We start from the raw sequence: 230,686 nt of genomic DNA on the forward strand, positions 1-230,686 counted from the left end.
AGCACACCAGGAATCTCGGATAGCGAGACTGCTGTTGCCTTGAAATCATCGTCATAGCGGTTGTAGTGCTTTCTTCGTGCCATTCGACACCTCCAATTCCGTTAGATGGAGGTGTGTGCGAAAGCGGGTTAGGTTCCGAGCAAACTGCTTGCGCTTGTTATCTACGTGCCCCATACGCCAGTATAGTTGCTTGCATTTATAAATAGAATAATAGCAACTGGTAATGTGAAAAGCGCCATTAACATTTTTATGAACAGAAATTGCTTTAACGAAAGTTGCTCCACTTGTTGTTTGAAACGTTGGCTTTGCAGCCTGTAGACACTCGATACTACAACAACGAGCAATACGAACCACCAAAACGTTTGCTTAAGAAAGGGTTGATTGAATGCAACAACGTACACGCCAGCGCATGAAAAACAAGCAAGGAGCCATTCAAAAAACCAGCTGGCGTAACCGTAGCGTTCTTTTTTAAACCAATAAATTCGAAGGGCGATTGTTGCTAAAACCCAAAAAAGAAGCAGCCAAAAAACAACCTTATAAATATTCATTTCTTAAAAGTAGATAACGCCGCCGGCAGGGGCAGTTTACCTTGTGCGCGTTTTGCGCGAAAATAGGAGCGCAGCGACCCGCGCAAAACGTGCACAAGGTAAGCTGTCCCGCGGAGGGCCGCAGGCCCGGAGCGAATTGCCCGGCCTTGTTAATTGGGAACACGAGGCCTCGTACAGACGCACACATTTTCCTTGGCAGAGCAAACTTGTGTTAATGGTGGCTGACACTGAACGGGAACATTTCGATCCACTGCGATAGACTCACCCTCCTCTTCGCCAGTTGACTCAAGTACAGCCTTGACGATTCTCTTATCAGCCTCAAATCCCGCTTTCATAGCAGAATGATCATAGGTTTTTGTGTCTAGCACTGACTTATCACGATTCTCAAAGTCGTTAAACTTCTTATCGACGGCCATGCCGAGAATTGTGCAACCAGATAGAAACAACGATACACATAGAAGAAAACATGTTGAAAATTTCATCTGCACCTGATTTTACAATTAACGCCGCGAGCAGCGGCAGCTTGCTTTGGGCGCTTTATGCGCAAAAATAGGAGCGAAGCGATTTGCGCATAAAGTGCACAAAGTAAGCTGTCCGGTGGAGGCCCGCAGGGCCGGAACGAAATGCCTCGCATTGTTAAGCATTGAACCTTGCTACGATAGACTTGCATTCTGACAAAGAGAACTCCTTTGCCCACTTAATAGATTCCTGAATTTCTGGTTCATGCCGTTCGAGGGCCTCTTTTGACCAAGATTGTCTCGGCTTACCAATTGGTAAATGATCGATTTCCGAAGCAACCCCAGTAAAAGCAAGAAAATCTTTATCGTCTTCAGGCAAGTCGACCTCAAATCTAAGTGAAGACAACTCTATTGCTCCCTCAAGATAATGAATAGAATCATCGAGCATTCCGCTTGCAACTTCTGCGGCCCTCTTGCGTTGCTTCTCGACGTATTCTTCGTGGCTCATTTTCATTGGATGCTTAACGCCCACGGCAGGGGCGGCTTACCTTATGCGCGATTTGCGCGAAAATGAGAGCGAAGCGAACCGCGTAAAACGTGCATAAGGTAAGCCGTCCCGCGGAGGCCCGGAGGGCCGCAGCATCACTGCCCGTGATTGTTAAGTGGGGGGCTAGCACCCGCCATCTCCCCCACCTCCGCAGTCACCGCCACCGCCACCGCCATGACCACCGGCATCTCCCCCAATATATGATCCGCCATTGGTTCGCTGATTCACACCAAATTTAACAATGAACCAAAGAATACTAGATATGAGAAAGCCGCCAAAAACGATAGGTGCAAGGACTGAATTGAGGGAATCTTCAGAAGAAAGCTCAATAAATTGCCAAGAGCCAAGAAGGCCGGCCAGATTAAATATAAATGACTTCATCGGTACTCCTTTACTCACTTAACGCCGCAATCAGGCGCGGCTTACTTTGTGTGCGCTTTGCACAAAAATGGGAGCGCAGCGACCGTGCAAAAAGCGCACAAAGTAAGACGTCGGCTGCATTGCTTTGTTAAATTTACTCACCACCGAAGCCAGAGTCTCCAATGCCACCGCCTTCTGAATGTGACCTGGGCATTGGTATTTTTGCCACTAGCCATAACACATTGCAGCTGGTACAGAATTGATAAATAGGACTTCCTGGCTCCTTACTGTGCGACTCCAGCTTGCCAATATGCTTCTTGCAATCTTGACATTTAAACAACCTGTATCTGACTCTATTTACTCCAAAGAGTATAAAAAATAACGAAAAAATCAGAATTACCACACCAACAATAAAAATCAGCGAAGTCTTTGACTCTACACGGAGTAAAAGCTGCTCAAGCATTAAGTAATGCATGAATCCGATCACCATGGCCGACAAAATCATGTATCCGTTGCTGGTGTTGGCTGTTTTTATTCTTGGCTCGTTCATGCTCGAAATTTAACGCCGCGCTCAGCCGCGGACAATTTTGGGCGCTTTATGCGCGATAATGGGAGCGCAGCGACCGCGCACAAAGTGCACAAAGTTGGCCGTCGGCCTGCAGCGCATTGTTATGCTCATAGCTCCGATTTGTCTACGAGACCTGCCATTTCCCCAGGCAAATATACATACCCACCCTCATATAGTTTTCCCACGAACCACTTGAGATATTCTTGAAAATCTGAATGCTTAACATCACGTGACGGGCGTTCATGCCACCACTCTACGATTTCGCCGCTACTACCGGACTCTACATATAGAATATCGCCGCCTGGTGATAGTAATAGAGGTATACGAGCAATCTTTGAATCAGAAAATTCTTGGAGCTTATGAAATTCTACTTTCATTTCATCAAGTGGAAGCCACCGCCACAGTCCAAATAGACCATCAGAATCCGCTCTTTCACCGTTATGGATGAGATAGGCATCTCTGACTTTTTGAGGGATTACTATTTCCAATTCTGACTCTACGCATGAAAGATCAGCTTCAGTTGCAGATCCATTGAGATTTTCCTTAATAGAATCAGCGTTATTCTCAAGCCAGCCCCTTATAGCTTGGAAGTAACCTTCGACAGAATCCTCAATCGCGGGCTCTTTTTTGAAGAATTTTTTAAAGAAATTTCTCATGTTTACTCGATGACTCTGAAGAGAGCATAACGCCGCGCTTAGGGGCGGCCGGAGCGTAGCGTAGGCCGTCCCGCGGAGGCCCCGCAGGGGCCGGAGCATACTACAGCGCCTTGTTATGGTATGCCGCACTCCGGGCCTGCTTTCCGGCACTTTGCCAGCCACGGATTGGCTGGCCACTGCCCATTAAAACGAGGAAAGAATACCGCACTTTCCCCAACCAATTTTTATCTTATTGGCACTCCACGATACTGCAGCGGAATTGCCCTATTCTACCGAACCACAGCGAACGCTCTAGGAACGAAACTGCTTGAATGTGACTGGCATAAAAGCCGAGTACTGGATTCCCAAAACAATGCGCAGAAATACCAGCCACACAAACACTAATTTTTACCGACCGGCACCATAACAGTTTATTCAATAGCCCCGACCATATATGTCAGTGCTATATATCCAAACGCCTAACATTAACAAAATCGAGAAAACTTAGAAATTACAAGCCCTTACAACTTCCAACTTCCCCCCTCCACAGAAATATATGGCAGATACGCCATATATCCCTTGATATGCCCGCACGAAGTTTTAAAAAAACTACTTTATATTCATACAGTTACGAATTGTCTACCTTTACTGCTACTGATCTGAGATCAGTCACGCGCCAATCGATAGCCCAATTACTGAATTCAGGGCTTTTAGCCCAACGTTCAGACACAAAAAAGCCGGCTCCAAATTGGAGCCGGCTTTTCGCTTTAAGGTGAAGAAAGTAGGTGGAATTACACCGCACCCTCTTCGATCTTGTGCTTCCAGATCACCGGACCGGTGTTGTGTACGGATTCACCGTTGCTATCCACCGCTACGGTTACCGGCATATCCTGCACGTCGAACTCGTAGATGGCTTCCATACCGAGTTCCGGGAAGGCGATGACTTTCGCATCTTTGATGGCCTGGGCCACCAGGTAGGCTGCACCGCCTACTGCCATCAGGTATACCGCTTTGTTGTCACGGATCGCTTCGATGGCAGTGGGGCCGCGTTCGGCTTTACCGATCATGCCCAGCAGGCCAGTTTCTTCCAGCATGGTGCGAGTGAACTTGTCCATACGGGTCGCAGTGGTGGGGCCCGCCGGGCCAACCACTTCTTCACGAACAGGATCAACCGGGCCCACGTAGTAGATAAAGCGGCCGGTCAGGTCTACCGGTAGTTTTTCACCAGACGCCAGGATGTCGACCATTTTCTTGTGCGCGGCGTCGCGGCCGGTCAGCATCTTGCCGTTCAGCAGCAGGGTTTCGCCCGGCTGCCAGCTCAGTACGTTTTCTGCGGTCACTTCATCCAGATTCACGCGGCGGGTGTTGGCACCGGCTTCGCGGGTGATTTCCGGCCAGTCTTCCAGCTTCGGCGGGGTCTGGCGCGCAGCGCCAGAACCGTCGAGGGTGAAGTGGGTGTGACGGGTGGCGGCACAGTTCGGAATGATCGCCACGGCCTTGTTGGCGGCGTGGGTTGGGTAGTCTTTGACCTTCACATCCAGCACGGTGGTGAGGCCACCCAGGCCCTGGGCGCCAATGCCCAGTTTGTTGACCTTGTCGTACAGCTCCAGGCGCAGCTCTTCGGCACGGTTGGATGCACCGCGCTCCTGCAGTTCCTGGATGTCGATCGGGTCGAGCAGAGATTCTTTGGCCAGCAGCATGGCCTTCTCGGCAGTACCGCCAACACCGATACCCAGCATGCCGGGCGGACACCAGCCAGCGCCCATTTTCGGCACCATTTCCAGTACCCAGTCGACCACGGAGTCGGACGGGTTCAGCATGGCGAACTTGCTCTTGGCTTCACTGCCGCCGCCCTTGGCTGCAACGTAGACGTCTACGGTGTCGCCGGGAACGATTTCGTAGTGGATAACCGCCGGGGTGTTGTCGCCGGTGTTTTTACGGGCACCGTCCGGATCCGCAAGGATGGAGGCACGCAGTACGTTGTCCGGGTTGTTGTAGGCGCGGCGTACGCCTTCATTGACCATGTCGGAGACGCTCATGTCGGCGTCCCACTGCACGTTCATGCCCACTTTCAGTTTCACGGTCACGATACCGGTGTCCTGACAGATGGGGCGGTGGCCCTGGGCACACATGCGGGAGTTGATCAGGATCTGGGCCATGGCGTCTTTCGCCGCCGGGTTGGCCTCTTTCTCATAGGCGGTGTTGAGTGCCTTGATAAAGTCCTGGGGATGGTAATAAGAGATGAACTGCAGCGCGTCGGCCACGCTGTCGATCAGGTCGTCCTGGCGGATAATGGTCATTGCCGGCTCCGGTTGTCGTCTCGAAGGCGGCGATTTTACACGATTTGGGAGAAGGTGTTGGATTCTGCGCAGACAGAACTTTTCGACGCAAACCAAATAAAAATGAGAAGTGATCGCAACTTGTGCCGCGAACGTTCATTTACGGGCAGCTTACCTTCTTTTGTCGCGCCAGTAGCAGGTTAAGTGGCGGTGCCGCTGCCGGGTACAGCCTTGTGAGACACGCCGTATACCCATCCCTGGGGGCTCTTCCGCGAGGTCCCTCTCGCGGAAGGTCTCACAAGGCTGTACCCGGCATCGACACCTTAGCGGCAAACATGGTTAACCGCTGCAGGGTCGAAATTACCAAGTTACTTCAGCCCGAGTACTTCACGGCCCTGGATAAAAGTCACGTCCACAGGAATATCGGCGTCCTTGAGACGGTCGAGATCTGCCTGCAGCGCAGCGCCAACCACACCTTTGCCATCCAGCAGTTCAACGGCCTGTTTGTAGTCGCCATTGCCCTGAATGGTGAGGATCAGGTTGGACAGCTTGGTCATGGCTTCCTGCATTTTCTCGAAGTCCACGCTGTACTCGCCAGTCGCTTCGTCGCGGGTGAAGGCGCCGTTCTCCTGGAAGAAGTTAAAGCGCATCATGTTCGCCTTGCCGTGGGCACTGGCCGCACCGAAACGCACACTGCGGAAGATACCGGCGAGGAAGGTGACGTAGTTGTCCATCAGCACGCCCTCTTCAATCTCACCCTTCTCGTGCAGCTTGGTGATCATGTACAGGCCGAGGATATCTGCCTTGCCTTCTTCCAGCGCGGAGGAGGTTTCCTTCAGCGCCTGGCGTACGTTACTGCCATCGGTCACGGTTTTCTTGATGCCGAGGCCATGGGCCACTTCGTGGAACATGGTGTTGGCAAAGAAGGCATCGAAGGTGATGTGCTTACGCTGGTCTTCGGCAATCAGCACGCCGCTGATCGGCACCAGGATCTGGTCGAACTTGGCACGCATGGCATTCTTCAGCTGCAGGCGACGGGTGCCCTTGGCCAGCTGAACTTCTTCGTCGTTCGGCAGGTTGATGGCGATGGTCTTGGAGCCCGCATTGCTGTGGCCCGCGTAGTACAGCACATCGTAAGCATTCAGGTCGGAATCGGTTCCGGGAGTTTCCGCCTTGTAGGCGTCATCCACCGGCAGGCCGCGCTGCAGTTCCGGCAGGAAGGCGGCAAACTTGGCCAGCTTCTCGCTCCACGCCATGTCTTTCAGCAGCACGTAGGACTCGTACGCAGTGCGATAGGCGAACAGCTGGTCTTCGTAGTTTTCGATCGGGCCGATTACTACGTCGATGCGGTTGTTCTTCATATCCATCCACGCCATGTCACTGGTGCGGAAGTCGTCGGTCAGCAGTGCGTCGGCGCGCAGCTGCAGGTAGCTGGCAAATTCCTGGTCTTCCGCCAGTGCGGAAGCCTGGCGCAGCAGGTCCGCCGCTTTGGTCAGCTCGGTTTTGTACGCTTCGTGGTAAGGCACGAGTTTCAGCTTGCCATTACTGTCGCGGCGCACCAGGGAATAGAGTCTGGCCTTGCCGGGCTGCTGCCAGGCTTCGAACTCTTTCTTGGACATGTCTTCGGGGTAAAACTCGGCACCCAGGGGCTTGTCGCTGTAGCCTTCGATAAACGGCTTGTTGTCGTTCAGGCGATCCCAGGGGCCGTAATTAATATTGGCGAAGGTACGCGCTCCGCTGTCTTCGATACCGCTCAGCAATTCCTGCGCCGGGCCGTATGACTGCAGCCAGAACAGTTGATCCATGATCTTACTGGCGTCGATCAGCAGGCCGATCAGCTGGCGCTGGTTATCGCTCAGGGTGGAGAGGTCCGCATTCAGCTCAACCGGTGCATAAATATTGAACCGTGAAGGATCCACGCCCTTGGCAATACTGCCGGCTTTGGCTTCGGCAGAGGGTTGTACCGCCTCGGTCTTGGCGGCTTTGGTTTCGCTCGCTGGATCAATCTTAGGGGTGTTTTTCTCGTCAGCGGCACATCCGCCGAGCACGGCAAGCGCCAGTGCGGAAGCAGCAAAAATTGCAGATTTCATTCAGATTCTCGCCTGATGATTTATTGAAGTGCGCTGCGGAATAGGCCGCAGCATGCGAGTCACATTAAATGTGCCCTCGGGAGATGTCCAGCAATCCTGGTTCGCCCGATAATCCTCTGAATTTGGCTGCCCGCGGAGCAAAATACGTCACCCAACGGCCGCCGAAAGGCAGTTTTTACGCCTCCGTGGTATCAGGGCGAAAGCGATATCGCGTCGATACTGCGCTCACGCTGTTGCATGCGCCACAGGGAGGCGTAGTGGCCATCAGCACTGATCAGGTCACTGTGGCTGCCCTCTTCCACCACCTGGCCCTGGTCCAGTACCAATATCAGGTCCGCATCCACGATGGTCGATAACCGGTGCGCTATCACCAGGGTGGTCTGCTCTCGGGATATCTCTGCCAGTGCTTTCAGGATGCCCTGTTCCGAGTGACTGTCGAGGGACGATGTGGCCTCATCAAAGACCATGATTGGCGGTCGTTTGAGCAGTGCGCGGGCAATGGCCACACGCTGCTTTTCCCCGCCGGAGAGCTTCAGGCCGCGCTCGCCCACCATGGTGTCGACGCCCTCGGGCAGCTGCGCGATAAAATCATCCAGCTGAGCGTGGCGAATGGCTTCCATCACCTCTTCGTCACTGGCACCCACGCGCCCGTAGCGTACGTTCTCGAGGATCGACTGGTTGAACAGCACCGTATCCTGCGGCACCACGCCAATAGCACGGCGCAGGGAATCCTGGCTCACTGCGCGGATATCCTGGCCGTCGATGAGAATGCGCCCGCCGGTCACGTCGTAAAAGCGGAACAGCAGCTTGAACAGCGTGGACTTGCCCGCGCCACTGGCACCGACAATCGCGACCTTCTGTTTCGGCGCCACGGTAAAACTCACGCCCTTGAGGATTTCCCGGTCCGGGCGGTAGCCGAAACGCACATTTTCAAACGCAATGTGACCGTCACGAATCGTCAGCTCCGCCGGGTCCACGTGATCTTCAATCGCCGGTTTTACATCGAGGATCGAAAACATTTTTTCGATGTTGGCCAGTGAGCCTTTCATTTCCCGGTACACGAAACCGAGAAAGTTGAGCGGGATAAAAATCTGCATCATGAAGGCGTTGATCAGTACAAAATCACCGATGGTCATATCGCCACGGGTAACGTGCACTGCGGCCAGGATCATGGCGCCACACATGGCGGCGGCAATGATAAGTGCTTGACCCGCATTGAGGCCGAACAGCGACAGGCGGTTCTTGCGCCGTGCAGTTTCCCACTCGGCCAGTTCGGCATCGTAGTGGCGCGCCTCGTGGCGCTCGTTGCCGAAGTATTTGACGGTTTCGTAATTGAGCAGACTGTCCACCGCACGGCTGCTGCTCTGGGATTCGGCCTGGTTCAGCTCGCGCACAAAACGGGTGCGCCACTCGGTGGCCACCACGGAAAATACGATGTAGGTCACCACCGCGCCCATCACCAGCAGCGCAAAACCCACGCTGTAGTTCCACCACAGCAGGCCCACCACCATGGCGATTTCCACCAGGGTCGGCACGATGTTGAACACCATAAAGCGCATCAGGAAACCGATGCCGCTGTTGCCGCGTTCGATATCCCGCGACAGCCCACCGGTGCGGCGGTTGAGGTGATAATCCAGGTCGAGCCGGTGCAGGTGCTGGAATACCGCGAGGCCAATGCGGCGCTGCGCGCGTTCGGTCACACGACCAAAAATGGTATCCCGCAGCTCGCCGAACAGCACCGATGAAAACCGCACAAAGCCATAGGCCAGTAGCAGCCCCAGTGGCAACGCAATGGCAGCGGCAGTGCCTCCTGCGGCATCCAGGTCGTCGACGATGTGTTTCAGCAGGAACGGCAAACCGACACTGGCCACCTTGGCACCGACAAGACACAACAGGGCCAGGAACACCTGGCGCCGGAACTCCAGCAGGTAGGGAATCAGGGATTTGAGGGCGCTCCAGTGCACGTCCTCCAGAGCCACGGCAGATTTGGGTCTCGGCATGAAAACTTCGTCAGGAAGGAAAATGTGGCGGCGATTATAACCGCCCGACGTACCTCAATTCAGCGCGCGCAGGGGAACATCGTCTCTCCGGCCAATGGGCGCATCCAGGACACGCACCAGGAATTCGGTGAGTACACCGGCGGTAAAGCCCCAGATCTCGTAGCCCTCGTACACGTACGCGGGCAGGTAAATGCGGCGCTGGTCGATGGTGATACGGTCAGTGCGGATACGCGGATCACCGAAAAAGTACGACAGCGGCACGCGGAAAATCGCGTCCAGCTCGCCGGGGTTTGGGGTCAGTTTGGCATCTGCCGATACCACCCCCAGCCAGGGAGTGACCTCCACCTGCCAGCGGGTGCTGCGGGTCCACAGGGGACCGAGGATACGCACGTCTTCCGCTGGCAGGCCGATTTCTTCGTGGGTTTCACGCAGTGCGGTGTATTTGAGCGAGGGATCGGTCTCGTCCCAGCGCCCACCGGGGAGGGAAACCTCGCCAGAATGGCTGGAGAGCTGCTGGGAGCGCAGGGTCAGGATGACCTGCGGGTCCGGCTCATCGGTCAGGGCGAGCAATACGGCCGCATGACCGTGCAGGTCGGGGCCGCGGGGCACCTTCGACTCCAGCTCGCGTTTGACTTGGGAAAATTTACGTTCGATGAGTTCCAGCATTGTCTGTAACGTTTACCACTACGGAATCTAAGTTAACTATACCCGCGTGAGCGGGATTGGCCACTGTTGTGACCACACGCTTTATGGCGGGTTCTGCGCCGCCTCGGTACTGGTATCGGCCGGTGTACCCCGTCCCTTGACCTTTTCCCGCACCGATTGCACCAGTGCGTAATAAATCGGTACCAGGAAAGTCGAAAACAGACTTGCAGCAAGCATGCCACCGAAGACAGCGAGCCCAAGAGACACGCGGCTGGCGGCGCCAGCGCCGGTAGCGATCACCAACGGAAAAATCCCCAGCACAAACGCGAGTGAGGTCATCAGTACGGCGCGCAAGCGCAGCCGTGTGGCCTGCAATGCGGCTTCTTCAATGGATACCCCCTGCTCCCGCTGCACCATGGCAAACTCGACCATCAGGATGGCGGTCTTGGCGGCGATGCCAATCAGCAGTACCAGCCCGATCTGGGTGTAGAGATTGCTTTCGGCCCCTACGATCCAGCAGGCCAGTAGACCGCCGGCAATGGCGATCGGTATCGCCAGCAATACCGCGATCGGTATCGTCCAGCTCTCGTACTGTGCGACAAGGAACAGGTAGGCAAACAGCACCGCCAGGGCAAACAGGATCGGCGCCATATTGCCAGCACTGATTTCCTCAAGACTGGCCCCGGTCCACTCGTAGCTGTACCCCTCCGGCAGCTGGGCACCGAGCTCCTCCATTGCGCGCATGGCCTCACCACTGGAGTAACCCGGCGCGGCGGCGCCATTCACATTGATACTGTTGTACAGGTTGTAGCGCTGGACCGTTTGCGGCCCGACGATGGGCTCCACTTCGGCAACCGAGTTGACCGGCACCAGTCCGCCACTGTTGGCGCGCACAAAAAAGCCTGCAAGATCTTCTTCGCTGTCCCGGTACTCGGAATCGGCCTGGGCCAGCACCTGGAAAACCTTGCCATAGCGGTTGAAGTCGTTGATGTAATAGCCGCCGAGATAGGTCTGTAATGTCAGGTACACATCAGACAGATTGAGCCCCAGGATGTGGGCCTTGTCCTTATCCAGATTCAGGCGCAATTGGGGCGTCGCGGCCTGGTAGGTGGTGAAGGCCTGGGCAATTTCCGGACGCTGGTTCGCCTCGCCCAGCAGGGCATAGAGCACCCCGGCCAGCTCCTGGACACTCCGTCCCTGCAGGTCTTCCAGTACATATTCAAAACCACCGATCGAACCGAGCCCCGGCAGCGCCGGCACCGGAAATGCCTGCACCCGGGCCTCCTTTACCGTCGCCCCGATCTGCTGGGCCTTTTGCAAAATGGCAAACTGATTCAATTCCCGTGTAGGCCGCTCTTCCCACGGATGCAGGATGACGATCATGAACGCCGCGTTCGGCACCAGCCCGCCAGAAAGCAGGCTGAATCCGGGCACTGCCATCACATGGGCGACACCGTCAATCTGCCGCAGCTGTTCCCCCAGGCGGTTAACTACCGGTGCAGTGCGCTCCAGCGTCGCACCGTCGGGCAACTGCACATTCATCATGAAAAAACCCTGGTCCTCGTTCGGAATAAACCCGGTAGGCACGGCGGAAAACAGCCAGATACACAGTGCCATGATCCCGGCAATACTCGCCAGTCCGATCAGCGGCAACCGCACGCAGACACGCACAATGCCGGTATACAGATTCGTCGCGCCCTGCAGGAATTTATTGAAGAAACCAAACACGCCGGAAAGCAGCCCGCCCCGTTTGCCCTGTTCTCCCTCCCTCTGCGGACGCAGCAGGCTGGCACTCAGGGACGGGCTCAGGGTCAGGGCGTTAACACTGGAAATCGCCACGGAAATGGAGATGGTCATCGCAAACTGCTGGTACATCTTGCCGGTCAGGCCCGGCATCAGCATCACCGGCACGAACACCGCAAACAGCACCGCGGTAGTGGCGATCACCGGCCCGGTGACTTCGCGCATGGATTCTATCGCCGCCTCTTTCGGTTCCATTCCCTCGGTCAGCAGGCGCTGGGTATTTTCCACCACGATGATGGCGTCATCCACCACGATACCAATCGCGAGAATCAGCGCGAACAGGGTGACAGTATTGATGCTCATTCCCAACACATACATCACCGCGAAAGTGCCGATCAGTGAGACCGGAATGGCAATTGCCGGTATCAGCGTCGCGCGCCAGTCCTGCAGAAACACGAAGACCACCAGAATAACCAGCGCCAGCGCCACCAACAGGGTGGTCACCACTTCATCGATCGAAGCCTGCACAAAATCGGTGGTGTCGTAGAGCGGCTCTGCTTTCAGCCCCTCGGGAAACCGCTGCGCAAGCTCCGCCACTTTCTCTCGCACTTTAGTCGCCACTTCCAACGCATTGGCATCGGGCAACTGATACACCGCAATCACTGCCGCGGGCTTACCATCCAGCTGGCCATAGGCGCTGTAACTCTGACTCCCAAGCTCCACCCGCGCGATATCGCGCATCCGTACAATGCCGCCATCCGGTTTCGAGCGGATGCTGATATTGGAAAATTCCTCCGCACTTTCGAGGCGCCCCCTGGCGATCAGGCTGTACTGGAATTGCTGCTCTTTCTTGGTCGGCGGTGCACCGATCTTGCCCGCCGCCACCTGCAGGTTCTGCGCCTGCACCGCAGCAATGACGTCGCCGGCGGTGACGTCCAGCGCGGCCATCTTGTCGGGATTCAGCCACAACCGCATGGCGTAGTTTTGCGCGCCGAGAATTTCCACATCACTGACGCCATCCACCCGCGCCAGTTCGTCGGCAATAAAGATTTCGCCGTAATTGGCAAGGAACAGGGTGTCGAATTTGTCTTCCGGTGAAAACAGGTTCACCGTCATCAGGATGGTGTTGCTGCGCTTTTCAACCGTGACACCACTGCGGGTAACTTCCGACGGCAAACTGGGCGTGGCCTGCTGCACCCGGTTCTGGACATTGACCTGGGCAATGTCCCCGTCGTAACCGCTTTCGAAGGTGACGGTAAGGGTGTAAGTGCCGTCGTTACTGCTGGTGGAAGACATGTACTGCATGCCCTCGACCCCATTGACCTGGGATTCGATGGGCACGGCAACGCTGTCGCGCATTACCTCGGCGCTGGCGCCGGGATAACTGGCAGAAACCATTACCGTAGGCGGCGATATATCCGGGAACTGGGCGATCGGGAGCATCGGCAGCGACAGCAGGCCCGCGAGCGTGATCAGGATGGAAATCACCAGCGCAAAGCGCGGCCGCCGGATAAACGTTTCACTGATCATATCGCGCCTCTCCCGGCGACAGGATCAGCGCATAACCCGGTGCAATTGCGCATAGGTTTATTTGCCATCGAAATACTCATCGGGCTCGCGCTCACCTTCCCGGTATTCCGAATCCTGCCGCGGCCTGGCTTCTCCGGCCCGCTCACGCGCCCTGTCGCTTCCCGGTTCCTCCAGCCCGGATACATCTCCTTCCCGTATCTGCTGCAACGGACTCTGGTCCGCCGGCGGCTTGGATACTTTCAGCCCTTTGTAGGGATCGAGGGCGGTATTCTGCGGCGCCACCGGCTTGCCTTCGGCCACCCGCTGTAATCCGTTCACCACAATCCGCTCCCCGGCCTTCAGGCCTTCGTCCACCGCCCAGAGCTCGCCGTCCCGCTGCCCCAGCTTCAGGTAGCGCTTTTTCGCGATATTGTTGTCGTCAACGACATACACAAACCGCCCCTGCATGTCTTCCAGTACCGCAGACTGGGGCACCAGTGGTTTGACGCCTTCCCGTCCTGAAAACACGCGGATGAGAATGCGCGCAAACTGGCCCTGCACCAGTAACTGCTCCGGGTTGGGAAAACGGGCGCGTACCTTTGCCGAACCGGTGGTCGGGTCGATCTGGTTGTCCACAAAGACGATCAACCCGGGATAGGGATAGAGTTTGCCGTCTGGCTGTTTGATACGGACTTCACGGGTCTCTGGAGTCTGCCCGGCCTGCTGGCGCCGCGTCGCCTCTGACTGCACCGCAAACAGGCGGTTTTCCGGCACTTCGAATGACACGTAGATGGGGTCCATGCGCACGATGGACGTCAGCGGGTCAGTGGCGGGCCCGACCAGCGAGCCTTCGGTAAATTCGCTGCGCCCGATCAGACCGGTAAGCGGCGCGCGGATCTCGGTGTAATTGAGGTTCAGCGTGGCGGCTTCCACATTGGCTTCCATGGCCTCGACATTGGAGCGCGCTTCTTCGTAGTTTCCCCTCAGTTCATCCATCTGCACCTGGCTGATCGCTCCGGTTTCCACCAGTTGTCGACCGCGGCGATAATTGCGCTCGGCCACGGAAAATGACGAACGCGCCTGGGAAAGGTTGGCACGCTGGTTCTCCAGCGCGGCCATATAAGGTTTGGGATCAATAACGTAGAGCAGCTCGCCCTTTTGCACCATTTGCCCTTCGACAAAATTGCGGCTCTCGATATACCCCTCCACCCGGGGACGCACCTTGAATTCGTCGGTAGCTTCCACACGACCGACGTATTCGAAGCGGGGAATAACCTGATGGGTACGCACGGCGAGCACTTCAACGGGCGGGGCTTTTGGCGCGGGCGGCTCCGTTTTTTTTGCACAGCCAAAAATGGCGAGCGATAACATCAGTAATATCGGAAAACGCGCCATGGGCTATCAACCACCGCCTACTACATGGAATGACCTCTTTCCACTATAGGCAAGGCGCTGTCATCGGGCTGGCACAGTCCGGTTCCGCGGGTATACTTGCGCCATGAAATTTTGCAGCCACTGTGGCAACTCCGTTGTTTTCGAAATCCCGGCCGGCGACGACCGTCCCCGCCACCTGTGCCGCGATTGCGGCGCCATCCACTACGTAAACCCCCGCGTGATTGTCGGCGTACTGCCCTATCTGGGCGATCAGGTGCTGCTGTGCAAACGCGCCATCGAGCCACGCCACGGCCTGTGGACCCTGCCGGCGGGCTTTATGGAAAACGGGGAAAGCAGTGAGCAGGGCGCACTGCGGGAGTCCTGGGAAGAAGCGCGCGCGCGCATTCGCGTAGACGACCTGTTTTCCGTCTACGACATCCCCCACATCAACCAGGTATACCTGCTCTACCGTGGCGAATTAACCGACACGGATTTCGGCCCGGGGCCTGAATCACTGGAAGTTGAGTTGTTCGACGAGAAGGATATTCCGTGGGACGAGATGGCCTTCCCGGTGATGACACAGACCCTGAAGCACTACTTCAGCGACCGCGAAAAAGGTGTGTTTGGATTACATCGCGGGGTTATTGAGCGGAAGCTCTAACCATAGCTTCCAGCCCCTGCCTTCATTTCGAGTCTAGTGGCGGCAAAGTCCCTGGGGCTGGTTTTCAGAACCGCTGTGAATACATCCCTGTACGCTCTGTCGCAAACGTCCCTGTTTGCGACAGTTCTGAAAATCAGCCCCAGGCACTTTGCCTTCGATTCAAACCCTGCACCCTGAATCTAAGTCCGGTTCGCCAGCTCAAAACTTTACGCGAAGGCAAAGCACTGGGTATCCGTTTTCGAAAGCGTCGGCGCCATGGACGGCGCCGACGCAGCGTACAGGGATGTATTCACAGCGGTTTCGAAAACGGAAACCCAGTGCTTTGCCGCCACCAAAGTAAAATAGAACCCCGTACCGGCCAGGGCTCGAGCGAAAATCAATCAGCCGCAGCGCTCATCCAGTTTCCAGAGATCAAACGCCGGTTCTTCATACGGGTGCGCAGCGCGCATGGCGGCAAGCACATCATCAACCACGTGATCTTCACAGACCGTTTCCACCCGGTATTCGACCACCTGCTCAACCTGCCCGGTCTGACCGATAAACGGCTGGCTGCCGTCCAGCGGGCGGAACTGGCCGGTGCCCTTCACCTGCCAGCAGCAACTGTCGTAATCGCCGATGCGGCCGGCGCCGGCCGCAAACAGCGCCTGCTTCACCGGCTCCACATGAGACTCGGGAATATAAACGCAGAGTTTGTACATATTCAGAACATCAGTGTCATCAGCTTGCGCTGGTATTGCGCCGCGAGCGGATCGCCCTTGCCCAGCGCTTTCACGATATCGAGAAACGCCTGTTTGGCCGCTCCATCGGCAAAGCCCATATCGCGGCGCAGTATATTCAACAGCAATTCCAGCGCCTCCTCATGCCGCTCGGTCTGGCTGTACTGAACCGCCAGATTGTAAGCGGACTCGAAATCATCGGGGTTCGCCGCCAGCGCCTGCTGCAGCGCCTGAATCTCCGGAGAGTCCGCCGCCTGCTGCTTCAGCTCCAACTGGGCCATCAGCTGCTGATAATCTGTGTCCTGATCCGCCATCAGAATTTTACCCAGCACCTCTTCCGCATCTTTCACGCGGTTTTTCTCCAGCAGTACTGCGGCATACTGCTTGGCGATATCCGCGCGCTCGCCGGAATCCGCGTAAGCCGCGCGCAACAGTGGTTGCGCACCATCCACATCGCCTTCGGCAATCAGTTTCTGCGCTTCCTGCAACTGAACGTCCCACGACTTGGGCAAATACTTGTCCAGCATCTCGCGAATCTGCTGCTCTGGCTGCACCCCGGCAAACCCGTCAACCGGCTGGCCATCTTTCAGCAGCATCACCGTGGGCAGGCTGCGTACGCCCAGCTGACCCGCCAGCGCCTGCTCGGTATCCGCGTTCAGCTTTGCGAGCAGGAACTGCCCGGCGTATTCATTGGCGAGTTTCTCCAGCACTGGCATCAACTGCTTGCAAGGCTCGCACCAGTCAGCCCACACGTCCACCACCACCGGGCGTTTCATGGACTCTTCGATCAATACCTGCTGGGCGTTCTGGACGGTAACGTCGACAATAAACTCTTCCACATTCACTCCTGATTCTGTATTTCGGCAGGCTAATTTTCAAACAGCATCCGCACTGCGCCGCTGCTGATACCTCCCACACAATGGGGCGCATGATACCTGATTCAAAGCCGCTCGCCTCCCGCCCCGAGTTGCTCGATTGCACTGCTAGCGATAAATTTCTTCCGCTGAATATGCCAGTTCCAGCGCATCCCGCTCCACCTTCTTCAACCCTTTCACCACCAGGCCATAGGAACGGTCCACCATTCGCTCGATTTCATGATCGGGCACACTGCCGTCCAGCAGCACCGTATTCCAGTGCTTTTTGTTCATGTGGTACCCGGGCAGGACGCCGCTGAAAATATCCCGCAGGGCCTGGGCTTCGTCCGGGTCACATTTGAGGTTGGTCCGCGCGATGCCGGCATCCTGTGCGAGGGTGGCAAACATTTTCCCCTTGATTTTGAACACCGCCACATCCGGGCCGAAGGGAAAGACCTCTTCGGCCTCGGGCCGGTCCAGCAGATAGTGGCGTGCGGTAGCGTAATCCACCGAGGTCACCAATCCAGAGACGACGGCAAACGCGGCGAAGACAGTAGTTTGGCAAAGCGCTGCCAGCGCTCGTCTTCAGAGCTGCCTCCCTCCTCCACAAACTCTTTTACCAACTGCTTGCCCCAGTTGTAGTTGATGACATAGGCGCCGTAGGTATCCACAAAGCTTACCCGCTGTTTCGCCTTTTCCGGGCTCCGTAGACCGTACTGCTGGAACAGTTCGACGGCCTTGTCCGCGTCGATGTCGCCATTGATGTACTGGCGGGCAACGATGTTCTCGGCAAAGCTGAGCTTGCTTTGCAGCGCCAGAACCCGTGCATATTTTTCGGCTTGCTGCGGATCGAGCCCGGCCAGCGGATACAGCACGTCTTTTTCAAACGCCAGTCGCTGCTCGCCAGGGAATGCGAGGTCGATACCGTAATTGGCACTGCCCTCGGCTATCAGAGACTGGGGGCTGAAAAGCGGATACACACTGTATTCAACCCAACCACGATCTTTACCCAGGTTCTGTTCCAGCAGCGCGTTGTACGTGTGGTGCCCGGGATAGCCCTCGTGGCAACCGAGATCCACCGCGCGCTCAATGTGAATGGGCAGCTCGGTATTGATCTGAATCAGGCTCTGGGCGTTGCCCTGGTACCAGTTGTACCCGCTCCAGGGCTTACCCTGAACATATTCGAGCACGAAGTTTTCGTTCGCGGGCAGTTTTACATGCTGTTTGGTACGGTCACGGCAGCCTTTGATTGCGGCGTCAAATACCGCAGCCATCCTGTCCGCCGGAATTTCGAATTGATCCTGAAACGCTTTGACTCGCAGGTAGAGTGGTTCGCTGCCCGGCAGCTCTTTTTCCAGTTCCGCCAATACCGGTTCAAAATCGCTGAACTGCTGCACCGGTGGTGCCGTGTTGTAGAGCGCCAGTGCTTCGCGGTCAAAGTCCCGGAAGTTGGCATCGGCAAGGTGGTGCGCGTGGTATACGACGGCGCGCAGCTGGGTTTTCAGATAGTGGGCGCGCAGTGTGTCCAGGTCGGAAGACGGCGCAATAGTGTCCGGCAACTGCGCCAGAAGCTGTTCTGCCCGGCTGGCGAGCTCGGCTGCCGAAGCCGCGTCTTCTCCCGCCGCAGCTTTCCACTCCGCCGGACCGTAATAGGCATCAACGTAACTTTTGTCGTGATTGCCAAGTGTCAGCACCAACCGCACATAGGATTCCGCAATATTATCGAGGCCGTCCAATTCCTCACTTTTTTCCGCTGAACCCGCCGGTGATTGTTCTGACGTGCCCTCGACATCGCCCTGCGAGACCGGCGCTTGCGGTTTGCCACACCCCGCAAGGGTAGTGATCAGGGCCAGTGACAATACAACCAAAGAATGCGGAAACTTTCGCAACCCGTTCATGAAATCTCCCGGTTATTATTCAGGTTTTGGGATCAGCCCGTTTGCGGGCAGCCGGTACTATAGCAGAGCACCGGAAAAGGTCGTTCCGACCATATTCAACGCAGACTTTCGATAGCTTGCCGTAAACCTTTCGCGGAACGACTGGTACTTACGCGCCTGATGTACCGTGTCATGAATTCAGACCAATTTCTGGCGGCTGTTTCGCCAACTCGCGTTTGATCCAGTTAAGGAACAGCTGCACTTTTCGCGTGCGGTGCATGTCCCGGTGCGTCACCAGCCAGAGGTCCGTTTGCCAGGATTCCGGCGGGGGCAACAATCGGGTGAGCTGCGGGGCGTTATCTCCACACCAGCAGTGGAGTGCGGCAATACCAACACCAGCAGCGGCGGCATCCTCGAAGGCCCGGAAATCATTACACCGGAACACCACCTGCTCCTCGGGCACATTCCGCGCAATCCAGTCGATAAATGGAATGAAGGGCATTTCTTCAATGGCGGAAATAAAGCGGTGGCCCTCAATCAGATCCAGAGCCTGCAAAGGACCACATTCGCGAATATAGCCTGCAGAGGCGTAAAGTGAATTTTGCAGTGTCAGGCCAGCCTGCACTACATAGTCCGGTGCCGTGGGCCGGGCCCCGGGGCGGATACCGATATGTGCTTCACCATGTTCCAGCCGCAAGTGGCGCCGGTCTGCGACCATTTGCAATTTCACCTGCGGGTAACGCTGCTGGAACCGGTACATCACGGGCATCAACTGCGGAATCAGGTTGGCGACCGTGGTGATGATAAGCGTGCCGTGTAGCTCTTCATCTACGCCCTGCACTCGCCCCACCAGCAGGTCGAGTTGGTCCTGCATATTCTCCGCGGCACTCATCAGTATTCGGCCGGCTTCCGTGGGTACATATCCGCGGGCGTGGCGGTGGAACAGACGCGTGTTCAGCGACTTCTCCAGTGCATCGATCCGGCGCAGCACGGTGGAATGGGAAACCTCCAGTTCCAGCGCCGCTCCGGAAAGCGTACCCGCCTTGGCCACCGCCAACGCATAGTGAAGATTGTTCCAATCCTTGACCACGTTTCCGCCCTTTCGTATCTGCTGTAACCGCTACTTTAGAAAGCCATTCACTTCTGTGCAAATTTGCACAGAAAGATTGCACCTACTTGGTTTATGTTCCCATGCGGATACAGGAGAATGCTCGCCATAGACCAATACCCCGAATACGACCCCGAACACGCCGGGAGCCAAAGTCGGCTCCCGCGAAGTAACCAAACAGAAGTACCTGAAAGGACCTCAACCATGAGTGAACAACGTAAGCCCCGCCTGCTGGCACTGGCCGGCAGCCTGCGCAAGGACTCCCACAACCGCTACCTGGCTGCTAACGCGGCGCGACTGGCTCGTGAGGCTGGCGCTGAAGTCGTTGAAGTTAATCTGCGAGACTATCCGCTGCCCCTGTTTGACGAAGACGTGGAGGCTGCGGGCCTGCCCGATAACGTGCGAGCGCTCAAGGACCTATTCGCCACCGCAGACGGTTTTCTGATGGCGAGCCCCGAGTACAACGGCTCGGTGACAGCCGCTCTGAAAAACCTGATCGACTGGATTTCCCGCCCGGACGCACAATTCGGCCGCGCGGAACTGTTCGAAGGCCGACGCGCAGCACTATTCGCGACATCCCCCGGCGGACTGGGTGGCATGCGTGGCCTGAACCACTTGCGGGATATCCTGCAGCCACTGGGAACCTGGATCACCCCGATGATGCTGGCAGTACCGGGCTCTTTCCAGGTGTTTGATGAGCAGGGCAAAATGGTTGATGAAACCATGGAAAGCCAGCTGCGAGCGGTGGTCGAGCAGACAGTCGCCGCCATCCAGCTCTAAGCCAGCCAGTTGAATACCTCGGCCGGGCAGAATTGAATGCATTGCCGGCCCTCAGGGGCCGGTATTCAGCTGCTCTCTTCGTACCGTCGCCAATAGCGCTGCATCTTCAGGAACAGGAAAGACGCCGTCCAGGTAATGAGTACCAGGCCGGTCAGCGCTTCGAGACCTGCGGTGAAGCGCAGTGCCCCGTGGGGCTCTACGTCCCCGAAGCCGAGTGAGGTGTAGGTGGTAAAGGAAAAATAGGCACAGTCGATCAGGGTGCCACTGAAGTTTCCGGTCAGAGTGCCGAAGTACGGCGAGTTGTACATGAAGTAGTAGCCGAACGCGAACATCCAGATTTCTACCACGTGCCCAACCAGGGCGCCAAAAACCCCGATCAAAACCCCCAGGTTTCTGCGAACCTTGAGCTTGTGCCCCAGAAAGAACAGGCTGTTCAGTACCTCGTGGTGAATCAACACCGCGAAAGCCACGAGAAAGCCGTTGATGAGCACAGATAACAGCATGTCAGCGCCGCTTCTGAAAAAACGCTTTCACCAGATCACCCGCCTGTTCCGCCAGCACACCGCCCTCCACCTGAATTTTGTGATTGAAAAACGGCTGTGACGGCAATTGCAGCTGGCTCGCCACGACGCCCGCACGAGGCTCGGCCGCACCGTACACCAGGCGCGCTACCCGCGCATGAATCAAGGTGCCAAAGCACATGGTACAGGGTTCGATGGTGACATACAGGGTGCTCTGCGGCAGGCGATAATTTTCCTGATGCGCCGCAGCAGCCCGCAGCGCGACCACTTCTGCGTGGGCACTGGGGTCAGACGACGTAATTGGCTGGTTAAAACCCTCGCCGATAATCTCGCCATCGAGCACTACCACGGCGCCCACCGGAACTTCCCCGAGCTCCGCCCCTTTGGCCGCGAGCTCCAGTGCCCGCTGCATAAACATAAAATCTCGCGGTGTCGCCACGATGTTATTTCCCAGTCAATTTGCGCAACAGGAAGTCCGCTTCCAGTTGCAATTCTTCCCGCTGCTCCAGCTCCGCGCGCGCTTCACCGTCCCCTTTCCAGGCAAAAGGCGTCATCGCAAGGAAATCTGAGATCACTTCGCGCCCCTTGATTTGGAGCGTAAAAGCGCAGCGCATTTCCGCCACTGTTTCGAATCCTTCCAGTGGCGCCGGCGGCTGGTGCTGTCGCGGTTCACGATACAGCGCGCGCTTCAGGCTCCAAAGGTGTTCCGGGCCCGGCGATACATCCAGGAGCACACCACCAGGCTCGAGTATCCGTTGCAACTCCGATGCCGGACCGGGTGCGAAGACTCTCAATATGCTGTGCACAGTGTTGTCTGCCAGGGGTATTTCAAAGCTGCTCGCCACGGCAAACTGCGCACGCGCTTGCCGCTTCGCCGCCAGGCGCACACCCGCTTTCGCGATATCCACTCCGGCAATTTGCTCTTCCGGCCAACCGGCCGCAGCCAGTGCCCGACTGTAATAGCCTTCACCACAACCGATATCCAGCAAACGCCGTTCTTGCCGCACACTGTCACCGGCGGCAAGCATTGCACAAATGGCATCCGCCAGCGGTCGATAGTGGCCACCGTCCAGAAAGCGCCGCCGCGCCTGCAGCATTTCTCCGGAGTCACCCGGCTCACGGCTGCGTTTTTTCTGCACCGGCAACAGATTTACGTAGCCTTCGCGGGCGCGGTCAAACGTGTGCCCACTGGCACAACGCCAGGTATTCTGCTGCGGTTCCAGTGTCTGTTTACAATTGGGGCAATGCCAGATCATGCGTCTTCAGGTACTTCGCGGCGCTGTTCTACCGGGGATTTATTCAGGATCATTTCCGCGGCTTTTTCCGCGATGGCAATAACCGGTGCATTGGTATTGCCGCTAATGAGGGTGGGCATTATGGAGGCATCTACTACCCGGAGTCCATCGACGCCGTGCACGCGCAACTGGCTATCCACCACTGCCTGTTCGTCACTTCCCATCTTGCAGGTGCCCACCGGGTGATAGATGGTCTCTGCATGCTGACGAATAAACTCCTCAATATCCGCACGCTTGGTCAACGCACCACCGGGGCTCCACCAGCGCTTTTGATAACGCTGCAAATCCGTCTGTACAAGGATTTCCCTGGCCATCTCGAATCCCTCAATCATTACCTGCAGGTCTTCCGGCGCGCTGAGGTAATTTGGCTGGATCAATGGCAGTGCGCGCGGGTCGCGGGAAGCCAATTCGATCGATCCCCGGCTCTTTGGCCGCAACGCGCAGGCGTGCAGTGAATACCCATAGCCTTCCGGCTTCTGCAGACCGTGATTAAATAGCGGTGCAGATGTCAGGTGAAATTGTATGTCCGGGTTTCCCGCCGCCAGGCTGGAGCTGGCAAAGCCGCCGGCCTCGGTGCCGTTACTGGTCAGCATGCCTTTGTTCAGCAACCAGTAATCGAAAATCTTCAGCGCCGAGGTGAATATCGACCATGGAGCGTTATTAAATCCAACCGCCTGATTCGCCTCTACAACCTGAGTAATATCCAGATGGTCCTGAAGATTTTGCCCGACCCCGGGCAGGTGCGCCTGGGGAACGATACCCAACCTCTTCAAAGACGCTTCCGGCCCGATGCCAGACAACATCAAAAGCTGGGGCGATTGGATTGCACCAGCACACAGGATCACTTCCTTGTTGGCGATGATCTTGCGCCCATTCGTCAGCTCGACCGCACACACCCGACTGCCCTTGAATTTGAGCGCGGCCACCTGGGCACGAGTATAAATGGAAAGATTTGGCCGGTTTTTCACTGGGTAAACGTAGGCGGTGGCCGCCGAACAGCGGCGGCCGTGCTTCTGGGTCACCTGATAAAAACCGACCCCATTCTGCTGATGACCATTAAAATCGTTATTCAGGCGATGCCCCGCCGCCTGAGCCGCACGCACGAATGCACGGCCCGCCTCGGATATCCACTTCAGGTCCGACACTGCCAGCGGCCCGTAGCCACTGTGGTAGGCGTCGCTGCCGCGCTGGTTACCTTCGGCGAGCAAAAAATATGGCAGCAATCCCTCCCATCCCCAGCCGGCGTTGCCCGCACGCCCCCACAGGTCGTAATCCGCGGGGTTCCCGCGGGTGTAGATCATTGCATTGATGGCGCTACTGCCGCCGAGCACCCGGCCGCGGGGCCAGAACAGCTTGCGCTCGTTGAGGTGTTTTTGGGGTTCGGTGTAGTGATGGAGATTGAAACGTTTGCCCGGCACCAGATAGCTGATGCCCGCAGGCAATTGCAGCAGCAAATTGTGATCGGATGGCCCCGATTCAAGCAGGCAAACACGATTCTGCTCATCTGCACTCAGGCGGTTGGCCAGTACACACCCGGCGGAACCCGCGCCCACGATGACATAGTCGTAAACCAATTTTCGCGCCATGCTCTGCACTCGAATCTTATTTTGAGCAACTTCCGGTTTGCAGCACCAATGACCACAACCGGGATACCGATGCCGCAATTGTAGACCGGCGGTAAGCGCCAAAGGCCCGCGGTTTGGGCGCCCGGGGATTCAAGAAGAATAGCTGGCAGCTAAATCAACAGAACAACCGTTTATACACGAAGAATTGCCTCTATTCGTACTAGAGAAAACAGGGCAGGAAAAACAAGAAAAGCAAAAGTGGGACAACAGGCACGGAGGAAAGGCAGCCGGCATCAACGAGTGTGATACCGGCGCCAGGGAGAGAATGCAATCAGCGGGCGCTGATATTCTCGGCAGGTTTCAGTGAAACTTCGCGGCCAGCGCGTTCACCGTCGGCACTGCGCGCGCGCAATGCAATGGCAGTTGCCGGGACCTTGCCCTCTTCCACCGCAACCCAGTGCTCGCCATCAAAGTACTCCAGCGGAAGACCGGGGTACGGCATTGCCGTCTGTAGCGCTTCACCGCTGACCGCAGCACCCGGAACCGGAACGCGATAGCCAACACCGGAGCGATCCAGCTTCAACAGCTCCTTCTGGCCAAGGGCGGCGGAGAATGTCTGCCAGTCAGATGCCAACGCCTCCTTATCGACAAAGCTGGTTTCTCCGGAGAAGGTCTGCCCTTCCTGAATCGGCAGCTCCCAGCTGGCCTGGTGCCAGGCGCGCTCCGCCAGTGCCAACAGACGCGGGAACATCTGGTACTCGACCACTGCATCGGTGCGTACCACTTCACTCCAGAGCTGCCCCTGAATGCCACGCACGCTGTCAGCGAAGGATGCTTTCGGAGAGGTTGCGGAGTACCAGTTGCCATCGCGGTCAGGATAAACCTCGGCCAGCTGCGCCGTGTTCAGCGGCGCGAAACTGAAGGTCTTGCGCACATCGGTATACCGCGAGGCCCAGTAGTAACCCGGCTCTTTCGGATCCACCTCCTGCGGCATATCGAAGTAGAGGTAGTCGGAATTGGACTGCACCACGTCGAAGCCGGTTTCGGCAAAGTGGACACTCTCGTTACCGCCACCCCACATCAGTGGAGCCCAGGAGTTCACGAAATTATTTTCGGTCGCCAGCTCCCCACCGGCATCAGCAATACGCTTCACACCGTCGTTCCAGGCCGCCATGGTGGGAATACCGGCATCCGCTACCAGTTTGCTCACCCGCTTGGCGTACAGTTCACCCAGCTCATCCAGGGACTTCACCTCACCACTGGCGATCAGGCTCTTGCACTGGGGCGAGTTGCTCCAGGGTTTCTGGCGCTGCTCGGCTGGAGCATCACCCTTCTCGGGATCAGAACCCGGGCCAACTTCAAAGGAATCGGCGGCAAGGATATTCACCGCCTCGTCACCGCCAAAGTGCCAGCTCTGCAGCGGCTGCCCGGCATCCTTGTGCATCGCCTGAACCTCGCTGATCAACTTGCCAACGAAGTTGTAGGTGGAGTCGATACAGGGGTTAATGTAACTGTCGTTGTAGAACTGTACTGACAGGTATTGGGTGCCATCTTCCGGGTCGACCAGGCGGTATTGAGCGGCCTGATCGGGAGATTCATCCTTGAGGTTGCTGTACCGGGCTTCCATCGCCACTACCGCAGAGCGGGCGTGGGCAGGCATATCAAACTCCGGGATCACCTCGATCTGGCGCTCTGCTGCGTAACGCACGATTTCGACATAATCGTCGCGGCTGAAGAAGCCGCTGCCGTTGTTATCGGTATTCGGACCGGATCCCAGCTGTGGCATCAGACAGCGTTTTTCTTCCAGGTCGAAGCAGCGCTTGCCGCCAATATCAGTCAGCTCCGGCAGGCCCGGGATTTCCAGACGCCAGCCTTCGTCGTCAGACAGGTGGAAGTGGAAGCGGTTGAGTTTATATGCCGCCATCTGGTCCAGCAGTTTCAGCACAACTTCCTTACTGTGGAAGTTGCGGCCGGTATCCAGGAACAGGCCACGATGCGGAAAGCGCGGTGCATCTTCCACCGCTGCCTGTGGCAGGCTGCGGCTGTTCAGGTCCACCAGCGCCAACAGCGACTGCACACCGTAAAAGGCACCATTTTCTTCAGCTGCACGCACTTCAGCCCCGTCTGCCGTGACTGCAAGCGTGTATGCGCCTGCGGGCTTGCCGGCAAATGCCTCAGCGTCCTGAACCACCGCAACCGCAAAGTCGCTTTCACCAGAGGGCGCAAGACCAAGCTGGTCAAGGCGGTGATTGAGGGCGTTGAGGCTGCCTTTCGCTATATCGCCACTGACTGCGATACCGCCTTGCAGAATCACTGCATCGGCGTCGGGCAGCTGTACGGATACCGGCTGCGGAATAATGCGCGCGTGCCAGTCTGCTTCGCTTACAACCGCAGCATTATCAGCGCTGTAACGCTCGAAACGGCTAGCTGCCGTTGCCAGGGTGTTGAGGTCAGAGGCAGTGCGCTTCCAGTTGTTCTGATCATTCTTATTGATCGGTAAAACCAGCCCTTCCAGCTCGTCGGTATCCGTGGAGGCGATAACGTGCGCCTCACCGTCAGCATCGACGACGAACATACGCGGCATAAAGTCTGATTCGAACTGGAACCAGTTCTCCGCGAGGAAGTCGAGCTCGAGGGTCTCGCCCGCGGCAATACCCTGAAACTTTTCGGTTGGTATCAGTCGATGCAGATCGCCGTTAACCCGCTCGAGAGTAAACGCTTCACTGTTCAGCAACGTGAACGTTCGGCGAATATTGTGGAAATAGAGCGTCCAGTCCTGCTCATCGGCCGCGATAGCCGGGCCCTGGTTGATCAGGTTGATGCGGTATGTGGAGCAGATGGCGCCGCTTCCCCCTGCTTTTTTGCACTGGGCGCGCAGATCAGCATCTACGCCCTGGAAATTCGTCAGAACTTCCTGAGTGACGGCAAAGTGCTGGGCGATGCGCTCAGGCGCCGATTGAACAGAGGTTTCAGGTTGTTCGGTTTCGCTGGTCGGTTTGCCGCATGACGCTATCACCGCAGAAAGCGCCAGGCTGGCGAACAGGGGGAGCCTATTCATGGTGTTTCTCTGGTTATGGAATCGTTATCTGAGTTGAACTGGCTAGATGGCGTCGCACCGACCACCACCCTACCGTTCCACCATATCTGAAAAGACAGCGCTGTCAACATTTGTCACATTTCCCAGCCTATCCACAGAGGGCCAACCAGTAATCCCGCCCGAGCGGCTGGTTATGGTGAGCAGTCGCAGTTTTGTAGACAATTTTGTCATAAGCACCAGGCAGTCACGCGCCCCCAGCAATAACAAAACATTGGCGCCAGCCTCACTGCAGCGCACCAAAGTTGGGCCAGACTGAATAAGCCCAGTGGTGACGCGGGCTGAAGAAAACATGACCAATACCTGATGAGTATTCACAGTTGATATTGGATTATTTGCCGAATTTGTGAGATACATCAGTTCATAAAGGGTGAGCCATAATAAATTCAGCAGTTGTTCAGAAACTGCCAAAACCACAGTCAACACCCGGGGTGGATCATGGAAACGCGCAGTCAACGGTTTCTTTCCTTCAGGCAGCTTCCCAAACTGCTTTGCCTTTTCTTATTGCCGATTTCCGCGCCGCTCCTCGCCGACGACAATCTGTTCATTCCCGACTCAAACAGTGCCCTGAACCTACAGGCCGATAACGCCTTTTTTATCGACAGCGCGTTTGGCATGGATAACCACGCGCTGTTTGAATCCGCGGAAAACCTGCGCAACAACTCCATGGGGATGGTGCACCGGCGCCTTAATCATCAGTGGCTCGAATTTTATACACACCCGGAAGAAGCCCAGACCGCTACTGGTGGCCGCGCAGTGAATGAAATTCTGCGTATGGGCTTCAAAACCTATATGGCGCAACACAAGCGGAGCAAGCAGAACTCTCTGCTGCGCTATACGCAGGGCCACGGCAAGTTGAACAGTGCCCTGGATTACGATGTGCGGCTGTCGGACGATAAATTCAAAATCTCGTTTGAGTATGAATTTTAACCAACCCCTATTTACCTGAAACCGATTCGTTCCACATCCCGCTCTTTGCTAGAATCTCCGCCACTTTGTCCGGCGGAGATTCCCGTGCCCAAGCCAGCAAACACCCCCAAAGAATTCAACCACCTGCCCGTCGCCGGGCCTGCCCGCCGCCTGATGGCGCTTATGTACGATGCGCTGATCGTAGGCGGTCTGTGGATGGTCTATGGCTTCCTGGCAATCATGGTCGCCTCCACGGTCGGAGGCCTCAACTGCAACCCGGAAGCAATGGACTACACCCCCTGCGTGGGAGGGCCCCTCTACCGACTCGGGTTACTGGCGGTTACTGGCGGTTATTTATTCTGGTCCTGGCGAGCCGCCGGACAGACCATCGGCATGCGTGCCTGGCGTCTGATGGTGGCGAACAATAACGGGGTGCAATTGAGTTGGCGCCAGTGCATCGTCCGCGCCGTGGTGGCGACCGCATCATTGGCTTGCCTTGGATTGGGCTTTTTCTGGGGCTATTTCCGCAAGGATGGCGCCACCTGGCAGGACCTGGCCTCCGACAGTGAAATGCGTATTCTGCCGAAAAAGAAAAAGCCCTGAGAGATATCAGGAAAGGATTTGCCCGGAATGCATACGCGGGCGCTTAACGCGCCCGCTTTAACATCAGCCACCCCAGCAGGAAGCTGGCAAGAATCGGTACGATGACCGCGATAAGGGGTGGAAAGCCAAACACCACCGATGACGGGCCGAGCATATCCTGCACGGTCTGGAACACAATCCCCACGATCACCCCCATAAACACCCGCAAGCCGGTGGTGACCTCCCGCAGAGGGCCAAAGATGAAGGAAATCGCCATCATCACCAGACCGGCAATGGTCAGGGGTTGCAGAACCTTCTTCCAGAACGCCAGCCAGTAGCGCCCGGACTCCTCCCCCTTGCGATCCAGAAACTGGGCATAAGACCACAGGTTGCGCGGCGAGAGGTCTGACGGCAGCGGCACCACCATAGCGAACAGGTCCGGAGAGATATCAGAATCCCACACACTGCGCGCCTCTATGCTGCTGTCGGCACGCTCCGGCGTCAGGGTGGTCTGGCGGCTGTTCTGCAGCTCCCAGTGGCCGCTGGCAAAGTGCCCGCGCTCAGAGAAAACCACCTTCTGCAGCTGGTGGTTTTCGTCAAAGCGGTAGCGGGTAATACCAAACAGCGTGCCACCTGGCAGCGCCGCATTGAAGTGCACAAATTCGCCATCGTCCTGCAGCCAGAGCCCCTGCTCCAGTCCGACGGCCTCCAGTTCGCCCTTGGCGATGGCCTTGCGACTGTTGGCTTCCTGGTTTGTCATCGGGATGACCAGCTCCGCCAGTACCAGTCCCAGTACAATCAGAACCAGCACAGGCTTCATCACGGCCCAGGCAATGCGGCCGATCGAAATACCGGATGCCCGCATTACCGTCAGCTCACTGGTACTCGCCAGCGTCCCGAGGCCCACCATACAGCCCACCAGCGCAGAAAACCCGAGCTGGCTGTAGATGCGCTCAGGCAAGGTCCACAGTACATATTCCAGCATATTGCCAAACTGGTAACCGCCTTCCAGCTCGCCAAGCTGATCGACGATTGCAGAGATCACGTCCAGCCCCAGAATCACCATCAGTACGGCAAGAATGGAAAGCATAACGGTCCGGGCGATATATCCATCAAGCCGCGACATCACTACCTCCCGCGCTGCTATCACCTCCATTCCCCGGCAGGCGCTTGCGCGGTTTGCGCAAGTTACGGCCACCGAGCAGCAGCAAGCCCAGAATCAGGAATGGCGGATGTACGAGCCATATGGTCCAGGCCTGTTCGATCTTGCCATCTTCAATCGCCCCGCGAACCCCCTGCAACGCAACCAGATAAATAATGTACAGCAATACCGCCGGGATCATTTTCGCGTAACGTCCCTGGCGGGGGTTGGTACGGCTCAGGGGTACCGCAAGGATGGCCACCACCAGCACCAGTACCGGCAAACTGAAACGCCAATGCAGGTTCACCCGTTCGCGCGGGTTCTCACTTTTCCACAGCTCTGCGGTAGACATGGACTGGATGCGCTCGCTCGCCTTGTAACGAACCTTGGGTGTCTCAAGCAACACCTCATAGCTGGAGAAGGCCATCTGCCGGTAGTCTCGCTGGCCGGGCACGCCTTCGTAGCGGTAGCCATTACGCAGTACCAGGTAGCGCAGCCCGGTTTCCGGGTCTATTTCCTGCACCCCTTCGCTGGCAACGGTAACAATCTGGTGATCCGTCTCGGTCTCGCCGCGGGAAGATCCCAGCTCGGCGAGAAACACATTGTGCATAGTGGAGCGGTCATCGCTCAGGGAGTCGGCGTAATACACTGCGCGATCGCCTTCGGTACCGACGAATTTCTTCGGCACCAGGTGATCAAATTCGTTGCGGGTTTTATCGGCAGTCAGCAGGTGGGAAGTTCGCTCAATGCCGGTGGGGGTAAGGTAAAGACTCATGGAGCCCACGAAAGCAGCCACCAGCAGCGCAGGCACCATGGTGTAGCACAGCAGCTGGCGCTCACTGAAACCACAGGCATGCAGTACCGTCATTTCGCTTTCGATATACAGACGACCATAGGCCAGCAGGATACCGACAAAAAAGCCGAGCGGAATCACGAGCTCAAGAAAGCCCGGTAACCGGAAGCCCATGATGGAAAACAGAATACCCGCAGAGAGGTTCCCTGCCGCAGCATCGGCCAGGTACTTCACAAAGCGGCCACTCATGACCATCAACAACAGCACCGCGCTCACGGCCAGTGTCGCCCCAAGTAATTCGCGACAGAGGTAGCGGAAAATAATCACGTAACGACCAGCTTCCCTGAAAGCTTTGAAATCAACAGCGAGTGGAGTTGGCGACCCCGAAACAGAAGTCCGAATGGACATTAGGACACCGCGACCAAGCAAACCGATCCGTATCGGGTTAAACTTGTGCGGCGCATTATCACCAAAAAGGTTCGCTGTGTCTCGGTTTGACCGGTTTCAATCTGAAGACACGTTCTAATTGACAGCGCGCAGAACCCTTGCCGGATGTCCATCCCGGAAGTAGCGATACCCGCAATACAATGAACAAATCACAGGGGAGTTTGGCCGCTATCCGCCGGCCTTGCCAGTGAAGCCGCGCATCCTCACAGGCAATAGCAACTTCCCCATACGCCACGAGAACCAAGGAAACGTAAAACATGCAGTTCACCGCCAAGGTCACCGATATCAGCAAGCAGCGCACTGCTTGCGCCATCCTTGCCGTAGACGCCAAAAACAAACTCACCGACAGCGGCAACGCGATCGACAAAGTGACCAGTGGCGTGATCGGCAAGCTTTTGAAGCGTGGCGACCTCGGTAGTACCACTGCCAGCACCCTGCTGATCCCAATGCTGGAAGGCAGCGCCGACCGTGTGCTTCTGGTGCGAGCATCCAAAAGCAATGTAACCCAGACGGAGTTCCGCAAACTGGCCAGTGCCAGCGCGAAAGCGGTCGCAGGTTTCAAAGATGCCACCAGCTACCTCACCGAACTGAGTGTGATTGAAGCGGATGCCGAATGGCAGGCACAGCAAGTCACTCTCGCCGCCGGCCTCTCTAGCTACAAGTTCACCCGCTGCCTCAGCGACGCCAAGCCCTTCCCGCTGGCAAAGTTCACTGTCCACGCGGCCGATAAAAAACTGCTGAAGGCGGTGCAGAAAGGTGTCGAGCTGGGCAACGCCCAGGCACTGGGCAGCAACACCGCCCGCGAACTCGGCAACCTGCCGGGCAATATCTGCACACCGAGTTACCTGGCATCCGAAGCCAAGGCCCTGGCTAAAAAACACGCAAAACTGACCACCACCGTGCTCGACAACAAAAAGATGGAAAGCATGGGCATGGGCGCATTCATGAGCGTGGCCAAGGGCAGCGACGAACCCGCCGCGATGATCGCCATGAACTACAAAGGCGGCAAAACTGGCGCCAAGCCGATCGTGCTGGTGGGTAAAGGCATCACTTTCGATACCGGCGGCATCAGCCTCAAGCCCGGCATGGCGATGGACGAAATGAAGTTCGACATGTGCGGCGCTGCCAGCGTGTTCGGCGTAATGCACGCGCTGGTTGAAATGCAGGCACCGGTCAACGTGGTCTGCATCATCGCCGCTGCCGAAAATATGCCCAGCGGCCGTGCCAGCAAGCCCGGCGACATCGTCACATCCATGGCGGGCAAGACCATCGAAATCCTGAACACTGACGCCGAAGGACGCCTGGTTCTGTGTGACGCCCTCACCTACGCGGGCAAGTTCAAGCCCAGCGTTGTGATTGACGTGGCCACCCTCACCGGTGCCTGCGTTATCGCTCTGGGCAACCATGCCACTGGCCTCTACGCCAATCAGGACAAGCTTGCGCAGGAACTGCTCGCCGCTGGTGAAACCACTGGTGACCGCGCCTGGCAGATGCCGCTGTGGGACGAGTACCATACCGCGCTGAAATCCAACTTCGCAGACCTGCAAAACATCGGCGGCCGCGAAGCTGGCTCCGTTACCGCTGCCTGCTTCCTGTCCCAGTTCGCCACCGAGTACAACTGGGCACACCTGGATATTGCCGGCAGCGCGTGGAACTCCGGTGCAGCCAAGGGCGCAACCGGCCGCCCGGTGCCGCTGCTGCTGCAATACATCTTGAACAAAAAGTAAACTCAGCTAAAAACGAAGCCCAGAATTACGGGCTAAGGTCCTGATGCCGGTAACGGTTCGCAGGACCTTCCGCGAGAGGGACCTCGCGGAAGAGCCCCCATGGATGGGTTCACGGCGTGTCCTGCGAACCGTTACCGGTAGCAGGGCCGCCACCACGAGTGATTTAGCACACTGATCCTCGAAATGTGGCGGTGCCGCTACCGGGTACAGCTTTGCGAGACACGCCGTGAACCCATCCATGGGGGCTCTTCTAAAACATCCCTGTTTTAGAAGGTCTCGCAAAGCTGTACCCGGTAGCGGCACCTTCGCATCAAATTTCAGCGCTCCATTGCATTTAATATGACCCGAATAGATTTCTACGTCCTCCCCTCCGAAAACCCGGGAGAAATCGACCTCTTCGCCTGTCGCCTCGCAGAAAAGGCGTTCCGCAGTGGATTGCGGGTGCTGATTGCCGTGGACGACAGTGAACGGGCGCAAAAGCTGGACGAGCTGCTGTGGACATTTCGGGAAGACAGCTTCCTGCCCCACGCACCGCAGAATGCCGACCAGCAGGCGGCCATCGAGATCAACAGCGGCGAAGATCCCGGCATGCATCACGGCCTGCTGATCAATCTTTGTGCTGACATTCCCACCTGGTTCAGCCGCTTTGACCGCCTCGCAGAGATCGTCTGCCAGCATCCGGATTCCCTCAGCCGCTCAAGAACTCGTTATAGCCACTTCCGTGACAGGGGATATCCGTTACAATCCCATAAAATCCCCAACTGACACCGAATCTGAATCAGCTTCCATGTCCGGTCGAAAAAAGAACAGAAAGCACCAGCGAGGCCAGCCCCCGAGTGAACTGCTCAACGAGCTCAGTTCCCTGAGGGAGCTGCTCGGCAGTGATCAGGAAGCCGATATCCCCCTTCTTGACCAGGTCGCCGAACCCGGCTCCGCGCCCGTCAATCCGACGCCAGCACGCCCGGCAGCGATCCAGCGCCCACTTGAAGAAGCAGACCTGCCGATATTGTTCAGCCCAATCGACGAGGAACCGGTCGAAGATTACTCGTTCGAATTGAGCGATGCCGACCGCGAACTACTGCGCCCCCTGCAAGCCCTGCCCCGCGGAGACGAACACGCAGCTGCAGGCGCACCCCAACCAGAATCAATCGCGGCCGAAGCCCCCCGGGCGGAAGCCGCAAAACCTGCGGAAAAATACGTGCAGCCAGAAACAGCGAAGCCAGCCGCTCGGGAAGAGTTTCAACCGGGACTGTTTGACGGCCCGAAGAAACCAGCCGCCGAGAGCAAACGAGTGGAACCCAAGGCAATCGAAGCCGAACCAGCAAAACCCGCGCCCGCCGTCATAGCCACCGGTGAAAACCCCTTCCTGCCTCCACATATTCGCGCAAGATTGACCGGCGGCCGGATACCCAGGACAGAAGAGAAAGAAGGCACTACAACACAAGAAGTACAGCCGGAAACCCCGGAGCATCAGTCCCAGGCAGCTCCCGAATCCACTGAAGCGCCAAAACTCAGTAATCGAGAGCTGTTGATTGAGCAACTGGTAGCAGAGCAGCTGCACGAACTCGAGCGCCAACTGCGAGCCAACATTACTGCCATGGTGGACGAGATATACTTCAAAAAGTCCTGAGGTCCCTGGCACCCCGCCTTCCGCCAGCCAACTATCACGGCCTTTTGCCAGCACCTTCCCGACGGTATAATTCCGCCCCTTTTACGTATTCATCGCCCCCCGGTGCCGCAGCGAGCGGGTTCCGGGCGGCCAAGCCAGACAAAGCAAGGCACTCCCCCGCGCATGGACAAGACATACCAGCCCAACGCCATCGAACAGCAGTGGTACAAAACCTGGGAAGAAAACGGCTACTTCAAGCCCTCAGGTGACACCCAAGCCGACCCCTACTGCATCATGATCCCGCCGCCCAACGTGACCGGCAGCCTGCATATGGGCCACGGTTTCCAGGAATCCATCATGGACGCCCTGATCCGCTACCACCGCATGAAGGGTGACAACACCCTGTGGCAAGTGGGTACCGACCACGCCGGTATCGCCACCCAGATGGTGGTGGAGCGTCTTTTGGGCGCCGAAGGCAAGTCCCGTCATGAGCTGGGTCGCGACAAGTTCATCGAGAAAGTGTGGGAGTGGAAGGAAGAGTCCGGCGGCAACATCACCCGCCAGCTGCGCCGCCTCGGCGCCAGCCCGGACTGGTCCCGCGAACGCTTCACCATGGACGACGGTTTCTACAAGGCGGTACAGGAAGTCTTTATCCGCCTGTACGAAGACGACCTGATCTACCGCGGCAAGCGCCTGGTGAACTGGGACCCGAAACTGCACACCGCAATTTCCGACCTGGAAGTACTGAACGAGGAAGAACAGGGCCACCTGTGGCACTTCCGCTATCCGCTGTCCGACGGTTCCGGTCACCTCGTCGTTGCCACCACCCGCCCGGAAACCATGCTCGGCGATACTGCGGTGGCGGTGCACCCGGAAGATGAGCGCTACAAGCACCTGATCGGCAAGACCATCAAGCTGCCGCTGGCAGACCGCGAAATCCCGATCATCGGCGACGACTACGTCGACCGCGAATTCGGTACCGGCTGCGTGAAGATCACCCCGGCGCACGACTTCAACGACTACGAGATGGGCCAGCGCCACAGCCTCGAGATGATCAACATCCTCGACGCCGACGCCAACCTGAACGACAACGTGCCGGAAAAATACCGCGGCATGGAGCGCTTCGCCGCGCGCCAGCAAATCGTCGATGACCTGGACGCCATCGGCTGTCTGGAAAAAATCGAGCCACACACCTTGAAGGTACCCCGCGGTGACCGCTCCGGTGTTGTCATCGAACCGTGGCTCACCGACCAGTGGTACGTTAAAACCCAGCCGCTGGCAGACGAAGCCATCAAGGTGGTGGAAGACGGCCGCGTGGAATTCGTACCGAAAAACTACGAGAACATGTATTTCTCCTGGATGCGCGATATCCAGGACTGGTGTATCTCCCGCCAGCTGTGGTGGGGCCACCGTATTCCGGCCTGGTACGACAACGACGGCAACGTCTACGTCGGTCGCAGCGAAGAAGAAGTACGCAAGAAGCACAATCTGGGCGATATCGAACTGCGTCAGGACGACGACGTCCTCGACACTTGGTTCTCCTCCGGCCTGTGGACCTTCGGTACCCTGGGCTGGCCGGAAGAAACCCCCGAGCTGGCGGCGTTCCACCCGACTTCCGTACTGGTCACCGGTTTCGACATCATCTTCTTCTGGGTTGCGCGCATGATGATGCTGACCCTGTACTTCAAGAAGGAAGTGCCCTTCAAGACCGTGTACGTGCACGGCCTGGTGCGTGACAGCCACGGCCAGAAGATGTCCAAATCCAAGGGTAACGTACTCGACCCCATCGACCTGATCGACGGTATCGACCTGGAAAGCCTGGTGCAGAAACGTACCGCCGGCATGATGGTGCCGCGCCTGCGCGAGAAGATCGAAAAGCAGACCCGCAAGGAATTCCCGGAAGGCCTCGCGTCTTACGGTACCGACGCCCTGCGTTACACCTATTACTCGCTGGCCTCCACCGGCCGCGACATCAAGTTCGATGTAGGCCGTATCGAAGGCTTCCGCAACTTCTGTAACAAGATCTGGAACGCGTCCCGCTACGTGCTGCAGAACTGCGAAGGTCACGACTGCGGCCAGGACGGCAGCGAGAATTTCGAGCTGTCCATTGCCGATCGCTGGATCATCTCCCTGCTGCAGCGCACGGAAATTGCCATAAAAGAAGCCATCGATAACTACCGTTTCGATCTCGCTTCACAAGCGCTGTACGACTTCGTCTGGGGCGAGTACTGCAGCTGGTACCTGGAACTGTCCAAGCCGGTACTGTGGGACGACAACGCCTCTGACGCGGTGAAGAAAGGCACCCGCCGTACCCTGATCCGCGTGCTGGAAACCATCCTGCGCCTGGCGCACCCGCTGATGCCGTATATCACCGAGGAAATCTGGCAGCGTGTGAAAGAACTCGCGGGCCAGTCCGGCGATACCATCATGCTGCAGAAGTACCCGGAAGCGAACGAGCACCGTATCGACGAAAATGCCGAAGCGGCGATTGCCTGGCTGAAAGGCGTGATCGAAGGTGCGCGCAATATTCGCGGTGAAATGAATATTTCCCCGGCGAAGAAGATCCCGCTGATCCTGCGCAACGGTTCCGAGCGCGACGCGGACCTGCTGAAGCAGACCCGCAGCCTGCTGATAAAACTCGCCAGCCTCGAGTCCATCGAGTGGCTGGAAGAAGGCGCCACCGCACCGGCCTCTTCCACCGCGCTGGTCGGTGACCTGGAACTGTTGGTGCCCATGGCTGGCCTGATTGATGTGGAAGCGGAATCCGCGCGCGTGCTGAAAGAGCTGGACAAGCTCGATAAGGAACTCGCCCGCATCGCCGGCAAACTGCAGAACCCGAACTTTGTCGACAAGGCGCCGGAAGCAGTAGTTGCCAAGGAAAAAGCCAGACAGGCTGAGATGGAGAGTGCTCGGGCTCGTTTTGCAGAGCAGCTGGAGTCTTTGAAAAACCTTTGATGTTTTTTGGCTGTCCCTAAGGAGCCCTGTTTTCTTCCCGAGGCGGCAAAGCCCCAAGATCCAGACAATTACTTCGCAAGTCATTAAAGGCGCCCCACAAGGGGCGCCTTTTTTGTTCACGTTCGAAATAAAAAATCAAATTCGATGTCCGGTGCAGGATCCCGCCAGGCTTACTTATGGGTGCACCCTCAAAGCGGTACGCCAACCTACGAACTACACTACGGACAACACAGATAAAGCCAAATAAATCAAATGTCCCCAACAACCATCTGGCCACTACTGGTTTACGCTCTCGCAATCTTCGCATTGATCGCGCTGATGCTCGGCCTGTCCCATACCCTGGGGCAGAAACGTCGCGATCCCGCCACTCACGAACCTTACGAATCCGGAATAGTCCCGGTGGGCGACGCACATCTGCGTATTTCCGTCGGCTATTACCTCGTTGCGATTCTGTTCGTCATATTCGACCTTGAAGCCGTGTATTTATTTGCCTGGGCCGTGGCCGTACGCGAAGCCGGTTTGCCGGGTTTCATCGAGGCGACTATTTTCATAGGGATTCTGCTTGTAGGGCTGGTCTATGTATGGCGCCTTGGGGCACTGGACTGGGGCCCGGAGATATCCAAAGCCCGCTCGGATAACAGCAATAACTGCTAGAAAAAATTCCCGCTTGAGCACCCGGGTTTTCTGCAAGGACGCACTATGCGCTGGCAACTGACGCGCGCCGGGCAGCCCCCCGCGCACGACAACCTTATCGCGACAGACAGCACGCCAAACGACAGCGAAGCCTTTTCCGAGGAGGTGCGTAAAAGTGTGCTGCTGACCAAACTGGAAGATCTCGCCGCCTGGAGCCGGGCCAATTCCCTGTGGCCTTTCAATTTCGGGCTTTCGTGCTGTTATGTGGAAATGGCTACGGCGTTTACCAGCCGCCATGACCTGGCCCGTTTCGGTTCGGAGGTAATTCGAGCCACACCGCGACAAGCCGACCTGATCGTAATTTCCGGTACTGTATTTATAAAAATGGCACCGGTCATCCAGCGCCTGTACGAGCAGATGGTGGAACCACGCTGGGTTATTTCCATGGGATCCTGTGCCAACTCCGGCGGCATGTATGACATTTACAGTGTGGTGCAGGGGGTCGATCGCTTTCTCCCCGTAGACGTCTATGTACCGGGCTGTCCGCCACGACCGGAAGCCCTGATGCAGGGACTGACGCTGCTGCAAAAATCTGTCGCCAGTGAACGCCGCTCACTGAGCTGGCTAATCGATGACAAGGGCGCGCAGGAAGTACCGCGTAAATCCGTGGTCAACCGGCTCGGAAAGCCGAGCCAGCGGGATGCACATCGCGACGAACGTATGGCAGTGAAAAAGCTGCGTTCCCCTGACAGCGTGTAGCCCAACATGGAGAGCGTCCTTGCCCGCAGTGAATTTCCGCCCAGCGTTTACGCATCCGCCGCGGCGGACTTTATCCACGACTTGGGCAGCGAAAGCAGCGGGCACACGGAATTTCACTACTGGCTGCAGCCCGATGTTGCCGCCCTGCCTACCCCCTTCCCCACCCTGTGGACAGGGAGCGCCCAGCTGTTACCGCTGCTGCGCTGGCTGAAAAGCGGAATCTCCCGCCCCTTTGCCATGCTCTACGACCTCAGTGCCATCGATGAGCGCCAGCGCCAGCATCGCGGAGAAGGCCCCACCGAACAGCCCGCCAGTGACTTCACCCTGGTATATCAGCTGCTCTCGCTGGAACGCGATCTGTTTATTGTTATCAAAGTGGCGCTGGATGCGGAGCGACTGTCTGCGCCGTCCATCACTACGGTGTGGCCAGCAGCAAACTGGTACGAGCGCGAGGTGTGGGATCTGTTCGGGATCGACTTTGCCGGCCACCCGCACCTGACCCGTATCCTGATGCCACACACGTGGCAGGGGCACCCGCTGCGCAAGGAACATCACGCCCGCGCCACCGAAGTGGACCCGTTTACCCTGTCGCGGCACAAGCAAAGTGTCGAACAGGAAGCTCTGCGTTTTCACCCGGAAGACTGGGGCATGTCCCGCGCGAGTGATACGTCGGAATACATGTTCCTGAACCTCGGTCCCAACCACCCCAGCGTACACGGGGTTTTCCGCGTGGCGCTGCAACTCGACGGCGAGCGCATCGTCGATGCGGTGCCGGATATCGGCTATCACCATCGCGGTGCAGAAAAGATGGCCGAGCGTCAGGCCTGGCACAGTTATCTCCCATACACCGACCGCGTGGATTATCTGGGCGGGGTGATGAACAACCTGCCGTACGTACTGGCGCTGGAACAGCTGGCGGGTGTCCCGGTACCTGAACGCGCTCAGGTGATCCGGGTGATGCTATGTGAGCTGTTCCGTATTGCCAGCCACCTGGTGTTTTACGGGACCTTTGCCCAGGATGTTGGCCAGATGTCGCCGGTGTTTTATATGTTCGAGGACCGGGAAAAGCTGTTCGGCATCGTCGAGGCCATCACCGGTGGGCGTATGCACCCGGCCTGGTTCCGCATCGGTGGTGTCGCCCAGGACCTGCCACAGGGCTGGGACAAACTCATAACGCAATTTCTCGACTATCTACCGGCTCGCCTGCGGGAATACGACGGTATGGTGCTGAAGAACCGCATTCTGCAAAAACGCACCCGAGGTATCGGCGCCTACGACACCAAAACAGCACTTGAGTGGGGTGTCACCGGACCGGGACTGCGCGCCACCGGTCTGGGTTGGGACCTGCGCAAGAAACGCCCCTACAGCAGCTACGATCAGTTCGATTTTGAAATACCGGTATTCGACGGTGGCGACAGTTATGACCGCTGCCGGCTGCGGGTCGAAGAGATCCATCAGAGCCTGCGGATCATCCGCCAGTGTGTGGACAACATGCCCAGCGGCCACTACAACTCCGACCACCCCCTCACTACACCACCGCGTAAAGCGCGCACCATGGAAGATATTGAAACCCTGATCCAGCATTTCCTGAATAACAGCTGGGGGCCGGTGATGCCACCAGGTGAAACCTGCGCGCCCATTGAAGCCACCAAAGGGCTGAACAGCTACCAGATCATCAGCGACGGCAACACCAACTCTTACCGGACCCGTATTCGCACCCCATCATTCCCGCACCTGCAGATGATTCCCAAACTGTGCCGGGGGCTGTTTGTGTCCGACCTGATCGCCATTATCGCCAGCATCGACTTCGTGATGGCCGATGTAGACCGCTAGGTAAGCAGATGCCAGAACCACCCCCGATACAACAGTTAAGCGCGGACGAAATTGCAGAAATTGAGCACGAGGCAGCGGCCTACCCCACACGCCAGCCACTCGGGCTCGAAGCACTACGCATTGTGCAGCAGTATCGCGGCTGGGTTTCCGATGGCGCACTACAGGCGCTGGCACACTATCTCAAAGTACCCGTTGCCGAACTCGATAGCCTGGCAACCTATTACCAGCTGATTTTCCGCCAGCCGGTGGGGCGCGAAGTCATGCTCCTTTGCAACAGCGCCTCGTGCTGGGTGATGGGGTGTAGCCGCGTACAAAAACATATCCGACAACAACTCAATATTGGCCCAGGGGAAACTACCGCCGACGGTATTTTCACCCTGCTGGAGACTCCCTGCCTCGGCGACTGCGACAAGGCACCGGTGATGATGGTAGGGACGGAAATGCATCGGCAACTGGATTCGGAAAAAATTGATGCGCTGATACGAGCTCTGCGGGAGCGACACCACAGTGAGGATTGATACCAGCCTGCGCACACCGTTGACGAAAAATATCCGTGCGGGTACCTCCGGTGCCGTTCCTCTCGACGACTACAGGAAAAACGGCGGTTATCGCGGACTGCAGAAAGCCCTGACTATGCCTCCTCGCGATATATCCAAACTGGTACAGGACGCCGGTCTGCGCGGCCGCGGCGGGGCCGGCTTCAATACCGGGCTCAAATGGAGCTTTGTTCCGTCGCAGGAGGATTACAGCGGGCAACGCTACCTGGTGTGTAACGCCGACGAGATGGAGCCGGGCGCATTCAAGGACCGTTATCTGCTGGAACGGGATCCACACCTGTTGCTGGAAGGCATGGCAATTGCCGCCCGGGCGATTGGCGCGACCCGAGCCTATATATTCCTGCGCGGCGAATACCCCCTCGCAGCCGAGCGCCTGCGTTCGGCGATCGCCGAAGCAGAATCCGCTTCGCTGCTTGGTCCCGGGGTTTTTGGCGGTAAATTCAGTCTGCAGGTACACCTGCATCGCAGCGCCGGCAACTATATTTGCGGCGAGGAAACCGCGCTGCTGAATGCATTGGAAGGCAAGCGCGCCATTCCGCGAGCCAAGCCGCCATTTCCGCAGGTCAGTGGTCTCTGGGGTTGCCCCACTGTGGTCAATAACGTGGAAACCCTCTGCAATCTTCCGCATCTGTTGATGCTGGGGGCGGAATGGTACCGCTCGCTCGGGCGTGGCAAGAACGCGGGCAGCAAACTTTTTGGTGTCAGCGGGCGGGTAAAAACCCCGGGACTCTGGGAGCTGCCCATGGGTACCCCGATCCGGGAAATCGTCGAGCAATGCGGCGGTGGCATGCAGCCGGGCTACCAGTTACGTGGATTACTGCCGGGCGGTGGTTCGACAGATTTTCTTGGCCCACAGCATCTCGATCTCGCCATGGACTACGATGTGATAGGCAAGGCCGGCAGTCGTATGGGCACAGGCACCATTCTCGTCCTCGACGATAAAACCTGCCCGGTGGGCCTGGTGCTGAATTTGCAGCGTTTTTTCGCCCGGGAATCCTGTGGCTGGTGCACGCCCTGCCGCGATGGCCTGCCCTGGGTTGTGGATATTCTCGAACGTATTGAACAGGGACACGGCAAAAAGCAGGACCTGGATCTGCTGCAGGAACTGGCACACAGAATGGGGCCGGGAAAAACATTCTGCGCCCTCGCCCCCGGCGCAGCGGAGCCACTGGAAAGCAGCCTGAACTTGTTTTTAGCGGATTACGTCGCGCATATCGAACAGGGTTCCTGCCCCTATGCGCAAAACACTGCGCCGCTGATGGAAACAATCTGAGCCGGCTCGCTGCGCTCGCGCTCACAATGTAAAAGAACTTCGATAACAGAGCAGAACCAAAGGACACCGGCAGGGGATGCCGGTTTTCATGTCATGGCGACAATAACAATAGATCACCGACCCTACGAGGTGGATGACGGGCAGAACCTGCTCAGCGCGTGCCTGAGCCTGAAGATAAACCTGCCCTATTTCTGCTGGCACCCGGCCATGGGCTCCGTTGGCGCCTGCCGCCAATGCGCCGTGGTGCACTTCAAAAGTGCGGAGGATACCCGTGGCAGGCTGGTCATGGCCTGTATGACACCGGTAAATCACGGCGATCTGTATTCCATTAACGCGCCCGAGGCGCAGGTGTTTCGCGCCGGTATTATCGAAAACCTGATGACCAACCACCCCCACGACTGCCCGGTTTGTGAGGAAGGGGGTGAGTGCCATCTGCAGGATATGACCCTGATGACGGCGCATACCCAGCGCCGGTTTGAAGGTCTGAAACGTACGCATAAGAACCAGTACCTCGGCCCGTTTATCAATCACGAGATGAACCGCTGCATCACCTGTTATCGCTGCGTGCGCTTTTATCAGGATTACGCCGGTGGCACCGATCTGCACGCCTTCGGGCGCAATCACCAGATTTATTTTGGCCGGCAGGAGAATGGACAATTGAAGAATGGATTCAGCGGCAACCTGACCGAGGTCTGCCCCACCGGCGTGTTTACGGATAAAACCTTCAGCCGGCGCTTTGTACGCAAGTGGGATTTACAAACCGCACCCTCGGTGTGCGAACACTGCGGTGTCGGCTGCAACACCGCGCCAGGTGCACGGGACGACGGAAAAGGAGATCCTCGCAAACTGCGCCGGGTAGTCAATCTCTACCACCGCGATATCAACGGCTATTTCCTGTGCGACCGAGGACGCTTCGGCTACGAGTACACCAACAGCCCACAGCGCCTGTACCAGCCATTATCGGCAACGTCGGAACCTCTGATCTGCACCACCGCGAATGGCGAAGAAAAAATCCAGCAGCCTCTGGCGCCGGGCGATGCCATCGCGTGCTTTGCGGATCTGGTGGACGAAGCCCTGCATAACAAGCGCCGCTTGATCGGTGTTGGCTCACCGCGCACTTCGCTGGAAAACAACTTTGCCCTGCAGACGCTGGTCGGCCGGGAAAACTTCTATGCCGGCGTCTCTGCGCGGGAAATGGCCCTGCTGAAACTCAGCGACCAGATTCTGCAGGACCCGCAACTCTACAGTCCGACCACGCCAGAGATCGAACAGGCAGATGCCGTGGTCATCCTTGGTGAAGACATCAGTAACAGCGCCCCGCGTATTGCCCTCGCGGTGCGTCAGGCCGCGCGCCAGGTACAACGACAGCGAGCGGATGCCCTGCATATTCCCCAGTGGCAAGACGCCTCCGTGCGGGAACTGGAATCAGGATCCACCCCCATTTTTATTGCCTCTGTAGAACAGACGGATCTGGACGATATCGCCACCGACGTCCTGCACACCGCACCACAGGCAATTGTTGAATTTACCAAACAGCTAACCGCCCAGTTACACGTTGCTTCGACACCCGAAGACAAGCCCGGTACACTGGAAAAAGTAGCGGCAGCGCTGCGCGCTGCCAAAAACCCATTGATTGTCTGCGGAACCGGTCTACTGTCGCAGCCTCTGCTTGCTGCAGCCGCACAACTGGCGCAAACCGTCGCCTGTCAACATTCAAGTAAACGTTGTGCACTTTACCTGGCCTTCCCGGACACAAACAGCGTAGGGCTTGTCCAGGTCAGCTCCGCGACCCGCAATCTGGATAGCCTGTCGCAACTACTGGACAACAGCGATATACCCACCACGTTGATTGCGCTGGAAACCGATTTCTACCGGCAAATGCACACGTCCGCCGCAGACAAATTGTTAGCGGATGTGCAACTGATACATCTGGATTTGCTCCACAATGCCACGGCGCGGCGCGCTGACCTGGTATTTCCGGCTGCGGCGACGCCGGAGTCTGAAGGCACACTGATCAATAGCGCCGGGCTGGCCCAACGTCACTACTGCGTTTACGAAGGCAGTGGCTATATACAGGAAAGTTGGCGCTGGCTGGCCAATGTGGCCGCCGCCTGCGCGGCCCGCGCTGGCGGTGTTGAAAAGATACCGCAGCTCGGCGAAATTGCCCGCTGGGAACATGTAACACAACTCAGCGATGCACTGGCACACGCCTACCCACCACTGGCGCCCCTGGCGGAACTGGGCCCGGAGTGGAATGCACTGCTGGACGGTGAGCGCGTGGCCCGCCAACCACACCGCTACAGTGGGCGGACCGCACTCTACGCAGAAACCGCCGTCGCCGAGCAGCCGCCGCCCCGGGATAGCGACGCGCCGATGAATTTCTCCATGGAGGGAATTCCCTTTGCCGGCCGCGATCCTTTACAGACCCACAACTGGGCTCCAGGTTGGAATTCAAACCAGGCCGTGCATAAATTTCTCACACAGGTAACCGGGGAGATACAGGGAGGCAGCAGTGGCCTGTATTTACAACGCGAACCCGAAACGTTCGAAACCTTCGAAACCTTCGAAACCTTCGATCACACAGCCAGCCCTGGCGAAGCACAAGCGGAATCCGATACCTTTGTCCCGGTCCCACTTCAACGCCTGTTCGGTTCCGGTGAACTCAGCAATGCCGCAGAAGCCATTGCCTCAGTGCTCAGAGAACCGGTCGCACAATTTCATATCGATGACGCACAGCGCCTGCAACTGAATTCGGGTGACTACGTAAGATTCCGTGGTTTTGCCGGCAAGTTCCAGGTCACGGTCGGCGATGCGGCAGCGCCCGGGTGTATCGGATTTATTACGGGATATACCAGTCCACTGCCCACAGGCACACTGCCGGCCGGCGACATTGAACGCGTCACCAGTAACACTCCCGGGGGCTCTGGATGACGGCGGCACCCAGTGCGGAAACCTTCCCGGTGTGGCTGAATATTTTCGGCATTCTTATCTCGGTGGTTGTCATCGCGGCCGGACTTACCTGGGTTGAGCGTCGGTTGCTCGGGTTCTGGCAAGACAGACCCGGCCCCAATCGCGTCGGCCCTTTCGGTCTGCTACAGGTAGTGGCGGACATGCTGAAATTATTCTTCAAGGAAGATTTCATTCCCCGTTTCGCGGATATCCCTGTTTTCGTACTGGCGCCAGTCATTGTTATGGCAACCATGCTGCTGGGATTTTCGATTATTCCGTTTGCTCCTGCCATTGGCATCATTGACCTGAATATCGGGTTGCTGTTCTTCTTCGCCATGAGTTCCATGGCCGTGTACAGCGTGGTGCTGGGCAGTTATGCGTCCAACAATAAATATGCCCTGCTCGGCGGCCTCCGCGCCGCAGCACAAACAGTCAGCTATGAAGTGTTCATGGGCATCAGTCTGATGGGCGTGGTCATGCTGGCAGGCAGTTTTGACCTTCGCAGCATCGTGCTCGCCCAACAGGGTGGCTGGTTTGTTTTACCGCAATGTGTCGGCTTTGCCATTTTCCTGGTTGCGGGCATTGCGGAAAGTCACCGCCTGCCATTCGATCTGCCGGAAGCAGAGCACGAGCTTACTGCGGGCTATCACACTGAATATTCCGGGATGAAATTCGGCATGTTTTTTGTCGGTGAATATCTGTCGATCCTGTTGATTTCTTCCCTGATCACGACGCTTTTCCTCGGGGGCTGGCTCGGTCCCTGGCTGCCGCCAATCCTGTGGTTTGCGCTCAAGACCGGGCTACTGGTCGGCCTCTTCATCCTGTTGCGCGCCGCTTTGCCGCGCCCGCGATACGACCAGCTGATGACGTTCGGCTGGAAACTCATGCTGCCACTGGCGTTGCTGAATCTGGTGGCAACCGGAGGACTGCTGTTATGGCGCGCCGGATAGTGCATTACCGCGGAGCCGGCTCATGATTGGCAGTGCCCTGCGCAGTCTGTGGCTGGTATTCCGTCACCTGTTTCGCCGCAACGTCACGGTGCAGTATCCGGATGAGCAGCCCTACCTGGCGCCCCGCTACCGCGGTCGTATCGTGCTCACCCGCGACCCGGATGGGGAAGAGCGCTGTGTTGCCTGTAACCTGTGCGCGGTGGCCTGTCCACCAGACTGTATTTCGCTGCAGAAAACCGAAGACCCCGACGGCCGCTGGCGCCCGGAATTTTTCCGTATCAATTTCAGCCGCTGCATCATGTGCGGACTGTGCGAAGACGCCTGCCCCACCTACGCCATTCAACTGACACCGGATTTTGAAATGTGCGAATACGACCGCCAGAACCTGGTGTACGAAAAAGAGGACCTTCTGATTGACGGGCCCGGCAAGTACCACGAGTACAACTTCTACCGCATCGCCGGCAAGGCGATCGCGGGCAAAGACAAAGGGGACGCGGCAGGTGAAGTGGAGCCTGTAAACGTGCGCAGCCTCAACCTCTGACGGAGCGGAGATACTGGCCATCACTATGCAACTCAGCGCCTTTTACTTCACGGCCGCAATAGCTGTGGCCGCTACCGCCATGGTGATTGTTTCCCGTAACGCCGTGCATGGTCTGCTGCATCTGGTTGTGTCCTTCCTGGCCTGCGCCGTCATTTTCTTTCAACTGGGGGCACCTTTCGCCGCGGCACTGGAAGTTATCGTCTACGCAGGTGCCATTCTGGTACTGATGGTTTTTGTCATCATGCTCCTGAATCAGGGCAAGGCCACTGTGCAACAGGAAAATGCCTGGCTGCGTGGGGAAAACTGGCTGGGCCCCGCCATTCTCTCCGCGCTGCTGTTGGCACAATTGCTGTTTTTACTCTGGGGGGACACCACCAGCGCAACACCGTCATCTGACACTCTCGCGACCCGGCCCAAAGCCGTAGGACTGGCCCTGTTCGGAAAATACCTGCTCGCGGTTGAACTCGCCTCTCTGTTACTGCTTGCCGCCCTCGTAGGTGCCAGTCACCTGGCTCGCCGCCCGGCACACGCCAGTGGCCGGCGGGAGATCCCTGATGGCCACTGAACTCATCGTCCCAATTTCCGTCAATCACGGACTCGGGCTCGCTGCCATTTTGTTCTGCCTCGGTCTCACGGGGCTGCTGTTGCGGCGCAATATGCTGTTCATGTTGATGAGCCTGGAAATCTGTACCAATGCAGCCGCGCTCGCATTCATCGTGGCCGGTGCACACACGGCAAGTCCCGACGGGCAGGTAATGTTTGTGTTCATCATCACTCTGGCAGCGGCGGAAGCCGCCCTGGCACTGGCGTTGATCCTGCAGTTCTACCGCCACAAGCACACGGTCGACATCGACCAGATGAATGCCATGCGGGGCTGACATGGCTCTACTCCTGTGGTGGATCCCGCTGATGCCGCTCTTGGGCTTTATAACCCTCAGCTGTACGCCACTGTGGTTGCAGCGTGAGCCTTCAGAAAAATTCACCACGGTCCTTGGCGTCGGTAGTGTCGGCCTCGCGGCGCTGCTAACCGCAGCGCTGGGAGCCGGCTTCCAGACACACGATGCAACAATAATCCAAACTCCTCTGTGGCAGTGGGTACAGGTCTCCGACGGCAAGTTCCCGCTACAGCTGAATTTCGGCTTTCATGTGGATGCATTGACTCTGGTGATGCTGAGCGTAATTACCGGAGTCGGCTTTTTGATTCACGTTTACTCCGCAGCCTACATGCGCGGGGACGACAGCTACCGGCGATATTTCGCGTATCTGAACCTGTTTGTTTTTTCGATGCTGGTGCTGGTGCTGGCGGACAACCTGGCACTGCTGTATCTCGGTTGGGAAGGTGTCGGACTGTGCAGTTACCTGCTGATCGGTTTCTGGTATCGCAACCCGGACAACGGGCGCGCCGCGCGCAAAGCCTTTATCGTGACCCGCGTTGGGGATACGGCCATGCTAATCGGGCTCCTCCTGCTACTGAAGGAGTTTCATACCCTCTCGCTGCAACCGCTGATGAATGCCGTGCGCTCGCCCGGCGCTGATCCCGAAGTCCTCACTCTTGCGGCCCTGCTGCTACTTGGTGGTACCACAGGAAAGTCTGCGCAGCTTCCCCTGCAGACATGGCTGCCCGATGCCATGGCGGGCCCCACCCCGGTCAGCGCGCTGATTCATGCAGCGACCATGGTCACCGCCGGCGTCTATCTGGTGGCTCGCTGCCACGATCTGTTCCTGCGTTCAGAAATCGCCATGCTCGCGACCGCAACCATTGGCACCCTGACCCTGCTACTGGCGGGTATCAGTGCGCTGGCGCAAACTGATCTGAAACGGGTACTGGCCTACTCCACTATCAGTCAGCTGGGCTATATGTTTCTGGCCCTCGGTGCCGGTGCATTTTCCGCCGCCGTCTTCCACCTCGTGACCCATGCATTCTTCAAGGCACTACTGTTTCTCAGCGCCGGTGTGGTGATCCTGAGCCTGCACCATGAGCAGGACATTCGCAGCATGGGCGGTCTCAGGAAAAAATTGCCTCTGGTTTGCACCGCCTTCGCCATCGGCTGCGCCGCGTTGGCCGCCCTGCCACTCACCTCCGGTTTTTTCAGCAAGGAACAGATTCTGGCGCAGACGTGGAATACCTTCGGTGGACTGAATCCCTTCTGGATTGGTGGGATTGTCGGCGCGCTGGTTACCGGAATGTACAGTGCACGTTTACTGACACAGGTATTCTTCGGTCGCGAGGGCAGTGCCAGCCAACACTGCCGCAGCGCCCAGATGCCCGCCATGAGTGTGCCATTAACCGTCCTCGCCCTTCTTGCCCTGCTGGGAGGTGCCATTCCACTCCACCTGGACAGCGTATTCGGCAGCATAGGCAATCACCATGTACCCTCCCTCGTGCAGTGGATTGCTGCAGCAGCACCGATCTGCGGCATCCTGATATGGCTCCTGATCCGATATCTTGCCGAACAAAACCGCGCGAAGACACAGAGCCATTTTTTCTTTCCCATACTGCAAAACTGGGCGAGAAATGGTTGGGGGTTTGACCGCCTGTACCAAGCACTGCTTACTGCGCCATTGCGCTGGGTCGCCTCTGCCAACCGCGATGATATTGTGGATAAGTGCTACGCCAGTGTCGGTAGCACGTGCCTCCGTTTACATTTTTGGCTCAGCCGAACTCAGTCCGGACTGTTGCGTAGCTACCTCACCGCGATCGTCGCCGGCGTGATCGGAGTTTTATTCCTGTTCCTGCTGATTACAGCGGTGCGCCTATGACGCTGCTGCTGATTTTACTCCTGTTACTCGCGGCCGCCGTGCTGTGTTGCCCCCTGGAAAAAGTGCATCCGGGTAGCAGCCGTGCACTGGCCATTTTCAGTCTGCTCATGACCACCGTACTGTTATTTGGCTACCTGTGGGCACCGCGAGTATTTACGGTCCCAGCTACACTTGCCGATCTCTGGTGGGATCAATTGAACTGGGCCTGGATACCCCGTTTTGGAATCCGCTTTCACCTGGGTATTGATGGCCTCGGTTTTCTCATGCTTGCGCTGACCCTGGGTATGGGGTTGTTCGGCCTCTGGATAACACCAGGTCAGATCCGCCAACGCGTGGGTCTGTTTCACTGCTGCTATCTGTTGACCATCGCCGGCGTGGTCGGGGTTTTCACTGCGCTCGATCTTTTTCTGTTTTTCTTTTTCTGGGAAGTCATGCTTATTCCCATGTTCCTGCTTATTGCGATCTGGGGCTACGAAGACAGAACCCGCGCAGCCATCAAGTTTTTCATTTTTACCCAGGCCAGCAGTCTGTTGATGCTGGCCGCCATTGTGGCACTCGCCTATCTCAGTTATTTGCAGAACGGCGAAATTACTTTCTCACTGCAACATCTCGCGCAGGCCAGATTACCCCTGCATACCCAGTACTGGTTAATGTTCGGTTTTTTTATTGCTTTCGCAGTAAAACTGCCCGCTGTGCCTCTGCACCCCTGGCTGCCCGACGCCCACACCCAGGCTCCTACAGCGGCGAGTATCCTGCTCGCCGCCGTGCTGCTCAAAACCGGAGCCTATGGTCTGCTACGTTTCACCCTACCGTTGTTTCCGGAGGCCTGTAGTGCCTTTGCTCCGTTAGCGTTGATGATCGGCGTAGCAAGTATTGTCTATGGCGCCATGGCCGCCTACGCCCAACAGGACATCAAACGACTGGTGGCCTATTCGAGTGTGAGTCATATGGGGTTTGTCTTGATCGGGGTATTTTCCGGCAATTCCACAGCGACACTGGGGGCGATCACACTGATGATCGCGCACGGTCTGAGCAGTGCCGCGCTGTTCGGTATGGTCGGTAAACTACAGCAACGCTTTCACAGCAGGAATATCGCAGAAATGAGTGGACTGTGGGCGACATTACCAAGACTTTCCGCTGTCGCACTGGTGTTTGTGATGGCCGCCATTGGGCTGCCGGGACTGGGAAACTTCGTGGCGGAGTTTCTGGTTCTGGTCGGCAGCTTTCCGTCCTATCCCTGGCTGACTACGGCGGCTGTTTCGGGTGTCATCCTGGCCGCGATGTATGGCCTTCGGCTGCTACAGCGGGTGTTTTTTGGTCTACCCCACTCCAACCAAGTTACACCGGACATGCAAGACCTTTCGCGCAGGGAGCTCGCCGTATTTTCCTGCGCAGGTCTCCTGTTGCTGTGGATAGGGCTCTATCCACAGCCACTCCTGTCACAGGCAAAGGAGTGGGTCGAAGTTATCCACAACCGCACGATTGAGAACCCAGCAAATTACACTCCGCGCAGAGATGGCGACTCCAGGCTCAAAGGCAGTGAGGCAGGTTACTGATGATTGTGCAGAATCTATCGGCCATTACCCCACTGCTGATCCTGGGTGGCGGTGTCGTTATTTTAATGCTGCAGGTCGCTTTTTTTCGTGGGCATCGCGGCGCACTTGCTACGACGTTATTGACACTGATCGCGACTACAACAAGCTGCCTTTTTCTTTTGCGAACTTTGCCCACTCAGGGACATACTGTAACCGGGTTATTGCTGGTAGACCGGCTTAGTCTGTTCTATTGCCTGCTCAATATTTTTACCGCCGCTATCGTTTCGGCAATCGGATTCCATTATTTGTGTGCACGACTGGCCGGCCAGTCTGAAAAACCACATCACAGTGAAAGTTATCCCGAAGCGTTTTATATTCTTTTGCTGCTCATCTCGCTTGGCGCCTGCACACTGGTCAGTGCTAACCATTTCGCCAGCTTTTTTCTAGCGCTCGAGTTAATAAGTATTTCGTTCTACCCATTGCTTGCCTTCTCAGTACATGGAGACCGATCCCCCCTGCGGGACCAGATGTTGTCTCTTGAGTCCGGATTCAAATACCTGATGACTTCCGCTTTCGCAACCGCCGTCGGACTGTTCGGTATCGCCATGGTTTTTACCGCGAGCGGCTCGCTGGCATTTTCCACACAGCCATTGACCAGCGACCTTTACCAGGCGGGACTGGTTCTGTTTCTCGTTGCTGTTGCACTCAAGTTGTCACTGGTGCCCTTTCACTTCTGGACCCCGGATGTATACCAGGGCGCCCCAACGCCAGTAACGGCTCTGATAGCAACGCTGGGCAAGAGTGCGTTAGTTGCGGCTTTGTTGAAACTTGTTCACACTCTTCAGCTATTTGAGCTTCCGATAATTAACCTGCTGATAGCAACATTGGCCGCCGCCAGCATGATCATTGGTAACCTGCTCGCTCTGCGTCAACAGAATATAAAGCGGCTGCTCGCCTACAGCTCCATCGCTCACCTTGGATACGTGTTTGTTGCTCTGCTGCTGATTGACGAGCGCTTCGCTCGAGAGGCTGTTTCCGCTTATCTGGTCGCCTACGTGCTTACAACCCTCAGTGCATTTTCGATTGTCAGCCTGGTGGCCGATTCGGAACTTCCACACACTCCCGGCGGCGCTCATCCGCTTCAGGACCATGCCCGGGACCCGTTTCAACGCGCTTTTTACCGCGGCCTGCTTTGGCGAGCGCCGGTATTATCCATATATTTTATCGTCGCCCTGCTATCCCTCGCCGGCATTCCACTTACTCTCGGGTTTTTCGGAAAGTTCTATCTATTCTCAGCAGGAATCCAGGGCCAGCAGTGGTGGCTACTGATCGCTTTAATAGCGGGTAGTGCACTCGGACTTTACTACTATCTTGGGCTGATACTGGATCTGCTAAAGCGGCAGGATTCCGCCGTGGCTGGCGATAACAGGGAAACTCCGGAGAAAAAACCGGATTCGATCAACATGCTTAAGCCTGCGGGGTGTCAAAAAACCAGTGTGACCGATCGCCCGGAATCCATTGCACTTTCCGGCTGGCTGGTTTTGCTATTACTGACCATTCTGCTACTCGGGTTCGGCGTTTATCCCTCGCCCTTGATCAACTGGATAATTGCACTATAACCATAGGGAGAAGTTACTTTCTTCGCCGGACGGATTTGTCGATAACTATAATGAATTTGTGTAACAGGCAGGCACAGCAATGAAGACATTCAAACAGGCCCACGAAGTTCTCAAAGACGCGCAGAATTTTCATCTGGATATGGCTGGCATTTACCGTCATATGCAGGAGAACACAGAGGACAAGCGCACCAAGTTACTCCTTGAGCATCTGCATGAACACGAACTGCGGATGGCAAACAACCTGAAAAACTACGGTGCGGTTGCCGAGCATAAAGTGATGCAGACGTGGCTCCAGTACACCCCTGAGGAAAGCGCCAGCCACCTGGTAAAAAACCTTTATATGAGTGATAAACCAAGCCTGGAGGAAGTAAACAAGCTTGGACAGGAAGTTGACCGCTACTTTTCCGATCTCTATCACTCGGTATATGAGTCCATTGAATCGGAGGAAGTCAAAGACGTTTTTGACAACCTGAAACAGATACAGGACAAAGAACGTATTACCCTGTCCAAGGCAACCAACTCGCTGTGGGACATGTAAATACTTTCCCGGTAAGCAGCGCCTTTTGCGTGAAAATAGACCCCAGAACGTCTGCAATCAGCAGGTTTTCACGTAATAGCCAAGCCCAAAAAAAAGATTTTTGCGCCATTCACGCGGAAACAGTTCTTGTTTTCCACGCCTCCTGTGCCCGTAGATCCCCGTGAATTGCCACGCAGTTTTAATAAATATCAAAAAAATTGGCGCAGTATTTCTCAAATATTGCAGTTTCGTGAAGTTTCTCGGTTGTTTTGATCATTGGCCGTTGCTACTTTTGACAGCGATGTCATTTCATTGGCACCGATGTTCTAGTGTCGTGATTCCAATAAAAATAAACTCCCGCAAGGTGAACAACTTATGCTCAACAACAAGCTAAAGCTTGGCTTTATTGCTGCCGCCATGCTCTCCGCTGGCCACAGCTACGCCGCTGTAGACTGCGACGGCCTTCCCGTATGGAATGCCTCCGACTCTTACTCCGGTGGCACCCAGGTTCAGTACAACGACAATGCCTATAAAGCCAACTGGTGGACTCAAAATCACAACCCTGAAACACACTCTGGCCAGTACCAGGAATGGAGCCTGGTAGACAGCTGTAGCGGCGAAGTCATTGTTGACCCGCTTCCCCCCACTGGATCCATCACTGCGCCAACTGCGGGTTCTTCCGCAACCGAAAATGACAACGTTGTCATCCAGGTCTCCGCCAGCGATACGGATGGCCAGGTCGAATCCGTAGCCTTCTACGTCGACGGTGCCCTGATCGCCACCGATACCGCCGCGCCGTGGGAAGCCAACTGGACTGCTGCGGCCGGCACACCGGAATTTACCGCGGTAATCACTGACAATGACAGCCTGTCCACAACCACGGCTGCGGTTTCCATTACTGTTGAAGCCGAAGTCATCGAAGGCCCGCAGGCACCCTCGGTCTCCCTGACCGCCCCGGCAGACGGTTCCAGCCACACCACCGGCGACGCCGTGACCATTTCCGCGACCGCCAGTGACAGCGACGGCACCGTGACCCAGGTTGAGTTCTTTGTGGACGGCAGCCTGATCGCCACCGATACCAGCGCGCCCTACTCTGCCAGCTGGACCGCGGCGCTCGGCGACCACGTGATTTCCGCTGTGGCCACTGACAGCGATGACCTGACCGCCAGTGCGGAGAGCAATGTTTCCGTAAGCGACGCTACCGATCCGGTTGTCACCGAATTCCCGTGCCGCCCGGACGGTCTCTACACCTCCCCCGGCACTGCGCCGAACTACTGTGACATCTACGATGCCGACGGCCGCGAAGATATGGGTGCGGACCACCCGCGCCGTATCATCGGCTACTTCACCAGCTGGCGTAATGGCGCCAACGGCCAGCCCAGCTACCTGGTGAAAGACATTCCGTGGGGCAAGATCACCCACATCAACTACGCGTTTGCCCACGTTGGCAGCGACTACAGCGTTTCCGTCGGCAATACCGACAACCCGGATAACCCCGCCACGGGCATGGAATGGCCAGGTGTTGCGGGTGCAGAAACTGATCCGGATTACGCGTACAAGGGCCACTTCAACCAGCTGTCCAAGTTCAAGGAACAGTACCCGGAGGTGAAAACCCTGGTGTCGGTTGGCGGCTGGGCGGAAACTGGCGGCCACTTTAACGACAACGGCGACCGTGTGGCCGACGGTGGTTTCTACACCATGACCACCAACGCCGACGGCAGCGTCAATCACGCCGGTATCGAAGCGTTCGCCAACTCTTCTGTGGAATTTATCCGCAAATACGGCTTCGACGGTGTGGATATCGACTACGAATACCCCACCTCGATGAACGACGCCGGCAACCCCATGGACTTCGGTATCGCCAACCCGCTGCGCGGCTCTTTGATGGAGTCCTACGTTGAGCTGATGCGCGTACTGCGCGAGAAGCTGGACGCCGCCGGTGAAGCGGATGGCACCCACTACATGCTAACCATCGCTTCCCCCTCTTCCGGCTACCTGCTGCGCGGTATGGAAACCATGCAGATCACCAAGTACCTGGACTACGTCAACATCATGACCTACGACCTGCACGGTGCGTGGAACGAGTATGTTGGCCACAACTCCGCGCTGTTCGACAACGGCAACGACCCGGAACTGGCCGCGGCCGGCGTCTACAGCACCTCCCAGTTCGGCGGCATCGGCTACCTGAATATTGACTGGGCGGTGAAGTACTTCCGCGGCTCCATGTCTGCAGGCCGTATCAACGTGGGTATTCCTTACTACACCCGCGGCTGGCAGGGCGTGACCGGTGGCAACAATGGCCTGGGCGGCTCCGCTTCCCTTCCGGCCCAGTCTGAGTGCCCCGAAGGTACCGGCGCTGCGTCCGATTGCGGTAATGGCGCCATCGGCATCGACAACATGTGGCACGACCTCGACAGCAACGGCAATGAGATGGGTGCTGGTTCCAACCCGATGTGGCATGCCAAGAACCTGGAAAATGGCATCCTGGGTAGCTACGTGACCGAGTACGGCCTCGACCCGGTGAACGACCCGGATGACGCGTTGGTAGGTACTTACGTACGCAACTACGACAGTGTTTCCGAAGCCCCCTGGCTGTGGAACGCCGACAAGAGCGTGTACATCTCCACCGAAGATGAAGAGTCCATGGACGCCAAGGTTCAGTACGTGATCGACCAGGGCGTGGGCGGCATCATGTTCTGGGAGCTGGCCGGCGACTACGATTGGGACGCGGCATCTGGCGAGTACTATATGGGTGACACCCTGACCACGATCGCCTACGACAAGTTCGCCAACGCGGCCAAGTACCGCGAACTGCGCACCGACCGTGTTGTACCGGAAGAAGCCCTGAACATCGATATCGAGATCACCGGCTTCAAACTGGGCGACCAGAACTACCCGCTGAATCCGACGCTGTCCGTCACCAACAATACCGGAGGCCCTCTGCCCGGCGGTACCGTATTCGAATTCGATATGCCGACCTCCACCTCTAGTGTCATCACCGACCAGAGCGGTGCCAACCTAGAAGTGATTGAAGATGGCGCGAATGCCGGCGGCGGCAATGTGGGCGGTCTGGAAAATGAATTCCACCGCGTACGCTTCAGCCTCCCGGCATGGGAAAGCCTGGGTAATGGTGAAATCTGGGATATGACCCTGAACTACTACCTCCCGGTTTCCGGCCCGCAATCCTACACCGCGACCGTCAACGGCACCACTTACGCGCTTGCGTTTGAGTACCCGGAGCTGCCTGTAGTCGAGCTGAGCGGTGAGGGCGGTGGCGGCGCTCAGAGCTGTACCGATGCTGGCGTCAGCACCGACGGACTGGTGACTTACCCAGAGTGGCCGCGCAGTAACCACGCGGCAAGTGGCGACCAGATTATCCACAACGGCTCTGTATTCAAGGCCAACTGGTGGACCCAATCTGAACCCAGTGCTACCGACGGTAGCTGGACTCTGGTGTGCTCAATCTGAACAGGATGAAGACTGAATCCATCGGCCGGTTCAGCAGTACCGGCCAACTCTCACAGGATGGATATTAAAGTTTCTCTCTGCGTTGTGACTGATAGGAAATGCTCCTATGTTCGCCCCGGTTTTTACCGGGGCTTTTTTCGTTTTATCCCGGTGCTTTTCAGTACACCCGACAAGTAAGGAAATCCCCATGAAGTATCTTCCCAAACCGCTAAGACTGCCGGTCACCGCGGCACTGTGCGCAACCGTCCTCTGTGCCTGCGCAAAAGAAAAGATATCCACAGACGCAGCTCAGGATGAAACCACATCGGCAGCGACAGAGGTGGCCACACCGACATCAACGGACAAGATATTTTTTGATGATTTTTCCTACCGTTCTTTTGAAGAAATGGGAAAAAACCAGTGGAAAGCCCGCACCGAAACCGGCCACCCCGGTATTCCTGGCGCACGCTGGTCAGAGAAAGGCATTGCTTTCCTGGCCGACCAGGAACATCCCGACAACACCCTGCTGCGCATGACGTCGTCGACCGATGGCTCCGGTGAAAACACCGATCACACCCAGTTCTGTCACCAGCGCAAATACCTCTCCGGTACGTACGCGGCCCGGGTATTCTTCCGCGATGAGCCAACCTCCGGCCCCGACGGCGATCAGATCATCGAAACCTTCTATACCATCAGCCCGCTGAACGCACCGATGGATCCGAATTACAGTGAAATGGATTTCGAATACCTGGCCAATGGTGGCTGGGACGAACCGGACAACGCCCTCTTTGCCACCAGCTGGGAAACCTTCAAGCTGGATCCGTTCATCAAGGAGAACGAATTCACCACCAGGCCCGGTAGCTTTGCCGGCTGGCACACACTGGTGTTGCAGGTAGCCGATGACCAGATCCGCTATTTTGTCGACGGCGAGCAGTTTGCTGAACACAGCGAAAAGGTATACCCAGAAGAACCCATGTCCATCAACTTCAATCTCTGGTTTACCGAAGAGGGACTGATCGACTCCAGTGAACCCCGGACTTATCAACAGGACGTGGACTGGGTTTACCACAACGCAGGACAAGTACTGAGCCCGGCGGAGGTCGATCGTGCAATCGACGCCCTGCGTGCGGATAAGGTAGCATTCACCGACACCGTGCCGGATTGGGAACCAAAACTGGAATCTCCCTGCGGTCTTTGACAATCCGCATGATTCTCCAAGGGGGCGATTGGGCAAAAAGTGCCCAGCCGCTATCCAGTGACTGAATATTGAAGTAGTTGTTATGGTCAATAAAAAACAGCGCCTCGCATCGGTGGATGCCCTGCGCGGATTCGACATGTTCTGGATTATCGGTGGTGAAGCGCTTTTCCTGCCGCTGTTCGCCCTCACCGGCTGGTCCATCTTCCACTTTGGCCATGGCCAGATGCAGCACACCCAGTGGAATGGATTCAGCTTCTACGACCTGATTTTCCCCCTGTTTATATTTCTTTCTGGCGTGACCCTCGGCCTGGCAAACAAGTCCTTGCGCGGCCTGCCGATAAGCGATCGCGCCCCGGTGTACCGCAAAGCGGTCAAGCGTCTGTTCCTGCTGATCGCACTTGGTGTGCTCTATAACCATGGCTGGGGTACGGGTATTCCCGCCGACCTCGGTGATATCCGTTACGCCAGTGTACTCGCCCGTATCGGTATTGCCTGGTTTGTTGCCGCCATGATCGTGTGGCACTGCGGCATCCGCACCCAATATGGCATTGCCGCGGGGATACTGTTTGGCTACTGGATTCTCCAGGTCAGTGTTGGCTCACTCACGCCGGCCGGGTCGGTGAATGCCTGGGTAGACCAGCACTTCCTGCCGGGGATTACTTACCAACATCGCCCTTACGACCCAGAGGGTGTTCTGTCCACCATCCCGGCCATCCTGAATGCGCTGGGCGGTGTCTTTGCTGGCCGCTGGCTGGCTCGCCACAGTGGCGATCACAAGGCCATTCTCAAGGGCCTGTTTATCGCTGCGGCTGTGTGCCTTCTCGCCGGCTTTCTCTGGCATTGGGTATACCCGGTCAACAAAGAACTCTGGACCAGCTCGTTCGTACTGGTCAGCGTTGGCAGCTGCCTGGTACTGCTGGGAATCTTCTACCTGGTTGTGGATATGTGGCACTGGAAAGCGTTCACTTACTTCTTCTCGGTAATCGGCTGCAATGCCATTCTGGTATATCTGGGAACCAGCCTGGTCAACTGGCAGTACAGTAGCAAAAGCGTATTTGGTGGTATTGCGAATGCACTACCCGAAGCAGCGGGCACCTTACTGATCGCCTGTGGCGTGATTCTGCTGCAATGGCTGGTCTTGCGTTTCCTGTACAAGCGCGGGATTTTTATCAGTCCGTGATGGACCGGTGATTGAACCCATTGCGAAATAAAAAACCCGCTGCAAGCAGCGGGTTTTTTTATGGGCACTTCCGTTCGATCAGAACTCGTAGCGGGTTCTCAGGTAGTAGAAACCACCTTCAAACCCAAACGGGGAGAACTGGCTGTAGCGATTACCGGCGCCGTCAGCACCACCCGGGTTTTCTTCCGGATATTGATCAAACAGGTTCTGGGCACCGAACATAACCGTACCCTTTTCGTTAAAGGCATAAGCCACTTCGGCATCCACCAGGATTTCGCCGCTGTATACGTTGCCGTCTTCCGAATCAAACCAGTCATCGTAGGAACTGACTCGACCGACAAACTTCCAGTTGCCCATGTCGGTGGTACTCGACAAACTCAGGCGACTTTCGGGCAGGCCCTCTTCCAGCTCACGAATGCGGGTTGCATCGATCGTCTCCGGGGAGTATTTGTCGACTTCAGTCTGGGTATTGTTGTAGGCCAGGCTGATCACAGTGCTATCGCCAATCGCTTCGGTCAGGTAACTGGCAACGATATCGACACCCTTCGTGGTGGTATCGAAATCGTTAGTAAAGAAGCGGAAGTTTTGCAGGTTGGCCGCGCTGGTCACGCCGGAGGCCACCAGGCTATCCACCTCGTCCTGAGTCAGCGAGTACAGCTGCGAGGGCGCGATCCGGTCTTCCATTTCGATATTAAAATAGTCAACGGTGATATCCACCGCCCCCAGGGTAAATACGGCACCCAGCGTCCAGCTGGTGGATTTCTCCGGGTTCAGGGCTTCACCACCGCGTAGCTCCGCAACCGGATTGGTTGATGGAATAGTACCGTTGTTGACCAGGTCACCCAGCGCCAGGTCAAACTCGGTGGACACATTGAACGCGTTGGACTGGCCCGGTGTCGGAGCGCGGAAGCCGGTACTCCAGGATCCCCGCAGCGAGATGGCTTCGGTAACATCAATATTGGTTGCCAGCTTGCCATTGGTGGTGGTTCCGAAGTCTTCGAAGTCCTCGAAACGCAGTGCCATCCCCATTAACCAGCCGTCGGTGATATCGGCTTCCATGTCTACATAGGTGGCGATGTTAGAGCGGCTCCACTGCCCTCCCGCCAAAGGACCAAAGCCCGGAAAGCCGTTGGAGGCAGCGCTGAAGCCCTGGTCCGCCAGCGGACCAATCTCGTAAGAGGCCTCGTCGCCGGTGGTGATCTCAAATGTCTCGTCGCGCCATTCGAAACCGGTAGCCACACTCAGCTCAGAGGCGAGCCCAACCTCAAACCCCTTAACGAAATCAATGTTGAAGTTTTTCTCCAGCTGGGTGTAAGCGCCGGGATTGAAATCAGTCGGCGTCAGGGGACCGAGAGAGGCGTTTACAGTGTTGTAGATAAAAAAGTTCACATCGTTATAACCAAGGCTTGCGCTCACATCGTACTGCCAGCCACTTTCGGTTTCACCGCGCAGCCCCGCAACGCCCGCCAGGTCGGTCACGTCACCGCCAAAGCGCGGGGTAAAACCACCGGGAAACATTTCGGTAAACGAGAAACACTCATCACTGGACTGGGCATCCGCGTGACTGAACCCGGCACAATCCATCACACCGTTGCTCGGATCCAGATCCCCGACCAGCGGTGCGCCAGTAGCCGCGTTCATGAACACCGCACTGCGGGTTTCCGGGTTACGGAAATAAAAGCCGCCGTCTACATGCTTGGTGCCGTAGTTACCAAATGCATAGAATTCCTTGCCGCCGCCAAGCTCCAGTCCTAGGTTCACCACGGTTTTCAGATCGTCATCGATCTGCGGACGGCCCCAAACCTGCGCTGGATCCGCCACATCGGTATTACCAGCCTCGATCAGTGCAATAGCATCGTTGCGCTGGATACTGCGGTCGGTGTCTTCCGACATACCGTACTCAAAACTCGCATTCACAAAACCCTGTGAAGTGAACGGCATACCGAAATTACCGGATACAGTGAACTGGGCTCCATCCCCTTCGTAGAACTGACCGGTTTTTACTTCCATCACGCCGCCGCTATCCGACTCCTTAAGCTTAAAATTCATTACTCCGGCAATGGCATCGGAACCGTACTGCGCCGCAGCACCGTCGCGAAGCACTTCCACCTGTTGCAGCGCAATGGCGGGAATCTGGGAAATATCCGGCCCCTGGGCACCATCGGACACGCCGTTACCCAGCCAGGCAATAACCGCTGCGCGGTGGCGGCGCTTGCCGTTCACCAGCACCAGAGTGTGGTCAGGGGCCAGTCCACGCAGGTTGGCCGGGCGCACGATACTCGCCGCATCACTGATGGGCTGGGTGTTTACGTTGTAAGACGGGACCACATTGCGCAACAGCGTACTCAGGTCTGTATCACCCTGATTCATGAAATCGTCGCCGGTAATCACGTCGATAGGCACCGCGGAATCAGTCGCCGTGCGCCCCTCTACACGGGTTCCGATGGTAACCACTTCCTCGATCAGCTCCTCTGCACCAACAGGTACAGCAGCCGCAGTAATTGCCAGTGCGAGTAGAGTTTTGGTTCTCAGTGAGTTCTTGCTCGTCATAGAAGCCTTCCATTAGCTCATTGATTTATCGTTTTTTATCGATGCATGAAATGCACCGTGAGAGACTCAGTGGAAGTTTTGCAAGAACCATGACAGCTTTTCCGCACGCTACGGAAAACCACTTTTCTGTACAGCGAGGACCTGCCCAAGCTGCCAATTTAGTAGAAACTGAACACTTTTCTTCAGCAGACGCTGAAAACTTTAAAAGGTACGTACTTTTATCCAGTGGAGGGCGGGGAATTCAACTTATATGCACGAGAAGCCTGGTCAGCTTAATGACCCAGGGATTTCTGCCGCACACTTGTGCACCAAATCGCAAAAAATTCAGTTAAAAAATGGTGCAAAAAAGAACGATTAGATGCCAATCAGGGTGTCGGAATCAACTTGGAGACAGGACGCAATCAAGTTGCGCTTACAGAAGTCATAGCGGCTGGCAAAGCTCAGGAAGTTTTCCGGTCCCAGTAACTGTCGAGTGATGTCTTTCACAGCCAGGCCACTTTCCCGCAGGTCGCGCGCGCGCCCGGCGAGGTCGAGCAAGTAATCATATTTTTGCCGCAACTTTTCCCGGCCGTCTTTCACAACACCGCGGTGGGGGCAAAGGAGCACTTCAAAATCCAGCGCCAGTACCCGGTGGATGCTCTTCAACAGCGTTGGTACATCCTCTTCCCGGCGCAAAAACTTGAGATAACTGGCTATATACAGGTCGGCGCTGAACAACCAGCCCCGCTGTGGCAGCAAGTAGCAATGCATATCACTGACGTGACCCGGCGTCGCAATGGGTAATACTGGCTCACCGTCGATGCTGATGTTCTGCGGAAGAGTTTCCGGATCTGCCCTGCCCGCACTTCCCCAGACAATTTTCTGTATCAGGGGAATAGAAAAGCCCTTGCGGAGAATGTCCCCGGTTTCCTGCGGCGCCCGGGGGCGAATGCCGGTCAATTTATGAATGGCGCCGGCGTTGCCACTGTGGTCTTCATGATGATGGGTGAGCAGCAGTTGCTGGATGGGACGCTGCTGAATGAAGTCGCGGACGTACTTCCATTGATTCGTCGGGCCGCAGTCGATCAGCGTATCTCCGAGCCGGTAGACAATAAATGAGGTATTGATCCCATGATTAAAACGGCCGACCCGGATACCCTCCAGGTCGCGGTAACGGATGTGATCGAGAACGGACACGGTGGATCCCCATCTGCATTGGCGAGCCTTCTTTGTAAAAGATCCCATGGGGAAATAACATCACGATATCCTTGTTCCGGCGTGACATTTCCGACCCGGCCCGCCCCCGAACATCGGGCACCGGCTACGGTACCCGGGAAAGCGGCTCAGATCTGGCGGGATTGCACGGCTGCTACGATCGGCTCATTGGCATCGGGAAATTCATACTGCGACAGATCATCCACCGCCACCCAGGCCAACGACTGACCTTCCACCCCGCGGGCTTCACCGCTGAATTCGGTGACCTCCCAGGTGTCCAGCAGCACGGTTTTCTCCGGGTACTCGTATCTCACTTCAATCAGCGCCGACAACGCCTGAATATCAATCGCCAACTCCTCACGAAGCTCGCGCGCCAGCGCCTGCTGTACCGTTTCACCATCTTCGACCTTGCCACCGGGAAACTCCCAGCGTCCGCCCATATGCAAATGGTCCGGCCTTTTCGCCAGCAGGATTCGGCCATCAGCGCGCCGAACGACACCCACGGCAACATGCACAACCTTACCCATCAGGTGCGATACTCCGCATTGATGGTCACATACTCGTGGGAAAAGTCGCAGGTCCAGATATGTTCACAAGCATCGCCACGCTGCAGGTCCACCACAATAGTGAAGTCAGCCTGCGCGAACACCTTCTGCCCGGCTTCTTCGGTATACCCGTCTGCACGGCCACCGTTTTCCACAATCTGGATATCATCAAGGAAAATACTGATTTTACTGGTATCCAGGTTTTCGATACCGGCATTGCCTACCGCCATCACAAGACGCCCCCAGTTTGGATCCGATGCATACAGCGCGGTTTTGACCAACGGGGATTCACCAATTTCAAAGGCGACCGCCAGGGCTTCCTGACTGGTCGCCGCGTTATTGACCTGCACCGTGACAAACTTTGTGGCACCTTCACCGTCGCGCACAATCGCCTGGGCCAATTCAATATGAACCTCTTCAATAGCCGCCTTTAGACGCAGGAAGTCTTCACTGGCTCCGTCATCAATGAGCGTGCCGGTCGCGCCGCTGGCGATCAATACACAGGCGTCGTTCGTCGAGGTATCCCCATCCACACTGATCCGGTTAAAGGAAGCCCCGACAGCGTCTTTCACGAGCTGATCCAGCAATGGTTGCGCTACCGCCGCATCCGTTGCTACATACGCCAGCATGGTCGCCATATTCGGCTGGATCATTCCGGCACCCTTGGCAATGCCCGTGATGACAATATCTTCGCCGGCAATGTGTACCTTGCGTGACGCAGTTTTGGGACGGGTATCGGTGGTCATAATGGCTTTCGAGGCGGAGTCCCAACCATCGGCAACCAGGCCAGCTACCGCTGACGGAATGGCATCCAGAATTTTGTGCACAGGCAAATGCTCACCGATCACTCCGGTACTGAAAGGCAATACCTGCCGCGGTGCGATACCCAGTGCGGATGCTACGCCGGCACAACACTGCCTGGCATTATCCAGTCCCTTTTCCCCGGTCGCCGCGTTCGCATTACCAGCGTTGATCAGCAGCGCGCGCACCCCACCTTCAGCAATATGCTCTTTCGCCACGATCACCGGCGCCGCACAAAAAGCATTTTGGGTAAAGGTTGCAGCGACACTCGCCCCTTCCGCGATTTCAATCAACAGCAGGTCATCTCGCTGCCATTGCTTGATTTGAGCGGGAACAGAAGCCAAACGAATTCCGGGTACCTGCGGCAGAGACTGCGCCATGAATATAGCCTTCTCAAAATATGGATAGAAAGCGGATTATATAAACCACTCAGCGCAAACAAAAAGGCCCACTGGGTTCAGTGGGCCTTTTTTGTATTTGCCTGACCTGATGTCAGGCCATCCACCACTTCACGGCGTGGTCGATGAAGTCAGCTTGCCATGACATTGCTTGTACTTTTTACCAGAGCCACACGGGCAGGGATCATTGCGCCCTACCTTTGGTCCGCGACGCATGGCCGCTTGCGGATCACTCGCTTCGGCGGCTTCCGCTTCCGGCATGGCAGATGCCTGCGCGTGTTGCAGGTCTAGCTGCTGACGGCGCTGGGCTTCCAGACGGCGCTGCTCCATCTCTTCCATCTGCTCACGGGTCATCGGCTCGACATGGGCGAGTACCCGTACAACTTCATGCTTGAGGCTATCGAGCAGACTCTGGAACAAATGGAAAGACTCGCGCTTGAACTCCTGCTTGGGGTTCTTGTTGGCGTAAGCACGCAAGCCAATACCCGCACGCAGGTGATCCATACTGGACAGGTGCTCTTTCCACAACTGATCCAGCACCTGCAACATGACCTGACGCTCAATGGTCGGCATCAGGTTGGCGTCACCGGTAGACTCGGCAATGCGCTCAAGCTTCTGGCTATAGGCATCCTGAGCAGCAGTAACGATCTTCGCACGCAGGCTCTCTTCATGCAGAGTGCGGTCTTCATCCAGCCATTGCTGAATCGGCAGCTGCAGTCCCAGCTCGCCGGCCAATTGAGTTTCGAGCCCGGGGACATCCCACTGCTCTTCCACACTGTGTGGCGGCACGAATCCGGAAATCAACTCGTTTACGACATCGTCGCGAATGGCAGCAATCGTGTCACTGATATTTTCGGCTTCCAGCAATTCGTTGCGCTGGGAGTAAATCACCTGACGCTGGTCGTTGGCGACATCATCGTATTCCAGCAGTTGCTTACGGATATCGAAGTTGCGGCCTTCCACCCGGCGCTGCGCTTTTTCGATCGCGTTGGACACCATACGGTGCTCAATCGCTTCGCCGCGCTCCATACCCAGCATCTGCATAAAGTTCTTCACCCGGTCGGAGGCAAAGATACGCATCAGGTTATCTTCCAGTGACAGGTAGAAACGGGTCACACCCGGGTCGCCCTGGCGACCGGCCCGGCCACGCAACTGGTTGTCGATCCGGCGGGATTCGTGACGCTCGGTACCGATGATATGCAGGCCACCAGCCTCGATCACGGTATTGTGGCGCGCCTTCCAATCGGCCTTGATCGCAGCGATTTCTTCCGCCGTTGCCGCGCGCTCTTCACGCTCCTGCAACTCTTCCAGTTCTGCTTCCCAGTTGCCCCCCAGCACGATATCGGTACCGCGACCGGCCATATTGGTAGCAATGGTGACCGTGCCCGGCCGGCCGGCCTGAGCAATGATTTGCGCTTCTTTTTCGTGGAACTTGGCGTTCAGCACCTGGTGATCAATCTTGGCTTTCTGCAGCAGTCGAGACATCTCTTCGGAAGTCTCGATAGACGCAGTACCGACCAGAATCGGCGCTTTTTTATCGCGACAGTATTTGATGTCTTCGATGATCGCTTCGAGCTTTTCATCTTTGGTCAGGTATACCAGGTCATTGAGGTCTTCCCGCTGCTTCGGCTTGTTAGTGGGGATCACCACCACGTCGAGGCCGTAGATCTGGCGGAACTCAAAGGCTTCAGTGTCCGCAGTACCAGTCATACCGGACAGCTTGGGATAGAAACGGAACAGATTCTGGAAAGTGGTCGATGCCAGGGTCTGGCTCTCACTCTGGATCTGTACGTTTTCCTTGGCTTCCAGCGCCTGGTGCAGGCCTTCGGAAAGGCGGCGGCCAGGCATGGTGCGACCGGTGTGCTCGTCGATCAGGACAACCTGGCCATTCTGGACGATGTAGTCCACATCTTTGTTAAACAGTACATGGGCGCGCAGTGCAGCATTGACGTGGTGCAACAAGCCCAGGTTACCCGGCGCGTACAGGGATTCGTCTTCTTTAAGCAGCCCCATGCGTACCAGCAGATCCTCGATCAGCTGGTGACCGTCTTCAGACATTTCCACCTGACGGGTCTTTTCGTCCACCGTGTAATGGCCCTCACCGCCCTCTTCAGCGCGCTCCAGCTGGGGAACCAGCTTGTTCATCGCCATATACAGGTGCGAAGAGTCTTCCGCGGCGCCTGAGATAATCAGGGGGGTACGCGCTTCGTCGATCAGAATGGAATCCACCTCATCGACAATCGCGAAGTTCTGCGGACGCTGTACGCGATCCTCCTTGCGCAGCACCATATTGTCGCGCAGGTAGTCGAAGCCGAATTCGTTGTTGGTACCGTAGGTAATGTCCGCCTGGTATGCAGCCTGCTTGTCTTCCGGGTACTGCTGGGACACTACAACGCCAACAGTGAGGCCCAGGAACTCATATACCGGGCGCATCCAGTTGGCATCGCGGCTGGCGAGGTAATCGTTCACCGTTACGATGTGGACACCCTTACCTTCCAGGGCGTTGAGGTAGGCGGGAAGCGTTGCTACCAGCGTCTTACCTTCACCGGTACGCATCTCTGCAATACGCCCTTCGTGCAACGTCATACCGCCGATCATCTGCACATCAAAATGGCGCATGCCCAGGGCACGGTCACCGGCCTCGCGCACAGCGGCGAATGCCTCGGGAAGCAGCTGATCCAGAGTCTCGCCGTTTTCCAGGCGCTGCTTGAACTCATCAGTTTTGGCTTTTAGTGCGGCGTCATCCAGCGCCTTGTATTCCTCTTCCCACGCGTTGATCTTGGCGACCACCTTGCGCATGCGCTTGAGCTCGCGGTCATTTTTTGAACCGAAGACCGTTTTTATCAGTTTGCCAATCATTATTCAGAAACCACATTAATGCTGAGTGTGCCCGTGGCGAATTGCCACAGGGGCCCTGCGAAGGATGCAAGTAAACAGGAAGGCGCCAGCGGCCGCAACTCCCGCGGAAATTCCAGGGCCATCGCAGAAGCAACGGGCGCCAATGACGCCCGCTGTGCAATGATAGAGGATAGTTGTTATCTGCCGGTGCGGCGGATGTAGGTGGCGGGGTCTACCGGACGGTTATTCTTGTAGACTTCGAAATGCACGTGAGGGCCGGTGGAACGACCACTTGATCCCATTAGGGCAATCACCTGCCCTTTCTTGACCACGTCACCCAGCTTGACCTTGATCTCGCTGTTGTGACCGTAGCGGGTGGCATAACCATTGCCGTGATTGATTTCTACCAGTTGACCGTAACCAGAACGGCTCTCCGCCCAGGTGACAACGCCAGCGGCAACGGAAACCACATCAGAGCCGTTTTTGCCGGCAAAATCGACACCCTTATGCCAGGAACGGCGACCACTGAAGGGGTCAGTGCGGTACCCGTAACGGGAAGACATCCAGCCCCGGGTAATCGGGCGGCCAGCGATAAACTGCTCATCCTGCAACTGGCGACGTGCCATCAGTGTCTCAAGAGTGGACAGTTGCATTTGGCGATCTTCGATCTGGTCGGAAAGATCTCCAATAACATCGAGGAATTCTGGAGGCTGGTAAGGTAGCTCACTGGCCCCGGCAATACCCGAATCTTCCGGGCCACCTACAGCGGGCATAGCGCCGAACTGGAATTCACCCTCGTCAAGTTTCGCTATTGTGGTGAGGCGTTCACCGAGGGCATCAAGGCGGGTCAGGCGGGCCTGCATTTCTGCCAGCTTCACCGTCAGTGCAGTCAGTTGCTCGCGCGCTTCGCGATCTGCATCATCGATCTGGCCCTGCTGCTTGCGCAGCGCCTTGTTCCAGGCCTTCACTGCGCGGGCGTCAAACAGGTCTGACTCGGCAACCGGCATATTGGCACCAAGCCATAGCGCGCCCACCGGCAACCCCAACAGGCAGAGTCCGAGCAAAGCTTTGCTCAGCCCACCGAAGTTGAAGCTGCGAGAGACGCCACTGCGCTCATTGACCAGAATTACTTTCATATCAGGCGTGCAAGACTTGCGACTATTCGTTGTTTTAATCGTTTTTGCACCACAATGGTGCCGGGACCGTCGCTTCCTGCTTTGTCCCACGCCTTCCTGCTGGCTGAAGTGCTGCCAATGTATCACTCACCGGCGGCTAAAAATCCCCACAAACGCACAGTTTCCAGTGTCGCCGAATCCTGCGGCGGTGATGGTGTTACCAATAAATACTGGAAGCGTAAAAAAGCCGGCAATTTTCGTGCCGGCTTTTACTGAGAAGTGCTTACCCTGTCCTTACACCGCCAGAATCGGCTTGACGTAAGAGATGGGCGCCTCTTGCTCACCTTCGAAAGTCACCATTTCCCAGGCATCTTCCTGAGCCATCAGGGTTCGCAGTGACTTGTTATTCAGTGCGTGGCCTGATTTGAAGGCCTTGAACTCACCGATAACACTGGTACCCAGCAGGTACAGGTCACCGATGGCATCCAGAATTTTGTGTTTCACAAACTCGTCTTCGTAGCGCAGACCGCCTTCGTTCAGGATGCGGTACTGGTCGATTACGATCGCGTTATCCACACTGCCGCCCTGAACCAGACCTTTGGAGCGCAGGTATTCGATTTCGTGCATGAACCCAAAAGTACGTGCGCGGCTTACCTCTTTTACAAAAGAAGTACTGGAGAAATCTACCGAAGAGCTCAGGTTACGCCCCTGGAATACAGGGTGGTCAAAATCGATTGTGAAAGAGACCTTGAAGCCATTGAACGGCAGGAAGCTGGCAACCTTGTCGCCTTCTTCAACCGTGATCGGCTTCTTGATACGCAGGAATTTCTTGGGAGCAGCCTGCTCCTGAATACCTGCGGATTGAATCAGAAATACGAATGGACCCGCACTGCCGTCCATAATCGGCACTTCCTGCGCGGAAAGCTCGATGATGGCGTTATCAATGCCCAGACCGGCCATGGCAGACAGCAGGTGCTCAACGGTAGCGATACGAACATCACCCTTGACCAACGTAGTGGACAGCAGGGTGTCGCCAACGTTTTCAGCACGCGCCTCAATCTCAACCACCGGATCCAGGTCGACCCGACGGAACACAATGCCACTGTTAACGGGAGCCGGCTTAAGGGTCAAAACGACCTTTTTGCCGGTATGCAGGCCTACGCCAGTAGCCCGAATAGCGTTTTTGAGAGTGCGCTGTTTGATCATCTATATCCAGGTTCCCATTCGGTGGGCTGCGTCCAAATCGCAGCGAGCCGGCGATACTAACAGAAATTGAGCGCCAAAACCATACACAACCATCTGGTCATGGACACACTTCTGCTCCAGTCACCTATCCAGCATAGCCCAGCGCAAAGACTCAAGCGCCAAACCAGCTCACAATAGTGGTACAAATTGTACCCGGTTACCGGCGAATTCGCGGTTAAATAATGTAAACCCTAAATACTAATACTCGCCGGTCACCTGTCTCCGGGCAAACCCGGCACCTGTCGCCCCCAATCCACGCCCTGTCACAGCCAGTCAGCTGCTGACAAACCACGCCACAAGCTTAGTGGTTATTCATACTTTAGTAATAGTCTGAGCGTGTCTATGTATTGTCTAGCTGCTAAACAGCTTTTTAGTAGCTTTCTATGCTATCCAACTTTTATCCAATTTCACTTCCTGTCCACCTTCCGTGGCGGCAACAACTTTCTATCCAGCTATTTCCCTGCTGTCATTGTCCTGTCGCCGAGAACCTGAAAGCGGTCCCGGAGCGGGCAGAGACCCGGCCACGAAGGCCGGGAATGGACATGAGCAGTTTCTCCGCCCCACTCCGGGGGCTGGGTCAGTCTGCCTGCCGGCGCAGGAATGCCGGAATATCCAGGTATTCCATATCCTGATCGGCCGGGTTCATAGCCGGCATCGCGCGTTTTGGACGCTCGCTTTCCGCGCGGTTACGCACCTCCTGCTGAGTTTCACGAACGGACTCAGTCGGGGCTGCAGCGCGGGCAGATTCACGAGGTTCAGCGCGGCGCGTGTTGTCGACCACTTTGGTAGGACGTGCCACCTGGGCGCCGGCTTCACCAAGACCTGCGGCAACTACAGTTACACGCATCTCATCGCCCAGCTTGTCGTCCACGGCAGTACCGATAACCACGGTGGCCTCATCGGAAGCGATTTCCTGCACAATCGAACCCACTTCCGAGTATTCACCCAGGGTCAGTTCCTGGCAACCGGCCTCTTCACTGCCGGTAATGATGTTGACCAGGATACCGCGAGCACCCTGCAGGTTGACGTTGTCGAGCAGCGGGCTACGAACGGCCTTCTCCGCCGCTTCGCGGGCCCGGTTTTCACCAACTGCGGCGCCGGAACCCATCATTGCCATACCCATTTCGGACATAACAGTGCGAACATCCGCGAAGTCGACGTTCATGATACCCGGGCGGATCATCAGGTCCGCGATACCCTGCACTGCACCCAGCAACACATTGTCGGCTTCTTTATATGCCGCTTTCATGGTGATCTTGTTGCCCAGTACTTCCAGCAGGCGATCATTCGGGATTGTGATCAGGGAATCGACCTTGTCGCGCAGCTCGAGGATACCCTCTTCTGCGACCAGTGCGCGCTTGCGGCCTTCGATCATGAAGGGGCGAGTCACGACGGCAACGGTCAAAATACCCAGGTCCTTGGCGATCTCGGCTACGATCGGTGCACCACCGGTACCGGTACCACCACCCATACCCGCAGTAATGAACACCATGTCAGCACCGCTCAGAACATCCGCGATTCGGTCGCGGTCTTCCAGTGCCGACTGACGGCCAACATCGGGATTCGCGCCAGCACCCAGACCGCGGGTAATCGTATTGCCCAGCTGGATGATGGTGTGCGCTTCCACGTCCTTCAGCGCCTGTGCGTCAGTATTCGCGCAGATGAAATCCACTCCATCCACATCGCAGGCGATCATGTGCTTGACGGCGTTACCACCACCGCCGCCGACACCGATCACTTTTATTACAGGCTTGTCCTGTACGCTGTCTACGAGTTCGAACATTGCTGTTCCCCTTTTTTGCTCATGTCAAATTTTGATTATCGATCCTGGAGCCTACGCCCGATTCAGAGGTTCCCTCTGAACCAGTGCTTCACCTTGTCCCACCAGGGGTTTTCATCCCGCTGCACCCTGGGTGGTCCGCTCTTCCGCTCTTCGGACTTGATGGCATACATCAGCAAGCCGACGCCGGTTGAATAAATCGGGTTACTGACAATATCGGTCAACCCTGAAATACCTTGAGGCACAGCCAGTCGAACCGGCATATGGAAAATCTCCTCAGCCAGTTCCACTGCACCTTCCATTTTTGAAGATCCGCCGGTCAGCACGATGCCGGCAGCGCACAGATCTTCAAATCCGCTCCGACGGAGTTCCGCCTGTACCAGCGTGAACAACTCGTCGTAACGCGGCTCTACCACTTCCGCCAAAGCCTGCCGGGAAAGGTCGCGGGGTGCACGATCACCAACGCTTGGCACCTTGATGGTTTCCCCTTCACGGGCCAGCTTCGCCAGTGCGCAGGCGTATTTGATTTTCAGGTCTTCCGCGTGCGGCGTCGGCGTCCGCAGCGCCATGGCGATATCATTGGTCACCTGGTCGCCCGCAATCGGAATGACTCCAGTGTGGCGAATGGACCCCCCGGTAAACACAGCGATGTCCGTGGTACCACCACCGATATCCACCATGCACACACCAAGCTCTTTTTCATCATCCGTCAACACCGCATAGCTGGATGCCAGCTGTTCCAGAATGATGTCTTCCACTTCTAGGCCGCAGCGACGGATACATTTTTCAATATTTTGCGCCGCATTCACCGCACCACTAACCAGGTGAACCTTGGCCTCAAGGCGCACACCCGACATACCCAGAGGTTCTTTCACACCTTCCTGACTATCAATCAGGTATTCCTGCGGCAAGGTGTGCAGTATTTTCTGGTCCGCTGGAATTGCCACTGCGCGCGCGGCATCTATTACCCGGTCCAGGTCCTGCTGGGTAACTTCGCGATCCTTGATCGCCACAATTCCATGCGAGTTGAGGCTGCGAATATGACTACCGGCGATACCGGCGTAGACGGAGTGAATTTCACATCCCGCCATCAGTTCTGCTTCTTCCACTGCGCGCTGAATGGACTGCACCGTCGATTCGATATTCACGACCACGCCGCGCTTCATACCGGTAGAACGATGCGAGCCAATACCCACAACGGTAAGTGAACCATCCCCGGCTACCTCTCCCACGATCGCCACCACCTTTGAGGTGCCGATATCGAGTCCGACGATCATGCGGGGATCTGTTGACTGTGTCATTTGATTTCAACCTCGCTGAGCAACTGCTCCGTCCCGCATTTACCATGCTGGGCCAGCGCAACACTCACCTTTTTATCTGCTTAATTGTTGTCTGCTTCTAATTTTTTCCATTCCACCGCAACTGCGTTGTTATAACGGGTATCCACTCCCGCCACTTTTTGCAGATGCGGTGCCAGTACACCGCGGGTCAGACTCAGGAAGCGATCAACACGCTCCAACAGCTCGTCATGCCCCAATTGCAACTGGATGCCACTAACCAACTCCAGTTGCCAGCCCGCCAGGTCATCAAACGAAAGCCGGCGAACCTCCATATCCTTTGTGGTGAGCAAACCGGCCAGCGCCTGATACTGCGCCATGATCCGCCCGACCAGTTCCGAGTCCCCCGCCAATTCGGGGAGCCGCAGCTCCTGCATCTGCTCCGGTCTCGGCAACAGCTCGCCGCTGGCAATCAGTAGGCGATCCTCACCCCATATCGCCAGCGGTTGCGCTTCCTCCACCGTGACCTCAACACCGTTGGGCCAGTGGCGACTTACCGACGCGTTGATGATCCATGGATTGCCCATCAACGCGCTGCGCATTCCTTCAATGTCCAGTGAAAAGAACCCGCGCCGCAAAAAGGGCAGCAGGATATCTTCCACTTCACGTTCCGTCACCGCCCGAAAAGGCCCTTTGACCCTTACATCTTCCAGCGCATCAACTCGACTCAGTTCTTCAACCGGGGCTTGCTGCCAAAGCCAGTGAGCGCTGTACCCAAGTCCGGCGGCAACAAGCAACAAACCACCGGTTAGCAATACCGGCCGTAATACGCCAGCAACCGATCGTTCGGAACCTGATCTCGGCAAAGCTCGGGCACCCCGAACCGCGCCTTTTCCCGCACGGCTCTTGCGCCGTTCTTTTTTACTTTTGGCTTCGCTCACGCAGGCACCGAAACTTATTTTTCCCCGGCCGGCTTATCGCTCAGGCGTAAATCTGCAAGCTGTTGAGCCAAACCACCGACGTTACCGGCGCCCTGGGTCAGGACGATATCGCCGGGTTCCAGCAAATCCGTCAATACCGGCGGTACCTGCTCTACTTTTTCAACAAAAACCGGATCTACCTGCCCGCGATTACGAATACTCCGTGCGAGTGTGCGCCCATCAGCACCCGGGATCGGCGCTTCACCTGCGCTATATACATCCAATAGGACCAGCTTGTCGACTTGTGAAAGCACCTGAACAAAATCTTCAAACAGATCGCGCGTCCGGGTATAGCGGTGCGGTTGATAAACCATCACCAGCCGACGCTCAGGCCAACCGTCTCGAACCGTCTTTATCGTCGCAGCAACTTCGCGCGGGTGGTGACCGTAGTCATCCACCAACATGACTTTTTCTGCATCGGCATCACTGGATACCTGATAGTCGCCATAAATCTGAAACCGACGACCCACGCCCTGAAAACCTTTCAGCCCTTCGCGGATCGCCTCATCGCTGACACCTTCTTCTGTAGCAACCGCAATAGCAGCCGTAGCATTCAATACATTGTGAATGCCGGGTACGTTGACACAAACATCCAGCTTGCTGCCGTCTGGTCGCGCTACCGAAAAGAAACTGCGCAGTGGCTCCTGGCGTACATCGCTGATTCGGAAATCATTCTCTTCATCGAATCCGTAGGTGGTAACCGGACGGGCGAACTTCGGTATCACTTCCTGCACATTGGCATCGTCACCACAGACCACGGCCAGGCCATAGAATGGCAGGTTATGTACGAAGTCGATAAAAATCTGCTTCACTTTCTCGAAATCGCCGCCGTAGGTCTCCATATGGTCAGCGTCGATATTGGTAATAACCGTGACCATCGGCTGTAAGTGCAGGAAAGACGCGTCGCTTTCATCCGCTTCAGCAATCAGGTAACGGCTTTCACCCAGCGCCGCATTCGCGCCAGCGCTATTCACCAAACCACCAATGACAAATGTCGGATCCTTTTTATCCGCGGCGAAAATTGACGCAATCAAGCTGGTGGTCGTTGTCTTGCCGTGGGTGCCCGCCACCGCGATACCGTAGCGATAGCGCATGAGCTCACCCAGCATTTCCGCCCGCCGCACCACCGGGATACGGTTTTCGCGCGCAGCGATCAGCTCGGGGTTATCGCCGTAAATAGCGGATGAATTCACCACCACATCCACATCGCGTACATTGTCCGCGGTGTGACCAATCTGAACCTTCACTCCCAGTCCGCGCAGCCTTTCAGTTACCTTGCTGTCGCGCAGATCAGAACCGGAAACTTCATATCCCTGGTTCTGCAGTACTTCCGCAATACCGCTCATACCGGCACCGCCTACACCAATAAAGTGGATCCGGCGAATACGGCGCATTGCCGGCACACGGTAGTTGCCCTCGTCACTCACGGCCTGACTGTATTTGGATTTATCTAGAGACATATCAACACCCCATCTCTTCGCGACAAACGGCAATCACCTGCTCTGTCGCATCAGGCTTGGCAACCTTTCGTGCCGCTTCAGCCATGGCCAATAATTTGTTTGGTTCGGCGAAGAGACCTCGAAGGATCCCTGCCAGCTGATCCGCATCGAGATCGTCTTGCTGAATCACCATCGCGGCCCCGGCTTGCGCCAGCCACTCACCATTTTTCGTCTGGTGGTCATCGATTGCGAACGGAAATGGCACCATGATTGCCCCGACGCCAGCCGCGGCGATTTCCGATACCGTCAGCGCCCCGGAACGGCAGATCACCAGGTCTGCACTTTCATATGCCGCCGCCATATCAGAGATAAAAGGCACCACCTCCGCTGCGACCTGCACCCGTTCATACGCCTCCCGGGCTACGTCGAGATGCCTTTGACCGGCTTGGTGCACGACATCCGGACGCAGGTCACTATCCAGTCTGGCCAGGGCCTGTGGCACCAACTCATTGATCGCCACGGCTCCCAGACTTCCGCCCAAAACCAGAAGGCGCAGCGGTTGACGCTTGGCAACCCGTTCCGAAGGCGCAGGCAAAGCCGCGATTTCACTACGCACCGGGTTCCCTACCTGTGTCGCCGCAGGCAATCCGCTTGGAAATGCCTCCAGTACCCGTGAGGCAATACGGGCGAGCAAGCGGTTGGTTGTACCGGCAACCGCGTTCTGCTCATGAATAATCAATGGAATGCCGCTAAGCCTTGCCGCAACGCCGCCGGGACCAGTAGCAAATCCACCAAAACCCAGTACGGCATCTGGAGCGACCGCTTTTACCACTCGACGCGCCTGCATAATCGCTTTGCTGATCTGCCATGGCGCCTTCAGCAAAGCTCCACGGCCGCGTCCACGAACCCCTTCCACACTGATAAAGTGGAGCGGAATCTCTGCGGCCGGAATCAGCTGTGACTCAATTCCACGCTGAGTCCCAAGCCATTCAATTTCAGCCCCCTGTGCCTGTAGCGCCTTTGCTACCGCTAACGCCGGGAACACATGACCGCCGGTTCCTCCGGCCATCACCAGAAACTTTTTGCCCTCGAAGGGTTTATCCAGCGCAACTGATTCTGCCACTACGCTGCCTCCCCTGTTTTGCGGTCGCCCAATTGCAGGGGATTAAAGATCGGCAACTTGCTGATTGTTCCCCCTGACTTCTTTTCTCCCGGCTTTTCATTCAATTCTTTCTGTACTCGCCACGCTATCGCGAATAACGCGCAACACACCACCAGGCTGCTGCCGCCAGAGCTGACGAATGGCAAAGTAAGCCCTTTGGTGGGCAGCAATCCAGAGGCGACGCCCATATTTACAAAGGCCTGCCCGGCAATCAGTACCGCAATCCCGAAGGTCAACAGCGCGGCAAAAAATGCCTGTTGAACCAGGGCTTTCTTGACCAGGCGCAACAGCGACCAGGTCAGCAGGGCGTAAAGTCCGATCACGGTCAGGCCACCGAACATGCCCCACTCTTCGGCCAGAATGGCGAACACGAAGTCCGTATGGGCTTCGGGCAGATAAAATAACTTTTGCACACTGTTACCGAGACCGACGCCAAACCACTCCCCGCGGCCGAAAGCAATCAGCGACTGAGTGAGCTGGTAGCCACCGCTAAACTGCTCGCCCCACGGATCAAGGAAGGTTGTCAGGCGCTGCAACCGGTACGGGCTGATCAATGCCATCAACGCCAGGCCACAAGCGGCCAATCCCACCAGTAAAAAGGTGTGGGGCAAGCGGGCACCAGCCAGAAATACCATCGCTAATGCGGTACCGGAGATCACCACCACCGACCCAAAATCCGGCTCCAGCAACAGTAAAATCGCCACAAAACCCAGCACCGAAATCGGCACCATGAAACTGCTCCAGTGCCTCAATTTTTCATGGCGCCGGGTCAGGAAGCTGGCAAAGAAAATCAGACAGCAAAACTTTGCTACCTCTGCTGGCTGCACCGTCACCGGACCCAGGGCAATCCAGCGCATACTGCCGTTAACGCTGCGCCCGATTCCAGGAATCAAAACCAGTACCAACAAACCTACGGCAAAGATCAGTAACGTCCAGGACAGGTTTGACCAGGCCTCCAGGGAAATCCGGCTCACGACCAGTGCGCCGGTCGCGCCGGCCGCTAAAAACACCAGGTGACGTTTCAGGAAATACCAGGGGTCGTTATATACGTCGGCAGCAAATGCGATCGAAGCGGATGCCACCATAACCACACCAATACTCGCCAGGGCAATAATACAAAACGGCAAAACCCAATCGTAGTTATCCCGTCCGATGTCGGAGCCCGCTGCAGCCAAAGCCTTCGGTGACTTTTTATCGGTGCGGCTCATCGTCCCCCCCCGTGCCGGTCCACGGAAACAGCGCTGCCCAAACGATTTACCGCACCGCGGAAGTCTTCACCACGCGCTTCAAAATTCTTGTACATATCGAAGCTGGCACAGGCCGGCGACAGCAATACGTAATCTCCCGGTCTCGCCATGTCGAGCGCGATGCTCACCGCCTCATCCATAGTTTGCGCTGACTGTTGACTTACCAAACCTTCGAACACACTGGCAATTTTGTCGCCATCGACACCAATGGTAACCAGGCCGCGGAGCGCGGAAGCCGCTTCTGCCAATGGCGTAAAGTCTGCGCCTTTACCATCGCCGCCAGCGATCAGTACAATTTTTCGGCTGTCTGTGGCCAGCCCCTCCAGTGCGGCCCTGGTCGCGCCTACATTCGTGCCTTTGGAGTCATTCACAAATGTCACGTCACTGAAATCGGCCACCCGTTCGCAGCGATGAGTCAAACCCGCAAACGTGCGCAACACTGACAACATTGCTTCCATCGGCAGATTGACGGCATTACCGAGCGCAAGTGCCGCCAGCGCATTGGCGATATTGTGGCTACCCACCATCGCCATCTCACTCGCAGGCATCAATTTGTTCGCGCCGCGCGCCAACCACTGCTCACCATCGTCCTCAATCACACCAAACTGCTGCAGGTCTGGTCTTTCCAACCCAAAGCTCCACTCCTGATGCCCTTTGGCAAGAGGCCCACGGGTAAGAGGGTCCGCGCGATTGACCACCAGCTGTTTTGCATTGCGGTAAATCCGCTGCTTCGCCTGGTGATAGGCCGCGAGCGTTGGGTAGCGGTCCATATGGTCGGCGCTAAGATTCAGAATGGTCGCAGCGTCGGGTGCAAGGCTGGAGGTGGTTTCCAGCTGGAAGCTGGAAAGCTCCAACACAAACAGCTGAGGCAGTGGTTGCGACAACAGATCCAGTACCGGCACGCCGATATTTCCACCCACTTTTACATCAATGCCTGCCGCTTCGGCCATAAGGCCCATCAACGTAGTGACTGTGCTTTTACCGTTGGAACCGGTAATCGCAACAACCTTTGGCTTTTCTGCCAGCTTCAGTAGCTCACGGGCGAAGAGCTCAATATCCCCAATAGCGGGAATCCCCGCGCGAATGGCTTCTGCAATATCGGGCTGGGCCAGTGCTATGCCGGGACTCACGATGAGCTCGCTCGCTGCCAGCAGGGTTTCACGCTCAAGCGTACCGCACTGTACAGGCACGTTCGGAAACTCGCGCTGAAAAGACTCCAGTCCCGGCGGCTGCGCGCGACTATCGACAACAACCGGAGAAAAACCCTGGCGCACGAGAAAGCGCACCACCGATTGCCCGGTAGCGCCCAGTCCGATCACCACTTTTTTCTCTGAAGTCGCAATGAGATTCATAGTCTCGTTGTCAGCCTGTTGTTGTTATTTCAATTAGCGAAGTTTCAGGGTCGCCAGACCGGCCAGCACCAGAACGACAGTAATAATCCAGAAACGAACAATAACGCGCGGCTCCGGCCAGCCTTTCAATTCGAAATGATGGTGCAGCGGAGCCATACGGAAAATACGCTTGCCGGTCAGCTTGAATGAGGCCACCTGCAGAATCACCGAAACGGTCTCCATGACAAACACACCGCCCATAATGAACAGTACAATTTCATGGCGGGTGATAACCGCGATAATTCCCAGCGCGGCTCCCAGCGCCAAAGCACCCACATCCCCCATAAACACCTGTGCGGGATAGGTGTTAAACCATAGGAACCCTAGCCCCGCGCCCCCCAATGCGGCACAAAACACGGCGAGCTCACCGGCACCCGAAATAGATGGAATGTGCAGGTAATTCGCAAACTCCACGTGCCCGACCAGATAGGCAATAACACCCAGAGCACCGCCCACCATCACTGACGGCATAATCGCAAGCCCGTCGAGGCCATCGGTTAAATTGACCGCATTACTGGTACCGACCACTACGAAATAGGTGAGCAAGATGAACGTTATCGGTCCCAGGTTGATCGCAATATCCTTGAAAAAGGGCACGAACAACTGGGTTTCCGCCGGCGATGTTGCCGTCATATAGAGATAAATCGCCGCACCCAGCCCGGCTACCGATTGCCAAAAATATTTCCAGCGCGCGATCAGTCCCCGGGAGCTCTTTTCAACCACTTTTTTGTAATCGTCGACAAAGCCCACCGCCCCGAATACAAAGGTCACCAGCAGGGTTACCCACACGTAGCGGTTGCTCAGGTCAGACCAAAGCAGCGCTGCAGAAAAAATCGCGGCCAGAATCAGTGTTCCGCCCATTGTCGGCGTACCGGATTTACTCAGGTGCGACTGGGGGCCGTCGTCACGCACCGCCTGACCGACCTGCAACCGATTAAGCCAGGTAATCATCCGCGGTCCCACCAGCAGTGAAATGCCCAGAGCGGTAAGCGCCCCCAAAATGGCGCGCACGGTCAGATAGTCAAAGACCGCAAAGCCTTTTATGTACTGTTGTAAAAATTCAGCCAGCCAAAGCAACATCATTCAGCCCTTTTTTTGATTCCCAGTGGTCAGTGCCTGCGCAATCAGTTCCATGCGCGCACTGCGGGAACCTTTCACCAACACCGTGGTGTTCCCATCCAGCTCCGGCGAGAGCGCTTTGATCAGCGCATCACGATCCGGAAAATGTTTTTGTACGTGTTGACGCCCAGCAGCAAAAGCAACAGCCGCAGCAACACTCAATGGACCGAGCGTATACAGTTGATCGATACCGCGCTCCCGCGCCAACTGCCCCATGTCCTTATGTGCCTGGTCAGCTTCCGGTCCGAGCTCGGCCATATCACCGAGCACCAGGATTTTCTTGCCACGGCGCTGAGCCAATAATTCAATCGCCGCCGCTACGGAACCTGGATTCGCGTTGTAGCTGTCATCGATCACCGTGGCACCGGCTATACCAGCGTGAATCTGCAGGCGCCCGCCGACGCCTTGCAGCGCAGACAAGCCGGTTGCAATCTCTTTCACCGGAACACCTGCCGCGTATGCACAGCCTGCAGCAACCAGCGCGTTATGCACATTGTGCTCACCCAGCAGTTTGAGTTGCACCGGGTGAGATACTCCCTCAATTACCAGGTCGAATCCGGCACAGCCGTCATCTGCCACATGAATATTGTCCGCGTGCACATCATGTTGATGGCCCAGGCCGACCTCTATTTTGTGCACGCCTTCCGGAAGCTCACCTCGCCAGTAGCCGGCATAGCGATCATCGGCGTTAATGATGGCCCTTCCGCCCGGTGCCAGCGTTGTGTAGATCTGGCCTTTTGCGGCCGCAATACCATCTACAGAACCAAACCCTTCAACATGCGCCGGCATAACGTTATTGACCGCCGTGATCTCCGGCTTTGCGATCCCACACAGGTAACCAATCTCGTTCGGTCCACTGGCCCCCATTTCCACAATCAGCACCTGGTCATCGGCTGTCAGCGAAAACAGGGTCATGGGCACGCCGAAGTGGTTGTTCAGATTGCCCTGTGTGACGCATACGCGATGCCGCTGACCGAAAATGGCCGCGAGCATCTCCTTTACCGTGGTTTTGCCGCAAGAGCCGGTAACACCGATCACGGGACCGTCAAATTGCTCCCGACAAAGGCGACCAATCTGACCAAGCGCCACGGTTGTGTCTGCCACTACCCACTGTGGTAGCAAAGAGCCATCAATCGCTTTCTCTGTAACCAGACCGAGGACTTTTCCATCGATTTCCGACAGGAAGTCATGCGCATCGAAGTTCTCCCCGCGCAACGCAACAAACAACGCGTCAGAGTCCAGCTTGCGCGTATCTGTGCACACGCGGCCAAAGTCCACCGAGCCATTTTTCAGCTCGCCGCCGAAGCGCTGCTGTAATTGCGACAGTGAGAGAGGACTGATCACTTGCCCGCGCCCTCCTCTTGAGCTGCCCGCTGTTGCAGTGCGTTCCGGGCCTGCTCGCGGTCACAGAAGTGCAGTTTCTCATTTCCGATCAACTGGTAGTCTTCATGCCCTTTACCGGCGATCAAAACCGTATCGCCGGGCGCAGCATTTTCGATTGCAAAACGAATGGCTTTGGCTCGATCCACTTCAACAGAAACCTGCTTGCTCTCCCCGCGGCCATCCGTACCCTGCAGAATGTCGTCTACGATGCTCTGAGGGTTTTCACTCCGGGGGTTGTCACTGGTCACGACCACTCGATCAGCAAGGTCAACGGCAATACTTCCCATAGGTGCACGCTTGCCGGAATCCCGATCACCACCACAACCAAACACACACCAGAGGTTGCCGCGGCAATAAGGCCGCGCAGCTTCCAGCGCCGCGCGCAAGGCGTCGGGAGTGTGGGCGTAATCCACCAGCACACTCACGTCTTCACTACCCGCTACTGCCACGCGCTCCATACGTCCCGGCACTGGCTTGATTTGCGGGAACGCGGCCAGAATATCCTTCAGAGACATACCCGCAGCGGCAACCGCGGCAACCACAGCCAGAGCATTGTGAATATTGAAGTCGCCGATTAGAGGCGCCTTGAGTTCTCCCTCGCCCCACGGCGTAATCAAGTGCAGGGAAAAACCATCTTCCAACCGCTTTAAGTCGCGAATTTGCAGATCGCCGTTTTGCAGCCCGTAGGTAATGACCTTGAGGCCTCGCAATTTACAGCGCTCAACCAACTGAGCGCCAAAAGGATCATCAATATTGATCACGCCGCGCTTCAGCTTGGGCAGGCCAAACAGTTTTTCTTTGGCCGCACCGTAGGCGACCATATTGCCGTGGTAATCCAGGTGATCGCGAGACAGGTTGGTAAACATCGCCGTGTCGAAAACCAGACCGTGCACTCGCCCCTGGGACAGCGAGTGGGAGGAAACCTCCATTGCTGCCGCGCGGGCGCCGGCTTCGTAAAATGCTGCGTAATCCGCCTGCAAGCGCACCGGGTCAGGCGTGGTTAATCCGGTTTCTACGAGATCCACAGTCCCGTCGTGCCACACCCCATTACCGATAGTGCCCATTACCGCAGCGCGGCCAAAGTGTTGCGCCAGCAGCTGGGAAGCCAGATAGGCACAGGTGGACTTGCCGTTGGTACCGGTGACCCCCACCAGGTACATAGACTCTGTCGGCTTGCCATAAAAGCGCGCAGAAATTTCGCCGATGCGCGCCGCGAGCCCGGGCACCGTAACGACCTGTACGCCATCCCGGATTTCGCTACCGACCGTTTCCCCTTCAGCCAACACCACAGCCGCACCGCCGGCGATAGCCGCATCAATGAACTCTCGTCCATCGACCAGGGTTCCACGAATGGCCATAAACACGTCACCCGCTTCCACACGGCGACTATCCAGTGCAACACCAGACACTGCGATATCCGGAATGCCCGCATAACCGGGAACCAGTTCCATCAGGGAAACACTGCGCTTCTGGGCGCCTGCAATCTGTTGCGAAGTCATGACGTGGTACCTCTCTCGTCCAACTGCGTCGCCAGCTGCCGTTCAGCGGGCGCGACTTCCTCCGGCGGCACTTGCAGTAATCGCATAGCGCCGGACATTACCTTGCCAAATACCGGAGCAGCCACTTCGCCGCCGTAGTATTTAGAGTGGCTGGGATCATCAATCACGACCACAGCGGCCAAACGCGCGTTCTGCGCCGGGACAAATCCTGCAAAGACCGAACGGTAGCGGTTATCCGCATAGCCCCCACTGCCAACCTTGTGCACCGTGCCGGTCTTACCCGCCACCCGGTAGCCCTCAACAGCGGCCTGCTTTCCAGTACCCCTGGGGCCAATTACTGTCTCCAGCATGGCGGTCACCTGCTGTGCCAGAGCAGGGTCAACCACTTGCTCTGCTGGCGCCCGACGACTGCTTTTGCCTTTCTCCAAAACCAGAGAAACCGGGCGCTTCTGCCCGGCATTCGCCACCACGCTGTAGGCTTGGGCAAGCTGTACCGAGTTGACCGTCAGCCCGTAGCCAAAAGCAAAGTTGGCCAATTCAATCGGGTGCCAACGATCCCTTGTGGGGAGAATTCCCGCTGCCTCCCCGGGGAACCCGCTGCCGACGGCCTCTCCGAGCCCAAGACGGTAGAAAAGTTCACGCAAAGTTTCCGGCTCAAGATCCATAGCCACTTTGGTGATTCCCACCTGGCTGGACTTGGTAATAACACTGGTCAAATCCAGCTGGCCATAGTTCACCGGATCTACCAGCGTCTTCCCCGGCAGGCGGATATATCCGGGACTGGTGTTGATCGCCGTATCCGGCGTGTAACGGCCAGTTTCCAGCGCCGCCAGGGCGGTCAGCGGCTTGATGGTGGAACCCGGTTCAAACTGGTCAATCAAGGCGCGGTTACGCATTGCCGACGCCTTCACCCCTTCGCGATTATTGGGGTTGAATGACGGCTGGTTGGCCATGGCCAGCACTTCACCGCTGCGCGTATCCAGAATCACCATAAAACCAGACGCCGCGCCATTTTCGGCCACTGCCTTTTTCAGCTCCCGGTACGCCAGGTACTGCAGGCGCATATCAATGGTCAGCTGCAGGTCACGTCCGGGGCGCGCCTCCTGCTTGACCGCCAGATCCTGTATGGTCCGCCCTTTGAGATCTTTGATTACCTGGCGCTTGCCCGACTCGCCCGCCAGAGACTGCTCAAACGCAAGCTCCAGCCCTTCCTGACCGCGGTCATCAATATTAGTAAAGCCCAGCAACTGGGCAGTCACTTCACCCGCAGGGTAAAAACGCCGGTATTCCTTCTTGCTGTAAACCCCCGCGATATCCAGTTCGAGCGCCTGCTGCGCCTGCTCTGGTGTCATATGGCGACGCAGGTACATAAACCCTTTATTACGGTACTTCTCCAGGCGCTTGGCGAGACGCGACGGTTGTGTCTCCAGAGCCGCGGCCAGATGGCGCAATTGATCAGCGGAGGCCTCTTTCAAGAGCTGCGGGTTTGCCCAGAGTGTTTGCACAGGGGTACTGACCGCCAGCAGCTCACCATTTCGATCAACGATCGAGCCCCGATAGGCCGCAATCTCTTCGGTTCGAATGGTGCGCGCGCGCCCCTGATCCTGCAGGAAGCGATATCCGCGGTCCTGCTCCGGCAAGACCTGCAAGCCCGCCAGATGCACCACGAGCGCCAGCGCCAGCAGGCACAGCAGGCCAGCCACCAGCGCGAAGCGCCAGCGGGCAATACCCGGCTGTTGTTGCTGTTTCTTTACGGCACCCATGATGACTCACAGTCCTGTTTCATTATTTATATGCGCCCGTTCCCGGGCGTCTGCCTTCCCTCAGACCACGCGGCCCAAGAGGTCACTCGTCGGCAAATCAACAATCCGACGAAAACTCCAAAGTGTTCACTTGCGCTGCGAGGAAACCAGAATCCGCTCTGACGGCGATGGCACCCGCATATGCAGCCGCTCTTTAGCAACCTGCTCGATTCGGCTATACGCTGACCAGGCCCCCCGCTCCAGCAACAGGCGCTCCTGCTCGTAACGCAATTCATCCCGGTGGTGCTGAGCCTGCTCCAGCTGTGCGGTCAGCTCTCGACTGCGCTGGGTGGTGTGCACCACAGTCAACGCAGACACCATCAGCAACACCCACACGCCACCAAGCGTCCATTTATTTGCACCCATTGCGGATCAGCCCAGCTTTTCCGCCACACGCATTACGGCACTGCGCGAACGCACGTTGTCCCCCACTTCCGTGCCGCCCGCCTTTGCCGCTTTCCCGATCGAACGCAACGTCTTGTGTATCTGGCTGTCCATTACCGGCAACCCCCGGGGCAGCTGTGGCCCACGCTCCTGCTCGCGAATAAATCGTTTCACCATCCGGTCTTCCAGTGAGTGAAAACTGATTACCACGAGGCGCCCGCCCGGCTTCAGTAACGCCAGTGACTTCTCCAGTGCCAACTGCAGGTCATCCAACTCACCGTTCACGTGAATGCGGATCGCCTGAAAAACCCGGGTCGCAGGGTGTTTCCCCTTTTCCCAGGCCGGATTCGCCGCCTTTACCACCTCAGCCAGATCCAACGTGCGCTCGAACGGCTGCTCCACCCGGCGCCGGACAATCGCCGCCGCCATACGGCGTGCAAACCGCTCCTCACCGTACTCTTTGAATACACGCGCCAGCTCGCCCTCAGACTCGCTGTTGACCCAATCTGCAGCGCTCATGCCTCGACTGGTGTCCATCCGCATATCCAGAGGGCCATCATTCAGAAAGCTGAACCCTCGCTCAGCCTGATCCAGCTGAGGCGAGGAAACACCGAGATCAAGCAGAATCCCACTCACCTCTCCGGCTTTTTCCGCAGCCGCCTGATCCATATCGGCAAAAGAGCCATGCCAGATTTGAAAACGAGCCTCACCGGCAAACCGTTCATTGGCGTAGGCAATGGCCTGAGGATCCTTATCCACAGCCAACAATTGCCCGTCGCCGTTGAGACTTTCGAGAATCAGCGCGCTGTGCCCGCCGCGCCCGAAAGTCCCATCTATATAAAAACCACCCGGATCCACTACCAGGGCATCCACGGCTTCGCGTAACAACACACTGCGATGCAGCTCTTGAGACACCCCGATCTCCTACAGTTTTAATCGGTTACAAAGACAGAGAGGCCATTTCTTCCGGCATCTCTCCGTCACCCTCGCTGTCATCCAACCAGCTCATCCAGCGATCCTCACTCCAGAGCTCGAGCTTTTTGCCCTGCCCCACGAGCATCAATTTCTTTTCCAGCCCCGCGTATTCCCGCAGGGTCGGCGGGATCAACACCCGCCCATTGCCGTCTACCTGCAACTCACAGGCGTAGCCGATCAACAGTCGCTGTGCGCGGCGCGCCACCTTGTTGAAACTGGACAACGCCTCAATCTTAGGGAGAATTTCACGCCACTGCGCTTCAGGATAGACGAGCAGGCAGCGTTCTTCCGTATGCGCAGTAACTACCAAACGCCCACCGCAATCCTCCAGCAGCGAGTCCCTGACCCGTGCCGGAATGGCCAGACGCCCTTTCGCGTCCATATTGATTGCATGACTGCCTAGGTACACGGCGGTAACCAGTTGCGTTTATTGCTTTGCGACTCAGGCACACCGAGCCGCTCCGATCAAATTTTGTCCCTTGAATCGCCTGCAGTTCGTGAATATCCACTCACTTCCACATCCGCCCCACTAAGACCCACAATTTTCCACTTTTCTCCACCTTACACACTATAAATCTGAGATGTTTAAAGTCAAGGAAATAGGAGCCTTCCCGCAACAAAAAGCCCAGTAATTTCGCGGGCTGCAGGCGGAGTGATTACATTTCAGACAGAAGAGGTGGTGAATAAATATTCACCAGAGCAAGTACTTACTTTGGCAACCTGACAATTCACTTTAACTTTTAAGAGAAGGTCTTTGACAACAAAACAAACACGTCAATGTAAGCGGGCACTCACAGGAGGGTGCTACTGCATTGCGCCTGGCAGGGTTAGCGAAATACTTTTGACGGGCGGAAATGCGTGACAGGAGATACGACTTAGAACCGTAGGGAATATAAAAATCAACTTTTATTATTTTTCAATGAAGGGATCTCACTGTAGCTTTGCACCATTATTAAATCGAGCGGGATACCACCCATGGGCTTTACAGCGGGACTTAGCAAGCAGGCAGCAGATCAGGAGCGCACCTTCCACCATGGCGCAGACCTGGCGGCCCTGAATGAGCGCTTCAAGAGCAGCAAGCCCAGCGAGATCATGCAATTTACCGTAGCACAGGCGGCCAACCCGGTGGTGTTCACCAACTTCCGCCCCCTGGCCATTGCGTTTTTACACCTGATTACTCAGACCAAGCCGGACATTCCAGTCATCTGGGTGGATCACGGCTACAACACCCCGGAAACCTATCGCCATATCGAACGGGTCATCAAGCTGCTAAACCTGAACCTGCACACCTATTCGCCCAAGATGTCTGCGGCACACTTTAACGCCGTGTACGGAGGCATCCCCCCTCTCGACACCCCGGAGCACGACTTCTTTTCTCGCACGGTCAAGCTTGAGCCCTTCAATCGCGCAATGCAGGAACTCAAGCCAGATGTATGGCTGAACGGAATACGCCATGACCAGAATGCACACCGCAAAGGATTGGATATCTTCACCAAAGGCAACCACGGCACGGTTCGTGTTGCCCCGATGTTCCACCTGAAAGAAATTGATGTCGAAGAGTACGTCTACGAAAACGACCTGCCCGACAACGATATCTACTTCGACCCCACCAAAGGCGAAGAACATAGAGAATGCGGGCTGCTACTGCAGAAATAACCGCCTCGGCTGAGCAAAATTGGAACTAGACAGGAAACGTACAAGGAAGTACTGCCAGGGAAGGCATCCGACCCGCGGCGCAAGCGCCGCGATCGAATGTGAGTCAACCGATAAGCCGGGTTCTGTCGAGGACAATCATTCATCTGGGATGTGTGTCACCACACACCTCAAGCGACCTACCCGCCCTCAGTGCGGGTCACACCTGTAGAGGGCCTATTTGGTCTTGCTCCGAACGGGGTTTACCGTGCCACGAACTGTTACCAGTCGCGCGGTGCGCTCTTACCGCACCCTTTCACCCTTACCTGTGCTCCCCCAGACCGAAATCCAGGGAAGCCATCGGCGGTCTACTCTCTGCTGCACTTTCCGTAGGCTCGCGCCCCCCAGGCGTTACCTGGCGTCCCACCCTATGGAGCCCGGACTTTCCTCCACCCCCCAACCCGAAGGTTACGAGACAGCGATTGCCTGGCTGACTCGGCGCGAAGAGTAATCACGGCACCAGGGGAATGCAAGCACTGTAACCGCCGGGATTCACTACTTCTGCTCCAGAGACCAGTTGTACAGCGCTTTCTTGTTTACCCCGGTGATTTCAGCAGCAATGGCGGCAGCCCGCTTGGGGGGCAACTCGCCCATGAGTAATTGCATAACCCGGAGCGACTCAGGGTCTAACTCAGATGTTTTTTGTGGTTCCGCACCCCGCACCAGAAGTACTATCTCCCCCCGCTGCTGGTTTGGGTCCTCACGCACCCATGTGGATAACTCCGCGAGTGGTGCCAGGTGGATTGTCTCGAAGGCTTTGCTGATTTCCCGGGCAATGACCGCCTCGCGTTCTGCCCCGAAAATCTCGGCCATAGCGGAGATCGTATCGGCCACGCGATGCGGCGCCTCATAGAAAACCATGGTCCGCTCTTCCCCCGCCAGCTTCTGTAAAGCCTTCTCGCGGGCCTGGGACTTCGCCGGCAAGAACCCTTCAAACGTGAACCGATCACTGGGGAGACCCGCCGCGGAGAGCGCCGCAACAAAAGCGCAGGCCCCCGGAATCGGCACCACCTGAATACCTCGTTCTCGCGCAACGCGGACCAATCGATAGCCCGGATCAGATATGAGCGGTGTTCCAGCGTCAGAGATCAGGGCGACCGTTTTTCCGCCCTCAAGTTGACCGAGCAGCCACTCGGTACGCTGATCGTCCGAGTGGTCATGGTAGGCGGCCAGTGGCGTTTCTATGTTGAAATGGGAAAAAAGTCTCTGACTGTGACGGGTGTCTTCCGCCGCAACCAGATCCGCGGATTGTAGAACTTCAACGGCTCGCGGTACCATATCCGCCAAATTGCCAATGGGTGTAGCGACGATATAAAGCAGCGCTTTATCCGGCCCCATAGTTCACTCCAAAATAAGTTTTGTGGGAGAAGAATATGTCCGCCCTTTTACGGCGCACCCCTGTTTTTGCCGCCAGCCTGCTGGCCCTTGCCCTTGCGGGCTGTCAAACACCGAGTACTGAGCCCGGCACACGGATCCCCGCGCAGGCCAATGCAGCCGTCGCCGACCGGCAAAGCGCCATTACCCTGCTCAACCGCGCACGTGAGCTGCCGGCTCCCGAGCGGGACCAGGCACAGCTGCAAGCGGCCGCCATTCTATACACTCTGGGCGATAACGCGACGGCCACTCAAGCTGCCAGCCAAATTGACGCACAAAACCTGACCGACAGAGAGTACGCTCGCTACGCACAGGTGTACGGCGAGCTGCTGATGTCCCAGGACGATTTCTTTCAGGTCCAGGACCTTGTGAGCGCTCCGCGCCTGGAGCAGTCCTGGTACCAGATCCCGGCAGAAACGGCGCTGCCGCTGCGCAACCTGCGCGCGGACCTGTGGAGCCTGATGGGCGATATCGACGGCGGAATCAACGAGCGCCAGCGCATCGCGGCCATCGCCAGCGACGATGACAGCATCAACGCGAACAATGATGGCTTCTGGCAGCTGCTGACCCAATTGCCTTCCAGCGAACTGCAACGACGTGGCGAAGAAGCGCTGAGCGCCGATATGCGCGCGTGGTACCAACTCGCACTGCTCGGTCGCGATACCCAGGCCGATATCAGCACCCAGTTGACAGCGTTGAGCCGCTGGCGCCAACGGTGGCCCAGCCATACCGCCGTCAGCCATCCACCACAGGCCCTGCAGCTGCTGGAGCAACTGGCTAGCCAGCGGGCACAGAACGTCGCCCTGCTGCTACCCCTCTCGGGCCCCCTGGGAGCGGCCGGTCGCGCCATCCGAGACGGCTTTATGGCCGCCTACTACAGTTCGCTGGATGCTGGCGCCCCCACCCCGGAAGTCCAGGTCTACGATACCGGCACCGCTCGTCCGTTTGATGAGGTCTACCAGATGGCGGTCAACAACGGCGCCCAGTCGATTGTCGGCCCGCTGGATAAAGACAAAGTGGCGAACCTGCTCGCCACAGAAAAACTTCCTGTCCCCACACTCGCGTTAAATTACGGAGACAGCGGACGCCTCACCGGTGACCTGGTCCAGTTCGGTCTCGCGATTGAGGACGAAGCCCGTCAGGTTGCCCAACAGGCCTATCGGCTCGGACATCGTCAGGCCATGATCCTGGCCCCTGAATCCGGTTGGGGACAGCGCGGCGTAGAGGCCTTTACTGAAGAATGGAACCGTCTCGGTGGCAGTGTCAGCCTGAGCCAGAATTACCGTGACAGCACCAATTTCTCACAGCTGGTCAGCGATGCGCTGCTGATTTCCGAGAGCAAGAGCCGCGAACGGGCGCTGCGCAGCAAACTCGCTACCGGGCTCAAATTTAACCCGCGCCGGCGCGGTGACGTGGATATGCTGTTTATGCTCGCGCAGCCCCAGCAGGCCCGTCAGATCAAGCCCATGCTGTCGTTCTTCTATGCCGGTGATCTGCCCGTATTTTCCACATCCCAGGTATTTGCCGGCACCGTGGACCGCCAGCGTGACCGGGATATTAACGGCGTCCGATTTACCGCGCTTCCCTGGCTGTTTGAAGACAACAACCAGACCAAGCAGAATATTGTGAAGCAGGTATCCCCGGCACCGGCCTTTGCGCGCCTCTATGCACTGGGCGCAGACGCCTTCCGCCTCTACCCGCGCCTACCCATGCTGCGACAATTCCCCAGTCAACAGGTATATGGCCTCACCGGCGCTCTCAGCCTCTCCGCGGATGGCCGCGTAGTACGAGAGCAAACCTGGGCAAAGATCGATAGCGGTGCCCCGGTGCCCATCACTACCGTAGAAGAGAACCGTCAGCCACAACTGCAAGACGAGAGCGCGGCTTCATACTGACGGTTTCTCCGCTAATTTTTACAACCGCTCCATAGAAAAGGAATTTTATGGACACACAGGCTGTTGGCTCACAGATGGAAGACGCTGCAGCGCGCTATTTGCGCGCCGCAGGGCTGAAAATTATCGAACGCAATTTCTGTAGCCGGTTCGGTGAGATAGACCTGATCGCGAAGGACCGCGAAGTTCTGGTGTTTGTCGAAGTTCGCTTTCGCCGCAACAATCGGTTCGGCGGTGCCGGCGTTACCGTTGACCGGCGCAAACAGAGTAAACTCCAGGCTACCGCCAGCAACTACCTCCAGTACCGGAATTTGGACTGTCCATGTCGGTTTGACGTTGTTGCCATCGAATATAAAGGCCACAATGCCGCCCCCTTGCAGGAATCACCAGAACTGCAGATTGAATGGGTAAGAAATGCGTTTGGACAGTAGCCACAGCCAGAAGGACAACACTAACTAGATGGAACAGAGAGTCGTAACCCTCTTTCACCATAGTATTGAAGCCACAATGAACGCTGGTGAACTTCTGGCACCTTTGATTGCCGAAGCCAGCGAGATGATCGTGCATACCCTGCTGGCAGAGAACAAATTACTTATTTGCGGAAACGGCCTGAGCGGCGCGCTCGCACAAAGCTTCTGCGCACACCTGCTCGGCGGGTTTGAAAGGGAGCGCCCCGGACTTCCGGCGATTGCCCTGAATGGCGATGCGATTACCACCAGTACAGTCGCACGCAATCACGGCCGAGCAGAGTCATACGCTCGCCAGATACGAGCTCTCGGCCAGCCCGGGGACCTACTGGTAATCATCAGCCCCGATGGCAGGGACTCAAATCTGGTCCAGGCGATTCGCGCAGCCCACGATCGGGACATGGGCGTGCTCGCGCTGACCGGCGGCGATGGGGACAGTGACTGCACCGCCCTGCTGGATATTCACGATATCGAACTGGGTGTGCCATCCAACGTTGCCGCAGAGGTGCACCAGGTACACTTACTCACCATTTTCTGCCTGTGCGACCTGATCGACAGCAGTCTTTTTGGCGGATACGAGGAATAAATAATGCGAAGCAAAATCGCCCTACACAAAGGAAAACTGATCAAATTCCTGCTCGCAAGCTGCACAGTCGCGCTTCTCGGTGGCTGCGCGACGGTGCTCGATGCCACCCACGATGGTCCTATTCAGCCGGATCCGGGCGAGCGCTCATTCGGCACTTATATTGATGACCAACAGCTCGAAACCATCACCAAGGTCAATATTGGCAAGGCCCACCCTGTACTCAAGCAGGCCAATATTGATGTGACCAGCTTCAATGGCGTCATCCTGCTCACCGGGCAGGTGCCGGACAACGAGCTGCGCAACCTGGCCGGTCGCACAGCGCAGCAGGTGCACTCTGTACGTCAGGTCTATAACGAGATTCAGGTTCGCGGTACCACCTCGGTACTGGCCCGTACCAGCGACACCTGGCTGACCACCAAGGTAAAAGGTGTGTTGATGACGGACAAGGAAGTAGACAGTGGCCGTATCAAGATCATCACTGAAAACGGGGTGGTATACCTGATGGGTCTGCTTACCCGTCAGGAAGCGGAAAATGCGGCAGAAGTCGCGCGCACTGTTGGCGGCGTACAGAAAGTCGTCAAAGCTGTTGAGTATATCGACTGAACAAACGGCAGCGACAAACCCAGTAAATAAAAACGGAGGCTTACGCCTCCGTTTTTATTTGGGCCGCCAGCAAGGCAGCCTACAAGTATATCGGTATCGCTCAGGGACGCTCGATCGCCACCGCCGTAGCCTCACCGCCGCCAATACACAGGCTCGCGACACCTTTTTTCAGGTCGCGATTTTCCAGTGCCGCCAGCAGGGTCACGATCACGCGCGCACCACTTGCGCCCAGCGGGTGTCCCAAGGCACAGGCACCGCCATTCACATTGACTTTATCGTGTGGCAGTTCCAGATCGCGCATGGCCGCCATGGTCACTACAGCAAAGGCCTCATTGATTTCAAACAGGTCAACGTCGCCCACCGCCCAGCCAGTGTTTTCCAGCAGTTTTTTCATCGCGCCAACCGGTGCGGTAGTAAACCACTCCGGTTCGTGGGCGTGCTGGGTCTGGGCACACAGAGTAGCGAGCACCTTCAGCCCGCGCGCTTCGGCCTCACTTGCACGCATCAGAACCAGCGCAGCGGCACCATCAGAAATAGAGCTCGCATTCGCCGCGGTTACAGTTCCGTCTTTGCGAAATGCCGGTTTCAGCTGCGGAATCTTATCCGGGCGCGCATTACCGGGCGCTTCGTCTACAGAAACCTCAACATCCCCTTTGCGGCCGCGAATGGTTACCGGGGAAATTTCCCGCTCGAATGCACCATTTTCAATCGCCGCGTTGGCTCGAGCCAGGGACTCCAGAGCAAATGAATCCTGCTCTTCGCGGGTAAAGCCATATTTGTCAGCGGTACTCTCGGCAAAATTACCCATCAGTTTGCCATCGTAGGCATTTTCCAGTCCGTCTGTGAACATATGATCCTGAACTTCGCCATGGCCCAGTCGCATACCACCGCGAGCCTTTGGAAGCAGGTACGGCGCGTTGCTCATACTTTCCATTCCGCCAGCAACCACGACTTGCGCGTCACCGGCGAGCAGCGCATTTCGGGCCATCATCACCGTCTTCATCCCGGAGCCACACACTTTGTTGACCGTCGTGGTGGGCACCCCCTCGGGAATTCCAGCGCCCAAAGCCGCCTGACGAGCCGGAGCCTGACCGACACCTGCCGGCAGTACACACCCCATCAGCACCTCATCCACATCGGCAGCATTGATGCCTGCATCCTCCAGAGCAGCCCGTATTGCAACTGCGCCCAACTCCGGAGCGCTCATCGCGGACAACGCGCCCTGCATCGCGCCCATCGGCGTGCGCGAAAAGCCAACGATGACCACCTGGTCTGAATTGTTATTACTCATAGGATTACTCCGAATTCTGGTCTTTGCCGCAGCCTGACGGCCTGGCGGCGTCTCATCATCTTTACGGCTGCCGATTATACCGGATGGAAGATTGGCAGCGCCTATCCACCTTTGGGAGCATAAAACCACGCTCGCAGTCCCGTCGCCGCAACCCGGGCCCGTGATAGTATCCCATGCGACCATTCATTTTCACTGACCGATTTATACGGACCGATTTCTCACCGCCCTAGCGAGGCCCAGTGCATGGACATGACTACGATCGTTTGGCTCGTCGCCCTAGCCGCTTTATTTTTCTACATCATCAGTATTTACAACCGACTGGTGACGCTCAAGCACCGCTACGAAAATGCGTTTGCCCAGATTGAAATACAGCTGAAGCGCCGCTACGACCTCATCCCAAATCTCGTTGAGACCGCAAAGGCATACCTGAAACACGAAAGGGACACCCTCGATTCCGTTATCAACGCGCGCAACGCGGCCATTGCAGGACTAAAAGCCGCCGCCAGCAACCCCAGCTCTGCCACGGCCATTTCAAGCCTGGGGGACGCCGAGGGTGCTTTGACCAGTGCGCTCGGCCGGCTGAATGTCGTGGTTGAAGCCTACCCGGATCTGAAGGGGAACCAGAATATGCAGCAACTGAGTGAAGAGCTGACGACAACAGAGAACAAGGTTGCCTTCGCGCGCCAGGCGTTCAATGACTCCGTGATGGCATACAACATCTTCAGGCAGAGCTTTCCGCCGGTATTTTTTGCCGGGTTCTTCGGACACAGGAAAAATGGGAAATTGCTGGAGTTTGCCGATTCCGAAGCTTTTCAGGCTGCACCGCGCATTGAATTCTGACGGTGCCAGCCATGAACTTTTTCGAACATCAAAATGAAGCCCGCAGAAGCACAACCCTGCTGTTGACCCTGTTTGTGGCCACGCTGTTGTGCCTGGTCGCCATCACAACCCTATTTGCTGCCGCAATCCTCCAGTTTTCCAGGGCACAGCCTTTTTCTGTCGCAGATATTGGGCAAACCATGGGGTGGGAAACGGTCGCAGGCATCGCAGTCTTTATAACGGCGGTGGTGGCCATCGCCAGCCTGTACAAATGGCGCCAGCTGGCCGACGGCGGGCGCACAGTGGCGGAAGCGCTGGGTGGCCGCAAGATCAATACCTGCGCGAAAGGCGCCAACGAACAGCAAGCCCTGAACGTGGTCGAGGAAATGGCGATCGCATCAGGCACCCCGGTTCCAGACCTCTACATACTGGATGACCGGTCAATCAATGCTTTTGCGGCAGGCTACGAGCCTGGGGACGCCGTAATCGGCATTACCAGGGGATGTATCGAGCAATTGACCCGGGAAGAACTGCAGGGCGTTATCGCCCATGAGTTTAGCCATATTCTCAATGGCGACATGCGCCGCAACATCCAGCTTGTCGGACTGCTTCACGGTATTCTGATTATCGGGCTCGCCGGCTATTGGCTCATCGACAGGATCAACTGGTCGAGTCGACGGGGCAATCGCGGCTTCCCCGCAACAGCCATTATCGGCGCAGGTCTGGTGGCCATCGGCTACACCGGGACCCTGTTCGGCAATCTGATCAAATTCGCGGTGAGCCGACAGCGGGAGTACCTGGCCGATGCCTCCGCGATCCAGTACACCCGCAACAATCAGGGACTGGCCAGCGCTCTGAAAAAAATCGCTGGCCATGAATCGGGATCCAGAATCTCCGCCGCGAAAGCGGCGGAGTACAGCCATATATACTTTGCCAACGGCGTGCGATCCTCGCTGGCATCCTTATTTTCAACGCATCCACCTATCCAGCGGCGCATTCGGCGCATCGACCCATCCTGGAGCGGCGAGCTCCAACAACGTGAACCGGGCTCGGCGCCAAACACACTAAGTCCAACAGTGGATAGCATGCGCCACCATCAAACCCTTGGCGCTCACCAGCCCCCTTACGGACCCGGCGACACGGTAGACTGCGAGACCCTGACAGATGTGATCGACAACCGCATTGGCAAGGCTACAAGCCACCAATGCGCCCTCGCGCAGCAGCTTCTCGCCAATACGCCGCAGGTGCTGCAGAACGCTGCCCGCGATCCCTTTGCAGCCAGAGCCCTTGTCTACGCCTTGCTCCTGCATCCCGACCAGCGAACCACACAACTGGAGCTGCTCAACCAGATCGCCCACCCGGCCGTGATGCGCACGCTACTCCAGCTTCTCCCATCTATCGACGTGATGGATAAGGCCTGCAGGTTGCCCCTGCTGGACCTCTGCGTCCCGGCATTGAAAGATCTTGTGCCCCAGCAATATCAGGTGTTCAAACGCAACCTGATCAAGTTGCTGCGCAGTGATGCACGAGTGGATATTTGGGAGTGGGCACTTTACCGGGTATTGATGCATGCGCTGGAAGGCCGCCCGGATCGCCAGCGCCTCAGTAAGGCTCCCCAAGCTCTCGACGATGCCTGCCGCTACCTTCTTGCGGCCATGGCACACACCGGAAACGCAGAGTACCTGCCTGCCAAGCGCGCCTACGATCAGGGGCTGAGAGCATTGGGGATGGAAGTAACCCCACTTCCTGCAAAAAGCGACATTCTACTTCAGCGGCTGGATAAGGCTCTGGTGATTACAGAGCAGCTTCCACCACTGAAGAAACCCTCATTACTCAAGGCCATTGTCATGACTCTCGCACACAACGGCGCAGTCTCCCCGGCGGAGTTTGAGTTATTGCGCGCAATGGCCGACTGCCTGAACTGTCCGATGCCGCCTCTGTTACCCCCGGGCAGCGGCTGCACCGCGAACGTCGCACATACAACGGTCACCGCCTGAGAGGCCAAGCCTATTTACGTGTGACGCCGAAACAATCCCCCAAAAACAACAAAAGCCGGCAGACTCGCCGACTTTTGTTGTTTCTGGTGCTGGTACACGCAATATCAGCAGCCAGCCGATTCTCAGCTACTTGAGACTCTTAAGGGTAAGCGTGCTGATAGACCGGCCCCACTCCCATCGTCCAGACGATTACCGACGTTACCAGCATCGTCACCATCATCACCAGCCCGACGGTTAATACCGCGCCGGCATAGAGGAAGGCTCGCTCCTTGCTCATATTCATCAGGATCGGAATACCTTCATAAATCAGATAAACCGCGTAGGCGCCTGCCAGCCCCATCACTGTGACAACCAACCAAAGGTGTGGATACAGCAAGACAATGCCCGCAAGGAGAACCGGCGTCGTCACAAATACCGCCAGAGCGGTACCCTCGTAATGCCGGGTCGGTTCATCCCCCTCCACACCGTAGGCCTTCGCCATCCAGTTAATAAACTCCCCGAGCAGATAAATTCCTACGAGAAGTGCGATATAAGTGGCCAGAGCCAGTGAGGCCGCACTGGTGGGCGTCAACTTGGCCGCGTGACCGCCAAGCTTGAATCCAAAAACGGTGACGCCAATATATCCCGCTATGCAGGGAATCAGGGCCAGGATTGGCACATGGCTGAAGAAGACTTGCAGAAATGAGTGTCTGTCCGACCGAATGGCCTTCCACTCTCTATCCGGGTTAGTAAAAATTCCAATGGTGTGGCTTAGCAGTTTCACACGGCTCCCTCCAATATACGGCTTGCTTGCAGTATCGGAAGGACAGGACGAATTCACCAATAAAGAACAGGATTAAGGCGTCAGTTTTTACCTGGGTACTGTCTTACTTTGGTGCAACTGGAACTTTAGTGCAGGAAAAAGAGGCGAGGAACAGGAGGGGGGAAGACACCCCCTCCTGTAAAAGGATCACTTCACCACGCGTAAAGCGGGCTTTTTGGCGGGCTTTTTCAACGTTGTGGGAGGTGTGGGCTCCGGAGGTTCAGGTGTTTCTTCCGGTTCAAACACCATACCCTGACCGTTTTCCCGGGCATAAATCCCCACGACTGCACCAACTGGTACCTGAATATCAGTTGGCACACCACCGAAACGGGCATTGAAACGGATTGCATAGTCATCCATCGTCAGCCCCGCCACCGCGGACTCAGACACATTGAGAACAATCTGCCCATCCTCATTCACATGCTGTTGCGGCACTAACACTCCCGGAAGGTGTGTATCCACCAGCAGATAAGGCGTACATTTATTGTCCGTAATCCACTCGTAAAATGCCCGTAAAAGGTACGGTCGATTGGATGTCATCGGCGGCTTGTTCAATCAGCACCTCAGGAGCGCATTTCGCGCTCATATTCAGTCAGGCTCTGCTGGAAAGCTTCGCGAGCGAAAAGCCGGTCCATGTAATCCAGCAGTGGCTTGGCTTGTTTGGTCTTCGGTAGAGCAATTTCCAATTGCTCCAGACGCCACAACAGCGGAGCCATACAGCAGTCAACGAGGGAGAATTCCTCGTTAAAGAAGTACGGCAGGTCGGTAAACATTGGCGCGATACCTACTAGGCTGTCACGCAGCTCTTTGCGAGCCGCCGCCGCATCTTTACCACCCGCGAGGATTTTATCCACAAGCGGGCACCAGTCGCGCTCGATACGGTACATGATCTGGCGACTCTGTGCACGAGCCACCGGATACACCGGCAACAGCGGCGGATGTGGGAAGCGCTCGTCAAGGTATTCCATCATCACCTTGGTTTCAAACAGCACCAGTTCACGATCGACCAGGGTAGGCAGGGAGTTGTAGGGGTTGAGATCCGCCAACTCGGCCGGCTTGTCATCCGGATCAACGTCGATGATATCGACAGAAACACCTTTTTCCGCGAGCACAATGCGCACACGGTGGCTGAAATGGCAACGACCATCAGAAAAGAAGGTCATAGAGGAGCGCTTGTTGGTCGGCACACCCATTGTGTAACTACCTCGATCTACTGTACCGGCACGATTGCCGGCCATCATTCAAAAATAGAAAACGGGTGGTAGGGCTTAGCCCGGCTTTGCCGGCGGCCCACCACCCGATTTACTGGATCTACTGTCGCTTAGTGATGGATGTCTTTCCAGTACTCGCGATTCAGCAGCCAGGCAAAGATAAAGAACACCAGGATGAACGCCAGGACGTAGAAACCAATACGCTTACGGGTTTCTGCCATCGGCTCGGCGATGTACTCCATGAAGTTCACCAGGTCAAAGACTGCCTGATCGTACTCCACGTCAGTCATGGAGCCCTTCACTTTATTCACCTGCAGGCTTCCGCAACCGGCATCCATAATCGGGTTGCCCATTTCGTCGCGTACCACATGTCCATGATCACGCTTCGGACCCGGAGCGCATTCAGGCAAACCCTGAAGCTCCATCAGCACATGCGGCATACCCACATTCGGGAATACTTTGTTGTTCACGCCGGTAGGACGGCTCTCATCTTTGTAGAAGCTACGCAGGTAAGTGTACAACCACTCTGGAGAGCGAGCGCGAGCAACCAGGGTCAGATCCGGCGGAGTTGCACCAAACCAGGTCTTGGAATCGTCCGGCTTCATGGAGATTTCCATCAAGTCGCCGATTTTGTCGTCACCCAGAACCAGATTCTGCAGCATCAGCTCGTTCGGGATGTCCAGATCAGTGGCAACCCTTTCCCAACGGGAAAAGTTAGCACTATGACATCCCATGCAGTAGTTCACGAAGTACTTGGCACCACGCTGTAGGGACGGCTTGTCGTTCAGGTCGATGTTGATGTGATCCAGCTCGACGCCGGTTGACGCACCGACCGCCTTGATCGGTATGAAAGTCATCAGCAGAACTGCAATCAGACCACCAATCAACAGAGCAAATGACTTGCCGCCAGACGGACTGGTAACACGCTTCGGCTCAGGGTGAACGACATCCAAGTTGGCAACCAACGGCAGCACAATAAACAACGCCGCGAACAAGTGACACAATATTGCCAGAAACAGACTTGCTTCCCAGTTACTCCAACCCATCAAGATGAACATTATTCCGAAAATAACACTCACCACCCAAGAAGCCACACCTTTGCTAGATGTCGGGTTGGACCAAATGGGCATGGTTACGAAGTACGCGAAGTAGAACAGCGTAGCAACCTGCGCCAGGAAGTTACGGCCCGGCGACGGGGACTTGACGCCCAGGTAGCCCAAGATGATGAATACCGCCGCAAATACCAGCAGCAACGTTTTCGGCAGCCAACCTTTGTAACGAATGGACTTAACCGGGCTCTTATCGAGCCAAGGTAGAACAAACAGGATGGCAATTGCCGCACCCATGGCCACCAGGCCAAGGAACTTCGCCGTCAACGGACCGATATCCATGGTCACAGCACGCAGAACTGCATAGAACGGCGTGAAATACCACACCGGTGCAATGTGCTCAGGCGTTTTCAGCGGGTTAGCTTCTTCGAAGTTTGCGTACTCGAGGAAGAAGCCGCCCATTTCAGGGAAGAAGAACACCACGACACAGAAAGCGAACAGGAAGACGGCCACGCCAACCAGATCGTGAACAGTGTAGTACGGGTGGAACGGAACGCCATCCAACGGAATGCCGTTTTCGTCTTTGTTCTTCTTGATCTCAATACCGTCGGGGTTGTTGGAACCCACTTCGTGCAGCGCGAGGATGTGCAGAACAACCAGCAGCACCAGCACCAGAGGTAGTGCAATCACGTGCAGGGAGAAGAAACGGGTCAGAGTAATACCGGAAATCAGGTAGTCACCGCGAATCCACTGCACCAGATCTTCACCGATACCCGGAATAGCACCAAACAGGGAAACAATTACCTGTGCACCCCAGTAGGACATCTGGCCCCACGGCAGCACGTAACCCATAAAGGCTTCAGCCATCAGTACCAGGTAGATACACATCCCGAAGATCCACACCAGCTCGCGCGGTGGCTTATAAGAGCCATACATGAGGCCGCGGAACATGTGCAGGTACACCACCACGAAGAATGCGGAGGCACCAGTGGAGTGCAGATAGCGGATCAACCAGCCCCAGTCGACATCACGCATGATGTACTCAACAGAGGCAAAAGCGCCGTCTGCAGACGGGTTGAAGCTCATGACCAGCCAGATACCGGTTAGCAGCTGGTTTGCCAGTACCAGCATCGACAGAACGCCGAAAAAGTACCAGAGGTTGAAGTTCTTGGGCGCGTAGTACTTGCCCATGTGGGTATCCCACGCCCGGTAAATCGGCAGGCGCTGATCAACCCAATCTCCCAATGCGGTTAGCCAGTTCATGCGCTGCCCTCCTGATCCACACCAATTACGATTACGTCGTCACCTTCATAGGAGTACGGTGGCACATCGAGATTGGTCGGCGCCGGAACGCCTTTGTAGACCCGGCCAGCCATATCGTACTTAGAACCGTGGCAGGGACAGAAGAAGCCGCCCATCCACTCACTGCCGCCGAGGTCTGCAGCGCCGACTTCAGGACGGAACATCGGCGCACAGCCCAGGTGGGTACACAGACCAACCAGCACCAGAAGCTGAGGCTTGATCGCGCGGTTTTCCGCGTCAACATACCCTGGCTGTTTGGATTCTGCCGACTTCGGATCGCGCAGGAAAGGATCAACCTTGACCAGGTTTTCCAAGGCTTCCTGGGTGCGTCGCACCACGTAAACCGGCTTGCCACGCCACTCAACGGTGACCATCTGGCCCGGCTCAAGCTTGCTAATGTTGTATTTTACTGGCGCGCCAGCGGCTTTCGCCTTGGCACTCGGATTCCAGGAGGCGACAAAAGGTACCGCTATCCCGACTGCGCCTGCACCACCCACCACAGAGGTGGCCGCGGTCAGAAACCGGCGACGCCCTACATTTACACCGTCATCACTCATGACGTAGTTCTCCCATCACAGCATCCCCCGGACAATCCGGGACCAGCTGGCCCAAACCCAAAGAAAACTGGTGATATCCTGCAGCTAAGCCTCAGCAATAGCGTCGCGCCGCCGATTTAGGGGCATGCGTGCGCAGCATTGCATAAAGTGCACCCCGCCTTTCTCTGGCAAGAAACCAGAAATAGAACAAAGCAACACTGTGGCTGAACCTGACAACAACCACAGACTATAGACTTAAAACAGAAACTCCCCGATACCTGATCCACTCGCTTGACCATAGAACAATGTGATCAAACCCCAAGTGCAAGCGGACAGAAATTCGCGCAATGTTAAAGAAAATGCCAATTTGATACAAGGCGAACGCCGGCCAGCCGACAAGCCCACCAGCAAAACAGACAAACTCGCGCCTTTATCTTCAGCCAGCTCCTCAACTCGCACAGACAAAAAAAAGCCCGGCATGAAGCCGGGCAAGAAAAAGGTATAAAACCGATTAACGCTTGGAGAATTGCGGCTTCTTACGCGCTTTGCGCAGACCGACCTTCTTCCGCTCAACGGCACGCGCATCACGAGTAACGTAGCCAGCTGCACGCAGCGGCTGACGCAAAGACTCGTCATACTGCATCAGGGCGCGGGTCAGGCCGTGACGGATAGCACCCGCCTGACCAAATGAACCACCACCCTTAACGGTGACGTTGATGTCAAATTTTTCAACCATATCGACCAGCTCCAGCGGCTGACGCACGATCATGCGAGCCACTTCACGGCCGAAGAATTCGTCCAGAGTGCGACCGTTTACGCTGATTTTACCTTCACCCTGCTGAATGAATACACGAGCAGTGGAGGTCTTGCGGCGGCCGGTACCGTAGTATTGAGTAGTTGCCATGAGAATGCTTTCCGTTTAGATCGACAGTTCAATCGGCTGCTGAGCCGCGTGAGGATGCTCGCTACCTTTATACACCTTCAACTTCTTGAACATGGCGCGACCCAGAGGGCCTTTCGGAAGCATGCCTTTAACCGCACTTTGAATAGTGCGCTCAGGCGCCTTGTCGATCAGCTTCTCAAAGCTGATGGATTTCAAACCACCAGGGTAGCCAGAGTGGCTGTGGTAGATTTTGGCTTTAGCCTTGTTGCCGGTCACGCGAACCTTTTCGGCATTGATTACAACGATGTAATCACCAGTGTCCACGTGGGGCGTATATTCAGGCTTGTGCTTGCCACGCAGGCGGTGAGCAATCTCGGCAGAAATACGACCGAGAGTCTTGTCCGCAGCGTCAACAATGTACCAGTCGCGAGTTACCGCTTCTGGTTTGGCACTGTAAGTCTTCATGTTATAAAACACCTGTATATGACCCATTTATGGGCCGTCCCACAAAAGAGCGCGAATACTACATAAGCGCCAAGCGCTTTTCAAGCGTAAAACCGCACAATATCTGACCAGGCAGATCCGATCAATCACACTACTCCGGGCGATGCCCGCGCGCCAGATACTCCCGCGACTGCATCTCCTGCAGGCGACTCTTGGTCCGCTCGAATTCAAACCGCAAATGCCGACCCGCATACAGGCTTTCCAGGGGCTCCGCCGCAGAAATTACAATCTTGACGCAGCGGTCATAAAACTCATCCACCAGATTGATGAAACGGCGCGCCTGGCTTTCGGAGCGTTCATCGAACTGGGGAACATTCGCCAGCAATACGGTATGGAACTCACGCGCCAGCTCTATATAGTCATTTTGGGAACGCGGCCCATCACACAGTTCACTGAATTCAAACCAGGCCACATCATCTGCCACCTTTGTCGCCACGATGCTGCGCCCCTCCACATCCAGCGATACCTGCTCGCGCACCTCACTCCCATCCACGATCAAGGCTTCAAAGCTGCGACCAAGACTGGCATCCGCCTCGATATCCAGCGGGCAGTGGTACAACTCGGCCGTCTCCAGGGCCCGCAGCCGGTAGTCGACGCCACTGTCTACATTGACCACTTTGGTATGTTCTTTTAGCAGCTCGATCGCCGGGAGAAAGCGGGCCCGCTGCAGTCCGTCGCGATACAGGCCATCGGGCACAATATTCGAGGTCGCGACAAGCGCAACCCCGCGCTCGAACAGCGCCTGCAGCAAACTTCCCAGAATCATCGCATCAGTAATATCCGACACAAAGAACTCATCAAAACACAGCACCCGGGCGCGAGCGGCGATCTGATCGGCCACCTTTTCCAATGGATTCTTCTCTCCCGCCAGTGCATTTAACTGCCGGTGGACATCGCGCATGAAGCGGTGGAAGTGCGTGCGTACCTTTTGCTCAAACGGCAGAGACTCAAAAAAGGCATCCATCAGGTAGGTTTTGCCGCGACCGACGCCACCCCAGAAATACAACCCCTTTTCCGGCTGGACGCCGCCACCAAAAAGAGAACGCAGACCGCCGAAGAGCCCCTTTCTGGCCTCTGACTGCACCAACCGCTGATAAAGATCCTGAAGCTCCTCAACCGCCTGCTTCTGCGCCGCGTCCGCGATGAAATCCGGGCGCTTCAAGTCGCGCTCGTAGCGTTGTCGTGGAGAAAGTGGAATTTCCTGCTGCATAGCTACGCCCGTTTAACTTCCCAAAGTGGTCTCTTCAGCGCACTGTCAACGCTAACGTGAACATTGCCGCCTCTCGAAGGCGCGCACTTTAGCAAATCCATCACAATTTGGCATAACAGTCGAACACGGCGCTGCGGCGGCTTTTGCGTATAATAAGGTCACCGTCATGGAAGGTCGGTGCCACTATCTATTTGAGGAGGAAGTAATTGTGCACTCTACATCGGTATTGATTCTGGTGGGCGTTTTGGGACTTGTCGCAGGCGCACTGCTCGCATTCCTGGCCACACGCAACCGCCAGAACACTGACCGCACGCAGGAACTGGAACTCAGCCTGAAAGAAGCCAACACCAGGCTGGAGGACTTTCAGCAGCAGGTAAACGAACATTTTGACCAAACATCCCAACTTGTTCACAACCTGACCCAGAGCTACCGGGACGTTCACGAGTATCTCGCCAATAGCGCTATTCGCCTTTCCAATCAGGAAATAGGCCGCCAGATGCTGGAAGCTGGCAGTGGCGAACTGAGCGACGACAAAGAAAACCTGACCGTTCTCCCTCCCCGAGACTGGGCGCCCAGATCTCCCGGCGATAAGGGCACACTGTCCGAAGAGTTCGGCCTGGAAAGGGAACCAACAGCACCAAATGAAGAAGTCGCCAGCCGCTGAACCCTTCCAGTGAGACACAAGCAGCAGCTAGCAACATAAAAAAAGCGGGGCCAATTGGCCCCGCTTTTTTCAGTCGAACAGTTCGCGCCCGTTACAGGCTCTGATAGTAGTCCATCAGAATCTGCGCCACTTCGGGGCGGGAGAATTCCGGAGGCGGAGCAATACCGTTACCCAGCATCTCACGCACCTTGGTACCCGACAGCAGGATAAAGTCCTCTTTGGTGTGATCAGGCACATCGCGCATCATCACGACTTTATTCAACTTCTTCGAGTATGCGGTGTGGTCAGCACGGAAAATTTCAATCTCCAGTGCGCCAGCCGGCACCTTCTCGTCAAAGATGGTCTGGGCATCAAAAGCACCGTAATAATCGCCAACACCAGCATGGTCGCGACCAACAATCAGGTGGCTACAGCCACAGTTCTGACGGAACAGCGCATGCAGAACGGCCTCACGGGGGCCCGCATACAGCATATCGAAGCCGTAACCAGTCACCATAACGGTGTTTTTCGGGAAGTATTCTTCCACCATTTTACGAATGGCCGCATCACGCACCGGTGCAGGAATGTCACCAGCCTTCAGCTTGCCCAGCAGCATATGAATCAGGACGCCGTCTGCTTCCACCGCGTCCAGAGCCATCTTGCACAGTTCTTCGTGCGCACGGTGCATCGGGTTACGGGTCTGGAAGGCAACAACCTTGCTCCAGCCGTGCTCCACCAGCTCATTGCGGATCTCTACCGCAGTGCGGAAGGTGTCCGGGAAGTCAGCCTGGAAGTAACTGAAATTGAGCACTTCAATCGGGCCTGAGATTACGTGGCGACCTGCCGCCTTGAAGGTAGCGACACCCGGGTGATTCTCATCCAGAGTACCGTACACCTGCTCTACGATGGTGCTCATCTGCGCATCAGAGAAAGTCTCGATGGCTTCTACATCCATTACTGCGAGTACGGGGTTGCCTTCAACATTCGGATCGCGCAACGCGATACGCTTTGCGCCCTCAATACCCGAAATATCGTCCACCACGTTTACCACTGGAACCGGCCAGAAAAGGCCATCCGTAGTCTGCAGTGATTCCGCCACGCTTACCGCATCGGCCACATTCATATAGCCTTGCAGCGGGTTGAAGTAGCCAGCGCCCAGCATCACCGCATTGGCAGCAGCCGCGGAGCTGACCACAATTGACGGCAGGGACTCTGCTTCGTTAATCAGTTGATGATGCCGCGCGCTGTCGTAGACAAAGCGGGGCTGCAGTTCTTCACTGCCGTGCGGGCGAACCAGAGACATGTGCAACTCCTGAAAACTTGTTCAGTCCATTTTGTTAGAAAGCGCACATTATACGGATTATGCCGGTTGCACCAAGCGTCATACAAAGGGTCGCTATAACCGTTGCTAAGGACTCTATTCCCGAAAGGCGTATAATGGCCCCAAATCGGGGAAGGAGCATCTGGTGTCATTACAACGATTCCTGCACGACTGGGCGATACCTGGCGCTATCGGGCTAATTGTGGCTGCGGCCCTACTATTCGCGCTACCGCACCTGCGAGCGCCCCAGCAGGCAACCTCCCCTTCCACAGAAATGCAGGGTCCCGTGTCTTACGCTCGGGCCGTGAATTCGGCGGCCCCCGCCGTAGTGAATATTTACACCCGCAAACAGGACCCACTGTCCAACCACCCGTTATCCAATCACCCGCTTTTTCGCCGCTACCAGAAGGAGCGAAGCCAGCCGAGCCTCGGTTCGGGCGTCATTGTGGACACGAGCGGTTATATCCTCACCAACTACCATGTCACTGCCGGAGCGGAAGAGATTGCGGTGGTACTGGCAGACGGGAGGGAAGCGCAAGCCACGCCGGTGGGCTCCGACTCAAACTTCGATCTCGCAGTGCTGAAAATTGACCTGCCAAACCTGACCGCAATCGAGGTAGGCGACCCGGAAAGGGCCCAGGTGGGTGACGTCGTACTCGCCATCGGCAATCCGTTCGGCGTCGGCCAATCGGTGACACAGGGCATCATCAGTGCGACAGGACGCGACATCAGCAATACCCGGGAAGGCACTTATCCACAAAGCTTTCTGCAGACAGATGCGGCAATCAACCCCGGCAATTCCGGCGGGGCACTGGTGGACGCCTACGGCAAACTACTGGGCATCAACACCACTGTCGTCGAAGGAAGAGACTATACCGGAGGCATCAGCTTCGCAATTCCGGCCAATATCGCTCTTAAGGTTATGCGGGACATTATCGAGTACGGTCGCGTCGTGCCCGGCTGGCTCGGTATTGAAGCCCGCACCGTAAACCCCAATCTGGCACGCGCTTTTCACCTGCCATCCACAAATGGCGTGATTGTAACCGCCATCTACAATAATGGCCCCGCACACCTCGCCGGACTGCAACCTGGCGATGTCATTACCCACATCAACGGTGATCCAATCAACGACGGTGAACATGGCATTGCCGCAATGGCGACACTGCGCCCCGGTGAAACCGTCACTATTACCTATATTCGCGATAGCCAGGTGCACAACACCGAAGCCACTGTTTCAGAGCAACCGCGCCCTCGAGAACAAACGTAAGCAAAAAAGAAGTCGGGCGGACAAGGACTGGACAGAAACAGGGTAAGTCAAGAGGGTAAACATCAAGCATCCAGCCCAAGCGCTCTTTACTCGATAACAACGTCTTCAGCAAACATGGCGGGCAGTGGCAGGTGATGCAAAACCATCGCCTGCCATTTAGCAGCAAGACACAACGGCCGGACTCAACCCTCTTCAGCAACCCGGTAATCCGCGGAGCGAGCGTGGGCGTCCAGCCCCTCCCCCTTTGCCAGCGTTGACGCAACCCGGCCCAGACTTTCCGCCCCTTCCGGGGAGCAAAAAATAATCGAGCTCCGTTTCTGGAAGTCATACACACCCAGCGGAGAGGAGAAACGCGCAGTACCGCTGGTGGGAAGTACATGGTTCGGCCCGGCACAGTAGTCCCCCAGCGCTTCCGCCGTATGGCGTCCGAGAAAGATGGCCCCCGCGTGGCGAATACCCGACAGGTATTGCTCCGGGTTATCCACAGACACTTCCAAATGCTCGGGGGCAACTCGGTTGGCAACCTCAATTGCCCGCTCGATATCCGCGACCAGTATCAACGCTCCCCGGTCCTCCAGTGATTTCCGCGCGATTTCCTCACGCGGCAGCTCAGCCAATAACCGGGCCAGAGACGCCTCTACAGCATCGAGATACTCCGCATTGGGGCAAAGCAGTATGGATTGGGCCTGCTCGTCGTGCTCCGCCTGGGAGAGGAGGTCCATCGCAATCCAGTCGGGATCTGTTTTCCCATCGCAGATAACGAGAATTTCGGACGGACCCGCGATCATATCGATAGCAACCTGACCAAAAACCGCACGTTTCGCGGTCGCCACATAAATATTGCCCGGCCCAACAATTTTATCGACGCGAGGAATCGTTTCCGTACCATACGCCAGCGCGGCCACCGCCTGGGCTCCGCCCACGGTAAACACCTGGTCGACCCCCGCAATTGCCGCGGCCGCAAGCACAAGGTCGCTCAATTGGCCATCCGGAGCCGGAACAACCATCGCCACCTGGTCAACTCCAGCAACTTTCGCAGGAATCGTATTCATCAACACTGATGATGGATAGCTCGCCTTGCCACCGGGCACATAAACCCCGACACGCTCCATCGGGGTTATCTGCTGCCCCAGGACCGTGCCATTCGCCTCAGAGTATTGCCAAGACTCCTGCACCTGACGCTCGTGATAAGAACGCACGCGCGCGGCCGCTGTTTCCAGCGCCGCCCGGTTCTCTGGAGAAATGCGCTCTAATGCCTGCTGCAAATCATCTGCACTCAGACAGAATTCACTCGCGGCCTGCAGGTCGCGGCGATCAAAGCGATTGGTATATTCGATGACAGCGGCATCACCGCGCGCTTGTACCTGCTGCAGGATGTCGGCGACCGCCGATGCTACCAGCGTATCAGACACAGACTCCCAGGCCAGTAACTGCGCCAACTGCGCATCAAAATCTCGCCCGCTGGCATCGAGACGACGAATGGAAACTGTCTTCATTGCTATTCCACCAGTGAGCATCAAGCGCGCGATTTAACCGCAGCTGCCAATTGCTCAATCAATCCATTAATAGGGGCATACTTCATCTTCATGGACGCCTTGTTTACGATCAGGCGACTGCTGATATCGGCGATATGGTCCCTGGCCTCCAGGCCATTCGCCTTGAGCGTATTGCCGGTATCCACGATATCCACAATCTCGTCCGCGAGATCCATGAGCGGCGCCAACTCCATTGCACCATACAACTTGATAATGTCCGCCTGGCGCCCCTGCGCTGCATAGTAACGCTTGGCAGAGTTAACAAATTTCGTAGCCACTTTAATCCGACCACGGGGCAGTTCAGCACCTTTGATCCCGGCCGTCATAAGACGGCAGCGTGCAATACCCAGGTCCAGCGGCTCATAGATATTGCTATCGTCGTGTTCCAGGAGGTTGTCTTTCCCGGCCACCCCGATATCCGCAGCACCGTGCTGCACATATGTGGGCACATCCGATCCGCGCAGAATCAACAGGTGGACATGTTCCTGATTAGTGGGAAAGATAAGCTTGCGGCTTTTGGCGATATCTTCCAGAGGCTCGAGCCCGGCTTCCGCGAGAAGCGGAAGCGTTTCCTTGAGAATTCGCCCCTTGGTCAGAGCAATGGTGATCTGCATGGCAACTATATTTATTTGACTGAAGCGGCTATCCCGCCGCTTTTTTAAACTGTACTTCCCGGCAGGGCACGCATGTCATACGATCGCCCAGCGCGAAAAACTATTCAGTAATATCCAGCTTCGCTCCCTGCCCACTGCTGAAAGCACTTGCAGGTCCGGAGGAATTTAGCCAGGAACGCGATGAATATTGGCCCCGATCTGCCGCAGCTTCTCTTCAATACATTCATAGCCGCGATCGATATGGTAAATCCGGTCAACGACCGTCGTCCCCTCGGCCACCATACCCGCAATTACAAGCCCAGCTGACGCGCGCAGGTCGGACGCCATAACCGGCGCCCCCTTCAGCTGCTCAACACCTGTAACAATGGCAGTGTTGCCCTCAAGAACGATATTCGCCCCCATCCGGTTCAGCTCGTGGACCTGGATCAGGCGATTTTCAAAGATGGTTTCGACAACCGTGCCCTTACCTTCCGCCACCGCATTCATGGCCATGAACTGGGACTGCATATCGGTAGGAAATGCCGGATACGGAGCGGTGCGAAAGCTCACAGCTTTCGGCCGATTACCCTTCATATCGAGCTCGATCCAGCCATCGCCAATACTCAGGTGTGCGCCCGCTTCCTCAAACTTGGCCAGTACGGCGTCCAGAATATCGGCGCGCGTGTGCGTCAACCGCACCTTGCCACGAGCGGCTGCGGCCGCAGCAAGAAAAGTACCCGTCTCGATCCGGTCCGGCATGACGGAATAGCTGCACGGAAGTAACCGATCAACACCGTGTACGCGTATCGTGTCGGTACCTGCACCTTCGATTTGCGCACCCATCGCGATCAGAAAATCAGCCAAATCGACGATTTCAGGCTCGCGCGCGGCATTGTGCAGGACGCTGGTACCTTCGGCCAATGCCGCGGCCATCAGGAGATTCTCAGTTCCCCCTACCGTGACTTTTTCCATCACGATATTGGCGCCTTTCAGCCGGCCATTGCTGCGCGCACGGATAAACCCTTCGTCGATGGTGATTTCAGCCCCCATCGCTTCAAGGCCTTTCAGGTGAATATCTACGGGGCGGCTACCAATAGCACAACCGCCCGGAAAAGAGACGTTGGCAACACCATGTCGGGCCAACAGCGGGCCGAGCACCAGTATTGACGCGCGCATGGTTTTCACCAGTTCATAGGGCGCAGTGAGCTCATTGATAGAGCGCGGGTCGATTTCAACTCCGAGCTTTTCGTCGATGGTGATCTCTGTACCCATACACCGCAGCAACGTGATCATCGTGGTGATATCGTTCAAGTGCGGCAGGTTATGAATCTGTACTGGACCGTCAGCCAGCAGCGCAGCCGCCAGAATTGGCAGTGCGGAATTTTTGGCCCCGGAAATTTTCAAGGTTCCGGAGATGGGGCTACCCCCTTCGATAATCAGTTTATCCATTCAGTCTGATGTCCAATTGCGGCAGCGATCACTGACCAGCTTCTTCAGGGGTGAGGGTTTTCATCTGCACGGCGTGCAGGGTACCGTCAGCGATTTTGTCGGAAAGCGCTCCGTAAACCAGCTGCTGCTTTTTCAGGCGGCTGAGTCCAGCGAAAGCGTCACTGATTACCGTCAATAAAAGGTGGCTACCTTCAAAGGCGACGTCGACCTGACTGCCGGGAATCTGCCCTTCAATCAGGGCCTTGATTTGATCTGGTTGCATAGGCGGGGAAATGGTTCGATTTGAAAATAGCGCGCAAGTGTACTGGATTCACTGCGCAGGCGCAGCCATGCATAAAAGGTGCGTGGCTGCGCCGCGGGATCAGTTTGCGCTGTCGGCAACTTTATCGGCCGCAGACCAGCTGGCAATCACCTTATCGATATCGCCGCTGTTCGCCTGCATGGCTTGTGAGAACTGGCCCCGGAAAGTCTTGCCCAGGTTTACACCGTTGAGGATGACATTGATCAGTTTCCACTGACCGCTGCGGTTACGCACCAGGGTATAGGAAACCTTGGTCAAACCCTCATTACTGCGAACTTCCTGCAACACATTGACACGGTTGCCGCTTGGCGCCGTGCCCGGGTTAACCACTTTCACATCCAGGTCACCGAATGTTGCCACACCACGAGCGAAGGTCGCCACCAGGTCGCGCCGGAAAGCGCTGACAAACTGGGCCCGCTGGGCAGGAGTCGCCTGTTTGGCATAGCGCCCCATAACCCCACGCGCAATGAAGTCGAAGTCCACTACGGGCTCCAGCACCTTTTCAACGGCGCCGTAGTAGCGCTGAGGATTCGAATTCAGGTATTGGCCGTTGGCTCGGATCACTCCCAGGAGCTCATTGGAGACCCCTTCAATCATAGAGTAGGGGTTCTGGGCCGCGCTTGCGCCAGGCACCCAGAAAGCGATTAAAAATGCCGCCAGCAGCCCCCGGAGGGAACTGAATACGGTGGATTTGACAGGCAAAGTGAGTACGCTCACAAAATATCTCCCATTGGCAATTCGTCCATTGGATACGCACAACACAAAAAAGTGTCACGACGACGCCAAAAAATCATGCTGACCGCTAAAATAGATCGCCACGCGATCCACCTGACTCGATAGCTGACAATGGCGGCGGCAAACTATACCATGGCGACGCTCCGGACAAGCGGGATCCCAATCTCAATACTGCGACCTTTCTTCAGCCCAGGCACACACTTCGGGCCGTTGATGAAGTCGAGGGATGCGGCCACCAGAGCAGGCTAATCAAACCATTTCCGCCAGCGCCGGTGCAACGCACCCGTCCAGACGGCCCCGAGCCACAGGTAATTCCAGTGGTTTCCCGGCCTCGTCGCCACAAAGGTCGCAGCAGTATTGAAAGGTTAGCATGTCATCCGGGCACGCGATTGGAGGCAGGCTGCCTCTTCATCAGATATAGATATAGATGAGCGGTGTCAGCAGAGTTTCTACACTGTTCAACAATCTGGAACCCCACGAATTGAGTCATCCAATGGGTAATGAGCTGATTTTACAGGCCGGTCGCAGAACCGTCGCCATGGAAACCGCCGCTGTCGCGGCCCTGGAAGCCCGTATCGACGACAGTTTTTATCAGGCGTGCGAACTGATACTCGCATGCCAGGGACGCGTGATTGTCTCCGGCATGGGGAAGTCCGGCCATATCGGGCGCAAGATCGCCGCGACACTGGCCAGTACAGGCACTCCAAGCTTCTTCGTTCACCCCGGGGAAGCGAGCCACGGTGATCTGGGCATGATCACCCGACAGGACCTGGTCATCACCATCTCAAATTCCGGAACTTCAGCGGAGGTACTCACCCTACTCCCCCTGCTGAAGCGGCTCGGAATCCCCATGATCAGCATGACCGGCAAACCCGACTCACCACTGGCCCAGTCCGCAGACGTCAATCTGGACATCGCGGTAGACACCGAAGCCTGCCCGCTCAACCTGGCCCCCACCTCTTCCACGACCGTAACCCTGGTGATGGGCGACGCCCTCGCCGTGGCCTTGCTCGAGGCGCGCGGCTTCACGGCAGAGGATTTCGCCTTCTCTCACCCCGGAGGGGCGCTCGGCCGTCAACTGCTGCTGAAAGTGGAAGATGTCATGCACGCCGGTGACGAGCTACCTCAGGTGACGCCCGACACCCTGCTGTCTCAGGCCCTTCTGGAAATGACCAGTAAGGGATTCGGTATGACCACTGTCGTGGGCACCGAGGGCGAACTCGTAGGGGTCTTCACCGATGGCGACCTGCGCCGGGTTATCGACCAGAAAGTCGAGCTGGACAAGGCAACCTTGGAGCAGGTGATGAGCCGGCGCCCAAAAACCGTTAGCGCGGAAACCCTCGCAGCCGAGGCACTGCGCATCATGGAAGACAACAAGATTACCGCTCTTGTGGTCGAGGATCCCGAGCACCACCCGGTAGGCCTGCTCCATATGCACGATATTCTGCGCGCCGGCGTCATCTGAACTATCCCAGAGAAGCCGCCGCACGACGAAATAACACCAAACTGAACAAACAACGAAACCCGCGAACGATCAAGGAGTCTCAGCGTGAGCCTGGAAGAAAAAATTCAACGCAAACTGGCACAGGTTCGCTATCTGGTTCTGGATGTCGACGGCGTACTGACCGACGGCAAGCTCTACTTCGACAACCATGGCAATGAGCTGAAAACCTTCCACACTCTGGATGGACACGGCATAAAGATGCTCCAAAAATCGGGGGTCGGCGTAGCCATCATTACCGGCAGGCGCAGCAGCGTGGTGGAAAAACGCGCACACGACCTGGGTATTACGCGCCTGATTCAGGGGCGGGAAGACAAATATTCGGCCTTCCAGGAACTGTTTGCCGAAGAAAACGTAGACCTCGCAAGTGTTGCCTACGTCGGAGACGATTACCCGGACCTGCAACTCATGACCCGGGTCGGATGCCCGATCGCAGTGCCCAATGCAGCGCCACCGGTCCTGGAGCACGCGCTCTGGGTTACCCACAAGCAAGGGGGAGAAGGCGCTGCTCGAGAGGTATGCGATCGAATCATGCAGGCCCAGGGCACGTTTGATGCCGCACTGGCCCCCTATTTGGCCCAATAGTGCTCCAACGGCAATTCATCACCGATTACTGGCTAAGATATCTAGCACTCTAATAAGGAATTGATCGCACATGCGCACCTGGCTGCCACTCGTCATCGTGGTCTCCCTTATTTCCCTGGGACTCTGGTTCACGGAAAGTCCGCCCAAGCAGCTACTCGGAAAAACACCAACACAGCAGCAGCACAACAAAGCACCGGACCTGGTGATACGGGGGGCACGGACACGCCACTACAGCGCTGAAGGGACTCTCGCTTACCAGGTGGACGCGGAACGCATCACCTTCTTCCAGTTTGACCGCCGGGATCGCGCGGACCTGACCGAGCCACGGATGATTTTCTATCAGGGCGACGATTCGAAGTGGCGCACGGAGTCCCGCTCGGGCGTTGCCATCAACAACGGGCAGCGAGTAGTACTCAAGGGAGACGTCACGATAACGGAGCTGCCACAACCCGGCATTACCCTCCGAACAGAAAATATCGTGCTCAAGCCGCGGGAAGAATTCGCCGAAACCAACAAAGTTGTTACCATTACCGACGGCGCCAACCGAACTACCGGCAAGGGCATGCGCGCCGATCTCAAACAGGACAAAGTAGAGATACTGTCTGATGTGGAAAGCAGTTATGAACCCCGCTGATCTAATCCGAGCCGCGTTGACGGCATTGCTCGCCAGTCTGCTGTTCGGCGCCCAGGCCTTGGCACTGCCAAACGACCGCGAGCAGCCCATCAAGGTTTCCGCAGATAAGCTGGAGGCCAACCGCAGCAAGAACATCACCGTATACAGCGGCAACGTGGTGATCACCCAGGGTTCCCTGCAAATCCGCGCAAACCGGGTGGAAGTCTTCGGCAACACCAAGGGCGAAATTGAAAAGGTGGTAGCCACTGGCAGCCCGGCACACTTCCAGCAGCAGGTAGAGGCAAACACTAACCCGGTCAAAGCTCGCGCCAAGCGCATCGAGTTCCTGGTCGGTAACGATGCCCTCCAGCTGACCGGCGAAGCCGATATCGACCGAGACGGCAACACACTGTCCGCCGAACGAATTGATTACGATTTGAAAAGCGAGCAGATGAAAGCCCAGGGTCGCTCCGACAAAGAACGGGTTGAAATGATCTGGAAGCCGGAAAGCAAGCCAGCAGAAAACGGACAGTAAACACCCGCTATTTAAACCCGAGCGATACAAGCGCCAGAATAATCCCGGCTGCTCCAGCCGACTGAATTCGGAATTGACTATGCCGACGCTCAAAGCGTTACATCTCGCCAAGCAATACAAGAAACGCAAAGTCGTTAAAGATGTCTCCGTCAGCGTCAGCAGCGGCCAGGTAGTGGGCCTACTGGGCCCCAATGGCGCCGGCAAAACCACCTGCTTTTACATGATTGCCGGCCTCGTGCGCGCCGATGCGGGCCAGGTACTTATCGACGACGAAGACATTACCGGCCTCTCCATGCACGGCCGCGCACGCAAGGGGATCGGCTATTTACCGCAGGAGGCGTCCGTCTTCCGGCGCCTGTCGGTAAAGGACAACATTCTTGCCATTCTGGAAACCCGCAATGATCTGAATCGCTCCCAGCGTCAGGAGCAGCTGGAAGCCCTCCTCAACGAGTTCCACATTCAGCACATCCGCGACAGCCTGGGCATGGCCCTGTCTGGCGGTGAGCGGCGCCGGGTGGAGATCGCCCGAGCACTCGCGACAAACCCGGCATTCGTGTTGCTTGATGAGCCTTTTGCGGGTGTAGACCCGATATCCGTCAATGACATCAAGCAGATCATTCGCCACCTGCGAGATAGAGGTATTGGCGTACTGATCACCGACCACAACGTGCGCGAAACACTCGATATCTGTGAGACCTCCTACATCGTCAGCGAGGGCCACATTATTGCCTCCGGCGCACCGGAGGAAATCCTCGCCAACAGCCAGGTACGAGACGTCTACTTGGGACACGAGTTCACAATATAGCGTTATTGTGGGCTGCCCATCCCTCTTAGAATAGCCTTCCAAAGACCGACATCACAAAAATGCCGAATATTTCAAAGTCTGATGAAATTTTCGGCACACTTATTGCTTGTGCTCGCCGTTTTGCCAAGGTAGTCTGCAGAACTTGAGTTTTACGCCGCCGCTCCCAGGAGCGAGGCTTTCGGCGAATTGAATACGCCAGAACTTTCTGCGAACACCAATCCGATGAAGCAGTCACTCCAGTTAAAGCTCGGCACTCAGCTAACCATGACGCCGCAGTTACAGCAGGCGATACGCTTGTTGCAACTGTCGACACTGGACCTGCAGCAGGAAATACAGTCCGCCCTGGACAGCAATCCCCTCCTGGAAACGGACTTCGACGAACACGGCAACGAAAGCCATCAGGATCAAAACACCCCCTCCAAACAGCAGGCTGACACCAAAAGCGAGAGCACGGCTACTGAGCCGACCGAGGCTGAAGGTGACTGGAACAGCAACATCCCCGACGACCTGCCGGTAGACACCCGCTGGGACGACATCTACGGCAGCACCAGCTATTCCGGGGGTGAAAGTGAAGACTATGCATTTGAGCAGCGCAATGCGGCGTCAGAGACCCTGCAGGATCACCTGCAATGGCAGCTGAACCTTACCCCGCTCTCCGATGAAGACAAGCGCATTGGGGAAACACTGATCGACGCCGTCGCACCCAACGGTTTCCTCGACAGCAGCCTTGAAGAGCTCGCCGCCGGGCTGGCCGTTGAGGAAGATGAAGTACTCGCTGTCCTGAAAACCATCCAGCAATTTGAGCCTGTTGGCTGTGGCGCCCGAGACCTGAGGGAAAGCCTGCTGTTGCAACTGCGCCACCTGCCGGAACAGACCCCCTGGCTGGGACAGGCATTGACGGTGGTCGGTCAGTACCTGGACCTGCTTGGCAAGCGCGACTTTCGCCAATTGAGCCGCCGCACCCGGCTGAGCGAGGCCCAGCTGGGTGAAGTCATGCGCCTGATCCAGACGCTGACCCCCTACCCGGGAGAGGCTTTTGGTGGCGAAGAGCCCCAGTATGTCATCCCCGATGTGATCGTCAGCCGCAAGGAGCAGCGCTGGATCGTGGAGCTCAACCCGGAGACCACGCCCAAACTGCGCATTAACGACAGCTACGCCTCACTGATCAAGCGGGCTGACAACTCCAGTGAAAACAACTACTTGCGGGACAACCTCCAGGAAGCCCGCTGGTTCCTGAAGAGTCTGCAAAGCCGCCATGAAACCCTGCTAAAAGTCGCCAGCTGCATCGTCGAAAAGCAGCAGGGATTCTTCGAGCAGGGCCCGGAAGCGATGAAGCCCATGGTTTTGGCGAACATCGCTGAAACCATCGGCATGCACGAATCCACCATTTCCCGGGTGACCACACAGAAGTACATGCTCACTCCGCGCGGTGTGTTCGAACTCAAATATTTCTTCTCCAGCCATGTGAGCACCGATTCTGGCGAGGATGCTTCCTCCACCGCAATTCGTGCACTGATTCGCAAGCTGATCGACGCAGAACTGCCCCGCAAGCCCCTGTCCGACAACAAGATCACCCAGGAGCTAGATAAGCAGGGTATCAAGGTTGCCCGTCGTACTGTCGCCAAATACCGCGAATCCATGGGAATCCCTTCCTCCAGTGAAAGAAAGAGACTGGTCTAAAGGCTATAGTCATAATCCGACTGCCTCAAAGCCCATATTGAGCAGTTTCTCGACAACCAACGCCCATACTTTGAGTGTATCCTTCCATTCTGATGCACTTCCTAGTAGGGTTGCCGCCCTGAAAAGGGGGGCGGCCCATTGTGTTGAAACCGATGAGGAGAAATCCATGCCGATCAACATCAGTGGCCATCATGTAGACGTGACTCCGGCCATTCGTGACTACTGTCTGAATAAACTGGAAAAGCTCTCCCGCCACCACGATCTGATTACCAATACGCAGGTGATACTGTCCGTAGACAAACTAATCCAGAAAGCCGAAGCGCGTGTACACGTAAACGGCCGGGATGTATTTGCCGATTCGGCGTCTGAAGACATGTATGCCGCGATAGATTCACTGACCGACAAACTGGACCGACAGCTCCTCAAACATAAAGAGAAGTTACGCAGTCACCGCTAGAACTCCAGCACGTTATGACATTGGAAGCCTTACTTTCTCCCCGCCTGAGTCTTTGCCACCTGGCGGGGAGCAGCAAGAAAAAGCTGTTATTGAATATCGCCCAGGCCATTGCGGAACAATATCCAGAACTGGACTCCGATACCGTATTCAACCAACTGGTTGCCCGTGAGCGCCTGGGCTCTACCGGCATCGGTGAAGGTGTGGCTATCCCGCACTGCCGCCTGCCGGGTTGTATGCACCCTATCGGTGTACTTTGCACTACCGCACCGGCAGTGGATTTCGATGCAATTGATCGCCAACCGGTAGACCTGCTGTTTGCGCTACTGGTACCGGAAGACTCTGATCAGGAGCACCTCGATACCCTCGCAGAAATTGCCACGCTGTTCAGCGACAGCCGGGTACGCGACAAACTCCGTGAAGCCTCCACCAGTGATGAGCTATACGCACTGGCCATCAACAGCGCTGCCGCGGCATAATGACGACTACATCACCGCGGCCTCTCTGAGGCCCGGTAGTCCACCCAAGCAGCAAGGAGCGCTTGTTTCATGCGTCTGGTTATCATCAGTGGTCGCTCGGGTTCCGGCAAAAGCTCAGCATTGCAACTACTGGAAGATGTCGGTTTCAACTGCATCGACAACCTCCCTGCCAGCCTGCTCCCGGAACTGATACGCCGGGTCAGCGATCAACCACCCGAAGAAAACACCCAGCTCGCACTCGGTATCGATGCCCGTAACCTGTGGCATGACGTACGCCAGGCACCCAAAGTCATCAATGAACTCAGGGATAGTGGGGTGGATTGCGATGTCGTATATCTGGACGCCCGCTCCCCGGTACTGGTGCAGCGTTTCAGTGAAACCCGCCGCAAACACCCGCTGAGCGATAGCCGCACACACCTGCTCGAGGCGCTCAATCACGAGAAAGACCTGCTGGCCCCGCTGGCAGCCATGGCCGACCTGGTCATTGATACCAGTAGCCTGAGCCTTCACCAGTTGCGGGACCAGGTGAAATCCAGAGTCGTGGGCAAAGACTCTCCGGGCATGGCGATCCTGTTTCAGTCCTTCGGCTTCAAGCATGGGGTACCGGTGGATGCCGACCTGGTCTTTGACCTGCGCTGCCTGCCCAACCCCTACTGGGTTGCGGAATTGCGCAATAAAACAGGGCAGGATCCAGAAGTGGCCGAATTCCTGCGCTCGCACGAAGAGACCGAAGAAATGCAGCGGGATATCACCGGCTTCCTGGAACGCTGGCTGCCGTCGTACCAACAAAGCAACCGCAGTTATACCTGTGTAGCCATCGGCTGTACCGGCGGCCGCCACCGCTCCGTCTACATGGTGGAGCAACTGGCAAAAACGTTTTCCAGCCTGTTCAACAACATCCAGGTTCGCCACCGGGAACAACAGAAGTAACAAAGATTCATCTCATGCAGAAGAGCCGCATTACCATCATCAACAAACTCGGCCTGCACGCCCGCGCAGCCAGTAAATTCGCGCAGACGTCAGCGCGCTACTCCTCAGAGGTCAAAGTGATTTGCCAGGGAAAAAGCGTGGATGGCAAAAGCGTGATGGCTTTGATGCTGCTCGCTGCTGGCAAAGGTGTCGAACTCGATCTGGAAATCTGTGGCCGCGATGAGGATGCTGCGCATGAGGCAATATGCAGCCTGATCAATGACCGATTCGGAGAGGGAGAGTAACCCCCCCTGACAGTACCGCCCCACCGGACATTCCCCCCTTCACCGGGAATATCCCCGCGATTAGTCGCCGGCTATAATACGGCCACGCCGCACCGACCTACCGAACGACACCGAAGGATACTTCGTGCCCAACAGCTCCCAATCCGACATCAAGTTCCGCGCCCAGAGCCAGTTGGGGGAACTCTATGCGGCCCTGGATAGCGGTACCGGACGCGAAGTGCAGCGGATGCTGCAAACCCTCTCCCCGCAAAATATTGCCCAGTTGCTGGAAAGCTCGCCGCCCCGCATTCGCCAGGTATTGTGGAACCTGATCGATAAAGAAGTCGAAGGCGAGGTTCTGCAGGAGCTGACCGACGATGTCCAGAGCCAGATACTCTCCACGATGGACACCGCGGAAATGGTCGAGATCATGGAAGGTCTGGACGCAGACGATGTCGCGGATATTCTGCAGCAACTGCCCGACCGCGTAATGGCCGAAGTCCTCTCCGCGATGAGTGAGAACGACCGCCAACGGGTCGAAAGTGTACTCGCCTACGACGAGGAAACCGCGGGCGGTCTGATGGATACCGACACGGTATCCGTGCGCCCCAACCTTACCCTGGATGTCGTGCTGCGCTATCTGCGCCGACATGAACAGCTGCCCGAATCCACCGATAACCTGTTTGTGGTGAACCGGAAGGATCAGTTTATCGGACTGCTACCGCTAACCAAATTGTTGACCAGTGATCCATCGGTTACCGTGCGCGAGGTAATGTCGACGGATGTCGAAGCGATTCCCGCTGACCTGCCCGATACCGACGTGGCCCAGCTGTTTACCAAGTACGACTGGATTACCGCCCCGGTAGTGGATGAGCAAAACCGGCTGCTGGGTCGGATCACCATCGACGATGTAGTCGACGTTATCCGCGAGGACGCCGACCATTCGCTGATGAGCCTGGCCGGCCTGGACGAAGAAGAAGACACCTTTGCTCCGGTAATACGCACAGCACCGCGACGCGCCGTCTGGCTGGGAATCAACCTCCTGACAGCGCTACTCGCCTCCTGGGTGATCCACCTGTTTCAGGACACCATCGACAAAGTGGTCGCACTGGCCGTATTGATGCCGATCGTCGCCAGTATGGGTGGGGTGGCTGGTAGCCAGACACTAACGGTTGTGATCCGCGGTATGGCACTGGGGCAGATCGGCCGCAGCAACCTGAGCTGGCTGTTATCCAGGGAACTGGGTTCCGGCGCGCTGAACGCCGTCCTCTGGTCGACGATAATGGGGCTAATTACAGCACTCTGGTTTGGTGACTATCGGATCGCGCTCATTATCATAGCGGCAATGGTGATCAACCTGATTACCGCCGCCCTGGCCGGCGCCGTGCTACCCGTAGTACTGAGAGCCATGCGTATCGACCCGGCCCTGGCCGGCGGCGTTGCCCTGACTACGGTTACCGACGTTGTCGGCTTTATGTCTTTTCTGGGCCTTGCGACCTGGTATTTTGCCTGACGCCGGGCTTAACTCCGTTTCATTTGAGAGACTTCATGCAACACACTGACGAATTTGACGCCTTTGACGACGACCAGCCCAAGAGCAAAACCCAGGTCAAAAAAGAAATGCACCAGTTACAGGAGCTGGGCAAACAACTGACGGAATTGAACGCGGCCAAACTCGCGGAAGTACCGATGGAGGCCGATCTACGCGAAGCCATCGAGACCATGCACCGTATCAAGTCCAATGAAGCGAAGCGCCGCCAGCTGCAATACATCGGCAAATTGATGCGCAAGGCGGATACAGAAGCCATTGAAGCGGTATTGTTAAAATACAAGGAACAGGATCACCTGTATTTGCGTTTCGACCGTATGGCAGAAGACTGGCGCCAACGGTTGCTGGAACAAGGTAAAGAGGCACAAAGTGCGTTCTTTGATACCTACCCTGGCGCCGATCACCAGCAGCTGCGCACGCTGATTCGGGAATCCGGAAAGGAAATCGCCAACAAAAAACCGCCTACCAACCAGCGAAAATTATTCCGCTATCTTCGGGACTTTTTTATGCAGACCGGACAATAAACCTGTCCGAAGCGGTTGGCACAGAGGGCATATTCCCCTGTGCCAGAAGCAGCTTACTCGGCGCTCGTCTCAGCCTGCCATTCGAACAGATTCAGCTCGATAAAGAAGAAGGCCACCAGCCACAGGAAGGCATCCCAGAAGTCCAGGAAGCTGCCATTGATTCCCCAGTAAACCGCACACAACAGCAGCGCGAAATAAAGCAACCCTTTCACCACCTGTGAGTAACGCATGATCGCGTCGGAAAGCTCATGACGCAGCTGCAACCAGACATCAAAAGCCAGAATAGCCACCACCAGCAGCCAGGCACCGGCGTTGATCACATCCACCCAGGCAAGCCATTGAATTTCACGCCACACTGCTGCGTCGCCGACCACCTGAGTATCCGCAAGACGTAACAGCTGGGAATCCGCCAAGGACCCACAGTTGGCGGCTGTCAGCGCCGTGTAATCATCCTGCTCCAGCACCATTGACCAGCCGCTATTGGCGAGATCACAGGCAGAAGCCGTTACCGGCAGGAGATGTGTCAACGAAACCATTTCCGACACATAGCCATAAAACGAATACACGATAAACAGGTAGCAAACTGCGGAAATGGCGTTGAGCAGCCACTTGGTCGCCCCCTTAAGCCGTTCATCGGAAAGCACCCAGGTTTCCAACTCAAACACCAGCAACAGCAGTACCCACGCGAGGGTATCGATGGTGTCGTTATAGGCTTCGATGATTTTGCTCAAACTCACGCCATCCGCGAATACAGTGGCTGCCGCGGCGTGGTTTTCCAGAAAGAATGCGTAGACGTTGTACGCGAGCAGGCAATACACCGCGTACTTGAACAGACGAAACAACCCGTAGCGGGTAACAGAATATCCGGCCAATGAGACCACCTCAGACATAGGTGACACCCTCGAATAGTGATTATTGTTTATTATCGCGTTGCGTGTGCCGCCAATATCGAACAATTATTCAGTTTTTTCAACCACCGCCGGGGCTCGGTGTGCAGCAGTATCAAGTTGCCGCGCGCTACCAGGGATTTAGAACCCGCTCACTCAACCAGCGCCAACCGGAACAGCCTCCGGGCCAAATTTCTGCTCAATCACCGGCAGCCCGGAGCGATTATTGTCGACTTGCGCCGGACGGCTTGCGGACTCACCGCTCTCTTTCTCCCGTGGAGCAGCCTCCAGCGATGACTCAAGATCGTGTGCCTGAGCCTCCTGTTTACGGCGAGCGCTCTCGGCCACGGCACTCTGGCCCTCACGCCCGGCGGCCCCATCGTCAAACAGCTTGTCAAACCGAACCTCCGGGTTCGACCACTCGCCATCAATGCGATAACTCACGCTGGCGACTCTATCCACCTGCTTTTTAAACACCTTACTGATCAGGTATACCCCCGCTGCTGCGGGCAAGCCCCCCGCCAGCGCGGCGACAAATGCCAGGTTATTGCCAACCGGCAGCGTGGCCACGAGGGTCAGATTGAGGTCTTCCCGCTTGAGATTGACGCGACCGGCCATCTGCAGCTCGCTGGTCGGCCCTTCAACCTGGATCGGAACAGCAATCAGCAATTCGCCATCGCCTTCGAAATACACTTCACCGTGCACCCGGTCGAAGGTCAGGCCGCTCTGAACCAGATCCGAAAAGTCCAAGCGCAGGCGGCGGGCCCAGGTATCGAAGTTAAATAGCGACAACAGCCGCAACAGGGCTGAGCCCGCGTTGTCACTGGCGCGGAGAAAACGTCCCTTTTGGATATCGATCCGGATTTCGCCCGCGAGGCTATCGACTCGCGCCAGCGCCGGTGATCCATTCCAGCGCAGGGCCGTATCAAAGGTGGCGGACTGGCTTTCTATCGCGGCCTCCTGACCCCAAGCCTGCAGCACACCTCCCAGATCAGTACTGCGCAAGCGGCCAATAAACTGGGAAGACTCGGAGCCATCCGCTCCTCGCATCCACATCAGTTGGGCCCCGAGACGGTTATCACCTTCCCCACGGCCCTCGATCGTGACCCCGCGCATGGCGCCCTGAATATCGCTGATCACCAGCCTTTCCGGCGAAGGGCGCAATTCAAATGACCAGGGCCCCATCATTTCATCACCGAGCTGCAGGTTTTCCGTGGCGAAATCCATCGCCGGCAAGCTGGCAAAGTCGAAGCCTTTCCAGCGGTCAGCCTCCATCGGCTCTGGCACCTGGCCGTCCGCGACACTTTCCACAGGGTCAGTGCCCTCTTCTCCGGCGCTGGCACGTGTCGCCAGGGCCGGCAGGCGCAAGTGCTTGAGGTTAAGCTGCAGCGGGGTAGCGGCATTCATGATCCCGGAAACCTGACCGGCGGCCATTTCACTATCAAATGCCAGCTGCCAGTCAGCCCCGAGCCCACGTCCGGTCACATGAATATGGTCGACATGCACAGTCTCGGAGAGCTGTAAGCGGTCAGTACTCAGGTCCAGTGACACGGAGAGAGGCGACGACTCCAACGTATTTTGCGCGCTCTGCTGAGCTTCACCTGATGTCTCACCTGATGTCTCACCTGATGTCTCACCTGATACCACACCAGGTGTCTCGCCAGGCGTCGCTTGCTCTGATTCATCGCCGTACATGGCAAGCGCCGACTTCCAAGACTGCAGCTCAATCACCGACAGGTCTCCGATAATCGACACTCCGGGATCTGCCGGGAGGCGCGCCTCGGCATTCAGGGCAATAGAGGCCCGCTCCAGTCGCTTGCCCACCTGCCAGAACTGGCCCTGCAAATGCTCGCCGTAACTCAGGTGATACAGGTTGCCCTGTTCTCCGATTGGTACTCGCAGCACAAATCGGGACTCGTCTTCCGCTACTTTGCCAAGCGGCGCCGGCAGGTTCACCGCCACACCTTTCAGATCGGAGTTGATTTCCAGCACCGCTGCATACGGCACATTTTTGGATTTGGCAGGAATGGTAACCAGCGCCGCGTAATCCAGCTCACCGTCCAGCCAGCCGAGTTCCGGCCGACTGCTCCAGGCACCCACATCGGCTGCACTGGTCCGACCATTCACCACCACCTGGGTGTCCCGCTCGTCACCGTCCCCGAGGTGCTGGATATGTGCCTGCAGCGGTTTGCCCCAGAGCGCACCGGAAAGCCTGGTGCCATCGAGGCCGCTAATGCTGTTAAAGCGCACCTGACCTTCCAGCGCATTGAAATCGAGGTTGAGATTTTTCAGCGCCAGCTGCCCACGGGACAGGGTGACATCTACCGTCTGCTCCGGGGCGATATCCGCGCCGCCCAACGGCTGGGTAAGCACTAACTGGCCGCGCAAATTACCCTGCAGATCCCATTCGTCGAAGGCACTGCCCAGCTGCTCCCGCAGCGGGGAATCTCGCAACAACCGCAGGCCGTCTGCCGCCGGGCCGTCCAGATCCGCCTGAACATCCAGCCGGGACCCGTGTGTTTGCGGCGCAACCCTAACAGCCAGGTTACTGGCCTCGATATTCCACAGCTGCGCTTTGCTGGCGGCGACCGAAACCTCGCCATCATTGATCGTCAGGTGGCCATCGGCATGTCGCGCCGCCGGCCAGCCGGGAAGATAAGCCAATGTGCTGTCACTGAAATCCGCCTGCAACTGTACGGTTTGGCGAGAAGGGTGTTCGCCCAGCGCCAGCAGCGCCGCATCATCACCGGACTTGTAGCTATATCCCCGGTACAGGAAGCCCGCATCACTGATCTGGCCAGCGTTGCGCTTGCCAACGCTGCGATTGAGCCAGTCGCGCAGGTCGTCACTGACAACAAAAGGGACCATATTGCGCTGCTCGACGACCGCGACATCCTTCAGGCCCAGAGCCAGCGTGAAATCAGCGGGCCTGGTATTGGGGATCAAGGGTAGTTGCAGCAGGAACTGGCCGGTAAACGTGCCGACTTGTGACCCCATGGACAGGGGCCCGGAATACACAGAAACCGCGTTGTGCTCTCGATCAATCGCCCAGGCGACCGTACCGCTGGCGCTGTTGAACGCAAAAGGCTGTTCGTACAGCAGGGGAAAGTGCGCACTGAAGCCCTCTGGGCTGTTGAGTGCTACACGCCCTCCCCGCCCGTCAAGCTCCAGGTATCCATTCATCCCGGTAACCGCCGGTGCACCGTGATGGGCGCCAGCAGAGACGTCGTGGAGATTCGCGGCCAGTGTCAGCTCACCATCCGGACGGCGCGCCAGGCGAACATTGCGCAGCTGCCCCTCAGGCTCAAGTGCTTCCAGCCACTCATCGGCTTTTTCCGGCAACAGTTGCAGCACCCGCAATACCTGGTGCCAGGCTTTCAGTTCAATCTGATCCAGCGCCAGCTGCGCACCTGTCTTACGGTCACCACCGGCGCGCAAGTTCAGCTGGGGGACTTCCAGCTGCTCCCAGTTCAGGCTCAGGGCCTGTAACACCACTCCCCAGGACTCTCCCGGGCGCCATTGCCCGGAAATTCGGGTAGACATGGATTGCAGCGAAGCCAGCGCGTTGGATACTTGTTCGGTATTGGCTTCAGAGCCCCCGACTACAACATCCCCTTCCGAGGGCGGCTCCGTCTGCTGCGCCAGGCTCAACTGGCCGCGCAGGCTGTAGCCATTGGCTGCATCGGACTCCAGCCACAACCGCCCACCAGCGAGCTTGCGCCCGCGCCAATGTAGGGTTTCTGGCAGGGGCGACAGGCGATAGAGCAGCGCAACCAGGTCGCTATCAGCCACCAGTTCATTGAGTTGTACATAGCCGCGCAAAACGAAATCATCGCTCCGGCGAGGATTTCCGCGCCCTTCCAACACCAGCCGCAGACTCTCTTCACCGCTGTGCAGGTTTTCCATCGCGCCGCTGACATACGCTTTCGCCACCAGACGGTGAAAATCGCCGCCGTTTTCCAGCTGTATCTCGGGCAACTCAAGATCGGCACTCTGGCCATCCGTCAGAGTCAGACCAATACGCGCGTTGCGCACCAGTACTTTGGGCCCCAGCTGGAAAATGCGTGCCGGGTCGCCAATGCGCCCCCCGACAGGCTCGGCACCAGCAGCCCTGGTGGCACCGGAAAGCGGGAAGCCCACCACTTGCCAGCCACCCGCTGCGCGCTGTTGCAGGTGCGCGGCAAAATCGTCGACCTCGAGGTTTTTCCAGATCAATTCCCGGTGCCAAAGGCTGGCCAGCAGATCCAGGTGGAAAAGGCCGCGCCCCATCTGCATCTCACCAGCGCCGCCAATTTTCAAGCCGTCCACTTGCAGTGCAACTTCCAACGCCTGCCAACGCAGAGAAATGCCATCAATTACGACCGGAGCACCGAGTTGCCGGGACAGCCAGCTACCGATTTCCGGGCTGTACTTGCCAACCTGCGGTGAAAGGATTCGTCCGGTCTGCACCAGGATCGCGAGCGCGATAACCACGCTCACCACCAACAGCCAGAACTTTCGGGCAAGCCAGCGCAACCACAGCATCAGGGCGTCCCTCCGATGCTGTCACGCCGCCAGCAGCTATCACCGGCAACCAATACATATGTGCACTTACACCAGCACAATGTCGTATTGCTCCTGGTTGTATATGGGTTCTACCTGGAACTGAATCGGTCGATCGATAAACTCTTCCAGGTCAGCGACATTCGCAGACTCCTCGTCGAGCAACAGATCAATCACCACCTCGCTCGCGAGCACCATGATCTTTTCACTGTCGTAGGCACGCGCCTCGCGAATAATCTCCCGAAAGATTTCATAGCACACGGTTTCCGGGGTTTTCAGCGTCCCGCGACCGACACATACCGGACAGGGCTCACACAGCATCTGACCAAGGGATTCCCGCGTACGCTTGCGGGTCATTTCCACAAGCCCGAGTTCAGAAACTCCGGTAATGCTGTTTTTGGCATGATCCCGTTCGAGCGATTTTTCCAGGGTACGCAAAACCTGACGCTGGTGTTCCGTGTCCACCATATCGATAAAGTCGATAATGATGATTCCGCCCAGGTTGCGCAGTCGCAGTTGACGGGCAATCGCGGTGGCCGCCTCAAGATTGGTCTTGAAGATGGTCTCTTCCAGATTGCGGTGGCCAACGAACGCGCCGGTATTGACGTCGATGGTACTCATCGCCTCGGTCTGCTCAACGATCAGGTAACCACCAGACTTGAGCGTCACTTTGTTCTGCAGTGCTTTGCGAATTTCTTCCTCCACACCGTAGAGATCAAACAGCGGCCGCTCGCCCGGATAATGTTCGATGCGCGGTGCAATTTCCGGCGCGTACTTGCCGGCAAACTTGGCCGCACGGGCATGGGCCTCGCGGGAGTCGATGCGTATTTTTTCGGTATGCGGACGCGCCAGGTCGCGCAGGGCGCGCATGAAAAGTGGCAGGTCTTCGTAAATGATCGCCGGCTCTTTCTCCGACTTGATACGCTGTTCCAGCTCACTCCACAATTTGTAGAGAAACGGGATATCCCGCAGTAATTCCTCTTCGCTGACGCCTTCGGCAACAGTGCGCAGGATAAATCCGCCGTTGCCGCTATGGCCCTCTTCCGCGAGGCGCGCGGAGGCGAGGTCCACCAGTTCACGCAAACGGTCCCGCTCGCTTTCATCCTCGATACGGTTGGAGATACCGATATGACGGGTCTGCGGCATGTACACCAGGTAGCGGGCCGAAACGGAGAGATGTGTGGTCAAGCGCGCGCCTTTGCTGCTAATAGGGTCCTTGACCACCTGAACCACCAATGACTGGCCTTCACGCACCAGCGCACGGATATCCGCTACTTCCCCCTCGCGGGACTCCATCCCTTCATCATCGAGAGGCGCAATATCCGAGGCATGGATAAAACCCGCACGCTCCAGGCCGATATCGACAAATGCAGCCTGCATGCCGGGCAATACCCGTACAACTTTGCCTTTATAGATATTCCCAACGATACCACGCCGGGCGCTGCGCTCCAGGTAAACCTCCTGCAGCACGCCGTTTTCCACCAGCGCGACCCGGGTTTCCATCGGCGCCACGTTGATCAGTAATTCTTCGCTCACGGGCCCGTCTCTCCTAACTACCCAAGCTCACTGCGCTTGTCGAACTGCCAATAGGGTATTCCGGCACGCTCCAATAGCGGTGCCAGTGCTTCCAGAGGCAGCCCTACAACATTGCTGTAACTGCCTTCGATGGACGCCACCAGAAGCGCCCCCATCCCCTGAATTCCGTAGCCACCCGCTTTGTCCGCGGGTTCGCCGGTATCCCAGTAGGCCTCAATCAGGCGCCGATCCAGGGCGCGAAAGCGCACTCGGGTTTCCACGATCTGACTCAATGTTTCCCGGGCACCAGTGAGGCAAATTGCCGTAAGCACCCGGTGTTCTGCGTCGGAAAGCAAGCGCATCATGCGCGCAAAATCCGCGAACTCTCGCGGTTTCTCCAGCACCTGCTCTCCCGCGACCACCACCGTATCCGCGCCCAGCGACCACAGCCGCTCGTCGCCACCGGCCAGTGCCAGGCCCGCACGAGCCTTCTCTTCAGCCAGGCGCAACACATAAGACTGTGGATCTTCTTCCGCGCGCCGGGTTTCCTCAACCTGGGTCGCCGCTGTCGAAAAAGGCACGCCAATCTGCATTAAGAGTTCCGCGCGGCGCGGAGAAGCAGAGGCAAGCAGGAGTCGGCTGTCGGATTTGGCTTCAGGCACGGTTCAATCGTTACTTATGGTTATAACTGGTTAGACGAAGAAGCGATTATAGCGGTATCGGTCGAAAATTGACCGCAATCATTACACGCATTTACACACAATCCCTTCCGCGGCGCGCGCACAGGCAACCAAACGGTCAGCGTACCCGCAGGCGGGAAGCCATGCCGTGCAGCCAGGGGGTTACCAGGGGCCACAGAAGCGCCGTCGTCAGTGCTGGCCACAAGAAGGTCAAGCCCGGCACCGTCTTGCCGACGAGACTATGCACCCAGTTGCCCAGCAACTGGTTGATCCCAACCAATACAAACACCCACATTAATTGCTGGGCCGGATTAAACGCCCTGGTGCGCTGGTAGGTCAGCAGGCTGAAGTAGGCCAGAACGGCCAGCGACAGGGCGTGAGCCCCGAGCGTGGAACCCGTCACCAGATCTTCGGCAATCCCTATCAGCCAGGCAAAGCCCACGCCCAGGCTTTGGGGCATCCGGGTGGTCCAGAAAATAACCAGCAAGGCACAGAAGGCCGGGCGAAACCAGAGCCAGTCGTAGGGCAACGGCATCACCGCCAGCAGTAGGGCAATAAAAACGGTAAACAGGATAAACCAGCGGTTGTGGGCTTCCATTGCCGTCAGTCCTGGCTGCCGATGACGGCCAAAACGAATCGGCTCCGGTTCATCTGGCCACGGGGCTGCACATCGACATCGGCAAATGCGCGACCCGGGTCCCGCCGCACCGCAATCACTTCCCCTACCGGATAACCGGCCGGGAATCGGCCGCCGAGCCCGGAGCTGAGCAGCAGGTCACCTTCGCGGATATCGCTGGTATTGGCCAGGTGACGCAGCTCCAGACGATAGAGGTCACCAGTACCTTCGGCCACCGCGCGCACGCTGTTGCGCAACACCTGTACCGGCAGCGCATGCCCCGTGTCGGTTATCAGTAATACGCGACTGGAATAGTCACCGGCCTCAATCACCTGACCCAGCAGTCCGCTGGCGTCCATGATTGCGGTCCCCTGCTTGACGCCGTCGGAGCGACCCTTGTCGATAATCAGCACATGCTCAAGGGGGTCCGGGGATACGCCGATCACCTGCGCCACCAGCACGCGCTGGTCGACAGTCTCAGCAGAGTTCATCAGTTCTTTAAGCTGGGTATTTTCGGCGCGTACCGCAGCCAACAGCTGGGTCTGCTGCTCCAGCAACATCACCTGGTGCTTGAGGCGACTGTTTTCTTCCACCAGTTCTTCACGGGTGCGCAATTGATCTCCCGCCCAGTCTCCCACCCGGCCGGGAGTTCCGGTTATCCAGTAGAAGGGCGCAGCCAAACTGGCAGCGCGCTCTTTGAGCGGGTCCAGCCAATCGGTGTAGATATTGACGAGTATCAGCGCGCCAGCCACCAGTCCCAGCACGATAATGCGGGATTCCGGCGACGGGCCTCGGGTAAATAGCGGTTTAATGGGCAGGCCCCCATTAACAGGTCTGCGAAAGTGTTGTTATTGGTTGTGGCTGCACATCACTGTGCGGTTGGATACTACCGCCCCCTCCCTGGGTGCGGCAGCGGTGAGTTAGTTGCTCACCAGGTACAAACGGCTCTTGTCCATCATGTCCAGTGCCTGACCGCCACCGCGGGCAACACAGGTCAGCGGGTCATCGGCGACAATAACCGGCAGGCCGGACTCTTCCATCAGCAGGCGGTCGAGGTCTCGCAACAGTGCGCCACCACCGGTGAGCACCATACCGCGCTCGGCAATATCAGATGCCAGCTCGGGCGGAGACTGCTCCAGTGCGCTTTTCACCGCCTGTACGATACCGGTCAGCGGTTCCTGCAGGGCCTCAAGGATTTCGTCGCTGTTCAGGGTGAAGCTGCGCGGCACCCCTTCTGCCAGGTTGCGGCCGCGCACGTCGATTTCACGCACTTCACTGCCCGCATAGGCACAGCCAATCTCTTCTTTAATCCGCTCAGCGGTGGCGTCACCAATCACGCTACCGTAGTTGCGGCGTACGTAGTTGACGATGGCTTCGTCAAAGCGATCACCACCGATGCGCACGGAATCGGAGTAAACCACGCCGTTCAGGGAAATAATGGCAATCTCGGTCGTACCGCCGCCGATATCCACCACCATGGAACCGCTCGCTTCTTCTACCTTCAGGCCGGCGCCGATGGCTGCCGCCATCGGCTCTTCAATCAACCACACCTCGCGAGCACCCGCCCCCAGTGCAGATTCGCGGATTGCACGGCGCTCTACCTCGGTAGACTGGCAGGGGACACAGACCAGTACCCGCGGGCTTGGACGCATCCAGCTGTTTTCATGCACTTTCTTGATGAAGTGCTGCAGCATTTTTTCAGTGACCTGGAAATCGGCAATCACCCCATCTTTCAGAGGGCGAATGGCGGTGATATTCCCCGGTGTACGACCCAGCATACGCTTGGCCTCCACCCCCACCGCTTCGACAATCTTGGTGCCGTTGTAGTGGCGGATAGCCACAACAGAGGGTTCATCAAGGACTACACCGCGATCACGCACGTAGATCAGCGTATTTGCAGTACCCAGGTCAATGGAGAGATCACTGGAGAACATGCCCCGCAAACGTTTAAACATGGAGTTCGATTACCTTATTCTGAAGTACAACACCTGAAGCAGAATCGGGCTCAGGTGCCGCAGAGCGCTGACTGAACTGGCTGACAGCACTCCCGGCGATGGAAAGTGTTACAGGGTAGTTAGTCAACGCAAATAATTCTGTGTTCCGGACAGCGTTTTTGTCCGCTCCTCAAGCTCAATCCGGGAGCCCGAGTCCTGAGGTTGCGGCCAGATGCGACGGGGCTCCGGCCAGAATCGGCAAACTCTAACAATGGCGCAGGTTGAGGGCAAGGTGAAATAGGGCCGATTGCCCCTCGTGATCCCACAGCGCCCCCTGTGTCACGCCGATCAGCGCAAGCCTTGGGAGATTGTCCCCCAACTATGGTAAATTTGCGCACCTTTGACCAAATAAACCAGATACCCAGAGTACCGCTCTGGGTATCACCGCATTAACAGCGGATAATCCCGCCGGCACGCCCGACATCGGGCTGTCGCTGCAAGTTAGCCAATGAGAAGCTGGAGTCTCTACCCCCATGGCCGTGGACGCGCAAACCGTAGAAAAGCTGGCCGAGCTGGCCCGCATCGCCATCTCTGAAGAAACCATTGACGAAGTCAGCAGTCGCCTGGGCGACGTACTGCAGCTGGTGGACCAGCTCCAGGCCGTCAACACCGAGGGCGTTGAGCCCATGGCCCACCCCCTGGACGAGATACAGGTACTGCGAAAAGACGCCGTTACCGAACCCAACCGCCGGGAAGAATTCCTCAAGCTGGCACCGCAGACGGAAGCCGGCCTCTACCTGGTTCCCAAGGTCATCGACTGACCTTACTGCACCACACTACAGAATCAGAATAACCCGGATTTGCCATGCATCAGTTGACCATCGCGGAAATCATCCGCGGCCTGCGCGACAGACAGTTTTCCAGTGTCGAGATTACCAGCCACCTGCTGGAGCGGATTCAGCAGCTGGACGGACACTACAACAGCTTTATTACCGTAACGGGCGAGCAGGCTCTCGCACAGGCCGCCGCCGCCGACGCGCGCCTTGCCGCTGGTGATGCGCCAGCGTTGTGCGGCGTGCCCATCGCCCACAAAGACATTTTTTGCACCAACGGTGTACGTACCAGTTGCGGCTCAAAGATGCTCGACAACTTTGTACCGCCCTACGATGCCACCGTCGTAGACAACTTCCAGCAGGCCGGTGCCGTCAGCCTGGGCAAAACCAACATGGATGAGTTCGCCATGGGCTCTTCCAATGAAAGCAGTTTCTACGGCGCCGTCAAAAATCCCTGGGACCTGGCGCGCATACCCGGCGGTTCCTCCGGTGGCTCCGCCGCCGCAGTAGCCGCGCAACTGGTGCCCGGCACGACCGCCACGGACACCGGCGGCTCGATTCGCCAGCCCGCGGCAATGACCGGCACCACCGGTCTCAAACCTACTTACGGCCGCGTATCCCGCTGGGGCATGATCGCGTTCGCTTCGAGCCTGGACCAGGGCGGCCCTATCGCGCGCACCGCCGAGGATGCGGCCCTGATGCTTTCGGTCATGGCCAGCAGCGACAGCAAAGACTCCACCTGCCTCGACCGCCCGCAGCAGGATTACACCGCCAGCCTGAACGATTCCATTGCCGGCCTCAAAATCGGCGTACCCCGGGAGTATTTCGGCGAAGGCCTGGACGGCGAAGTGGGCGCTCGCGTCCAGGAAGCCCTGAAACAATACGAGGCACTGGGTGCTGAGCTGGTGGAAATCAGCCTCCCCCACAGCAAGTTGGCGGTGCCGGCCTACTACGTGATCGCACCCGCGGAGGCCTCGGCCAACCTGTCGCGCTTTGACGGCGTGCGCTACGGCTACCGCTGCGAAAACCCGGCGGACCTGCGCGACCTGTACATGCGCTCCCGCGGCGAGGGCTTCGGCGAAGAGGTCAAACGCCGCATTCTGGTCGGCACTTACGCGCTGTCAGCGGGCTACTACGACGCCTATTACAACAAGGCCCAGCAGATCCGCCGCCTGATCAAGCAGGACTTTGTGGACGCCTTCCAGAAAGTCGACGTCATTATGGGCCCCACTGCGCCGAACCCGGCGTTCAAGCTGGGCGAGAAGAATGCCGACCCAGTCGCCATGTATCTGGAAGATATCTACACCATCGCCACCAACCTGGCGGGATTGCCCGGCATGTCTCTGCCCTGCGGTTTTGCCCACGGACTGCCCGTCGGCCTGCAAATCATCGGCAACTACCTGGATGAAACGCGCATGCTCAACGCCGCACACCAGTTCCAGCAGGCGACCAACTGGCACCAGCAAACAGCCCCGGCGGCAGAATAAAAGGAGACGCGACGTGGAATGGGAAGTAGTCATCGGGCTGGAAGTACACGTACAACTCGCCACCCAATCTAAAATTTTTTCCGGTGCAAGCACCGCCTTTGGTGCAGACCCGAATACCCAGGCCTGCGCTATCGATCTGGCCATGCCGGGCACGCTGCCGGTTCCCAATGAAGAAGCGTTCCGTTACGCGGTCATGTTCGGCCTCGCGATGAACGCGGGGATCGGCAAACGCTCGGTGTTCGAGCGCAAGAATTATTTCTACCCGGATTTGCCCAAGGGTTACCAGACCACCCAGCTGGAGAAGCCGATCGTGGGCGCGGGCCAGATCGAGATCCACCTGGAAGACGGCAGCAGCAAGACTGTGCGCCTGCACCATGCGCACCTGGAAGAGGACGCTGGCAAATCCCTGCACGAAGACTTTCACGGCATGTCCGGTATCGACCTCAACCGTGCCGGTACCCCGCTGATCGAGATCGTCTCCGAGCCGGATATGCGCAGCGCCGCGGAAGCGGTGGCCTATCTGAAAAAGATCCACAGCATCGTGACCTACCTGGGGATTTCCGACGGCGATATGTCCCAGGGCTCCCTGCGCTGCGACGCCAACGTTTCCGTGCGTCTAAAAGGCGAAGAAGCGCTCGGTACCCGCGCCGAGATCAAGAACCTCAACTCGTTCCGCTTTATCGAAAAAGCCATCAAGGTGGAGGCCCAGCGCCAGATCGACCTGATCGAAGACGGTGGCAAGGTAGTGCAGGAAACCCGCCTGTACGACGCGGACAAGAACGAGACCCGCTCGATGCGCAGCAAGGAAGTGGCCAACGATTACCGCTACTTCCCCTGCCCGGACCTGTTGCCAGTGGTGTTGTCCGACGAATATATCGAACAGGTTCGCGGTGATCTGCCGGAGTTGCCGGATGCCAAGTGCGCGCGCTTCGAAAAAGACTACGGTCTCTCCGCGTACGACGCCGACCAGGTGACCCAGGAGCGCGCTACCGCCGATTACTTCGAGCAGGTAGCCGCCGAGTCCGGCGAGCCCAAACTTGCCGCCAACTGGGTGATGGGTGAACTTGCCGCACTGCTCAACCGCGAAGAAAAGTCCATCGCCGACTCGCCGGTTTCCGCGGTACACCTGGCCGGCCTGATTGCGCGCATCAAGGACAACACCATTTCCAGCAAGATTGCCAAACAGGTATTCGAGGCTATGGCAAATGGTGACGGCGATGCGGATACGGTGATCGAGGCCAAGGGGCTCAAGCAGGTTTCCGACACCGGTGCCATTGAAAAACTGGTGGACGATGTGATCGCGGCCAGCGGCGCACAGGTAGACAACTACCGCAACGCCGACCCCGACAAACGCCCCAAAATGATGGGTTATTTCGTCGGCCAGATCATGAAGGCGTCCAAGGGCCAGGCAAACCCGCAGATGATCAACAAGATCCTCAAGGACAAACTCGACGCCTTGCTCTGACCCACGCCGCGGGGCCCATCCGGGCCCCACAACCAAGCTGCCCCGCGCGCCAACCTCTCCTCACCTTGCCGCTCCCCCGCAATTACCCAACCCGCCGTCAAATCAGTGCGCCACATTCGACGAATGGTTAATGGACACCGGGAACCGAACCGTGAAAAGCTGGGACCAATAACAATAAACGGTCAGGCGCAGTCGCGAGCGACACGCCAAACCAGAAGCAATAAAAAAGAGGTCCCACAATGAACCAGCCTCTCCCCAGCTACAGTAAGGGCGATACCAGTCAGCCACTGATTGAAATGACCATCGGTGACAAGTTTGACGAGATTGCCGCAAAGTTTCCCGACAACGAAGCACTGGTCGCGCGCCATCAGGATATCCGCTGGACCTATGCGGAATTCAAACAACAGGTCGATACCTGTGCCCGCGCGCTGCTGGCTATCGGTATTCAAAAAGGAGATCGGGTCGGGGTCTGGTCACCAAACTGTGCAGAGTGGACCACCATGCAATTCGCCACCGCGAAAATCGGTGCCATCCTGGTCAACATCAACCCGTCCTATCGCCTGCACGAACTGGAATACGCCCTCAACCACTCTCAGGCGCGCATGCTGGTCATCGCCGAGAGTTTCAAGAGTTCCGACTACACCGCGATGCTCTATGAGCTGGCACCGGAGCTCAAAAACAGCCAAGACAGGCTGACACATTCGGACAAACTTCCCCACCTGGAGCTGGTGGTTAACCTCGCCGAAAAAACCTACCCGGGTATGTGGCGCTGGCAGGATCTTCAGCAACAGGCTGCGGCAGTTAACCCGCAAACGCTGGCAAGTGCACAGGCAACTCTGCAGTGCAGCGACCCGATCAATATCCAGTACACCTCCGGCACCACCGGCTCACCCAAAGGCGCAACACTCTCCCACCGCAATATCCTGAACAATGGTTTTTTCGTTGCCGAAAGTATCAGCCTGACGGAAAAGGACCGCCTGGTAATCCCCGTGCCCCTGTACCACTGCTTTGGCATGGTGATGGCCAACCTTGGCTGCGTCACCCACGGTGCCACCATGATCTATCCGGGCGAAGGCTTTGATCCCCGCGCGGTCCTGGAAACGGTGAGCGCCGAGCGCGCCACCGCGCTCTATGGTGTACCCACCATGTTTATCGCCGAACTGGACCACCCCGACTTCGGAGACTACGACCTGCGCTCGCTGCGCACCGGGATAATGGCCGGCTCCATCTGCCCGGAAGAGGTTATGAAAGCCGTCAACAGCCGCATGCATATGCGCGAAGTACAGATCGCTTACGGTATGACCGAGACCAGCCCGGTTTCCACTCAGACCAGTGCAGATGATGCCTTTGACAAGCGAGTCACCACCGTCGGCCGCACCCAGCCGCATCTGGAATCCAAGGTCATTGGTCCGATCAGCGACGATCCACTGCCACGGGGGGAAATCGGTGAACTTTGCACCCGCGGTTATAGCGTCATGCTCGGTTACTGGGACAATGAAGCCGCTACCCGCGATGCCATTGATGGCAACGGCTGGATGCACACCGGGGACCTGGCCACCATGGACAGTGAGGGCTATATCCAGATTGTCGGGCGCATAAAGGACATGGTGATCCGCGGTGGTGAAAACATTTACCCCAAGGAAATCGAGGAGTTTCTGTATACCCACCCGGCCATTTCTGATGTTCAGGTCACCGGGATCCCCGACAAAAAATACGGTGAAGAACTCGTCGCCTGGGTGCGCCTCCGCCCCCGCCATGAGTCGGTTACCGCAGAAGATCTGCGCGCGTTCTGCCGCGGTAAAATCACCCATTTCAAGGTTCCCCGGTATTTCAAATTCGTCGATGAATTCCCCATGACGGTAACCGGCAAGATCCAGAAATTCCGCATGCGCGAAATTTCCATGGCCGAACTGGGAATCGAAGCCTGACGCAAATACTCATCACTTGCTGCCTGTATTCGACGAGCCTGGATTTCCGCCGCGCCCCCCTCGGATGGCACGCGGGAAGACAGGCCGGCCCCTGCCGCATACAATGTCCCCCAAGCCAGCGCCGGGTATCCTGGTGGTATTTGGCTATTAACACCCATTGAACGTCGGCACTAGTGAAAGAAGGAAGTAGCAATGAGCCTGAAAAAGGACAAACAGAAAGTTCTCGGTGAAGTTTTCGATGACGCGCGCATCGCGGAATTTCTGACTGGAGAGGCGCCGGCCGGATTTAACCGGGACTTTTACCTGCTGGAGCGCGCTTACCGCGGCATGAAGGCTGAAAACTTTGCCACTTTCGTGGGCCTGTTCAAAGAGCAGGGACTGGACCTGGACAGCCAGAGCCCGGAAGGCCAGACATTGCTCGCCCGCATCGGCGAACACGGACAGAGTGCGGAATATGCGGAAATTCTGCGCGCGGCAGGAGCCAGGTAAACCATGACCTCAAACCCGGTACACGGCGTCAATGCACTGATCCGGGGGGCGCAGCTGCTCACCCGGCGCGAGCTGCGCCCGTTTATTATAGTTCCCCTGCTGATCAACCTGGTGCTGTTTATCGCGCTCTCCGCGGTGATGATCAGCCAGTTCGACGACCTGGCCAGCTACATCGGCAGCCTGCTTTCCGATGAGCCTGTCGACACATCCAACATGTCCTGGTGGCGCGCAATATTGGCCACTGGGGCGGACTGGGCGGCGAGCGCTTTCCGCTGGCTGGCCTGGCTGATCGCCTTCGCAGTCGTACTGCTGTTCTTTCTCGTTTACGGGTACCTGTTCGGCATTATCACCAACATTATCGCGGCGCCGTTCAACGGTTTTCTCGCCGAAAAGGTGGAGGAATTACTGACCGGTCACCCGCCGCCTCCGGAACCCATCGCCAAGATGGTATTCCGCACCCTCGGCCGCGAGCTGCGCAAGCTGATGTATTTTCTCGGCTGGGGCCTGGTGATATTTGTGATCGCCCTACTCACCAGCTGGACTGTATTTATCCCGGCAGTACTTGGTGCCTTGTGGGGTGCCTGGTGCATGGCCATCCAGTATGTGGACTACCCGCTGGATAACCACCAGCGCTCATTCAGCGAGCTCAAGCGTGTATTGATGCGCAAGAAACTCACCACCCTGGGGTTCGGCGGCACCGTGATGCTGGCGAAGATGGTACCGGTCCTGAATATTTTCGTGATGCCCGCAGCCGTCGCCGGCGGTACCGCACTGTGGGTGGAGCGCATCTGGAGTGAAGGCGACCCGGGTAAAGGGCCCAACGGATCAGGCTCCACCGGGGACCGGAATAGCTCGATGGAAAACCTCGAACAGGACAATCCCAGAAAGTGGCCGAAAGGTATTGAAGGCCCGGAAAAATAAGGTCTGCCGAGTTCAGCTGATCCAAACAAAAAAACGCGGAAATCCCGCGTTTTTTTGTTTCTGGCTACCAGCTTTCCGGAAGCATGGCAGCCCTGGTATTCGCTGCTCGCAAAGGGATCAGTGGCGAGACCGGCCACCACCACGGTGTCCGCCACGATTGCCACCGCGATCACCACGGCGATCGCGGTTGCCCCCACGATCATCGCTACTGCGCTTCACATGCACCTTGGGCGGTTCCACCAGTAATTCTTCCGGCGGAACCTCGCACTTCAATTTGCTGTCCAGCAACTTCTCGATCGGCTCCAGACGCATAGCGTCGTCTTCACACGCGAAACTGATGGAAGTACCGCTCTTGCCCGCGCGGCCGGTACGGCCGATGCGGTGCACGTAATCTTCCGGCTCCTCCGGCAGGGTGTAGTTCACCACGTGGCTGATACCATCGATATGGATTCCGCGGCCCGCCACATCGGTAGCCACCAGCACCCTGGATTTACCGGATTTAAAGTCTTCCAGTGTGCGCACACGCTTGTTCTGCGCCACCTCACCGGACAGCAGGCCGGCATCGAAACCGTGCGCGATGAGATTTTCGTGCAAGCGGCGGCACTGGTCGCGGCGGTTGGCAAACACGATCAGGCTTTCCACCTCATCGCCTTGCAGGATGTTGTAAAGCAGTTTGTATTTTTCGTCACCGGAGACCAGGTACACATGCTGGGTCACAGTATCAGTGGCCACTCGCTCCGGCTCGATTTCCACGATAGTCGGATCCAGGGTCCACTGTTCCACCAGGTCGTCCACTTCCGGGGTGAAGGTGGCGGAGAAGAACATGGTCTGGCGGTGGGTCTTGCGCGGGGTCTGGCGCACGATACGACGGACCTGCGGAATAAAGCCCATATCCAGCATCCGGTCTGCCTCGTCGATCACCAGGAACTCCACCTGGTCGAGGAAGCAGTCCCGGTTGCTGACGAAGTCCAGCAGGCGACCGGGAGTGGCGACCAGAATGTCCACCAGTCGCTCGTTCAGCGCCTTCTGCTGCTTCTGGTAATCCATACCGCCAACCAGGGTGTGAATTTCCAGGTCGGTGTATTTACACAGGTTCTTGGCGTCGTCGGCGATCTGCATCACCAGCTCGCGGGTCGGCGCGATGATCAGTGCACGCGCCTCGCCGGCATAGCGCTCGTCTTCAAACGGGTTCTTAAGCAGCTCGTCGATGACCGTAATCAGGAAGGCCGCAGTCTTGCCGGTTCCCGTCTGGGCCTTGCCCACCAGGTCGTGACCGTTCAGGGTGTGTGGCAGCGACTGCCCCTGAATGGGCGAGCAGTACTGGAAGCCAAGATCGGCAATGCCGTGCATCAGTGGCAGCGGCAGATCCAGGTCGTGGAAACGGACCTTGCCCTCCTGCTCCGGCACCTGGAATTGATCCAGGCTCCAGGGCGCTTGCTGCTCTGGCTTGCGGGATCCGCCTGAACGACCACCCTTGCCACGCGACTTGTTTCCACCGGCACTGCCCCGCCGCCCGCGCTTACGCCCTTCGTCGGACTTGCCGCCCTCCTTTGAGGAAGACGAGCGCGTTTTGTCGGCGCCGGAAGCCTTGTGCTCCGATGCCGGGTGCGACTGCTTATTCTGGTTATCCTGCGCACTGCCTGAGGAACGGCGGAAAAACTTACCTATCAACGGATTACTCGCTTAATGATCAAATATTCGGCGAGTATATCATCGATATGGCTCAGGTATCGGTATATGTATATGGCTTAGGTATCGCCTAGGTATCGCTTAGGTATCGACTTGGACTCAGGTATGTCCCCGGAAAGCGCAATCCGTCAGGCCCTGGCGCCGGGCAATCCAGTAATCGAGGCTTACATAGCGCCCCGCCCCACTGAAAAGCAGTGCCAGCAGCATGATGAAATAGGTGGCTGCGAACTCAATGCCATTCTTGAGCACAGTGAAGTTACCCGCCTCGGTCAGCCACTCGTAGTGCCCATACTCTTTCAGGAGTTCCACAGCCTTTTCCTTACGCACCACCGCCTCGGCAATCAGGTCCCTGCGCCACTCCCAGGGCACAGTGAGAGTCTGCTCCGGCAGTGCGTGCCAGCCGTACTGCCAGTGGACACTCACCGCCGCGACTGCCATCGTGACCATCAATGGAATGGCTGCCAGTCGCACCCCCAGTCCCAACAACAGTGCCAGGCCGCCAATAAACTCGGTCAGTGCTGCCAGCCAGGCCATCAGAACCGGCGCGGGAAGGCCCAACCCCCAGTCCGGGTTACCAAACCAGGCCGCCACATCCTCGATATGACCGAGCTTGTTATACCCAGAGAGGATAAATATCGGGGCCAGGAAGAGCCTCAGTGCCAGCGGCCCCAGCCCGTCCAGCGGGCGCAGGAAATGCAGGAAGCACCGGTAAATACGATTGAACCCACTGCGGTCGCCATCCATAATTCGCTCCGAATTTTCCGCCGTTTTATATCTGGTCGGATCAGCCGCCGGATTCTTACTGCTTCACCCCGCCGGCCAGGCTCGCACCAGTTTAGTCATTCGTGTTGTCCCCCATGCTGAAACTCTACAAACGCGCTACCGCCACCGAGCTGCGCCACCTGACCAACCTCGGCGGCCCGCTGGTGGTCAGCAACCTGGCCGTGGTAAGCATGGGGGTCACCGATACCATCGTCGCTGGCCAATCCGGTGAAACCGATCTCGCCGGCCTGGCGCTCGGATCCAGTATCTGGGCGGTGTGTGCGGTGACCCTGATCGGTATGCTCGCAGCGGTCTCGCCGGTAGTGGCCAATTTGCGCGGCGCCCGCGATGAAGCGGGCTGTGCCCGGCAGATGCAACAGTCGGCGTGGATTGCCCTGGTGGGCGGGCTACTGGTTATGGCCGGGCTGGTGACGTCCATCTGGTGGAGCCAGTGGATTCAGACCGAGGCACCGGTGCGCCAGGTGATGATTCACTACCTGCTGGCACTGGCCACCGGTACCCTGCCCTTCGCATTCGGCAGTGCACTGCGCGGCTACTGCGAAGGCATGGGGCAGGTACGCCCGGTCATGCGCATTTACCTGGCCGCGGCGGCCTTAAATATTCCACTGGACGCGCTGCTGGTGTTCGGCTGGGGACCAATCCCCGCCATGGGCGGTGCTGGCTGCGGTTGGGCCACCAGTTTCGTGTGCTGGTGTATTGCCATCGCCCTCTACTGGCACGCCAAACAGGACCCGGCCTACCGCGCCCTGAAACTGCAATTACGCCCCCCTCGCCCGCACTGGCCCACCCTGCGTCACCTGCTGGCTGTGGGTATGCCGATCTGCGTCGGCGCAGCCAGTGAGGTAACGTTTTTTGCCAGCCTGGCGCTGTTGCTTGCCTCTTACGGTGCCACCATTGTGGCCGCCCACCAGATAGGCCTGAGTATCGGCTCAGTGTTTTACCTCGTTGCGCTGGCACTGGCGCAGGCCGTCAGTATCCGTACCGCTCAGGTATTGGGGCAGATACGCCCCAAGCGCGCGCGCTTTGTGAGTATCGTTGGGGTGTGTAGCGGACTGGTGTACGCGCTGTGTACCGGGGCAATCCTGATCACCCTGCGCGACTGGCTGGTACTCGCCTATACCGACAACCCGGACATCATCGCTGTCGCCACCAACCTGCTGCTACTTGCCGCCGCCTTCCAGTTGGTCGACGTGGCCCAGGCGATGGCCTGGGGCGCACTGCGCGGCTACAAAGACACCCAGGTGCCCATGTACATGCAGCTGTTCTCATACTGGCTGGTGGGGCTCGGCAGCGCTTACTGGCTCGGCGAGCAGTTGTGGGGCGTATATGGTTACTGGACGGGTATTTGTATTGGCCTCGGCACAGCGGCCGTTCTTCTGCTCATTCGTCTCCGGCGAACCAGCGCCAGGGCATTGCAAACCAATCGGACCTGACCACATCGGCAAACCGCCAAGTAACACGCAATTCCGGATGGCGCGATTGGCTATACTCGCGCTCGCATGGAACCCTTGACGAGATTTCGCGCCAAATAGTCCTGAGCCGCGAAAGCGAAATCTGTCCCGAACACGTTAATTGCCGGAGCTATTCATGGTTTGTCGCTCTTTGAGCCTGTCGCTATTACTGTCCCTCTCCTTCTCTGCACTTCCAGTATTTGCGGAGGAGTCGCCGCAGGATGCGCAAGCGACGAATGAAGTTGCCACGGAAGAAAGTGCCCCGGCCAGCCAGGAAAGCATCGAACAGGAGCCCGCCCAGGAAGAACGGCCAGTCGCTTCACCAATGCAGACAGACGCCGCTGCTGATACTGAACCAATGCCCCAGGCCAAAAGTATCGAGCTGGACAAACCGGTCAGCGAACAGGAGCTGATTACGCCGCCACAGGAAAAACCGGCCGAGCCCGAAGAGAAAGAAAAGCCACAGCCCAAGCCGCAACCGGCGCCCGCTGAACCTGAGGTAGCACCGAAGCTTGAGGGGCGCCCGCTGCGCCTGCTCGGCGCAGAAGTCCCCCCGGCCACGGCCACCCGCCTGCCCTGGTCGCCGAGCCAGCACTTTGAGGGTGTCTACAGTGCGACACCGATACTGGTGGTCAATGGTGCCGAACCGGGACCGACCCTCTGTATCACTGCGGCCATTCACGGTGACGAGCTGAACGGCATCGAGACGGTGCGTCGGGTAATGTATAACCTGAACCCGGAAACGCTTAAAGGCGCCGTGATTGGCGTTCCCATTGTGAACATGCAGGGCTTTCACCGCAGCTCGCGCTATCTTACCGACCGCCGCGACCTGAACCGCCACTTTCCCGGCGACCGCAATGGCTCTTCCGCCTCACGTATCGCACGTTCATTTTTTGACGAGGTAGTGGTGCACTGCAACGCCATCGTGGACCTGCACACCGGCTCTTTCTACCGCACAAACTTGCCGCAGTTGCGCGGTGATCTGACCGACCCCAAAGTCGTGAAGCTGACAAAAGGCTTCGGCTCCACTGTGGTTCTCCACAGCGACGGCGCCAAGGGCACCCTGCGCCATGCGGCGGTCGCAGCGGGAATCCCCACGGTAACCCTGGAAGCCGGCGCCCCCATGGTGCTGGACGAACTCTCGGTCAGTCACAGCGTGAAAGGTATCCGCACCCTGCTGAACCAGCTGGGCATGGTGAGTAAGTTCCGCCTGTGGGGCGAGCCGGAGCCGGTGTACTACAACTCCACCTGGCAGCGGGCCACCAACGGCGGCATCATTTTCAGCAAAGTGCAGCTGGGGGAATTTGTCAGCAAGGGAGACCTGCTGGGCACCGTCACCAACCCGATCACCAATGTGCGCAATGAAATTCGCTCGCAGTACAACGGGCGCATTCTCGGCATGGCGATGAACCAGGTAGTACAGCCTGGGTTTGCGGCTTATCACATCGGGATCGAAGCGCCGCAGGAGCAAATCAGCCCGCCGGAAGAAGTGGTCGCGGAAGATACTCCCGCAGTGATTGAAAACGACGCGGGTTCCGACAACGGCACCCGTGAGACCACTGAAGACAAGCCCGCAGACCAGCAGACACCGGCCTCCGAAAGCGACGAGGACTGAGCAGATTAGCGCGCGAACAGGGCGCCGGTCTTCGGCGGCCTATTCGCCCAGGGTTACCCGGTCGATGATGGGCGTGGTGTCGTAATGCAGCGGCTCTGGCTGCAGGGTGATGTGGTCAATATCAAAGCGCTTGATCAGGGTCTGTCGCAGGCGCTCCAGAACGCTGGGCCAGGCAATGAGGTCGTCGACTACTATATGCGCTGACAGCGATACGGTACTGCTGTCCAGGCGCCAGATATGCAGATCGTGCACCGAACGCACGCCCTCCACCGCCGCCAGGGTTTCCCCCACCACCGGCAGGCTCAACTCCCGCGGCACCCGCTCCATCAACACATCTACCGCATCCCGCAGCAGCCGGACACTGGATACCAGGATCAACAGACAGATCAGAACCGACAACAGGGGGTCGATCGGCGTCCAGCCGGTAAAGTAAATCACCGCGCCCGCGACCAGTGCCGCCACAGAACCCAGCAGATCTCCCATCACGTGCAGCAGCGCGCCACGAATATTCAGGGTCTGTTCGCCCCGGTGCAGTACCCAGGCCACCGCCAGATTCACCAACAGGCCAATCGCCGCTATCAGCATGACGACACCGCCCTGCACGGGCTGTGGCGAACGCAGCCGATCCACTGCCGCGATCGCAATCCCGATGACGATCACCAGCATGAAAACAGCATTGACCATCGCGGCGAGCACTTCCGCACGCCCCCAGCCAAAGGACAGTTCCCGGTTGGCAGGCCGCTGCGCCAGCAGCGCGGCCACGGCGCCCAGCCCAAGAGAAACGGAATCGGTCACCATATGCCCCGCATCCCCAAGCAGCGCCAGCGAGCCGGATAGCCAGCCTCCTACCGCCTCCACCAGGGCAAAGGCGAATGTGATAACCAGCCCCCAGATGAGAGGACGCAGGTGATTTCCGCCATGGCGGTGGTGGGCGTGATCGTGCATGGAATCCTTCCGGCAATGATTTTTTGGAGCATTTGTAGGAGCCTGCTTGCAGGCAAAAATCAACCGACCTCCGGCCTTTCGCCTGCAAGCAGGCTCCTACACAGCGGATAAGGGGTATCTGCCCAAAGTGATACGTTCCCGCCCGGCATAGTCAAGGCGGGTTTGAACATCCGTATAACCGAATTCGGTAAAGATCGCTCTCACCCCCTTCCCCTGCTCCCAGCCATGTTCGACCAGCAGCAACCCGTGTCCCGCGAGGAAACCCCGGGCATCCGCGGCGATTTTACGGATATCCGCCAGCCCCTGCTCTTCCGCTACCAGTGCAGAGCGCGGCTCAAAGCGCACATCACCTTCGCGCAGGTGCGGGTCCTGAGTATCGATGTAAGGGGGATTACTGACGATCACATCAAACCGTTGCGCGTCGAGCGCAGCAAACCAGTCGCTTTGCACAACCCGCACATTCTCGAGGCCAAGGGCTTTGCGGTTTTCTTCCGCCAGTGACACTGCCGCGGGCATCTTATCCACAGCAAGGATTTGCCAGCGGGGCTTTTCAGTGGCCAGGGCCAGCGCGATCGCACCGGTTCCGGTCCCCAGGTCCAGCGCCTTGAGCGCGTCCTGTGGACAGAGTTCCAGCACGGCTTCCACCAGCACTTCGGTATCCGGACGCGGGATCAGTGTGGAGCGATTCACTTTGAGGGGCAGCGACCAGAATTCCCGGCTGCCGGTGAGGTGCGCCACCGGCTCGCCGGCAATACGCCGCTGGATCAGGCTGTCCAGTTCTCGCTGGTGCAGATCGTCGAGCTCGTGCTCTGGCCAGGTGTACAGCCAGGCGCGGGACTTATCCAGCACATGGCAAAGCAGCACTTCCAGGTCCAGCCGCGGGCTGTCACTTTCAGTCAGCTCCACCGCCCGCAGCAGGTTTTCCTTAACGCTTGCCACTGGTACCTCCCGGTTAATGCTGTCCGAGCGCAGCGAGCTGGTCGGCCTGGTACTCGGTGCGCAATGGACCAATGACCTCGTCCAGCGCGCCCTGCATGACTTCATCAAGCTTGTAGAGGGTGAGCCCGATGCGGTGATCGGTTACCCGGCCCTGGGGATAGTTGTAAGTGCGGATACGTTCGGAGCGGTCGCCACTGCCGACCAGATTGCGGCGTGCATCGGATATTTCCTGCGCCGCAGCCGATTCCTGCGCGCTGTTGAGTTTGGCCTGCAGCAGCGCCATGGCCTTGGCACGGTTCTTATGCTGGGAGCGTTCGTCCTGGCACTCGACCACGATACCGGTAGGGATATGCGTCAACCGCACCGCGGAGTCGGTTTTGTTCACGTGCTGGCCACCAGCGCCGGACGCACGGTAGGTATCCACACGCAGGTCAGCCTTGCTGATCTCGATGGCATCGCGCTCGTCCGGCTCCGGCATTACCGCTACGGTGCAAGCGGACGTGTGAATCCGCCCCTGGGACTCGGTTTCCGGCACCCGCTGCACCCGGTGTGCCCCGGATTCAAACTTGAGTTTGGCGTAGACATCTTCACCGGCAACCCGGGTGATGATCTCCTTGTAACCACCGTGTTCACCGGGGTTTTCGCTGATCACTTCGATGCGCCAGCCCTGTTTTTCCGCGTAGCGGGAATACATGCGGAACAAGTCGCCGGAAAAGATCGCCGCCTCATCTCCGCCGGTACCGGCACGAACTTCCAGGTAGACGTTCTTGCGATCATTGGGGTCCCGCGGCAACAGAAGGGCCTGCAGCTCCTTTTCCAGCGGTTCGATTTGCACCTCTGCCTCGCGCAACTCTTCCTGCGCCATCTCGCGCATTTCTGCATCGTTCTCTTCGAGCATCTCGCGCGCGGCAGCCATGTCGTCCTGTAGCGCTTTATAGCGGCCATAGCATGTGACGACTTCCTCCAGCTCGGAGTACTCCCGTGACAGATCGCGGAATTTGTCCTGATCACTGATGATCTCTGCGTCCCCCAGAAGGGCGGAGACCTCCTCGTGACGCTCCACCAGGTTCTCGAGTTTCTGCTGTACCGAAGCTTTCATTACTTGTGTTTCTTGTTATCCGGCGCAGTGGCCGGGAATTCGGATGCAGCCTGGTCTTCTTCAGATGCCAGGCCAACGATCTCCCGCGCGACGCGCAGGCGTTCCAGGTCGCCCTCCGCGGTCGCCTGGCGAAGAGCCACTGTAGGAGCGTGAATCAGTTTATTGGTCAATGTTCGCGCCAGTTGTTCAAGTAGCTGTGCCGGGTCACTACCGGCCCGCAATTGCACCAGGGCTTTTTCCAGCTCTTCTTTACTTACCGACTGGGCCTGCTGGCGATAATTGCGGATGGAATCCACCGCAAGCAGGCTGCGCTGCTCACGCATAAAGGTTTGCGCAGCCTCATCCACTATCAGGTGTGCTGACTCCGCAGCTTTCTCGCGCAGACGCTTGCCTTCATCAATAACACCGCGGAGATCGTCCACGGTATAGAGATAGATGTCGTCGAGCTGACCCACTTGCGGCTCGATATCCCGCGGCACTGCGATATCCACCATGAACACCGGGCGATGACGGCGTTTTTTTAGGGCCGACTCAACCGCCCCCTTACCCAGAATGGGCAGCTGGCTGGCAGTAGAGCTGATCACGATATCCGCCCGGGGCAGATGCTCGGGAATATCCGCCAACAGGATGGCTTCGGCCCCGAAGGATTCAGCCAGCTGTTCAGCGCGCTGCAATGTGCGGTTGGCGACAATCAACTTATTGACACCTTTGTCGAGCAGATGCCTTGCAACCAGTTCGATGGTTTCCCCCGCGCCGATCAACAGCGCGGTCTGCTCGCTCAAGTTGGTAAAGATGCGGGAGGCTAAAGATACCGCTGCAAATGCCACCGACACCGGGTTTTCACCGATGGCAGTCTCCGTGCGTACACGCTTCGCCACCGAGAATACCTGCTGGAACACATTGTGCAGGGTGGAACCTACGCTGCCGGCCTCCCGCGCCACCGCATAGGCAGACTTCATCTGCCCCAGGATCTGCGGTTCGCCGAGAACCAGCGAGTCCAGCCCGCACGCTACCCGCATCATATGCCGCACAGCAGATTCATCGGTGTAGTGATAATGGCAGCCAGAGAGCTGATCCAGGGGCACCCGGTGGTACTCCGCGACCCACGCCAGCACAGACTTCGGTGTCGCATCGGCATAAATTTCAGTGCGGTTGCAGGTAGAGAGGATCGCAAATTCAGAGCTGTTCAGGGCGCTGCGCGCCTCCGCCAGCGCACTGGGCATCACTTCGGGGGCAAACGCCACCCGCTCGCGCACGTCCACCGGCGCGCTGTCGTGATTGATACCCAAGGCGAGGATTGGCATAGGTTACCGTCAAACAGTGTGATTACTACCGCGAGCGAAAGCGGTCAAAAATGGGCGCACATTGTCCGGGCGAGGCGCCCCCCATGCAAGCACTGGAGGAAAGAGAATGGCTCTGACGTACCGGTCAACCGGTTTAAATCCGTGCTGACTTTACCTCTCCTGCCTTTACCAGGCCAGCACACCCGAATTTCACAACTAGAATTATACGGCGATAACCCGGAAAAAAACGCCATCAGGCCCGGCACCCGACCGGTCGGACGTCCAGGACTAGACGTCACGGCACACACGTACGGACACGTTCTATGCATTTCAGCTACATCTGCAAGCGCCCGCTTGCCCAGGCCGTCACCGCCACGCTCAACGCCGCCCGCGGCTACCGCTCACTGTTACCGGCCACCTGCCTCGCGCTTCTGGCCGCGTGCGCGCAACAGCAAACCGGCGTCCAGTTTAATGAAACCCAGATTACGGGGGGTCCCGGTACTACCGAGGCCACCGAGCACCCGGGCGCGCAACACGTCGCGAAAGCCGGCCAGGCCGATAATCCGCAGGCTGCGCAGGAAAAGCTCAAACCCTTTCCTATTGAAACCTTCTACACCCTGCTCGTGGCCGAGGTGGCCGGAAACCGGCAGCAGTACGACCTGGCACTCGCCAATTACTACTTTCAGGCCGAACGCACCCAGGATGCCGGCGTGGCAGCCCGCGCTACGCGGATCGCCCGATTCCTGAATGCGCGGCGTGCAGCTCTGCGCTCCGCACGCCTCTGGGTAGAGCTGGAACCAGATAACCCTGATGCCCAGTTGGCCGCCACTGCTGAACTGACCCTGGCCGGGGAAGTTGACGACGCGCTCACACATGCAAAACGCGCCCTCAAGCTGGGTGGGGATGCGCCACTTCAGTCAGTAGCCGCCACCGCCATTTCCAACGAGGAAACGGCCATTAAACTACTGCCGGAGTTTCGCCAGCTGTCACAAATGTATCCAGGCAACCACGAGGCTTCGCTGGCTCTCGCGATGTTGCTGCGGGAAAACAAACAGTTGGAAGAAGCGCTGAAGATCTCTCGCCAGGTCCAGGAACAAGACCCGTCGCTGCTGGACGCACCGCTATTGGAATCCCATATCCTTATCGACATGGGCCGACAGAAAGAAGCCCGACACCTGCTGGAGGGCCTCGTCGCCCTTTACCCAAAAGAAAGCCGATTGCGCCTGCAATACGCACGCCTGCTGATTCGCGAAGACCTGGAACTTGCCCAGCAGCAATTCATCGAGCTGGTAAAACAGCGCCCCAACGACGGCAACCTGATCCTGTCACTGGCGCTGATCCAGTATGAAACCAAACAGCTGGACAAGGCCAAACCACTGCTGGAGCGGCTGTTGGCGATTGAGGAGCATGAGTCTGCCGCACACTTCTATCTCGGTAACATTGACGAACAAAATAACGACTTCCGTGGCGCTGTCACCCATTACCGCCTGGTGCGTCCCGGCAGTGACTATGTACAAGCCATTACCCGTGGTACCGAGCTGCTGGCTGCAAACGGCCAGCTGCAGGAAGCCGACGCCTGGTTTAGCGAACTGCGCGACCGCCACCCCGGTCAGCAGGAGCAGTTTTATCTGCTGCAGTCAGAGCTGCTCAATAAATACAACCATCTGCAGCAGGCCCAGACTGTTCTCGCCAGCGCTCTGGAAAAGGACGACAGCAGCAGCCGGCTGATCTACGCCCACGCAATGGCGAGCGAACAACTGGGCGATATCGAAAACTTTGAACTGGGTCTGCGCAAGCTGTTGTCCCGCGACCCGGATAATGCGAACCTCCTGAATACGCTTGGGTACAAACTGCTGTCCTACGATGACCGCCTTGATGAGGCTCTTGTGCTCATTACCAAAGCGTTGGCACTGAGCCCCGATGACCCGGCAATTATCGACAGCATGGGCTGGGCGCAATTCCGCCTGGGGAATCACGCAGAAGCCGTCAAATACCTGCAACAGGCCCTGCAATTGCTCGATGACCACGAAATTGCCGCACATCTAGGTGAAGCTCTTTGGGCAACAGGTGAACACCAGCAGGCCATGCAGATATGGGAGCGCGGGCTGAAGCAAAACCCGGAAAGCACAATCATTCCCGAAGCCATGCAGCGGCTAAAGGATCAACAACGACTGGAACAGCATGTTACTGAAAGCTGAGACACACTCTGCACCGCACGCCCCCGGCAGACTTCAACGCAATTGGCTACAAGGCACTCTGCGAGCGCTGGCGGTACTACTGGTTACCGCCATCAGCGCCTGCAGCAGCCAGAAAGCGCAACCACCTGAACCCACAGCGCCAACGACTTCTGCCCAATCCGCTGCAGCACTGCAGCGCTGGGAGGTAAAAGGCAAACTGGGCGTGCGTTCGGCGAAAGAAAATGGCAGCGCCAACCTTACCTGGCAACAGGCCAGCGGCAACTACCGCATTCACCTGAGCGGCCCTCTTGGCGCAGGAGCAACAGTTATCAGCGGCTCACCCGGTGGTGTCAGCCTCCAGCGCGGCAGCGAGCCGGCGGTATTCGCTGCCGACGCTGACCAGCTCACCGAACAGGTCATGGGCTGGCCACTGCCTGTAACCGAAATGTTTTACTGGGCTCGCGGTCTCCCTGCCCCGGGCGCAGTGTCTGCCAAACAAGCCGACGCCCAGGGACTTCTGCAAAGCCTGACGCAATCCGGCTGGCAGCTGACGTTCAGTGGCTACCAGAGTGTAGGTCCCTACAAGCTGCCCACCCGAATCAAGGCCGCAACCCGACAGATCACCGGACCGGTCAATGTCACACTAGTGATCAAGGAGTGGCTCCCTAAATAGGGCGCCCCAATTCGGGCCGGGCCTCGTCACGGCCCGGCTATTCACTTCACGCCATTCGAAACCCTCTCCCTCCAAACTGTCGGTTGCAGCAGCCTGCTGATAAAATGCCACTCCCTATTCAGCCGGCCACAGGTTTCCATGCCCGTTTTACAGTTGTCTGCCCCCGCCAAACTCAACCTGTTGCTGCGCATTCTCGGCAGGCGCGCGGATGGTTACCATGAATTGCAGACTGTTTTTCAGCTGCTGGATTTCGGCGACACCCTGACATTTACCCCCCGTAATGACGATCGCGTATCTGTTAGCTGCCCCGGGCTCGACATCCCCACAGAAAACAACCTGATTTATCGCGCGGCCATGCTGCTTAAAGAAGCCTCAGGCAAGCGTGCGACCGGTGTCGACATCGGCCTGAAAAAAGTGCTGCCCATGGGTGGCGGTATTGGCGGCGGCAGCAGTGATGCCGCGACCGCACTGCTCGGTTTGAATGCGTTGTGGCAGTGTGGGCTCGATATCAATCAGCTCGCCGAACTCGGGCGGCAACTGGGCGCCGACGTCCCCGTATTCGTGCGCGGCCACTCCGCGTGGGCAGAAGGCGTGGGTGAACAACTCACCCCTCTCTTTATCGAACACGCATGGTATGTTGTGCTGATTCCCTCCTGCCATATCAGCACTGCGGAATTATTTTCCCATCCGGATTTGACAAGAGATTCAGCCGCCATTACATTAGCGGCCCTTCGCGACAGGGACCTGGAAAAACACTGGCTGCGCAAATATGCTGGCAATGATTTCCAGCCTCTCGTTGAAGACCTCTATCCCGAGGTAAAGGAGGCCAGGCTCTGGCTTTCCAATTTCGGTGATGCACATCTGACGGGAACTGGCGCTTGCGTTTTCGCCGCGTTCAACTCAGAAGTGACCGCTCGCGAAATTCTCGCAAGGCGACCCGAAGGGATAGAAGGTTTTGTTGCCTCTGGCGTCAACGAATCGCCAACACACAGGCAGCTCGCGAAATTTGCAGCAACGATCTAAATTGATTAGCTGCAACATTGCTGGGGTGTAGCCAAGCGGTAAGGCAGCGGGTTTTGATCCCGTCATGCGTAGGTTCGAATCCTACCACCCCAGCCATTTCCTTATTATTTGACGCGACTCCCATCATTCCGAGTCGCGGACGGAGCCTCCGGCCAGACCGGAACAACGTGGCAAATAGCCATAACTCAACACTTGCACCAATGGTCGCCCAATGAAACGGCATCAAACTACCCTGCAAGCAGTTCGCGCTCCGAAGTCATCCGATCTTCACTAAACTTTCCACCTCAAGACGAAAAAGGTACTGGCAGTGGCTGACTTAATGGTCTTCACCGGCAACGCAAACCCGGAACTGGCACAAAAGATTGTTGACCATATGGCGATCCCTCTGGGTGAAGCCGTTGTAAAACGCTTTTCCGATGGCGAAATCGCGGTTGAAATTACCGACAACGTCCGCGGCCGCGATGTATTCGTTGTGCAGTCCACCTGCCAACCGACCAACCGCAACCTGATGGAACTGATCCTCCTGGTCGACGCACTGCGCCGCGCCTCTGCCGGCCGCATCACCGCGGTAGTCCCCTACTTTGGCTACGCGCGCCAGGATCGCCGCGTTCGCTCCCAGCGGGTACCGATTTCTGCCAAAGTTGTCGCCGACATGATGGTGAGCGTGGGCATCGACCGCGTACTGACTGTCGACCTGCACGCAGAACAGATCCAGGGCTTCTTCGACGTTCCTGTGGATAACGTTTACGGCTCCTCCGTACTGCTAGACGACATCGAGCGCCAGAATTATGAAGACCTGGTAGTCGTTTCCCCCGATATCGGCGGCGTAGTACGCGCTCGCGCCGTAGCCAAAAGCCTTGACTGCGACCTGGCCATCATCGACAAACGCCGCCCGGCAGCCAATGTAGCTGAAGTCATGAACATCATCGGCGAAATCAACGGCCGCACCTGCTTGCTGGTTGACGACATGGTCGACACTGCCGGCACCCTCTGCAATGCCGCCAACGCCCTGAAAGAACACGGCGCCAAGAAAGTCGTAGCTTACTGTACCCACCCGGTACTGTCCGGCAAGGCGATCGACAACCTGAACAACTCCGTACTGGACGAGCTGGTTGTCACCGACTCCATCCCGCTGGGTGACAAAATGGAGAAAGCGCCAAAGATTCGCCAGCTGACCCTGTCTGCCATGCTGGGCGAGTCCATGCGCCGCATCAGCAATGAAGAATCCCTGTCTGCGATGTTCCGCTCATAAGGGTTCCGCTCATAACGAGCAGTAACACCAGCTGACACAAAAGGGCGGATCCACGGATCCGCCCTTTTTGCTTACGCCAAATTTACTGGCAATCCCCCGTACTTCCCCTTAGAATACGCGCCCGCCCGGCACCGCCCGGGCGTTTACTATTGGGCGCCTCTATCGGATTCGCCCTATTTATAGCAACACCAGAGGGCACCGGTCGCAGGTCCTTCTGGACAGACAACCCGAGGTTTATCCCATGTCTGAATTCAAACTGAATGCCAGCGTCCGCAGCGACGAAGGGAAAGGTGCGAGCCGCCGCCTGCGTCGCCTGGAAGCAAAAGTTCCGGCCATCATCTACGGTGGCGAAGTTGAGCCGCAATCCATCGCCCTGCTGCAAAAAGACATGTTCAAGGCACTGGAAAACGAAGCCGTATTCTCTTCCGTTCTGACCCTGAACGTAGACGGTAAAGAAGAAAGCGTGATCCTGCGTGACCTGCAGCGTCACCCGGCCAAAGCCGTTCTGCTGCACGCTGACTTTCAGCGCGTTTCTGCAGACACCAAAGTACACATCAAAGTACCGGTACACTTCCTGAACGAAGACACCTGTAAAGGCGTTAAAGCTGGCGGTATCGTGTCTCACACCCTGACCGAGCTGGAAATCAGCGCACCGGCTGCCAAGCTGCCTGAGTTCATCGAAGTAGACCTGGCTGACCTGGAACTGGACGGCACCGTTCACATCTCCGACATCAAACTGCCGGCTGGCGTTGAGTCTGTAGATCTGGCTCACGGTGAAGACCACGACCTGGTTGTTGCTTCCGTACACAAGCCGCGCGGCGCTGTGGAAGCTGAAGCCGAAGAAGGCGAAGAGTCCGGCGAAGCATAAGCCGGCTTTAGTTCAGGTACAGAACCTTGAGCAAGGCTCCGGACACGCCCATCCAGTTGATCGTAGGCCTGGGAAACCCAGGCCCCGAATACGACCGGACGCGACACAACGCCGGGGCCGACTTTGTCTCCGAGCTGGCCCGTATTCACGGCACCCAGCTCGCGCCAGACAGCAAATATCACGGCCTTTCTGGCCGTGTGCGAATCGGCGGGCAGGATATCCGCCTGCTGATTCCCACTACCTATATGAATCGCAGCGGCCAGGCAGTCGGCCCGCTGGCGAATTTCTTCAAGATTCCCGCAGAAGCCATTCTGGTCGCTCACGATGAGCTCGACCTGCCCTCCGGCACCGCGCGCCTGAAAAGTGGCGGCGGACACGGCGGACACAACGGCCTGCGCGACATCATCGCCGCCCTGGGCAACAACCGGGATTTTATGCGCCTGCGCCTCGGTGTCGGCCACCCGGGTAGTGCGCGCGATGTAGCAAATTACGTTCTTCAACGGGCGCCGCGTGTTGAGCAGGATCAACTGGCCGAAGCCATTGACCGCGCCATCGACGCACTCCCCACCGCCGCCAGCGGTGACTGGAACGCAGCCATGAAGACACTGCACACCAACTCCAAAGCAAACGCTAAATAAGATGGTTCGAGGCTGCATTCTGGCCCACCATCAGCAACAGGATTCAGACCATGGGTTTTACTTGCGGCATCGTCGGCCTGCCCAACGTGGGCAAATCCACTCTGTTCAATGCCCTGACCAAAGCGGGCATCGACGCGGAAAACTTCCCATTCTGCACCATTGAACCGAACGCCGGTGTAGTACCAGTACCTGACCCCCGCCTCGACAAGCTGGCAGAAATCGTCAAGCCGCAGAAAGTGATCCCCACCACCATGGAGTTCACCGATATCGCCGGTCTGGTAGCAGGTGCCTCCAAAGGGGAAGGCCTCGGCAACAAGTTCCTCGCCAATATTCGCGAGACCGATGCCATCGCCCACGTGGTTCGCTGCTTCGAAGACGACAACGTAATTCACGTCGCCAACAAAGTGCACCCGGTAGCCGATATCGAAGTGATCAACACCGAGCTGGCACTGGCGGACCTGGACACCGTAGAAAAGGCACTGCAACGCTACAGCCGCGCCGCCAAAGGCCAGGACAAGCACGCCATCAAGATGAAAGCCCTGCTGGAAAAAATCCAGCCACACCTGGATGAAGCCAAGCCGCTGCGCTCTTTCGGGCTCAATGATGACGAACTGGCCAACCTCAAAGAGCTGAGCCTGCTCACTATCAAGCCCACCATGTACATCGCCAACGTGGATGAAGACGGCTTCGAAAACAACCCGCATCTGGATGCGGTAGCTGCGATCGCCGCAGAGGAAAATGCCGTACTGGTTCCGATCTGCAACAAACTTGAAGCAGAAATTGCCGAACTGGACGACGACGAGAAGCAGGAGTTTCTGGAAGGTCTCGGCATGGAAGAGCCCGGCCTGAACCGCGTTATCCGCGCCGGTTACCAGCTGCTGGGCCTGCACACTTACTTCACCGCCGGCGTAAAAGAAGTTCGCGCCTGGACCATCCCTCTCGGCGCCACCGCACCGCAGGCAGCGGGCAAGATCCACACCGACTTCGAGAAGGGATTTATCCGTGCAGAAGTGGTCGGCTACAACGATTTTGTAGGTAATAAGGGCGAAGCCGGTGCGAAAGAAGCCGGTAAGTGGCGCCTGGAAGGCAAGGAATACATTGTTGCAGACGGGGACGTTGTTCACTTCCGTTTCAACGTCTAACTCCGCTCCGCTACACTCTCCGCTCCCAAATCCGGGAGCGGAACCCCCTCCCCCATCTGAAAAAAAGCCATGTACCAATCCAACTGGAAAGTGGGGCTACCGCTCGCACTCACTACAGCATTCCTGTGGGCACTCCTGCCTATCGCCATGAAAGGCCTGATCGCCGACATGGATTCCACCACGATCACCTGGTACCGTTTTTTGGGCGCAGCACTGTTCGCGGGAACTTATTACGGCTGGCGCCGGCAGCTGGCGCTGGGGCAACTGCTACAGGGAAAGCTGCTCCCATATACCGTGCTCGCGGTCGCAGGCCTACTCGGGAATTACATCGCCTATGCAACCGGCCTGAACTACATCACTGCTGGCGCACTGCAGGTGCTGATCCAGCTGGCTCCGTTACTGCTTTTGATCTTCAGCGTCCTCTGGCTCGGAGAGCAATTCTCTGCGCGCCAATGGATGGGGGTCGCCCTGGTTTGTATCGGTCTGCCGCTCTTCTTTAACCTGCGCCTGCAGGAGCTGATTGAAGGGAATGACCGCCAGTACCTGATCGGAGTCGGGCTGGTGGTGATTGCTGCCGTTACCTGGGCGATTTACGGCGTATTCCAGAAAAAAATCGTGGCCGTCTCCCGCCCGCAAAACCTGCTGGTGATGATTTACCTAGCCGGGAGCCTGTGCTTCCTGCCAGTAGCCAAACCAGCCACCGCACTTACACTGGACGCGTTCTCCTGGGCACTGCTGATCTTTCTCGCAGCCAACACCCTGATCGCCTACGGAGCCTTCGCCAAAGCCATGGCCGCATGGGAAGCCTCCAGAGTTAGCGCCACGCTGGCCCTGGTGCCACTCATGACGCTGCTACTAAGCTCCCTGATAGGCACCCTGTGGCCTGAATATATCGAGGTAGAACCACTAAACTGGATCAGCTGGCTCGGTGCCTTCAGCGTGGTTTTCGGGTCGCTGCTCGCAGCGATGGGCCGGGGGCGCTGAAAACCACCCTTCGCGCTAACCCACTGATTAATTTATAAAAAAAGTGTTGACACTCCCCGGGAGCCACCCTATTATTCGCGCCCTCGGTTAGCCGAGAACATCAATGGCAAGGTAGCTCAGCTGGTTAGAGCGCAGCACTCATAATGCTGAGGTCGGGAGTTCAAGTCTCCCCCTTGCTACCATTTTCCATCTGTCAGACAGTGTCTTGCAGATAGCGGAATTGGGGTGTAGCCAAGCGGTAAGGCAGCGGGTTTTGATCCCGTCATGCGTAGGTTCGAATCCTACCACCCCAGCCATATTCGAGCTGTTCAGGAAATACTGAGCATCCGAAGGCAAATTAAAAAAGGCGATCCTCAGGGATCGCCTTTTTTGTTTTCGGAGTGTATCCGCAACCTAATTCAACAAGTTACTTAAGCAGCGATAGGCGTTGCTACTACCGCGCACCCTCTCAGCATCACAAGCCCTACCGGCCAGAGATCTTAACAATCTGGGAACCGGGTTCTCCCTCGGTACCCAGACCGCCCAGGCAGAGTACTACCAGCTCTCAACGGAGTTGAGACGACGCAGAAAATCCTCATTCTTAATCGGGTACGGGAATGCATTGACCAGTGGCCGAAGGTCAAGCCTTGGCGCTTCGTATGCCGCTGCGGCACGCTGCAAAATATTCCTATCCAGAAGCTGCCCGGAATCGAAGAACTCGGGGCTACGCTGCGTCGACAGGTAATAATCTTCAAACTTGAAAGGCGTGCCATGCAACCATTTTTTGTGGCGCATCGGCAGGTTGGGAATGCCGTAGGCATCCGCAAGGATCACACCGTGCAACGAGCTGGACACAATCAACTCGCACGAACAGATCTTCTCGATAAATTCACGCCAGTGTAAGCGCGGACTGATCAGAGCGTAAGAACTATCCTCAAGCTTCGCTTCCAAGTCCGCAAGGTGCGCACCGTGAGGGATTACGCCGACACGATACCGCTTTTCAACATTTGGCTGAAACAGGTAGGGCATCAGCAGACCTGGATCACCATAGACCTCAGGGCAATCCCGGCCATGCTCCAGCAGCGCTGCCCGTGTATTGGGGCCCCGTACAGCCACGATACGTGCATTTTTTGCCTTTAGCACATAGGGTGCATGATCCGGACGCATCAGCCCCGTCCCCCACGCAACATCCTTGTCCCGGATACCCGCGAGCACCGAGCCAATGGCGATCATCTTTTTACTGGAGAAGGGATGGGAGTAATTGACTTTGCGCCCCGCCATACCAGCAACGATATAAGGGCTAATCTGGTCGCCAATATTGTAAACGGGCTGGTAAAGCTTTCGGTAACGAAAAAGGTTGGACAGGGTCTTTAGTGGGTCACGACGACTGTAAAAACCATCGTAAAAGTGCAGCCTGATACTGTCGGGCATCATCAATTCCTTGACTTTGTGAATTCCATTTTCCTATTGGCACTCCTTATAACATCGATCCCACCCTAACTCAATTGAGGCGCCACCTCCTCAACACGCCGAGGGCCGCGCAAGCGCAGCCTCTCCCGCCTCAATCCGGAAGACCGCAACGCCTCGAACCCCCAAAGACACACGAGAACAGCAAGCAACGCCAAAGCTACACCCGGAGCCCCAAGAATTTGCCACTCAGATACACAGGCCCATACGAACTGCACGACACACAGCAGCGCGACAGCAAGAAGTGTCGGCGTCCGGCCAATCAGGCCAACCACAAATACACCCAGCGGCGCCCCCAGGGCCACCACCGGCGCAGCCGCCAGCCAATTGCCGAACACACCAGGCTGCCAATCACCAGCCACACTTTTTACGATCACCCCAACCACGGATGAAAAAGCCATGATCACCACAGAAGTCGGGATGGCCACTTTAAGGTCTACACGACTAAGCAGAACAAGTGCTGCGTATATCACCATGTCGATTCCCACACCGGTAACCGATACCGCAGAGAAACCTGCAACAGCGCCGAGCAATAGTCCCACGCGATAATCCAGAGGGCACTCCGGATCGCCGGCGTGATCATGCGCAGTGATCTCCCGCAAGCGGTACAGATGCAAGACCCCGAAGCTACCCCAGATCACCGCGAACGCAAGTTTGACCCACAACCCAGGAACAAGGGGCGCAAAGAACAATATCCCCAACGGCGTAGCAACCAAACTCCCCAGCAGTGCCCCCCGCAACATGGACCAGGCCAATACCTGGCGACGACAGAAGATGAAGATACTGGCACTGACCATACCAATGGATTGAACCGCGAAACTGAAATCCCGACCGATACTGGCCGGCATATCAAACAACAGCACCAAAACGGGAAAACCTACCGTTCCACCACCCATCGGAGTAGAACCGGCGGCATAGCTCCCAACAGCCATAGAAAGCGCCATAGGCCAATGATCGCAAACGACGCCCCACAGACCTTGCCCAAAGACAAAAAGAGCCCAGAGGCCGTAGAAAACGGCGAGGAAGAGTAGCCAGGGGATATATCGGGTAGGAAACATAGAGGGAATAAACAACTAGGGCCTCACAAGAGGCCCTAGTATCTCAGAAAGCTAAGCGATCCGAATCAGTGATTACACACCAGCCTGCATTTTGGCCAGTCGAGAAATCTGATGCATGGATGCGAGCTGTGCATACAGAGGGGGCAGGAAGCCGCGCTTGCGGAAATCAGCGAAGTCCTCTTCACTCATCTCACCCAGCTTCTTCTCATCCACCATGTAGATGCCGCTCAGGTTGATCTTTTCACCACCGGCATTCACAGAGATGTTCTGGGTAGTCAGCAGTTCTTTCTCGGTCAGGATGGTGATGAAAGCCTTGGTCATCTGGTCACTTTCCAGGTAGCCCACCAGAGACTCTTTCTTCGCCTTGAGGTACTCAGACTCTTCGCCAGACTCGGAGAACAGGGCGTTACCCTCTTCCTCACCAACTACCGGGCTGTTCTCGATCAGACCGACCATCAGCTGCTCTTTGTTCTCTCCAGCCGGAGCCAGAACAAACGGATGGTTGCGAATGGCGGCAGGCACGAATACGCCTTTCCACTTCTCACCGTCTACAAACAGGTTTTCGCCTACTTTCAGGCTGAGCAGTGCAACAGACTGGAACTGACCATTGTCGGAATTCTTGACAAAAACGATCGGGTATTCTGCACCCAGACGCGCATACTCGTGCGCGGTTACTGGAACCATGTGAGCATTCTTAACGTGCTCAAACGTCCCCAATTCACGAACTTTCAGCTTTCCGTGGACGTCACTGCGAAGAGGAACGATTTTTGGGGCTTCTACACTGGCCATACAACACCTTAATAAAATTTGAAGTTATTCTTAAAAACCCGCTTAGTATATTTTTTACACTTAAAAAGGGAAGTAAAACTTACACTAGGCACCGCCAATTATCCACCCATCGTACCGGCTCTACGGACTACGGACCGTATCAGCTCACGATGGGAAGGCAGTTCATCCTTGACACCAGCCGCACTGGATCGCACCTGATTCAGTAAAGTCTGCATACCCGGGCTAGCCGCATAATTCCGAAGCCTCTCGGGCAATCCAAGGTTAAACCCCATACCGTATGCGACATAGCGATAGCTGGCCAAGCCGAACATCTCAAACTTGTCGTTGAAGTCGATCTCCTCCATCGGAAAGCTTTGCCAGCGCTCCATACGCGCCCTCAAACCTTCCGGAACCGTCTCTATACGACGATTGTCCAGCCAGAAATCACTGTCCGTACGCTGAGAAATACAATAATGGAACTTGATGAACTCAATGATGCCCTCCCAACGCTGCCGAAACACCTTATTAAAGTGTCGTGATAGAGGCTCCATTTCCTCATATCTCGAGGGGAAACGCTCAATGAGCATCTTGACCGACTGTTCAATCATGGAAATGGCTGTGGCCTCAAGAGGCTCTACAAACCCAGCCGAAAGGCCTACAGCAACACAGTTCTTCTGCCAAAACGACTCGCGATAGCCCACTCGCATTGGTATCTTACGAGCATTCAACCGGTCACTGTTTACGCCTGTATATCGCTCCAGAACTGACATCGCTTCATCATCTGTTGCGTGATCACTGGAATATACATAGCCAACCCCGCTGCGGGATTGCAGACCAATATCCCAAACCCAACCAGCGCGCTCGGCCTGAGAATGGGTATATGACAGAATCGGACCACTCTCAGGATCCGAGTACGGCAACTGTACCGCCAACGCAGCATTGGTCAGCAACTGGTTTCCCACATCAAGAAAGCGAACACCTAACGACTCGCCCAGTAGCAGTGATGAAAAGCCAGAACAATCAATAAACAAGTCTCCAGAAAACTCGCGGCCATCTTCAGAAATAACAGCCTCAATCCTGCCATCCTCAGCATGACGAACAGAGCTAATCGTGGCTATCTCGTGTCGAACCCCGAGCTTGCCGACACAATGCGCCCTCAAAAAATCGATGAACTTCCCCGAATCGAGGTGGTACGCATATTGGTTCAATGCAGTGTATGGTTTCGCGACCTTTTGCTTCGGCCCCAAGCCCAAATCACAGACTGCAGCCTGAGCTGCTACCGCATGAGAAAAAGGCAATACACCTGCCTCTTCGGATTCCCGCGCCAACCAACCATAAGTCAGATCAAATGGTCCTGAGCGCGCAGGAAGATCAAACAGGTGATAGTAATATCCTGGCCTCTCAGCTGGATCATGTTTCCAGTTAGAAAAGCGAATCCCCTGCTTGAAGGTCGCGGAGCACTCCCGAATAAAAACATCTTCATCAATCCCGAGAAACTGCAGGGTATGGCGCATTGTAGGAAAAGTCCCTTCTCCAACGCCAATAACAGGAAGGTCACTCGCTTCAACCAACTGAACATGCATACCGCTTGAAGCAAGTTTTTTGGCGATCAGCCCCGCCGAAAGCCAACCCGCTGTGCCGCCACCGACAACAACAACCTTATTAACTGGATTATTATTCATGTTTATTGTTTCTGAAGACCGTACTTAACAACTTTCTCAATCAGAGAGCGGTGACTCGGCATCTGCCCCACCAACTGCTGAGATATTTTCTCAACATGGCTGGCAACCCGGCTTCGCCTATCGATGATCTCTTCAGAAACATCTGAAATCGCGGTCGAATACTGCATCCCGTACAAAACGTAGAGAAAATTTTCAACATCGAATATTTCAAATTTACTAAAGAAATCAAGATGTGATGGATGTCTGCTTTCCCACAAATTCAAGCGTTCCTGCAAATTCTTCGGAATGGAATCTTCCGCCCGATTGTCCACCCAAAAATCAGAGTCCTGCCGGTCAGAAATACAGTAATGCATTTTTATAAACTCTATAACTCGATCCCAGCTATAACCCAAGGTTTTATTGTATTGATGAGAAAACGTCGGAATATCACTAACCACTCTCGGGAATCGCTCTGCAAGAAACCTGGCCGCAAAATCCGTTAACAGGATTGAGGTCGCCTCCAGTGGCTCTACAAACCCCTGCGCCAATCCCAGGGCCACACAGTTTGCTTTCCAGAAAACCTCTCTACACCCGACTTTCATCGGGATTTTTCGATACGCCAAGGCTCCGGGCTCCACACCCAAATAGTGATGCAGTTTTCTCTCCGCCTCTACATCACTCATGTGCCCAGAAGAATAGACAAACCCAACACCGCGACGAGCAGGTAGAGCAATATCCCAAATCCAGCCAGCCTGATGTGCGGTCGCTATGGTATAGGGCGGAATTTCCTCGTCTTCTGCAGTTGGGACCTGTACGACTAGCGCGGAGTCCACCAGCAAGCAGTCACTCTTTTTCTCAAATTTCACGCCGAGCTTCTGCCCCAACAGGAAACATGAAAATCCTGTCGCATCAATATAGAAATCGAACTCTAATTTCCCCAATTCACGTGTAACCAGGCTTTCAATCAGCCCCGCCGCTCCAATATTCGCATCGGTAACATTTGCACTCAGGTACTCAACTCCGAATTTCTCCATGGCATTGTCTTTGAGTAAGGCTGCGAATTTTTTCGCATCAAAGTGGTAAGCATAGGTGCTATCACCCTGATACTCTGGACTGGTAATGCGCTTAGGCCCCAGACCGGCATCACATAATGCGGCTTGCGCCGAAACAGTGTCGGCGAAACTTTTCCCACCCTTCCCAGACAGCCAAAACTCGGTTAAATCCTCACCAAACGGGAATGGATAATCAAAAAGGTGGTAATAACTATTCCCTTCGCCGTGCCTATCCTTATCAAGCCAGTTCACATACTTGATAGCCTGCTTAAAGCTGACATCGCAACGCCGTATAAAATCAGTTTCACTGATCCCAAACTGCCTGAGTGAGTCTCGGATTGTAGGTACAGTACCCTCACCAACACCAATAACGGGAATATCCGGTGATTCAATTAATGTGATATCAATACCCGGCTCCCCGCCAAGTACTCGTCCTAAATGGTTAGCAGCTAACCAGCCAGCAGTACCGCCGCCAACAATCGCTATCTTCGAGATACGCACGCCATCACCTTTGAGCTTTCTTTTTCCTACTTTTACCTGCTAATAACAAAAAAACCCAGCCTAAGCTGGGTTTTTTTGTACCACATTTGAATGTGAAGAACTTAGAAGCGGTAGTTTACACCTGCTTTAAAGCGAGCTTCACCTTCATAGGAGTACGCAGGGTAGCCGTCGGAAGTACGCCAGAAAGTAGCATCACCCTGGTCACGACCCACCTGGATGGAGTCTTCCTCCAGCAGGTTCGTCACGTCGAAGGTAACATCCAGATTCTCCATGGCATACCATACGAAGCTCAGGTCCAGAGTACCAAAGTCCTGGTGCTCACGGTTACCGTAGAAGCCGATCTCACGGATCATGTACTCAGAGCGCCAGTTATAGGCAGCGCGCGCCGAGAACATATCGTTCTCATAGTAACCAACAAGGTTTACGGTGTGCTTAGAGCTGTCACTGAATACCGCATTTCCATCTTCGAAGTTGCTAGCATCGGCCTCTGCATCAGCCCAAGTGTAGTTAACGGCAGTACCAAAACCGTTGTCGAAAGCGTGCTGAAGCTGGAATTCGATACCGTCGATAGTACCGCCGCTACCATCTACCAAGCCTTGTACAAGCCAGTTGTCTTCACCAGTGTCTGGAGACACAATGCCAATGGACTGATTCGGGGTGTTACCGAAGGTGGTAAAGTTACTTACATCTTTGACGAAGTAAGCAACACCGAACATGTCGTCATCACCGTAGTACCACTCGAAACCGAAATCAGCCTGAGAAGCTTTGTAGGGCTTCAGCGCGACATTACCTTTGGTAACCTGCTCATTGCCCGGAATCTTGTCCTGATAGCCCGCCAATGCTGAGTTAGCAAACATGTCATTGTAGTTAGGACGTGAAATCACCTGAGCTGCAGTGAAGCGCAACAGCATGTCTTCACTCAGTTCCATCTTCAGGTTCATGCTCGGCAGGAAGTCATCGTAAGACGCTTCATCTTTTACCATGGTGTTGGAGTAACCATTGTTGATCCCGAGAACCGGATCAACCAGGCCGGGCTCCGGTGCGTAGTAGCTACCAGACACATCCGTAGAAATATAACGGACACCAACGTTACCACTAATTGCGCCTGACTCGAACTCAGCCATCGCATAGATGGCAAGATTATCTTCTTCGAGATCAACTGCAGAGGAGCGATCCTCAGCCCAGCCGGTAATCTTCGACTTGGTGTAGGCAACCATAGCATCGCCATTCGGCGCCGGGTATGAGATACCGCCCGCGTCGACAGTGCTGTTACCATCCACAAACAGTGAAGGGTCTACAATTTCAGCTTCAACCGCACCATCATAATCTTCGAACAGCGGTCGGAACTGCGACTGCTCTACGGCGTGAGAAGAGTAACGCAGACCAGTTTTCAGCGCGTAAACAGGGCCAGCATCCACTTTGAAGGTCAAATCACCTTGGAAATACTGTTCTTCATCGCTGTTGGGCTGACGAACCACCTCACCAGTTTGCAGGCCTTCCCAGCCAGCATAATTACCCGCAGTCGGCAGATCGGCCAGATCCATGCTCGGATCGAAACCATAGCCGATTTCACTGCCGGTTGCGTCAATTACACCATCAGTGCTGCTAGTGGTGTTCAGGTAAGCCACGTTGGTTTCGAAGCTGGTACCACCAGTCGCTTCAGTGGTGCCTGCTACTGCCTCGAATTTCACCGCGTCAGTTTCGTAAGTGAACCAAGCGTCAGTAGTCTTGGACTCCATGGTGCCCAGACGCGGGCGAACATCCCAGAATGACTGGCCGGCAGCGCCGTCGGAAGAGTCACACAGAACAGGAGCGCCCTGGGCATTGTATTCACAGTTATTCAGGTCCTGCGGAATCCAAATAGAAGCATTGACGTTGTCCGCCACCAACTCCAGATTCATGTGGTGCAGGCCGAAATCAATTTCATCAGTCGGCGCAAACTGCAAAGTAGCATCGAAAGCCGTGCGCTCACGAGTCTGCTGGAATACGGTCGGCGCGATACGGCCACCCCAAGAAGGCAGACCTTCCTGACCACGGCGCACAAGACTGTATTCAGAGGCAGCCGCAGCAACCATTACACCAAAGGTTTCAGCGTCGTTTTTAAAGCTGTACAGACCGGAGAGCGCAGGATCCACTTCTTCTGAAGAGGTGCCGTAAGTGCTGGAGGCTGACAGGAAAACACTGTTGGCTTCCAGGTCCAGCGGGCGACGGGTTTTAACGTTTACAGTACCGCCAACGCCACCTTCAACAAGGTCAGCTTGGGAAGACTTGTATACGTCTATGCCAGCAATCAGCTCTGGTGGCAGCATAGAGTAGTTGAACGAGCGGTCGATAGCCTGCTGGGAATACCAACCGGTCGAAGCTACGCTCTGTCCGTTCAGAGTGGTCAGGGTCAGCTGGTTGCTGGCACCACGAATAGAAACTGCGTCACCCTCACCAAACTGGCGAGAAACGGAAACGCCCGGGATACGACCCAGAGCTTCCGCAACGTTGGTGTCCGGGAACTTACCAATATCTTCTGCGGATACTGCGTCGACCATACCGGTCGCATCACGCTTGATATTCATTGCATCTTGCAGTGCTCCACGAATACCGGTAACGGTAATTTCTTCCAGAGCTGCATCCTGTGCAACTGCCAGCGGAGCCACCAGGCTACCACCGAGAACAGCCGCGCTGATCGAGAGAGCGAGTTTGTTGCGCTTAAGCATCGATTTCCCCTTCCTTTTTTATAGATATAAAGGTTTGGTTAGAAACTTTTTATTCACCTTGTACCGCCAAATGATAGCGCTGTCACTGATTTGTATGATAGCGCTGTCATTCTCATGACCGACAATACACACAAAAAAAATAAAAAGCTACTGCCCAAAAGGGCGAATAGAGGGGTTCTTTGCAACAAACCGCAACCAAAACTGCCCGTTGTGACTATTGTTCAACTCAGCAAAAAACAACATAAAACCCCAAAAACACAGAAAAACCAAAATTAAAAACCTCAAAACAGGATATTTACCAGCATTATCTGTCGGGAAGGTCGGGATTTATCAATTGATTCAGCCACGACATTCCGTTGAGACGAAATAACACGAATCGGTGGAGCGTTTTTCAGACGAGACAGGAGGGGGGGGGACCACTCCCCCTCGACAAGGGGAGTGGGGGACGTATCAGTAAAGGAATTACTCGATTTCTTTGATACGCATGGAGCTGGTGCCACCGCCAATATTCAGGCGCTCACCTTGGGTGATCAGTACCCGCTGACCTTTCTGAAGATCAATGCGGGCGCCCAGCACTTCGATAATGGCATCAGTCAGGTGACCTAGCGGTACTGAAGCCGGGTCAAACTCGATCGGCTCCACTCCGCGCAGCACAACCAGCTGGCGTGCGACCTGCGGGTGACGGGTCAGCGCAAAGATGGGCAGCTGGGAGGTAGCCCGTGACATGATCCGGGGGGTACGGCCAGATTCAGTCAGCGCCGCAACCGCACACAGGTTTTCCACCCGCGCCGCAGATTCAATGGCCGCCTGAGCGATCACGGTATCAATGCGCTCGGAGCCTGACTTGCTCACCGCGGGACGGGGAGTAGTACCCAGGTACTGCTCTGCACCAACCACTACTTCTGCCATGGACTCCACTGCAGCGACCGGGAAGTCACCGGCAGCAGTTTCAGCTGACAGCATTACGGCATCGGTACCATCGAGTACGGCATTCGCCACATCCATTACTTCCGCGCGGGTTGGCGTCGGGCTGGTAATCATCGACTCCATCATCTGAGTGGCCGTAATCACACCGCGATTCAGGGCGTTGGCACGGCCAATCAGTTTTTTCTGCACACCGACCAGAGCTGCATCGCCAATTTCCACGCCCAGGTCGCCACGGGCAACCATGATGACATCGGAAGCGAGAATGATCTCATCCATCTGCTTGTCATCACCGACCGCTTCCGCACGCTCGACCTTGGCCACGATTGCCGCATTGCTACCCTCTTCCCGCATGGCCTTGCGCGCAATTTCCAGGTCCTCACCACTGCGCGGAAAACTGACCGCAAGGAAATCCACATCCAGCTCGGCCGCGAGCTTGATGTCCTGGTAATCTTTTTCGGTCAAAGCCGGCGCAGAAAGACCACCACCCAACAGGTTAATACCTTTATTGTTGGACAACTTGCCGCCCTGCAGTACGCGACAAAACAGTTTGCTATTGGTACCGCCGGTTACTTCCAGGCGAATCTTGCCGTCATCCAGCAACAGAATGTTACCCGGCTTGCAGTCTGCGATCAGAGACGGGTAATCCACACCGACGCGCTGCTGGTTACCGCCCTCTTTCGGACAGTCGGCGTCCAGTGTGAACTCGGCATTGTTCTCCAGGAAGATACTGCCTTCCGCAAAGCGCGCAATACGAATTTTCGGTCCTTGCAGGTCACCAAGAATGGCTACCAGTCTATTTTGTGCGCTGGCCGCGCGACGCACTTCCTGTACGCGCTTGCGGTGATCGTCAGCGCTGCCGTGGGAGAAATTCAGGCGAACAACGTTGACGCCCGCGCGGATAATCTCGTCAATAACACGTGGCTTGTCCGTGCCGGGGCCGAGCGTGGCAACGATTTTGGTTTGGCGAATCATAATTGAGGGTACTGATTTATTGATTGGGTGTGAGACAGCTATTGTTTTCTTGAGCAACCACTAGCCGGATTGCTTAATTACCGAAGTGAGCATTGCGCCCACTCCGGTCTGCGCGAAAGATCGCTATCAGGCGACTTCTGCAGCTGCAGCCTTCAGGCTAAGGGCTTCCGCCATGGCAAGGCTGGTATCGAGCATACGGTGAGAGAAGCCCCACTCGTTGTCATACCACGCCATTACTTTCACCAGGTTGCCATTAACACGGGTGTGGTTGGCATCGAAGTGGCTGGACGCGGATGTGTGGTTGAAGTCCACGGAAACCAGCGGCTGCTCACAGAAAGACAGCACACCACCTTTAATGGACTCGGAGGCTTCACGTAACACCTGGTTGATTTCCTCTACGGTGGTCTCGCGGCTGGCAATAAACTGGCAGTCCACCAGGGAAACATTGTTCACCGGTACACGCACCGCCATACCATCCAGCTTACCCTTAAGCTCTGGCAGAACCAGGCCAACAGCGGCCGCCGCGCCGGTCTTGGTGGGAATCATATTGTCCGCAGCAGCGCGCGCACGATAGATATCCTTGTGCACAGCATCCTGAGTGTTCTGATCATTGGTATAGGCATGTACTGTAGTCATGAAACCACGCTCAATACCAACAGCACGGTGCAGAGCCTGTGCAACCGGCGCCAGACAGTTGGTGGTGCACGACGCATTGGAAACTACTTTGTGGTCAGCGGTGAGCTTGTCGTCATTCACACCGTAAACTACAGTCAGGTCGGCATCTTTGGAGGGAGCAGAGATCAGTACCGCCTTGGCACCGGCTTTCATGTGCGCGGATGCCGCTTCCTTGTCGGTAAACAGGCCGGTACATTCCAGCACCAGATCTACTTCCAGTTCGCCCCAGGGCAGTTCTGCAGGATTGCGCACCTGGCAAACTTTTACGGTATCGCCGCCGATAACCAGGTTCTCTCCCTCCACAGCAACTTCGGTATTGAAGCGACCGTGAACAGTATCGAAACGGGTCAGGTGTGCATTCGCTTCAACCGGTGCGAGGTCATTAATCGCAACCAGCTGAATACGGTCGTTATAACCGGATTCATAAATAGCACGGGTAACATTGCGACCGATACGGCCATATCCATTGATAGCAATTCTGAGTTTCATATCGCTACACCCTCTGTGAGATTTAATTTATTGAATTTATTTCAGCATGCGGGCGACCGGCTTCGGGCCCGCATGGTGACAGTTACTTATAACTGCTTGCAGCTTTCCCGCTGCGGTGAACTCATCCCTGCTTGAGGGCTGAAGCTTCTTTGGCCAGACGTGTAATCTCGGCCCAGTTTTTTTCTACGACCAGCTTGGAGGCCGCCATCCAGGAACCGCCAACACAGACTACGTTCGGCAGCGCCAGGTAGCTCGAGGCATTCGACGGGCTTACACCTCCTGTCGGGCAGAACTTCACTTGCGGCAAAGGACCACCGATAGATTTCAGCATTGGCACGCCACCGGCGGCTTCTGCCGGGAAAAATTTCTGGTAGCGATATCCACGCTCCAGAAGACGCATTACTTCGGAGGGATTTGCAGCGCCAGGCAACAATGGCACAGTGCTGTTATCCGCTGCATCGAGCAGTGCTTCGGTTGCACCGGGGCTAACCATGAAAGTCGCACCGGCATCCGCCGAGCGCTGTACGTCAGCCGCAGTCAGTACCGTGCCGGTACCCACGTGCGCATCCGGTAAGTGCTTGGCAATTTCTTCGACGGCTGCCAGTGCGGCTTCGGTGCGCAGCGTAATTTCCAGTACGTTCAGGCCACCTTCGACCAGAGCTTGTGCCAGCGGTAACGCATCCTTGGCATTCTCAATTACCAGAACCGGAACGACGCCGGCCTGCTCAAGTACTTGTGCGAGTTGCTTCTGCATATTTATTGTCCTAATTACTCGTTCCCGATCAGGGCGCCCAATAAACAGTGACCGGTTTCAGGCCCTGTTTGAGAATGCTACGAACCGGCATTTCCTGCTCATCGTCGCCCAGCAATGCCTGGCGATAGACCTTGAGCTTGTCTTCTCCGGTAATCAGCAATTTGATTTCCTTCGCCTGCAAGATCGCCGCAAGCGTCAGGGTCATGCGTTCAGTGTGAATGCCGGTTACCGCGCTTTGCTTTGCTGTAATGGCTTTGCAGACCTTATCGGATTTCGGATTCAGAGCTTCGTCCAGACCCTCCGCATAAGGGAAAAATGAAGCGGTGTGACCGTCATTTCCCATACCCAGAATGCAAACATCGTACGGCTGCGGCAATTCCTGATACGCGCGCTCGCACTCCGCTTCACCCTCCAACGGTGTCGCTGCCGGGTTTTTCATTCCCAGGCACGGTGCTTCCGAGGCTTCGTTCTGAAGCAGACTGTTGGCGATAAACGCGTGGTTACTACCGGCCTCATCCCTTTCAACCCAGCGCTCGTCCACCAGGGCAACATTGATCTGTTGCCAGGGGAGAGGACGCTTGGACAGGGCGCGATACACCGGCTCCGGCGTGCTGCCACCGGATACCAGAAAGGTCGCCTGGCCGTTCGCCTTAATACCGGCCTGCAGTGCTGCCGCACATTCATCCGCCAGCGCCAGGGTTAGCCGCTCTCTATCTGTGAAAAATTTTTCTTCGACCATATTTCTGAACCGTATATTGGTTGGGACCGCTATTTCCGGTCAGGGGTTGAACCAGTGGTGGCCATTTTCCGCCAGCAGTTCATTGGAAGCCTGCGGCCCCCAGGTACCTGCGCGGTAAAGCTGCGGCTGATTGTTGGTTTCGCGCCAGTGGTCGATGATCGGATCGACCCACGCCCAGGCCGCGGCCACTTCTTCACGGTGAATAAACAGTGCGGAGTTGTTGTCCGCTGCGTCCAACATCAGGCGCTTGTAGGCGTCACTCTTGAAGCTGTCGTAGGTATCGGACAGTGTCAGGTTTAGCTCGACCGGCTGCAGCTCCATCGTGAGGCTGTCCATTTTCTTCGCCATGAGCACCAGCTTGATACTCTCTTCCGGTTGCAGGCGAATAACCAGGCGGTTCGGCAGCACATCGCCCGCTTCTGGCTGGTATACACGGTGGGAAACTTTCTTGTACTGGATAACAATTTCCGCACAGCGTTTTTCCATACGCTTGCCAGTGCGTAGATAGAAAGGCACGCCTGTCCAGCGCCAGTTATCGATATGCGCGCGAATCGCGACGAACGTCTCGGTAGTACTGTTGGAGGCTTTCAGCTCTTCCAGGTAACCGGGAACCAGCTCTTTACCCAAACCGCCAGCCACATACTGGCCGCGCACAATATTCTCGTCGACACTGTTGTCAGTCAGCGGTCGCAGCGCTTCCAATACCTTGATCTTTTCCGAACGGATATTGCGTGCCGACATACTGTTCGGTGACTCCATCGCAATCAGGCACAACAACTGCAGCAGGTGGTTTTGCACCATGTCGCGCAGGGCGCCGGTGTCGTCGTAGAAACCTGCGCGGCCTTCCAGGCCTACGGTTTCGGAAATGCTGATCTGAATATGATCGATCGACTTGGCATCCCAGAGGTGCTCGAACAAAACGTTGCTGAAGCGCAGCGCCAACAGATTCTGTACCGTCTCTTTACCCAGGTAGTGGTCGATTCGGAAAATACTGTCTTCCGGGAAGAACTCAGCGATCTTGCTGTTGATCTCATCGGAGGTTTTGGCGTTATAGCCCAGCGGCTTTTCCACAACGACACGGGAGTTTTCGTGGATCAGCCCTTTAATAGAGAGGTTTTCGCAGCAGGGGCCAAAAACCGCCGGGGGAATAGCAAGATAAAACAGGCGTGTACGCGCAACGTCGTTACCGAGAAGATCGACCAGGGCATCCCATTGCTCGTCGGGCTTGGAAATATCCAGCGCAACCCCGCGCAGCATCGGGCTGAACTCTTTCCAGCTCTTTTCGTTGTATTCGCCATCACGCAGATGTGTCTTCAACGCCTGCTGTGCTGTTTTGAGATAACCATCTGCGTCTTCCTGACGACGGCAGACCGGGAAAATCCGGGTTCCCTTGGCGAGACCACCCTCGATAAATGCACGATAGAGCGCGGGGATCAGCTTGCGCAACGACAGGTCGCCGCCGCCGCCAAACAGTACCATGTCGAATGAATTTGCCATTGTGTTCTGCTCTTAAACAGGTAGCGCGGGCACTGGGCCCGCGCTGAATTCATTTAAAAAAGTATGCTTGCACCGGTTTCCGCACCGCTTGCAAGGGCGCGCATATTAGTGAATAAGTCCCGCCCCATGCCAATCGCATTTTCCGACAGGTCGCATTCAGCCAGCGGCCGCGCCGCCAGCTCTTCATCACTGACGTGCACTTGCAGGATCCCGGCTTCCGAATCCAGCTCGATGATGTCGCCATTCTGAATCCTCGCAATCGGACCCCCCTCGACCGCCTCCGGCGACAGGTGAATCGCCGCCGGCACCTTGCCGGATGCTCCGGACATTCGGCCATCGGTAATCAGTGCAACCTTGAAGCCCCGGTCCTGCAGCACACCGAGAGACGGGGTCAGCTTGTGCAGTTCTGGCATACCGTTGGCCTGGGGTCCCTGGAAACGCACCACGGCGACAAAATCTTTTTCCAGCTCACCGGCTTTGAACGCTGCCAGCATGTCGTCCTGGCAATTGAAAACCACAGCTGGCGCTTTCACTTTCAGTTGCGGTGCCTTCAGTGCGGAAACCTTGATCACGCTGTTGCCCAGGTTGCCAGTCAACAGCTGTAAACCGCCGTGGCCGGAGAACGGGTCGCTCGCCGGACGAATAATGTCCGGGTTTCCGGATACTTCCGCGGTAGGCCGCCAGATAACACCGTCTTTGTCTTCGTTCAGGAACGGGTCGTAGGTGTAAGGCTCAAGGCCGGAATCACCCAGCACAGTGGACACATCACCATGTAACAGGCCCGCGCCCAGCAGTTCGCGAATCAGGAACTGCATGCCGCCCGCCGCCGCGAAATGATTGATATCTGCAGTACCATTCGGATAAACATGGCACATCAGGGGCACGATCTGCGACAGCTCGGCCATGTCCTGCCAGGTAATCTGGATACCCGCAGCACGCGCCATCGCCAACAGGTGCATGGTGTGGTTGGTGGAGCCACCGGTCGCGTGCAGGCCGACGATGCCGTTAACAAACGCCTTCTCGGTGAGGATTTTTGCAATCGGGGTGTACTGGCTCGGCTCGGTGTTTTGCACCAGCTGCTTGACCGCAGCTGCATTCAGCGCGTCGCGAAGCTCTGTACCCGGATTCACAAAGGAACTGCCCGGCAGCTGCAGCCCCATAATTTCTACCAGCATCTGGTTGCTGTTCGCGGTACCGTAGAACGTGCAGGTACCGGCACTGTGATAAGACGCGCTTTCTGCCTCAAGCAGCTCCTTACGTCCTACTTTGCCTTCCGCATAGAGCTGGCGCACACGTACTTTTTCGGCGTTGGCGAGTCCGGTGGGCATCGGGCCGGCGGGTACAAACATGGCCGGCAGGTGGCCGAACGACAATGCACCGATCACCAGTCCGGGTACAATTTTGTCGCAGATACCGAGATACAGGCTGCCGTCAAACATGTCGTGAGACAGGGAAATAGCCGTCGCCATTGCAATCACGTCCCGTGAAAACAGCGACAATTCCATACCTGCCTGCCCCTGGGTAACGCCGTCGCACATGGCGGGGACGCCACCCGCCACCTGGGCGGTCGCGCCGTTGCGCAGCGCTTCGGTTTTGAGCATGTCCGGGTAGGTACCGTACGGCTGGTGCGCCGACAGCATGTCATTGTAGGAGGTCACGATGGCCAGGTTCGGTCCCTGACCGGAAGCAATCAGGTTTTTATCGTGATCGCTGGAAGCAGCCATGGCATGGGCAAGGTTGCCGCAAGACAGCTTGTGCCGTGCGCGCCCCTTGACCTGAGCGCGCTCTACTTGGGCCAGATACTTTGCCCGTGTCTCGGCACTGCGCTCGATAATTCGCTCGGTTACTGCCTGTACCCGGCTGTCTACCACGTTACTCTTTGCCATTTCTCAACTCTTTGTTTTGTATCTGCCCACTGAGCGCGCCAGTCAGACGGCGCGCCAGTTCAATTCACGCCGTTACGCTTCAGCGGTCGCCGGCTCTGTAGCAGTGCTGGCGGCGCGCGCCGTGAACCGGCGGTAATATTCAATCAGTTGCGCTGTAGATCCGTCCTCGCCGTGCAAATCGCCCTGGGCCAACTTTGACTCCAGTCCTGCGGCGAGACCTTTCCCAAGCTCGACACCCCACTGATCAAAGGAAAATATCTGTAAAATCACGCCCTGAACGAAAATCTTGTGCTCATACAGCGCAATCAGTGCTCCGAGTGACCGGGGACCCAACTCTTTCAAGAGTATTGTGGTACTGGGCTTCCCACCTCTGTGCACCTTGAAAGGCGTCAATCGCGCGATCTCCGCCTCTGCAAGCCCCTTCCCAGCCAGCTCGCGGCTGACCTCTTCAGCACTGACACCATTCATCAGCGCCTGGCTCTGGGCCAGCATATTGGCCATCAGAATCTCATGATGCCCCTGAAGGTCGTGCCCTGGCGCCACGCTGCCGATAAAGTCAGCCGGCACCACTTCCGGGCTCTGGTGCAGGTATTGATAAAACGCATGCTGCCCGTTGATACCCGTTTGCCCCCAGATCAGAGGGCCGGTCGCGTAATCCACTTCGCGGCCGTCGCGGGTAGTGGATTTTCCGTTACTTTCCATATCCGCTTGCTGCAGATAGGCCGGGAGCATATGCAGCGCCTGCTCATAGGGCAGTACCGCATGCGCCGGGTACTCCATAAACGTGCAGTACCAGGTACTCAGCAGCGCCATGATGACCGGCGCATTACTTTCCAATTCTGTTTCGCGGAAATGCCGATCCATATCCGCGGCGCCATCCAGCAACGCACGGAAATTCTCGAAACCGCAGGCAATCGCTATCGGTAACCCGATCGCCGACCACAGTGAAAAACGGCCGCCGACCCAATCCCAAAAACGAAACACCCGCTCGGGCAGAACTCCAAACTTCTCTGCTCGATCGGGGCTCGCTGTAACCGCCACAAACTGCTGCTTCAGCAATTCAGCGGTATCCAACCCGCTTGCGTCCTGCAACCAAGCCAGTGCGCTGCGCGCATTTGTCATGGTTTCGCTGGTGGTAAAGGTTTTCGACGAAACAACAAACATCGTCGATTCAGCATCCAGGCCAACCAGCACATCCTTGAGCTGGGCTCCATCCACGTTGGAGACAAAGTGCACTGCGACATCGCCCTTCCGGTGGGCACGCAGCGCTTCGATGGCCATTTGCGGCCCAAGATGGGAACCGCCAACGCCAAGATTGACTACATCCGTAATCCGCTTACCACTGTAGCCAACCAGGTCGCCATTATGTAGTAAAACTACAAACTCTTTCAAGCGCTGCAGCTCAGCCTCTACAGCGTCTCTTACCGATGCATTTTCAAACGCGACATCTTCAGCAATCCCGCCGCGAAGCGCCGGATGGAGCACGGGGCGCCCCTCGGTGGCATTGATGGGCGCACCTGCGAACATATCACTTCGCCAACCCGGCACATCCGCCTCGCGAGCCAGCTGCATCAGGTTCGCGAATGTCGCTTGATCGATCTGGTTCTTGGAAAAATCCAGCAAAAACTCCGGTAATTCGAGGGAAAACTGCGCCGCCCGCTGAGGATCTTCATTAAACAGCTCGCGCAAAGGGCGCTGCTTCAGAGCGCGCGCCTGAGACTGCAGTTCCTGCCAAATTGGAGATTGGGTGATATTCATGAGAAGCCCCTGATTCGGGCACCAGGGTTTAACCCCCTGACGCCGGTTATTCTTATTGCGCCTGCTGGCAAATTCTGGAGATTGCCGATAACGTCAAATGACAACGCTGTCATATAGGGGTGAGATTCACATAGTTGCCAGTCACTGTCAATCAAGCTTGTAGTTTTTCTCCAAGTTGCGCACACAACCTTTCAAAGACAAAGGTTTCCATTTGAGCGAACTTGCCGATAAAGCATCCTGTTTTACAGGGAAAAGGAGTAGAAATGACCAGAAACCCATCGTCCCAAAGTGACCAACCGGGTAAACTGGCAAGCTGGGCAAGACAAGGAATCCGCGCCGATAATGAAAAGTACAATAAATGACGTCGCAGCGAGAGCCGGCGTTTCCATCAAGACCGTTTCCCGGGTCATTAACAACGAACCCTCAGTGCGTCCCGCAACGCGCAAGAAAGTGATGGATGCCGTAAATGAACTCCATTACCAGCCAAATCTCGCCGCGCGTAATCTTGCTGGCACCCGCAGCTATACGATTGCCCTGATCTACGACAACCCCAATGCCTACTACATCATCGACATGCAAAACGGCATCCTGGAAACCTGTAAGGCCCGTGGGTACGAGCTGCTGATCCACCCCAGCAACTCCAAGTCCGACACTGTTATTGATGAACTTCGCGCACTGGTGGAACATTCCAAAGTCGCGGGCGTGGTCCTCACTCCCCCGTTTTCGGAAACCCAGTCCGTCATTGATGAGGTGAAAAAGCTGGGGCTGGACTACGTCCGCATCGTCTCCAGCGGCGCAGCCGAGGGCGATGAAGATAATTGCATCCAGGTAGATGACAGCGGCGCAGCCTTTGACATTACCAAGCACCTCGTCGAGCACGGCCACCGCCGCATTGGATTCCTGTGCGGGGGCGAAGAGCACGTATCCACACACGGCCGCCTCGACGGCTATAAGGATGCGCTACGCCAGGCGGGCATTCCCCTTGAATCAGAACTGATCATCCCAGGTGAATACTCTTTCGACTCCGGTGTAGCCGGCGCCAAAGCGCTTTTAGCGCTGGATAACCCACCCACCGCAATTTTTGCCAGCAACGATGAAATGGCGGCGGGCGCACTGTTTGCGGCGCGCCTGATGAACGTGGAAATTCCACAGCAGCTTTCCATCGTCGGCTTCGAGGATAGCCCCTTCTCCCGCCAAACGTGGCCGAAGCTCACCACCGCGCACCAGCCAAATAGCGAAATTGCGAAATGTGCGGCTGCACTGGTACTCAACAAGGCACGCAGCAAGAGCAGCTCAGAGAGCGCCTCCGCCAACAAAGACGCCGGCATCATTAAGAAGTTTGTGCCAGAGCTTTTGGTGCGGGACTCCAGCGGCGACGCCCCGGCAAACTAGGTCACTTACAGACCAGCCTGGTCACCCCCTAAACGGTCTCTCTTTTCCGCAGGCAAAAAAAAGCCCTCACAAGGAGGGCAAAGATGACGAGAACCAAAGAGAGAAAATGAAAATCCGTTTTCAACAACTATCCATAAAAACTGACTGAATGGCAGCTGGATTACTTCCAGCTGCGCATCTTGTGCCCTTTCAGAGCGTAAAACAGGATGAACAGGTAAGCCGGGATCGCAATGATGTAGGCAGCCTGACCATCGCCAGTATCGGCGAAGTGACCGTACAATGGCGGCAGTACCGCACCACCGGAGATACCCATAATCAACAGTGCCGCACCCTTGGAAGTGAACTTACCGAGACCTTCCAGAGCCAGCGGCCAGATTGCCGGCCAGCACATGGCGTTGGCGAAACCGAGCATCGCAACAAAGTAAACAGCATTCGGAATTTCTGGCAGACCAAATACAGCCAGGGTTGCCGCGGACAGCACATTGCTTTCCAGTGATCCGGTCATGACCAGCGCGGTGAACACCATACCGAGGATCGCAGAAACCAACAGCGCGGTCTGCTGACTGATAAAGCGCGGGATGGCGACGGTACCGTAGATGTATCCCAGCACCATGAACGTCATGGTGTAGGAGGTCAGCTGGGAGGCAACCGAGGTATCCAGACCAGCCTGCTTACCCAGCAAACCAATCGCATCGCCGGCGATTACTTCCACACCGACGTAGAAGAACAGCGCGATAGAACCCAATACCAGTTGCGGGAACTGCTTCAGGCCAAACAGGGTTACCGCAGCATCTTCCTGCCCCTCAAGCACTTCATCTTCAATATTCGGCAGCGGTGCAAACATCATCGCAATGGCCAGTACAACACCCAGGATCGCCATGCCGATGTAAGGCGTTACCAGTTGGCCTGCCAACTCGTCGAGCTTGGCATCCTTCGCAGTTGCACCGAGCGCAGCCAGCTCCGCGTCAGAAACACCGCTGATACCGGACATTACCACCGCCGCGAATACCAGTGGCGCTACGATACCGGCTCCCTTGTTCAGCAAACCCATGATGCAGATACGCACAGCTGCAGTATCCGGAGAACCAACCTTCACAACGTAGGGGTTGGATGCGGTCTGTAGTATCGTCAGGCCCGAGCCGACGACAAATTGCGCCAGCAGGAATATTCCGAACATCCGGCTATAAGCCGCAGGGATAAAAATCAGTGCACCTACCGCAACCAAGGCGAGACCGATCGCCATACCGGTTTTGTAACCGGTGCGCTCGATGATCGCGGCCATCGGCAGCGCCATAACGGTATAGGCAATATAAAAGGCAGAGGCGACGAGCATTGCCTGGAAGGCGCTCAGCTCACAGATGGTTTGCAGGAACGGGATCAACGCGCCGTTCAACCAGGTTACAAACCCGAAAATGAAAAACAGTAAACCGATAATTGTCATCGGCAAAACGCTGCTGCGCGTTTCGCTTTGACTTATGACCGCCGTATTCATAGTTTCACCTTTTATTATGGTATTGCCAGTGTCTGGCTATCGTGGCCTGAGTTACAAAAAGAACACCACTGTTATTGAGCACTGGCTTCCACTGAGCTGCTCAGCCCGCGAAAACTTCCTGCCCTGCTATCCAGGTTTTTTGCACCTGGAGTTCGTCATCGATCAAAATCAGGTCGGCCTGAACACCCTCGGCGATGCGGCCCCCTTCAGCACCCAGAAACTGGGCCGGGTACAAAGCTGCCATACGCAGCGCCTCGCTCAAATCAACCCCGCACCAGTCACGGATATTGCGCACCGCACCGATCATGTCGAGGTGTGAGCCCGCCAGCTCACCGGTGGTCGAGGTCAATTTATCCCCCTCCCGGGTAACAATCCGGTCAAACAGCGGGAAGCTCTTCTCTTCACTTCCTACCAGTGACATGGCATCGGTCACCAGTACGACCTTGCCGCGAGGCTTAGCCTTCAATGCCAGGGTCATCGCTTCCGCACTGACATGGTGGCCGTCCGCAATAAGACCGCACCAGCAGTCATCACTGATCAGCGCGGTACCTACCATGCCCGGATCGCGCGAGTGCAGCGGTGACATGGCGTTATAAAGATGGGTAAAGCCTGTCGCGCCAGCGGCTACGGCTGCTGCCGCCGTCTCACCGTTCGCATTGGAATGACCAAGACAGACCTTCACTCCCAGAGACACCAGCTTCTCAATATCCGCTGCGGCCACGTTTTCCGGTGCCAAAGTCACCATCTTCAGCCCAAGATCATCCCGGGCATAAATCGCCAGCTCTTCTTCACTGAGCGGACGAATAAACTTCTCTTCGTGAGTACCCTTCTTCGGCTTGCTCAGATGTGGCCCTTCGAAGTGCACACCGATAACACCGGGCACGCCTTCCCTGATGGCCGCACTCACCGCATCCGCGGCTTTTTGCATCACCGCCACCTCGTCCGTGATCAGGGTGGGCATAAAGCCGGTGGTACCGAAGCGGGCGTGCGCTGTAGACATTTTGCACAGCGCATTGACTGTAGGATCGTTGTTAAACAACGCCCCACCACCCCCGTTGACCTGAATATCAATCAGGCCCGGAGCAAGCAGGCCACGCAGACGAATCGCGTCCGCACCAGCTTCCTTACCAAGCGCCACGACCTTGCCATCTTCAACGACCAGCGACACATCCTGATGTAGCTGCTCACCGTCGAATAACTTCTCTGCAATATATGTCTGAGCCACTTGCCCGCTCCGAATCCAATTCCGCTGGTAACTTAAACGGTCTGAGTTACTTTCTTCAGGCCCGCCGGCTCATCCGGGTTGATACCACGGCTAACGGCCACATGCGCCACATCCAGGTAAAAGCGCTGCAGCAGCGCCAGTGGCGCTACGCGCGGGTGCACACCTTTGCTCGGCACGTGCAGGTTGATCAGGGTACCGCCGCGACGAATGATATCGGCGATCTGTTCACTGTGAGCAGCGAAAGACTCATCTTCAATCGGCACGTTCACTACGGTGAGCTTCTGCTCAACCAGAGTTACGGGGCCGTGCAGGAATTCAGCACTGGAAAAAGACTCCGCGTGAATATTGCAGACTTCTTTGAGCTTCAGGGCCAGCTCACGGGTAATGCCATAACCTGGACCCCGCCCCAGAACCACCAGATTTTTCACTGCCGCCAGATCTTCAGGGCGCAGCTGTACGTCGGAATTTATGGACTCACTCAGAGTTTCGGGCAGCGCTTCAACAGCGGCTTTGAGCTCGTCGTTTTCAGTCCAGTTGGACACCAGTTGCAGAACTGCCGCCAGAGTAGCCAGGTAGCTTTTGGTCGCCGCCACTGCCAGCTCCGGGCCAGCCTTCAGAGGCACCATCAGGTCGACGATATCACCGATCGGGGCGGACTCATCGTTCACCAGCGCGACCGTATAGGCACCGGCATCTTTCGCCATCTGAGCCTGAGCCAGAATGTCCGGGCTGCGGCCCGACTGGGAAATCACGATGACCAGAGCGTCTTCCAGCTTTAATTTTTTGCCGTAAACACTGGAAACGGACGGCGCGGCCGCAAAAGTCGGTGTGCCGGTCTCGATTTCAATCAGATACTTGGCGAAAACACCTGCGTGGTCGGAAGAGCCACGCCCCACGATCATTACAAAACGCGGCGGCTTGTTGCGCAGGCGCTCACCAAGTTCAGCCATAATGCCGGCATTGCTTTCGAGTTGCTCGGCAATGCGTTGCGGGGCCTCACGGGCCTCGGTCTCCATCACAGTCATAGCCATAGAAGCATCCACCTTGCTCGCCTCAGCGGGAGTCACTGCGCTCATAAAATCTGTCCGTATCTTCTGTGTGTTGTATCGGTAGTTCGCGCTTATCCAAAGAGCGCTTTTGCATCGGCATCTTCGGTTTTGCCTGACTCGCTATTAGCGAGCGCCGCCAGGGAGTGCTGGGCAAAGTAAACGCAGCCCAGCTCCGGCGGATCCAGCGGATCTGAAACCCGCTCGGCCACGTGCGGCTTGAGCCAGGGCTTCAGGCGCGGCGCCAGGCCGCCGATCATGGCCAGACGCGGAGGCTTGCTCTCCATCAACTTATCAGCAAGATCACTGATATATGCAGCGCCATCGCGCATGATCGCCACCGCAACTGGATCATTGGCTTCTGCACATTCAACTACAGGCACCGCGAGCTTGGCGTATTGACTGGACGGTTTTCCAGCCATCATCTCGATTACGTCGTAGGGATCTTCGGTATCCAGCGCAGCCTGAAGCTCTTGCTTCAACTGAGAGTCCTGAGCCAGCCCTTCCATAGCCATCAGCAGATATTTGACGGCCTCCATCCCCAGCCAGGCGCCGCTGCCCTTATCCCCATGCGGGAAGCCATGACCACCTACAATCACACTGCGGCCATCCACCCAGGCGTATCCGACTGAACCGGTACCCGCAATAATGACTGCACCATCACCACCGCGATGAGCGCCGAGGCATGCAGAATGCTGATCCGTAGTCAGGAACATTTGTTTGAAAGGATGCGCCCAGGCGTTCATTTCATTATAGAGACGGGGCATGTTAACGCCCGCAAGACCTACACCTGCCACCAACTCCCCGACCGTTTCCGCCGGCAAACCCGCATCGGCTACGGCCAGTGCTGCTGAGCGCACGATCGAATCAATAGTCTGGGCATAACCATGAAGGGGATTCGCAGGCCCGGAGACCCCGGTTCCCAGCAGGCGGTTGCTCGCGTCATATATAGAGGCACGGCACTTACTGCCACCCCCATCGACACCAACGTAAAGAATGTCCCTGCTATCTCTCAAAGCAACCATTTGTACCGGCCCCTAAGATTTTCTATTGTTATTTATCGCTACCGAACCCCGTCAGCAAACCTGCTCCCCAGGACGCTCAGTAGACGCGCAGTGATACTGCGCCAATATGTGAGAAATACTACAGGACAAATGACAGCGTTGTCATGCCCTTTTTTAAAAAAAAATCTCACATTCCGTTGTTATTTGCGCCTTCAAAGCACTTCCCTTTCTGTTAAGCAGACTAACACCAACCTCCAGCCACGCTAAATACTCTTGCGCCCACCGGATCAGACGCGGTCGCATCACGACCAGTTCAACCTCTTTGCAACAAGTTCGTCACAGTTTTCTGCGATAAAGCGCGCGCCTGCCCGCGTAACCTGCCAGAGCGCAACGTTACCGCATCGGCAGTTAAGATTTGGAGGCACAAGAAGGATCAAGTAATGGCAGCCAACAGCACCCGATCGCAGCCCTATCACACCGCTCTCACCCTCATGGGCCTGTTGATATGCGTTTTCACGTCCACGCTCAGTGCTGCTGCACGCACAGAGCACGCACTTTCCGTCCCGGAAGCCGGTGCGGAGGTATTATTTCGGCTCTCTGGCTCCAACACCATTGGCGCCGAACTGGCACCGCAACTGGTAACCAGCTACCTGCAGAAAAAGGGAGCGACGGCCATCCAGCAGCGCAGCGCCCACGAACAACACTGGATTTCGGCGCAACTTGACGGCAAAACCGTTATCGTCCCGATCGTCGCCAAGGGCTCCAGCACGGGTTTCAAAGCACTGGACGCCGGTACCGCAGACATCGCTATGGCATCGCGGAAAATCAAGGATTCGGAGCTTGCCAAACTAAAACGCTTCGGCGATCTCGGTGGGGTCCAGGCCGAACATGTCATCGGGCTGGACGCACTCGTTGTCGCCGTACATAAGGACAACCCGGTTTCCCAGCTTTCGCTGGCCCAGATGGCCAAAGTCTATCGCGGCGAGATCCGAAACTGGCGAGAACTCGGGGGACTCGATTTACCCATCCGTCCACTGCACCGGGATGCCGAGTCCGGCACGCGCGCAACCTTTGATGAAGAAGTGTTCGGCAACAAGCGGCCCCGTCGCAGTCCAGCGCGTGAAGTATCGGGCAATGCAGAGACGCGCCAGCAGGTACTTCAGGACCCCGCAGCTATCGGTTACCTGCCTTTTGCCGACGCCGAGGGCGTACATAAGGTGGCCATCAAAGCCGGAGACCTGGCAGCTGTCATTCCAGACCGGGGAATCGTGGCAACTGAGGACTTTCCCCTGACGCGACGCCTCTATCTATACAAAAACCCCAGCCGCTACCACCCGGAAGTCGATGCCTTTATTCACTTCGTTGAATCACACAGCGGCCAGAGCGATGTTGAAAAGATCGGCTTTATCAACCTGACACCCAAGACACTGCAGCTGACTCCTTACAGCAATGCGCCCGATGAGTACCGTCAACTGATGGCACGGGCTTCGCGCCTGAGCATCTCCTTCCGGTTTGCTGACGGCAGCACAGAACTGGACAACCGCGCACTGCGGGATCTGCATCGCCTGCAGGATTTTATGAAGGAGCAGGAAGGCCGGGATCTGTCACTCACTCTGGTGGGATTTTCTGACCAGAAATCCAACAGCAATATCGCGGGACTGATTTCCCGCTTCCGCGCACTGAAAGTACAGGGAGCACTGTTGCGTTACCATGAGCTGGGTGACAGCAAGGTGCTCGCACTAGGCGCCTTCGCGCCACTGACCGCAGATCGAGAACAAGGCCCGATAAAAAATAGCCGCGTGGAAGTCTGGATCAATTAAACGCACATGCCGGTTGTTGTATCGCCACGCCCTACGAAGAGGCGTGGCGATAGCTATATTGTTCGGTAACCACATACGCATCGGCAATCGCATCCATGTATACCGCAAGCGGCACTTCTTTCAATCCTTCCGCGCAGCCACATAACAATTGGCTGAACTGGCGCCTGTGCATACTTTTCTTCCTTATTTTGCTTTTCAGCCTGACCTCCGGTTGCTCTAGTGTACGTCTGGTCTACGGCCACCTCGACTGGTGGATGGACAGGAAAATCAACAGCTACCTCGATCTTGAAGGCGCTCAAAAGGAACTCCTGCAACAGAGAGTTGACGATTTCCATCGCTGGCATCGCCAGACTCAACTGCCGCGGTATGCAGACTTCTTCGAGCAACTCGCAACCGAGGTAGAGGACACCAGCCAGATCCCGGAACGACTTAAGCGCATTGAAAAACAGGTGGATGAGTTCTGGGACAATTCAGTGACCATGTTGAGCGACCTGGTACTACCCCTGATCTATGACCTGAACGCGCAGCAGATTGATCAGCTCGAGGTAAACATCGAGGAAGAGCGCGAAAAGTCGCTCAAGAAGTGGGATAGAGCACAGCGGAAGCGGGAAAAAGAGTTCCGCAAGCAGACCGAGCGCTGGCTCGGGGACCTTACTGAAGAGCAGGAGGAGATGATCGATCGCCAGGTCGCCTCAAGCACATTCGACCCCAAGCTCCGCGATGCGCAGCGCCAGCTATGGGCAGCGACTTTTATCAGTACTCTACGTAAAAAACCCGCGGGCTATCAAAAGCAGCTAAGGGCGCTGGTTCTCGAACCGCAATCACTCTGGTCCGAGGACTACCAAAAAATGCACGATGAACTCCGCGCCCAGGCTACGGCGCTCGCGCAACAGATTGCAACCAGTGCCACCACGGTACAGCGCCAGCACCTGAAAGCCACTTTGCAGGAATATGCGGCAGATTTTCGCGCCCTCGCCAATGAGGCTGAGTGAGCGTTGGCGAGCCTGTACGAAGGGCCCGGCCAAACACCTGCCCGGCAACCAACCCTGGCCGATCGTTACACTTGCAACATTTCCAGTGTCAAAAACCCCTATTTTTTCAGTCTATTTACGTAAAAAAGCTACACAAAAACATGACGCCGTCCGCCTGCTGCTGCTAAGCTCCCGGCTCGCAATTTTTCACCCGTTCACTTAACGCCTGTAAGAGGAAGATCCGTGCGTATCGAGACAGCCCAACGCGAACAGCTGCAACAGTGGGAAAAGGAACTGGAGCAACAATACCAGCGCATTTGCCAGCACAACCTCAGCCTGGACATTACCCGCGGCAAACCCTCCGCAGATCAGCTGAACCTCTCTGACAATCTGGACGGCATTCTGAACGGTGACTACCGAGCTCCCGACGGCACGGATACGCGTAACTATGGCGGCCTCGAAGGTATTGCCGCAGCCCGAGAACTGGGTGCCGACATTTTGCAGGTGCCATTTGAGGAAGTACTCGCCGGCGGCAACAGCTCACTCACGCTGATGTATCACGCCGTACTCACCGGCTATCTCTTCGGCTATGCAGGCAATACGCCCTGGAAAGACATGGCCGCCCCCAAGTTCCTGTGCCCGGTACCCGGCTACGACCGCCACTTCGCCATCTGCGAACAACTCGGCATCGCGCTGGAAACCGTCCCCATGACCGCCACCGGCCCGGACATGGATATCCTCGAACAGAAGATTCGGGAAGACGACCAGATCATCGGCCTGTGGTGCGTGCCCAAGTTCTCCAATCCTACTGGTGTAACCTACAGCGCCGACACCGTTGATCGCCTGGCTCAGCTCGGCAAGATTGCGAATCCGGGCTTCCGTATTTTCTGGGACAATGCCTACGCCATTCACGACCTCGACCACCAAGTGAAGCTGCCGAATATTCGCGAGGCCGCGCTGGGCAATGAAACCGCCGACTCCGTTCTCCAGTTTTCGTCTACCTCCAAGGTAACTCACGCTGGCGCCGGCGTGGCCTTTGTCAGCGCCAGCCCCGCGAACCTGGCTTCCCTGAAGCAGCAGATGTCTGCCATGACCATCGGCCCGGACAAGGTGAACCAGCTGCGCCATGTGCGCCTGTTCCCGGAGCTGAGCCAGCTGAAAGATCACATGCGCAAGCACGCAGAAATCCTGCGCCCGAAATTCGCGTGTGTTCTGGAGCATCTGGACAAGAACTTCGCTGACTCCGACCTGGGTGAATGGGAGTCCCCGGAGGGTGGTTACTTCGTATCCTTTAATACCCGCCCGGGCTGTGCCTCGGAAGTCGTGCGCCTGTCTGCTGAAGCCGGGGTAAAACTGACCCCCGCCGGTGCCACCTTCCCCTATGGCAAGGATCCGGAAGACGTGAACATCCGCATCGCTCCCAGTTTCCCACCGCTGGAAGAGCTGGATACTGCCATGTCCGTGTTTGTACTGTGTGTGAAATTGGCCAGCGTGCGCAAGCAACTGCAATCGTTGTAATACAACGCTTAAAGTTATCGCTCGAGATATTTTTATCCACAGCGCCAATTAGAAAGACCGGGGCCGAAAGGTTCCGGTTTTTTTGTGTTACTGACAGCGCTTGCTCGTCCCAAATGAAAAAGTAGCCGGACCAACCATCGAGGTTCTGGCAGCCTAGCTTAGCAATAGTGCCGTTCACTTAACTCAGGTTGATGCGAAGGTACCGATACCGGGTACAACTTTGTGAGACCGTCTGCGGCCAGGACGGCCGCAGCCGAGCCCCCATGGATGGGTTTACGGCGTGTCTCACAAAGTTGTACCCGGTAGCGGTACCGCCTCGATGTTATTGCGCGAAAAGCTTTACGAAGCGAGCCATCATTTATAAAGCGGCTTTCAGCTCCAAAGTTACCAGGTCGATCACTTTTCTATTCAGCGGCACCCAGCGGTGCAAACTCACTGGCACTTGATAGGCCTGCCCCAGCGGAAGGCGGGAGCTGGTGTGGGGCAAGATGGTGAAATCGTAGGGGGTCCAAATCGAGGTGGGCGAAGTACTTTCCAGGTCTGACAGTCCCCGGTTCAGGTCGGATAGAAACGTGCTGCCGATACGCAACTGCCGGCCGCCCTTATAGGGTAAAAAGTTCGCCCAGAAACTGCCAAAGTGCGGGCTTGAGAGGGATACGAATTTGTGCACGCGCTCCATCCCACCCATTTTCTGCAGGTAATACCTGGCCACGATCCCGCCCATACTGAAGCCCACCAGAGAACAGGTACTGCCCTGCTCCGTCACTGTCTCGACCAGTTCCCCCAGCTGCTGTGCCAGTGGTTCCAGCCCGTGCCAGGCGCTCATGGGGGTCAGGCGAATATAGCGGGCGTCAAAACCTTCCGCATTCAGGGCGCCCTGAAGCCGGTGCATGGATTTGCCCCGGTCAAAAATGCCGGGAATCAGAATCGCCACTCTACTTTTCTGCTTCATAACCGACCGGGTTCGATTACCAGTGAACACATCATCACAATTCGCACAGTCCTAAACGAAATCGGGCCCGCAAATCCAATTGCGGGCCCGACAAGGGTAAGGTGACTGCGGCAGACCTGACGACTACCGCGGGGCACCCGGGATACAGCGCATGACGATCAGCTGACGCAGGTCTCGGTATCCTCAACCACCACCGTTTCCTTTCCCTGTTCCACGCTCGCCACCGGCTTGGGCAGCGGCTTGAACAATACCAGTAATAAAGGCAGCAGGGTCAGGGAACCCAGCAGTGCTGCCGACATTGCCAACGCGGTCAGCAGGCCAAAGTAAATCGACGGTACAAACTTGGACAGCGCCAGGATCGAGAAGCCGGCGATGATGGTAATCGCGGTGTAGAACATGGCGCGGCCAATGGTTGCGTGGCTGCGGTGCATGGTTGCGACATAATCGCCATCTTTCTCAAACTCTTCGCGGAAGCGGTACAGGTAGTGGATCGCGTGATCCACACCGATGCCGACCGTGATCGCGGCAATGGTAATGGTCATCATATCCAGCGGAATATTCGCCAGCCCCATACCGCCAAGCACCACACAGGCCGCCAGCATGTTCGGCACCAGCGCAATGATCGCCAGCGGCAGCGAGCGGAACAGTACCAGGAACATCAGCAGAATACCGGCAAACACCGCACCCAGCGTCAGGATCTGGGACTTGAACAGGCTCTGCAGCATATTGTTGTACAGCACCAGCATGCCGGTCTGGCGCACGTCACCAGTTTCAATGCCCATCTCGTTTTCGGCAAACGCATAGATACGCTGGATCAGCTCATCGCGACGCAGGTTCGGATCCGTTTCCATCACGCGCATGGTGATCCGGGCCTGGTGCTGCTCCGGAGACCAGTAGGGGTGCACCAGCACCTGATTGATTTCTTCCGGCAGACTCTGGCGGGCGACCGCCAGTTCGAAATCGTTCAGGCCGCCGTCGTTCAGGTCGCGGGCGACTTTGTACAGGGTCGCGAGGGACTGCACCTTGCCGATTTCCGGCTGCGCCTCAAGGAAGTCGTGCAGCTTCTCAACCTGATTCAGGCCGGCAACGGTAAACCAGTAGGCATCTTCGGATGTAGCCGTGTCGCCACCAGTGGCGAACGGGTCATCACTCGCGAAGGGATCTTCTTCGGCAAACGCATCGGCTTCCGCTTCCGCGAATTCATCCGCTTCATCGTCACCGAAATCGGCTCCAAACGGGTCTTCTTCACCTTCGAATGCCGGTGCCAACTGCTCGGGCTTGTTAAGCACTACATCCAGATTGATGGTGCCGCCGAGGCGCTGGTCGATAACCAGCATGCCCTGATAAATTTCGGTGGAATCATCGAAGTAATCGATAAAGCGGTTTTCCACTTTCAGGCGGGTGACACCCACCACACTGATCACCGCAGCGAGAACGGAGACCCCCAGGACGATACCCTTGCGGTTTTCCGCAAAGCGGGAAAACACCTGGGTAAATGCGTGGGAGTTATCCTCACCCAGCCCGCCATCGCGCTTTTTCAGCACCATGAGGCTGGCAGGAATGATCAGGAAAGACAGGATCAAAGCCAGGGTCACCCCCATGGTCATCATCCAGCCGAAATCGATCACCGGGCGAATGCCACTCACCACCAGCGACATAAAGGCCACCATGGTGGTCAACCCGGTATACAGGCAGGGTTTGGCCATGAAAGACACGGTGGCCGACGCCAGCTGGAAACGATCCCACTCCGGGTGCTCGGCGAAGTACTCGCGATAGCGCACTGCCAGGTGGATGGTAACCGCCAGGGTAATAATCAGTAACAGGGCTACGAAGTTCGCAGAGATTACCGTGAGGCGCCAGTCGAGCCAGCTCAACAGGCCGAGCATCATCACCGCCGTGGTCACGCAGGTCGTCAGCGGCAGGAACACCCAGCGGGCCTGACGGAAGATCAACAGCAAAGTGACCACGATAAACGCCAGGATACCCGCGCCGAAAACCGCAAGGTCACTCTGGATAAAGGCGATCATGTCGGAAGTAATCATGGTCAGGCCGCCCAGGAACAGCTCGGCGTTGCCGTCGTACTGGGCCAGGATGCCCCGGACTTCCTTCACCCGCGCACGCGCCGCGTCTTCACCCGCGGTGCGGTGCTCGAGATATTCAGCCGAGACCAATTCAAGACGCTGCGCTTCTTCAGCACTCAGGCCTTCTTCATTGCGTTTGCGGCGCAGACTGTCGCGCTCACGCACCAGGTCCAGCCCTTTCTTGTCCAGCTCCAGGTTGAGCATCATGGCGGTCGTCTCGCCATCCGCGCTCAGGATCAGGTCTTTATAGATTGGGCTCTCGAGGAATTCTTTGCGGGCCAGCTCCCGGTCCACGCCAGGCGATGAGAGAGTACGGATACCATCGGCGACCTCGGTAATGGACAGCTTCGGGCTGTACAGTAGCGGTACGTTCAGGATCGACTGAACCCCACTAACCCCTTCCACCATCGCCAGCTCGTCCTGCAGGCGACGCATGGTCGCCAGGGATTCATCGCTGAACAGGTCACCATTTTTATAGCGGTAAGTTACGACAAGGAAGTCGCCGGAGTTATAGCGCTCGGAGATTTCGCGGAAAAAATCCAGCGAGTCATCCGTCTCAAGGGTCAGCGAGTCGGCCGACGCGTCCAGTTTAAAACGCGGCAACCCCGCCGCCGCAATAACGGTGAGCAGCGCCACCAGCATCAGCACGGTTTTCGGATTCCCGAGCACCAGTTTTTCGTACCAGGTCTTTAAGCCCAACAACATAATGAGTTCGCTTGTCGTTAGAAAATGATTGTTCGTACAGAATGGCTACTTGTCGATATGCCCGAGATCCCGCTCCGGGAACAGCACATCGCGCACTTTCTGTTTCAGTTCTTTCGGCCCCGGAAATCCACCGTCGCGTTTGCGCTCCCAGATCAACTGGTCGCCGACACGGATTTCAAATACACCGCCGCTGCCCGGCTTGAGGGCGACCTGATCCAGGTCTTCAGCGAAGGTGTACAGCAGTTCCTGAGCCATCCAGGTGGCACGGAGCATCCAGTTACACTGGACGCAATAGTGAATGGTGACGGCCTTGTCCATCACACCCCTCCCGTAAAAGGATTCAATCTCAACTCTGGCCCCATGCGGGGAGCAGTGTCTGCTCGATATCCAGCTGGCTGAGTATCCGGGCTACCACAAAGTCCACCAGATCCTCGACGGTCTGTGGCTTTTGATAGAACCCCGGACTCGCCGGCAGGATCACTGCGCCCATGCGGGTCAGTTTGAGCATGTTTTCCAGATGTATTTCTGAGTAGGGTGCTTCTCTCGGCACCAGTATCAGCTGACGGCGCTCTTTCAGGGCCACATCGGCCGCGCGCTCGATCAGGTTGTTGGAAGCCCCGTAGGCAATCGCCGACAGGGTGCCGCCGCTGGCCGGGCAGATTACCAGGCTACTGGCCGCTCCGGTTCCGGAAGCCACCGGCGAGAACCAGTCCCGTTTTTCAAACAGGGTCAATTGACCCGCTTCGGCCCCGTAGAGTTCCGCCAGGAAACGTCCGGTGTCCGCCTCGCCTTCCGGCAGCGTCAGTTCGGTCTCGGTATCGATCACCACCCGTGCCGCATCAGACAGCAGCAGCCACACGCGCACGCGCGCGGCCAGCAGGCACTGTAACAGGCGCAGCCCATACTGGGCGCCCGAGGCACCGGTGATCGCCAGGGTGACCGTTTTGTGAAAAGTCGGCTCAGCCAAAAAGGTATCCGTATCCGCCCGCTTCAACGGGCTATTTACCGTATTTCTGTTCCAGCGCGCTGACCAGCCGCTGGTGTACACCGCCGAAACCGCCGTTGCTCATCACAATCACGTGACTGCCCGGGCCGCTCAGCTCGAGGACGGATTCTACCGCAGCGTCGATGCTGTGGATAACCTTTGCCGGCACTGTGGAGTGGTGAACCACCTCATCCAGGGACCAATCCATCCCTTCGGGCTGGTACCACAACACCAGATCCGCACCGCTACACGCGCGTGCCAACTGCCCCTGATGATGTCCCATACGCATGGTATTGGAGCGCGGTTCAATCAAAGCGATGACCCGTTCGCTCCCGACTTTGGCTCGCAGGCCATTGAGCGTGGTCTCGATCGCCGTGGGGTGGTGGGCAAAATCGTCGTAGACGCGGATACCCTGGATATCGCCCAGGCACTCCATACGCCGTTTCACGCCGCCGAACTTGCCCAGCGCTTCCGCTGCGGTCGCCGGCTCTACGCCCACATGACGGGCCGCAGCAATGACCGCAAGGCCATTTTTCACGCTGTGCATGCCGGTCTGGTCCCATGCAACGCTGGCGACGACCTGCCCTTCCAGCTGCACGTCAAACCGACTGCCGTCTGCGGCGATGTTGATCGCGCACCAGTCGCCCATACGCACACCGTCGGCATCTTCCGCGGCAAAGCGCTGAACCTCGCTCCAGCAGCCTTTTTCCAGCACCTGGGTCACAGCGTCTTCCTGCGCGGCCACAATCAGGCCGCCGCCCGGCACCGTACGCACCAGGTGGTGGAACTGTTTCTGGATCGCCGCGAGATCGTCAAAGATATCTGCGTGGTCGAACTCGAGGTTATTGATAACCAGGGTACGCGGGCGGTAATGGACGAACTTGGAGCGTTTGTCGAAGAAGGCTGTATCGTACTCGTCCGCCTCCACGACAAAGAACGGGGTACCGCCAAGGCGGGCGGACACGTCGAAATTCTGCGGCACGCCGCCAATCAGAAAGCCCGGGTCCATACCGGCGTAATCCAGTACCCAGGCCAGCATGCTCGCGGTGGTGGTCTTGCCGTGAGTACCGGAAACCGCCAGTACCCAGCGCCCGCCGAGGAAGTGGTCGCACAACCACTGGGCCCCGGAGGTATAGGGCAGCCCCTTTTCCAGCACCGCTTCCACCGCGGGATTACCGCGCGACAGGGCATTACCGATGATCACCAGGTCCGGCGCAGGCTCCAGCTGGGCGGGATCGTACCCTTCGGTCAGCGTGATGCCGGCCTGCTCCAGCTGGGTGCTCATGGGCGGATATACATTGGCATCAGAACCTGTGACTTTATGGCCTTCCGCCACCGCCAACTGCGCCAGGCTGCCCATAAAGGTGCCACAGATACCTAGAATATGAATATGCATGCCAGTTCAAACGCTCTCTTATGTGGATACAGGCGACAGGTGAGACCCAAAGTTCACGCAATCATTCCCCCTGTAGCCCGGTTACCTCGCATTAAACGCGCGTCGGCGCGGTTATTGCTTTACCCAAATGGCAGCGACAGGAATTGCCGCCACATGGCGCAATTTCAACGCCGCACAAGCTTATCACGGGGCTTTACGGCAGTAAGTGTCGAATGTCAGCAATTCCATGCAATTGCCACATGAATACATTAGACTTCGCGCCGCGTGAGGTAGCCGCCAAGAGCCGCCCACAGCGTGACGAAGACGAGATGACCAATAGGATAGACATGTCCAAGAAGAACGCTTTTTACGCTCAATCCGGCGGCGTTACTGCCGTAATCAATGCCTCGGCCTGCGGACTGATTGAAACCGCCCGCCAGCACGGGGACAAAATCGGCAAGATCTACGCCGGCCTGAACGGTATCGTCGGCGCGCTCAAAGAAGAGCTGATCGACGTAAGCCAGGAAAGCGATGCCACCATCGCCGCCCTGCGCCACACGCCGTCCGGTGCCTTCGGCTCCTGCCGTTACAAGCTCAAGAGCCTGGAGCAGAACCGCGCCGAGTACGAGCGGCTGATCGAAGTGTTCAAGGCCCACGACATCGGCTATTTCTTCTATAACGGCGGCGGCGACTCGGCCGACACCTGCCTGAAGATCTCCCAGTTGTCAGAAAAAATGGGCTACCCCATCCAGGCCATCCATATCCCCAAGACTGTGGATAACGACCTGCCGTTTACCGACAACTGCCCGGGCTTTGGCTCCGTCGCCAAGTATGTTGCCGTATCTACCAAGGAAGCCGCGCTCGACGTCGCCTCCATGTGCGCCACCTCCACCAAGGTGTTCATCCTTGAGGTTATGGGCCGCCACGCGGGCTGGATTGCCGCCGCCGGTGCCCTCGCGCAGGAACACGAAGGCGACGCGCCGCACATCATCCTGCTGCCGGAAGTGGCGTTCGACAAAGAGAAGTTCCTCAAGAAAGTTCAGCAGACGGTTGAAGACAAGGGCTACTGTGTGATCGTAGCGTCCGAAGGCGCCCAGTACGAAGACGGCACCTTCCTCGCTGACGCCGGTAGCGTCGATGCCTTCGGCCACAAGCAGCTGGGCGGTGTAGCTCCCACTTTGGCCAAAATGGTAAAAGACGAGCTGGGCCTGAAATACCACTGGGCCCTGGCTGACTACCTGCAGCGCGCTGCCCGCCACATCGCCTCTGCTACCGACGTTGAGCAGGCCTACGCCGTAGGCAAAGCCGCCGTTGAAGCCGCGGTGATCGGCAAGAGCGCCATCATGCCGACCATTGAGCGCAATGGCACCAGCACTGCCGATTACAGCTGGACCATCGGCGAAGCGCCTCTTTCGGAAGTGGCCAATGTCGAGAAGTTCATGCCCGAGGAATACATCAGCGAAGATGGTTTCGGTATCACCCAGGCCGGCCGCGACTATCTTGAGCCGTTGATCCAGGGCGAAGACTACCCTCCCTACAAGAATGGCATTCCACAGTATGCGCGCCTGAAAAAAGTGCTGGTGGAAAAGAAACTGAAAGAAGCGTTCGACGTATAAACGCTGACAGGCCGTGCCCCGGACTCCTTCGGATCCGGGGCTTCCCTCTTCCTCCCCTCTTTTTCTCGCCACCTTCCTCGCCACCGCTAGCCATCTTTCCGCCCCGTGCCATAGCGCACTTTTTCGCCGTTTCCGCAGTGCTATGATCCCCCACCGTTTTCTGGGCGCTAAATGGCCTGAAGACGCTTAATTTCCCAGGTTGAGAAGTGAGGTTGTGGGGTTTCATGGGAAAGAGTGGTTATCGTCCAGACATTGACGGCCTGCGGGCACTGGCCGTACTGCCGGTCGTATTCGGCCATGCAGGCCTCCCCGGTTTTTCCGGCGGATTTATCGGTGTCGACATTTTCTTTGTCATTTCAGGTTTTCTGATCACCAGCATACTGGTCCGGGAAATCAGCGCCGGTGACTTTTCTGTGGCCCGGTTCTACGAGCGCCGCGCACGCCGGATCCTTCCCGCCCTGTTTGCGATGATGCTGGCCTGCCTCATCGGAGGTTGGTTCCTGATGCCCCCGGAAGCTTTCGGTGCGCTCGGCCGCTCAGTGATCGCCGCTATTTTGTTCCTCTCCAATGTCTGGTTCGCCCGCAGCACAGAAGACTACTTCGGCACAGCGGCAGAGTGGGAACCGCTGCTACATACCTGGTCGCTGTCGGTGGAAGAGCAGTTTTATCTGGGCTTTCCGCTGTTACTGTGCCTGCTGGCACGGGGACCTCGCGCACTCATGACGGTCGGCGTCGCGCTTTTGACCGTAGCGTCATTTGCGTTCTCGATCTGGCAAACCCGGACTGAGCCCACGGCGGCCTACTTCCTGACGCCCGCGCGCGTGTGGGAGCTGAGTGCCGGTGCCCTGCTCGCCATGGGTGTTCTGCCTAACCTAAAGCAGCGCGCTCTGGCCGAACTTATCGGCCTGGCGGGTGTGCTGATGATTATCGCCAGCATTGCCTTCTACGGACCACAGACCGCGTTCCCCGGCAGCGCGGCAATGCTGCCCGTGGCAGGCGCAATCGCGCTGATCTGGGCAGGCAGCGCTGGGGAAAATCGGGTATCCCGACTTATGGGCAATCCCCTGCTGGTGGCTATCGGGCTTATTTCCTACTCGCTCTACCTCTGGCACTGGCCCGTACTCGTCGGCCTGCGCCTGCTACAGGGGAGCACTCACCTTTCGACAGGCCTTGCGCTGTTCGCCGTCGCACTATCCCTGCTACTGGCATGGGGCAGCTGGAAGTTTATCGAACAGTCGTTCCGCGCCGGGCGGAAGACCCGAATAACACGCCCGCTACTGACCCGCCTTTCTGCAGTCAGCGCAATGTTGCTCCTTGGAACCGGCTTTGCCATCAAAACATATGATGGCTTTCCGAGCCGGCTGCCGGAGCCGCAGCTTGCTACTTATCAACAGGCGTTCAGCGGCATCGACCGACAGGAACGCTGCATGAAGAAAACCCCGGCAACCGGCCTGTGTACGATGGGCGGCACTCCCGAGGAAAGCCAGGAGAATATGGACCTGTTCCTGTGGGGCGACTCGCACGCGGCAGCCTGGCTACCGGGCTTCGATCAACTTCTCGAAAAGCAGAAATTCACCGGTATGGCCGCACTCAAATCCGGCTGCCCACCACTTATGGGATTGCGCCGAGTGGACAAGTCCGAGTCGCACCGCTGTGACCTATTCAATGAGCAAGTCATTGAGCTGTTAAAGTCGCGGGAAGATATGCCAGTAGTGGTACTGGCCGCGCGCTGGGCACTGGCTGCAGAAGAGAATCGTCCGGAAGGTGGCAAGGGCAGCCAGTTTACCTCCGCAGAATCCTACACGACGGCAGTACCAGATTGGGCCGTGCAAGCAACATATTCCTCCCGGGGAGCCCTTGTAGCTCACAGACTCGACCAAACGGTTGCCGCCATTCGCGCAACCGGACGCAAGGTGATACTGATTAAAGGGGTTCCGGAAATCGGCCACTCCGTTCCGGCAGCGCTGGCGAAAGCCGCATTCACCGATACCGTCTTCCCCAAGGGGCCAACGGCAAGTGGTGTAGAAACCCGGCAGCAGCAGTCCGATAACATTCTCGATCTCGTGGCAGAGCGCCACGGCGCCTATACGGTCAACCCTCGCGAACTGCTATGCGAAGACAACTGCCGCATAGCCTTTGGGCGCGACCTGCTTTACCGTGATGACGACCACTTGACTGCGTTTGCCGCGCGCCGGCTGCTACCAGCACTGATTGAGAAGGCGCCGCCAATAAAGGGGCTGGGAAACCGTGTAACATATTCTGAGTTGAATGAGCCGAGTGCCCAGCCTCCCAGGGGATAAGCCCTGAGTTATCAACAACCCAGCACTGACTATCCACACCGCCACCCTAAAAAGCCCCCAACTCGCGAGAGCTGGGGGCTTTTTCATATTTGCCACAACACTGTCCGGGAGCCTTACACGCTCAACAATAGATGCTCACGCTCCCAGGGGGATATTTCGCGGTGGAACTGGCGCAGCTCCTCCTTTTTTACTTCAGCAAATAGCTGGCAGAAGTCTTCGCCCAACACCTCGCGCACTTCCACGGCATCCTCGAATATGCGTAGTGCTTCGTCAAATGTAGTCGGGATATAGGCGTGAGACGACTGCTCGTCATCCAACTCACCCACCGCAGGCGCGCTCGGCTCAATCCCGTTCAGCATGCCGAGATATCCACAGGCCAGGCTGGCAGCAATCGACAGATACGGGTTGGTATCCACCCCGATGACCCGGTTTTCCAGGCGGCGATCCTGGGCACCCGAGTTGGGTACCCGCAAGCCGGTCGCGCGGTTATCGTAGCCCCAGGCAATATTAGTTGGTGCGCTGGAATTGGCCTCAGACTCAAAGCGCCGGTAGGAATTGACGTTGGGTGCAATAAACGGCATCACTTCACGCAAGTATTTTTGTGTGCCGCCAATAAAATAGCGAAACAGGTCAGTGGCATTCCCCTGCTCATCCGAGAAAATATTTTTGCCGTTCGCGCTATCTACCACGCTCTGATGCACATGCATCGCACTGCCTGGCTGATCGCGCATGGGCTTGGCCATAAACGTGGCGAACATACCGTTGTTTAACGCCGCTTCTTTGATAATCCGTTTGAAGTAAAACACCTGATCGGCCAACAGCAACGGGTCGCCATGGGTGAGATTGAATTCCACTTGGCCGGCACCGTCCTCCTGGATAACCGAATCAATATGCAGACCTGCGGCTTCCGCATAGTCGTAGATGGTATCGATCACCGGACCATACTCATCAATGGCCGACATGGAGTAGGACTGCAGGGCCGTTCCGGAACGCCCGTTGCGGCCAACCGGCGGCTTGATCGGTTCATTCGGGTCAATATTCGGCTGAGTGAGGTAAAACTCCAGCTCCGGTGCCACCACCGGCTTCCAGCCCTTGGCGGCGTAGAGTGCGATCACCCGCTTCAGGATATTGCGCGGTGCGCAGGAAATTGGCTTGCCATCGAGGTCATGCAGGTCATGGATAATCTGCAGGCTCGCCTGTTTGGCCCAGGGCACAGCCATCGCCGTAGCCATATCCGGCACCAGCAACATATCACTTTCCGCCCACTGGTTATCGATATCCATTTCCACATCCTGACCGGTGATGGTCTGGTAAAAAATAGAGATCGGTAAAAAAATGGAGCCATCCGGCGAGTACTTGTTTAGCGGCATCGCCTTACCACGGGACATACCGTTCAGATCGGGGACGATACATTCCACTTCGTCCAGCCGGCGGCCGTTCAGGTAGGTTTGGAAGGCTGTGGGCAAAGTGTCCAGCCAGGAACGATTTTCAGACTGAGCCATAGGAACTCCTGCGGTAGAAATGGCTGATTCCGCAGTGTAACGGAATTCACGCCAGGCATCGCCTTGAAAAGCGCGGCAGGCTATATGGCTGGTTATTTTTGGGGAGAGCCACAAAATGTGGGGAATATTGGGAGCGAGAAGCCTTGGAAAAGAACACCGGGCGACCATTTTAAGAGCTTGTCCTCCCCCGCTCTACAAGTGAGCGGGGGCTTACTCGCTTCGAGCATCAACAGGTCAAGCGGGTGTAGAGACCCAGAACCCCGCCTTTTCGTTTGCGGGCAATTTTTTTGAATGACGACGTTTGCTGATATAGGCCTTCAAATCGGCGAGAAAATGTCGTTTGTCGGAGTAGACCATCAGGCCAGTATTCGGCTCATTAATATACAGGGTACTGCTCGCGCCCCACTTACCACCGATGGCGATATCGTGGTGCCAAACCGAAATGTATGCGGCCCACCGGCCAGCAGGGATATAACGCTCTTCAAATTCGACCAGTTCAAGTTTCTGGCCGACATTGATATTGGCGTCAAGATGGAGGTCTGCCATCTTGGAAACATGTGAATCAATATGCTTGCCAAAGTCCTTGATCATGGTCGCCTGGAATCTGAGGAAATTGGTGTAGTACTCCTCATACTTGCTGCCATCAGAGGCTTCCGTATTCCCGTTGAGAAAAGCAATAACCCAGGAGGAAGCAACGCCTTTACAGATACCATGTCCTTTCGGGCGCCCCTTTTCTGGCCCCTGCCGCGCCAAGGTATCATCATTAGCCCACCAATCGCCGGGCTTAGGCGCATGATTGCCACCATGAATATTTTTATTCAGCAGCTTTCCAGAAAGTGTCGATGATGCGTGAAGAAAGTTTGGCATTTCAAATTCCTTTTTGATGTGTTTATCCAAATTCCATTTGCAAAAAACCGTTTGCAAAAAACAATGCTTCGGCTTATCGAGAACAGACGAGGTCAGCCGATTATCTGAAAGGCATGCTGCCGATAGATATAGCCAAAATCAGCGCTCTGCTGTCCTTCCGCCTCGCCTCTGGCAGCACTTTCATCCCGGCGATTCCAGGGGTAATCAAAATGCCCCAAACGCACCATAGATTCGAAGTGCTTCGGGTCAGACACAGGAATACAGGTGAAATAAAGGCCATCGAGAGGAAACTGCAACGCAGACGGAATTTTCGCGCGCATACTTTCCAGCTTTGGGAGTAACTCTCGATAATATTCCCGGATCGAGCGACTGGATTTGGTACCGCGACGCCGCCGCCCTGCGGAATTCACACCAATAAAGTGCTCGCCCAAACGCTTGCGCAATGACGCTTCGTGTTTACCCACATACATGGGCATAAAGTTGGTAGGATAGCCCGCCGCATGCAATCCAAACGCGGTTGCCTGGTCCGCGATATAGACATTGCGCTTGAACCCAATTTCGTAGATTCCACTGACTTCCGGCGCATTCAAATAGTCCTTTAGCGGCCGCAACGGCTGCCAGTTCACCCCTCCAATCAAAACTCCGACCTCCCTGTTGAACTCGATTAACAAACGATGGGAGTTAATCTAGCGCGGGGGCAAAGTGCATCGCAAGGGAAATAAAATCCACTCTGACACTACTTTTTTGTATTGAATGCACGGCAACTGTGGAGTCCTTCCCGGATCGCGGCTAGCGAAAATCAACGTGGAGGTTATTCGGCAAAAATCCATCCAAGACACTCCGTTATACGTTGCGCTCAGCACACTAAACCACTTCGCCAATAATTTTTAGATTGGTGTCACACCAGAAACAGATTACGCGGAAATTCCGTACTTAATGACCACGTTGGGGCAACGTGGCCCTGCGTTAGTATCAAACTTCCCATTCAGTTGGCTGGAGCTTTGGTTTAAGCTTGCCTGCAAGAATAAGCAGTAGTAGTACTCCATGATTGTTTCGCTCCATCTCACCAGCCTGATCATTATGTTTGGTGCCTGTACCGGCCTGATGCTGAGCTTACTGCTGTGGATGGTGCCCTGGGGAAATAGACGGGCCAGTCACTGCCTGGGTGCACTGCTGGCGGTGAGCTGTGGGATCTCTGTTGCAGAGATTGGCGCCACTGAGATGGAATCACTGCCGGCCGTATACCATCAGCTGTATATCCTGCAGTTTCTGCCCGGGCCTCTGATCTACTTTTTCAGCCGCCTGCTGACTCAACCGGAGTTCCAATGGCAACCTCGGCATGCCTTGCACCTGTTGCCGGCTGTGCTCATGGCCCTGCTCTGGTGGCTTCAGCTTCCACTTTCGCCGACCGGGCTGCTGACACTTCCCTGCTCAACCGGTGACTGCGACCTCATGTACCGCGCACGCTTTGTACACCGTCTGGCGGTCTACCTTTCCTTATTCGGTTACGGCATTACCGTACTGGGCGTATTGCGGCCGCATTTGCAGCGGGTCAAGCAAAACTATTCAGCCGTTGAGAAGGTAAACCTGAGCTGGTTGACCGCACTCGTATACTGCTACCTGGCAGCCACGCTAATTGGTGTGACTATTGAGCTCGCGGGGATGATCGGTTGGCCAGTGCCTTTTACTACGGGTACGCTACAGGCGCAGGCTCCTCTCCTCCTGACCCTGCTGATGGGCTGGTTTGGACTACGACAGCACCGCATCCACCTTCCCGAACAACCAACGGTTCAGGAAGCCACCACGAAAGAGGAAGGCGAACCCACTGCGCGCAAATACCAGACCAGCAGCCTGTCGGATGAAGGCGCCAGGGCTATCTGGAAGGCACTGCAGCAACGTATGGCCACTGATAAGCCGTACCTGGAGGCCGGGCTCAAGATCGCCGATCTGGCCCGCACGTTGTCCGTACCGACGCACCACCTTTCGGAAACTATCAACAGCTTCACAGAGCAATCGTTTTACGAGTTCATCAACCAGCACCGGGTGGACGAAGCTGCACAGATGCTACTCGACGATAACCTGCAGCACTTGTCAGTGACCGATATTGGCCTTCAGGCTGGTTTCAACTCCAATTCCACCTTCTTTTCCCACTTCAAGAAGCGGCTCGGGCTTACTCCTCGGCAGTACCGTCTGAGGCAGCAAGAAATGTTAACCAATTGATTTAAAAGGATTTTTTTATTCGTATTTGCAAACTCGCAATTTCCGACAGGCCCGGGCCGAGGGGTTTTTTGTGCGGATTTGCAAATGCGGAGGCAGCTGGGATCTTCTTAAGGTTATAACCCCTGACAATGGCGCAATGTAACCAGCGCACGTCCGTCAAAGAACAATAACCTTGTCAGGAGAACCTCGATGAAAGCCACCCGTTATCTCCCCCATGCCCTCGCAGCCGCCATTACCGCTCAGGCATCCCCGTGGGCCCTTTCAGCCGAACTGGAAGAAGTCACCGTGACGGCGCAAAAACGCAGCGAGCGCCTTACCGAAGTCCCCATCGCCATCACCAACTTTGGTGCCGACAACATAGAACAGACCGGCGTGCGACAGCTGAAAGAGGTAGCAGAGTTTGTGCCCAACCTGTCCATCAGCTCCGGTACCGACTTCACTTCCAGCGTCAGTATTCGCGGTGTGGGTGCCAACAGCCGCAATATCGGCTTCGATACCCGCGTGGGTGTCTACCTTGACGGGGTGTATCTGGGACAGTCCCCGGCACTGAATCAGGAGCTGCTGGATCTTGAACGGATTGAGGTTCTGCGCGGGCCCCAGGGCACCCTGTTCGGTAAAAACACCGTGGCCGGTGCCATCAACCTGATTTCCCGTCAGCCCAGCGACACCTTTGAGGGCAGCGTGAATGTGGAATACGGTAACTACGGTGCCCGGCAGGTCTCGGCTGCCGTGAATGTACCGCTCTCTGACAGCCTGTTTTCCAAAGTTTCAGTCAGCAGCCAGCAGCGCGACGGTATGGTGAAAAACCTGCTGACCGGCAGCGATCTGAATGAGGTAGATGGCGATGCCTACCGCGCCCAGCTGCTCTACGATGCCGGCGGTAGCTTCAACGCAAGCCTTTCGCTCGATGGCACCAACAGCGATCGCCTCAGCTACACCGGCGACGCCGTAACCGATACATTCGCGTCTACTGTTGAAAGTGCGTCGCCAGCACCGAATACCGTGAACATGAACCTGGATCCGCACGAAGCCCGCGAGATTCGTGGCGCCGCGGCCACGCTCAACTGGGATCTGGAAAGCGGCTTTGCCGTGAAGTCCATCACCGCTTCCAGAGACACCGAGATCGAATACCAGAACGACATTGATTACTCCGCTCTGGATCTCGTGCAGCTGGCCTACGCCGACAACTATGCCCAGCTCACCCAGGAGTTCCAGCTGATCTCACCGGACACGGAAAACCTGAAATACATCGCCGGTCTGTACCTCTTCCAGCAACAGGCCGATAGCCTGCGCCAGATTCAGGGCTCGACTCTCGCTTCCGTGCTGTTCGGCACCGATCCAACGCGCCCGGTGACGACGGACGGCACAGTGGATACGGACAGTTACGCTGCATTCGTGAACGGCAGCTACGCGTTGTCCGACGCCTGGAAGCTGGGCTTCGGTTTCCGCTACTCGGAAGAAAAGAAATCGGTAGGCTGGATGATCGACGGCTCCGGTTCCGGCGCTTTCCAGATGGCCACCGCCGAACTAGACGACGAGCGCACCGACAGCCACCTCTCCCCAACCGTTAACCTGGGCTACGCATTCAACCAGGATATTCAGGGCTATGTGAAATACAGCAGCGGCTTCAAAAGTGGGGGCTTCAACCTGGACTTTGTCGGTCAGGGCGATGTGGAGGCGGGCCTGGATTTCGACAAGGAGACTGTGGACAGCTTCGAAATCGGCCTGAAAGGCACGCTGTTCGCGCGCAGCCTCGGCTTCAATCTCGCAGCCTTCCAGTCCGACTACACCGATTATCAGGTGAATCAGTTTATCGACCTGGGCGAGGGACGCACCTCCATCAGTATCCGCAATGCCGCCGAAGTGGTAACCCGTGGCCTTGAGGCAGAATTCACCTACCGTCCGACGGACCGCCTGCAGCTCAATGCCGCTTTCGGCCTGCTGGATGCGGAGTTTGCTGACTACCCTGGCGGCGGTGCCGGTGGAACGGATGTGAGTGGGAACAAACTGCCGGGTGCATCGGATTACTCGGTTAATCTGGGCGCCCAATATTACTACCCGGTACCTGCGCTGGGTGCGGAATTGCTCGCGCGCGTGGATTACTCCCTGCGCGGGGACTACTACAACACGGCCGACAACGTGCGTTCCGGCACCCTTGCCAGCGGCGAGAGCGTGCAATACGGCTGGGTGGATGATATCCAGTTGGTGAATGCGCGCCTCGGGCTTGAGAGTGAGAACGGCACCTGGTCCCTGGCGCTGTGGGGCCGCAACCTCACTGACGAAGAGTACCTGAACACCACACAACGGGACTTCTTCGGTACCCTCATTCACTTCCAGGGTGACCCGCGCACCTACGGTCTGGAGCTGGGTTACCGGTTCTAACCACCATCACAGCGAGTCACACCTTGCGTGCGGCTCGCTGGTTCCAATAACGATTCTCTGGCACCGAATTGAGATTTTCCCATGAAAAAAGTGGCCATCAGCCTGGGCACAGTATTTCTGTTACTTGCGGCGATTACTCTGATCCGCACTGTCCTCTATACCGCGCCCGAATTACCCGCAGTACCTTCCCAGACGCACAGAATGGATTCAGCAGCGGTCGACCCGCAGCGAATTGCCCAGCACCTGTCTGAGGCCATTCAACTGCGTACTGTCTCTTCACAAATCACAGAGCCCGCCACCCAGGCGCAGTTCGTCGCATTTCTGGACTGGCTCGCGGAAACCTATCCCGAAGTCCACGCTTCGCTCACGCCGCAGCGCCTCGGCAAGGCTCCCCTGCCCCCCTATACCCTGTTGTTTACCTGGCCGGGTAAAAACGCAAATCTGCAGCCGGTTCTGATCTCCGGCCATTACGATGTGGTGCCGGTGATTCCCGGCACCGAATCGCAATGGACGCACCCCCCGTACAGCGGAGCGATCGATGACACCCACATCTGGGGTCGCGGCGCACTGGACGACAAGAGCGCGGTCATTGCGCTGATGGAAGCCGCCACCGTGCTACTCGGAGAAGGCTTTCAGCCAGAGCGCACCGTATACCTGAGCATTACCAGCGACGAGGAAGTTGGCGGCGAGCACGGCACCGCCGCGGTGGTAGAGAAGCTGGAAAAGGATGGCGTACAACTGGCGTGGACGCTGGATGAAGGCTCTTTCCTGCTGCGCGGCTTCATCCCCGGCGTGGAACCGGCCGTTGCCAGTATCAATGTGGCGGAAAAAGGCTATATGACGGTAGACCTCGTGGCACACGGTCGCGGCGGTCACTCTTCCATGCCCCCCAAAGAAACCGCGGTGGATACGCTCGCCCATGCACTGGTAAAACTGGATGAATCGCCAATACCCGGCGGACTCGAAGGCACAAGTGGCCAGATGTTCGATGCGATTGCACCACATATGCCATTCAGCAAAAAGTTACTGTTTGCCAACCGCTGGCTGTTTGGCGGGCTGATCGATTCTGCCCTGAAATCGCAGCCAAGCACGGCAGCGATGCTACACACCACCGTCGCCCCCACCATGCTGTCCGGCAGCGTGAAAGAGAATGTGCTGCCCATTGATGCGGTGGCGACTGTTAACCTTCGCGTGCACCCACGGGATAGCATCGAGCAGCTAGAGGCTTACCTGAAGCGGGTGATCGATGATGAACGCGTCGATGTAATTACCCGGCAAGCTCAGGCTGCCTCTCGGGTTTCCAGCGCCGATGCGGAAGGCTTCCACGCTATTGCCCACAGTGCTACGAGCACCTACGGGCCTGTAGTAATCGCACCGGGACTTACCGTTGGCGGCACCGACAGCCGTCGCTATGCGCAGGTTGCGGACAACAGCTACCGTTTCAATCCAATGCTCGTCACACGAGAAGACGTGCATGGTTTCCATGGCACCGATGAACGTATCAGCATCGACAATATGGCAAAGGCAACTGTATTTTATAAAGACCTGATTGCGCGCACCGGCAATTAAAACAACGGGAAGCCCTATCCGCGGTTGGGTAACAGCCGCGGATAACCTTCTTTTCGACCCGCGTATCGCCGTTACTTCGGTGAAAGAATCTCCCTCAATCTCTCCACGCCACCCCCAACAACCCTGCCGCTATCACCGAATAAATCGCCAGACTCGAGCCGATACCCAGCACACTCTGGGTCAGAGCCGAGAGCAATAACCAGATCAGCGGAATCGCAGCCGCTATCCATCGGTAAGCGCGCCTCACTGCAATCAACACCACTCCCAGGGTAACCATCGCAGTCGGGTCTGCATGGAGACCGAACACTTCGGCCTGAAACCGGGAATATCCCTGCAGCAGCGCGGTTGCCGGCAGGCCGATAAAGCCAAAAACGGCAATCACTATGCCCGAAAGATTTGAGGCTTTATGCCAGATTGGCGAGGTACTGTTCACGGCAGGCGCAGCGCCGAAAAGAGCGAGCACACTAAGCGCTACGCCCTCGGCGATAAACACCCAACCGATATATTCACCAGCCCAGTTCAAGGTTGCATAGCGCTGCAGAAAGAAAATCACCCCCACTACCACCCACCAGGGTGCCAGTAGCAGCAGCGCAATACGGGCTCGCCCACGTAGCGCCAGCCAGATTGAAGCGCCCGCAAAAATCAGCCCGACAAACTGCAGCGGCCAAAAACTCTCCCCCACCCGTTCCAGCAGGCGAAAGTACACCTCCCTGGTAAACGGAACGAAATCCAGCAGCCGGTAGGTATCCCACTCATTCATAGCGACTCGACGAACCCGACCATGCGCTGACGCGCTCTGCCATCGGGCATGGGACCGCTGCCCGCCTGCATGTTTTCGTTCATATGGGCAACCTGAGTGGTGGCGGGAATGGCACAATTCAGCGCCGGGTGGCTGACGATAAACTTCAGTAGGAAGTCAGCCCAGGTACGGCAAGCGAACTCCTGTGCCGCCCACTCCGGTACTACCTCCCTGCGTTTCAGCCCCTTGATCAGGCTGCCACCATCGTAGGGGCGATTGGCAATCACCGCGATGCCGCGCTCCCGGGCCAGTGGCAGTAGCCGGGACTCCACGTCGCGGTGGGTGATGTTGTAGGTGAGCTGAACAAAATCGAGGGACTCACTTGCCATTACCTGCTCGAATTCCGCGTGGCGGCGCCCATGAGAAGTGGTGATACCGATATAGCGGATCAGCTCTTCGTTCCGCATTTCCCGCAGTAGCGGGAGGTGCTCCCGCCAGTCTTGCAGGTTGTGCACCTGCACCAGATCAAACTTTTTTATTCCCCATTGTTCGGCGAGACTGGCGAATTGCTCGCGGGCATTGCCACCGGCAGGACTCCAGACTTTCTCCGCAGAAAACAGGGACTTGGGCGCCCCCAGCTCCCTGAGGGCGTAGCCGATGGTTTCCGGAGCAGAACCATACATGGGAGAGGAATCGATCAGCCCACCGCCGCGACTGAAAAATGCTTTGACCACACGGGTGCGGGCGTCCAGTAACTTGGGATCGTCGCCCACATTGAAGGTTCGCCAGGTACCCATACCAATCATGGGCAGGGATTCGCCACTGGAAGGAATCGGCTTACTCTGCAGCTCCCTGGTCTGCGCCCGGGCAACCGATGGCAACATACCGGGAAACGCCCAGGCACTCACCGCGCCGGTGCCGATCAGCCTCAGAAATGCTCTGCGTGCGATGCAATCGTCCATGATTGAGCTCCTGTTGTTCAGGCGTTATCGCTACCCCGGAATATAGAAGGCTTAAAAAGAGCAGTAAGCAGGACAAGGATAAAACAACCGAGAACAAACACCTTGTTCACAAACCAGTTGGTACGCCAGATATCCCACTCCGGCGAAGTAAAAAACCACACAAATTTGGTGAGAATAATGGCGATCTCAACAACCGCCATGACAATAGCCAGGGTACGTACGTAGCCGGGCTGTACCAGTAACGCCCAACCCAGCCAGACATGGGCAACCGGCCAGAAGTCCCAGTATATGTGCGAGGCCCAGGGTTCACCGCTTGCCACTGCAAAGGCTAGCGGGAACAGGTATTTGATAAACAGCGTCCACGCCGCAAGGATAAACAGAAAGTACGCCAGAAACTGGATCCAGGGCGGACGCTCAGCCATCGATACGCTCCCGAAGAACGTCCGCCGCCAGCTCAAACGAATACAGACGTGCGTCGTGATCGTACATTGCACCGGTCACGATCAGTTCATCCACCTGCGTACGCGCGAGAAACTGATCGATCCACTGCGCAACGCTTTCCTTGGAGCCCACAGCCGATTCCGCCAGCGCCTGCGTAACCTGCATACGCTCGCCCCGCGAAGCCACAGATTCCATGTCATCCACCGGCGGTTTGAGTGGACCGGGGTTGCCGCGATGCAAGGCGATGAATTGCTGCTCAATAGTGGTCATCAGTCGCCGCCCTTCCTCATCAGAATCCGCGGCAAACACATTGATGGCCGCGGCGGCATAGGGCTTGTCGAGGTACTCGGAGGGACGAAAACCGGTGCGATACAGGTGTAGCGCCCGGTCCAACATGGCCGGTGCAAAATGGGAGGCGAAGGCGAAGGGCAGGCCCATGGCCGCCGCGAGCTGCGCGCTGTACAGGCTCGAGCCCAGCAGCCAGATCGGCACCCCGAGTCCGGCGCCGGGAATGGCCAGCACCCGCTGCCCGGGCTTGACCGGCCCAAAGTAATGCTGCAGTTCCCGCACATCTTCCGGGAAATGGTCTGCGGCGTGCATCGGGTCGCGGCGCAGGGCTGTCATGGTGCCGCCGTCTGTACCCGGCGCCCGCCCCAGCCCCAAATCCACGCGATCCGGGTACAGGGTCGCCAGGGTACCGAACTGCTCGGCAATCACCAGTGGCGCGTGGTTCGGCAGCATGACACCGCCTGCGGCCACACGTATCTTACTGGTGCCAGCAGCGATATAACCGAGGGCCACTGCCGTGGCTGCACTGGCAACGCTGGCAATATTGTGGTGCTCCGCCATCCAGAAACGTTTATAGCCGAGGTTTTCAGCGTGGCGGGCCAGGTCGAGCGAGTTCATCAGCGCCTGCCGCGCATCGCCGCCTTCGGTTATCGGGGACAGATCGAGTAGTGAAAATGCGCGCACAGAAACTCCTTGGTGCCAGCGGTTGATCTTCGATACCGGCAATCCTACCGAACATGTATAGGGAAACCCACAGAGCAAGCCAAAACACGCCGCAGCACCACACCGCACGGTTCCTGCCACACCAGAGATCTGCTACCATCGCGCCCGCAAACCTAAGGGGTGGCGTAAGCCTGAGATGCTGTCGATTCGGCAAACCCTTGAACCTGATCCGGTTAATACCGGCGTAGGAATAGGTAACTAGTCAAACCTCCTCTTCGCGTCGCGCACCGGGTCTCTTTCATCACTTGTTTCCTGAGAGAGAGCCATGAACCCACTGTTCAGAATCAAACCCATTGCCTGCTTTGTCGGACTTGCCGGGTGCCTGTCAGGCAGTCTTACTACCGCCGCAGCGGAGCGCGATACCGCAATCCTGGAAGAAGTCACCGTCACCAGCCAGTTACGCGACGCCACCCAATTGGACACCCCCACCAGTGTCAGCGTTTTCGATGGCCAGGCCATCGAGGCCCGCGGCGCGCACAACCTGGAACAGCTGCTCAACCTCGCTCCCAATGTGAACTTTGCCAGCGGCGCCTCGCGCGGCCGCTTCGTGCAGATTCGGGGTATTGGCGAGCGCAGCCAGTTTATTGACCCGGTCAACCCGTCGGTCGGCCTGATTGTCGACGGAATCGACTTTACCGGCCTGGGACTCGCCGCCAGCACGCTGGACATGGACCAGGTGGAAATCCTGCGCGGCCCCCAGGGCACCGTGTATGGTGCCAATGCTCTGGCCGGCCTGATCACCATGACCAGCAATGCCCCCACTAGCGAGCCCACAGCGAAAGTCTCTGCGGAAGTGGCCGAGTACGGTTCCCACACTCTGAGCGGGGTGGCCAGCGGTGCCCTTTCTGATCGCCTGAGCTATCGCCTGGCCGCACAAAACCAGCAGTCTGATGGCTATGTGGAAAACAGTTTCCTCGGCCGCGACGACACCAATGGCCTGGACGAAACCATAGTGCGCGGCAAACTTCGTTTCCAGGCCCGGGATGACCTGCAACTGGATTTGACCCTGCTGCACCTGGATGCCGACAACGGCTACGATGCTTTCTCACTGTATAACAGCCGCGAGACCCAGTCGGATCAACCGGGACGGGATATGCAGGACACCCTGGCAGGCGCCGTCAGCGCATTGTGGACCGGCAGTGACCAATTCACCCTAAAAACCGTCCTGAGCGCGGCCGATTCCGATACTGAATACAGCTACGATGAAGACTGGACCTATGTGGGCTTCCACCCTGATGAGTACAGCTCCACCGACCGCTACCTGCGAGAAAAAGACAACCTGAGCGCTGATATCCGCTTGTTGTCCACAGAGCAATCCAGCCTGTTTGACGGCACCACCAGCTGGGTAGCCGGCATTTACCTGCGCACGGAAGAGGAAGCGCTGGCACGTAACGGCAGCTTCAACAGCCAGTTCGATACCGAAAACGCCGCACTCTACGGTCAGCTGAGAACCGTATTCAGCGACCGTCTGGCACTGGTTACCGGCCTGCGCTTCGAACAGCGCGCCGCCGATTACGCCGACTCCCTCGCCGTTATCAGCAAGACAGATGAAGACTTGTGGGGCGGTGATATCACCCTCGAGTTCTCCGCCAGTGATGACACACTGGTTTACGGCACGGTTTCCCGCGGCTACAAGGCCGGCGGGGTAAACGGACGCGTCATTTCCGCATCAGTATCTAACCCGCAGATCAGCAGCGATGCATTCCAGTTCGATACCGAATACATGCTCAACTACGAGCTGGGAATCAAGGGCGCCTGGCTGGACAGCCGCCTGCAGGCACAACTGGCCGCCTTTTTCCAAGATCGCCGGGATGTACAGGCCAAGCAGTCCATTTTCAATCCGGAAGACTTCTCTTTTGACGACTTCCTCACCAATGCCGCCGGCGGCAGCACCCGCGGTATCGAAGTCGAACTGAACTACCTCGCCAGCGATGCCCTGCGTCTGTTTGCCAGCGCCGGCTGGCTGGACGCAGAATTCAGGAACTTTGTCAGCACCTCCCATGTGGACGCACGGGATGACAACACCGGAGAAGTACAGCCGCTCGACCTCGACGGTCGCGATCTGGCCCACGCCCCGTCCTACCAGTTTTTTACCGGCGCCGAATATGCGCTCAGTGCAAACCTGGCTGTGCGTGTGGAAATGGAAGGTAAAGACGCCTTCTACTTTTCCAACAGCCACAACGAAAAATCCACCGCCTATGAGCTGCTCAATGCCCGCCTGACCTACACCGGGGACAACTGGGATCTCTCACTGTGGGGCAGAAACCTGACCGATGAGATTGTCTATACCCGCGGTTTCTACTTCAGCAACCAGTTCGGCAACAACCCGGCCAACGGTTATGCACCCGAGGCGTACTACCAGCTCGGTGAGCCGAGAATCGCCGGCGTGTCTGCGAGCTATACCTTTTAATAGCAAGGCCAATATCGGGAGAAACACCAATGCAGCTTTCAGTGGAGATCAGCCTGTATCCGTTAAAAGACGAGTACATTCCAGCCATCAAGGGTTTTATCGATCGCCTGAATCAGCATCCGCAATTGCAGGTATTGACCAACACTATGAGTACCCAGGTATTCGGTGACTACGACCTGGTGATGGACACACTGAAAGCCGAAATGCGCGTGTCCTACGAACAATTTGGTCGCGCCATTTTTGTGTGCAAGTTTATCGATGGGAACCTGAGTCCGGCGGCAACGGGCAACAGCGATGTTTAGCCCCGAAGTGCGCGAGTCCATCATTGCAGCCTATGCGGCCATGTCCCTGTGGGAACTGGCCGCGGTGGTGCTCGCGCTCGCGTACCTGTTGTTGGCCATGCGGGAAAATATCAACTGCTGGTACGCAGCCTTCGCCAGCACCGCAATTTACCTTTTCCTCTTTTGGGATGTGAGCCTGCTGATGGAGTCCGCCCTGCAGATTTTCTACCTGCTCATTGCCGTTTACGGCTGGTGGCAGTGGAGGCACAAGAAAGATGATAAGGAAGATTTGCATATACATCGCTGGTCGGCCAATACACACCTCACTGTATTCACGGTCATCGGCCTGCTGACTCTGGTCGCCGGTTATCTACTGGATAACTACACCAATGCAGCGCTCCCCTATCTCGATTCGTTCACCACCTGGGGCGCGGTGGTCACCACCTACATGGTAACGCGCAAAGTGTTGGAGAATTGGCTTTACTGGATTGTGGTGGACGGCGCGGCGATCTATCTGTATATCGACCGAGAACTCTACCTCACGGCCCTATTGTTCGCAGTATATGTGGTGCTGGTGATCATCGGTTATTTCCAGTGGCTTACTCTCTTCCGGCAACAGCAAGCCGATGGGAACTTAGTAGCGGCAAGCGCCCATGACGCTCAGTGCAACTGATATCATTCCTGAAGATTGGTCACGCTGGAGCAATAGCAAACCCGTACCGATCAGCCCACTCAACAGCGGACTGACCAACCGTAGCTTCCTGCTGGCCAGTGATCCTGGCCGCGTTGTGCTGCGCTGGAATTCGCCAATCAGTGCAGAGCTCGACCTGAACCGCAGCGCCGAAGAACAGGCTCTGCGGCTGGCCGATAGCGATGGCCTGTGCGCGCCACTGGTGTACTGCGATCCCGAATACCGCTATCTGGTTACCCGTTATATTCCGGGTGAACCCTGGAATCAAAATGACTCCACAGCCCTGACAAAATTCGCCCGGCTGTTACGCGCTATCCACCAGTTACCCAGGATTGAAGCGACCCTGGATATCGAAAAAAAGATCGCGCACTACTGGGAATCGATAAGCCCGCGATCCGAATTCCAAACCATACTGCAATCGCTCCGACACGCCGTACAGCCGCATATTGAAAAAGCCAATACCCTGAATCCGGGCAATACCCTGTGCCACAACGACCTGCTAACGGAAAACCTTATTTGTGGCGATGATGGCAGGCTCTATGCCATCGATTGGGAGTACGCGGCTACCGGAGATCCTTTCTACGATCTCGCCGTCATCTCCGACGGTCACGCTCTGACACAGGACCAACAGCGCCAGCTACTCAGCGAGTATTTACAACGCCCGGCTTCGCAAAGCGATTGTGCACGGCTGGCTCACTGGCAATTGATCTACAGCTACCTGACCCTGCTATGGTACGCGGTACAGCACTCCAGTGGTGCACTGCGCACCCCGCAAATTGAACAGGAAATCCGTTCTCGATCCCGCACCCTCACCGCGCAACTGGCTGGTGCTGGCACCTGACCAAATCACCAGCCACATCTGCCCGGGTTTCACCCATAAAAGTACAGGTGCTTACCTTCCCCACCGCCCGGAATTACGGCGAATTGACACTATTTGCGTACTTTCCGCCTGCTGTCCGGAAGAGTCCGAAACCTGCAGCGTGACGGTATAGCGCCCCGCTTTCCGATAGCGGTGCAAGGGATGGCGCTGGCTGCTGGTTGCACCATCGCCGAAATCCCAATGCCAGGCCACGACTTCGCCGTCGCTATCCATACTGGTATCCCAAAACTGGATGCGCCGGTGCCGCCCGTGGCTGGTAAAGCTCGCCTGCGGTGCCTGGTTGCCGGCGGCCAAATCGAGCTCTACGATCACCGGATCGTGATCGGATGCGCGGAACGCATCTGCGGCATACAGGCTTTCCAGCTGTGCAGGCGTTTTGAATTCAACGTTGTAATCCAGTACTCGGGGCTCGTCGGCGTTGATATGCCAGGCGGTCACGCCAGTCACCAGCGGCAGCAGCGCCTCGTTTGCCAGCGCGTAATCCAGATATCCAGACTCGCCGCTATAAACGTAGGAATATGCCGAATCGCCTTCGACCTGCGCGAGCAAGTCGGTATAGCCTGCGGTATTCAAAGTGGTGATCGGGTTTTCCCGTGCATAGCTATTGAGATCACCGAGCATCAATACTCGACCGTTCCCGACCGATCCCCCCAGCCAACTGGTCAACGCGTCTGCCGCCTGTGTACGCGCGAGGTTCCAGCAGCTTTGTCCATCGTTCTGGTCGTCATTCAGACCGCCGTCATTCGGACAACTGCCCTTGGATTTAAAGTGATTAACGACCACCGCCAGCGTTTCCCCGGTGGCCTGTTCACGAAATACCTGTAGCAGCGGCTGGCGATTCAGATGGCTGGCCGAGTCAAACGGGTAGGTATCCAGTGTGGAAGCAGCACCCTCAAGGGAAACTTTGTCGATGCGATAAAGCAGCCCAACGGCAATTTCATCACCACCCAGTTGCTCAAGACCGGGATCCACAAATGCGTAAAGGTTTTCGCCTGCGGCGGCATTGAGGCCCGCAACCAGGTCGGCAATGGCACTACCCGGGGCGTAGCCGTCGTTCTCCAGTTCCATCAGGCCGATAATATCCGCTCCACTTTGTAGAAGTGCGGTAATGATTTTTTTGCGCTGCCGCAGGAACTCGGCCTCGCTGGTGGCACCGCGAGCCGTCGGAAATCCACCGCCCGCACCGTCCCCATTAAAGTAATTCAGCACATTGAAGCTCGCGACCCTGAGACTGCCATTGCCGGGAAGCAACGGAGTTCTCAAGCGTGCGTTTTCATGCTCGAATTGCGGTGTTTCCACCGGGTGGAGGCGGTAAGCGCCGAAATTGTAACTGATGACGCCGCGCAGGTTTTCTACCGTAGAACCCACTCGCAGGCTGTTGCCAGCATTGAGCTCCGGCGCGGGATAGGGAATTATTTCGGGATTTTGTACGGAAGAACCATCGTCCAGAATTAATCGGTTCAGCGTGTTTGCCGCCTGCTGAGCCAATGCGGCAGCACCGGGTTCACTGTTGTGTGTCGGTATATAGCGGCGGCCACTGGAAAGAACCACTTCACCATAGCGCCCCAGGTTGTGGGTGTCATTGACGGTGAGTTTGTCACTCAACGTTACCAGCATGCCTTCTACTTTTTCCGCTGCACTGATGTTATCGAACGGAAGACTCAGCTCCACAGCCGTGACACTGTGGCCACCAGCACACACGGCAACCTGATCGACCGAAGCCAGCTCGGTCAGTTCATAATACTCCTTTACCACACCACCAACCCGCACCTGGTCACCGGGTTGCACACCTACACCGAAGCCGTTGTCGTATACAAATAGCCCCTCTGAAGTCGAATCATGGCCGTCCTGGTCCGAATCTTCCTCCTGTAGGAAAAAACCACCCAGTGCGTCATCAACGTTCTGGAAAACGCCGACCACAACCGCTTCCACCTGATGATACTCGCCCACCAGAGGGCTCGCGCCAGTGGTACCCTGGATGTGACTGATCAGGGTTGCGGGATCACCACAGGCTCCAGCTACGGAGCCTGAATCTTCTCCGGTACCATCGTCATCATCTCCACCATGACTACCGTTGTGTGTACCAAGACTGGAATAATCGTCCAGGCCCAGGCTAGCCCATTCCTGCGCTGGGTCGAATACGGTCTCGGCATCGGTACGCCCACTGACAATATCGCCAATGCGTATCAGCGTTTGGTTCTGAGTACCAAGGCCGCTATCGCCCCATTGGCTGCCAGGATCAACGCCCACCTGTCCAATCGCGTCTTCAACGCCGCCCGGCCCAATAAGTAAAACTGCATCGTCACCGTTAAACAGGCCCCCAGCGTAAAGTTGATCGGCAGCGGTAAGGATCGAATCCACTGCGCTCGAGTGGGCAAGTACATACACCGCCCCGGGCTCCAGGGTTCCACCGAGTGGGATATCGGCTCCAGAAACGGCAGCGCCGTTAAAAAATACCTGAATGGAATATTCACTCAGGTCGACAGCATGTTCTGAAGCGTTATAAATTTCCAGAGCTTTGTTATTACTGCTGCCTTCAATATATTCAGAAAAAATCAGCTGAGCACTTGCGCCCGCACTGAAAAATAGAGATGTAAGTGCAGCGGGAACCGCCACCCATTTGGTGAATTGCATTCACTTTTACCCTTGTATGAAAAATATCGCGAGAAGAATGATCAGATCGCAGAATGATGCATACACTGGGAAAAGTTATGGTGACAGGCTGGTGAAGAGTTCAAGGCAACAACATGACAACACAGACACAACGAGAACATACGTACCAATTTAAAAATCTGCACCACAACTGAAAGAATCAAAGAATTTATGAAGCTTCTATGAAGCGCTGATAGTTGCCTCCGGTTCGCCAGCTCGACCTGTAACTTTTAGTTTTCCATTGAACAACAACGAAGCCATGTTGACCTTCTTCACCACCAGATAGTGAAATAAAACACCTACCACACAGGTTGCAAGAGCTGAAAGCATCATCCTGGCATTCATGGACATTCCAGCCTCTTGCAGCATCAGCAAAAACCAGGCAACCAGAGTAAAGTGAACGATGTATACCGTATAGGCCGACTGGGCCATTATGCGGACGATCCAAAAATCTTTATCGAGAAACCGCGCGGATACAGAAAACAGGAATAAGGAAATCGCGATTGCCACCGCGTATTTATAAAACAGGAGAATTCCATGCTGGACATGGGATTCTTTACTGATCACATCCAGGCTCAGGCCAACACTTTCCAGATAAATAAGCCCAAAGACTATAGCCAAAGCAATGACACCCCACATCGGATATCCAGTATTGAATCGGACGTAGACATCCCGCCACAGGTACATAAATACCCCGAGTATAAAATAGGGAAAATACGTACTCGCTGACCAAATCGAATACCCATATAAATGGCTATACGGAATACTCCAGACAAAACCGGAAACCACAAACTTTTTAAATAAAATACAACCCAGAACAACAGCGGAAAACAGTGTAATTCTCGCTATTGTTAATGACATATACCGCGACAACCAGTGTACCGAGTTCCGTACACACCGAACAACAAAGGCAAGTGGCAAGGTAAACATCAGTAAAACGATCAAAAACCAGGCGTGCTGCTGCCAGAATACCTCAAACTTGCTCTCTGCCCCTTCATTGGCATAGTAGGCCAGCATCCAGTCATTTGTGATCGGAACCAAAAAAGCTATACAGAACAGTGCCGGGGTCAGCAACATGATAGTTCGGCTTTTAAGAAACGAAAAACTGCCTTTCCGCTCCAGTAGCGACACCGAAAAATAGCCGGAAATGATAAAAAAGCAGGCCATCCTGAACGCCCCGGAAGCATCCCGAACGAAATCGTAATCGCCAGCTCCGGCATCCGCGTGAGCGGAGCGATAGAAGACCCCAAGAAAGAGCATAAATGCCCGTAAAAAATCCAAGTGGTATAAACGACGATCCATATCCCCCACCAGCGTATGTTATTGAGAAAGACCGCTACCTATTGCCCCTGGCAGCCTTTTTCCTGTTTTCCCCTCTTATATAAGATTTAATCACGCCGGCCAACAGGAAACCCGGGCTGGAACGGTTAAAGGGAAAATTTCACGCCGTTTAATTCAACCCCAGTAGAGGATATAGCCCACTAGAGCCAATCTAAAGACCCCAAGGGGTATGAGGAAATCGATATCTACTCAGACAGGGCACCTGAACAGGCCCTAATAAACAATGCCTGGTAATCCTGCGCAGTAAGAGGGACCGGATTGCTTGCGGCCGTAGGATCAGCCGCCGCCAGCTGCCCCACAAGTTCAGCCATTTCAATATCAATACCGATTTCGGCCAGGCTGTGCGGTATGCCCAATTCAGTACGTAGTTCAAGCACCCATTCGAGTACACCGCCGAACCCCTCGAGAGGCAGGTCGAGATAGCGCCCGAGCCGGTGCATTTTTTCCTGAATCGCTTTTTCATTCGCTTTCAGTACATAGGGCATCAGAATCGCATTCAGTAGCCCGTGATGCGCATCAAACAGCGCGCCAAGTGGATGTGCCAGCGCATGTATGGCACCCAGACCCCGCTGGAATGCGGTAGCCCCCATACTGGAGGCCACCAGCATCTGCATACGCGCATCGAGATCACTGCCATCCGCGAACGCTTTCGGCAAGTTCACACTGATCAGTCGCATTGCCTCCAGCGCGATGCCTTCAGCCATGGGATGGAAATTGGGCGCGCACCAGGCTTCCAGGTTGTGGGAAAGCGCGTCCATTCCAGTGGCCGCAGTAATGTGCGGTGGTAATCCCACGGTCAGTTCCGGGTCCAGTAATACAAGCTCTGGCAGCATGCGCGGGTGGAAAATAATTTTTTTCAGCTTTGCCTGTTCGTCGGTAATGACCGAGGAACGCCCTACTTCTGATCCGGTACCCGCCGTGGTCGGCACAGCAATAACCGGAACCATTCCCGCAACATTTACCCGCAGGTAATTTTCTCCCACATCTTCGAAATCCCAGATCGGATGCGTTTGTCCTACCATCAGGGCGATAGCCTTGCCAGCATCCAGAGCCGAGCCACCACCGAAGGCGATAACACCATCGCAGCCGTGCGCCCGAAATGTGGTTACGCCGTCGTGCACATTCTTGCCAGTCGGGTTGCCTTTGATTTCGCTGAAGACCGTCGTCGGTATACCCGCAGTCAGGCAGTTTTCCACAACTCGCTGCATCACTGGCAGTGCCGCCAGGCCGGGATCGGTGACCAGTAACGGCGTTGCCATTCCCATCTCCCTGCACAAGTTGGGCAACTCCGCTACTCGTCCGGCGCCGACGTGCATCGCAGTGGGGTAGTTCCAGTTGCAGGTAAAGCGCTTGTCACTCATGTGTGCAGCCTAGGTCTCGCGTTTCAGATGAAAGGATTTTGGTCGCGTCACGTGTTCAAAACCAACACTCGACAGCGTGCAGCCACGGCCGGAATTTTTCACGCCGGTCCACGCCAGTGCCGGATCCAGATAATCGCAACGGTTCAGGAATACCGTCCCGGTCTGCAGCCGATCCCCCAGGCTGACGGCCGCCTCTTCATCGCGGGAATAGATGGCGGCAGTCAATCCATATTCACTGTCATTCATCAGCGCCAGGGCCTGCTCATCGTCCGCCACTGCCATTACCCCCACAACCGGGCCGAAGGACTCCTCATGCATGATACGCATACTGTGGGAAACATTGGTCAACAGTTGAGGGGCCATGTACGGACTGCCCCGCTGGTCCAATTCAAACGCGCCGCCGTCAATGTGCGCCTGCGCCCCCTGAGTCACGGCCTCATCAATCTGGTCGCGAACAAAGTCTGCGGCGCTGGCCCGGATCAGAGGACCCAGGGTTGTTTCGGGATCATCCGGGCGCCCAAGGCGGTATCGGGCCACCAATGGCACGGCCTTCTGTACAAAGTCGTCAAACAGCGATTCATGCACATAGACGCGTTCGATCCCGCAACAGGACTGCCCCGAATTGAAAAAAGCACCATCGACTACCGACGCCACCGCGTGATCGATGTCTGCGTCGGCGCGGATGTAGGCCGGATCTTTGCCTCCCAGTTCCAGCCCCAGGGAAAGAAACCGTCCTGCGGCCGCCGTCTCTATCGCAGCGCCACCCGCCACTGACCCGGTAAAAGCCACATGATCCACATCGCCGTTGATAATAACCTGCTCAGCATCCCGGTGATCCAGATGCAGGAACTGGAAGACGCCTTCAGGAATCCCCACTTCGCGAAAAGCCTCCACCAGGCGCTCTGCGCACAGGGGCGTTTGCGCCGAGTGTTTCAGTATCACACTGTTACCCGCCATTAATGCCGGCACCACCGCGTTGATCGCAGTGAGGTAGGGATAATTCCACGGCGCGATGACCAGCGAAGTGCCCAACGGCACCCGGCGGATAAAGCGGGTAAACCCGCGTTTGGCTGGCAGGGAAATATCCGCCAGCGCCATCTCTGCAATTTCCGCCATGTACCGGGCGCGCTCGGCAAGGCCGTCAATTTCTCCGGCGGCATAAGCAATTGGTCGCCCCATCTGCCAACAGATTTCCTCTGCCAATTGCGACTTTTTCTCCAGCAGCCACGCCACCGCGCCGTTGACCAGGGCCGCCTTTTGCACAACTGGCAACCGCGCCCAGGCAGGTTGGGCACGTCGGGCGCGACTCAGGGTGTCCTGGATTTCATACTCGCCAGCAATTGGGCGCTCCGTATAGACACTGTTATCGATTGGCGAAATACAACGCAGCTTTTCCATATCTTCCCTTAAATGATTTCAAAGTAGCGCTGCAATTCCCAATCACTGATATGCCGGCGGAACTCCCGTTCTTCCCATTCGCGGCTAGCAGCAAAGTGCTCGACAAACGCATCGCCGAACAGGTCGCGGGCCGCCTCGGACTGTTTCAGGCGCTGGGCTGCATCCCACAGGGTGCGCGGCAGGGCCAGCTCCGGCGGTTGGGTATCCGCATAGGCATTTCCCTGCACCGGCGGGCCCGGCTGCCACTGCTGTTCGATACCGTAAAGCCCGGATCCAAGGGCTACGGCCAATGCCAGATACGGGTTGGCGTCTGCAGCACCCAGGCGGTATTCCTGCCGCTGGGACTTGTCACTGCCGGGAATCACCCGCAGTGCGGCGGTGCGGTTTTCCACCCCCCAGGTCGCGTCCGTGGGCGCCCAGAAGCCGGGGATCATGCGCCGGTAACTGTTAATGGTCGGTGCCACCAGGCACAAAAACTCGGGCATCAGGCGCTGTTGCCCTGCGAGAAACTGACGCTGGGTTTCGCTCATAGTGTGGGGTTGGTCGCCATCAAAAAATGCCGAGCGATTGCCATCTCGCTGGCGCAGGGAGAGGTGGATATGCCCGCTCTGGCCGGGCCAGTCGTTGGACCACTTGGCCATAAACGTTGCCATCAGCCCGCGGCGCTCGGCGAGAATCTTGATAAAGGTTTTGAACAGGGCCGCCTTGTCTGCCGCCGCCCCGACGTTATCCACCGTAATGGCCGCTTCCAGTACCCCCGGCCCGGTTTCCGTGTGCAGCCCCTCGATGGGAAAGTCCATTCGCTCGGCCAGTTCAAGGATCTCGTGGTAGAGATCCGCATGCACGGAATTGCGGATCATGGAATAGCCGAACCAGCCCGGCGTAAAGGGCTTCAGGTTGCGGAAGCCTTTGGCGCGGGCGCTGTCCGGGGTTTCCTCGAACATGAAGAATTCGTACTCAAGGGCCCCATAGGGAACGAAACCGGCCTGTTCACAGCGCTCGATCACCCGCCGCAGCAGGGCCCTGGGACACACCGCCTCCGCCGCGCCGGAAAACTCGGCGAGAAACAGCAACATACCATTTTCGAAAGGTACCTCCCGGCAGGTTTCCGGCAGAATCCGCACTGGCGCATCCGGGTAGCCGGTGTGCCACCCGGTATAGCGGGTGTTGTCGTAGAGCTGGTCCTGAACATCCCAACCCAGTACCACATCGCAAAAGGCGAAGCCGTGTTCGAGCGCCGAGAAGAACTTCTCGCGGCTCATATATTTGCCGCGCATGATGCCGTCGTTATCGAACAGGCCCACCTTCACATGGCTCAATCCACGGGCCTCAACGATCCGTTTGGCGTCTGCCACGCTGGATACCTGACGCGGCGCGAGCGACGCACTGGCAGTTCCGGACTGGGCCGGCATGGGGGAAGAAGATGAGAGAGAAGCTGACGAAGGCAGCTCCGTGGATTCGTCCATGTGCGGGTTCCTTTATTCTGACTGTCCGGTGTCCTGAAACCCCACAGGCAATACCGGGAACATTCCGTATTCCACAGCATAGTCAATTTACCGCAGCCCGCCGGCTGCACGCCCAGCCTGATCAAAATTCAACCAGAGCGATAGAGACCTATGTTAGTAACCACTCTGGGTATATAATCCGCGCTCCAAATTTTCGATCACACACAAGTCAGGACCAGCAATGAGCTTCGACAAGGTTTCCCCAGGTAAAGACCTGCCCAACGATATCAACGTAATCATCGAGATCCCGGCCAACCACGATCCGATCAAGTACGAAGTCGACAAGGATGCAGACGCGGTATTCGTAGACCGTTTCGTTGCCACCCCGATGTTCTACCCGGCCAACTACGGCTACGTACCCCAGACCCTGTCTGAAGACGGTGACCCCCTGGACGTACTGGTAGTAGCGCCTTACCCGGTAATGGTTGGTTCCGTAATCCGCTCCCGCGTGATCGGCGTACTGAACATGACCGACGAATCCGGTGTAGACGCCAAGCTGCTGGCGGTACCGCACACCAAGCTGACCAAGCTGTACGATCACGTCAACGAAATCGGCGACCTGCCGGAGCTGCTGCTCAAGCAGATCGAGCACTACTTCGAAAACTACAAAGCCCTGGAAGCAGGCAAGTGGGTAAAAGTAGACGGCTGGGCCGATGCTGATGCCGCGCGCAAAGAAGTTATGGCTTCCCGCGAGCGTTACCTGAAAGAAGAAGGCTGATCGCCCGACTCTTTTTAAAAAAGCCGGCCATGTGCCGGCTTTTTTTATGCCTGAAAAAATTTCGACGTTCTGTCGGGAATTCTCCATATCTGGCGTTCACATTTATACAGGTCTCGGCCGCGACATATTCCTCGTGCGCCGAAACCTGTGCTTTGACGTAAGAAATCGCCAATTCAAATAACAATAGAATGGAGAAACCCATGCAACGATCGCGCTCGCACACTTTTCAGAAATCCCTCCTGGCCAGTGCAATTGCGCTGCTACCCATAGCGTTACAGGCACAGGATACAGCCAGCGATGGCAACACCGTTGAAGAAGTTGTGGTTACCGGTATTCGCGGTGCCCTGCAGCAATCATTGGATGTAAAGCGCGATGCAACGTCTATCGTCGATGCCATCAGCTCTGAAGACATCGGCAAATTCCCCGATAAGAACGTCGCCGATTCCCTGCAACGAATCCCAGGCATTTCCGTAGATCGCATCTGGGGGGAAGGCCGTGATATTTTCGTGCGCGGTACCGACAGCACGCTGAACCGTACACTGATGAACGGCCAGAACGTCGCCTCCGCATACTGGTGGGCCAACGACAACCCCAGCCGCGGTTTCAACTATTCCATTCTCGCTTCCGAGCTGGTCTCTGCACTGGAAGTATATAAAAGCCCGGAAGCCCGCCACGATGAGGGCAGCATCGGCGGTATGGTGAATGTACTTACCCGCAAACCGATGGATCTCGACCCGATGACCATCAACTTATCCACAGAGGGCGTTTACAGCGAGCTGCCCGACAAATGGGATCCACAGGTTTCCGGTCTGGTGAGCTGGAAAAATGAGGCCGAAACCTTCGGTCTGCTGGCTTCATTCAACAGCCAGCAGCGCACCATGCGCCGCGATGGTCTGGAAGTTTTCCCCACCAACGATCTTTACGATGTAACGGACCAGAACGGCAATGTCACCGAAGACGTGTATGTGCCCTGGGGTGGTGGTTCGGCCATCTTTCAGCAGGATCGCCAGCGCGATACCGCAAATGTCACCCTGCAGTTCCGCCCGAATGATCGCTGGGATCTGGCCATGAACTATGTCGGTTCCGACATGGATATGGATAACAGCAACCAGAATTACCTGTTTGTGGCCGGTGGCTACAAGATTCCCAATGGCGATGCAGTAACAGATCCCGTATTTATCCCCACCAGCGACGGTTATCAGGCTCTGGTCGGCGGTGTTTTTGAAAATGCGGACAGCATCGGTGTCGCGGACGAGCCCATCGTGCGTGAGTCCTTTGTGGAATCGGAAGTCGTTGACCTGTCTGGTGACTACGAAGGTGATTCCTGGCAATTGCACCTGCAAGCAGGTAATACCACAGCCGAGGGTGGCAGCACACTGGACCGTAACTACTGGTTTGAAGGTAATGCCGCGGAAGACCTGAACTTCGGGCCCAGCACCAACGAATTCAGTTTCCCGGGTATTGATACCCTGGACGGCTCTGCACTGCACTTGAACGCCGCCAACCTGCGCGACTGGGTACGGGTCATGGAAGACGAGGAAACCTACTTCCAGGCCGACGCCAGCTTCGATGTACAAGTGGGTTTTATCACTTCGATCAAAACCGGCCTCAAGCTGCGTGACCACACCATCGAGAACAACCGCCAGAATGGCTCCGTGGACGTGAATAACCCGGCTATTGCCGATCAGGTTGCTGCCCTGAACGCCATTACTCTCGCGGATGTCTCGCGAGGGGCCAGCCCAAGCTTGCATGGAGAAGGCGCAACCAGCGGCTCTCTCACCCAGTACGCCTTCCTGGACAAGGGGCTCGCCCGCGAGAAAGTGGACAGCATTCTCGATAGCGGAGCCATGACTTACTCGGAAGACCAGAGAGCCTACTACAAGATCAACGAAGATATTACCGCAGCCTATGCACAGGCCGAGTTCGAAAATGGTCCGCTACGCGGTAATTTCGGTGTTCGCCTGGTGGAAACGGATCAGACCTCTCACGCTTACATTGATGGCGCACGCGGATCTGTCAGCCGCAGCTACCGCGAGGCCCTGCCCAGCGTCAACGTCATCTACGATCTCTCGGAAGAGATAATCCTGCGCGCGGCAGCATCCCGGGCCATGGCTCGTCCGACGTTCCAAAACCTGAGTTCCAATATCGTCATCAATGCCACCAGCGGCACTGCTACCGCAGGCAACCCCATGCTGGACCCGATCTTTGCCGACCAGTTTGAGTTCGGCGCCGAATGGTATTTCGGTGATGCCAGCCTGCTCGCCGCGACTTACTTTAACAAGGCGTTGAGCACCTTTGTTTTTCAAAACACCCAAGTCGAAGAAATCGACGGTCAGAGTATCAACGTTACCCGCCCGTATAACGCGGACGATGGCGCGGATATTCAGGGTATCGAACTGCAGGTGCAGCACGACTTCGGCAGCGGCTTCGGTGTACTCGGCAACTATACCTGGACTGACGCCAAGGTGCCGGATTCCAAGCTGGAACTGCCGGGTAACTCCCGCGACCAGTTCAACGCCTCCGGCTATTACGAAAACGACGTGGTAAGCCTGCGCCTGTCTTACAACATGCGCTCCGAATCCTACGGCGGCCTCACTTCCGGCTCCCAGCTGGTCACGGATAAATACGACCAGTGGGATGCCACCGCCAACTGGATGGCGAGCGAAAACGTGGATGTTTTCTTGACCGCGGTGAACCTCACCAACGAAATCATCTACATGCGCACCGCCGACGGCATTCCAGTGGGCTTTTACGAAAACGGTCCTCGCTACAGCCTGGGCGCGCGCTTGTCGTTCTAACCTTCCCCCATCAGCATCGAGCTGTCACCTTTTCAGGCGCCCAACTGGGCGCCTTTTTTATTGGCCCGAATGATGATGTACTCTTCGCAGCCACCACTTCCCACTCGAGAGTGCCCGAACAATGCATGTGCAACTCATATCCGCCGCTGACGATGTAATCGCCGCAGCAAAATTACTGCTGCAACTCCGCCCCCAATTTGACATGAGCGGATTGGTTGCACAAATTCATAAACAGCAGGCATCGGGGTACCGATTGGCCGCCGCGAGTAAAAATGGTGAGTTAGTGTGCGTGGCCGGTTTTGTAGTCAGCGAAAAACTGGCGTGGGGGAAACATATTTATGTGGATGACCTGGTGAGCGACGAACAGTATCGCTCCCACGGTGCAGGCAGCCTGTTGATCAACTGGCTTAGAGAATACGGGAAGGAGATAGGTTGCACCCAGATACATCTGGATTCCGGCGTACAGCGTTTTCCCGCACACCGGTTTTATCTTCGCGAAGGCTTCAATATCGCCAGCCATCACTTTTCCACGGAAATTTCCTGATCAGGAAGAGCGGGCAACACCAGGATACGCTGCTCGTTTTTATTGACCCGGGCGCCGAGGCCCTGCTCCAACGCAAAAGCCAGCGCATCCGCATCACCGATATTAAACACACCGCTGATGCGCTCATCCGCCAGACCGTCGCCCACCAGCACTACTTTACGGGTGGTATAGCGGTTGTATTCGGCAATGGCATCTTCCAGGCGCTCATCGTCAAAATAGATTCGGCTGGTTTGCCACGCCGTGACTTTCTCAAGATTGATCGGTATCACACCGGTGTTCTCCCCCGGTTCCGACAGGCGGTAGCGCACCCCCTGCCCGGGGAGCATTCTGGCCAGCGGCCGCTGATGACCGGAACGATCTCGGGCTTTCACCTCAACAACACCCTGCGTAACCGCGACCTGTACATCGCCTTCCCGCAAAGCCACATTGAATGCCGTTCCCAGCGCACGCACTTCGGAACCCTGCACATTGACCACAAACGGGCGCGCGGGATTCTTTGCCACCATGAAAAAAGCTTCGCCTTTCTCCAGTATTAACCCGCGTTCCCTGCGCGCGTATCGCACTCCCACACGGCTATTGGTATTCAACATCAGGGTAGAGCCGTCCTGCAGATGTACCACGCGCTGCTCACCGATTGCGGTCTGATAGTAGTCGACCGAATAGTGCTGCTGTATCAGAACTGCCGATACGGCCACCAGAACCACCGCGGCAGCTCCACTTATCCAACGCCAGCGGGTGCGCCGACGCACAGCCTTGCGCACTTCCGGGAGCCCCTGATTAAGTTCCGGATCATCTTTCAGCATATCGCTCATCAGACACAGCTGCTGGCACTGCGCGAACGCCAGGCGGTGCCGGGTGTCCTCCTGAAGCCACTGCTCCATAGCGTCCACATCCCCTGCGCTCATGGCCGAGCTCTGCTGCCGCGCAAACCACTCGGCGGCCGCTGCCCTGATGGACTCATCTACAACTTCAGTTCGACTCATAACAACTCATTCAATTCGGATTGCAGGTGCTTCAGGGCGGTGCTCATATGGCGCTCGACACTGCGGGTGCTGATGGAAAGCGCCGCAGCAATTTCGGGATAGGTCATTTCTTCAAACCGGCTCAACAGGAAAATCTTGCGTGTCATCGGCTTGAGTTTCAGCAGCGCCTTTTTCAACTGTTGCAGACTCTGTTGCCATTCCGCATTACCCTGGGGAGATGGCTCCCGGCTCTCGTGCTCCCGCTCTTCAAAACTCTCGTGGAAGTCCGTTTTTCGTCGCATATGCCGGCGCAGGCTATCGCGCACCAGGTTTGTGGCAACTGTAAAGAGATAGGCCCGGGGATTTTCCCGCAAGGGCTGCAGATTTTTCAGACCAAGCAGTTTGACATAGGTCTCCTGCAGGATGACCTCTGCCTCCTGATAAGCGCCAGGTAACATCCGCGACACATAGTGCCGCAGCACTCCTCGATACTCGAGAAACAGAGTTTCGATCGTGTCGCGATCTGATTGTTGCGCTGTTCCCTCACCTGACGACGGCACCAGGCGCAACGCCGCTCTCGCTTTAAAACTCGCCAACGAGCCCCCCGGCAATCACTTCGCAATAATTCGACTTTGTTTTGTGAAAACGTTTACCCATGACGGCTATAAACGACAACCGGGGCATATCCCCGACAATATCCCAGCAATCTTTTTGTCGAGCCTTTTATATCGCCCCTGTTCCATTTTTACAGAGCCACTCTTTGTACATGGATGCCTTGCGGGATTTGTCTCGAATCGGGTATTTTGGATGACCTGCGGCGTCGACTCAATTCCGGAGCGGCCGCTGTTTCCAGAAGATAATAATGACTGAATCGCCCGTGTCGGCCCGCCAGAGGCCTATCAGGCCTGTAGCGGTAGTGCTGCAGGCAATTTGCTTGCTGTTGCCCGCCCACCCGCTGTCGGCGGCGGTTGCGGTTTCCAGTACGCAGGCCGCACCCGGCGTCGAGCTAACCACCGAAGCCATTCCCTTCGATATTCCTTCCCAGAAACTTGACCGCGCGCTGACCCAGTTCGCAGAGCAGGCCGGCCTGCAAGTGTTTTTCCGCAGCGACCAGCTCCCGAAACAGAACACCAGTACCATCAAAGGTAATTTTTCCCGCAGTTCGGTTCTTGAACAATTACTCGCGGATACCGGTTTGTCCTACCGGATTGGCGAAAGCAAAACCCTGGTTATCGGACCACTGCAACCGCGAACACAAGCTGCAGACAGTGCGCCACAAATGGAGCAAGCACTGACGTCCTATAGACGTCCCCTGGAAGAAACTTATGTGACCGGGGTACGGTCCAGCCTGCGCCAGAGCCTCCGCATCAAGCGCTCCAGCAGTAACCTGATGGAAGTCACCACCTCCGAGGATATAGGCAAATTTCCCGATCACAACGTGGCCGACGCGCTGCAGCGTATTGCCGGCGTTTCGGTCGACCGCGTCTGGGGTGAGGGGCGGGACGTTAATATCCGGGGTACTGACAAAGACATCAACCGCACCCTGCTGAATGGCCAGCACGTCGCTTCTGCTTACTGGTGGGCCAACGACAACTTGAGCCGCGGTTTCAATTACGCCACCCTCGCTTCGCAGCTGGTGCAATCCCTTGAGGTCCACAAAACGCCTCGCGCCGACCTGGATGAAGGCAGTATCGGCGGCACGGTCATCGTACGCACGCGCAAGCCACTGGAAATGGAAGAACGGGAACTTCACCTGACCGCAGGACAACAGTACAGCGCGCTCGCGGATCGCTGGGCACCGCAAGCCTCAGGCCTCGGGAGCTGGAAAAACACGCACAATACATTGGGTGTTCTCGCATCAGTAAACTGGCAAAACCGGGATAGCCGCCGCGACGGCCTCGAAACCTTTGCCGACAACAACCTCTACGCGGTCACCGATGCCAACGGCGTTACCACCGACGACGTCTACGCGGTGTGGGGCGGAGGCTCGGCGCTCCTCCTCCAACAGCGCAACCACGCCACCGGTAATCTCACCCTGCAGTGGGCGCCCAACGATCATTGGGAAACGACACTCAACCTGCTGCGCTCACAAATGGATATTGATAATGCCAACCACAATTACCTGTTTGTTCCAGGCGGCTACAAGCTGAGCGAGTCACCTCCGGCCACGGTCACCAACCCGGTGTTTCTTGAAAGTGATGACGGCCGGCAAATACTCGCGGGCGGTATTCTCGGCAATGCGGACAGCCCCGGTGCCCTTCTCGACAGCATTCAGCGCAAAGCCTATATCGACACCGTGGTGAACGATGTTGAAGTAACGTATCGCGGTGAAGAGTGGGATCACCACCTGCAATTCGGGCAAACCAGCGCCCGCGGCGGTACCGAGCACGACCGCCTGTATCGCTTCAGCGGCGATACCCGGGTGGCTTTTCGCCTGGATCGCAACGCCGTGGAAACTGAGTATCTGGATCTGGCACCCGAAGACGCCAGTGCGCTGGACCGCTTTTCCCCCCTGTCGCGAGACTGGATCCGGACCATGGAAAGCCGGGAGCACTACACGCAGTGGGATCTCGGGCGAAACTTCAGCGGGGACTGGCTGCAGCGGGCGCAATTCGGTATCAAACTGCGCGACCACCAGGTGGAGAATCATCTAACCAAAGGCGAAATCAATACCAGCGCCGCTGCCTGGCAACGCCTGGAGACTGTAGGACTCGATCAAGTCAGCACTCACCTGAGCCCACAACTCAGCCACCACAATGCCAATGCACACACGCTCACCCGTTACGCACTCACCGATCCGGCGCTGCTGCACTCGGTTATTGAGCCGCTGTACGAGGCGGGCGCCATGGAATACCGCTACGACCAGAGTGCGTTTTTCCGAATTCAGGAACAGAGCCTGGCGGCCTACACCACCCTGGATTTCGAACGCGGCGAGTGGTCCGGCAATGCAGGGCTGCGCTTTGCAGGCACGGCACAAACCGCCAGTGCCTACGACCACGGACAGCTGCGCCATGTAGACAATATCTACCGGGATCTATTGCCAAGTATCAACCTGACTTACCACTGGGACGACTACCTCCTGGCCCGCGCCAGCATTGCGCAGGTCATGGCACGCCCGAATTTCAAAGACCTGACCCCGAATATCATTATCGAACCCACCAGCGGTTACGGTACCGCTGGCAACCCCAAGCTTGATCCCTATCGCGCGGACCAGCTGGATTTGAGTCTGGAATGGTACTTCGCTGACGCGGCGCTCCTGTCGACGACGCTCTTTTACAAAGACATCGCCACCTTTGTTTATCCCCATGTCAGTGCGGAGACTATCGATGGCGAGCATCACTACATCACCCGACCGCAAAATGGCCCTGGCGCCAGGATCCGTGGGTTTGAACTGCAATGGCAACAGGAGCTGGGCTTTGGGTTCGGGGCGTTGAGCAATTACACCTACACCGACGCCAGTGTACCCTCGGCCGACGGCACCCGGACCCTGGAACTACCCGGCAACTCCCGCAGCCAGTTCAATGCTTCGCTGTATTTCGAAAACACGAAATTTAGCGGTCGGCTGAGCTACAACTACCGCTCGCGATCATTTGGCGAAATCATCGCCGGATCCCAGAGCGAGACCGCCGCCTATCAGCAGTGGGACGCAACGGCCCAGTGGCACTGGTCACCGAATCTGGTTTTGTCCGCAGAAGCGATCAATATCACCGGAGAGGTAACACGGATCCACAGTGCCAGCGGTATCCCCCAGGGGTTTTACGAGAATGGGCGCCGCTTTACTGCCGGGGTGAAAGTAGCGTTTTAATCGAGATGAGAAGCGTCGCGAACACGACGTAGCGTTGCAGGAATTCAGGAGAGAAGCGCGCGCAACCATGGCGCGCACAAATACGAAACTCAATCCGGCAACTTGAAAGTTGCAACACTATCGAGTTTCCAGTCGGGCACGGAGACCGGGGCCGGCGCCTGCTGCTGGCGC

General features: G+C 56.8%; 191 protein-coding genes, 3 tRNA genes, 1 other RNA gene and 1 riboswitch (1 of these 196 cut by a window edge). Of the genes, 83 read left to right on the forward strand and 112 right to left on the reverse strand.

The window, feature by feature from the left end; genetic code table 11:
• Positions 1-161 precede the first annotated feature (161 nt).
• The 10 genes from LC093_RS13405 to LC093_RS13450 all read right to left on the reverse strand — a co-directional run bounded on the left by LC093_RS13405 (position 162) and on the right by LC093_RS13450 (position 14,777).
• Positions 162-548, reverse strand: coding sequence for a hypothetical protein (locus LC093_RS13405; protein ID WP_226665606.1), 387 nt, complete (start codon positions 546-548; stop codon positions 162-164).
• A gap of 636 nt (positions 549-1,184) precedes the next feature.
• Positions 1,185-1,514 (reverse strand): DUF2489 domain-containing protein, encoded by a 330-nt coding sequence (locus LC093_RS13410; RefSeq protein ID WP_226665608.1) that lies wholly within the window; start codon positions 1,512-1,514, stop codon positions 1,185-1,187.
• A 162-nt stretch (positions 1,515-1,676) separates the two neighbouring features.
• Complete coding sequence (locus LC093_RS13415; protein ID WP_226665611.1) at positions 1,677-1,934, reverse strand: hypothetical protein; 258 nt, start codon at positions 1,932-1,934, stop codon at positions 1,677-1,679.
• Positions 1,935-2,588: 654 nt separating this feature from the next.
• Positions 2,589-3,137, reverse strand: a complete 549-nt coding sequence (locus LC093_RS13420) for an SMI1/KNR4 family protein (protein WP_226665613.1) — start codon at positions 3,135-3,137, stop codon at positions 2,589-2,591.
• Positions 3,138-3,907: 770 nt separating this feature from the next.
• On the reverse strand, positions 3,908-5,416 hold the full coding sequence (locus tag LC093_RS13425) for a fumarate hydratase (RefSeq protein ID WP_226665615.1): 1,509 nt from the start codon (positions 5,414-5,416) through the stop codon (positions 3,908-3,910).
• A 347-nt stretch (positions 5,417-5,763) separates the two neighbouring features.
• Positions 5,764-7,485 carry a dipeptidyl-peptidase 3 family protein gene (locus tag LC093_RS13430; RefSeq protein ID WP_226665617.1) on the reverse strand — a complete coding sequence of 574 codons (1,722 nt, stop codon included), beginning with the start codon at positions 7,483-7,485 and terminating at the stop codon, positions 5,764-5,766.
• Between the two features lie 191 nt (positions 7,486-7,676).
• The gene (locus LC093_RS13435) at positions 7,677-9,485 is read right to left on the reverse strand and encodes an ABCB family ABC transporter ATP-binding protein/permease (protein ID WP_226665620.1); all 1,809 of its coding nucleotides are present in this window, start codon (positions 9,483-9,485) and stop codon (positions 7,677-7,679) included.
• A gap of 54 nt (positions 9,486-9,539) precedes the next feature.
• The gene (locus tag LC093_RS13440; RefSeq protein WP_226665622.1) at positions 9,540-10,151 is read right to left on the reverse strand and encodes an NUDIX hydrolase; all 612 of its coding nucleotides are present in this window, start codon (positions 10,149-10,151) and stop codon (positions 9,540-9,542) included.
• An 81-nt stretch (positions 10,152-10,232) separates the two neighbouring features.
• Positions 10,233-13,403: an efflux RND transporter permease subunit gene (locus LC093_RS13445; protein ID WP_226665624.1), complete on the reverse strand. Its 3,171-nt coding sequence runs from the start codon at positions 13,401-13,403 to the stop codon at positions 10,233-10,235.
• A 57-nt stretch (positions 13,404-13,460) separates the two neighbouring features.
• Entirely contained in the window at positions 13,461-14,777 is a 1,317-nt protein-coding gene (locus tag LC093_RS13450) for an efflux RND transporter periplasmic adaptor subunit (protein ID WP_226665626.1), read from the reverse strand.
• A gap of 103 nt (positions 14,778-14,880) precedes the next feature.
• On the opposite strand from LC093_RS13450, the gene LC093_RS13455 reads away from it, so the two are divergent.
• Positions 14,881-15,417, forward strand: coding sequence for an NUDIX hydrolase (locus tag LC093_RS13455; RefSeq protein WP_226665628.1), 537 nt, complete (start codon positions 14,881-14,883; stop codon positions 15,415-15,417).
• A 380-nt stretch (positions 15,418-15,797) separates the two neighbouring features.
• Here LC093_RS13455 and LC093_RS13460 read toward each other — a convergent pair whose 3' ends face one another.
• From LC093_RS13460 to LC093_RS13480, 5 genes are all read right to left on the reverse strand, one after another.
• The gene (locus LC093_RS13460) at positions 15,798-16,115 is read right to left on the reverse strand and encodes a YqfO family protein (protein ID WP_226665630.1); all 318 of its coding nucleotides are present in this window, start codon (positions 16,113-16,115) and stop codon (positions 15,798-15,800) included.
• 2 nt (positions 16,116-16,117) lie between these two features.
• Positions 16,118-16,972: a thioredoxin gene (gene trxA, locus LC093_RS13465; protein WP_226665632.1), complete on the reverse strand. Its 855-nt coding sequence runs from the start codon at positions 16,970-16,972 to the stop codon at positions 16,118-16,120.
• Positions 16,973-17,116: 144 nt separating this feature from the next.
• On the reverse strand, positions 17,117-17,497 hold the full coding sequence (locus LC093_RS13470) for an MmcQ/YjbR family DNA-binding protein (RefSeq protein WP_226665635.1): 381 nt from the start codon (positions 17,495-17,497) through the stop codon (positions 17,117-17,119).
• 5 nt (positions 17,498-17,502) lie between these two features.
• A complete protein-coding gene (locus tag LC093_RS13475) occupies positions 17,503-18,885 on the reverse strand; it encodes a hypothetical protein (protein WP_226665637.1) in 1,383 nt (460 codons plus the stop codon).
• A 169-nt stretch (positions 18,886-19,054) separates the two neighbouring features.
• Positions 19,055-19,954, reverse strand: a complete 900-nt coding sequence (locus tag LC093_RS13480) for a LysR family transcriptional regulator (protein ID WP_226665639.1) — start codon at positions 19,952-19,954, stop codon at positions 19,055-19,057.
• 222 nt (positions 19,955-20,176) lie between these two features.
• Between LC093_RS13480 and LC093_RS13485 the strand changes: the two genes are divergently transcribed.
• Positions 20,177-20,752, forward strand: a complete 576-nt coding sequence (locus tag LC093_RS13485; protein WP_226665642.1) for an NADPH-dependent FMN reductase — start codon at positions 20,177-20,179, stop codon at positions 20,750-20,752.
• Between the two features lie 65 nt (positions 20,753-20,817).
• Here the strand turns inward: LC093_RS13485 and LC093_RS13490 are convergent, their stop codons facing one another.
• From LC093_RS13490 to LC093_RS13515, 6 genes are all read right to left on the reverse strand, one after another.
• Positions 20,818-21,255, reverse strand: a complete 438-nt coding sequence (locus LC093_RS13490) for a potassium channel family protein (protein WP_226665644.1) — start codon at positions 21,253-21,255, stop codon at positions 20,818-20,820.
• Position 21,256: 1 nt separating this feature from the next.
• Positions 21,257-21,691 carry a tRNA adenosine(34) deaminase TadA gene (gene tadA / locus LC093_RS13495; RefSeq protein ID WP_264193090.1) on the reverse strand — a complete coding sequence of 145 codons (435 nt, stop codon included), beginning with the start codon at positions 21,689-21,691 and terminating at the stop codon, positions 21,257-21,259.
• Between the two features lie 25 nt (positions 21,692-21,716).
• Positions 21,717-22,529, reverse strand: coding sequence for a 23S rRNA (guanine(745)-N(1))-methyltransferase (gene rlmA, locus LC093_RS13500; RefSeq protein ID WP_226665649.1), 813 nt, complete (start codon positions 22,527-22,529; stop codon positions 21,717-21,719).
• On the reverse strand, positions 22,526-24,154 hold the full coding sequence (locus tag LC093_RS13505; protein WP_226665653.1) for a GMC family oxidoreductase: 1,629 nt from the start codon (positions 24,152-24,154) through the stop codon (positions 22,526-22,528). The genes rlmA and LC093_RS13505 overlap by 4 nt, the downstream gene beginning before the upstream one ends.
• Positions 24,155-24,464: 310 nt before the next feature.
• The gene (locus LC093_RS13510; RefSeq protein ID WP_226665655.1) at positions 24,465-27,191 is read right to left on the reverse strand and encodes a family 20 glycosylhydrolase; all 2,727 of its coding nucleotides are present in this window, start codon (positions 27,189-27,191) and stop codon (positions 24,465-24,467) included.
• Positions 27,192-27,260: 69 nt separating this feature from the next.
• Positions 27,261-27,683: a hypothetical protein gene (locus LC093_RS13515; RefSeq protein ID WP_226665657.1), complete on the reverse strand. Its 423-nt coding sequence runs from the start codon at positions 27,681-27,683 to the stop codon at positions 27,261-27,263.
• Between LC093_RS13515 and LC093_RS13520 the strand changes: the two genes are divergently transcribed.
• The gene (locus LC093_RS13520) at positions 27,666-28,157 is read left to right on the forward strand and encodes a hypothetical protein (protein WP_226665660.1); all 492 of its coding nucleotides are present in this window, start codon (positions 27,666-27,668) and stop codon (positions 28,155-28,157) included. The genes LC093_RS13515 and LC093_RS13520 overlap by 18 nt on opposite strands.
• An 84-nt stretch (positions 28,158-28,241) precedes the next feature.
• Positions 28,242-28,739 (forward strand): RDD family protein, encoded by a 498-nt coding sequence (locus LC093_RS13525; RefSeq protein WP_226665662.1) that lies wholly within the window; start codon positions 28,242-28,244, stop codon positions 28,737-28,739.
• A 43-nt stretch (positions 28,740-28,782) separates the two neighbouring features.
• Here LC093_RS13525 and lptG read toward each other — a convergent pair whose 3' ends face one another.
• Positions 28,783-29,844 carry an LPS export ABC transporter permease LptG gene (gene lptG, locus LC093_RS13530; protein ID WP_226665664.1) on the reverse strand — a complete coding sequence of 354 codons (1,062 nt, stop codon included), beginning with the start codon at positions 29,842-29,844 and terminating at the stop codon, positions 28,783-28,785.
• Positions 29,831-30,979 (reverse strand): LPS export ABC transporter permease LptF, encoded by a 1,149-nt coding sequence (lptF, locus tag LC093_RS13535; protein WP_226665667.1) that lies wholly within the window; start codon positions 30,977-30,979, stop codon positions 29,831-29,833. Before lptF ends, lptG begins: the two co-directional genes overlap by 14 nt.
• A gap of 377 nt (positions 30,980-31,356) precedes the next feature.
• Between lptF and LC093_RS13540 the strand changes: the two genes are divergently transcribed.
• From LC093_RS13540 to nagX, 21 genes are all read left to right on the forward strand, one after another.
• On the forward strand, positions 31,357-32,826 hold the full coding sequence (locus LC093_RS13540; protein WP_226665670.1) for a leucyl aminopeptidase: 1,470 nt from the start codon (positions 31,357-31,359) through the stop codon (positions 32,824-32,826).
• Positions 32,827-33,165: 339 nt separating this feature from the next.
• Complete coding sequence (locus LC093_RS13545; RefSeq protein WP_226665672.1) at positions 33,166-33,591, forward strand: DNA polymerase III subunit chi; 426 nt, start codon at positions 33,166-33,168, stop codon at positions 33,589-33,591.
• A 22-nt stretch (positions 33,592-33,613) separates the two neighbouring features.
• Entirely contained in the window at positions 33,614-34,456 is an 843-nt protein-coding gene (locus tag LC093_RS13550; RefSeq protein WP_226665675.1) for a hypothetical protein, read from the forward strand.
• 162 nt (positions 34,457-34,618) lie between these two features.
• Positions 34,619-37,390, forward strand: coding sequence for a valine--tRNA ligase (locus LC093_RS13555; protein ID WP_226665682.1), 2,772 nt, complete (start codon positions 34,619-34,621; stop codon positions 37,388-37,390).
• 252 nt (positions 37,391-37,642) lie between these two features.
• Positions 37,643-38,044: an NADH-quinone oxidoreductase subunit A gene (locus tag LC093_RS13560; RefSeq protein WP_226665685.1), complete on the forward strand. Its 402-nt coding sequence runs from the start codon at positions 37,643-37,645 to the stop codon at positions 38,042-38,044.
• Between the two features lie 45 nt (positions 38,045-38,089).
• A complete protein-coding gene (locus LC093_RS13565) occupies positions 38,090-38,782 on the forward strand; it encodes an NADH-quinone oxidoreductase subunit B family protein (protein WP_319004931.1) in 693 nt (230 codons plus the stop codon).
• 6 nt (positions 38,783-38,788) lie between these two features.
• Positions 38,789-40,615, forward strand: coding sequence for an NADH-quinone oxidoreductase subunit C/D (nuoC, locus tag LC093_RS13570; protein WP_264193085.1), 1,827 nt, complete (start codon positions 38,789-38,791; stop codon positions 40,613-40,615).
• Between the two features lie 8 nt (positions 40,616-40,623).
• A complete protein-coding gene (gene nuoE / locus LC093_RS13575) occupies positions 40,624-41,133 on the forward strand; it encodes an NADH-quinone oxidoreductase subunit NuoE (RefSeq protein ID WP_226665687.1) in 510 nt (169 codons plus the stop codon).
• Positions 41,123-42,445 carry an NADH-quinone oxidoreductase subunit NuoF gene (nuoF, locus tag LC093_RS13580; protein ID WP_226665690.1) on the forward strand — a complete coding sequence of 441 codons (1,323 nt, stop codon included), beginning with the start codon at positions 41,123-41,125 and terminating at the stop codon, positions 42,443-42,445. The genes nuoE and nuoF overlap by 11 nt, the downstream gene beginning before the upstream one ends.
• Before the next feature lie 93 nt (positions 42,446-42,538).
• Entirely contained in the window at positions 42,539-45,376 is a 2,838-nt protein-coding gene (gene nuoG / locus LC093_RS13585) for an NADH-quinone oxidoreductase subunit NuoG (RefSeq protein WP_226665693.1), read from the forward strand.
• A complete protein-coding gene (gene nuoH / locus LC093_RS13590; RefSeq protein WP_226665696.1) occupies positions 45,373-46,344 on the forward strand; it encodes an NADH-quinone oxidoreductase subunit NuoH in 972 nt (323 codons plus the stop codon). The genes nuoG and nuoH overlap by 4 nt, the downstream gene beginning before the upstream one ends.
• A gap of 22 nt (positions 46,345-46,366) precedes the next feature.
• Entirely contained in the window at positions 46,367-46,885 is a 519-nt protein-coding gene (nuoI, locus tag LC093_RS13595; protein ID WP_226665698.1) for an NADH-quinone oxidoreductase subunit NuoI, read from the forward strand.
• 25 nt (positions 46,886-46,910) lie between these two features.
• Complete coding sequence (gene nuoJ, locus LC093_RS13600; protein ID WP_226665700.1) at positions 46,911-47,450, forward strand: NADH-quinone oxidoreductase subunit J; 540 nt, start codon at positions 46,911-46,913, stop codon at positions 47,448-47,450.
• The gene (gene nuoK, locus LC093_RS13605) at positions 47,440-47,763 is read left to right on the forward strand and encodes an NADH-quinone oxidoreductase subunit NuoK (RefSeq protein ID WP_264193086.1); all 324 of its coding nucleotides are present in this window, start codon (positions 47,440-47,442) and stop codon (positions 47,761-47,763) included. Before nuoJ ends, nuoK begins: the two co-directional genes overlap by 11 nt.
• Before the next feature lies 1 nt (position 47,764).
• Entirely contained in the window at positions 47,765-49,645 is a 1,881-nt protein-coding gene (nuoL, locus tag LC093_RS13610; protein ID WP_226665702.1) for an NADH-quinone oxidoreductase subunit L, read from the forward strand.
• Complete coding sequence (locus tag LC093_RS13615; protein WP_226665705.1) at positions 49,642-51,201, forward strand: complex I subunit 4 family protein; 1,560 nt, start codon at positions 49,642-49,644, stop codon at positions 51,199-51,201. The genes nuoL and LC093_RS13615 overlap by 4 nt, the downstream gene beginning before the upstream one ends.
• A 65-nt stretch (positions 51,202-51,266) precedes the next feature.
• Positions 51,267-52,799: an NADH-quinone oxidoreductase subunit N gene (locus LC093_RS13620; protein ID WP_226665707.1), complete on the forward strand. Its 1,533-nt coding sequence runs from the start codon at positions 51,267-51,269 to the stop codon at positions 52,797-52,799.
• A 79-nt stretch (positions 52,800-52,878) separates the two neighbouring features.
• Complete coding sequence (locus tag LC093_RS13625; RefSeq protein WP_226665709.1) at positions 52,879-53,337, forward strand: hypothetical protein; 459 nt, start codon at positions 52,879-52,881, stop codon at positions 53,335-53,337.
• Positions 53,338-53,691: 354 nt separating this feature from the next.
• Complete coding sequence (locus tag LC093_RS13630; RefSeq protein ID WP_226665711.1) at positions 53,692-56,784, forward strand: glycosyl hydrolase family 18 protein; 3,093 nt, start codon at positions 53,692-53,694, stop codon at positions 56,782-56,784.
• Positions 56,785-56,971: 187 nt separating this feature from the next.
• Positions 56,972-57,961: a glycoside hydrolase family 16 protein gene (locus tag LC093_RS13635; protein ID WP_226665713.1), complete on the forward strand. Its 990-nt coding sequence runs from the start codon at positions 56,972-56,974 to the stop codon at positions 57,959-57,961.
• An 82-nt stretch (positions 57,962-58,043) separates the two neighbouring features.
• The gene (gene nagX, locus LC093_RS13640) at positions 58,044-59,141 is read left to right on the forward strand and encodes a transmembrane glucosamine N-acetyltransferase NagX (protein WP_226665716.1); all 1,098 of its coding nucleotides are present in this window, start codon (positions 58,044-58,046) and stop codon (positions 59,139-59,141) included.
• A 78-nt stretch (positions 59,142-59,219) separates the two neighbouring features.
• Here the strand turns inward: nagX and LC093_RS13645 are convergent, their stop codons facing one another.
• The 21 genes from LC093_RS13645 to mraZ form a co-directional block, all read right to left on the reverse strand.
• Positions 59,220-61,691, reverse strand: coding sequence for a TonB-dependent receptor plug domain-containing protein (locus tag LC093_RS13645; RefSeq protein ID WP_226665719.1), 2,472 nt, complete (start codon positions 61,689-61,691; stop codon positions 59,220-59,222).
• Between the two features lie 354 nt (positions 61,692-62,045).
• Complete coding sequence (locus LC093_RS13650) at positions 62,046-62,867, reverse strand: MBL fold metallo-hydrolase (protein ID WP_226665730.1); 822 nt, start codon at positions 62,865-62,867, stop codon at positions 62,046-62,048.
• Between the two features lie 146 nt (positions 62,868-63,013).
• Positions 63,014-63,412 carry an 8-oxo-dGTP diphosphatase MutT gene (gene mutT, locus LC093_RS13655; protein ID WP_226665738.1) on the reverse strand — a complete coding sequence of 133 codons (399 nt, stop codon included), beginning with the start codon at positions 63,410-63,412 and terminating at the stop codon, positions 63,014-63,016.
• Positions 63,412-64,611 (reverse strand): bifunctional glutamate N-acetyltransferase/amino-acid acetyltransferase ArgJ, encoded by a 1,200-nt coding sequence (argJ, locus tag LC093_RS13660; RefSeq protein WP_226665741.1) that lies wholly within the window; start codon positions 64,609-64,611, stop codon positions 63,412-63,414. The genes mutT and argJ overlap by 1 nt, the downstream gene beginning before the upstream one ends.
• 129 nt (positions 64,612-64,740) lie before the next feature.
• Positions 64,741-67,488: a preprotein translocase subunit SecA gene (secA, locus tag LC093_RS13665; RefSeq protein WP_226665742.1), complete on the reverse strand. Its 2,748-nt coding sequence runs from the start codon at positions 67,486-67,488 to the stop codon at positions 64,741-64,743.
• Between the two features lie 176 nt (positions 67,489-67,664).
• Positions 67,665-68,603, reverse strand: a complete 939-nt coding sequence (locus tag LC093_RS13670; RefSeq protein WP_226665743.1) for a M23 family metallopeptidase — start codon at positions 68,601-68,603, stop codon at positions 67,665-67,667.
• 273 nt (positions 68,604-68,876) lie between these two features.
• Complete coding sequence (lpxC, locus tag LC093_RS13675) at positions 68,877-69,788, reverse strand: UDP-3-O-acyl-N-acetylglucosamine deacetylase (RefSeq protein WP_226665744.1); 912 nt, start codon at positions 69,786-69,788, stop codon at positions 68,877-68,879.
• A gap of 616 nt (positions 69,789-70,404) precedes the next feature.
• Complete coding sequence (ftsZ, locus tag LC093_RS13680; protein WP_226665745.1) at positions 70,405-71,610, reverse strand: cell division protein FtsZ; 1,206 nt, start codon at positions 71,608-71,610, stop codon at positions 70,405-70,407.
• 62 nt (positions 71,611-71,672) lie between these two features.
• Positions 71,673-72,908 carry a cell division protein FtsA gene (gene ftsA / locus LC093_RS13685; RefSeq protein ID WP_226665748.1) on the reverse strand — a complete coding sequence of 412 codons (1,236 nt, stop codon included), beginning with the start codon at positions 72,906-72,908 and terminating at the stop codon, positions 71,673-71,675.
• Positions 72,909-72,988: 80 nt separating this feature from the next.
• On the reverse strand, positions 72,989-73,825 hold the full coding sequence (locus LC093_RS13690; RefSeq protein WP_226665750.1) for a cell division protein FtsQ/DivIB: 837 nt from the start codon (positions 73,823-73,825) through the stop codon (positions 72,989-72,991).
• 14 nt (positions 73,826-73,839) lie between these two features.
• Positions 73,840-75,324: a UDP-N-acetylmuramate--L-alanine ligase gene (gene murC / locus LC093_RS13695; protein ID WP_226665752.1), complete on the reverse strand. Its 1,485-nt coding sequence runs from the start codon at positions 75,322-75,324 to the stop codon at positions 73,840-73,842.
• Between the two features lies 1 nt (position 75,325).
• Positions 75,326-76,426 (reverse strand): undecaprenyldiphospho-muramoylpentapeptide beta-N-acetylglucosaminyltransferase, encoded by a 1,101-nt coding sequence (murG, locus tag LC093_RS13700; protein ID WP_319004932.1) that lies wholly within the window; start codon positions 76,424-76,426, stop codon positions 75,326-75,328.
• A complete protein-coding gene (gene ftsW / locus LC093_RS13705; RefSeq protein ID WP_226665755.1) occupies positions 76,426-77,673 on the reverse strand; it encodes a putative lipid II flippase FtsW in 1,248 nt (415 codons plus the stop codon). Before ftsW ends, murG begins: the two co-directional genes overlap by 1 nt.
• Positions 77,670-79,064, reverse strand: a complete 1,395-nt coding sequence (gene murD / locus LC093_RS13710; RefSeq protein WP_226665757.1) for a UDP-N-acetylmuramoyl-L-alanine--D-glutamate ligase — start codon at positions 79,062-79,064, stop codon at positions 77,670-77,672. Before murD ends, ftsW begins: the two co-directional genes overlap by 4 nt.
• 33 nt (positions 79,065-79,097) lie before the next feature.
• Positions 79,098-80,183, reverse strand: coding sequence for a phospho-N-acetylmuramoyl-pentapeptide-transferase (mraY, locus tag LC093_RS13715; RefSeq protein WP_226666228.1), 1,086 nt, complete (start codon positions 80,181-80,183; stop codon positions 79,098-79,100).
• 3 nt (positions 80,184-80,186) lie between these two features.
• On the reverse strand, positions 80,187-81,566 hold the full coding sequence (locus LC093_RS13720) for a UDP-N-acetylmuramoyl-tripeptide--D-alanyl-D-alanine ligase (RefSeq protein WP_226665759.1): 1,380 nt from the start codon (positions 81,564-81,566) through the stop codon (positions 80,187-80,189).
• A complete protein-coding gene (locus tag LC093_RS13725; RefSeq protein ID WP_226665762.1) occupies positions 81,563-83,104 on the reverse strand; it encodes a UDP-N-acetylmuramoyl-L-alanyl-D-glutamate--2,6-diaminopimelate ligase in 1,542 nt (513 codons plus the stop codon). The genes LC093_RS13720 and LC093_RS13725 overlap by 4 nt, the downstream gene beginning before the upstream one ends.
• Positions 83,101-84,867, reverse strand: coding sequence for a peptidoglycan D,D-transpeptidase FtsI family protein (locus LC093_RS13730; RefSeq protein ID WP_226665764.1), 1,767 nt, complete (start codon positions 84,865-84,867; stop codon positions 83,101-83,103). The genes LC093_RS13725 and LC093_RS13730 overlap by 4 nt, the downstream gene beginning before the upstream one ends.
• Before the next feature lie 126 nt (positions 84,868-84,993).
• Positions 84,994-85,272, reverse strand: coding sequence for a cell division protein FtsL (ftsL, locus tag LC093_RS13735; protein ID WP_226665767.1), 279 nt, complete (start codon positions 85,270-85,272; stop codon positions 84,994-84,996).
• A 6-nt stretch (positions 85,273-85,278) separates the two neighbouring features.
• The gene (gene rsmH, locus LC093_RS13740) at positions 85,279-86,205 is read right to left on the reverse strand and encodes a 16S rRNA (cytosine(1402)-N(4))-methyltransferase RsmH (protein WP_226665769.1); all 927 of its coding nucleotides are present in this window, start codon (positions 86,203-86,205) and stop codon (positions 85,279-85,281) included.
• 25 nt (positions 86,206-86,230) lie between these two features.
• Positions 86,231-86,674: a division/cell wall cluster transcriptional repressor MraZ gene (mraZ, locus tag LC093_RS13745; RefSeq protein WP_226665772.1), complete on the reverse strand. Its 444-nt coding sequence runs from the start codon at positions 86,672-86,674 to the stop codon at positions 86,231-86,233.
• Between the two features lie 566 nt (positions 86,675-87,240).
• On the opposite strand from mraZ, the gene LC093_RS13750 reads away from it, so the two are divergent.
• Positions 87,241-87,921 (forward strand): phosphoadenosine phosphosulfate reductase family protein, encoded by a 681-nt coding sequence (locus LC093_RS13750; RefSeq protein WP_226665774.1) that lies wholly within the window; start codon positions 87,241-87,243, stop codon positions 87,919-87,921.
• Positions 87,922-88,016: 95 nt separating this feature from the next.
• Here LC093_RS13750 and rnpB read toward each other — a convergent pair.
• Positions 88,017-88,395: RNase P RNA component class A (gene rnpB, locus LC093_RS13755), an RNA gene on the reverse strand.
• Between the two features lie 57 nt (positions 88,396-88,452).
• A complete protein-coding gene (gene rsmI / locus LC093_RS13760; protein WP_226665777.1) occupies positions 88,453-89,295 on the reverse strand; it encodes a 16S rRNA (cytidine(1402)-2'-O)-methyltransferase in 843 nt (280 codons plus the stop codon).
• A 35-nt stretch (positions 89,296-89,330) separates the two neighbouring features.
• On the opposite strand from rsmI, the gene LC093_RS13765 reads away from it, so the two are divergent.
• The 4 genes from LC093_RS13765 to LC093_RS13780 are packed head-to-tail and all read left to right on the forward strand — an operon-like array spanning position 89,331 to position 92,879.
• Complete coding sequence (locus tag LC093_RS13765) at positions 89,331-91,226, forward strand: penicillin-binding protein activator (RefSeq protein WP_226665779.1); 1,896 nt, start codon at positions 89,331-89,333, stop codon at positions 91,224-91,226.
• Between the two features lie 47 nt (positions 91,227-91,273).
• Positions 91,274-91,654 (forward strand): YraN family protein, encoded by a 381-nt coding sequence (locus LC093_RS13770; RefSeq protein WP_226665781.1) that lies wholly within the window; start codon positions 91,274-91,276, stop codon positions 91,652-91,654.
• 28 nt (positions 91,655-91,682) lie between these two features.
• Positions 91,683-92,276, forward strand: a complete 594-nt coding sequence (locus tag LC093_RS13775) for an SIS domain-containing protein (RefSeq protein ID WP_226665784.1) — start codon at positions 91,683-91,685, stop codon at positions 92,274-92,276.
• Between the two features lie 3 nt (positions 92,277-92,279).
• Positions 92,280-92,879 carry a BON domain-containing protein gene (locus LC093_RS13780; protein WP_226665787.1) on the forward strand — a complete coding sequence of 200 codons (600 nt, stop codon included), beginning with the start codon at positions 92,280-92,282 and terminating at the stop codon, positions 92,877-92,879.
• 100 nt (positions 92,880-92,979) lie between these two features.
• Here LC093_RS13780 and LC093_RS13785 read toward each other — a convergent pair whose 3' ends face one another.
• Positions 92,980-94,170, reverse strand: a complete 1,191-nt coding sequence (locus LC093_RS13785) for an acetyl-CoA C-acyltransferase (RefSeq protein ID WP_226665789.1) — start codon at positions 94,168-94,170, stop codon at positions 92,980-92,982.
• A gap of 243 nt (positions 94,171-94,413) precedes the next feature.
• Here LC093_RS13785 and LC093_RS13790 point away from each other — a divergent pair, with 243 nt between their 5' ends.
• Entirely contained in the window at positions 94,414-95,010 is a 597-nt protein-coding gene (locus tag LC093_RS13790; protein ID WP_226665791.1) for a LemA family protein, read from the forward strand.
• 11 nt (positions 95,011-95,021) lie between these two features.
• Positions 95,022-96,986 carry a M48 family metallopeptidase gene (locus tag LC093_RS13795; protein ID WP_226665793.1) on the forward strand — a complete coding sequence of 655 codons (1,965 nt, stop codon included), beginning with the start codon at positions 95,022-95,024 and terminating at the stop codon, positions 96,984-96,986.
• Positions 96,987-97,125: 139 nt separating this feature from the next.
• Here the strand turns inward: LC093_RS13795 and LC093_RS13800 are convergent, their stop codons facing one another.
• The 5 genes from LC093_RS13800 to petA form a co-directional block, all read right to left on the reverse strand.
• On the reverse strand, positions 97,126-97,749 hold the full coding sequence (locus LC093_RS13800) for a Yip1 family protein (protein ID WP_226665796.1): 624 nt from the start codon (positions 97,747-97,749) through the stop codon (positions 97,126-97,128).
• 186 nt (positions 97,750-97,935) lie between these two features.
• A complete protein-coding gene (locus LC093_RS13805) occupies positions 97,936-98,328 on the reverse strand; it encodes a ClpXP protease specificity-enhancing factor (RefSeq protein ID WP_226666232.1) in 393 nt (130 codons plus the stop codon).
• Positions 98,329-98,351: 23 nt separating this feature from the next.
• On the reverse strand, positions 98,352-98,981 hold the full coding sequence (locus LC093_RS13810) for a glutathione S-transferase N-terminal domain-containing protein (protein ID WP_226665798.1): 630 nt from the start codon (positions 98,979-98,981) through the stop codon (positions 98,352-98,354).
• Between the two features lie 128 nt (positions 98,982-99,109).
• Positions 99,110-101,311 carry a ubiquinol-cytochrome c reductase gene (locus LC093_RS13815; protein ID WP_226665801.1) on the reverse strand — a complete coding sequence of 734 codons (2,202 nt, stop codon included), beginning with the start codon at positions 101,309-101,311 and terminating at the stop codon, positions 99,110-99,112.
• Positions 101,308-101,907 carry a ubiquinol-cytochrome c reductase iron-sulfur subunit gene (gene petA / locus LC093_RS13820; protein ID WP_226665803.1) on the reverse strand — a complete coding sequence of 200 codons (600 nt, stop codon included), beginning with the start codon at positions 101,905-101,907 and terminating at the stop codon, positions 101,308-101,310. The genes LC093_RS13815 and petA overlap by 4 nt, the downstream gene beginning before the upstream one ends.
• A 286-nt stretch (positions 101,908-102,193) precedes the next feature.
• On the opposite strand from petA, the gene LC093_RS13825 reads away from it, so the two are divergent.
• Entirely contained in the window at positions 102,194-102,391 is a 198-nt protein-coding gene (locus LC093_RS13825; RefSeq protein ID WP_226665805.1) for a hypothetical protein, read from the forward strand.
• Between the two features lie 6 nt (positions 102,392-102,397).
• On the opposite strand, the gene rpsI is transcribed toward LC093_RS13825, so the two are convergent.
• The 3 genes from rpsI to zapE form a co-directional block, all read right to left on the reverse strand.
• The gene (rpsI, locus tag LC093_RS13830; protein ID WP_226665808.1) at positions 102,398-102,790 is read right to left on the reverse strand and encodes a 30S ribosomal protein S9; all 393 of its coding nucleotides are present in this window, start codon (positions 102,788-102,790) and stop codon (positions 102,398-102,400) included.
• Positions 102,791-102,805: 15 nt separating this feature from the next.
• Positions 102,806-103,234 (reverse strand): 50S ribosomal protein L13, encoded by a 429-nt coding sequence (rplM, locus tag LC093_RS13835; RefSeq protein ID WP_226665811.1) that lies wholly within the window; start codon positions 103,232-103,234, stop codon positions 102,806-102,808.
• Positions 103,235-103,364: 130 nt separating this feature from the next.
• Positions 103,365-104,483 carry a cell division protein ZapE gene (gene zapE / locus LC093_RS13840; RefSeq protein WP_226665814.1) on the reverse strand — a complete coding sequence of 373 codons (1,119 nt, stop codon included), beginning with the start codon at positions 104,481-104,483 and terminating at the stop codon, positions 103,365-103,367.
• A gap of 166 nt (positions 104,484-104,649) precedes the next feature.
• On the opposite strand from zapE, the gene LC093_RS13845 reads away from it, so the two are divergent.
• Positions 104,650-105,147, forward strand: a complete 498-nt coding sequence (locus LC093_RS13845) for a YhcB family protein (RefSeq protein ID WP_226665817.1) — start codon at positions 104,650-104,652, stop codon at positions 105,145-105,147.
• 91 nt (positions 105,148-105,238) lie between these two features.
• Here LC093_RS13845 and sat read toward each other — a convergent pair whose 3' ends face one another.
• Positions 105,239-106,429 (reverse strand): sulfate adenylyltransferase, encoded by a 1,191-nt coding sequence (sat, locus tag LC093_RS13850; RefSeq protein WP_226665820.1) that lies wholly within the window; start codon positions 106,427-106,429, stop codon positions 105,239-105,241.
• Between the two features lie 163 nt (positions 106,430-106,592).
• Here sat and LC093_RS13855 point away from each other — a divergent pair, with 163 nt between their 5' ends.
• Positions 106,593-107,714, forward strand: coding sequence for a S1C family serine protease (locus LC093_RS13855; protein WP_226665823.1), 1,122 nt, complete (start codon positions 106,593-106,595; stop codon positions 107,712-107,714).
• A 182-nt stretch (positions 107,715-107,896) separates the two neighbouring features.
• Here LC093_RS13855 and hisD read toward each other — a convergent pair whose 3' ends face one another.
• The 5 genes from hisD to LC093_RS13880 all read right to left on the reverse strand — a co-directional run bounded on the left by hisD (position 107,897) and on the right by LC093_RS13880 (position 112,309).
• Complete coding sequence (gene hisD, locus LC093_RS13860; RefSeq protein ID WP_226665825.1) at positions 107,897-109,210, reverse strand: histidinol dehydrogenase; 1,314 nt, start codon at positions 109,208-109,210, stop codon at positions 107,897-107,899.
• Between the two features lie 20 nt (positions 109,211-109,230).
• Positions 109,231-109,863: an ATP phosphoribosyltransferase gene (gene hisG / locus LC093_RS13865; RefSeq protein ID WP_226665829.1), complete on the reverse strand. Its 633-nt coding sequence runs from the start codon at positions 109,861-109,863 to the stop codon at positions 109,231-109,233.
• 165 nt (positions 109,864-110,028) lie between these two features.
• Complete coding sequence (gene murA, locus LC093_RS13870; protein ID WP_226665837.1) at positions 110,029-111,291, reverse strand: UDP-N-acetylglucosamine 1-carboxyvinyltransferase; 1,263 nt, start codon at positions 111,289-111,291, stop codon at positions 110,029-110,031.
• A gap of 28 nt (positions 111,292-111,319) precedes the next feature.
• Positions 111,320-111,553 (reverse strand): BolA family protein, encoded by a 234-nt coding sequence (locus LC093_RS13875; protein ID WP_226665839.1) that lies wholly within the window; start codon positions 111,551-111,553, stop codon positions 111,320-111,322.
• Positions 111,554-111,652: 99 nt separating this feature from the next.
• Complete coding sequence (locus LC093_RS13880) at positions 111,653-112,309, reverse strand: phospholipid-binding protein MlaC (protein WP_226665842.1); 657 nt, start codon at positions 112,307-112,309, stop codon at positions 111,653-111,655.
• A gap of 511 nt (positions 112,310-112,820) precedes the next feature.
• On the opposite strand from LC093_RS13880, the gene LC093_RS13885 reads away from it, so the two are divergent.
• From LC093_RS13885 to yjgA, 12 genes are all read left to right on the forward strand, one after another.
• The gene (locus LC093_RS13885; RefSeq protein ID WP_226665845.1) at positions 112,821-113,792 is read left to right on the forward strand and encodes a KpsF/GutQ family sugar-phosphate isomerase; all 972 of its coding nucleotides are present in this window, start codon (positions 112,821-112,823) and stop codon (positions 113,790-113,792) included.
• 90 nt (positions 113,793-113,882) lie between these two features.
• Complete coding sequence (locus tag LC093_RS13890) at positions 113,883-114,413, forward strand: KdsC family phosphatase (protein ID WP_264193103.1); 531 nt, start codon at positions 113,883-113,885, stop codon at positions 114,411-114,413.
• Between the two features lie 70 nt (positions 114,414-114,483).
• Positions 114,484-115,047 (forward strand): LPS export ABC transporter periplasmic protein LptC, encoded by a 564-nt coding sequence (gene lptC, locus LC093_RS13895; RefSeq protein ID WP_226665849.1) that lies wholly within the window; start codon positions 114,484-114,486, stop codon positions 115,045-115,047.
• Complete coding sequence (gene lptA / locus LC093_RS13900; protein WP_226665860.1) at positions 115,034-115,561, forward strand: lipopolysaccharide transport periplasmic protein LptA; 528 nt, start codon at positions 115,034-115,036, stop codon at positions 115,559-115,561. The genes lptC and lptA overlap by 14 nt, the downstream gene beginning before the upstream one ends.
• 79 nt (positions 115,562-115,640) lie before the next feature.
• Positions 115,641-116,366, forward strand: a complete 726-nt coding sequence (lptB, locus tag LC093_RS13905) for an LPS export ABC transporter ATP-binding protein (RefSeq protein WP_226665862.1) — start codon at positions 115,641-115,643, stop codon at positions 116,364-116,366.
• A gap of 222 nt (positions 116,367-116,588) precedes the next feature.
• Positions 116,589-118,046: an RNA polymerase factor sigma-54 gene (locus LC093_RS13910; protein WP_226665864.1), complete on the forward strand. Its 1,458-nt coding sequence runs from the start codon at positions 116,589-116,591 to the stop codon at positions 118,044-118,046.
• Positions 118,047-118,212: 166 nt separating this feature from the next.
• Positions 118,213-118,503, forward strand: coding sequence for a ribosome hibernation-promoting factor, HPF/YfiA family (hpf, locus tag LC093_RS13915; protein WP_226665867.1), 291 nt, complete (start codon positions 118,213-118,215; stop codon positions 118,501-118,503).
• Positions 118,504-118,517: 14 nt separating this feature from the next.
• Positions 118,518-118,979: a PTS IIA-like nitrogen regulatory protein PtsN gene (ptsN, locus tag LC093_RS13920; protein WP_226665868.1), complete on the forward strand. Its 462-nt coding sequence runs from the start codon at positions 118,518-118,520 to the stop codon at positions 118,977-118,979.
• Between the two features lie 69 nt (positions 118,980-119,048).
• Positions 119,049-119,909: an RNase adapter RapZ gene (gene rapZ / locus LC093_RS13925; RefSeq protein ID WP_226665871.1), complete on the forward strand. Its 861-nt coding sequence runs from the start codon at positions 119,049-119,051 to the stop codon at positions 119,907-119,909.
• A 14-nt stretch (positions 119,910-119,923) separates the two neighbouring features.
• Entirely contained in the window at positions 119,924-120,193 is a 270-nt protein-coding gene (locus LC093_RS13930) for an HPr family phosphocarrier protein (protein ID WP_226665873.1), read from the forward strand.
• Between the two features lie 148 nt (positions 120,194-120,341).
• Positions 120,342-121,685, forward strand: coding sequence for a magnesium transporter (gene mgtE / locus LC093_RS13935; protein ID WP_413231510.1), 1,344 nt, complete (start codon positions 120,342-120,344; stop codon positions 121,683-121,685).
• Positions 121,686-121,720: 35 nt separating this feature from the next.
• Positions 121,721-122,245, forward strand: coding sequence for a ribosome biogenesis factor YjgA (yjgA, locus tag LC093_RS13940; RefSeq protein WP_226665878.1), 525 nt, complete (start codon positions 121,721-121,723; stop codon positions 122,243-122,245).
• Positions 122,246-122,298: 53 nt separating this feature from the next.
• On the opposite strand, the gene LC093_RS13945 is transcribed toward yjgA, so the two are convergent.
• The 7 genes from LC093_RS13945 to LC093_RS13975 all read right to left on the reverse strand — a co-directional run bounded on the left by LC093_RS13945 (position 122,299) and on the right by LC093_RS13975 (position 132,440).
• On the reverse strand, positions 122,299-123,135 hold the full coding sequence (locus tag LC093_RS13945; RefSeq protein ID WP_226665881.1) for a hypothetical protein: 837 nt from the start codon (positions 123,133-123,135) through the stop codon (positions 122,299-122,301).
• A 153-nt stretch (positions 123,136-123,288) separates the two neighbouring features.
• Entirely contained in the window at positions 123,289-127,656 is a 4,368-nt protein-coding gene (locus tag LC093_RS13950) for a YhdP family protein (protein WP_226665882.1), read from the reverse strand.
• Between the two features lie 66 nt (positions 127,657-127,722).
• Positions 127,723-129,210, reverse strand: coding sequence for a ribonuclease G (rng, locus tag LC093_RS13955; RefSeq protein ID WP_226665883.1), 1,488 nt, complete (start codon positions 129,208-129,210; stop codon positions 127,723-127,725).
• A 17-nt stretch (positions 129,211-129,227) separates the two neighbouring features.
• On the reverse strand, positions 129,228-129,851 hold the full coding sequence (locus LC093_RS13960; RefSeq protein ID WP_226665884.1) for a Maf family protein: 624 nt from the start codon (positions 129,849-129,851) through the stop codon (positions 129,228-129,230).
• Positions 129,852-129,987: 136 nt separating this feature from the next.
• Positions 129,988-130,467: a rod shape-determining protein MreD gene (gene mreD, locus LC093_RS13965; RefSeq protein ID WP_226665886.1), complete on the reverse strand. Its 480-nt coding sequence runs from the start codon at positions 130,465-130,467 to the stop codon at positions 129,988-129,990.
• A 5-nt stretch (positions 130,468-130,472) separates the two neighbouring features.
• A complete protein-coding gene (gene mreC / locus LC093_RS13970) occupies positions 130,473-131,303 on the reverse strand; it encodes a rod shape-determining protein MreC (RefSeq protein WP_264193107.1) in 831 nt (276 codons plus the stop codon).
• 102 nt (positions 131,304-131,405) lie between these two features.
• Positions 131,406-132,440, reverse strand: coding sequence for a rod shape-determining protein (locus tag LC093_RS13975; RefSeq protein WP_043318714.1), 1,035 nt, complete (start codon positions 132,438-132,440; stop codon positions 131,406-131,408).
• 512 nt (positions 132,441-132,952) lie between these two features.
• On the opposite strand from LC093_RS13975, the gene gatC reads away from it, so the two are divergent.
• From gatC to cysZ, 6 genes are all read left to right on the forward strand, one after another.
• Positions 132,953-133,240, forward strand: a complete 288-nt coding sequence (gene gatC / locus LC093_RS13980; RefSeq protein ID WP_226665888.1) for an Asp-tRNA(Asn)/Glu-tRNA(Gln) amidotransferase subunit GatC — start codon at positions 132,953-132,955, stop codon at positions 133,238-133,240.
• 44 nt (positions 133,241-133,284) lie between these two features.
• Positions 133,285-134,739 (forward strand): Asp-tRNA(Asn)/Glu-tRNA(Gln) amidotransferase subunit GatA, encoded by a 1,455-nt coding sequence (gatA, locus tag LC093_RS13985; protein WP_226665894.1) that lies wholly within the window; start codon positions 133,285-133,287, stop codon positions 134,737-134,739.
• A 13-nt stretch (positions 134,740-134,752) separates the two neighbouring features.
• Positions 134,753-136,204, forward strand: coding sequence for an Asp-tRNA(Asn)/Glu-tRNA(Gln) amidotransferase subunit GatB (gatB, locus tag LC093_RS13990; protein WP_226665895.1), 1,452 nt, complete (start codon positions 134,753-134,755; stop codon positions 136,202-136,204).
• 239 nt (positions 136,205-136,443) lie between these two features.
• The gene (locus tag LC093_RS13995; protein ID WP_226665897.1) at positions 136,444-138,132 is read left to right on the forward strand and encodes an AMP-binding protein; all 1,689 of its coding nucleotides are present in this window, start codon (positions 136,444-136,446) and stop codon (positions 138,130-138,132) included.
• 192 nt (positions 138,133-138,324) lie between these two features.
• Positions 138,325-138,621: a PA4642 family protein gene (locus LC093_RS14000; protein WP_226665900.1), complete on the forward strand. Its 297-nt coding sequence runs from the start codon at positions 138,325-138,327 to the stop codon at positions 138,619-138,621.
• A gap of 3 nt (positions 138,622-138,624) precedes the next feature.
• Complete coding sequence (cysZ, locus tag LC093_RS14005; protein ID WP_226665902.1) at positions 138,625-139,542, forward strand: sulfate transporter CysZ; 918 nt, start codon at positions 138,625-138,627, stop codon at positions 139,540-139,542.
• A gap of 117 nt (positions 139,543-139,659) precedes the next feature.
• On the opposite strand, the gene rhlB is transcribed toward cysZ, so the two are convergent.
• Both rhlB and LC093_RS14015 read right to left on the reverse strand, forming a co-directional pair.
• Positions 139,660-141,213, reverse strand: coding sequence for an ATP-dependent RNA helicase RhlB (gene rhlB, locus LC093_RS14010; protein ID WP_226665904.1), 1,554 nt, complete (start codon positions 141,211-141,213; stop codon positions 139,660-139,662).
• A 117-nt stretch (positions 141,214-141,330) separates the two neighbouring features.
• Positions 141,331-141,975, reverse strand: coding sequence for a DoxX family protein (locus LC093_RS14015; RefSeq protein WP_226665906.1), 645 nt, complete (start codon positions 141,973-141,975; stop codon positions 141,331-141,333).
• A 113-nt stretch (positions 141,976-142,088) separates the two neighbouring features.
• Here LC093_RS14015 and LC093_RS14020 point away from each other — a divergent pair, with 113 nt between their 5' ends.
• Positions 142,089-143,447 (forward strand): MATE family efflux transporter, encoded by a 1,359-nt coding sequence (locus LC093_RS14020; RefSeq protein WP_226665908.1) that lies wholly within the window; start codon positions 142,089-142,091, stop codon positions 143,445-143,447.
• 154 nt (positions 143,448-143,601) lie between these two features.
• Positions 143,602-145,080: a succinylglutamate desuccinylase/aspartoacylase family protein gene (locus LC093_RS14025; RefSeq protein ID WP_226665911.1), complete on the forward strand. Its 1,479-nt coding sequence runs from the start codon at positions 143,602-143,604 to the stop codon at positions 145,078-145,080.
• Between the two features lie 39 nt (positions 145,081-145,119).
• Here the strand turns inward: LC093_RS14025 and LC093_RS14030 are convergent, their stop codons facing one another.
• From LC093_RS14030 to hemA, 4 genes are all read right to left on the reverse strand, one after another.
• Entirely contained in the window at positions 145,120-146,025 is a 906-nt protein-coding gene (locus tag LC093_RS14030; protein ID WP_226665914.1) for a cation diffusion facilitator family transporter, read from the reverse strand.
• Between the two features lie 96 nt (positions 146,026-146,121).
• Positions 146,122-146,964: a peptide chain release factor N(5)-glutamine methyltransferase gene (gene prmC, locus LC093_RS14035; RefSeq protein WP_226665916.1), complete on the reverse strand. Its 843-nt coding sequence runs from the start codon at positions 146,962-146,964 to the stop codon at positions 146,122-146,124.
• A 13-nt stretch (positions 146,965-146,977) separates the two neighbouring features.
• Positions 146,978-148,063 (reverse strand): peptide chain release factor 1, encoded by a 1,086-nt coding sequence (prfA, locus tag LC093_RS14040; RefSeq protein ID WP_226665919.1) that lies wholly within the window; start codon positions 148,061-148,063, stop codon positions 146,978-146,980.
• Complete coding sequence (gene hemA, locus LC093_RS14045; protein WP_226665922.1) at positions 148,063-149,367, reverse strand: glutamyl-tRNA reductase; 1,305 nt, start codon at positions 149,365-149,367, stop codon at positions 148,063-148,065. Before hemA ends, prfA begins: the two co-directional genes overlap by 1 nt.
• A gap of 302 nt (positions 149,368-149,669) precedes the next feature.
• Here hemA and LC093_RS14050 point away from each other — a divergent pair, with 302 nt between their 5' ends.
• The 11 genes from LC093_RS14050 to LC093_RS14100 all read left to right on the forward strand — a co-directional run bounded on the left by LC093_RS14050 (position 149,670) and on the right by LC093_RS14100 (position 158,399).
• Positions 149,670-151,544, forward strand: a complete 1,875-nt coding sequence (locus tag LC093_RS14050) for a tetratricopeptide repeat protein (protein ID WP_226665924.1) — start codon at positions 149,670-149,672, stop codon at positions 151,542-151,544.
• Positions 151,528-152,196 (forward strand): lipoprotein insertase outer membrane protein LolB, encoded by a 669-nt coding sequence (lolB, locus tag LC093_RS14055; RefSeq protein WP_226665927.1) that lies wholly within the window; start codon positions 151,528-151,530, stop codon positions 152,194-152,196. The genes LC093_RS14050 and lolB overlap by 17 nt, the downstream gene beginning before the upstream one ends.
• Before the next feature lie 138 nt (positions 152,197-152,334).
• On the forward strand, positions 152,335-153,219 hold the full coding sequence (gene ispE / locus LC093_RS14060) for a 4-(cytidine 5'-diphospho)-2-C-methyl-D-erythritol kinase (protein ID WP_226665938.1): 885 nt from the start codon (positions 152,335-152,337) through the stop codon (positions 153,217-153,219).
• A gap of 21 nt (positions 153,220-153,240) precedes the next feature.
• Positions 153,241-153,315: transfer RNA gene (locus tag LC093_RS14065), tRNA-Gln, on the forward strand.
• Positions 153,316-153,538: 223 nt separating this feature from the next.
• Entirely contained in the window at positions 153,539-154,471 is a 933-nt protein-coding gene (locus LC093_RS14070) for a ribose-phosphate pyrophosphokinase (RefSeq protein ID WP_264193109.1), read from the forward strand.
• A 241-nt stretch (positions 154,472-154,712) separates the two neighbouring features.
• Complete coding sequence (locus tag LC093_RS14075) at positions 154,713-155,339, forward strand: 50S ribosomal protein L25/general stress protein Ctc (RefSeq protein ID WP_226665943.1); 627 nt, start codon at positions 154,713-154,715, stop codon at positions 155,337-155,339.
• Between the two features lie 26 nt (positions 155,340-155,365).
• Positions 155,366-155,977 (forward strand): aminoacyl-tRNA hydrolase, encoded by a 612-nt coding sequence (pth, locus tag LC093_RS14080; RefSeq protein ID WP_226665953.1) that lies wholly within the window; start codon positions 155,366-155,368, stop codon positions 155,975-155,977.
• Between the two features lie 50 nt (positions 155,978-156,027).
• Positions 156,028-157,119, forward strand: a complete 1,092-nt coding sequence (gene ychF / locus LC093_RS14085; protein WP_226665964.1) for a redox-regulated ATPase YchF — start codon at positions 156,028-156,030, stop codon at positions 157,117-157,119.
• 69 nt (positions 157,120-157,188) lie between these two features.
• A complete protein-coding gene (locus LC093_RS14090) occupies positions 157,189-158,103 on the forward strand; it encodes a DMT family transporter (protein ID WP_226665967.1) in 915 nt (304 codons plus the stop codon).
• A gap of 105 nt (positions 158,104-158,208) precedes the next feature.
• A tRNA-Met gene (locus LC093_RS14095) sits at positions 158,209-158,285 on the forward strand.
• A gap of 39 nt (positions 158,286-158,324) precedes the next feature.
• Positions 158,325-158,399, forward strand: a tRNA-Gln gene (locus tag LC093_RS14100).
• Positions 158,400-158,637: 238 nt separating this feature from the next.
• On the opposite strand, the gene LC093_RS14105 is transcribed toward LC093_RS14100, so the two are convergent.
• From LC093_RS14105 to pgi, 13 genes are all read right to left on the reverse strand, one after another.
• Positions 158,638-159,513, reverse strand: a complete 876-nt coding sequence (locus tag LC093_RS14105) for a polysaccharide pyruvyl transferase family protein (protein ID WP_226665969.1) — start codon at positions 159,511-159,513, stop codon at positions 158,638-158,640.
• Between the two features lie 65 nt (positions 159,514-159,578).
• On the reverse strand, positions 159,579-160,481 hold the full coding sequence (locus tag LC093_RS14110; protein ID WP_264193087.1) for a sulfite exporter TauE/SafE family protein: 903 nt from the start codon (positions 160,479-160,481) through the stop codon (positions 159,579-159,581).
• Positions 160,482-160,679: 198 nt separating this feature from the next.
• Complete coding sequence (locus LC093_RS14115; protein ID WP_226665972.1) at positions 160,680-161,396, reverse strand: SapC family protein; 717 nt, start codon at positions 161,394-161,396, stop codon at positions 160,680-160,682.
• A gap of 98 nt (positions 161,397-161,494) precedes the next feature.
• Positions 161,495-163,057: a tryptophan halogenase family protein gene (locus LC093_RS14120; protein WP_226665974.1), complete on the reverse strand. Its 1,563-nt coding sequence runs from the start codon at positions 163,055-163,057 to the stop codon at positions 161,495-161,497.
• 2 nt (positions 163,058-163,059) lie between these two features.
• A complete protein-coding gene (locus tag LC093_RS14125; RefSeq protein ID WP_226665976.1) occupies positions 163,060-164,589 on the reverse strand; it encodes a tryptophan halogenase family protein in 1,530 nt (509 codons plus the stop codon).
• Between the two features lie 101 nt (positions 164,590-164,690).
• Positions 164,691-167,297 carry a TonB-dependent receptor gene (locus LC093_RS14130; RefSeq protein ID WP_226665979.1) on the reverse strand — a complete coding sequence of 869 codons (2,607 nt, stop codon included), beginning with the start codon at positions 167,295-167,297 and terminating at the stop codon, positions 164,691-164,693.
• A 462-nt stretch (positions 167,298-167,759) separates the two neighbouring features.
• Positions 167,760-169,196 (reverse strand): pyruvate kinase, encoded by a 1,437-nt coding sequence (pyk, locus tag LC093_RS14135; protein WP_226665982.1) that lies wholly within the window; start codon positions 169,194-169,196, stop codon positions 167,760-167,762.
• Positions 169,197-169,322: 126 nt separating this feature from the next.
• A complete protein-coding gene (gap, locus tag LC093_RS14140; RefSeq protein ID WP_226665983.1) occupies positions 169,323-170,360 on the reverse strand; it encodes a type I glyceraldehyde-3-phosphate dehydrogenase in 1,038 nt (345 codons plus the stop codon).
• A 121-nt stretch (positions 170,361-170,481) separates the two neighbouring features.
• Positions 170,482-171,114, reverse strand: coding sequence for a bifunctional 4-hydroxy-2-oxoglutarate aldolase/2-dehydro-3-deoxy-phosphogluconate aldolase (locus LC093_RS14145; protein WP_226665993.1), 633 nt, complete (start codon positions 171,112-171,114; stop codon positions 170,482-170,484).
• 28 nt (positions 171,115-171,142) lie between these two features.
• On the reverse strand, positions 171,143-171,853 hold the full coding sequence (pgl, locus tag LC093_RS14150; protein ID WP_226665995.1) for a 6-phosphogluconolactonase: 711 nt from the start codon (positions 171,851-171,853) through the stop codon (positions 171,143-171,145).
• A gap of 39 nt (positions 171,854-171,892) precedes the next feature.
• Entirely contained in the window at positions 171,893-173,350 is a 1,458-nt protein-coding gene (zwf, locus tag LC093_RS14155) for a glucose-6-phosphate dehydrogenase (RefSeq protein WP_226665996.1), read from the reverse strand.
• A 53-nt stretch (positions 173,351-173,403) separates the two neighbouring features.
• The gene (edd, locus tag LC093_RS14160; protein ID WP_226665998.1) at positions 173,404-175,236 is read right to left on the reverse strand and encodes a phosphogluconate dehydratase; all 1,833 of its coding nucleotides are present in this window, start codon (positions 175,234-175,236) and stop codon (positions 173,404-173,406) included.
• A gap of 72 nt (positions 175,237-175,308) precedes the next feature.
• Complete coding sequence (pgi, locus tag LC093_RS14165) at positions 175,309-176,994, reverse strand: glucose-6-phosphate isomerase (RefSeq protein ID WP_226666001.1); 1,686 nt, start codon at positions 176,992-176,994, stop codon at positions 175,309-175,311.
• 342 nt (positions 176,995-177,336) lie between these two features.
• Here pgi and LC093_RS14170 point away from each other — a divergent pair, with 342 nt between their 5' ends.
• Positions 177,337-178,386 carry a LacI family DNA-binding transcriptional regulator gene (locus LC093_RS14170; RefSeq protein WP_226666003.1) on the forward strand — a complete coding sequence of 350 codons (1,050 nt, stop codon included), beginning with the start codon at positions 177,337-177,339 and terminating at the stop codon, positions 178,384-178,386.
• A 160-nt stretch (positions 178,387-178,546) separates the two neighbouring features.
• Here the strand turns inward: LC093_RS14170 and LC093_RS14175 are convergent, their stop codons facing one another.
• The 4 genes from LC093_RS14175 to nagK form a co-directional block, all read right to left on the reverse strand.
• On the reverse strand, positions 178,547-179,878 hold the full coding sequence (locus tag LC093_RS14175) for a sugar MFS transporter (protein WP_226666005.1): 1,332 nt from the start codon (positions 179,876-179,878) through the stop codon (positions 178,547-178,549).
• A 100-nt stretch (positions 179,879-179,978) separates the two neighbouring features.
• Positions 179,979-181,103, reverse strand: coding sequence for an N-acetylglucosamine-6-phosphate deacetylase (gene nagA / locus LC093_RS14180; RefSeq protein WP_226666007.1), 1,125 nt, complete (start codon positions 181,101-181,103; stop codon positions 179,979-179,981).
• Positions 181,104-181,135: 32 nt separating this feature from the next.
• Positions 181,136-182,179, reverse strand: coding sequence for a glucosamine-6-phosphate deaminase NagB-II (gene nagB-II / locus LC093_RS14185; RefSeq protein WP_226666009.1), 1,044 nt, complete (start codon positions 182,177-182,179; stop codon positions 181,136-181,138).
• 44 nt (positions 182,180-182,223) lie between these two features.
• The gene (nagK, locus tag LC093_RS14190; RefSeq protein ID WP_226666011.1) at positions 182,224-183,174 is read right to left on the reverse strand and encodes an N-acetylglucosamine kinase; all 951 of its coding nucleotides are present in this window, start codon (positions 183,172-183,174) and stop codon (positions 182,224-182,226) included.
• Between the two features lie 419 nt (positions 183,175-183,593).
• Here nagK and LC093_RS14195 point away from each other — a divergent pair, with 419 nt between their 5' ends.
• Entirely contained in the window at positions 183,594-184,973 is a 1,380-nt protein-coding gene (locus LC093_RS14195; RefSeq protein ID WP_226666013.1) for a phosphate ABC transporter substrate-binding protein, read from the forward strand.
• A gap of 31 nt (positions 184,974-185,004) precedes the next feature.
• Here LC093_RS14195 and LC093_RS14200 read toward each other — a convergent pair whose 3' ends face one another.
• Complete coding sequence (locus LC093_RS14200) at positions 185,005-185,145, reverse strand: hypothetical protein (protein ID WP_226666016.1); 141 nt, start codon at positions 185,143-185,145, stop codon at positions 185,005-185,007.
• Positions 185,146-185,227: 82 nt separating this feature from the next.
• On the opposite strand from LC093_RS14200, the gene LC093_RS14205 reads away from it, so the two are divergent.
• Both LC093_RS14205 and LC093_RS14210 read left to right on the forward strand, forming a co-directional pair.
• A complete protein-coding gene (locus tag LC093_RS14205; RefSeq protein WP_226666018.1) occupies positions 185,228-185,965 on the forward strand; it encodes a DUF6279 family lipoprotein in 738 nt (245 codons plus the stop codon).
• Between the two features lie 222 nt (positions 185,966-186,187).
• Positions 186,188-187,462, forward strand: coding sequence for an aminotransferase class I/II-fold pyridoxal phosphate-dependent enzyme (locus LC093_RS14210; RefSeq protein ID WP_226666020.1), 1,275 nt, complete (start codon positions 186,188-186,190; stop codon positions 187,460-187,462).
• Positions 187,463-187,820: 358 nt separating this feature from the next.
• Here the strand turns inward: LC093_RS14210 and LC093_RS14215 are convergent, their stop codons facing one another.
• The 5 genes from LC093_RS14215 to mpl form a co-directional block, all read right to left on the reverse strand.
• Positions 187,821-188,414: a lipase family alpha/beta hydrolase gene (locus tag LC093_RS14215; protein WP_226666022.1), complete on the reverse strand. Its 594-nt coding sequence runs from the start codon at positions 188,412-188,414 to the stop codon at positions 187,821-187,823.
• Between the two features lie 158 nt (positions 188,415-188,572).
• Positions 188,573-191,200 carry an efflux RND transporter permease subunit gene (locus tag LC093_RS14220; protein ID WP_226666024.1) on the reverse strand — a complete coding sequence of 876 codons (2,628 nt, stop codon included), beginning with the start codon at positions 191,198-191,200 and terminating at the stop codon, positions 188,573-188,575.
• Between the two features lie 45 nt (positions 191,201-191,245).
• The gene (locus LC093_RS14225) at positions 191,246-191,518 is read right to left on the reverse strand and encodes a SelT/SelW/SelH family protein (protein ID WP_226666027.1); all 273 of its coding nucleotides are present in this window, start codon (positions 191,516-191,518) and stop codon (positions 191,246-191,248) included.
• A gap of 28 nt (positions 191,519-191,546) precedes the next feature.
• Complete coding sequence (locus LC093_RS14230; RefSeq protein WP_226666030.1) at positions 191,547-192,167, reverse strand: flavin prenyltransferase UbiX; 621 nt, start codon at positions 192,165-192,167, stop codon at positions 191,547-191,549.
• 31 nt (positions 192,168-192,198) lie between these two features.
• Positions 192,199-193,581 carry a UDP-N-acetylmuramate:L-alanyl-gamma-D-glutamyl-meso-diaminopimelate ligase gene (gene mpl, locus LC093_RS14235; protein WP_226666032.1) on the reverse strand — a complete coding sequence of 461 codons (1,383 nt, stop codon included), beginning with the start codon at positions 193,579-193,581 and terminating at the stop codon, positions 192,199-192,201.
• Between the two features lie 326 nt (positions 193,582-193,907).
• Between mpl and LC093_RS14240 the strand changes: the two genes are divergently transcribed.
• Entirely contained in the window at positions 193,908-195,176 is a 1,269-nt protein-coding gene (locus LC093_RS14240) for a 6-phosphofructokinase (RefSeq protein WP_226666237.1), read from the forward strand.
• 224 nt (positions 195,177-195,400) lie between these two features.
• Complete coding sequence (locus tag LC093_RS14245) at positions 195,401-197,476, forward strand: acyltransferase family protein (protein WP_226666034.1); 2,076 nt, start codon at positions 195,401-195,403, stop codon at positions 197,474-197,476.
• A 113-nt stretch (positions 197,477-197,589) separates the two neighbouring features.
• Here the strand turns inward: LC093_RS14245 and LC093_RS14250 are convergent, their stop codons facing one another.
• The 3 genes from LC093_RS14250 to LC093_RS14260 form a co-directional block, all read right to left on the reverse strand.
• Entirely contained in the window at positions 197,590-198,978 is a 1,389-nt protein-coding gene (locus LC093_RS14250) for a glutamine synthetase family protein (RefSeq protein ID WP_226666037.1), read from the reverse strand.
• Positions 198,979-199,212: 234 nt separating this feature from the next.
• Positions 199,213-199,875: a hypothetical protein gene (locus tag LC093_RS14255; protein ID WP_226666039.1), complete on the reverse strand. Its 663-nt coding sequence runs from the start codon at positions 199,873-199,875 to the stop codon at positions 199,213-199,215.
• Between the two features lie 62 nt (positions 199,876-199,937).
• Positions 199,938-200,483 carry a hypothetical protein gene (locus tag LC093_RS14260; RefSeq protein ID WP_226666042.1) on the reverse strand — a complete coding sequence of 182 codons (546 nt, stop codon included), beginning with the start codon at positions 200,481-200,483 and terminating at the stop codon, positions 199,938-199,940.
• A 406-nt stretch (positions 200,484-200,889) separates the two neighbouring features.
• Here LC093_RS14260 and LC093_RS14265 point away from each other — a divergent pair, with 406 nt between their 5' ends.
• The 3 genes from LC093_RS14265 to LC093_RS14275 all read left to right on the forward strand — a co-directional run bounded on the left by LC093_RS14265 (position 200,890) and on the right by LC093_RS14275 (position 206,016).
• The gene (locus LC093_RS14265) at positions 200,890-202,065 is read left to right on the forward strand and encodes an AraC family transcriptional regulator (protein WP_226666045.1); all 1,176 of its coding nucleotides are present in this window, start codon (positions 200,890-200,892) and stop codon (positions 202,063-202,065) included.
• 189 nt (positions 202,066-202,254) lie between these two features.
• Complete coding sequence (locus LC093_RS14270) at positions 202,255-204,447, forward strand: TonB-dependent receptor (protein WP_226666047.1); 2,193 nt, start codon at positions 202,255-202,257, stop codon at positions 204,445-204,447.
• An 81-nt stretch (positions 204,448-204,528) separates the two neighbouring features.
• Positions 204,529-206,016, forward strand: coding sequence for a M20 family peptidase (locus LC093_RS14275; RefSeq protein ID WP_226666048.1), 1,488 nt, complete (start codon positions 204,529-204,531; stop codon positions 206,014-206,016).
• 94 nt (positions 206,017-206,110) lie between these two features.
• Here LC093_RS14275 and LC093_RS14280 read toward each other — a convergent pair whose 3' ends face one another.
• The 4 genes from LC093_RS14280 to LC093_RS14295 are packed head-to-tail and all read right to left on the reverse strand — an operon-like array spanning position 206,111 to position 209,130.
• Entirely contained in the window at positions 206,111-206,776 is a 666-nt protein-coding gene (locus LC093_RS14280) for a DUF4175 domain-containing protein (protein WP_226666052.1), read from the reverse strand.
• Complete coding sequence (locus tag LC093_RS14285) at positions 206,773-207,717, reverse strand: aldo/keto reductase (RefSeq protein ID WP_226666054.1); 945 nt, start codon at positions 207,715-207,717, stop codon at positions 206,773-206,775. The genes LC093_RS14280 and LC093_RS14285 overlap by 4 nt, the downstream gene beginning before the upstream one ends.
• A gap of 17 nt (positions 207,718-207,734) precedes the next feature.
• Positions 207,735-208,139: a hypothetical protein gene (locus LC093_RS14290; protein WP_226666057.1), complete on the reverse strand. Its 405-nt coding sequence runs from the start codon at positions 208,137-208,139 to the stop codon at positions 207,735-207,737.
• Positions 208,132-209,130, reverse strand: coding sequence for an LLM class flavin-dependent oxidoreductase (locus tag LC093_RS14295; RefSeq protein WP_226666059.1), 999 nt, complete (start codon positions 209,128-209,130; stop codon positions 208,132-208,134). Before LC093_RS14295 ends, LC093_RS14290 begins: the two co-directional genes overlap by 8 nt.
• A gap of 145 nt (positions 209,131-209,275) precedes the next feature.
• A riboswitch (TPP riboswitch) is annotated at positions 209,276-209,377 on the forward strand.
• 57 nt (positions 209,378-209,434) lie between these two features.
• Here LC093_RS14295 and LC093_RS14300 point away from each other — a divergent pair.
• Genes LC093_RS14300 through LC093_RS14315 form a run of 4 tightly spaced genes read left to right on the forward strand, consistent with a single transcriptional unit; the run spans position 209,435 to position 213,392 of the window.
• Positions 209,435-211,579: a TonB-dependent receptor gene (locus tag LC093_RS14300; RefSeq protein WP_226666062.1), complete on the forward strand. Its 2,145-nt coding sequence runs from the start codon at positions 209,435-209,437 to the stop codon at positions 211,577-211,579.
• Positions 211,580-211,608: 29 nt separating this feature from the next.
• Positions 211,609-211,881, forward strand: coding sequence for a YkoF family thiamine/hydroxymethylpyrimidine-binding protein (locus LC093_RS14305; protein WP_226666064.1), 273 nt, complete (start codon positions 211,609-211,611; stop codon positions 211,879-211,881).
• Positions 211,874-212,533, forward strand: coding sequence for a nicotinamide riboside transporter PnuC (gene pnuC / locus LC093_RS14310; protein ID WP_226666065.1), 660 nt, complete (start codon positions 211,874-211,876; stop codon positions 212,531-212,533). The genes LC093_RS14305 and pnuC overlap by 8 nt, the downstream gene beginning before the upstream one ends.
• Positions 212,514-213,392 (forward strand): choline kinase family protein, encoded by an 879-nt coding sequence (locus tag LC093_RS14315; RefSeq protein ID WP_226666079.1) that lies wholly within the window; start codon positions 212,514-212,516, stop codon positions 213,390-213,392. Before pnuC ends, LC093_RS14315 begins: the two co-directional genes overlap by 20 nt.
• A gap of 51 nt (positions 213,393-213,443) precedes the next feature.
• Here the strand turns inward: LC093_RS14315 and LC093_RS14320 are convergent, their stop codons facing one another.
• From LC093_RS14320 to LC093_RS14340, 5 genes are all read right to left on the reverse strand, one after another.
• On the reverse strand, positions 213,444-216,065 hold the full coding sequence (locus tag LC093_RS14320) for an ExeM/NucH family extracellular endonuclease (RefSeq protein ID WP_226666090.1): 2,622 nt from the start codon (positions 216,063-216,065) through the stop codon (positions 213,444-213,446).
• A gap of 198 nt (positions 216,066-216,263) precedes the next feature.
• Positions 216,264-217,385 carry an acyltransferase family protein gene (locus LC093_RS14325; RefSeq protein ID WP_226666093.1) on the reverse strand — a complete coding sequence of 374 codons (1,122 nt, stop codon included), beginning with the start codon at positions 217,383-217,385 and terminating at the stop codon, positions 216,264-216,266.
• 224 nt (positions 217,386-217,609) lie between these two features.
• Entirely contained in the window at positions 217,610-218,785 is a 1,176-nt protein-coding gene (locus LC093_RS14330) for an iron-containing alcohol dehydrogenase (protein WP_226666096.1), read from the reverse strand.
• Between the two features lie 9 nt (positions 218,786-218,794).
• The gene (locus LC093_RS14335; RefSeq protein WP_226666098.1) at positions 218,795-220,183 is read right to left on the reverse strand and encodes an aldehyde dehydrogenase family protein; all 1,389 of its coding nucleotides are present in this window, start codon (positions 220,181-220,183) and stop codon (positions 218,795-218,797) included.
• An 8-nt stretch (positions 220,184-220,191) separates the two neighbouring features.
• Entirely contained in the window at positions 220,192-221,649 is a 1,458-nt protein-coding gene (locus LC093_RS14340; protein ID WP_226666100.1) for a glutamine synthetase family protein, read from the reverse strand.
• A 220-nt stretch (positions 221,650-221,869) separates the two neighbouring features.
• On the opposite strand from LC093_RS14340, the gene ppa reads away from it, so the two are divergent.
• The 3 genes from ppa to LC093_RS14355 all read left to right on the forward strand — a co-directional run bounded on the left by ppa (position 221,870) and on the right by LC093_RS14355 (position 225,748).
• Positions 221,870-222,406: an inorganic diphosphatase gene (ppa, locus tag LC093_RS14345; protein WP_226666103.1), complete on the forward strand. Its 537-nt coding sequence runs from the start codon at positions 221,870-221,872 to the stop codon at positions 222,404-222,406.
• Between the two features lie 200 nt (positions 222,407-222,606).
• Positions 222,607-225,204, forward strand: coding sequence for a TonB-dependent receptor (locus LC093_RS14350; RefSeq protein ID WP_226666105.1), 2,598 nt, complete (start codon positions 222,607-222,609; stop codon positions 225,202-225,204).
• A gap of 121 nt (positions 225,205-225,325) precedes the next feature.
• Positions 225,326-225,748 (forward strand): GNAT family N-acetyltransferase, encoded by a 423-nt coding sequence (locus LC093_RS14355; protein ID WP_226666113.1) that lies wholly within the window; start codon positions 225,326-225,328, stop codon positions 225,746-225,748.
• Here the strand turns inward: LC093_RS14355 and LC093_RS14360 are convergent.
• Complete coding sequence (locus LC093_RS14360) at positions 225,724-226,731, reverse strand: FecR family protein (protein ID WP_226666115.1); 1,008 nt, start codon at positions 226,729-226,731, stop codon at positions 225,724-225,726. The two genes, LC093_RS14355 and LC093_RS14360, sit on opposite strands and share 25 nt — an antisense overlap.
• Positions 226,728-227,306, reverse strand: a complete 579-nt coding sequence (locus LC093_RS14365) for an RNA polymerase sigma factor (RefSeq protein ID WP_226666118.1) — start codon at positions 227,304-227,306, stop codon at positions 226,728-226,730. The genes LC093_RS14360 and LC093_RS14365 overlap by 4 nt, the downstream gene beginning before the upstream one ends.
• A 266-nt stretch (positions 227,307-227,572) precedes the next feature.
• Between LC093_RS14365 and LC093_RS14370 the strand changes: the two genes are divergently transcribed.
• The gene (locus LC093_RS14370) at positions 227,573-230,515 is read left to right on the forward strand and encodes a TonB-dependent receptor (RefSeq protein ID WP_226666122.1); all 2,943 of its coding nucleotides are present in this window, start codon (positions 227,573-227,575) and stop codon (positions 230,513-230,515) included.
• Positions 230,516-230,604: 89 nt separating this feature from the next.
• Here the strand turns inward: LC093_RS14370 and LC093_RS14375 are convergent, their stop codons facing one another.
• A protein-coding gene (locus LC093_RS14375) for a hypothetical protein (protein WP_226666125.1) crosses the window boundary here: on the reverse strand, positions 230,605-230,686 show its final stretch. It continues 473 nt past the right edge of the window; 82 of the gene's 555 nt are visible here — the last part of the coding sequence; its start codon lies off the right edge, out of view; it ends in the stop codon at positions 230,605-230,607.

The sequence above is a fragment of the Microbulbifer aggregans genome, from assembly GCF_020524005.1.
In the GTDB taxonomy this organism is placed as follows: domain Bacteria; phylum Pseudomonadota; class Gammaproteobacteria; order Pseudomonadales; family Cellvibrionaceae; genus Microbulbifer; species Microbulbifer aggregans_A.

Excerpts from the sequence above, each read along its gene's own strand:
- LC093_RS13405 (WP_226665606.1), bottom strand. The coding sequence starts at position 548 with ATGAATATTTATAAGGTTGTTTTTTGGCTGCTTCTTTTTTGGGTTTTA.
- LC093_RS13410 (WP_226665608.1), bottom strand. The coding sequence starts at position 1,514 with ATGAGCCACGAAGAATACGTCGAGAAGCAACGCAAGAGGGCCGCAGAA.
- LC093_RS13415 (WP_226665611.1), bottom strand. The coding sequence starts at position 1,934 with ATGAAGTCATTTATATTTAATCTGGCCGGCCTTCTTGGCTCTTGGCAA.
- LC093_RS13420 (WP_226665613.1), bottom strand. The coding sequence starts at position 3,137 with ATGAGAAATTTCTTTAAAAAATTCTTCAAAAAAGAGCCCGCGATTGAG.
- LC093_RS13425 (WP_226665615.1), bottom strand. The coding sequence starts at position 5,416 with ATGACCATTATCCGCCAGGACGACCTGATCGACAGCGTGGCCGACGCG.
- LC093_RS13430 (WP_226665617.1), bottom strand. The coding sequence starts at position 7,485 with ATGAAATCTGCAATTTTTGCTGCTTCCGCACTGGCGCTTGCCGTGCTC.
- LC093_RS13435 (WP_226665620.1), bottom strand. The coding sequence starts at position 9,485 with ATGCCGAGACCCAAATCTGCCGTGGCTCTGGAGGACGTGCACTGGAGC.
- LC093_RS13440 (WP_226665622.1), bottom strand. The coding sequence starts at position 10,151 with ATGCTGGAACTCATCGAACGTAAATTTTCCCAAGTCAAACGCGAGCTG.
- LC093_RS13445 (WP_226665624.1), bottom strand. The coding sequence starts at position 13,403 with ATGATCAGTGAAACGTTTATCCGGCGGCCGCGCTTTGCGCTGGTGATT.
- LC093_RS13450 (WP_226665626.1), bottom strand. The coding sequence starts at position 14,777 with ATGGCGCGTTTTCCGATATTACTGATGTTATCGCTCGCCATTTTTGGC.
- LC093_RS13455 (WP_226665628.1), top strand. The coding sequence starts at position 14,881 with ATGAAATTTTGCAGCCACTGTGGCAACTCCGTTGTTTTCGAAATCCCG.
- LC093_RS13460 (WP_226665630.1), bottom strand. The coding sequence starts at position 16,115 with ATGTACAAACTCTGCGTTTATATTCCCGAGTCTCATGTGGAGCCGGTG.
- LC093_RS13475 (WP_226665637.1), bottom strand. The coding sequence starts at position 18,885 with ATGAACGGGTTGCGAAAGTTTCCGCATTCTTTGGTTGTATTGTCACTG.
- LC093_RS13485 (WP_226665642.1), top strand. The coding sequence starts at position 20,177 with ATGAGTGAACAACGTAAGCCCCGCCTGCTGGCACTGGCCGGCAGCCTG.
- LC093_RS13490 (WP_226665644.1), bottom strand. The coding sequence starts at position 21,255 with ATGCTGTTATCTGTGCTCATCAACGGCTTTCTCGTGGCTTTCGCGGTG.
- tadA (WP_264193090.1), bottom strand. The coding sequence starts at position 21,691 with ATGTTTATGCAGCGGGCACTGGAGCTCGCGGCCAAAGGGGCGGAGCTC.
- rlmA (WP_226665649.1), bottom strand. The coding sequence starts at position 22,529 with ATGATCTGGCATTGCCCCAATTGTAAACAGACACTGGAACCGCAGCAG.
- LC093_RS13505 (WP_226665653.1), bottom strand. The coding sequence starts at position 24,154 with ATGGCGCGAAAATTGGTTTACGACTATGTCATCGTGGGCGCGGGTTCC.
- LC093_RS13510 (WP_226665655.1), bottom strand. The coding sequence starts at position 27,191 with ATGAATAGGCTCCCCCTGTTCGCCAGCCTGGCGCTTTCTGCGGTGATA.
- LC093_RS13520 (WP_226665660.1), top strand. The coding sequence starts at position 27,666 with ATGGAAACGCGCAGTCAACGGTTTCTTTCCTTCAGGCAGCTTCCCAAA.
- lptG (WP_226665664.1), bottom strand. The coding sequence starts at position 29,844 with ATGTCGCGGCTTGATGGATATATCGCCCGGACCGTTATGCTTTCCATT.
- LC093_RS13540 (WP_226665670.1), top strand. The coding sequence starts at position 31,357 with ATGCAGTTCACCGCCAAGGTCACCGATATCAGCAAGCAGCGCACTGCT.
- LC093_RS13545 (WP_226665672.1), top strand. The coding sequence starts at position 33,166 with ATGACCCGAATAGATTTCTACGTCCTCCCCTCCGAAAACCCGGGAGAA.
- LC093_RS13550 (WP_226665675.1), top strand. The coding sequence starts at position 33,614 with ATGTCCGGTCGAAAAAAGAACAGAAAGCACCAGCGAGGCCAGCCCCCG.
- LC093_RS13555 (WP_226665682.1), top strand. The coding sequence starts at position 34,619 with ATGGACAAGACATACCAGCCCAACGCCATCGAACAGCAGTGGTACAAA.
- LC093_RS13560 (WP_226665685.1), top strand. The coding sequence starts at position 37,643 with ATGTCCCCAACAACCATCTGGCCACTACTGGTTTACGCTCTCGCAATC.
- LC093_RS13565 (WP_319004931.1), top strand. The coding sequence starts at position 38,090 with ATGCGCTGGCAACTGACGCGCGCCGGGCAGCCCCCCGCGCACGACAAC.
- nuoC (WP_264193085.1), top strand. The coding sequence starts at position 38,789 with ATGGAGAGCGTCCTTGCCCGCAGTGAATTTCCGCCCAGCGTTTACGCA.
- nuoE (WP_226665687.1), top strand. The coding sequence starts at position 40,624 with ATGCCAGAACCACCCCCGATACAACAGTTAAGCGCGGACGAAATTGCA.
- nuoG (WP_226665693.1), top strand. The coding sequence starts at position 42,539 with ATGGCGACAATAACAATAGATCACCGACCCTACGAGGTGGATGACGGG.
- nuoH (WP_226665696.1), top strand. The coding sequence starts at position 45,373 with ATGACGGCGGCACCCAGTGCGGAAACCTTCCCGGTGTGGCTGAATATT.
- nuoI (WP_226665698.1), top strand. The coding sequence starts at position 46,367 with ATGATTGGCAGTGCCCTGCGCAGTCTGTGGCTGGTATTCCGTCACCTG.
- nuoJ (WP_226665700.1), top strand. The coding sequence starts at position 46,911 with ATGCAACTCAGCGCCTTTTACTTCACGGCCGCAATAGCTGTGGCCGCT.
- nuoK (WP_264193086.1), top strand. The coding sequence starts at position 47,440 with ATGGCCACTGAACTCATCGTCCCAATTTCCGTCAATCACGGACTCGGG.
- nuoL (WP_226665702.1), top strand. The coding sequence starts at position 47,765 with ATGGCTCTACTCCTGTGGTGGATCCCGCTGATGCCGCTCTTGGGCTTT.
- LC093_RS13615 (WP_226665705.1), top strand. The coding sequence starts at position 49,642 with ATGACGCTGCTGCTGATTTTACTCCTGTTACTCGCGGCCGCCGTGCTG.
- LC093_RS13620 (WP_226665707.1), top strand. The coding sequence starts at position 51,267 with ATGCTGCAGGTCGCTTTTTTTCGTGGGCATCGCGGCGCACTTGCTACG.
- LC093_RS13625 (WP_226665709.1), top strand. The coding sequence starts at position 52,879 with ATGAAGACATTCAAACAGGCCCACGAAGTTCTCAAAGACGCGCAGAAT.
- LC093_RS13630 (WP_226665711.1), top strand. The coding sequence starts at position 53,692 with ATGCTCAACAACAAGCTAAAGCTTGGCTTTATTGCTGCCGCCATGCTC.
- LC093_RS13635 (WP_226665713.1), top strand. The coding sequence starts at position 56,972 with ATGAAGTATCTTCCCAAACCGCTAAGACTGCCGGTCACCGCGGCACTG.
- nagX (WP_226665716.1), top strand. The coding sequence starts at position 58,044 with ATGGTCAATAAAAAACAGCGCCTCGCATCGGTGGATGCCCTGCGCGGA.
- LC093_RS13645 (WP_226665719.1), bottom strand. The coding sequence starts at position 61,691 with ATGACGAGCAAGAACTCACTGAGAACCAAAACTCTACTCGCACTGGCA.
- mutT (WP_226665738.1), bottom strand. The coding sequence starts at position 63,412 with ATGGGTAAGGTTGTGCATGTTGCCGTGGGTGTCGTTCGGCGCGCTGAT.
- argJ (WP_226665741.1), bottom strand. The coding sequence starts at position 64,611 with ATGGCGCAGTCTCTGCCGCAGGTACCCGGAATTCGTTTGGCTTCTGTT.
- secA (WP_226665742.1), bottom strand. The coding sequence starts at position 67,488 with ATGATTGGCAAACTGATAAAAACGGTCTTCGGTTCAAAAAATGACCGC.
- LC093_RS13670 (WP_226665743.1), bottom strand. The coding sequence starts at position 68,603 with ATGAAAGTAATTCTGGTCAATGAGCGCAGTGGCGTCTCTCGCAGCTTC.
- lpxC (WP_226665744.1), bottom strand. The coding sequence starts at position 69,788 with ATGATCAAACAGCGCACTCTCAAAAACGCTATTCGGGCTACTGGCGTA.
- ftsZ (WP_226665745.1), bottom strand. The coding sequence starts at position 71,610 with ATGTTCGAACTCGTAGACAGCGTACAGGACAAGCCTGTAATAAAAGTG.
- ftsA (WP_226665748.1), bottom strand. The coding sequence starts at position 72,908 with ATGACACAGTCAACAGATCCCCGCATGATCGTCGGACTCGATATCGGC.
- murC (WP_226665752.1), bottom strand. The coding sequence starts at position 75,324 with ATGTCTCTAGATAAATCCAAATACAGTCAGGCCGTGAGTGACGAGGGC.
- ftsW (WP_226665755.1), bottom strand. The coding sequence starts at position 77,673 with ATGAGCCGCACCGATAAAAAGTCACCGAAGGCTTTGGCTGCAGCGGGC.
- murD (WP_226665757.1), bottom strand. The coding sequence starts at position 79,064 with ATGAATCTCATTGCGACTTCAGAGAAAAAAGTGGTGATCGGACTGGGC.
- mraY (WP_226666228.1), bottom strand. The coding sequence starts at position 80,183 with ATGTTGCTTTGGCTGGCTGAATTTTTACAACAGTACATAAAAGGCTTT.
- LC093_RS13725 (WP_226665762.1), bottom strand. The coding sequence starts at position 83,104 with ATGACTTCGCAACAGATTGCAGGCGCCCAGAAGCGCAGTGTTTCCCTG.
- LC093_RS13730 (WP_226665764.1), bottom strand. The coding sequence starts at position 84,867 with ATGGGTGCCGTAAAGAAACAGCAACAACAGCCGGGTATTGCCCGCTGG.
- ftsL (WP_226665767.1), bottom strand. The coding sequence starts at position 85,272 with ATGGGTGCAAATAAATGGACGCTTGGTGGCGTGTGGGTGTTGCTGATG.
- LC093_RS13750 (WP_226665774.1), top strand. The coding sequence starts at position 87,241 with ATGGGCTTTACAGCGGGACTTAGCAAGCAGGCAGCAGATCAGGAGCGC.
- rsmI (WP_226665777.1), bottom strand. The coding sequence starts at position 89,295 with ATGGGGCCGGATAAAGCGCTGCTTTATATCGTCGCTACACCCATTGGC.
- LC093_RS13765 (WP_226665779.1), top strand. The coding sequence starts at position 89,331 with ATGTCCGCCCTTTTACGGCGCACCCCTGTTTTTGCCGCCAGCCTGCTG.
- LC093_RS13770 (WP_226665781.1), top strand. The coding sequence starts at position 91,274 with ATGGACACACAGGCTGTTGGCTCACAGATGGAAGACGCTGCAGCGCGC.
- LC093_RS13775 (WP_226665784.1), top strand. The coding sequence starts at position 91,683 with ATGGAACAGAGAGTCGTAACCCTCTTTCACCATAGTATTGAAGCCACA.
- LC093_RS13780 (WP_226665787.1), top strand. The coding sequence starts at position 92,280 with ATGCGAAGCAAAATCGCCCTACACAAAGGAAAACTGATCAAATTCCTG.
- LC093_RS13785 (WP_226665789.1), bottom strand. The coding sequence starts at position 94,170 with ATGAGTAATAACAATTCAGACCAGGTGGTCATCGTTGGCTTTTCGCGC.
- LC093_RS13790 (WP_226665791.1), top strand. The coding sequence starts at position 94,414 with ATGGACATGACTACGATCGTTTGGCTCGTCGCCCTAGCCGCTTTATTT.
- LC093_RS13795 (WP_226665793.1), top strand. The coding sequence starts at position 95,022 with ATGAACTTTTTCGAACATCAAAATGAAGCCCGCAGAAGCACAACCCTG.
- LC093_RS13805 (WP_226666232.1), bottom strand. The coding sequence starts at position 98,328 with ATGACATCCAATCGACCGTACCTTTTACGGGCATTTTACGAGTGGATT.
- LC093_RS13810 (WP_226665798.1), bottom strand. The coding sequence starts at position 98,981 with ATGGGTGTGCCGACCAACAAGCGCTCCTCTATGACCTTCTTTTCTGAT.
- LC093_RS13815 (WP_226665801.1), bottom strand. The coding sequence starts at position 101,311 with ATGAACTGGCTAACCGCATTGGGAGATTGGGTTGATCAGCGCCTGCCG.
- petA (WP_226665803.1), bottom strand. The coding sequence starts at position 101,907 with ATGAGTGATGACGGTGTAAATGTAGGGCGTCGCCGGTTTCTGACCGCG.
- rpsI (WP_226665808.1), bottom strand. The coding sequence starts at position 102,790 with ATGGCAACTACTCAATACTACGGTACCGGCCGCCGCAAGACCTCCACT.
- rplM (WP_226665811.1), bottom strand. The coding sequence starts at position 103,234 with ATGAAGACTTACAGTGCCAAACCAGAAGCGGTAACTCGCGACTGGTAC.
- zapE (WP_226665814.1), bottom strand. The coding sequence starts at position 104,483 with ATGCAGCAGGAAATTCCACTTTCTCCACGACAACGCTACGAGCGCGAC.
- LC093_RS13845 (WP_226665817.1), top strand. The coding sequence starts at position 104,650 with ATGGAAGGTCGGTGCCACTATCTATTTGAGGAGGAAGTAATTGTGCAC.
- sat (WP_226665820.1), bottom strand. The coding sequence starts at position 106,429 with ATGTCTCTGGTTCGCCCGCACGGCAGTGAAGAACTGCAGCCCCGCTTT.
- hisD (WP_226665825.1), bottom strand. The coding sequence starts at position 109,210 with ATGAAGACAGTTTCCATTCGTCGTCTCGATGCCAGCGGGCGAGATTTT.
- hisG (WP_226665829.1), bottom strand. The coding sequence starts at position 109,863 with ATGCAGATCACCATTGCTCTGACCAAGGGGCGAATTCTCAAGGAAACG.
- murA (WP_226665837.1), bottom strand. The coding sequence starts at position 111,291 with ATGGATAAACTGATTATCGAAGGGGGTAGCCCCATCTCCGGAACCTTG.
- LC093_RS13875 (WP_226665839.1), bottom strand. The coding sequence starts at position 111,553 with ATGCAACCAGATCAAATCAAGGCCCTGATTGAAGGGCAGATTCCCGGC.
- LC093_RS13885 (WP_226665845.1), top strand. The coding sequence starts at position 112,821 with ATGGGTAATGAGCTGATTTTACAGGCCGGTCGCAGAACCGTCGCCATG.
- lptC (WP_226665849.1), top strand. The coding sequence starts at position 114,484 with ATGCGCACCTGGCTGCCACTCGTCATCGTGGTCTCCCTTATTTCCCTG.
- lptA (WP_226665860.1), top strand. The coding sequence starts at position 115,034 with ATGAACCCCGCTGATCTAATCCGAGCCGCGTTGACGGCATTGCTCGCC.
- lptB (WP_226665862.1), top strand. The coding sequence starts at position 115,641 with ATGCCGACGCTCAAAGCGTTACATCTCGCCAAGCAATACAAGAAACGC.
- LC093_RS13910 (WP_226665864.1), top strand. The coding sequence starts at position 116,589 with ATGAAGCAGTCACTCCAGTTAAAGCTCGGCACTCAGCTAACCATGACG.
- hpf (WP_226665867.1), top strand. The coding sequence starts at position 118,213 with ATGCCGATCAACATCAGTGGCCATCATGTAGACGTGACTCCGGCCATT.
- ptsN (WP_226665868.1), top strand. The coding sequence starts at position 118,518 with ATGACATTGGAAGCCTTACTTTCTCCCCGCCTGAGTCTTTGCCACCTG.
- rapZ (WP_226665871.1), top strand. The coding sequence starts at position 119,049 with ATGCGTCTGGTTATCATCAGTGGTCGCTCGGGTTCCGGCAAAAGCTCA.
- LC093_RS13930 (WP_226665873.1), top strand. The coding sequence starts at position 119,924 with ATGCAGAAGAGCCGCATTACCATCATCAACAAACTCGGCCTGCACGCC.
- yjgA (WP_226665878.1), top strand. The coding sequence starts at position 121,721 with ATGCAACACACTGACGAATTTGACGCCTTTGACGACGACCAGCCCAAG.
- LC093_RS13945 (WP_226665881.1), bottom strand. The coding sequence starts at position 123,135 with ATGTCTGAGGTGGTCTCATTGGCCGGATATTCTGTTACCCGCTACGGG.
- LC093_RS13950 (WP_226665882.1), bottom strand. The coding sequence starts at position 127,656 with ATGCTGTGGTTGCGCTGGCTTGCCCGAAAGTTCTGGCTGTTGGTGGTG.
- mreD (WP_226665886.1), bottom strand. The coding sequence starts at position 130,467 with ATGGAAGCCCACAACCGCTGGTTTATCCTGTTTACCGTTTTTATTGCC.
- LC093_RS13975 (WP_043318714.1), bottom strand. The coding sequence starts at position 132,440 with ATGTTTAAACGTTTGCGGGGCATGTTCTCCAGTGATCTCTCCATTGAC.
- gatC (WP_226665888.1), top strand. The coding sequence starts at position 132,953 with ATGGCCGTGGACGCGCAAACCGTAGAAAAGCTGGCCGAGCTGGCCCGC.
- gatA (WP_226665894.1), top strand. The coding sequence starts at position 133,285 with ATGCATCAGTTGACCATCGCGGAAATCATCCGCGGCCTGCGCGACAGA.
- LC093_RS13995 (WP_226665897.1), top strand. The coding sequence starts at position 136,444 with ATGAACCAGCCTCTCCCCAGCTACAGTAAGGGCGATACCAGTCAGCCA.
- LC093_RS14000 (WP_226665900.1), top strand. The coding sequence starts at position 138,325 with ATGAGCCTGAAAAAGGACAAACAGAAAGTTCTCGGTGAAGTTTTCGAT.
- cysZ (WP_226665902.1), top strand. The coding sequence starts at position 138,625 with ATGACCTCAAACCCGGTACACGGCGTCAATGCACTGATCCGGGGGGCG.
- LC093_RS14015 (WP_226665906.1), bottom strand. The coding sequence starts at position 141,975 with ATGGATGGCGACCGCAGTGGGTTCAATCGTATTTACCGGTGCTTCCTG.
- LC093_RS14020 (WP_226665908.1), top strand. The coding sequence starts at position 142,089 with ATGCTGAAACTCTACAAACGCGCTACCGCCACCGAGCTGCGCCACCTG.
- LC093_RS14025 (WP_226665911.1), top strand. The coding sequence starts at position 143,602 with ATGGTTTGTCGCTCTTTGAGCCTGTCGCTATTACTGTCCCTCTCCTTC.
- LC093_RS14030 (WP_226665914.1), bottom strand. The coding sequence starts at position 146,025 with ATGCACGATCACGCCCACCACCGCCATGGCGGAAATCACCTGCGTCCT.
- prfA (WP_226665919.1), bottom strand. The coding sequence starts at position 148,063 with ATGAAAGCTTCGGTACAGCAGAAACTCGAGAACCTGGTGGAGCGTCAC.
- hemA (WP_226665922.1), bottom strand. The coding sequence starts at position 149,367 with ATGCCAATCCTCGCCTTGGGTATCAATCACGACAGCGCGCCGGTGGAC.
- LC093_RS14050 (WP_226665924.1), top strand. The coding sequence starts at position 149,670 with ATGCATTTCAGCTACATCTGCAAGCGCCCGCTTGCCCAGGCCGTCACC.
- lolB (WP_226665927.1), top strand. The coding sequence starts at position 151,528 with ATGTTACTGAAAGCTGAGACACACTCTGCACCGCACGCCCCCGGCAGA.
- ispE (WP_226665938.1), top strand. The coding sequence starts at position 152,335 with ATGCCCGTTTTACAGTTGTCTGCCCCCGCCAAACTCAACCTGTTGCTG.
- LC093_RS14070 (WP_264193109.1), top strand. The coding sequence starts at position 153,539 with ATGGTCTTCACCGGCAACGCAAACCCGGAACTGGCACAAAAGATTGTT.
- LC093_RS14075 (WP_226665943.1), top strand. The coding sequence starts at position 154,713 with ATGTCTGAATTCAAACTGAATGCCAGCGTCCGCAGCGACGAAGGGAAA.
- ychF (WP_226665964.1), top strand. The coding sequence starts at position 156,028 with ATGGGTTTTACTTGCGGCATCGTCGGCCTGCCCAACGTGGGCAAATCC.
- LC093_RS14090 (WP_226665967.1), top strand. The coding sequence starts at position 157,189 with ATGTACCAATCCAACTGGAAAGTGGGGCTACCGCTCGCACTCACTACA.
- LC093_RS14105 (WP_226665969.1), bottom strand. The coding sequence starts at position 159,513 with ATGCCCGACAGTATCAGGCTGCACTTTTACGATGGTTTTTACAGTCGT.
- LC093_RS14110 (WP_264193087.1), bottom strand. The coding sequence starts at position 160,481 with ATGGCTGTTGGGAGCTATGCCGCCGGTTCTACTCCGATGGGTGGTGGA.
- LC093_RS14115 (WP_226665972.1), bottom strand. The coding sequence starts at position 161,396 with ATGGCCAGTGTAGAAGCCCCAAAAATCGTTCCTCTTCGCAGTGACGTC.
- LC093_RS14120 (WP_226665974.1), bottom strand. The coding sequence starts at position 163,057 with ATGAATAATAATCCAGTTAATAAGGTTGTTGTTGTCGGTGGCGGCACA.
- LC093_RS14130 (WP_226665979.1), bottom strand. The coding sequence starts at position 167,297 with ATGCTTAAGCGCAACAAACTCGCTCTCTCGATCAGCGCGGCTGTTCTC.
- pyk (WP_226665982.1), bottom strand. The coding sequence starts at position 169,196 with ATGATTCGCCAAACCAAAATCGTTGCCACGCTCGGCCCCGGCACGGAC.
- gap (WP_226665983.1), bottom strand. The coding sequence starts at position 170,360 with ATGAAACTCAGAATTGCTATCAATGGATATGGCCGTATCGGTCGCAAT.
- LC093_RS14145 (WP_226665993.1), bottom strand. The coding sequence starts at position 171,114 with ATGCAGAAGCAACTCGCACAAGTACTTGAGCAGGCCGGCGTCGTTCCG.
- pgl (WP_226665995.1), bottom strand. The coding sequence starts at position 171,853 with ATGGTCGAAGAAAAATTTTTCACAGATAGAGAGCGGCTAACCCTGGCG.
- zwf (WP_226665996.1), bottom strand. The coding sequence starts at position 173,350 with ATGGCAAATTCATTCGACATGGTACTGTTTGGCGGCGGCGGCGACCTG.
- edd (WP_226665998.1), bottom strand. The coding sequence starts at position 175,236 with ATGGCAAAGAGTAACGTGGTAGACAGCCGGGTACAGGCAGTAACCGAG.
- pgi (WP_226666001.1), bottom strand. The coding sequence starts at position 176,994 with ATGAATATCACCCAATCTCCAATTTGGCAGGAACTGCAGTCTCAGGCG.
- LC093_RS14170 (WP_226666003.1), top strand. The coding sequence starts at position 177,337 with ATGAAAAGTACAATAAATGACGTCGCAGCGAGAGCCGGCGTTTCCATC.
- LC093_RS14175 (WP_226666005.1), bottom strand. The coding sequence starts at position 179,878 with ATGAATACGGCGGTCATAAGTCAAAGCGAAACGCGCAGCAGCGTTTTG.
- nagB-II (WP_226666009.1), bottom strand. The coding sequence starts at position 182,179 with ATGAGCGCAGTGACTCCCGCTGAGGCGAGCAAGGTGGATGCTTCTATG.
- nagK (WP_226666011.1), bottom strand. The coding sequence starts at position 183,174 with ATGGTTGCTTTGAGAGATAGCAGGGACATTCTTTACGTTGGTGTCGAT.
- LC093_RS14195 (WP_226666013.1), top strand. The coding sequence starts at position 183,594 with ATGGCAGCCAACAGCACCCGATCGCAGCCCTATCACACCGCTCTCACC.
- LC093_RS14200 (WP_226666016.1), bottom strand. The coding sequence starts at position 185,145 with ATGCACAGGCGCCAGTTCAGCCAATTGTTATGTGGCTGCGCGGAAGGA.
- LC093_RS14205 (WP_226666018.1), top strand. The coding sequence starts at position 185,228 with ATGGACAGGAAAATCAACAGCTACCTCGATCTTGAAGGCGCTCAAAAG.
- LC093_RS14215 (WP_226666022.1), bottom strand. The coding sequence starts at position 188,414 with ATGAAGCAGAAAAGTAGAGTGGCGATTCTGATTCCCGGCATTTTTGAC.
- LC093_RS14220 (WP_226666024.1), bottom strand. The coding sequence starts at position 191,200 with ATGTTGTTGGGCTTAAAGACCTGGTACGAAAAACTGGTGCTCGGGAAT.
- LC093_RS14225 (WP_226666027.1), bottom strand. The coding sequence starts at position 191,518 with ATGGACAAGGCCGTCACCATTCACTATTGCGTCCAGTGTAACTGGATG.
- mpl (WP_226666032.1), bottom strand. The coding sequence starts at position 193,581 with ATGCATATTCATATTCTAGGTATCTGTGGCACCTTTATGGGCAGCCTG.
- LC093_RS14240 (WP_226666237.1), top strand. The coding sequence starts at position 193,908 with ATGTCCAAGAAGAACGCTTTTTACGCTCAATCCGGCGGCGTTACTGCC.
- LC093_RS14245 (WP_226666034.1), top strand. The coding sequence starts at position 195,401 with ATGGGAAAGAGTGGTTATCGTCCAGACATTGACGGCCTGCGGGCACTG.
- LC093_RS14250 (WP_226666037.1), bottom strand. The coding sequence starts at position 198,978 with ATGGCTCAGTCTGAAAATCGTTCCTGGCTGGACACTTTGCCCACAGCC.
- LC093_RS14265 (WP_226666045.1), top strand. The coding sequence starts at position 200,890 with ATGATTGTTTCGCTCCATCTCACCAGCCTGATCATTATGTTTGGTGCC.
- LC093_RS14270 (WP_226666047.1), top strand. The coding sequence starts at position 202,255 with ATGAAAGCCACCCGTTATCTCCCCCATGCCCTCGCAGCCGCCATTACC.
- LC093_RS14275 (WP_226666048.1), top strand. The coding sequence starts at position 204,529 with ATGAAAAAAGTGGCCATCAGCCTGGGCACAGTATTTCTGTTACTTGCG.
- LC093_RS14280 (WP_226666052.1), bottom strand. The coding sequence starts at position 206,776 with ATGAATGAGTGGGATACCTACCGGCTGCTGGATTTCGTTCCGTTTACC.
- LC093_RS14285 (WP_226666054.1), bottom strand. The coding sequence starts at position 207,717 with ATGGACGATTGCATCGCACGCAGAGCATTTCTGAGGCTGATCGGCACC.
- LC093_RS14290 (WP_226666057.1), bottom strand. The coding sequence starts at position 208,139 with ATGGCTGAGCGTCCGCCCTGGATCCAGTTTCTGGCGTACTTTCTGTTT.
- LC093_RS14300 (WP_226666062.1), top strand. The coding sequence starts at position 209,435 with ATGAACCCACTGTTCAGAATCAAACCCATTGCCTGCTTTGTCGGACTT.
- LC093_RS14305 (WP_226666064.1), top strand. The coding sequence starts at position 211,609 with ATGCAGCTTTCAGTGGAGATCAGCCTGTATCCGTTAAAAGACGAGTAC.
- pnuC (WP_226666065.1), top strand. The coding sequence starts at position 211,874 with ATGTTTAGCCCCGAAGTGCGCGAGTCCATCATTGCAGCCTATGCGGCC.
- LC093_RS14315 (WP_226666079.1), top strand. The coding sequence starts at position 212,514 with ATGACGCTCAGTGCAACTGATATCATTCCTGAAGATTGGTCACGCTGG.
- LC093_RS14320 (WP_226666090.1), bottom strand. The coding sequence starts at position 216,065 with ATGCAATTCACCAAATGGGTGGCGGTTCCCGCTGCACTTACATCTCTA.
- LC093_RS14325 (WP_226666093.1), bottom strand. The coding sequence starts at position 217,385 with ATGGATCGTCGTTTATACCACTTGGATTTTTTACGGGCATTTATGCTC.
- LC093_RS14330 (WP_226666096.1), bottom strand. The coding sequence starts at position 218,785 with ATGAGTGACAAGCGCTTTACCTGCAACTGGAACTACCCCACTGCGATG.
- LC093_RS14335 (WP_226666098.1), bottom strand. The coding sequence starts at position 220,183 with ATGGAAAAGCTGCGTTGTATTTCGCCAATCGATAACAGTGTCTATACG.
- LC093_RS14340 (WP_226666100.1), bottom strand. The coding sequence starts at position 221,649 with ATGGACGAATCCACGGAGCTGCCTTCGTCAGCTTCTCTCTCATCTTCT.
- ppa (WP_226666103.1), top strand. The coding sequence starts at position 221,870 with ATGAGCTTCGACAAGGTTTCCCCAGGTAAAGACCTGCCCAACGATATC.
- LC093_RS14350 (WP_226666105.1), top strand. The coding sequence starts at position 222,607 with ATGCAACGATCGCGCTCGCACACTTTTCAGAAATCCCTCCTGGCCAGT.
- LC093_RS14355 (WP_226666113.1), top strand. The coding sequence starts at position 225,326 with ATGCATGTGCAACTCATATCCGCCGCTGACGATGTAATCGCCGCAGCA.
- LC093_RS14360 (WP_226666115.1), bottom strand. The coding sequence starts at position 226,731 with ATGAGTCGAACTGAAGTTGTAGATGAGTCCATCAGGGCAGCGGCCGCC.
- LC093_RS14370 (WP_226666122.1), top strand. The coding sequence starts at position 227,573 with ATGACTGAATCGCCCGTGTCGGCCCGCCAGAGGCCTATCAGGCCTGTA.